Below are 208,267 nucleotides of genomic sequence, written 5' to 3'. Positions count from 1 at the left end.
GGCGTGCCGACCGCGATGAAGATCGCGTCCGCGCCCTTGACGCCGGCCGCAAGGTCCGTGGTGAAGGTCAGGCGGCCCGCCTCGGCATTATTGCCGACGAGCTGATCGAGGCCCGGCTCGAAAATCGGCATCCGCCCCGCTTCGATCGCCGCAATCTTGCCCGCATCCTTGTCAACGCAGACCACATCATGGCCGAAATCCGCAAAACAGGCCCCTGACACAAGGCCCACATAACCCGTGCCGATCATCGTGATTTTCATGAGATAGTCAGGCTCCGTATAGAATTGGATTCATCGAATGTCGGTCTAGCATAGTCTTTCGATATTACAATTCGCCGCATTGCAGCAATGAGGCAAGCATAGCGTTTAGCCCCTATACACCTTTATCTGTCAGGGGGTGGCAAAGGTCATTGCGCAAGGGATGAAAGATGAAAGTCGCCATGGTGTTCGGGACTCGTCCCGAAGCGATCAAGATGTTCCCGGTTGTTCATGCGCTGCGCGGTTGCGCGGGCGTCGAGACGCGCGTCATCGTCACCGCGCAGCATCGCGGCTTGCTGGATCAGGTGCTGGCGATAGCCGGTATCGTGCCGGACATTGATCTCGACGTGATGGTGCCGAACCAGACGTTGGATGGGCTGACTGCCAAGCTGATCGTTGAACTCGGCAAGGCCTTCGACATCGAACAACCTGATCGGATCGTCGTGCATGGCGATACGCTGACGACGATGGTTGCCAGCCTTGCCGCTTATTATCGCAAAATCCCGGTGGCGCATGTCGAAGCGGGGCTGCGCAGTGGCGACATATATCATCCCTGGCCAGAGGAAGTGAATCGCCGGGTGGTCGCCTGCATTGCGGACATGAATTTCGCGCCCACACAGGCTGCCGCCAATGCGTTGTTGGCGGAGAACCGGGATGCCCCAACGATATATGTCACCGGAAATACAGTGATCGACGCGCTGTTGGCCACGCGCGAACGGGTGCTGGATGACCCGTCGCTGGCAAATGGCCTGGATGACTTGTCCGCGCGCTTTGCGGGAAAGCGGATCATCGCCGTCACCAGCCACAGGCGCGAGAATTTTGGCGGCGGAATGGAGGCGATCGCCCGGTCGATCGCGGATATTGCGGCCCGGCCGGATGTCGCGATCATTTTCCCGGTGCATCCCAACCCGCATGTCCGGCCGGTCATGGATGCGGTGCTGGGCGATCTGGCCAATGTCGCCATGATCGAGCCGCTCGACTATCCGCATTTCGTGCGTTTGCTCGATATGTGCCACCTCGTGCTGACGGATAGTGGTGGCGTGCAGGAGGAAGCGCCTTCACTGGGCAAGCCGGTGCTCGTCATGCGGGAAACCACAGAGCGGCCGGAGGGGGTGGATGCCGGAACGGCAAAGCTCGTCGGCGCGGATCGGGACCGCATTGTTCAGGAAGTACTGGCGCTGCTGGACGATCAACAGGCCTATGATGCCATGGCGCGAGCCCATAACCCGTTTGGCGATGGCAAGGCAGCCGAGCGAATTGCCCAGGTCATAGCAGGCACTAAATAGCGCCTATCATTACCGAAATCTTCAGTATTTCGGGGCAGAAGGTCGGCCAATATCTTGCCGTAAAAGGATTGCCGCTCCATGCCCGTCGACACCAAGCAAAAGGTTTCCGTTATCGGTCTTGGGTATATCGGCCTGCCAACCGCCGCGCTGATCGCGCGCGGAGGATGTCAGGTGGTTGGCGTGGACGTGTCTGCCCATGTGGTGGAGACGGTCAATTCGGGCCGCGTGCATATCGAGGAAGTCGATCTTGACGGGCTGGTGCAGGGCGTCGTCGCGCGTGGCAATCTACGCGCTTCGCTGACCGTTGAGGAAAGCGACGTTTTCATCATCGCGGTGCCAACCCCGGTATCGGAGGATCATGCACCCGACATCAGCTATGTCCTGCAAGCGGCCCGCACCATCGCGCCCGTGTTGAAGGGGGGGGACTCTGTTATTCTGGAGTCCACATCCCCGGTCGGAACGACGGAGGCGATGCGCGACGTAATCGGCACCATGCGCCCCGATCTGAAAATGCCTGGCACTGGTGTTCAGGGCGATATCGCCATTGCCTATTGTCCTGAGCGGGTTCTGCCCGGCCGCATACTGGTCGAACTGATTGATAATGACCGCTGCATCGGCGGCATCACCCCCCGCTGCGCCCGCAAGGCGCTGGGCTTTTATCGGCAATTTGTGCGCGGCGCGTGCATTACGACGACGGCGCGCGCGGCGGAAATGGTGAAGCTTGTCGAAAACAGCTTTCGTGACGTCAATATCGCCTTCGCCAATGAATTGTCGGTGATCGCTGAAAATATGGACATTGATGTCTGGGAAGTCATTCGTCTCGCCAACCGCCACCCGCGCGTCAATATCCTGTCGCCCGGCCCCGGCGTAGGGGGCCATTGCATCGCCGTTGACCCTTGGTTCATCGTCCATGGCGACCCGGACAATGCGCGGATCATCCGCACCGCACGCGAAGTCAATGACAGCAAGACCGATCATGTGGTGGCCAAGGCATCCGATATGATTGATGCTTTTGCGCATGAAAATGTCGCCTGCCTCGGCCTCGCATTCAAAGCCAATATCGACGATTTCCGCGAAAGCCCGGCCGTCAAGGTCGCAGCACGGCTCGCGCGTCGCTATGGTCGTCGCATCAAGCTGGTCGAACCCTATGCCCAGGCATTGCCGATGGAGTTCGCCGGAACCGGCGCTGAATTGATGGATCTCGATACGGCCCTGGAACAATGCGGCATATTCATCATTCTTGTCGATCATGACATGTTCAAATCGGTTCCCGTGGACGAACGCGCCGACAAGGCGGTGTATGACACGCGCGGCATGTGGCCCGATCAGCCGCGCCGGATCGCTGACCCTGTGCCGGGCCGTCTCGCGCTCTAAGCATCGGGGTGGACTTTCGATCCGTCCCGCCTTTGGTTGCCATGTCCCTGTTGCCTCGCTAACCCCCGGTTTCAATTGGGGCAGGGCGGGATGGAAGCGCGGATGAAGCGCCACGACAGCATTATACGCGCGATCATGACGCTGACGGCCTGCGGCGTAGTCGGCGCGTGCGCGACCGTGGAGGATGCGCCGCGCGGCGATGCCGCTTATGCGCTGGTACCGCCTGCGCCCGCGGTCGGCATGGATCATCGCATTGCGCCGGACGATGTGCTGCGCATTCAGGTCTATCATGAGCCGGGCCTGTCGCTGGAGGATGCCCAGGTAAACGCCAGCGGCATGGTGCGAATGCCGCTCATCGGCGATGTGCCGGTGGCCGGTCTTTCTGCCGGGGAAGCCGCCGATGTCATCGCCGGACGGCTGGGTGAGCGATATCTGGTATCGCCGCAGGTCACATTGTTCGTGAAGAAGGCCGTCGGCCGCCGCGTAACGCTGGATGGAGAAGTGCGCGAACCGGGGCTCTACCCTGTCGAGGGGCGGTTGACGTTGAGCCAGGCCGTCGCGCTGGGCAAGGGGCCAAGCCGACTCGCCAACCTGTCGCAAGTGGTCGTCGTGCGGCAGGTCGAAGGCCAGCGGCTTGCGGCCATGTTTGATTTGGGTGCGATCCGCAAGGGCGAAGCGCTCGATCCAGAAATCCTGCCCGGCGACAATGTCATCATTGGGCTGTCGCGGGCCAAGGCGATTATCGGCGGCGGCCTCATCGCGATTCCTGCGTTGGCGACCGGCTTTATTGCGCTGGATGGCAATTGATGATGACGCCGATATTGAGCGAACGCGATCTCGACGCGGCACCGGGGCAGAGCTGGGCAACGCGCCTCACGGCGCGGGCGCGCAGGGGATGGCTGGTGCTGCGACGCCATCGCGTGATCCTGTTCGTCACCATGGCGCTGTGTCTGCTGGCAGGCGTCATCTTCATCCTGATGTCGACCCCGGATTACCGTGCGACTGCTTCGGTCGAAGTGGACGATATACCCGCGGGTGCGGCTGGAGCAGTCAGCACGCCGCGTACCGGCTCGAACAATATTGAAGCGTTGATGCAGACCCAGTTGGAAGTGTTGCGTAGCCGTGCGCTTGGAGAAGCAGTGGCAAAGGATCTGGCGCTCGTCGGAACGCCAAGCTTCCTGCGCGCCATGGGAGCAAAGCAAGCAACTGGCGTCGCGGGCCGTGGGAATCAGCGTCAGGTCGAATTGGACAGGGTTGTGGCTCTGTTGCGCGATAATTTGGAAGTGGATTTGCCGGGCAAGTCGCGCGTGTTGCGGATCAGCTTCGTCAGCCCCGATCCCGGTCTGTCCGCGCGCGTTGCCAACAGCTATGCGGACAGCCTGATCCGCGCGGACCTCAAGCGGGGTTTCGAATCCGGTGTTCAGGCTCGGCGTTTCCTATTGGGTGAACTCGATGGCGCGCGGCGTGATCTGGCGCGGGCGGAGCGCGAACTTGCGGTTTATGCAGGTCGGGAGGGAACGGAAACAGGCGCCGATGCGCTGCCGTCCGACGGCTCGATCGCCACCCGACTGGCGCAGCTTAACGCATTTCGCGCCCAAGCGCTGGCCGATCGCATCGCAGCGCAAAAAGCGTGGGAAAGTGCGCGGCGCGCCAGTGCCGAAACCTTGCCCGAAGTGCTCGACAATGGTGCGATGCAGACATTGATGACAGAGCGTGCGCAAGCCCGCGCCGCGCTGATGGAGCAGCGGCAGTTTCGTAAGGACGCCCACCCTGAAATGCGGGAGGCGCGCGCCCGTCTGGCGGCGCTCGACGATCAGGCACAGGACATGGCGAATCGCATCCGTGCGTCGCTTAAAGAACGCTATGATGTCGCGGTCCACGGCGAAACCCAGCTTGCGGCGGAAATCGCCAATCTCGAACGACAGGCCCAGACGGCGCAGGGGCGCGACGTGCAATTGGGCATTTATAAGCGTTCCGTCGATACCTATCGGATGCTGCATGACAGCCTGCTCCAGCGTTATCGCGATATGGCGTCTCAGGCAGGCTTTCAGGCCGGACGCATCCAGCCGCTCGATCGCGCCGCCGTTCCGACCGAACCCTTTTCGCCGCGCATTGGCCTGACATTGCTGCTGGCCTCCATTGGCGGCGTGTTGCTGGGACTGTTGCTGGTCGCCGCGCGGCACATATTCGATGATGCCGTCACCTCCGCTGATACGCTGGCCGAGCGGGTGGGATTGCCTCTGCTGGGGGCCGTTCCCGTCACGGGTGACAATCCCCAGCCACCTGAAATTTTTGCGCCGATCGCTGCCTCACTCCTGCTGGCATCGGCGGCCGGATTGCCGCGCTCCATCCTGGTCACCAGCGCGCAGGAAGGGGAGGGCAAGTCGCTTACGCTTCACGCATTGGCGCTGGCTTTGGGACGGATGGGCAAGCGCGTGCTGGTGATTGATGGCGACATGCGTCGTCCAGTGCAGCATAGCCTGTTCCGTCAGGTGCCGGTGCGCGGTATCAGCGAGGTGCTGACCGGACAGACCAGCGCCGCAGAAGCAATCATGGATAGTGGCGTGCCGGGCGTGTTTCTCCTGCCCTGTGGCGCGGTGCCACCCAATCCCGCCGAATTGCTGGCGACATCGGCGCTCGATTCGCTGCTCGATGCCGTGCGCGATGAGTATGACACGGTGCTGATCGACGCTCCCCCGATCCTGGGCCTGGGTGACACGCCGCTGCTGGCTGCGCGGGTGCAGACAAGCCTGCTCGTGGTCGAATGGGGTCGCAATCATCATGGTGGCCTGCGCGCGGCGGTCGAACAGCTAAGGCAGGCGGGCGGCACGCTGATCGGCGCGATCCTGACCAAGCAGCAGGGCCGCGCGATGGAATATGATTATCACCGGGGTGGGTAGCGTTCTCCCACATCCGTTCGGCCTGAGCTTGTCGAAGGCCCTTACTGCTCAATAAAAAAGCGCCGTCCCGATGGGAGGCGCTTTTCTTTATGCCGCAGCGTGACGAACAGGTCAGGCCCGCGCCATCAACCCTTCGACCAGGCCATCGAACAGCCGCTTGCCGTCGGTCGCGCCATGGGCAGGTTCGATGACCCGTTCTGGATGCGGCATCATACCCAGCACATTGCCCTTGTCATTCAATATGCCAGCGATGTTCCGGGCAGAGCCGTTGACGGTTTCGGCGTAGCGAAAGGCGATCCGGCCTTCGCCTTCCAGTCGATCGAGCGTCGCCTCATCCGCGAAATAATTGCCGTCATGATGGGCCACGGGATAGCTGATGCGCTCACCCGCGGCATAGCGGCTGGTGAAGGCGCTCTGTGCATTCTCAACGGTCAGAGCGACGTCGCGGCACACGAAATGTCCACCGGCATTGCGCAGCAGCGCGCCGGGCAGGAGGCCGCTTTCGGTCAGCACCTGAAACCCGTTACAGATGCCCAGAACGAACGTGCCGCGATCGGCCGCCTGCGCGACAGCCTGCATGACCGGCGAACGCGCTGCCATCGCGCCAGAGCGCAGATAATCGCCATAGGAAAAGCCGCCGGGAACGCCGATGAGGTCGATATCGTCGGGCAATTCCGTATCGCGATGCCATACCATGACTGGCTTGGCACCCGTTGCCGCCTCGAACGCCACCGCCAGGTCGCGGTCGCAATTGCTGCCGGGAAAGACGATGACCGCGCTCTTCATGGCTCAGGCGACCTTTTCGATGCGGTAATTTTCGATCACCGTATTGGCCAGCAGCTTGCGGCACATGGCGTCGATATCCTCGTCGCTGGTGCCGTCGGCCAGGTCGAGTTCGATCAGCTTGCCAGCGCGCACGTCATTGACGCCGTCGAACCCCAGCCCTTCGAGCGCATGATGGATCGCACGGCCCTGCGGATCGAGCACACCGCCCTTGAGGGTGACGAAGATACGGGCTTTCATGAAGGGCGAACTCCTTGGGATCGACTTTGCGGTCCCCTAGTCCCGGTACAGCGGGGAGGCAAGCCATTATCCCAGCTTGGCGGTGAAGGTTGCCGCCCGGCTGCGACGGGAAAAGCCTTGTTGCAAGATACGGCATTTTGCCTAAGCGACGGGCATGAACCCCGATTATCTCTATTATGGCTGTGCGATCGTCGCGGTCTTTGTGGCTGGGCTTGCGAAGGGCGGTTTCGCCGGCGTTGGCGCGCTGGCCATGCCGATCATGGCTTTGGGCGTCGATCCGGTCCGTGGTGCCGCAATCCTGCTACCCATCCTCATCCTGCAGGATGCGGTGAGCGTCTGGGTCTATCGGCGCACCTGGGACGGATCAATCCTCAAGGTCATGTTGCCCGGGGCAGCGGTCGGCATCGGTATGGGCTGGCTCTTTGCGGCGCAAGTATCCGAAACCGCTGTGCTAGGCGTTTTGGGTGCGATTTCCATTTTGTTCGGCTTGCAGCGTTTGTGGGTGGAACGGGGCAATGCCGTATTGCTGCCATCGGATTCGCCGGGCTGGATCGGATTTCTATTTGGCATCGCCAGTGGTTTCACCAGCCAGATCGCTCATGCCGGGTCGCCACCGTTCCAGATGTGGGTGCTGCCCAAGCGGCTGCCGCGCGATATGCTGGTCGGGACCACCGCCTTGGCCTTCGCTGCTATGAACTGGATGAAGATGCCCGCCTATGCCGCGCTGGGACAATTCACGCGTGCGAACCTGATGGCGACGGCGTTCCTCGTGCCCGTCGCGGTCGTCTCGACGCTCGCCGGGGTGGCGTTGGTGCGGCGGGTCGATCCGGCGCGCTTCTACACGCTCATCTATGGATTGATGGTCTTGCTGGGCATCAAGCTGGTGCTTGACGCCCTGATGGCGTGACCACCCATCCGTTCGTTTCGAGCATAGTCGAGAAACGTCGGCGCAACGCTTCCCGCTTCCCGACTATGCTCGCAGCGAACGGCAGAAGAAAGCTGAAGCTCAGCCTTCTTCCTTCTCGCGCTTCTTGCGATGGGTGTCGAGGTCGAGGACGGTGGTGTCCAGCCCTTCGGGCAGCAGGCCCAGGCGACGCGCGACTTCCTGATAGGCTTCGACTTCGCCACCCAGGTCGCGACGGAAGCGATCCTTGTCCAGCTTCTCGTTGGTAACCATGTCCCACAGGCGGCAGCCATCCGGGCTGATCTCGTCGGCCAGGATGACGCGGCTATAATCGCCGTCATACAAGCGACCGAACTCCAACTTGAAGTCCACCAGACGGATGCCGATGCCAGCGAACAGCCCGCACATGAAGTCGTTGATGCGGATCGCCATGTCGGCAATATCATGCATCTCTTCCTGCGTCGCCCAACCGAAGCAGGCGATATGTTCTTCGGAGATCAGCGGGTCACCCAGCGCATCGTCCTTGTAGCAATATTCGATCAGCGTGCGGGGCAGTTGCGTGCCTTCCTCGATCCCCAGCTTCTTGCTGAGCGATCCGGCGGCGACATTGCGCACCACAACTTCGATCGGCACGATTTCGACCTGACGCACCAACTGCTCGCGCATGTTGAGGCGACGGATGAAGTGGGTCGGCACACCGATCTGGCCGAGCAGGGTGAAGATATGTTCGGAAATCCGGTTGTTCAGCACGCCCTTGCCGGAGATCGTACCCTTTTTCTGGGCGTTGAAAGCGGTGGCATCATCCTTGAAATATTGGATGATCGTGCCGGGCTCAGGGCCTTCATAAAGGATCTTTGCCTTGCCTTCGTAAATCTGGCGGCGACGGGCCATGCGCGTTCCTGTCTGGTCAAAAATACTGCGCCCCGACAATCGCGAATCGATAAGGATCAGCGGGTGCCGGGGCTGCTTGGGCCTCGCCCATAGAGCAAAGCATACGAACGCGCAATTAGGCGGCGTTACTGGCCTGGTGCGCAGGGCTCGCTGAACGGGGCGATCAGCCCGCGACCGGCTCCGGGGCGACGCGCGCCGTATTTCGATCGACCGCCATCAATCGCTCGGTGAAGGACTGGCGCCACCAACTAATATCCTGCTGCTCCACACTGTCCATCATCGCCCGCCAGCGCCGTTTGCGCTCGTCCAGCGGCATGGCGAGCGCCCGATTGATCGCGTCGGACATTTCTTCCGGGCTATAGGGGTTGATGAGCAGCGCGTCCTTGAGCTGCAACGCCGCCCCCGCAAAGCGCGAGAGGATCAGCACGCCCGGATCTTCCGGATCCTGCGCTGCGACATATTCCTTGGCAACCAGGTTCATGCCATCGCGCAGCGGCGTCACCAGCCCGATCTTCGCGGCGCGATAGATGCCCGCCAGCTTGTCGCGCGGATAGCCCTGATTGACGTAGCGGATCGGCGTCCAGTCCACATCACTATATTCGCCGTTAAGCCGCCCGGCGAGCGAATCGAGGGTGGCGCGAATCTGCTGGTAACTCTCCACGTCGCCGCGCGAAGGCGGCGCGACCTGGGTCAGCAGCACCTTCCGATGATGTTCGGGATGGTCCTTGAGGAAGCGGGCATAGCCGTTGAAACGCTCTTCCAGCCCCTTGCTATAGTCCAGCCGATCGACACCGACGATCATTGCGCGATCCTGCAGCGACGCGCGTAGCCGATCGCCCATGTCGCGTGCGGCTTTGCTGTCGGCGGCTTCGGCAAATTCTTTGGCATTGATCCCGATCGGGCAGGCCACCGCCTGGATGGTGCGATCGCCTACCGTGACGAAATCGCCCTCGACCCGGCCACCCATTTCCTTCTCGACATAATGACGGAAGGATTCGAGCCATTCCTCGGTATGGAAACCCACCACGTCATAAGCGAACAGACTGGATACCAGCTTGCTATGATGCGGCAGGGATACCAGCAGGCGCGTCGGCGGCCAGGGAATGTGGAGAAAGAACCCCATCCGATTGCGATGACCGCGATCACGCAGCATCTGCCCTAGCGGGATCATGTGATAATCATGAACCCAGATAATGTCTTCGGGTTCGATCAGCGGGGCCGCGGTGTCGGCAAACCGCTGGTTGACGCGATTATAGCCCCCTTCGAAATCACGCGCATATTCGGCCAGGTCGATGCGAAAGTGAAAGAGCGGCCACAGCGTCTTGTTCGCATAGCCGTTATAATATTCGTCGATATCCTGTTCTTCCAGGTCGATCGTCGCGGTCTTGACCCCGTCATCCTCGGCGAACCCGATATGCCCCGTGAAATGATCGGTCACTTCCCCCGACCAGCCGATCCAGGTGCCCCGGCTCTCGCGCAACGCCTCGGCGAGCGCGACCGCGAGGCCGCCCTGATTGCCGGCCTTGGACGGGCGCGACACGCGGTTGGAAATGACTATCAGGCGGCTCATCGCATCATGCTCCACGGTTTGCTCAGCAGGACGGCGCAGTTGATGATGCCGACCAACGAGTAGGTCTGGGGATAGTTGCCCCATAATTCCCCGGTCACAGGGTCGATATCCTCCGACAGCAGCCCGGCGGCAGTACGCCGGGTCAACATCTCCTCGAACAGGGTGCGGGCCTCTTCCTGTCGTCCGCTGCGATGCAGCGCTTCGATCAACCAGAAGGTGCAGACATTAAACGCCGTGACAGGTTCGCCGAAATCATCCGGCGCGCTGTACCGCAGCATATTGTTGCCCCGGCGCAGGTCCGCCTCCAGCGCGGCAAGCGTACCTTGGAACATCGGATCGTCCGCTGTCAGGAACCGCAGATCGAGCAGTTGGAGCAAGGATGCGTCGCGCGAATCGTCCTCGAAATTGGCGGAGATGGCGTTGCTTTCGCTGCGCCATGCGGCGTCGAGAATATGGGCTTTCATCGTCTCGGCGCGATTTTGCCAAAGGCCTGCGCGCTCCGACAGACCAAGCGCGGTGGCGGCATGGGCCAGCCGATCACATGCTGCCCAGCACATTACGGCGCTATAGCTGTGGACATGCGCGCGCGTGCGCAGCTCCCATAAGCCGGCGTCGGGCTTGTCATAGACCGCCCAGGCGCGTTCACCCACGGCTTCCAGCGCCTCGAAATCGGCATGGCCCGCCATGCGGAGCAGGCGCTGGTCGATGAAGCCCTGCACCGAGGACAGCACGATCTGGCCATAGGCGTCATGCTGGACCTGTTCATAGGCCGCATTGCCAACGCGCACCGGCCCCATGCCGCGATAGCCGGGCAGGCTCTCGGCCTCCCACTCGGTCAATGTCGCATTGCCGCGCACGTCATAGAGCGGCTGGATATGCCCGCCCTTCGCGTCATCGACGATGTTACGCAGATAGACGAGATAGCTTTCCAGCACATCGAGCGCGCCAAGCCGGTTCAGCGCCTCGACCGTGTAATAGGCGTCGCGCACCCAGCAATAACGATAGTCCCAGTTCCGGCCGCTATCGGCATGTTCGGGGATAGAGGTGGTCAGCGCGGCGACGATTGCGCCGGTTTCCTCATGCTGGCACAGCTTGAGGGTGATGGCGGAGCGAATGACCGCCTCCTGCCATTCGGGCGGGATGGCGAGGCCACGGACCCAGAGCCGCCATTCCTCGATCGTATCTTCCAGCATCCGCTCGATCGCTGGGCGCAGCGCGTCGGAAAATCCCTCATCCGGCCCCATGAAGAAATGCATGTCCTGTTCCAGCCGGAACCAGCTTTCCTGCGCGATAAGGCCGATGGGCGCATTGGTCGAAACCCGCATCGCCATATAGGACAGGACCATGCGGATATGGTTGGAGCCGTAATTGATCGGCACGGGTTCGGCGTTCCAGTTGGTGGTCGGACGCAGCCGCACGCGAATGCGGGGGCTTCCCGCTACCGGACGAACGATCCTGATGAACGCCACCGGGCGATACATTCGCCCCTTATGCTTGTGGCGCGGGCAGAAATCGAAAATCTCGATCGCATTGCCCTGCGCATCGGCCTGACGCGTGACCAGGATGGGGGTGTTGCGCAGATAGGATTGCTCGACCGAAACGCAATCTTCCAGTTCGATCGCCCAAAAGCCGCGCGCTTGCGGATCGTCCCAATCCTTGTCGTCGAGCAGCGCGGAAAACACCGGGTCGCCATCGACGCGGGGCACGCAGCCCCAGACCATCCGGCCCTTCCGGTCGATCAGGGCAGACGCCTGACAATTGCCGATCGGCCAGAGATCGAGCGAACGCGCCGCTCCGGCCATGAATGGGTCGCTGGAATTTAGGATCGGTCTGCCCCTTTGCTGTCTGTTCGCACGGGACAGGCCCGATCAGTCAGACCGGGCAGCCCCCTCGGCGAGATAATGCCTGACATCGGCAACCTGTTCCAGCGAGAAGGCGGCTAATGTGTGGCGCGGCGGCCCGACAAGTATGCCCGTGCCCCCATGATCAACCGCAGCGGCAAAGCCTTCCTCGTCGGTCACATCGTCGCCGATGAAGACGGGTCTACCACCTTTCATCGGGGCTTCGCGCATCAATTGTGTGACCGCGCTCCCTTTGTCGGCTCCGCCGGGCCGCAGTTCGAACAGCATCTTGCCCCGCTGGACGGACAAGCCATGCTCTTTCGCCAAGGCATCAGCCAGATCGCCCGCCGCCTGCTGCCAATCAGGCGCGCCGCGAAAATGCAAGCCGACGCTGATCGACTTGCGCTCCACCAGCACGCCGGGCTTGTCTTCGGCGAAACTATGGAACGCCTCCTCCACCGCGTCGATGGCTGCCAGGCGTGGTGGAGCTTCGGCCGCTTCACCGGGACGGGCAAATTCAAGCCCGTGCGTGCCTGCCAGCAGGAAGTCACCAAATCCCAATTCCCGAAGCGTTTCGATCGAACGGCCGCTGACGATCGCGAGTCGCCCTTCCAGGGTCGACCGCAAGCGGTTCAACAAAGGAAGGAGATCATCGCCCAGGACAACGCCGTCCGGTGTATCCGCAATGGGCGCGAGCGTTCCGTCGAAATCGAGAAACAGTGCAGCATCGGACAGCAGCGAGATCGGAGGCGGGGGGAGTTTGATGATCAGCACCGGCGCAAAATGGCGTCTGCCCCCAAAACCGCAAGTCTTGTTTTATGCAAAATGCGGGATTTCGGTCGCCCCCTGAGGAAAGCCTCCTGCTCACGCGAAAGGCAATAATAATTGTAAAACGGGTCAAAGTCTGAAATTATCTTGATCCAGGTAAAGAATGAAATGACGTTGGAGCCTCATGATCGTCGATAAAACTGACAGAACGACAAATATCGGGGGTGATGCCGTTCAACCCAAGCTGGTACTGCATGCAGGGCCCGGTAAAACAGGAACGAGCGCCATCCAAAAGTGGCTGACAGATAACAAAGATCTTTTGAAAAATGACGGATATGATTATCCTGAACCGTCAGTGCCGGGAACATTTGCTGGCAATGCCAGTGAACTAATTCAAATTTTGCTGGCACCCCCTGATGTGTCTGATGTCGATATGGCACCGGAACTGGACAAGATATTGGCGTCCTATCGCAACGATCTGGCCCAAAGCCGTTGCAGCACGCTGATCCTGTCCAACGAACTATTCTCATCGGTCAACAGAAACAGGCTTCACCTGTTAAAAGAACGGATTGCGCCATTATTTGCGCTCGACGTCATTCTCGTCGTTCGTGAGCCTTATGGATGGCTGTGGTCTGCATGGGGGCAATGCGTCAAACGATTGGGAGAGGCTGATCCGTTCATTCCATTTCTGGAACGCGCCGTTGGTTTCTACGAACAAGCCTATGCGACAGTGCTGGATATATTCGATCCGGTAACACTCATTCCCTATAGTCGCGACGCCTTGCTGTTCGACATGGCAAAGGCAATGGGTCTTGATCCCGTTCTTTACCAGACGGAAGCGGCCTCGGTACAAACTATCAATCGGTCGATGACCGCCGATGAGCTTGAAATTCTGCGCCGCATTAACAGGATCAATGGGAATCCCAGCATCAGCCAACGAATTTCGGACTATTTGATCGAGCAATCTCCTGATGCGGTAACCGAAATGGTGATTGATCCAGGCGCTATAGCGTTGATACAAAAGTGTTGCGGGCCCGTGTTGACGCGATTGAGGAAATCCATACCGAATCTCGATATGCCACGTGCGGGCACTATATCCGATGAGAACGAGAGGCCGATTGTAATCGGACTAGATGCGATGGAATATATTGCCACGGTCATTCAATCCGATGACAGTGTGCGCCATCATTTGGTTCGATTGCATCAAATGTTGTCTTCGGAAATTCCGCAATCAAACTATGATGATCTCATACCTCCCGATTTTGACCCAGTTATTTATTTGCTTCTCAATCAAGACGTGCTTAACGCAGGTGTCGATCCAACGGAGCATTTCATATCATATGGCAAAGCCCATGGTCGCCCTTATAAGCGGCCGCGCCGCGCTAAGGCACCGTCACATCTGTCTGATAACGGGCCGGACATCATGCCGGAAGTGACCGAAAAGCCGCCAGCCTTTGGCAGGGAGCGCGTTATTTCGCTGCCGGAGCGGTGGAACGAGGTCATGCAACATTTTGCGCGACGCTGATCGTAACGCGAACAGCAATCCCCGTTTGCCAAGCGGCGCAGCCCTGCTATTCCCGCCGCGATGACCGATTTTCGTGATCCCTTCGACAGTATCAAAGACCATCCGTTCGACGCGGCGCTGTCGCAGCGTTATCTTGTTTATGCATTGTCCACGATCACGGCGCGATCTCTGCCTGATTTGCGCGACGGCTTGAAGCCGGTTCATCGTCGACTACTTTGGGCGATGCGATTGCTGAAGATGGAACCGGGCGGCGCATCGCCCGACATATTGGTGGCCAATCCGGCGCGTAATACGACCAGTTATAAGAAATGCGCCCGCGTCGTCGGCGACGTCATCGGCAAATATCACCCGCATGGCGACTCGTCGGTCTATGACGCCATGGTGCGGCTGGCGCAGGATTTTTCGCTGCGCACGCCGCTGGTCGATGGGCAGGGCAATTTCGGCAATATCGACGGCGATCATGCCGCCGCCATGCGCTATACCGAAGCGCGCCTGACCCAGGCCGCCGCCGATCTGATGGCGGGGCTGGACGAAGGCACGGTCGATTATCGCGCCACCTATAATGGCGAGGATGAAGAGCCGGAGGTTTTCCCCGGCCTGTTCCCCAATCTGCTCGCCAATGGCGCCAGCGGCATTGCGGTCGGCATGGCGACCAGCATCCCGCCGCATAATGTCAGTGAGCTGATCGATGCCGCCAATCTGCTGATCGATAACCCCGACACCGATCATGCGACATTGATGCAGGTCGTCACCGGACCGGACTTCCCGACCGGCGGCGTACTTGTCGATAATAGCGCGATGATTTCGGAAGCCTATGCGACGGGTCGTGGCGGTTTCCGCACGCGGGCGCGCTGGCATAAGGAAGAGGGCGGGCGCGGCACCTGGGTCGTGATCGTCACCGAAATTCCCTATCAGGTGCAGAAATCCAAGCTGATCGAGCAGATCGCCACGCTCATCAACGATCGCAAGCTACCGATCCTGGCCGACGTGCGCGACGAGAGCGACACCGAAATCCGCATCGTCATCGAACCGCGCGCCCGCACCGTCGATCCGCAGATGCTGATGGACAGCCTGTTCCGCCTAACCGACCTGGAAAATCGCTTCCCGCTCAATCTCAACGTGCTGGATGCCACCCATACGCCGCGCGTCATGGGGCTGAAAGCGGTGCTGGTCGAATGGCTCAAGCATCAGATCGAGGTGCTGGTCCGGCGCGCCCAGCATCGACTGGAAAAGATCGCCGCCCGGCTCGATCTGCTCGATGGCTATATCATCGCCTATCTCAACCTCGACCGGGTGATCGCCATCATCCGCACCGAGGATGAGCCGAAGCCGGTGATGATGGCCGAGTTTGCGCTTAATGACCGGCAGGCCGAAGCCATCCTCAACATGCGGCTGCGCAGCCTGCGCAAGCTGGAGGAGATGGAACTGCGGCGCGAACATGCCGAGTTGGTCAAGGAAAAGGACGAGTTGGAGAAGCTGGTCGGCGACACCGGCCTGCAGCGCAAACGCCTGAAACGCGACCTGGCGGCGTTGCGCAAGCGCTATGGGCCGGAGACGGACCTGGGTCGCCGCCGCACGCTGGTCGAGGAAGCCGCCCCGGCCCGCGAAATCCCGCTCGAAGCGATGATCGAGCGCGAGCCGATCACGGTGATCCTGTCCGAACGCGGCTGGATTCGCGCGATGAGTGGTCATCGCGATCTGGCGGCGGCCGATACGCTCAAGTTCAAGGAAGGCGACGGTCCGCATTATGCGTTCCACGCCTATACGACCGACAAGCTGCTGCTGGCGACCAGCACGGGCCGCATCTACACGCTGGGGTCCGACAAGTTGCCTGGTGGCCGCGGTTTTGGCGATCCGGTGCGCTCTCTGGTCGATATGGACAATGAGGGCACGATCGTCGCCTTCATGCCCGCCCGGACCAGCAAGGAATTGTTGCTCGCCTCTTCCGATGGGCGCGGCTTCATCGCGCCGGTCAGCGACATCATCGCGGAAACGCGCAAGGGCAAGCAGGTTGTGAATATTCGCGGAGACGCAAAACTGGCGGTGGTCCACCCCATTGCTCCGCAAGCGGACAGCGTTGCGGTCATAGGTGAGAACCGCAAATTGCTGGTCTTCGCGCTGGACGAGATGCCGAAAATGGCGCGGGGGCAGGGTGTTCAGTTGCAGCGCTATCGCGATGGTGGCCTGTCCGATGTCATCGCCTTCCGCCTGGCCGATGGATTGAGTTGGACGATGGGCGGCGAAAGTGGCCGCACACGCACCGAATCGGACATGACCCCCTGGAAAGTGGCGCGTGGCGCGGCCGGACGAATGCCGCCGACCGGGTTTCCCCGCGACAATCGCTTTTAATGTCTGATTTTTACAAAGAGGGATCGGACGTTTCCTGAAAATTTACCGGTTGCCGATATCGCGGGGTCATGGAATCCATTGCGGCGTGCAACTGGCCAGTGAAAAGGTCCAGCGAAGATCCCCTCGGCGGGGGGGATGACGCACAGGTGGATCGGATGGCAGTCGGCCGCCAGTGGCTGGCTGCTCTGCCCCAGCCGTCAGCTATCCTGTCTATGTGCGAAGAGGGGGATATTATCGTCCTTGAAGCCAATGCGGCTTTCACGGACGCCTTTCGATCGCACAGCCTGTCCCAGATCATGGAGCGGGCGAGCATTGAGTGGCGCAATCGGGTCGAGACCTTCATCGAGTCGGATCGCTCCTGCGAGAGCTTTGAGCTGCGCCGGGACGGCACGCTCGGCCCGGAATATTTCATGTGTACGATCGGCCGACTCCCGACGGAAGGCGCGCCGCTTATTCTCTTCACGGCGATCGATCGCACCAGCGATCGGACGATTGAGAAAAATCTGCGTCGCGAACTTCTATCCGATGGCCTCACCGCGCTGCCCAACCGAACCGGCTTCGGCGAGGAGATTGATGATCGGCTCAGTAATACGGTCTGGCCCGACAATGCGCAATTTGGCATTATTGCAATCGATCTCAGTCGATTCAGCCGGGTCAATGAATCGCTTGGCCCGATGGCCGGTGACGAACTGCTCATCACTGTCGCCAAGCGTCTGAAATCCAGCCTGCGCCAAGGGGATGTATTGGCGCGCATCGGCGGCAATGATTTTGCCATTTTTGCGCGTCTTAACAATGGCTTGTCTGACGCTCTGCATATCGTGCAGCGAATTCGCGAAGCGCTCAGTTCGCCGATCCGGCTCAGCGACCTCCAGATCCGGGTGGACTGCGCCATCGGGTGCGCGCTATCGATCGATCTCAAAGACGACCCGGATGATGTCGTGCGCAAGGCGCAGGCCGCCGTGAAGATCGCCAAGCGCAGCGGCAAGGTGGAAATCTACCGCAATGGCGTCCTCAAAGAAGCGCAACGGCGCTTTTCGATCGAGAGCCGGTTGCGCGAAGCCTTGGCCCATGGGGGACTGACGCTCGCCTATCAGCCGCTCATTCATCTTCAGACGGGCGAGATTACCGGCTTTGAAGCGCTGGCGCGGTGGCATGATCCCGAACTGGGGCATGTCGCGCCGGTCGAATTTATCGCCGTGGCCGAGGAAAGTGGCCTTATCACCTCGCTTGGCCGCTGGGCGGCATATGAGGCGGCGCAGGCCTTGTCGCGCTGGGACGTGCGCTATGGCCAGCCCTTGCCGGTCGGCGTCAACGTCAATCTTTCTCCCATTCAGATGGCCCGCGACGACGTGGCCTCGATGTTCGAGGAGGCGCTGCGCTATTCCGGTATCGCCGGAAGTCGGTTGACGGCGGAACTGACCGAAAGCGCGATCATCGCGGACCCGGACAAGGCGCGTAAGCTCTTATTCGCGCTCAAAGATTTGCAGATGCCGATCGCCATGGACGATTTCGGCACGGGCTTTTCCAACCTGGCCAGCCTGCACAGTCTGCCGATTGATATCCTCAAGATAGACCGGAGCTTCGTATCCTCCATGGCGGAGGATCATGACAAGGCGGTCATCGTCCGCACCATCCTGTCGCTGGCCGAATCACTTAATCTCAAGGTGACGGCCGAAGGGATCGAAACCCAGGAACTTGCCCTTGCCCTGCAACAGATGGGGTGTTGGCAGGGGCAGGGCTATTATTTCGCGCGACCGATGAGCGAGGCGGATGCGTTCGACTATTGGCGGGCGCGCTGGAACTTCGAAACCGTCTGATCCGCGATCAGTCCGACGCGCGTCGCATCGGGAAAGTCCTCTTCCACCCAGATTCTCTGCACCTCGTGCAAGGCCTTGGCGACGTCCGGGCCGGGGGGCAGACCACGCGCGATCAGCGCACCGCCGCTGATCGGCAATGTCGGCGGCGTCCATCCGTCAAGCGAACCGAGCGCCGACAAGGGCCGGTCGACATCAAGCAAGAGCCGGTCGATCGCACTTTCCGTCCCCACTCGATAGGCCAAAGCGCGCGGCGCTTCATCCGCTGGTCCCGGCGCGACTGCCTGCGCCAGCCGCTTGCGTGCCTTGTTCGATAGTTTGAGCCGGGCACCGATCTGCTCCACGGTGGCCGGGTCGGGAGGCAAGAGGGCAGCCAGTCGCCGAAGCGCCGAAGCTGACGTCCCCGAAGCCGCCTCGCGCGCCATCAGCGCCTCCACCCGGTCGATGCCTGCCATATCGACTTCGGGCAGAACCGCCCGCAATATGCTGCCATCGACCATCAGCCGCAGCGCGCGGAGAGGCGCGGCAACCGCCAGCAATTTGATCAACTCATCGGCAATCCGTTCGCGCGACAAGGCCATCAGGCTGTTGGCGGCGGCGCGGCACGCGGCATAGGCGTCGTCGTCCACGACATCGCCGCCATAGCGGGCGAGGAAACGGAAATAGCGCAGGATGCGCAGATGATCCTCGGCAATGCGCGCGTCGGCGTCGCCGATGAAACGCAACCTTCGCGCCTCCAGATCGGCAACGCCGCCGAAGAAGTCCGTGACCTCCCGGCTCAGCGGATCGGTATAGAGCGCATTGATGGTAAAATCGCGCCGGGCCGCATCTTCGCGCCAGTCGTCGGTATAGGCGATGGTCGCCCGGCGGCCATCGGTGCTGACGTCCCGCCGCAGCGTCGTAATCTCCACCGGCCAGCCGGCAATGACGGCGGTGATGGTGCCATGATCGATGCCGGTCGGCACCGCCTTGATCCCGGCCGCCTTCAGCCGATCGACCACATCATGCGGATCGAGCGTCGTCGCGATGTCCAAGTCATTGACCGGAAGCCCCAGCAACCCGTCGCGCACCGCACCGCCGACGAAGCGCGCCTGACCCTGGGCTGCGCCCAGTGCGTCGAGCAGGCCATCGAGGCCCGGCCGGTGTCGCCACTCGGCGTCAGGCAGCAGGATAGTCATGGCCGAGCCTTCGCGAGAGGTTGGCGAGGATAGCAGCCGTCACGCCCCAGATGCGACGCTCCTGCCAGATAATCTCATAATAATGCCGCATAACCCCATCAAATTCCACGACATGGCGGGTGCGGTTGGCAGGGTCCAGGGCATAAGCCAGCGGCAGTTCGAACCAGTCGGCCACTTCGCTCTCCTGCGCCCGCAAAGGGAGGTCAGGCGGCACCACCGCCAGCACCGGGACGATGTCGAAGCCGGTGAAGGTGTGATAGCGATCCGACGTGCCGATGACCTGCGGCACATGGCGCGGTAGACCGATTTCCTCCTCCGCCTCGCGCAATGCGCCCGCAATCTCGTCCGCATCCTCGGCATCGACACGGCCGCCCGGAAAGGCGATCTGCCCCGCATGTTTGCGCAAAGCTGCCGACCGCTGCGTCAGGATAAGGCCCGGCTCGCGCCGATCGGTGACCGCCACCAGCACCGCCGCCGGAGCCAGCGCGAGCGTCCCGTCGATGCGGGGATCGCGCGTATCCGACAGCATCACATCCGTTTCGCGCTGATGCCCTTCCCTGAGCGCGGCGCGCAGCCGCTCCGCCAGCGTCATGCGGTCCCATCCAGCGGAAAGAAGCGGCCATGGCTCCACAGCCCGACCCGATCGCCCGCTTCCTCCAGCGCCATGTTCATCATCTCATAATAGACGCTGCGGTTGATGAGCGCTTCCAGCCCGCCCCGCACATGGAGATAAGGGTGGGGACCATCCGCCGTTTCGCGCACGACCAGTTCATGGTCCGGCCCGGCTGCGATAATGTCGCCGGTGTTGAGGCGGAAGGCGAGCGCACGGTCCCGGCCTTCACCCTCGCTCTTCAATTCGACGGCAACGAACGGCGCATCTTCCACCAGTATGTCGAGCTTCTCGACCGGCGTGACCAGCACATAGCTGCCGTCCGGCTCCCGGCGCAAAATCGTCGAAAACAGCCGCACCATCGCTTCCCGCCCGATCGGCGACCCCTGATGAAACCAGGTGCCGTCCCGCGCGATCCGCATTTCGCTGTCGCCACAATGGGCGGGGTTCCATTGCTCCACCGGCGGCAGGCGCTTTTCATCGGCCAGCCGGGCAATATCGGCGAGGGACAGGGTGGCGAGGTCGGGGAGGGGCTCCATGGGCATGAGATCGAGATAGGCACGGCCTCGCCCGAAGGCAAAGGGGTAATCAGGCCGCGACCGCGATTCTGGGGCCGAGCATCCCGATACCGCCCACGGCACGACCATCGACCGACAAAGCCAGCAGGCGGCGCGGCTCGAACGGGCCGGGTGCGTCCCAGCCGCCGGTGCCTTGCGCGTCGAAGCCCCAGAAGCGGCCATAATATTCCGGGTCACCGATCATCATCAGCGGCTCACTGCGCCGCGCGCGGGCGGCATCGACCACGGCGTCCATCATCGCGCGGCCATGGCCCCCCTTCTGATGGGCCGGCTCGACCGCGACCGGGCCAATCATGATGAGCGGCATCTGCGTGCCATCCGCCTGCGTCAGCGCGACGGGCCAGCTTTGCAGCGATCCGATCAGCGCCCCGTCAGCGTCCAGCGTGGCAACGGACAAGTCGGGCAGCCAGGGCATCCCATCCCTGATACGGTAGGCGGTGCGGCCGTGGCGATCCGGCCCGAAGGCGGCGTCCAGCAGCGCCTCGATCGCCATGACAGGCTGACTATTCAAGGGAACAATCTGAGACACGTCTTGCCGATCCGCCATCAATGGCGCATGGACCGCGCCGGAAGCGGCGGGCTTTAGCGCTCGCGTCGCAAAATGAAAGACTAAAGAGGCCCGTCGCAACAGCAGCAACGGGCTGCATATGGCGGACCATGCAGACTGGATTTGACGATTTTCTGACGTTGGAGGTCAATGATCTCCATGTCGACATACTGACCGGCATCTATTCGGAGGAGACGCATCTCCCCCAGCCGTTGCGCATTTCCATCCGCGCGCGGCTGAAGATCGCCGATCATTATGCGCCCGATACGCCGCTAAGCCAGTCCAAAAATTACATGGACCTCAAACATGCCGCGTCCACCGCGCTGCCCGAAGGCGTGCATTTCACGCTGATCGAGGCGGTGGCCGACCATATCATCGACACCATATTCATGCAGGATGCGATGGTCAGCCATGTCGAGGTGAAGATCGTCAAGCTCGCCCTGTCCGAGCGTGGCGAGGAAATCGGCATCACGCTCGGACGCGGGCGGAAGTAATCACGCCTTCTTGATTAGCCCGATCTCGATCAACCGCTCGGTCAGATAATCATGCGCGGTGATCGGCGGATCACGGCGCGGATTCTCGGCGCTGACGCATTGCGGCAGTGCGTCGATCAGGAAATCGGGGCGCAGATGCAGGAAGAAGGGCATCGAATAGCGCGAATGGCCGCGCCGCTCCGGCGGCGGATTGACGACGCGATGGCTGGTCGAAGGCAGCAGATGATTGGTCAGCCGTTGCAGCATGTCGCCGACATTGATCGCCAGCGCGCCGGGCGGCGGCACCACCGGCAACCAGTTGCCATTGCGATCCTTCAACTCCAGCCCGCCTTCCTCTGCACCCAATAGCAGGGTGATGAGGTTGATATCCTCATGCGCGCCCGCGCGAATGCCCGGAGCCTGCGGCGATACGGGGGGATAATGGAGCAGGCGCAGGATCGAATTGCCCTTGTCGATCGGCCCGTCGAACCAGCGTTCGGGCAAGTCCAGATACAGCGCGATCGCCGACAGCAATTCGGCGCCTACCCGATCGAACTCGCGATAGAGAGGGGCGAACACCGCCTGAAATTCCGGCATGTCGTCCGGCCAGACATTGGGCGGCATGGTTTGCGCGAGCGGATCGCCTGCGGGCAGATCACGGCCGACATGCCAGAATTCCTTGAGGTCATTCTCGCGCGCGCCCTTGGCGATTTCCGTGCCGAAGGCAGTATAGCCGCGCTGCCCGCCATTATTCTTGGCGTCATAAAGGCGCTTGACCGCTTCTGGCAGGGCGAAGAATTCCCGCGCCATCGCCCATCCCGCGTCGATCAACTGCTGGTCCATCCCATGATCGCGCACCATCGCGAAACCGAACTGCTGGAAGGACCGGCCGAACGCCTGGGCAAAATCGGCTTTGTCCAATTCTGCCATGGACAGGACCGGGACTTGGTCGATCATCGTCTGCGACACGTCATTATCTCCAAAAAATCCTGAGCGCGCGCCCCTTCATGGTGGCGCGGCAACATATGACGCCATCCTTGATCGGCCAGCGACGCTGATGCAAGGAGGCAGAATGAACTATTGGCTGATGAAATCGGAACCCGACGTCTTTTCCTATGACGACCTGGTCGCCAAGGGAAAGGCGGAATGGGACGGCGTGCGCAATCATGCGGCGCAGGGGCATATGAAGGCGATGCGCAAGGGTGACCTCGCCTTCTTCTATCACAGCAATATCGGGGTGGAAGCGGTCGGCATCATGACGATCGTCGAAGAAGCCGCGCCCGACAGCACCGACGATAGCGGCAAATGGATCGCGGTGCATGTCGCGCCGCATCAAAAGCTGGATCGCCCGGTGACGCTCAAGGCCATGAAAGCCGATCCAGCATTGGCTGACATGGTGATGTTACGCCAATCCCGCCTGTCGGTGTCGCCGCTCACCCAGCAGCAGTTCGAACATATTGTCGCAATGTCAAAGGATTAAGCGCTAACATCTGTTCAGGTTGCGTTCCGCGCAACCGCACAGGCGTCTTTTGCGATTGTCGCCATGCCGCGCTGCAACATAGAAGCGCCTCAACAGAACAAGAATATACAGAGGTGTTTGATCGGCATTCACAAGGAGAAAACCCATGCGAATGCTGTCCAAGTTTGTTGCCGTCAGCGCCCTGAGCGCTTTTGTTGCCATCGCTGCCCCTGCCCAGGCTGAAGAAGCCGGTAAGCAGCGCTTCACGCACGAAGGTTATACCTATGTGTATGAAGTGAAGGATACGAAAACCGGCAAGTTGATTTCCGGTCGTCGTTTTCCCGATGCCGTAGCCTTCAATCTGTCCGTCAAGAACGGTAAGGTTTCGGGTGTGTCGGGCGGCCAGAATGTCGCTTTCAAGGTTGACGAAGCGCGCGGCGCCGCGTCGAACTGATCTTTCGATCCGTCGAATAAAAAGGGCGGCGTCCGACGGGACGCCGCCCTTTTTGTGTCAGCGGCAGGTCCGCTTGCTGTCGATTTCCTTGCCGAGCAGCGCGCCGCCAGCGGCACCTAGCAATGTGCCTGTCGTGCGTTCGCCGCGTGTGTCGATGGCACGGCCCACCAAGGCACCACCGACGCCGCCTACGATCAGGCCGGTCGTGCCGTTGGATTTACGGCAATAGGTCCGGCCGTCGCGACCGCGCCATTCCTTGTAGCGATGATTCTTGCGCGCTTCTGCGCCTTCGATCGGGATCGCCATCGACATCGGGATGGCCATCGAGACGGCCGCCAGGGCCATTATTGCTTTACGCATGAAATTCTCCTCCATTTGCGTGACTTGATGCTTCAACCCCTCCATATTGATCGAGGTTGCATTAACGTTCGACAACGACATAAGCGATTGTATTAAAATCCATAAAAGTTGAGGTGAGCTGATGCGCGCGGACGACGAACAGGATGGGCGGGCATTGATTGCCGCGCTTGATCTCACGCCCCATCCCGAAGGTGGCTGGTATCGCGAAACATGGCGCGCTGCCGCGAAAGCAGGTGAACGGGCGGCGGGAACAGCGATCCTGTTCCTGTTGGAGGCCCAGCAATCCTCGCATTGGCACAAGGTGGACGCAGACGAGCTTTGGTTCTGGCACGCTGGAGCGCCCTTATCGCTCTCCGTCGCGGCAGAAGGCGAACCAGCGCAGACGATTCCCCTCGGCCCAGACATCATGACGGGGCAGAGGCCGCAGGGCAGGGTGCCCGCGCATCACTGGCAGGCGGCAGCACCCCAAGGCGGCTGGACGCTGGTCAGCTGCACGGTGACTCCGGCCTTCGATTTCGACGGTTTCACGCTGGCCCCGCCAAGCTGGGCACCGCCGCCATAGGGGCGCGGAAAGCTTATCCACAGTTATCCACAGATTTGCGTGGCGCACCGTCATGATTCTGTCCGATTTCATTTGGAACGACTCGGAAGAGGTGAGACCATCTCTCTATCGGAGCATGTGGAAACGGAGCGATCCATTTCAAAAACCTTGATTAATCAAGGCTTTACATATGTGACCGATGGTTCGGCGATAGGCCAAACCCGCAAGGGCGTAGCCAATAGCCGGATCGGTCGTCAGGGCCGCTGCCGGGTACGCGCGAAAGTGAACGTCGGGCATCGGGACAGGTACGACCAGCGACGGGAAAGCAGCCCTTGGCTCACCCCGAAGCACCCGATGCGGCAGTCTTTCTTTGGGAAGGCGGTCGGATCGCAAACGCCGGGCCGATGATCGCATCCTGCCAGGGACGCGGATCGCTTGACCCGACGGACGTGGGGATCGGCAGCAATGCCGGTCCCCATTTTTGTTCGGGGTCTGATCGGGCGTAAAATGGTGCCGGATGCAGGATTTGAACCCGCGACCTTCGGTTTACAAAACCGCTGCACTACCCCTGTGCTAATCCGGCGCGCCCATCGGGCCGAACGCCCTTACTATCAGATGACGCCGAACGTCCAGCCCTCTGTTGCAGCGATATGTGGCGTCAGGGGCGCGGGCGACCAGAGCGACGGCTCCATGGCCGCCCGTCGCATCCAGGCGGCCGTGACGATGGCATCCGCGCCATGGTCATCTGGCAGCGATTCGGCATAGGGCGCAGACCCCAGCACCGCCAACGCCGCGTTGATCGCGTCCAGATCGCGCATCTTGCTCCGCCCCTTGGGCCGCCCCGCCGCGCGGGCGGCAATGCTGGTGTAGATTTCGACGATCAGCGAACCGGTGGCGGGCAGGGGATCGAACGGCCATATCGGCACATGCGGGTGCAGATGGTGCAGCAGCCGCATACCCGCAAAACTGGCCTTGGCGACCTGCGCCGCGCCGATCGCGTCATAGACGGTGGACGGCTTGCCGCCGCCGCCCGCATTATAATGGGCTTCGCAGGCGCGGTTGTGCATATAATCCGCCTTCGTCCCGTCCGCCTTGCCGAAATAGAAATGGCGGCGATGGGCGACCTCCAACAGGCTCGCGGCACCCAGATCCACGTCATCGCAAACCGATTCGACATAAGCCCAGAAGGACGGCGCATCCTGCGGCACCGGATCGCCGGGCAGATAGCCGCCGCGCGCGACATAGGGTGGCGCGAAGCTGAAATCGAAGCCGAACAGCGTCGGCGCGCGCGCACACGACTCGATCAGCCACTCCGCCACTGCTTGGCGTGACCAGATACGCCCGGCGGGTTCCACCAGACGCGGCGCGGCATCGCCCGCATCACAAACCGCCACCGCAATGCCCTTGTGCCGCACCCCCTTCGCGCCCGACCAGTCGATGGCAACGAAGCGCTCGAAGCGCGGCGTCATCCCTCTTGCCGCTCGGCGCGCAGCCGGTTCCAGTGCGCGATCCGCTCGGCAATCCGCGCCTCGAAACCGCGATCGGTTGGGGCGTAGAAGGTCTGTGGGGTCATTTCTTCCGGCCAGTAATTCGCGCCGGAAAAGCCCTCCGCCGTATCATGGTCATATTGATAGCCCTTGCCATAGCCGACCTGTTTCATCAGCTTGGTAGGCGCGTTGACGATGTTCATCGGCGGCATCAGCGATCCGGTGTCGCGCGCCGATTTGAACGACGCCTTCATCGCGGCATAGGTGGCATTGGATTTGGGCGCGGTCGCGCAATAGAGGCAGGCCTGCACGATCGCCAATTCGCCTTCGGGACTGCCCAGAAATTCATAGGCGTCCTTGGCGGCCAGGCACTGGACCACCGCCTGCGGGTCGGCGAGGCCGATATCCTCGGTCGCAAAGCGCACCAGGCGGCGCAGCACATAGAGCGGCTGTTCGCCCGCCGTCAGCATCCGCGCCATATAATAGAGCGCGGCCTGCGGGTCCGACCCGCGCAGCGACTTATGCAGGGCGGATATGAGATTATAATGCCCCTCCCGATCCTTGTCATAGACCGCCATACGGCGGTGGAGCAGCGCGGAAAGCCCCGCCGGATCGAGCGCTTCGGGCAGATCGATCGCATAGAGCGTCTCGACCTGGTTGAGCAGGAAGCGCCCGTCGCCATCGGCGCTGGCGAGCAGCGCGTCGCGCGCGGCGGCGGTGAGCGGCAAGGGCCGCTGCGTCAAAGCCTCCGCCCGATCGAGCAATTGTTCGAGCGCAACGGCATCCAACCGCCGCAGGATCAAAACCTGCGCCCGCGACAGAAGGGCCGCGTTCAGTTCGAAACTGGGATTTTCCGTCGTCGCGCCGACCAGCGTCACCGTGCCATCCTCGACAAAAGGCAGGAAGCTATCCTGTTGAGCGCGATTGAACCGGTGGATCTCGTCCACGAACAGCAAAGTCTTGGCACCCTGCCGCGCATGATCCTTGGCGGCGGCAAAGACCTTCTTGAGGTCCGCCACGCCTGAAAATACCGCCGAAATCGGCTCGAACCGCATGGCCACGGCATCGGCCAGCAGGCGCGCGATCGTCGTTTTGCCCGTGCCCGGCGGTCCCCACAGGATGATCGAGGACAGTCGCCCAGCTGCCACCATCCGCCCGATCGCGCCGTCCGCCGCCGTCAGATGCTCTTGCCCGACCACTTCCGCCAATGTGCGCGGCCGCAACTGGTCGGCCAGGGGCGCACTATCACGCGCAGCATCGTCGGAAGCGAACAGGTCAGCCATGGACGGCTATATAGGGAGGGCAGGGCGCTCAGGGAACGGGGCTGGATCGCAGCACCATGCCCTGCGCCCGCTGGCGGATCACGCGCAGATAGGTGTCGACCAGCGCTTGGTTGACCTGATCCCAGCCATTGCGCTCCGCGCGCATCCGCGCGGCTTCACCGGCGCGGGCGCGCGCGGCACCATCGTCGCAATAATGTTGCAAGGCATCGGCAAAATCCCCGATCGCACCAGGGCGGATCAGCCGCCCCGTAACGCCTTCCGTCACCAGGCTTTCACTACCCGTCGCCCGCGCCGCGACGGTGGGCAAGCCACAGGCCATCGCCTCCAGCGTCACATTGCCAAAGGTTTCAGTGACGGAGGGGTTGAACAACATGTCCATGCTCGCAACCGCGCGCCCCAGATCCGGTCCGCCCTGAAAGCCGGTAAAGACGGCGTTCGGCAGCCGGTTCTGGAACCATTCGCGCGCCGGGCCTTCGCCCACGATCAACACCTGATGCCGCACCTGTCGCGCCGCCAACTGGTCGATCGCGTCGGAAAAGACGTCCAGCCCCTTTTCCATCACCAGCCGCCCGATAAAGCCGATCACCGGCGCGTCATCTTCTATGCCGACCGATTGCCGCCATTCCAGGCTGCGACGGCCGGGATTGAAGATGTCGCGATCAATGCCCCGCGTCCAGATGCCGACATCATAGCTCATCCGCTGTTCGCGCAACAATTGCGCCATCGAATCGGACGGCGCGACGATCGCATCGCAGCGGCGATAGAAACGCCGCAGCATCGATTCGATCAACGGCTCCAAAAAGGCGAGGCCATAATAGCGCGGATAGGTTTCAAACCGGGTATGCACCGATGCGACCGCCGGCAGGCCATGATCCCGCGCCCAGCTAAGCGCCCGATGGTTGAGCGGATCGGGGCTGGAAAGATGGATAAGATTGGGCTGGAACGCCTTGAGATCGCGGCGAACCTGCGCGGACATGCGGTGGGGTACGCGATATTCCTTGCGCCCCGGTACTGGAAAGGAAGGGGTGCTGACCAGGTCGCCCGCAGGCTCGAACGCAGGCGTGTCGGTGGTCGGCGAATAGACCCGCACTGCCGCGCCCTGCCGCAACAGATAGCCCACGAAACGGTTGAGCGCCTGGTTCGCACCATCGCGGACATAATTATAATTGCCGCTGAACAGGGCAACGCGAAGGCCGGAAACATCCATCGCGCCCCCTTAGCGCAAGAGAATGTAAAACCCAAGGGAACCGCTTAAGCCCTTGGGAATTTTGACCTTCGCTTGTCATGTAAACCGGCTGGCGCAGCATGCGCCCGACAGGAAGAGGATGCCCTGATGACCGAGACATTTCGCAAGGGAAAGCGGGTCAAGTGGAACTGGGGGCAGGGCGTCGGCCGGGGTCACATTACCGAGCGGTTCGACCGCCATGTCGAACGCACGATCGAAGGATCGCTGATCCGCCGCAATGGATCGCCCAACGATCCTGCCTTCCTTATCCATTCCGACAATGGCGGCGAAGTCCTCAAGCTGCGCTCGGAAATCAGCCCGGCCTGACACCACCTTTCGCGGATCGGCCCTCGTCAGCCGGGCGCTGCCATGGCATCATCCTGCCATGGATACGCCCTTCATGACAGTCGATGCCCTGCTCGTCGGCAAACCGGCCCCCTTTCGCGGGTCTGACTATAGCGCTATTGCCAAGACAGCCGTGACCGGCCCGGTGCGGATCGGCTGGGGCGGCCTGGAGGGCGATCAGGTCGCCGACCCCATCCATCATGGCGGCTGGGACAAGGCGATCCATCTCTACCCGCAGGACCATTATGCCTGGTGGCGCGACCGCAAGCCCGGCCATCCGCTGCTGGACGCGCCCGGCGCCTTTGGCGAGAATATCGCCGCGCGCGGCATGACCGAAGAGACGATCTGCTTAGGGGATCGCTTCACTTTGGGCAGCGCGATTGTGGAGGTCAGCCATGGTCGCCAACCCTGCTGGAAGCTCGACCATCGTTTCGGTGCGCGCGACATCATGGCCACCATCGTCAAGACCGGCTGTTGCGGCCTATATTTCCGCGTGATCCGCGAGGGCGAGGCGCAGGCAGGCGAGCGGATGGCCTTGCTCGACCGCCCCTTGCCGGACTGGCCCATCGCAAGGGTGTTTCGCCTGCTCATCGGCGGCGGACACAAGGCAGACCGCGACGCGGTGGCGCAACTGGCCGACATGCCCGTGCTGGCGGAAGCATGGCGGGACCGGGCGTGGCACTTGGCGGCGTAACGCGAATGTCATTGGCTTGGAGATAGACGGTCGCTCGCCCCACTTTGCCTTTAGACTATGCAGTGCCATCGCTTGGAAGCGGCCATTCTTCCCATCGTCACCCCAGCGAAGGCTGGGGTCTCAGGCGTCAGAGGATGACGTCTGTCATATCACGCCAATCTGGATTGCCTTCTTCCACAAGCCGGATTTTCCATTCGCGCTTCCAGGCTTTGAGAGCCTTCTCGCGAGCAATGGCGAGCGTGATGTCATCATGTGGCTCGACCAGAACAAGCCGGGTCAGCCCGTATCTCTTGCAAAAGGCGGAGCCGGTGCCGTTTCGATGCTGTTCGGCGCGCGCAGCGATGTCGGCTGTGACGCCGATATAGAGAACGCCCCTCGGTTTGTTGGTCATGATATATGTGTAGCCGCCTCGCGCCATGTCCTACCCTAGCGCGTCGCCGCCTGAGACCCCAGCCTTCGCTGGGGTGACGGTGGATTTTAAGTCCGTTCTACGGCATTGGCGCCTGCTAATCTGATCCTCCTCCACCCACCCCTTATCGTCACCCCAGCGAAAGCTGGGGTCTCAGGAGATGGCGCGAAGGCGTTGCGGCAAGTGCCAAGCCCGACTGTTCCACGCCTCCGCCTGAGATGCCAGCCTGCGCTGGCATGACGGCTAGGATATGTACCCGCTTTTGCAGGCGTATGGGCGGCGACTGAAATTCCACTCCCCACCCATTCTCGTCCCAGCAATTTCCGCTATAGTCATGCCATGAAAGCCGACATCCAGACCATCGTCATCCTCACCGGCGCGGGCATTTCCGCCGAGAGCGGCCTCGCCACCTTTCGCGGGCCGGATGGCATGTGGGAAGGACATCGCGTCGAGGATGTCTGCACCCCGGAGGCACTGGCGCGCAATCCCGTGTTGGTCCATCGCTTCTATGACGAGCGCCGCGCAACCCTGGCAACGGTTTCCCCCAATCCGGCGCATGACGCGCTGGCCGCGCTGGATGCGGCCTGGCCCGGCGAATTGCTGATCGTGACGCAGAATGTCGATGATCTGCACGAGCGCGCCGGGGCGAAACGGCTGATCCACATGCATGGCGAATTGCAATCGGCGCTCTGTGCGGCCTGCGGCAAAGCGGTGCCGTGGACGCAAGCCTTGCCGCCGGGGACGGTCTGCGCCGCATGCGGGCAGCCCCGCTTGCGCCCTGACATCGTCTTTTTCGGCGAAATGCCCTATCAGATGGATGTGATAGACGAAGCCTTGCGCCGCGCCGGCCTGTTCGTGTCGATCGGCACATCGGGCGCGGTCTATCCCGCCGCGGGTTTTGTCCAGACCGCGCGCCATGCCGGTGCCCGGACATTGGAACTCAATCTCGATCCTTCGGCGGGCAGCGACTATTTCGACGAAACACGGCTGGGACCAGCCAGCCTATTGGTGCCCCATCTCGTCCGCGACCTGCTGGAATAGCGAAAACCGCGCAAAAGGCGGTTACAACGCCGCGTTGGCAAGGGCCTGCTCTGGCTCCTTATCGCGATAGAGCAGCATGACCGATCCGTCTTCGCCCTGCACCGCGCGCACCGGATAATGGAGTTGCAGCGTGGCGAGAAATTTGCGGCTGTCGCCAATGTGGAAGCGACCGTCGATCCGCAAGGCGGATACGCGGGTGTCCCCGATCAATATGGGCGCCTTGCGATAGCGGTTGAACTCTCCGGTCGCCTGCTCGATGGTTTCGCCGTCCAGCAACAGCATCTGATCGCGCCAGGCGACCCGCTGGCTGACAATCTTGTCGCCCAAGCTCGTGAGCGCGATGCTTCTTGGCTGGATCACCGCGCCATTGCCCGCGCTGACCCGCCGCTCGGAATCATGCCCGCAATGAACCGCGACCGTGCCCTTGGTGACGGTAAGTTCAACCAGCGCCGGACGCATCCGTACGTTGAAGGTGGTTCCCACCGCGCGGATCAGCGCTGATCGCACCTCGACGTCAAAAGGGCGCTCGCTGTCGGGGGCTACGTCGAACGCCGCTTCGCCCTTGACGATGCGAACCTTGCGGCCATGGTCGGTGAAGCGAACTTCGGCCTCACTGTCGCTGTTAAGATGGAGGATGGAGCCGTCTTCGAGCGTCACATCGCGAATTTCGCCCAGGCCCGTTTCATAATGATCCACCCCGCTGAATGTCCGCACGGTGACGATCGCGGCGACGATGAACAGCAGAACCGCGACGGCGGCGGCGATCATGATGTTGCGCGACAGGCGGCGCTGATGCTCTTCGCTGACGATCTCCGGCAGCGAGGGGAGGGTGACGTCGGCCGCAGCGCTCTTGAGCCGTTCTGCGGCCTCCCAGGCGGCTTCGGCTCTGGCAAAGGCGACCGCGTGGCGGGGGTCGGCTTCGACCCAGTCGCAAATATCCGCTTCTTCCTGCGGTGTCGGATCACTATTGAGCTTAGCCAGCAGGCGCGCGGCTTCCGCTTCTGTCGCGTCCCTGGGACCGCTGCTTGAAGTTGGCCCCGAAGCCTGCACGCTCGAAATCCGTTTCCTCACGTTCCGCCCAGGCCCGCATAACTATTGCGATTGCTTTGGCTAGATGTTTTTCAACAGTTGAGACGGATAGAGACATGTCCTCCGCTATTTCAATCATGGATTTTTCATGGATGCGGCGGAGAATGAAGACACGGCGACATTGGGTTGGCAGCGATTCGACGATGGTTTCGACCTGCCTCAGCGCTTCACGAGCATGAAGCTGGGCTTCTATGCTGTTGTCGCCGCCCAGCAATTCCAGGTCCGCGATGGTTTCAAAGCTGACGATCTTGTTGCGTCGCGCCGTGTCGATGACGAGGTTGCGAGCGATGGTGAACAGATAGGCGCGGCCTGTCGTCACATTTTCCCAATTTTCGGTGGCATAGGCTCTGGCCATGACTTCCGCGCACATGTCATCCAACTCGTGGGTGGATGGAAGGATGCGGCGAAGGCGGCCGCGTAGCGCGGCCTCCTGCGGCAATATCACGGTTTTAAACCAGTCCAGCTTGGCGCGAACCTTATGCACGTCGACCCCCTTTTTTTGTCAGCCGCGCCTCTCCCGATGTCTTTTTTTATCCCGCATTCTTTTATCTTTCACAATTCAATCATGCTTGCAGGGGGCTGTCCAGCGGCGCGGCGACGATATTTTTGCGATCGACCAAAAAGTTCCATCTTTGAGTAAGAAAATTGTGGATATGTGGTTTTTACCGCACGGTTCGTTACTCAGTCCGGCGGGAATTCTGCTGGAGCGCGGTCCGGCTGGTCGTAATCCGGGCCGACAGGCACGATTTCGTCCGGCTCGGTCATCGGCAATTCGACCGGAGTCGCGGGCGGGGGCATCTCATCGGGCGACTGGGGTTCGATGATGTCCGGTGGGGGCAGGCCGTCGGGATTGGGATCGGGCTGGGTAGCCATGACTGCGGCACTCCTATATAGGTTGGTGGGTAGGCTACGCATGGCGCGCCGACGTGGTTCCCCGGTTCGTTCCACTATCCCTTGCCTCTTCTCACGCTTTTCTCTATGCCGCGCCGACCGGCGACCGATGCGGGCGTGGCGAAATTGGTAGACGCGCCAGATTTAGGTTCTGGTATCGCAAGATGTGGGGGTTCGAGTCCCTTCGCCCGCACCAGTGCGCCAGGCCCCGGCCCATCGCAGGCGCCACCGAAATTCAGCTGAAGAAAGCGTTTGAGAGAAGAGATGCAGACTGTCGAGACGTTGAACGAGGGCCTTAAGCGCGCCTACACCGTAACCATCACGTCGAAGGATATCGACGCGCGAGTGGAAAAGGAAGTGAAGGCTATGGCCCCGCAGGTGCGGATGCCTGGCTTCCGTCCCGGCAAGGTGCCTGCCAACCTGGTCAAGAAGATGCACGGCGAGGCTTTGCAGCGCGACGCGCTCAACAACAGCATCCAGGAAAGCATCCAAAAGCTGATCGCCGACCAGAAGCTGCGCCCCGCGATGCAGCCTTCGGTCGAACTGGACGAGGGTTTCGAGTTCGGCAAGGATGCCGAGATCAAGGTTGCGCTGGAAGTGCTGCCTGAAATCGCCGCGCCCAGCGTCGATGGCCTCAAGCTTGAGCGCCTGATCGTTCCCGTGAGCGACGAGCAGGTCGCGGAATCGGCCGGTCGCATCGCCACGCAGCAGGGTGCGCTGGAAGAACATGCCGACGATCATGTCGCGCAGGATGGCGATACGCTGGTCATTGATTTCGTCGGCAAGGTCGATGGCGAAGTCTTTGAAGGCGGCTCGGCCGAAGATATCCGCCTCAAGATCGGCGCTGGCCAGTTCATTCCCGGTTTCGAGGAACAGTTGACCGGCGTGAAGAAGGGTGAAGAAAAGACCATCGAGGTCACTTTCCCCGAAGATTATGGCGCGGAGCATCTGGCCGGCAAGGCGGCGACCTTCGACGTCACCGTCAAGTCGATCCTGGATGGCAACAAGCCCAAGCTGGACGATGATTTTGCCAAGTCGCTGGGCCTGGAAGGTCTGGAGCAACTGAACGACCTGCTCAAGGGGCAGATCGAGCAGGAGCATAACGGCCTGACCCGCACCCACATGAAGCGCAAGCTGCTTGATCAGCTCGCCGCCTCGCACGACTTCGACGTTCCGCCGAGCATGGTGGAAGCCGAGTTCGAGCAGATCTGGGCGCAGCTTCAGCATGAAGCCGGTCATGAAGAAGACCCGGCCGCTGCGCTCGCCGAAATGGAAGCCGAGAAGGAAGACTATCGCGCCATCGCCGTGCGTCGCGTCCGCCTTGGCCTCTTGCTCTCGGAAATCGGCCAGGCCAATGGCGTGACCGTCTTGGAACATGAAATGCGGCGTCTTATCGAGCAGGCGGCGCAGCAGTACAGCCCGCAGGATCGCGAGCGGTTCGTGCAATATGTCCGCCAGGATGCGATGGCCGCCGCCCAGCTGCGCGCCCCGCTCTATGAGGACAAGGTCGTCGACTATCTGTTCGACAAGGCCGAAGTCACCGAACGCACCGTGACCAAGGAAGAGCTGGAAGCGGCGATCGAAGCCGAGGACGGCGACCTCAAGCCGCACGTCCATGGCCCCGATTGCGGTCATGACCATGACGAAAAGCCTAAGGCCAAGAAGGCCGCGCCCAAGAAGAAGGCCGAGGCGGAAGACGCCCCGGTAGCCGACGAAGCGCCTGCCGCTGAAGAAGCCGCGCCCAAGAAGGCCGCGCCGAAAAAGGCTGCCGCCAAGAAGGACGTCGCCGAGGATGCGGTTGCAACCGAGGAGGCACCCGCCGCCGAGGCCGCACCCAAGAAGAAGGCGCCTGCCAAAAAGGCCGCTGCCAAGGCTGAATAAGGTCCTTGCCCGATGAAAAGAGCGCCCGGCTTCCTCGTGAAGCACGGGCGCTTTTCATGTCTGGCCCGCTATGGCAGAGGAAATATTAACCCTGCCGGTCCATGTCTTGGCGCGCGGACGACCAGAGGATAGGCTGACGATGAAGGAATTTCCGCCCGTGGATATGGCTCTCGCCAGCGATACTGCCGCCGGATCGCCGCGCATCGCGGTCATCCTGCCCTGCTATAATGAGGCCGGGGCCATCGTGCAGACCGTTGCCGACTTCCGCCGCGCGCTTCCGCAGGCCATCATCTACGTCTTCGACAATAATAGCAGCGACGGCAGCCGCGATCTCGCTGCCGAAGCAGGCGCCATCGTCCGCCGCGTGTCGCAACAGGGCAAGGGCCATGTCGTGCGCCGCATGTTCGCCGACGTCGATGCCGACATCTACATCATGGCCGATGGCGACGCGACCTACGAAGCCGCCGCTGCCCCGGCGATGGTGGCCGCCATGCTCGCCGACAATCTCGACATGGTCGTCGGCTGTCGCAAGAGCGAGGCGGAAGAAGCCTATCGCCCTGGCCATCGCCTCGGCAACTGGGCGCTGACCGGGTTACTCAAGCAACTGTTCGGCCGCAGCTTCACCGACATATTGTCAGGCTATCGCGTCTTTTCGCGCCGCTTCGTCAAAAGCTTCCCGGTGCTATCCGCCGGATTCGAGATCGAAACCGAGATCAGCGTCCACGCGCTCGAACTCGCCATGCCGGTGTCCGAAGTCATCACCGCCTATGGCGCGCGACCCGAAGGCTCGGTCAGCAAGCTCAGCACCTATCGCGATGGCTTCCGCATCCTGCGCACCATCATCACCCTCTATCGCATCGAGCGGCCGGTGCTGTTCTTCGGCATCATCGCCGCTTTCCTGGCGCTGCTGGCGCTCGGCCTCGCCGCGCCCCTGATCGTCACCTATATGGAAACGGGCCTCGTACCACGCTTTCCGACCGCCATTTTGGTGACCGGGCTGGTGATCCTCTCTACCCTCTCGGCCATGTGCGGCCTGATCCTCGATACCGTCGTGCGGGGCCGCCGCGAGGTGCGTCGTCTGGCCTATCTTGCCCACCGCGCGCCGTCCGATTACGCCGCGCGCGACTAGCCCGATCCCGCTGCACCTGTTCCCCCTTGAACCTGCCGCCTTTTGTGACGATGTAGGGCCGGGCAGAAGCAGATGACTGAAAGAGCATAATGACCGATATCATGACCAACCCCATGGCCGCGCTGGTCCCCATCGTTATCGAACAGTCGAACCGTGGCGAGCGCAGCTTCGACATTTTCTCGCGCCTGTTGCGCGAACGGATCATCTTCGTGACGGGCCAGGTCGAAGATCATATGGCCTCGCTGATCGTAGCCCAGTTGCTGTTCCTCGAATCGGAAAATCCGAAGAAGGACATCTGGATGTATATCAACTCGCCTGGCGGCGTGGTGACGTCCGGCATGGCGATCCACGACACGATGAAATATATCCGGCCTCAGGTCGGCACCGTCTGCATCGGCCAGGCCGCCTCGATGGGCAGCTTCCTGCTGGCTGCGGGCGAACCGGGCAAGCGGATTGCGCTGTCGAACGCGCGCATCATGGTGCATCAGCCGTCCGGCGGCGCGCAGGGCATGGCCAGCGATATCGAGATCCAGGCCAAGGAAATCCTGCGTATCCGCCGTCGCCTGAACGATCTTTATGCCAAATATACCGGCCGTCCGCTGGCGGAAGTCGAAAAGGCGATGGATCGCGACACCTTCCTCGAAGCGGACGAGGCGAAGGCCTTCGGTCTCGTCGATGAAGTGTTCGATCAGCGGCCTTCCCTGGCCGATCCGTCGGATAGTTGATGGCTGACTTTGCCGCGGCGCGCCACTTCTCCCCTTGTGGAACCGGCGCGCCACGGTCTAGGATGGCCTTTGGACCAGAATATCCCTCGCCGATGCGATCAGGTAGGTCGTCAAAGCGGCAGGGAAGAAAGAATGGCGAATGACTAAGCTTACCGGCTCCGATTCAAAAAGCACGCTTTACTGCTCCTTCTGCGGCAAATCGCAGCATGAGGTGCGGAAGCTGATCGCGGGGCCGACCGTGTTCATCTGCGACGAATGCGTGGAACTGTGCAACGACATCATTCGCGAGGAGACCAAGGGCGGTCTCGTCGGGCGGAAGGATGGCGGTGTGCCGACCCCGCAGGAAATCTGCGATGTGCTGGACGATTATGTGATTGGCCAGAACCGGGCGAAGCGCGTTCTCTCCGTCGCGGTCCATAACCATTATAAGCGCCTCAATCATGGCAGCAAGCCGGGCGAGGTTGAGCTGGCCAAGTCCAACATCCTGCTCGTCGGCCCCACCGGCTGCGGCAAGACCTTGCTCGCGCAGACGCTGGCCAAGACGTTCGACGTGCCCTTCACCATGGCGGATGCCACGACGCTGACCGAAGCGGGCTATGTCGGCGAGGATGTCGAGAATATCATCCTCAAGCTGCTCCAGGCGTCCGACTATAATGTCGAAAAGGCGCAGCGCGGCATCGTCTATATCGACGAAATCGACAAGATCAGCCGCAAGGCCGAAAACCCGTCCATCACCCGCGACGTATCGGGGGAGGGCGTGCAGCAGGCGCTGCTCAAGCTGATGGAAGGCACCACCGCGTCGGTGCCACCGCAGGGAGGGCGCAAGCATCCGCAGCAGGAGTTTCTGCAGGTCGATACGACCAACATCCTGTTCATCTGCGGCGGGGCCTTTGCGGGTCTGGAAAAGATCATTGGCGACCGTCTGGAAGCCAAGTCGATCGGCTTCGGCGCCTATGTCGCCGCGCCCGAAGAGCGCAAGACCGGCGAACTGCTGCGTTCGAGCGAACCGGAAGATCTGCTGAAGTTCGGCCTCATCCCGGAATTTGTCGGTCGTCTGCCTGTCATCGCGACGCTGGAAGATCTGGACGTCTCCGCGCTGGTGAAGATTCTGGTCGAGCCGAAGAACGCGCTGGTCAAGCAATATGGCAAGCTGTTCGACATGGAGAATGTGGATCTCAGCTTCACCGACGACGCGCTGACCGCGATCGCCAAGCGCGCGATCGAACGCAAGACCGGCGCGCGCGGCCTTCGCTCCATCCTCGAATCGATCCTGCTCGACACCATGTTCGATCTCCCCTCGATGCAGGGTGTCGGCGAAGTGGTGGTCGACAAGGATGTCGTCGCGGGCAAGAAAGAGCCGGTTCGGGTATTCAGCGAAAAGCAGAAGCGCGCCGAAGACGCGGCCTGACGCTCTCGATTCCATTTGATCCTGCAAGGGGCCGGCGCGCGATCGTCGACCCCTTTTCATGCCCAACGGGTGCGACGCACAAAAAATCCTATTGCGTTGCAAAATTGCACCAATGGGCAACTAACGCCTCGTGCGGTCGGTAAGTCACTAAAATGCAATGATTTGTGGCCAGAGGCGAGGCGTCCCCAAGCGCAACGGCGCGGGGTGGTGGAGGAATGTGACAGTCGTGATGCTGCATTGTAACAAATTTGCAATCAGAGCATCACAGGGCCGTCGCCAGTAACCGCCAAATGCGGTCCCGGCTTGAGAGAACAGCACAGCACAGGCGCCCACGCGCCACCTTTGAAAAAGGGAAAAGGGTCAAATGAAACAGTTTCTAATGGGCAGCGCCGCGATCATCGCCGTCGCCATTCCCGGCACCGCCTTCGCGCAGTCGACCGGCTCGAATGATTTTGAAGGCTCCATCATTGTTACCGGCGCACGAATTGATCAAGGCGTCGGCGGCGTCAAGATCCCTGACTCGCCAAAGGCGAAGGTTGTGCTGGGTCAGGAAATCATCCAGGCGCAGCGTCCCGGCCAGACCATCAACGAAATCATCAACCTGGTGCCGGGCGTCAGCTTCACCAACAACGATCCCTGGGGTTCGTCGGGCGGCAGCTTCACCATCCGCGGCTTCAGCTCGGATCGTATTTCGCAGACATTCGACGGTATCCCGCTCAATGACTCGGGCAACTACGCGATCTACACCAACCAGCAGGTTGATGCCGAACTGATCCAGAACGTCAACGTCAACCTGGGTTCGACCGACGTCGATAGTCCCACGGCAGCGGCCGTCGGCGGCACCGTCAACATCCAGACGATGGAACCGAGCGACGAATATGGCGTGTTGGCCAGCGTCAGCTACGGCAACATCCTCGCGGACGGCGCGGGCGATCGCCCTTATTTCCGCATGTTCGGCGTCGTGAACACCGGCGACCTGACCGGCCATGGCACCAAGGCATGGTTCTCGGCTTCGCGCCTCAAGAACGACGCGGCCTTCGCCAACTATGGCAAGGTGTACAAGCAGCAATACAACGCCAAAATCTGGCAGGACATTGGTGACAATGGCGATTTCATCGCGCTGTCGGGCCACTATAACCAGAACCGTAACAATTTCGGTGGTTCGCCGCTGCGCGCCAACGCCATCACCGGTGACAAGTCGGGTCGCTTCTACAATATCGGCAGCGCCGCAACTGGTGGCGGCTATCCGTGCAATGTCAGCGCAACCAGCACGCCGAACACTTGCGGTACCGAATTCGAACGTCGCTTCAACCCGTCCAACACCGGCAACGTTCGCCTGAACTCGAAGTTCACGCTGACGGATCGCCTGATCTTCTCGGTCGATGGTGCCTATCAGTGGGTGAAGGCCAACGGCGGCGGCACCACCAGCGCCAACGAAACGCTCTTTACCGATGCGACCGGTTTTTCCGGGACCGGCAACTATAATGGCAGCTTCTACTTCGGTCGGGATCTGAACGGCGACGGCGTCCTTGGTCGCGTAACCGTGTTGCAGCCCAGCCAGACCAACACACGCCGCTGGGTCGGCATCGCCAACCTCGCTTACGAGATCAGCGATGCGCACCGCGTTCGCCTGTCCTACTCCTATGATCGTGCGCGCCACCGCCAGACTGGCGCTGCGGGCTTCCTGGATCAGGGCGGCACGCCTTTTGACGTGTTCCCGATCAACGATCCGATCGCTGATGCGGCTGGCAATGTGCTGCAAAAGCGTGACCGCAAGTCGATCGCCGAACTCAACCAGATCGCCGGTGAATATCGCGGACAGTTTTTCGAGGACAGCCTGACCGTCCTGATCGGCGCGCGCATGCCATTCTTCAAGCGTGAGCTTGACCAGAATTGCTTCACCACCAGCTCGGGTGGCTTCGTAAACTGCGTGCCGGAAGATCAGCTGGCTGCCTATATTGCCACCCATCCCTACAGCTATAACGCGACCACCGGTCGCGCGACGGGTTCCGCTCTGCCGCAGGAACGCAAGCTGAAGTACGACAAGTTTCTGCCGAACATCGGCGCGACCTTCAAGATCACGCCGGAAATCAGCATCGCGGGCAGCTATGCCAAGAATATCTCGGTGCCTAGCACCGACGCGCTCTACAATGCCTTCGTCTTCCCGGCGGACAGCGACTCGGCCTACCGCGTCGCCGAAACCTCGGACAGCTTCGACGCCAGCATCCGCTACAATTCGTCGAAGGTGCAGGCTGCGATCACCGGCTGGTATTCGAAGTACAAGAACCGTCTCGTCACCGCCTATGACATTGACGGCAACGGCACCGACACCAACCTGGGTCCGGTCAAGAAATATGGCATCGACAGCAGCATTTCCTATAGCCCGATCAACGAAATCACCGCCTACCTGTTCGGTTCCTACATCAAGTCGGAAATCCAGAATGACACCGTCACGGCCAGCTGCGCTCTCGACAGTGACATTCAGCTCGCTGGCCTTTGCTACACGCAGGATGGCGTCAACTTTCTGCGTACAGCAGGTAAGCGTGAACGCAGTGCGCCGAAATATCTGTACGGTGGCCGCCTCCAGGGCAATCTGGGCGATTTCACCATGGGCGTTCAGGCCAAGAAGACCAGCTCGCGCTTCATGAACGACATCAACGGCAACGTGCAGACCGCGACGACCAGCACGGGCGTTACCAAGCTGATCGCTCCGGGTGCGAAATTTGGTGCCTACACTGTCGTAGACCTCGATATCCGCTACTCTCTCGCGAGCCTCGGCATGGAGAAGGGCGCGATTCAGCTCAACGTCAGCAACCTGTTCGACAAATTCTATGTCGGCTCGTTCAGCGGTGGTCTGGACACGCTCGCCAGCTCTTCGTCAGCCTTCGTGAACTTCGGCTCACCGCGCGCGATCAGCGCCTCGCTGATCGTCGGCTTCTAAGCGCGAACGACACCAGAAACAGAAAAGGGCGGGGAGCAATCCCCGCCCTTTTTCTATGCCTGCAATCGCGCTGTCCTACTTGGCTACGCCCGCCTATTAAAGGATATCACCCATTAGGCCGCACTTGCCGATAGGATCAGCCGCGCACAACTTTATGTCGAAATCTGCGGGAAATGTGCGAAGTTAAGAGGAGGCGTCACCGCAAACAGCTATCCAGCCCATCCCGCTGCACCACGCCGATCCGCGCGGCGATCGTGTTACCGTAGCGGCGGGTAAAGCCCGATGGCGCAACGGCGGCGCGCTTCTTGGGCAGGGGAAGGACGGCGGCGATGCGCGCGGCTTCGGCGCGCGTCAACTGGGCCGCGCCATGGTTGAAATAGCGGATCGCGCCCGCCTGCGCACCATAGGTGCCGATGCCGGTTTCCGCGACGTTCAGATAGACTTCCATGATCCGGTGCTTGCCCCACACCGCTTCGATCAGCACCGTGAACCAGGCCTCCAGCCCCTTGCGCACAAATCCGCCGCCCTGCCACAGGAACACATTCTTTGCCGTCTGCTGGCTGATCGTCGATCCGCCCCGGATGCGCCCGCCGCTGGCATTGTTCAAGGCGGCCTTGGTGATGGCATCGACATCGAACCCATGGTGGGAACAGAATTTGCCATCCTCCGCCGCGATCGCCGCCCGTGCCATGTCGGGGTCCATCTCGTCCAGCGGCATCCAGTCCTTGGTGATGCCATTGGGATCAAGCAGCATGGTAAGCGTGACAGGCGGCGGCACGAACCGATAGACGACCACCATCATCAGCGACAGGACGACGAAGCCGAGAATGATCTTGAAAGGAAGGACGATCCAGCGCGAACGCCGTTTGGGAGAGCGGAGGGATTTTGCGGTCATGGCAGGAACGTAACGCACTCCCGCCACGCCGCTCAACCCGCGCGCACAAAAAAGGCCCCGGCGCAAAACGCCGGAGCCTCGTAACTGTCGCGATCTAATCCGTCAGGCGGCGGCGAAGCGCGCCATCTGCCCGATGCGATCACCGGCGATCCGCATCATCGCCTTTTGCAGCTTCTCAAACGCCCGCACCTCGATCTGGCGCACCCGCTCGCGGCTGACGCCATAGACCTGGCTCAGTTCCTCCAGCGTCTTGGGTTCCTCGGCCAGACGGCGTTCGGCCAGGATATGCTTCTCGCGATCATTAAGGTCGGTCATCGCCTCTTCCAGCATCTCATGGCGCAGATGGCGCTCCTGCTCGTCGGCAACACGCTCATCCTGCAAGGGATCATGATCCTGCAACCAGTCCTGCCACTGGCCCTCGCCATCTTCGCGCATCGGCACGTTGAGCGAGGTGTCGCCCCCCATCGCCATGCGCCGGTTCATCGAGATGACGTCGGCCTCCGAAACGCCCAGATCGGTGGCGATCTTGGTCACGTCTTCGGGGCGAAGGTCGCCATCCTCGAACGCTTCGATATTATTCTTCATCCGGCGCAGGTTGAAGAACAGCTTCTTCTGCGCAGCGGTCGTGCCCATTTTCACGAGCGACCAGGACCGCAGGATGAACTCCTGGATCGAGGCGCGAATCCACCACATGGCATAAGTGGCCAGTCGAAAGCCGCGATCGGCCTCGAACTTCTTCACGCCCTGCATCAGGCCGATATTGCCTTCGGAAATCAGCTCGCTGACCGGCAGGCCATAGCCGCGATAGCCCATGGCGATCTTCGCCACGAGGCGCAGATGCGACGTCACCAGTTGCGCTGCCGCCTCCGGGTCCTGATGCTCTTCATAGCGTTTCGCCAGCATATATTCCTGCTCAGGGGTGAGCAGCGGAAATTTGCGAATCTCCGACAGATAGCGGTTGAGGCTGGCTTCACCGCCCAGCGCCGGAACCGCGGGGACATTGCTCTTGTTGGCCATGTCGCTTCACCTTTCCCTTTCATGCGCGGCGGGACCCAGAAGAGGCGTCCGATCCACCGTCGCAAACTTGTCGAAACCTATACTCTAAGCTCGCTTAACAGTTCCTGCATGTCCATGGGTAATGCACTTTGGAACAGCAGGAGCGAACCTGTTACCGGATGTATGAACCCCAGGGTTTTGGCATGCAATGCCTGCCTTCCGAAACCCAGCGTTTCCAGTATTGATTTGAAACCTTTTCTTTCCCTACCGTAAACCGGGTCCCCGATCAAGGGGTGGCCGATATGGGCCATATGCACCCGAACCTGATGCGTCCGCCCGGTTTCCAGCCGACATTCGACCATCGCCGCGCTTCTCAGCCGCTCCTCCATCCGATAATGGGTAACGGCATGCTTGCCGCGCCCTTCCCGATGAACCGCCATCTTCTTTCGATCAGCGTCGGATCGACCGACCCAGGCATCCACCGTGCCGGTCGGCGGCACCGGATGCCCGTAGACGATCGCGGCATAGAGGCGGTCGATGCTGTGATCCTTGAACTGGAGCGCCAGGCCTTCATGCGCCCGGTCTGTCTTGGCAACGACCAACAGGCCCGATGTATCCTTGTCGATGCGATGCACGATGCCGGGACGGGCGACGCCGCCAATGCCCGACAACTGCCCTGCGCAATGGTGCAGCAGCGCATTGACCAGCGTGCCGTCGAGATTGCCTGCCGCAGGATGGACCACCAGCCCGGCGGGCTTGTCGACGACGATGAGGTCGGCATCTTCATGAACGATGGTCAGCGGAATATCCTGCGCCACCGCATCCAGCGCCACGGGGGCGGGGAGGGTGACGGTGAAGCGTTGTCCGCTCGCGACCTTCAGTGAGGCGCTGAGCTTCAAACTCTGGCCCCGCGCGCGGACATGGCCCTCGCCGATCAGTGCCTTGAGTCGTTCGCGCGACAGGTCGGGCAACAGGTCCGCCAGCGCACGGTCCAGCCGCTGGCCATCCTGCGCCGCGTCGATAATTGCTTCGATGATGGAAACCCCCGCGGCCATTGGCTAGGGATGTAGGCATGAGAGTGATGATTGCAAGCCTGCTGCTGGACCGGATCGTTGCGCTCGCGGCGGCGGAGGAAAACGAGATTTGCGGTCTCTTGCTGGGCACGGCGGCTGGGCACATCATGGCGATCGCCCCGGCCGCCAATGTCGCGGCTGACCCGGCGCGTCATTTCGAACTCGATCCCACGGTGCTGATCGCCGCGCACCGGGCGGCGCGGTCGGGTGGCCCCAACGTGATCGGCCATTATCATTCACATCCATCGGGCGTGGCCATTCCTTCCGCGACCGACGCGGCCTGCGCCAGCCCCGATGGCAGCTTGTGGCTGATCGTGGCGGGCAACGAAGCGCGGCTATGGATCGCACAGGCGGGAGAGGCCGGGCAGGTGACTTTCAAGGAGGGGATGCTCGACATAAGGTGAGGGAAAGGGGGCGAGCCGGGCTTGCATCGCGCGGCGCAGCGGCGCATTAGCCATGCGAACCTCTTGTCCTGACCATTATCCGGCGATCCAGACCCCGCATGACCGACCCGACCGACAGCATCGAATTTGCCAGCCTGCTCTGTTCGCGCCTGTGCCATGACTTGCTCAGTCCGGTCGGCGCGCTCAATAATGGGCTTGAGTTGATGGCGGACGAGACGGACCCGGAAATGCGCCAGCGTTGCCTCGACCTGCTGGGCGACAGCGCGCGAACGTCCGCGAACAAGCTGAAATTTTTCCGTCTGGCCTTCGGTTCAGCGGGCGGATTCGGCGACATGGTGCCGCCGCATGAAGCGCGTGTCGCGATCGAAGGCATGTTCGTCGCGACTGGCCGGGTCAAGGTCGGCTGGATGGTCGAGGAACAGATGCTCAGCAAGCTGGCGGTCAAGGTGCTGCTCAATCTGGCGCTGATTGCGGGCGATGCCCTGGTGCGCGGCGGCCAGCTCGACATTGGCGCGGAAGCGCGACCGGGCGTTACGGAAATTGTCGTGCGCGGTGAAGGGCCCAAAGTCGTGCTCGACCCTGATCTGCGCGCGGCGCTGGCAGGCACTCTGCCGGTAGAGGGACTGGCGTCACGGACAGCGGCGGCGTGGATGGTGCGCTCGCTGGTCACCGGGGCAGGGGGAGAAATCGCCCTGTCGTCGCCGGGCGACCCGATATTGTTGTTCGGCGCGTCGATACCGGGCTGAGTCCGGACAGCCATTTCACTCGCTTATCGCACCTAAACTACTCACTCACGTCGATCGGACGCGCTGATGTGCGGTGCCCGCTGGTCATGAAAGGCGATTTATGATCGACGCTGGAAGAGAGCATAAAGCTCAGACAGGCGTAAACCACCTATATGCGGCATCGGATCGTCTTTGCTAGCTATTTAGTCCCGGCATTTGATGGTGCATTATTCAGCCTGGTCCCACTCGCCACGCGGCAGGCGATATTGATCGGGTATCTCATCAATGGCAACCCGTCGCGTCCAGTGAATGTCTTCCTTAATCACGCGCGCCGGAATTCCAGCATGCACGCATTCAGGTGCCAAGTCGCCGGAAGCGACGGCGCATTGCGCGAGTACGGCCCCCATGCCGATCCGCGTACCCTTGTTGACCCGCGCGCTGTTGCCGAGCCACACATGGTGGTCGATGAAGACATCGGCCGCAGCGTTTAGCAGTGCACCAGTCTTATTATCCCAGATGCCATGGCCATCGCTGGTACGGATCATGACCCGGTTGGAGAACATGCAATCATTGCCGATAATCACGGCCTTGCCGCGATCGCAAAGTATCCTGCCGCTCTCCCACGTCGTCTTCGCGCCGATAACAACCAGACCGTCGTCAGCCTGGACATGAATTTCTCCGGTCTTAAGTCGTGCACGGGGGCCGATGATAACCCTCGCCCGGTCACCTGTAATGAATATCTTGGTACCCAACAGCCGGGTACTTTCGCCTACATAGACTGCACTGTCCGTCCCTTCGATCGTAATCTGGGAAAACGCCTTCACATTGCGCGCGAACAGCACGGATTCTGGCTCTGGCGCGCTGATGACCAGGCGCGGCGATGGGGTCGGATTCCGCAACAGCTCTGGATCGCCCACGTCAATCTCTGGACAGAGTGCCAGCGCACGATCCATCTGCAATGCAACCATTATCGCCCCCATTATGAGATTGTTGGAGGATTGAATGACATCCTTCGGTCGTAAATACGAGAGAGCTTTAGCTGAGCGCTATGCGCCGAAAATAAGGCTCTTCTTAGGTGTTTCTGGCTGATAGATAAGCTGTGGCCTACAAACGGCCCGCCAGATATGCTCTAGCGTCCACAACGTCGGCGCTGCCTTTGGATATATTTCCATGGACGCGATCATGGATCATGCTCTGTCACATCGTCCACGCGAGTAGGTTAAATAAGCCAAAGCCGAGATAGATCTGGGCTAAAATCCAAGGAGATCGAGAGTTCGTCCCCTTATATGGCCTGCTAAATGTCTGAAAAATGGTAGCGGAGGAGGGACTTGAACCCCCGACACGCGGATTATGATTCCGCTGCTCTAACCAGCTGAGCTACTCCGCCCCTTGGGGCCTCGCAAGGCAACATGGCCCTGCGGTGAGGCGGCGCTATACGCAGCGGCGGCGGGTCGGTCAACGGGGCTTTTTGCGATTATTTGCGCCGCACGCGCCAACCGGCTGGCAGCGCCACCGGATAGCCCGCCATCGCGCCCGAATCGATCGCGCCGATCGCTGCGCTGACCATCGGGCCAAGCTGCGTCATGTCGGGATTATGGCCCGCGCCCGGCACCGTCAGCATGGCCGCAGGCCCGCGCGCGGCAGCGAACAGCGCGTCGGCCTGTGCCATGTCGACCCGGTCGTCGGCGGTCCCCTGTATCATCACCAACGGCGCGCCGATCTTCGTCACCGCGTCCAGATTATTCCATTTGTCGGGCAGCAGCAGGCCGACCCCGCCGGGCGCCGATTCTTCCAGCTTGTCGAAGGTCGAAAGCGTGACCACCCCCGCCACCTTCACCGTCGCCGCGACATGCAGCGCCACCGCGCCGCCCAGCGAATGGCCGACCAGGAACAGCCGCGCGTCCGGCCCGATCAGATCACGCGCCGCCGCCACGAAGCTGCGCCCGTCCGCCACCAGCCCGGCCTGCGTCGGCGTGCCCGGATTGCCGCCAAAGCCGCGATAGGACACCACGATCACATGGTCGCCCTTGCCCGCCAGATGTTCGGCATAGCGCGCGCCGATCCCCTGATGCGATCCCCGCCCATGGAAGAAGAGGATGACGTCGCGGTCGGCCGGGTCGCCTGGCCAATAATAGCCGCTCAGCGCCAGCCCGTACTCGCTCCGCACCGGCAGGGCCACAGGCACCGTCTTCGTCCATTGCGCCACCTGCACCGGCGCGGCATCGGCCCGGTATATCTGTTCGCGCACGGTCGAGGCGCAGGCGCTCAGCGCCAGCATGGCGGCCAGCAGTCCGCCGATCATCCTGTTCATGGCTCACCTTCTGCCCGATCCCCGTTCTGGCGCAAGGAATAATGAAATCCGCCGGACCCGTGTCATTTTTCTGTTGCAATCCCTTTTGCCCCACGTCCTAATGTTGCGACGCACAACCGGCCGTCCTGGCCGAGGGAGGAACGTCCACTTGCCCTTCCACGAAATGTTTGAGCCTGATGGTTCGATACGCGCCTGTTACGCCGAAGTGCAGAAATGGGTGGAACGAACGGGCATATCCGGGCTCAACCGTCGACTGGATGAGGCAGAGGCGATCTTTCGCCGCATCGGCATCACCTTCGCGGTCTATGGCGAGGGCGGCGACCCGGAACGGCTGATCCCCTTCGACCTGTTGCCGCGCATCTTCACCGCGCAGGAATGGCGCGTGCTGGACAAGGGCATCCGCCAGCGCGCCCGCGCGCTCAACGCCTTCCTGCACGATGTCTATCATCGCGGCGAGATCGTGAAGGCCGGCATCATGCCGGCCGACATCATCTACAAGAACAGCGCCTATCTCGCGGAAATGGCGGACTTTTCCCCACCCGGCAAAGTCTACAGCCATATCGTCGGCATCGACATCGTCCGCACTGGCCCTGGCAGTTTCGAAGTGCTGGAGGATAATTGCCGCACCCCGTCTGGTGTCTCCTACATGCTCGAAAACCGGGAGATCATGACGCGCATGTTCCCCGAATTGTTCGCCGCCGGGATCGTCGCGCCGGTCGATGACTATCCCGCCGAACTGCTCAAGAGCCTCAAGGAAGTCGCGCCGCCCGCCTGCAAGGGCGATCCGGTCGTAGTCGTCCTCACCCCCGGCTCGCTCAACAGCGCCTATTATGAGCATAGTTTCCTCGCCGACCTGATGGGCGTCGAGCTGGTCGAACCCGCCGACCTGTTCGTTGATAATGACCGGGTGTGGATGAAGACCACGCTGGGACCAAAGGCGGTCGACGTCATCTATCGCCGTATCGACGACGAATATCTCGACCCGCTCGTGTTCCGCGCCGACAGCCTGCTCGGCGTCCCCGGCATCTTCAACGTCTATCGCAAGGGCGGGGTGACGCTCGCCTCGGCCCCCGGATCGGGCATCGCCGACGACAAGGCGGTCTATATCTACGTGCCGGAGATGATCCGCTTCTATCTCGGCGAAAAGCCGATCCTCGACAACATCCAGACCTGGCAATGCGGCAAGCCCGACGAATGCGCCTATGTGCTGGAACATCTGCACGAACTGGTGGCCAAGGAAGTCCATGGGTCGGGCGGATACGGCATGTTGATCGGTCCCAAATCGACCAAGGACGAGGTAGCCGCCTATGCCGACCGCATCCGCGCCAATCCCAAGGAATTCATCGCCCAGCCGACGCTCGACCTCTCGACCGTCCCGACGCTCGGCCCCGCCGCCGTCGTCGGCCGCCACGCCGACTTCCGCCCCTATTGCCTGGTCGGCAAGCAATTGCGCCTCGTCCCCGGCGGCCTGACCCGCGTGGCCCTGACCGAAGGGTCGCTGGTGGTCAATTCCAGCCAGGGCGGCGGGGTCAAGGACACCTGGGTGTTGCAGGATTGATGATGGCCACCCCGTCCATTCACCCCACACGTCATCCCCGCGGAGGCGGGGATCCATCTCCGGGCCTCACCTCATGCGGAACGCTTGGGAGATGGGTTCCCGCCTTCGCGGGAATGACGGAAGAAGAGGGCATGACCAAATGCTGAGCCGGACCGCCGAAAATCTCTTCTGGATGGCGCGCTACATGGAGCGGGCGGAGGCCACCGCGCGCCTGCTCACCATGGGCCAGCGCATGGCGATCCTGCCCGGTGCGCACCATCGCGACGAATGGCGATCGGTGGTCCGCGCGGCGGGCTCCGGCGACCAGTTTCCCGAAGGCGTGCAGGTCACCGAAAGCGACGCCGTCGCCTATCTGATGCTGGACCTCGACAATAGCAGCTCGATCCGCTCCTGCCTGGCCAAGGCGCGCGCCAACGCCAAGTCGGCCCGCACCATGCTCACGCAGGATATGTGGGAAGCGCTCAACGACGGCTGGCGCAAGCTTGACAGCTATGATGTCGGCGAAGCCCGCCAGCAGCTCCCGGCGCTCATCGACTGGGTCAAGACCCGCGTCATGACCTTCCGCGGCGCGACTCATTCGGGGCAGCTACGCAACGAAGGCCACGATTTCCTGCGCTGCGGCTCGGCGCTCGAACGCGCGCAGATGACGCTGCGCCTGCTCGACGTCAAATATTATGTCCTGCTGCCCGAAACCGAAGTGATCGGTGGCAATCGCGACCATTATCAATGGACTTCGGTCCTCTACGCGCTGTCCGGCGCGCGCGCCTATCATCATGTCTATGGTGGCACCTACACGCCCTGGCAGATCACCGACTTCCTGATGCTCAACCGCATGTTCCCGCGCAGTGTCGCCTTCTGTTACGACCAGCTCGCCTATCGGCTCAACCGCCTGTCGGGCTGGCATGACAAGCGCGGCCCCTGCAATGACACGATCGAGCAGATGGTGAGCGCGCTGGAGCAGCTCGACAGCGGCGAAATCTTCCGCTTCGGCCTGCATGAAACAGTGCAGCAGGGGCTGTTGATGACCAACCAGTTGGGCGTCGAAATCGCCCAGACCTATCATTTCGGCTGATCGGGGGAGGGGGCGCTCGCGATGAAATTGCTGGTCCGGCATCAGACCGTCTATTCCTACGACCCCTCGGCGGGCCGGGTGGTGATGCGGCTGAAACTGATGCCGGTCGACACGCCCGCGCAGACGGTGCTGGACTGGAAGGTCAGCGTCAATGACGCGCCGGTCACCGGCTTTCACGGCAACAGCAATGGCGAGATGGAGGCGCTTTGGGTGCGTCACGATCAGCTCGGCCAAGCGGTGATCGTCGCTGAAGGCCTCGTCGAAACGCGCGAAACCCATGGCGTCGTCGGCGGCCCCATCAGCCGCGTGAACCCGCTCTATTTCCTGCGCGATACGCCGCTCACCCGCGCGTCGGACGCCATCGCCGCCATGGCTCTGGCGCTGCCCGACGGCAACGGACCGCTCGCCCGGCTCCACGCGCTCGCCGCCGCCGTAACCGACGCCGTCACCTATCGCGCTGGTGTCACCACATCGGCCACCACGGCTGCGCAGGCCTTTACCCTTGGCGCGGGCGTGTGTCAGGATCATGCCCAGATCTTCATCGCGGGCGCGCGCGTCCTCGGCATCCCCGCCCGCTATGTTTCGGGCTATCTGCTCACCAGCGAAGGCAATGAGCTACACGAAACCCATGGCTGGGCCGAAGCACTGGTGCCGGGCCTCGGCTGGGTCGGTTTCGACCCCTCCAACCGCGTCTGCGTCACCGAACGCTATCTGCGCGTGGCGAGCGGCCTGGATGCCGATGACGCCGCGCCGATCCGGGGCACCATCATGGTTGCGGGCGATATCCTGATTGACGCGGACGTCCGTATCGCGCAGGCGGATGACGGGATCGAGGAACGGCAGTTGCAACGGCAACAACAGCAAAATAGTCCGCCGCCCGGTCTACAGGGTTGAGTCAGATATTTCGGGAGCCTGCGGGGAATGACCTATTGTGTGGCGGTGCGCGTGGACCAGGGGCTGGTCATGCTGTCCGACACCCGCACCAATGCGGGCATGGACAATATCGCCCGCTTTCGTAAGAGCTTCACCTATCTGGTCGAGGGCGAACGCGCGATCACCCTGCTCTGTTCGGGCAATCTGTCGATCACCCAGGGGGTGAAGGCGACGCTGAGCAAAGCTATCAAGGACGCCAAGCTCGACCCCGAGATCGAAACCATCCTCAATTGCAGCACCATGTATCGTGTGGCCCAGATCGTCGGCGACGCCATGCGCGCGATGCAGACGCGCTATCGCGAAAGCATCGAAATGGGCGGATCGGGTGCCAGCGCCTCGATCATGATCGCGGGCCAGCGCCGGGGCGGCAAGCCGCGCCTCTACCTCGTCTACTCCGCCGGCAATTTCATCGAAGCGACCGAAGACACGCCCTTCTTCCAGATCGGCGAGCATAAATATGGCAAGCCCATCCTCGACCGCATCATCGCCCGAGAAACCAGCCTGGAGGACGCGACCAAGGCGGTGCTGGTGTCGATGGATTCGACCCTGCGCTCCAACCTCTCGGTGGGTATGCCACTCGACCTCGCCGTCATTCCAACCGACGCCTATGACTTTCGCGTGCGCACCCGCATCGAAGCCGACAATGAGGAATTTGCCATGATCTCCCAAAGCTGGAGCGCCGCGCTCCGCAAGGGGTTCGAGGATTTGCCCAACGTATTGGATTAAGTCGGGGCCGCCCTTTTCGGCCAATGCAGGCCCAGGCCATTGTCTCGCCACGCCCAGCGGCCTATCGCGCAGTCCATGAAGATTCTGGTCGATGCCGATGCCTGCCCCGTTAAGGAAGAGATTTACAAGGTCGCCTTCCGCCATGCCGTGCCGGTGACGATCGTCAGCAACAGCCCGATCCGCATCCCAGCGCACGACCTGCTAGACCGGGTGGTGGTAAGCGACGGCTTCGATGCGGCCGATGACTGGATCGCGGAGCGGGCGGACGCCGGGACGGTTTGCATCACCGCCGACATCTTGCTCGCCGATCGCTGCCTCAAGGCTGGCGCGGTGGTGATCTCGTCCAACGGCAAGCCCTTCACCCACAGTTCCATCGGCGCGGCCATCGCGACTCGCGCGATCATGGCGGACTTGCGCGCGGGTGGCGATCAGATCGGCGGGCCACCGCCTTTCAGCAAAAGCGACCGATCGCGCTTCCTCTCCGCACTGGACGAGGCGCTGGTGCGTCTCAAGCGAGGCCGATAATGGCGGATTGGGACGCGATCATCCTGGGCGCGGGCGCGGCGGGGATGATGTGCGCGGCGATAGCGGGTCAGCGGGGTAAGCGCGTGCTGCTGGTCGATCATGCCGATCAGCCGGGCAAGAAGATCCTCATTTCCGGCGGTGGCCGCTGCAACTTCACCAACATCCACACCGCCGCCGACCGCTATCTGTCCGCCAACCCCCATTTCGCCAAATCGGCGCTGGGCCGCTACAGCGCGCAGGATTTCATCGCGCTCGTCGATCGCTATGGCATCGCCTGGCATGAAAAGACGCTGGGGCAATTATTTTGCGATGGGTCGGCCAAACAGATCGTCGCGATGCTGGAAGAAGAATGCGCCATCGGTGGCGTCACCATGGCGCTGGCGCAGCCGGTGAGCGACGTGACCCATGGCGACGGCCTTTATCGGGTCAAGCTGGGCGCGGTCGACCATCGCGCGCCCGCTTTGGTGCTGGCGACCGGCGGACCGTCCATCCCCAAAATGGGTGCGACCGGCTTTGCCTATGATATCGCGCGACAGTTCGGCCTCGCCATCGTCCAGCCGCGCCCCGCGCTTGTCCCCTTCACGCTGGGCGAAGAAGACGCTCTGTTTCAGGCGCTGTCGGGCGTCTCCGCCCCCGTCGAGGTGCGCTGGAACAAAACCCGCTTTCGCGAGGCTGCGCTTTTCACCCATCGCGGCCTGTCCGGCCCGGCGATGCTCCAGATCAGCAGCTATTGGCAGCACCGCACCCCCATCCAGGTCGATTTCCTGCCCGACCTCGATGCCGACTGGCTCATCCAGGCAAAGCGCGACCGCCCCCGCGCTGCCTTACGCAAGGTGGTAGGGCAGGCGCTGACCGAACGACTCGCCGACGCGCTGCTTGAGCGGGTCGGACTTGAAGGCGAAATGGGCAATCTCTCCGACAAAGCGCTGCGGCAATTGGGTGCCCGCCTCCACGACTGGCCCTTCGCCCCCACCGGGACGGAAGGCTATGCCAAGGCCGAAGTGACCGTCGGCGGCATCGCCACCGCTGGCCTGTCATCCCGCACGATGGAGGCGACCAAGATGCCCGGCCTCTATGCCATCGGCGAAGCGGTGGACGTCACAGGCTGGCTTGGCGGCTATAATTTCCAATGGGCCTGGGCGAGCGGCTGGGCGGCAGGGCAAGCGGTCTGAACGCCGCCGCCGTTTTCACTCCACCTTCGCGAAAATCTCCATGATCGCTTCCAGCGCTGCCGGGCTTTCGATCGTCGCGGGCATCGCGATCGTTTCGCCCGCCGCGACCTGACGCAGCGCCGCGCGCAATATCTTGCCTGACCGCGTCTTGGGCAGGGCACCGACGATATGCACGTCTTTCAGCGCCGCCACCGGCCCCAGTTCGTCGCGCACCGCCTTGATGATCTCGGCCCCCAGCGCCGCCGCGTCCCACTCGCCTGTCCGCGCGACGACGAAGGCCATCGGCACCATGCCTTTCAACGCATCGTCCACGCCGATCACCGCGCATTCGGACACCAGCGGATGACAGGCGACGATCTGCTCCATCTGCCCGGTGGACAGGCGGTGGCCCGCGACATTGATGATGTCGTCGGTGCGCCCCATGATGTTGACGAAGCCGTCAGCATCGACATGGCCCGCATCGCCCGTCTCATAATGGCCGGGGAAACCGGCAAAGGCCTTGGCGAAGCCCGCTTCGTTGTTCCACAGCCCGGCATAGCAGCCCGGCGGCAGCGGCAGCGTCATGACCACATTGCCCGTTTCGCCGGGTGCAACGTCCACGCCGCCATCGTCCACCACGCGAAAGCCATAGCCCGGCACCGGGAAGCCCGCGCTCCCCGCCTTGCGCCGCGTATCGCCGAGGCCAAAACAGGTCGCAAGCGCTGGCCAGCCCAGTTCCGTCTGCCACCAATGGTCGATCACCGGCAGGTTGAGCTGCGCTTCGGCCCAATGGATCGTGTCCGGGTCGGCCCGCTCGCCCGCCAGGAACAGCGCGCGCAAATTACCCGTGCCGATCTGGCGGATATAGTCGCCCTCCGGGTCTTCCTTGCGCACCGCGCGGATCGCGGTCGGCGCAGTGAAGAAGATGCGGACATTGTTGCGGACAATGGTCCGCCAGAATGTGCCCGCATCCGGCGTGCCCACCGGCTTGCCCTCGAACAACAATGTCGTCGCGCCCGCCAGCAACGGCCCATAGGCGATATAGCTATGCCCCACGACCCAGCCGACATCGGACGCCGCCCAGAAAACCTCGCCCGGACGAATGCCGTAGATATGCGCCATGCTCCAGGCGATCGCCACCGCATGACCGCCATTCTGCCGCACCACGCCCTTGGGCGTGCCGGTCGTACCCGACGTATAAAGAATATAGAGTGGATGAGTCGCCTCGACGGGCACGCAATCGACCGGCTGCGCCTCCGCCAGCGTGTCCGCCCAATCAAGGTCGCGGCCCTCCTGCATCGGCGCGATGGCTTGGGGCCGTTGCAGCAGGATGACGCGCTCGATCCGGTGGATCGCCATCTGCAGCGCCTTGTCCACCAGGGGCTTGTACGGAATGACCTTGCTGCCCTCGATCCCGCAGGATGCCGTCATTAGCAGGGTGGGCGTCGCATCGTCGATCCGCTTGGCGAGTTCAGGCGCGGCGAAGCCGCCGAACACCACTGAATGGATCGCGCCGATCCGGGCGCAGGCCAGCATCGCGATCACCGCCTGCGGCACCATCGGCATGTAGAGGATGACCCGGTCGCCCTTGCCGACGCCTTGGTCCGCGATCATGCCAGCGGTGCGCGCCACCGCGTCCTGCAACTCAGCAAAGGAGAACGTCAGGTGCGTGTCGGTCACCGGGCTTTCGTAGATCAGCGCCAGATCGTCGCCGCGCCCCGCCGCGACATGGCGGTCGACCGCATTATGGCATGTGTTCATCAGGCCGCCCGCAAACCAGCCTTCGCCCTCGCTCCAGGCGCGCACCGGCGGCACCTGCCACTCGATCGCCTGCGCCGCGTCCAGCCAATAGGCTTCGCGATCGTCCTGACTGCGCATCTGTGCGTCCAGATAGGCCTGCGACATGTTTTTCTCTCCCATGTTGGAAATAATGATGCCGCAAAACTGTAGGAAAGGCCATTCGACGTTAGTCGGGCAGATTGTACGCGACATAAAATAAGGGCGGCCTCCTATTGGTGGCCGCCCCTGATTCCATTGTACGGGTCGCTGTACTAGTCGTCGATATTGCGCTTGAACGTCTCCGGCAGGAACAGCAGGCCGATGACTACCGTGGCGGCCGCAACGACCACCGGATACCATAGACCATAATAGATGTTCCCGGTCGCCGCCACCATGGCGAAGGCCGTCGTCGGCAGGAAACCGCCGAACCAGCCATTGCCGATATGATAGGGCAGCGACATCGACGTGTAGCGGATGCGGCTGGGGAAGAGTTCCACCAGCATCGCGGCGATCGGTCCATAGACCATCGTCACCAACATCGCGAGCGCCCACAGGATCGCCACGACCGCGACCTTGTTGATCTTCGCGGTGTCCGCCTTGGCCGGATAGCCCGCATCGACCAGACCCGCCTGCAACTGCGCCTGATAGGCCGCGATTGCCGCTTTCTTGTCCGGTCCCGCCAGCGTGGCGGCATCGGGCGCGGTCAGGCTGACGCTGCCGATCCTGACCACCGCAGGCGTGCCTGCAGCGGCTTCGACATTGTCATAGCTGACCCCGGTCTTGGCCATATAGGTCTTGGCGACGTCGCAGCTCGACGTGTCGAACTTGTTCTTGCCGACCGGATCGAACTGGAACGAACATTCGGGCTTATAGGCGACGATCGTCACAGGCGCCGACGCCTGCGCCGCCGCCAGCGCCGGGTTGGCCGCATTGGTCAACGCCCCGAACAGCGGGAAGTAGGTCATCGCCGCAAGCGCACAACCGCCAAGAATGATCGGCTTGCGGCCGATCTTGTCGGACAACCAGCCGAAGAAGACGAAGAAGGGGGTAGCCAATGCGAGCGCGATGGCGATCAGGATATTGGCCGTCGCCCCATCCACCCGCAGCGTCTTTTCCAGGAAGAACAGCGCATAGAATTGCCCGGCATACCAGACCACCGCCTGACCCATGACCGCACCCAGCAGCGCGATGATGACCCAGCGCAGATTGCCCCATTTGCCAAAGGCTTCGGTCAACGGTGCCTTCGACGTGGTGCCTTCGTCCTTCATCTTCTGGAAGACGGGGCTTTCGTTGAGCTGCAGGCGGATCCACATCGACACGCCGAGCAGGAAGATCGAGATCAGGAAAGGCAGGCGCCAGCCCCAGGCGGCGAAGGCTTCCTCGCCCAGCGCGAAGCGGAAGCCGATGACCACCAACAGCGCCGCGAACAGGCCGAAGGTGGCCGTGGTCTGGATCCAACTGGTATAGAGGCCGCGTTTGCCCTCCGGCGCATGTTCAGCGACATAGGTTGCCGCCCCGCCATATTCGCCACCCAGCGCCAGGCCTTGCGCCAGACGCAGGACCAGCAGGATGACCGGCGCTGCAACACCGATGCTGGCATAATTGGGCAGGACGCCGACCGCGAAGGTCGACAGGCCCATAATGCCCATGGTGACGAGAAACGTATTCTTGCGCCCGACCATGTCGCCGATCCGCCCGAACACGATCGCGCCGAACGGCCGCACCGCAAAACCGGCGGCAAAGGCGGCGAGGGCAAAGATGAACCCCGTCGTCTCGTTCACGCCGGAGAAGAATTGCGCCGAGATATAGGTGGCCAGCAGGCCGTAAAGATAGAAGTCATACCATTCGAACACCGTGCCCAGCGATGACGCGGCAATGACGAGCTTCTCATTCTGCCCCGTCACGCTGCGCTTTGGCTGGCCGTCGTCATATGTTGTCGCCATCTGCCCTCTCCCTTAAAAAGTATATTTCGCGGCCATCTCGACACGGTCCATCTGGCCCTTCAGGCCACTGACGACTTCCCGCTGAGCATGGCGATACTCGATACCGAAATCCAGATTCTTGACCGGCGACCAGAACAGGTTGCCCGCCAGGCTATAGGCCGCCTTGTTGGCCAGATCCGGCAACAGGATGCCGCCGGGATAGTCGGCATGCTGGTATCCGACCATGAAGGTCGATCGGATCGTCGGCGTCCAGCCGAGCTTGAGCGCGGCAAAGCCAGCGACATTGTCGACCACATGCAATTGGTTGCCGATGGCGCTGTCGTAGATGGCGTCGGGCGCATAGCCGACCGTGAAATAGCGACCCATGCCATGACCATAGGTGGCCAGGAAGCGCAGGTCGTGCCGCCCTTCCGGCCCGAACGGAATCTTGCCGCCCGTCGTGATGCCCCAGCCCATTGCCGTGTCGCCGACGCCATTGTTGCGCACCGACAATTGCCGCACCAACCCGGCGACATGCAGTTCGCCGATCGCGCCCTTATAGGCGAGCTTGGCGACGAGATCGGGGATGCGATCCTGATCATTGTCAACGAGGGCAGGGGCGGTCGTCGTCTCCGTCTCGGTCTGCGGATTTTCCGCCGCCAGATAGAGATCGAAGCCGCCGCCCAGCGGTTGCTTATACTGCACCATCATCTGCCGCACGAAGATCGCGCCGTCCATCGGCCCCACAAAATCGGTCGATTCGGGCAGATGGCCAGGATTCTGGAAGGTCGTCCACTCCTGCCCGATCAGCCAGTTGCCATAGCTGATGAAGCCCCGGCGAAAGGTCGGCACATAGGGGTTGGTCGCCCGCTGCGCCCCCAAAGGCGCGGCGGCCAGCGCGAAGTCGAACTCGATGACGCTCTTGACCTCCTTGCCACCCAGCGGGGTGGAGGTGCTGAATGACAGCCGCGTCTGGCGAGCATGGCCGATGATATCGCGGCTACTTTGCCCGCCGACCGGAATCTGCTGCGGCAGGTAGAATTCCTTGCCCAGCGACCCGCCCGGCACCGCGCCATCGTCATAGCGCGTCGCGCTGCCGACGACCTTAACGAAGCCGCCCAGCTTGAAGGTGGTGGCGCCGACCTTGAAGCCGTCGGAGGTCGGCTTGGCTTCCAGCGCCGCGACCCGGCTATCGGCCTTCTGCGCGATCTGCGTCGATGTCTGTTGCTCGGATCGCGCCTGCGTCAACTCGCTGCGCAGCGCCGACACGGCGGCTTCCAACTGGTTGAGACGCGCTTCCAGCTCCGCTTCGCGTGCCGTCTGCGCCATGGCGCTGGGGGCGTTGACAATAGCGACCGCCATCGCGCCCATCGCAATCCCGCGCCTTAGATTTATGAATGCCCTATTCGTCATCATTCATCCTCTCCCCGCGGGTCGCCCCTTTCTGCGAAGGGATGTGGCGATCCGGCCATGCTTGCATCATGCGGCGCGGGGCAGGGGGAGGATAAGGCGGACCATGGTCGCAAGTCCCTCCCACTTTGGTCGAGGATGGCGCGCGGCCCTCCGGTCGTTACGCTAGTGCGAAAGAGTTTGGAGAGGCCAACATGATGAGCGAATCCCTCTATCCCGTTCCCGCATCCCTCGCCGTTGATGCGCGCGTCACTGCTGCAGATGCCGCCCGGATGCATGCGCAGGCGCTGGCCGATCCCGATGCCTTCTGGCGCGATCAGGCGCAGCGGCTCGACTGGATCACCCCCTTTACCAAGGTGGATGAAAGCAGCTTCGATGAAGCCGATTTCGGGATAAGCTGGTTCGCAGACGGTCAACTCAACGTCTCGGCCAACTGCATTGACCGGCATCTCGCCGAACGGGGCGATCAGCCCGCGATCATCTGGGAAGGCGATAATCCGAGCGAAAGCCGGGTCATCACCTATGCCCAACTGCATGAGGAAGTCTGCCGCTTTGCCAATGTGCTCAAGGGACATGGGGTCCGTCGCGGCGACCGGGTGACGCTCTATCTGCCGATGATCCCTGAAGCCGCTTTCGCCATGCTGGCCTGCACCCGCATCGGTGCGGTCCACTCGATCGTCTTCGGCGGCTTCTCGCCCGACAGCCTCGCCAGCCGCATCCGCGACTGCGACTCCCGCCTGGTCATCACCGCCGACGAAGGGCTGCGCGGCGGCAAGGCCGTGCCGCTGAAGGCCAATGTCGATGCGGCACTCGCCCATTGCACTTCGGTCGAAACCGTCATCGTCGTCCAGCGCACCGGCGCGGATGTGCCAATGGTCGATGGCCGCGACCTCTTCTACGGCCCCGCCCGCGATGCCGCCGCGCCGGATTGCCCGGCCGAAGCGATGGGCGCGGAAGACCCGCTGTTCATCCTCTACACCTCCGGTTCGACCGGCACCCCCAAGGGCGTCCTCCACAGCACCGGCGGCTACCTCCTCTGGGCGGCGATGACCCACGCCCAGGTGTTCGATTACCGACCCGGCGAAGTCTATTGGTGTACCGCCGACATCGGCTGGGTCACCGGCCATAGCTATGTCGTCTACGGCCCGCTCGCCAATGGCGCGACCACCCTGATGTTCGAAGGCGTCCCCAACTATCCCGACCATAGCCGTTTCTGGCAGGTCTGCGACAAATGGAATGTCGCCATCTTCTACACCGCGCCCACCGCGTTGCGCGCCTTGATGCGCGAGGGCGACGCCTTCGTGCAGGGCACCAGCCGCAAGTCGCTCCGCATCCTGGGCAGCGTCGGCGAGCCGATCAACCCGGAAGCCTGGCAATGGTATCACCGCGTCGTCGGCGAAGGCCGCTGCCCGATCGTCGATACCTGGTGGCAGACCGAAACGGGCGGCATTCTCATCGCCCCGCTACCCGGCGCGACCGACTTGAAGCCCGGCTCTGCGACCAAGCCGCTGTTCGGCGTTCACCCCTTGCTGGTCGATGCCGATGGCAAGGAACTGGACGGCGCGACTGAGGGCAACCTCTGCATCGCCAAAAGCTGGCCCGGCCAGATGCGGACCGTCTATGGCGATCATGAGCGTTTCTTCCAAACCTATTTCACGACTTATCCCGGCCGCTATTTCACCGGTGACGGCGCCCGCCGCGATGCCGATGGCTATTATTGGATCACCGGTCGGGTCGATGACGTCATCAACGTGTCGGGCCACCGCATGGGCACCGCCGAAGTCGAAAGCGCGCTCGTCGCCCATGCCAAGGTCGCCGAAGCGGCGGTTGTGGGCATGCCGCACCCGATCAAGGGACAGGGCATTTACGCCTATGTGACGCTCAACGCGCATGAGGAGCCGTCCGAAGAGTTGCGCAAGCAGCTCGTCGCCTGGGTCCGCAGCGAGATCGGCCCGATTGCCACGCCCGACATCATCCAGTTCGCCCCCGGCCTGCCCAAGACCCGATCGGGCAAGATCATGCGCCGCATCCTGCGCAAGATCGCCGAAGGCGAAACCGATGCGCTGGGCGATATCTCGACGCTCGCCGACCCGTCGGTGGTCGAAGCGCTGATCGCCGACAGCCAGATGGCAGCCGCCTGAAGCGGTTGCCGGGCTAGGGATTAGCCCCTATTTGCATCGCTGCCCAACAAGGGGCAGGATGACAGCGGAGAGGGAAGGACGAGCCAACGGCGACAGGTACGATCTTGGTGGCGGACGATCATCCGCTTTTCCGTCAGGCCTTGGTCATGGCGGCCTCCAACGTCGCGCCCGAAGCGCGGATCGTGGAGGCGGCGACGCTGGACCGCGCGGTGGAAACCGCCACCGCCGCCAGCGACTTGCTGCTCATCCTGCTCGACCTCAAAATGCCGGGATCGGTCGGCTTTTCCGGCGTCGCCCTGTTGCATGCTGAACGCCCCTCCGTCCCCATTCTCGTCATTTCCAGCGCTGACGCGCAGATCGCCGCCGCCGAAGCGCGCCGCTATGGCGCGGTCGGCTTCATCGGCAAGGATCAGGATCTGAGCGTCATCGAAGACGCTATCGCCGCCGCTTTGGCAGGCGAAACTCCCGCCGTCACGCCGTTGATGCCGGACGAGGTGGATGAGATGGCGGGCAAAGTGGCCTCGCTGACGCCCACGCAATTGCGCGTCCTGCTCGGCGTGTTGGATGGCCAGCTCAACAAGCAAATCGCCTGGGACTTGGGCGTCGCTGAATCGACCATCAAGTCGCACATGACCACGGTCCTCGCCAAACTCGGCGTCCAGAACCGGACTCAGGCGGCACTGGCCGCCCGCGCGCTGGGATTAGGGAACCACTGACCCGCCAGCGCCGCGTCGCGCTACCTCTACAATCCACTGTTCCAGCACCGCTGCCGCCAAAGGCTTGGCGAGCAGGGGAATATCCCGCTCGGCGAGGCGCGCCAGCATCGCTTCGCCGCGCTCGGCGGTCACCAGCGCCACCGCCAACCCCGGCGACCGACCGCGCAGCGCGTCGATCAGGTCGATGCCGTCGCGCGCCGTGCCCAGGGCAAAATCCACCAAAGCCCCATCAAATGGCCCGCTGGCCGCCAACGCCTCGCTTTCCGTCGCCGCCACTACGCAGCCATGCCCCATGCTCTCCAAAGCGGCCTGCATCGCTGCGCGATTGGCCGGGTCATCGTCCACGACGAGCAGGCGCAGGCCGGTCGTCGGTGCGGGGAGCGCCGCCGCCACGGGTGCCATCGCAATCGGCGACGCCGCCACCAGTGGCAGGCTGATCGCAAAGCAACTGCCCTTGCCGGGCCAGGATCGCACCGCCACCGTCCCGCCGATCAACGCGGCCGATCGCTCGACGATCGCCAGCCCCAGACCGATGCCGCTCTCGCTCCCCTGACCCAGCCGCTCGAACTCGCGAAAGATCAGCGCCAGCTTGTCCGGCGCAATGCCGATTCCGCTATCCCATATCTCGATGCGAACTGCAGCGCCTCGCCGTCGCACCGCGACGAGGATGCGACCCTCGTCGGTATAGCGGATGGCGTTGGACAGGAAATTCTGGACGATCGACCGCAAGAGGCTCCGATCCGTCTCGACCCAGCCATCCCCCGGACCAACCCTTAGCACCAAGCTCTTTTCCGCCGCCAGCGGCTGAAAACTCTCGGCGAGATCAACCAGCATCGGCCGCACGGCAAAGCGGGTCGGTTGCGGTTTCACCCCGCCCGCGTCCAGTTTGGATATGTCGAGCAAGGCGCGCAACAGGTCGTTCGCCCCCTCGATTGAGCGATCAAGCCGCGCCAAGATCGCTTGCTCCGGTTCCCCCAGCCGCCGCCGCAAGGCTGACGAAAACAGCATCGCGGCATGCAGCGGCTGCAACAGGTCATGGCTCGCTGCCGCGAGGAAGCGGGTCTTGTCAGCCATCGCCGCCGCCAGCTTCACATTGACGTCGCTCAACTCTGCCGTCCGCGCCGCCACCGCATGCTCCAGGTCGCGCCGCGCCGTCTCGGTCGCCGCCCGCGCCTGCGCTTCGACCGTGATGTCGGTGAAGGACATGACATAGCCGCCATCGGGCATAGGGCCGCCCACCGTCTTGATCCAGCGACCATCGGCGCGATGCCGCTCGAACGCATGCTGGCGACGGCTGCGCATATGCGCCAGCCGCCGGGCGACATGGTCCTCCACTTCGCCGGGACCGCAATCACCGCGCTCGGCGTTGAAACGAATGAGGTCGGCGACCGGCACGCCGCCCCGGATCAGGCCGGGGGGATAATCGAACAGGTCGAGATAGCGGCTGTTCCACGCTACCAGCCGCAGGTCGCGATCGACTACGCTCACGCCCACATCGATATTCTCCAGCGTCGCCGCCAGCAGACCTTGCGAAAAATGCAGCGATTGCCCCGACGCATCAAGCACCTTGGCAATCTGCGCAAAGCCCATGCCCTGGCCCGAAATCGCCGACGCCATGATGGCCCGCGCGGACGACGCGCCCACGACGCTGCCGATCAGCCGCTCGGCCACCCGCGCGCTGGCCCGGTCGATCGGCGCATCGCTCCCTTCGGTCGCGCCGAACGCCTCGATCATCGCCTCCGCGCCGACGAAGCGGGTCACAAGGTCGCCCAGCGCCTCCATCGTCGTGACCGGCGCAATCCCCCGTTGCCGGACCAGTCGTACCGCGCCAACGCTGCGCGCCGACACCAGCAGGAAGGCAAGCAAATTGCCACCCAGGCTGATCAGCGTGCCCGCCGTCACCGCGCTGATGCCGTTCCAGGCGGGCGGCGTCACCGCGTCGCTGCCGATCGCGGGCAGGAACAGGATGACGAACCACAAGGCAAAGCCCGTCAGCAGCGCCGCCTTGCCCGCCAGCGGGTCATTATGCGGCCGATAGACCGCGCAGATCAGGGCAGGCGCACATTGGGCAATAGCGACAAAGGCGATCAGCCCGACCGACGCCAATTGCGTGGTGGATGGGATGGCCATCGCATAGAGTACTGCCGCGCCGATCAGCGCGACGATGGCGCTGCGGCGTATCCACAACAACCGCTCGCCCATATGCGAATCGCCTGACGATCGTCGGAGCAGGGCGGGTGCGAACAGATCATTGGAGATCATGCTGGAGATGGCGACGATCTCTGTGACAACCATCGCCAGCGCCGCCGACAGCCCGCCCAGAAAGACGAATAGCCCCAGCCGATGATAGCCGAAATCTTGCGGTAGGCTGAGGACGAACAGGTCCGGCGCTGCGCCTTGGCCCAGCAGCGTCACACCGGCCGCAGCGATCGGCAGCACCGCCAGCACCGTCACCAGCAGATAGACCACAAAGCCCCAGCGCGCCGTCAATATGTCGGCGGGCGTGCGCGATTCCGTCACGCTGATGAAGAAATGGCGCGGCAGGCAAATGATCGTCAGCAGCGACAATAAGGTTGTGACAACGAAGTTCACGTCCAGCCGCGCTGGCGCAAATCCGCTGCGAAAGGTTGCCATGCCTTCGACTATCCGGTCGGTCGGGGCACTCCACAGCAGCCAGACCGCCAGCCCCGCGACCAGCAACAAGGCGACGAGCTTGAACAGCGATTCGAAGGCGACGGCGAACAATATCGCCTCATTCTGTCCGGAAACCTGATAGCGCCGCGCCCCAAAGGCGAGGGCGAACAGCGCCAGCATCGCCGCCGCCCCGACCAGCGGCGCTGTCGGCTGCGTGATGCCCGATACCAGCGCGAAGCTGAGCGCCACAGACCGCAATTGCAGCGCGATATAGGGAATGGTGCCGAACAACAGGATCAGCGTCACCAGTGCCGCTACGGTTCGGCTCTTGCCGAAACGCGACCCGATAAAGTCGGAAATCGACGTCGCGCCATCTGCCTGCACCTCGGCGTTCAGCCGTCGCAGAAACGGCCCGCCCGCGATCATCAGCAGGATCGGGCCAAGATAGATGGGCAGATAGCTCCATCCCCCGGTCGCCGCCGTGCCTACCGCGCCGAAATAGGTCCAACTGGTGCAATAGACCCCCAAAGCCAGGGTGTAGGCGTGGATACGCCAGCGCGATTGGCGCAGCCGATGGCGATACGCATGCGCCAGCGCCGTCCCCCCGAACAGCAGGAGGACATAGGCAAGGGCGATGAACAGCTTCGCAGATATGGTGATGCTCCCGCAGTCTGCAGCGATCAGGTTGACAGGCATAGGCTTACGCGCGCGAACGCGCCAGTTCGCTGGCGTCTTGGGGTTAACGAAAAAATAAAGGGAAACTGCCAAGAGGGACGGGGAACCGGAGACCGGCCATTTGGGCGCTTTGAGAAAATTGTTGGAAAGGCGCGCAGCGCAGTCGTCGGAGGAGGATACCGATGTCCGGCGGAGCTTGGTCGAAACGCTCTACGCCTCGCCCGCATCGCTCACCATCGGCGCGGCCACCGGAACGGCTGTCGGCCTCGTCATCAGCAGCCTGTCGGACGGCCTCGCCATCCATGTGGTCGTTGCGACGCTGTGCCTTGTTGCCGGGCTGCGCGTCTTCTCCGCCATTTTCTTTCATCGCCAGTTGGTGCGCGGTATGGCGGTCGCCTCGCGACGCTGGGAATTGGCCTATGAGTTGGGGGCGTGGGCCTATTCAGGGCTGCTGGGCCTCATGGGATTCGTCACCCTCATCGGATCAACCAATTCCGTTATTCATATGCTCAGCGTGTCGATGGCCACGGGCTATGCCGGCGGTATTTCCGGCCGTAATGCGGGCCGCGTGCAGATCGCCATTGGTCAGGTTTGCCTTGCCCTGCTGCCGACAGCGCTCGGCCTGTGGCTGGAAGGTTCGACAGGCTATCGTGTGCTGTCGGTTGCCATGGTGGCCATGATATTGGGCCTGGCCGAAATCAGTTCGACCACGCATCGCATTGTTGTCCAGGCGTTGATCGGTCGGCGCGACAAGTCGTTACTGGCAGAAAAATTCGAGCGGTTGGCGCGGTACGACAATCTGACCGGCCTTGAAAATCGCATGGCGATGCAGATGCGGTTGCGCGATATTTTCGAAACCAATGACAAACGCGCCGATGCCGTTGCCATTTTGTGGATGGATGTCGATCGGTTCAAGGAGATTAACGACTCCCTTGGCCATATGATCGGGGACCGGCTGCTGCGCGTTGTCGCCGAGCGTTTGAACGAGATCGTACAGGGACAGGGACGGGTTGCTCGCTTTGGTGGCGATGAATTTGTCATCATCTGCCCCGATACGGACCGGGTTGCGGCGGCGACGATCGCCCAGGAGATAATCACGGATTTCGCGCACGGCTTCGATCTAGGCGATCATCATCTCCAGGTTACGGCCTCGATCGGCTATGCCGTGGCCCCGCAGGACGGCCGTGACATGGATGAATTGATGCAGCATGCGGATCTGGCGCTGTATGAAGCGAAAGGGGCCGGACGCAATCGGGCGTCCAGCTTCAACTGGTCGCTGAAGGAACGGTTCAACCGCATCCACGAAATCGAAACCGGCCTGCGCCGAGCGCTGGACGGAGATGAACTCCAACTCATGTTCCAGCCGATCGTCGCGCTCGACGGCGGCGATATTGATGCGTGCGAAGCGCTGATCCGGTGGAACCATCCCGTGCTCGGCTCCATTCCACCGTCTGAATTTATTCCGATCGCTGAAAGCATGGGATTGATCGAAGCCTTGACTGGCTGGGTGCTGCGTCAGGCCTGCATCGCGGCAGCGGGGTGGCCTGGTGAGGTTCGCGTGGCCATCAACATCTCGCCCGCCTCGCTCAAGTCGCACGACCTGCCCAGCCACGTCATCGCCGCATTGCTAGAAACCGGCTTGCCCGCCCGACGGCTTGAACTCGAAGTCACCGAATCCATCTTCCTTGACGATAGCGGCCAGACCAGCACGATCCTGCGCGAACTCCAGCGTATCGGCCTGCGGCTGGCGCTGGACGATTTCGGCACTGGCTATTCCTCGCTCTCCTATCTGCGCTCCTACCGGTTCGACACGCTCAAGATCGACCAGAGCTTCATGGCGGGGATCAGCGCCAACGCCGAAGATCGCGCGATCGTCCGCGCGATCGGCAATCTCGCGCGCGACCTGTCGATGGACACCGTCGCCGAAGGGATCGAGACGCAGGACCAACTCGCCCATGCGCGCGAAGCTGGCTTCACCAATGTTCAGGGCTATTTGTTCAGCCGACCGGTCACGAATGAACGGATCATCGAACTGATCGAGGCGGGGCCGCTCCATGGCGAGGAACGGCCCGACCCGGTCGTCCGCCGCCGCCGCCTTGCCTGAACCGCGCGCGATCAGCGCAGGCGTGTCTGTGCCGCCGCCAATCGCCGCATCATTCGCAGATCACGGTCCGACAGGGCCAGGGCCGTGTCGGTCCAGGTGGTCACGATATCGGTCAGTTCGTCCAGCGTCATCGGATTGACCCGCCGTCCGGCGCGGTTGATGCCGACATAACCGGCATGATGCGCCCGGTGATCCTTGATCCAGGCGATGGTGGCGGCCTCGCCTTCGCCCTGCTCGACGACCTGGGTGACGATGCCCATGTCGAACATCTCCTCGGCGCTATAGACGCGCCCGTCGGTAATCATCTGGCGTGCCAGCACCGGGCCGACCCGGCGCGACAGGATGGAATAGGCGCCCATGCCGGGGAACAGGCCGAACAACACTTCGGGCAGGCCAAAGCGCGCCTGCCGCTCGGCGATGATGACGTCAAAGCACATCAATGCTTCAAGGCCACCGCCCAGCGCGTCCCCCTGCGCCAGCCCGATATTGATGATGTTCATGTCGTTACAGTGCCAGATGCGATCGACGATTTCGCAGCAGGCGATGCCATAGCGCAGCAACGTGTCGCGGTCGCGGCGCTGGATGCACTCGGCGAACATCTCCAGATCGCCACCCAGGTTAAACACGCCGGGAAAGCGCGACCCCAGCACCATGAATTTCAGCATCCCGCCCTTGTCTTCGAACAGGCGGCGGCTCTCGCGCTGCCAGGACATCGTATCGCGAATCAGCGACAGGTTGGAATTGGGGCGTTCCAGCGGCGTCATGAAGGCCCACAAGGTCGCCAGTTCCGCGTCCCACCGCACGTCGATTTGCCCCAGGTCGAATAGGGTGGAGCGCGCAATATCCGCCACAAGCGCCCGTTCCGCAGCGTCCTCGTTAACCATGTCCACCCCGGTTGGCCTCGGCTTCGCCCCTGTTTCGCTCGCGGAATTAAATTGTCCTGAATCAATCATGTGCGCCCCCGATTTTTCGTTGGGTCTCAACAAAACAGGCAGGAGAGGAGGATGCAATCGGCGGCACGCCAGACCGAGCCTGTTAACCATCTTTATACGCAACTGTTGCACCCTGGTCGCCCAAAAATAAGGCTATGCGCAGCGATAGTTGCGATATTGCAACAAAGTACCTTGTCGGACGACCGTAAAGCTTCATGCCAGACATCTTGTTAATCTTTGCCGATTATTTCGGTTGGCATGCGTCGAGAGCGATCTGATCCCCAAATAGCCACCCTGGCTTTGCACGACCACACGGGCGCGCATTGGCCGTTGCGTCTTTCGACCGATTGCCTGCGCTTCATCGGTCCCTATCGCCGGGTCGAAGGCTTCAATATCGACGCGCTTGCGCTGTTCGACGGCGTCCGCAAGGCGGGTTGAACGCCTGCACGTTCGCTCCTAGAGCGCGCAGATGACCCAGCCCCGCTTCTCCTTTTCCATCGCCGCCACCGACGGCAAGGCCCGTACCGGCGCGATCAGTATGCGCCGGGGCGAGATCCGCACGCCTGCCTTCATGCCGGTGGGCACCGCCGCCACGGTGAAGGCGATGCGCCCGGCCGAAGTGCGCGCGGCTGGCGCGGACATCATCCTGGGCAATACCTATCATCTCATGCTGCGCCCTGGTGCAGAGCGTATGGCGCGGCTGGGCGGGCTGCATGGGTTCATGGGCTGGGACCGGCCAATCCTGACCGATAGCGGCGGTTATCAGGTGATGAGCCTGTCGGCGCTGACCAAGATGAGCGAGCAGGGTGTCGCCTTCTCAAGTCATATCGACGGGTCGAAGCATATGTTGACGCCGGAGCGATCAATGGAGATCCAGCGCCTGCTAGACAGCGATATCGTCATGGCCTTTGACGAATGCACCAAAAATGGCTGCACCCATGAGGAGGCGACCAAGTCCATGGAGCGCTCGATGCGCTGGGCCAAACGCTCGCGCGAGGGTTTCGATGCTGGCGGCGTCCATGCCGACCGCGCGGCGCTGTTCGGCATCCAGCAGGGATCGCTCGATGAAGGGCTGCGGCGGGAATCGGCCCAGCAACTGATCGACATCGGCTTCGACGGCTATGCCGTGGGCGGCTTGGCGGTGGGGGAGGGGCAGCAGGCGATGTTCGCGACGCTCGACTTCGCGCCCGACATGCTGCCCGCCGACAAGCCCCGTTATCTGATGGGCGTAGGCAAGCCCGACGATATCGTCGGTGCGGTCGAGCGCGGGATCGACATGTTCGATTGCGTGCTGCCCACCCGGTCGGGCCGCAATGGCCAAGCCTTCACCTGGGCCGGTCCACTCAACATCCGCAATGCCCGTTTTGCCGAAGATCAGGGGCCGCTCGATCCGCGCTGCGCCTGCCCGGTCTGCACGACCTGGAGCCGCGCCTATCTCCATCATCTCGTCAAGGCTGGCGAAATGCTGGGTGCGATGCTGATGACCCAGCATAATATCCATTTCTATCAGGCGTTAATGCAGGGCATTCGAGATGCCATTGCCGCCGGGCAATTTGCACCCTTCGCGGCCGACTTCCGTCGCGATTATCAGCGCGTCTAGAATTTAGGGAATGATCGTTATCGCGATCGTGTAGCGGCCGTCATCGCCGTCATGGTCCAGCGCGGAACGCAACTGGCGCGACAGGCCCGTCAGCACGCGACCATAGCGTTCCGACAGATGGGCCGTCATCGCCTCGGACGTCCGCAGGCCCGACGACGTCACACTTAGCAAGGCCCGGCCTTTCTGGTCTTGCAGCATATGGGCCGCAATGTGCATCGACCCCTGGGGATCGAGCATCATCGCCAGTTCAACCAGCTCGGTCAGCAGGAACGCAATCGGCACCGCCACATCCTGACTGATATGGAGGTTATCGCTGTCGATCTGGATTGCAAAGCGCCGCGCCGCGGCAGGCGCCGTGCCGCGCAGACTGGCGGACAATTCACTGATCAGCGGACGAATGCCGACACCACGATTTTCCTCCAACTCGGCAAAATGATTGCGATGTACCACCGACAGGGCATCGACGCGCCGCTGGATCGAGGCATAGGCTTCGACCGCTTCGGGTTCATGCGCCGACCGGGCATGAAGGTTGATGAGGCTGGCGATGATCTGAAGGTTATTCTTGACCCGATGATGGACTTCGCGCGTCAGTTTGCGCTGCGTTTCCAGCCCTTCGGCCATCTCGGCCTCATGGGTCGCCACATCCTCGCTGATTTCGCGGAACGTCTCGCCCAGATCGACTATTTCCTGGGCTGGCGTCCGCATCCGCTGCAGCGGTTCCAGCACTTCGCCCGGATGATAGGCGGCAACCGCGCGCCGCAATATCACCAGTGGGCGGATCAATACGCGATTGACCACGAACCACCCAATCGCTGCGGCCGCAAACCACATGACCAGCGGCAGGAACAGCGACAGCAGTCGCGCCACTGTGGCGGGCGGTTCGCGTACCGTCATCGTTAATTCTATATCATAAGGGTCCAGCCGCGCCGACAAGCTGCTGCTCTTTCCGCCGGGCGGGTCTTTTCGAATATGACTGATCGCAAATAGCCGGTCGCCCTGACGAAGAGTCAGTTTACGATTTTGCAATGCCGTTGCGGGGTCGGCGACATTTTCCAGATGCTCGCGGGAATAGTAGATCAGTGCCGTGATGCGTTCGTCTGCACTGTTGACGCGGCTTACCAGATAAGGCGCATTGGCGAGCAGTTCGATCGGCGGCCCGTCGAAGCGATTAGTCAGGCTCAGTTGTGCAGGCTCGCGCATGCCGGTCTCGCACAAGCGACGACCAGCGCGATCATAGATGTAAAATTGTCCGCCTTCTGCATCATTTGAGGCAAGGAACAGGGACAGGCGCTCGCAAATGCTGCGGTCGCCACCATTTGACGCCAGATTATCGACGGTCAGTTGCAAGGCGGTGCGATCCGATTGCAGGTCCGCTGTCAATTTGCGGGCGCTTTGCGTCACCGCGACACGAAGCAGCGCTTCTTTTTCAAGGTCTGCCGTGCGTATGGCTTGAAGCGAGGCGATGAGGGCGAGCAGGCCAAGTGGCAGGAGTGCAAGCGTCAGGATGAGAAACATCTTAACGCCAGTAGACCTGAAAATTTGGGAGATAGGTTCCGTCAGCGACCGGGCCGCCGGAGGAGGGCTGCCCCGGTCCATGTAAAAATCAGCCTAGCTTGTTCAACAAATCCAGCATTTCCGCGGGAATATCCTCGTCTACCGCGCGTTGATAGACGGTACGCAATACTTGGGACACATGGCCTTCGTCCATCGGGTTTGCGGTCCTTCCTTTGCGCGAGGAAACCGCCTTTTTCGCATTTTTCTCTTCGCCCGCCATGGTCGAACGGTGTTCCGTGGTAGAAGAAACCAAAATCTGCCCCTCTGAAGCAATCTCTGTCACGCCAGCCTGTCCGTATTTGCGGGAATCTTGCGGCGCGTCAATTCGTCGTTCCGCATTAAAGTCACGATAAACGCACCTTCATCGAAAAAACCGTGTGACTGCGAAACAAATCGGTCCTTCGTTGGTTCCGGCCAAGCTAGCGTTTTTTTACGCGCTGCCGGTTCGGGGAGCATCGAAGGGAAGGGGGTTGCCATCAGGGCATCGACATTCCATCCTTTACGCCATCCTTCCCCGTGTCGGATACAACAGGCCCGCTTTGGGCAGGGAGACGAATTGACGATGTCGCTTGGACAGCAACTACACCCCCATCTTCCGTTTCTGCGCCGCTATGCTCGCGCACTGACCGGCAGCCAGACGCATGGTGACGCCTATGTTCGCGCAGCGCTCGAAGCGATCGTTGCCGCGCCGGAAGAGTTTCCCTCCGACGTCGATCCGCGTCTTGGCCTTTACCGTACGTTCCATGCCATCTGGTCGTCGGCGCATCTGGAAGACGTGCCGCTGACGGCTGATGGGGATCGCGAAGCCATTGCTCAGGCGCGCCTTGCGCGTTTGACGCCCCTGCCGCGGCAGGCGCTGCTGCTGACCGCGTTGGAAGGTTTCACTGTCGATGATGTGGCCTATCTCATCGACATGGACAGTGTCGATGTCGAAGGGCTGGTTGAGGAAGCGCTGAGTGAAATCGAAGCGCAGACCCGTGCCAAGGTTTTGATCATCGAGGATGAGCCGATCATCGCGATGGACATTGAAACCATTGTTCGCGACCTTGGCCATGATGTGACCGCTATTGCAGTAACCGCCGAAGACGCCGTGCGCGAAGCGCTTGCTGATCGTCCTGGCCTGGTGCTGGCCGACATTCAATTGGCGGATGACAGCAGCGGGATTGATGCGGTCAAGGACATTCTGGCCGAATTTGCCGTGCCTGTCATTTTCATCACCGCCTTCCCCGAACGCCTGCTGACAGGCGAGCGGCCCGAACCGACCTTCCTGATCACCAAGCCGTTCCAGCGCTCCACCGTCAAGGCGGCGATTTCGCAGGCGCTCTTCTTCGATCAGGCCACCGCGCCGGCCTGATCGTTACGCTTATATCCCGCTTTGTCGGAACTCCCCGCCGATCGTTGCGTTAGTCATGCGTAACGATCGGGGAGAGATTATGACAGATCAGGAAGAACGCATCACCACCGAAGACGTGCGCAGCGGGTCCAAGAACCATGTCGTGCGCTACGTCCTCGGCATATCTTTAGCATTGGTTGTCATTGGGATGCTGGTCGTTCTTTTGATCTGACCATCGCGTTTGTGGCTTTGGGCCTCTGGCAAAATCTGATTTAAGGTATAGGCGCATTTATGGCTTTGACGACGTCGGTTCCTGCGGCGAGGGCGACAGCCAATATGGGGGTTGTTTCCATGGATGAAGACGTGGAGCCGGTCGAGGAGCGCGCAGCGCTGTCGGATTCGGATTTCAAGCGTGAACTGGCCGCGGTCATTCCGCATCTTCGTGCTTTTGGCCGTTCCCTGTCGGGCAACCGTGATGTCGCGGATGATCTCGTGCAGGAAACCCTGCTTAAGGCATGGGCGGCACGCGCCCGGTTTCAGGCCGGCACGAATATGCGCGCCTGGACATTCATCATTCTACGCAACCATTATCTCTCGCAAATGCGCCGATCGCGCTTTCGCGGTGAATGGGACGACCTGACAGCCGATCGCATTCTTGCGGCACCGGCCAGCCAGGACAAGCATGTCGAATTGAGCGACATGCAGCGCGCCCTGCTGCAATTGCCCCAACCCCAGCGCGAAGCGCTGATCCTGGTTGGCGCGGGCGGCTTTGCCTATGAAGAGGCGGCCGAGATTTGCGGCGTTGCCGTGGGCACCATCAAAAGCCGGGTGGCTCGTGGTCGTGCGGCACTCGAACTGCTTATGGAAAGCGGCGACCTGCCTTCGCGACGAAGCCAGGAAACGACCGATACGGCTGTCCTCGACGAAATCATGGAAGATGTGGATCGCCTTAGTCGGGGGCGGGACGCGCAATCGGAAGTCGACTGAACGGGAACGATCATATTCCGTGGCTCGTTCTCCTTGTTTGAAAGGAGAGGCGCGTGGCTATCAATTCCCGTGAGGGTGCTCGACGGACCAAGATACATGGGATGGGCCGACCGCGTGGCAGCGGCCTCACCTTTGCCTTGGTCGCCATAGCGCTCATTCTGGCCATTGGCTTCTTCTATCTCACGAACGATAATCGCCGGGACAAACGTGCCGATGCTGTGACGAACACCGCAAAATCCGTGGATGACGCGGCAAGGGTAATCGAAAAGGCCGCGCGCAACGCGGCCGATGGATTGCGGAAATAAGCCGATCTTCTTTTTGATATTGATCGGGATTCAGGAATTCTTTGCCATTTTACGGCAGGGTGCGCCCACTGTCGGATTTCCTTACAGCAGATTGTAAGGCGATCGACCTTGTCAGTATCGCCTGTTGGCGACTGAAAAATGGGCGTAACACATGATCAGGCTGTTCAAACATTATGTGCCGCACGCCGTGCTGCTGCTTGGGCTGCTCGATTTCCTCCTCCTGCTTTTTGCGGCGGAGGGCGGCTGGATATTGCGGGCGCGCCAGATCGGCATGGACATCGACCATGTGATGACGCGCATGGGACCGTTGGTCAGTTTTGCCGTCGCCGTTCAAACCGCCATGATCGCGGTTGGCGTCTACGGCACGGAAGCGCTTCAATCGATCCGTTTCGCCTTCGCCCGCCTGCTGGTTGCCGTGTCCTTGGGCGTGATCTTCCTGTCGGTTCTCTATTTTCTGCTGCCGGGCATGACGCTTTGGCGCTCCAATTCCCTGTATGCCATGGGCTTTGCCATGGCCCTGCTGGTCATTGTCCGCATCTTGTTGGGGTCGATGTTGGGCGGGGAAGCGTTCAAGCGGCGATTGGTGGTCCTTGGTGCGGGCAATCGCGCGGACCGCATCCGCGAATTGGAGAAAAAGCGGGGGGCGGGCTATCTCGTCGTCGGCTATATCGCGATGAATGACGGCCCGCAGGTGGTGCAGGAGGCCATCAACCGCAGCGCCATCTACAATCTTTCCGATTTCGTCGTCCGGCTGAACGCCAGCGAAGTGGTGCTGGCGCTGGAGGAAAGGCGTAACGCCATTCCCATGTCCGATCTGCTGCGGATCAAGACCACTGGTGTCCATGTCAACGACCTGTCCACCTTTTTGGAACGCGAAACGGGCCGGGTTGATCTGGATAGCGTCAATCCTAGTTGGCTGATTTTCTCCGACGGCTTCTCGGCGGGCCGCCGCTTGTCCAGCATCGCCAAAAGACTGTTCGATATTCTTGCCAGCTCGCTGTTGTTGCTGCTGACGGGCCCGATCATCCTGCTTGCTGCCTTGCTGGTGAAGCTGGATAGCAAGGGACCGGCTTTTTACCGGCAACAGCGCGTTGGCCTCTACGGTCAGGAATTTTGGATCGTCAAGCTGCGGACCATGCGCCAGGATGCGGAAGTCGCAGGCAAGGCGGTCTGGGCTGAGAAAGACGATCCGCGCATCACACGCCTTGGCTATTGGCTGCGCAAGCTGCGTATCGACGAACTGCCCCAAACCTGGACAGTGTTGAAAGGCGAGATGAGCTTCGTCGGCCCTCGCCCCGAACGGCGTCAATTCGTCGAGGATCTGGAACAGCATCTGCGCTATTATGCCGAGCGGCACATGGTCAAGCCGGGCATCACCGGCTGGGCGCAGATCAATTACCCCTATGGCGCGTCGATCGAGGATAGCCGTCACAAGCTCGAATATGATCTTTATTATGCCAAGAATTACACGCCCTTTCTCGACCTGTTGATCCTTATCCAGACGGTGCGGGTCATCCTCTGGCCCGACGGCGCGCGTTAAGAGCGGCGGGCGATGGGTGTCCTGCTTCAATTTGTCGGCGACTGGGGCCATGCCCTGGCGGCGGTGCTGTTCGCGGCGCTGGGTATCTTCCTGTTTCGCCGGCGGAACGAAGCTGCGGAAATGCGGATGCTGGCGGTGGCGCTGCTGCTTACCTCCTGCTGGGCGCTCTATGTCTCGTTCGGCGGCGTCGCCAAGCCTTTGTCTGGCCTGGGCGAAAATATGCGCAACGCTGCCTGGCTGCTGACGATGTTCGTCATGCTTCGGCGCGGTCCGGTCGGGCGCAGCGGGACGATCCGGGCTGTGGTCACCGTCTATGCCGCAGTTGCAGGCCTGATCCTGCTCCAGACCTTCACCGATCTCGCCTGGCATCAGCTTTCTCCAGACAGCGAGTTCCATCAGGCGCTCGTAACCGTGTCGCTGATCCTGCGCATGATGACGGCGATCGGCAGTCTGCTGCTGCTCCATCACCTCTACACGGCATGGCCGTTGCGTGAGCGGGGCGGCGTGACCTTGCTGTTCGGCGCACTGGCGGCGATGTGGACCTACGACCTAAATCTCTATGCCATCGGCTATCTCTTGCCGCATCGCGCCAGCGAACTCTATGCGTTGCGTGGGCTGTTGATGGCTTTGCTTGCACCCACCATTGCCATTGGCCTGCGCAAGGGGATGGCGGAACGGCTCACCTTGTCGCGCACGTTGACGTTCCAATCGCTCTCGGTTTTTGCCGTCGCGCTCTACGTGGTCGTGCTGACCGCCGCTGCGGTCCTGATCGAACTGATTGCCGGACCTTATGCACGTATGGTGGAAATCGGTGCCGTGTTCTTCACGGCCGTTACGGCGCTGGTCCTCTTGCCGTCGCCCCGCCTGCGCGCGCTGTGGAAAGTGCAGGTCGCCAAGCATTTCTTCCAGCATCGCTACGATTATCGGACCGAATGGATGCGCTTTGGCGAAACGATTGGTCGCCCTGGCCAAAATCCCGCGCCGCTCGGCGAGCGCGTGGCCAAGGCGATTGCCGACATCACCGATTCGTCCGCCGCTTTGCTGCTTTTGCGTGATGATCAGGGCGGACTTGTGCTGGAAACCGACTGGAATTGGAGTGGCGATCTGCCCGAAGGCGCGACCGTCCCGCCTGCCTCCGTCGCGCGGCTGGAACAAAGCGGCTGGATCATAGATCTCGGCAAGCGCCGTGCCACTGACGCAACGCTGCCGCTTCCGGAATGGATGACGCAGGATTCCCGCCTTTGGGCGCTGGTGCCGCTCATTCATTTCGATCGTCTGACCGGCGCGATACTGTTAGGCCGCCCACCGATCGACCGTCGGCTCGACTGGGAGGATTTCGATATGTTGCGCGCCGCCGGGCGGCAAGCCGCCACCTATCTCAGCGAAGCGCAGGGGCAGCAGGCGCTCGACGATGCCGCCCGCTTCGACGAATTTAACCGCCGTTTCGCCTTCATCATCCATGATATCAAGAATCTGGTGAGCCAACTCTCACTGCTCGCGCGCAATGCCGCACGCCATGCCGACAATCCCGATTTTCGCGCCGACATGATCCTGACCCTTCAGGAATCGGTCGGCAGGATGAATGATCTGCTCGCGCGCCTGTCCCAGCATAACAAGAGCCGTGCCGAAGACCCGCACCCTGTCGCGTTGCGCGGCCTGCTTGATCATGTGGCCCATGGCCGCGCGCGCCAGCACCCCATTCTCGTCAGCGGTGAAGCACCGCTCGCGCTCGCCGACCCTGGGCGGGTTGAACAGATCATCACCCATCTGCTCCAAAATGCCATTGATGCCAGTGCGCCTGATGTGCCCGTCGAACTGCGCCTGTCGGCCGACGCCAGCGATGTGCTGGTGGAGGTCGTTGACAGGGGGCGGGGCATGAGCGCCGAATATGTCCGCCGCGAACTGTTCAAGCCCTTTTCGTCGAGCAAGGTCGGCGGTTTTGGGATCGGCGCGTTTGAAGCGCGCGCCTTGGCGCTGGCGATGGGTGGGCGGATCGACGTCGACAGCCGCCCTGGCATAGGTAGCCGTTTCACCTTGCGCCTTCCATTGGCACCCCAGACACAGGAAAGGGCCGCCTGATGAGCGATATCCGTCCCAAATTGTTGATTGTGGAGGATGATCCGGGCCTGCAGCGGCAATTGCGCTGGGCCTATGAGGATTATCAGCTTTTTATCGCCGGTGACCGGGAAGAAGCGGTCGAACTGCTGCGTGCTCACGCGCCTGATGTTGTAACGCTCGACCTTGGTCTGCCGCCAGATCCGGACGGCACCAGCGAGGGCTTTGCAACTCTCGCCGACATATTGCGGATCAAGCCTGATACCAAGGTGATCGTCGCGTCCGGCCATGGTGCCCGCGAAAGCGCGCTCGACGCGATATCCGGGGGTGCCTACGACTTCTACCATAAGCCGGTTGATATTGATGAGCTTGGCCTCATCGTCCGACGCGCCTTTCACGTCCATGCGCTGGAACAGGAAAATGCAAGGCTCGCCGAGACCGCGCCGACCGATCGGCGGGTGCTGGGCCGCGTGTTGACAGGCGCGCCTGAAATGATGAAGGTCGCCCGCACGATAGAGCGCGTGGCCAGCGCGCAGGTATCGGTGCTGTTGCTGGGCGCAAGCGGCACCGGCAAGGAATTGCTGGCCCAGGGGCTGCACGACGCCAGTCCGCGTCGCCATGGCGCGTTCGTGGCGATCAACTGCGCCGCCATCCCCGAAACCTTGCTCGAATCCGAACTGTTCGGCCATGAAAAGGGTGCGTTTACGGGGGCCATCAAGACGACGCCGGGCAAAATCGAGCAGGCGCAGGGCGGTACGCTGTTCCTGGATGAAGTCGGCGACATTCCGCTTGCGCTTCAGGTCAAGCTGCTGCGCTTTCTGCAGGAGCGAGTGATCGAACGCATTGGCGGCCGTACGCCCATCGCCGTCGACACGCGCATCGTCTGCGCCACGCATCAGGATCTTGATGCCATGATCGCGGCGGGCAGCTTCCGCGAGGATCTTTATTATCGCCTCGCTGAAATCGTCATCCGCATTCCCGCGCTCAAGGACCGGCCGGGCGATCCGGCGCTGCTGGCGCGCCACTTCCTGACCCGCTTCGCCGCCGAGATGAATCCGGCGGTCAAGGGGCTGGCCCCCGATGCGCTCGCTGCGCTCGACGCCTGGCCCTGGCCCGGCAATGTGCGCGAACTGGAAAACCGCATGAAGCGCGCCGTCATCATGGCCGATGGCAAGCTGGTAACTGCCGCCGATCTTGATCTGGACAAGGAACGGGAAGAGGGCGGTGAACTGGTGAATCTCAAGGCTGCGCGCGAGATGGCCGATCGCCGGGCGATCAGGCGCGCTATCGCCCGCACCGACGGTAATATTTCCGGTGCTGCCAAGATGTTGGGGATCAGCCGCCCCACGCTCTACGATCTTCTCAAACAATATCAGATGCAGGGATAATTCATGAGCCGTGCCCGCATCGCCCTGATCGTCGCAATCCTATCACTGCTTCTGGGCGCGGCTGCCCTGTGGCAATGGCGTGCGCATGAACGGGATGGGAGCGCCGCACTCGCCCGTGGCCTTGCCGCACTGGACAAGGGGGATGTCCGCACCGCGCGGGTCGAGTTGATGAACGCGATCAAAGCCGACCCACGCTCAGCCGTGGCGCGGGCGGCACAGGCACGGGCGCTGGTCGAGCTAGGCGATGGCGCAGGTGCGCAGACCGAAATCGAGCGCGCGCGCAAGCTGGGCGCGGCGGCGGCTGAGACGCGCGACGTGATGGCGCAGGCGCTGTTGCTACAGGGTGAAACCGATGTGGCGCTACGAGAGGCCCGCGCGCCCGACGTTCCCGCCAACCAAAACCTCGCGGTTGCGCGGATCATCGCACGCGCTGCCATGGCGCAGGGGGATATGGGCACAGCGCAATCCGTGCTGGCGCGCGCCCTTGATGGCAGTCCCAATGACGTTGAGAGCTGGGTTGTCCTTGGCCGCTTGCGTCTGACGATAGGCGATCAGGCCGGCGCGATTGGTGCCGCCGACCGCGCGGTCGCTTTGGCCCCTACCAATGGGAAAGCGCTGACCCTGCGTGCCGAACTGACGCGCAGCCAATATGGTCTTACCGCGTCGCGTCCCTGGTTCGACCGTGCGTTGGCCGCCAATCCTGAATCGGTGCCGACGCTCGAACAATATGCCGCCACGCTCGCCGATGCGGGTGAAGCCGGTGCGATGCTGTCGCTCACCCGCCGCATTCTCGCGCTCGAACCCGACAATCCGCGAGCATGGATGATGCAGGCCATCATGGCGGCCCGCGCAGGCAAGGCCGATCTTGCCCGCGCGCTGCTGGCGCGGACGCAGGGGCGACTGGATGGTGAGCCAGCTACCATGTTGGTGCGCGGCGTGTTGCATCTGCAGGATGGTAACGCCGTTCTGGCGGCAGAGGCGCTCGCCCCGCTCGTTGCGATGCAACCGGACAATCGGCCTGGTCGGGTCTTGCTCGCCCGCGCCCATCAAATGGGCGGCGACATGTCGGCGGCCGCGACGACGCTCGCCCCGATCGTCGCTCAGCGGGATGCTGACCCTTATGTGCTGACCCTTGCCGGGCGCGTGCAGGAGTCGCTGGGCAATCGCGTCATGGCAGCCGACATGCTGGCCCGCGCCGCCTGGCCGGCGCGCGCATCTGCCGACCCTTTCGCTGGGCCTCGCGACAGGCAACTGGCCGATGGTCCGGCACCCGTCAACACGGGAACGGCGCGCGATAATATTCCCTATATTCGCGCCCTGCTCAGCACCAACCGTATTGACACAGCGCTTGAGCGCGCGCGCCTGCTGAGCCGCGCCAATGCTGGCGCGCCCGATGCCTGGATTGTCCTGGGCGATACGCTGGGCGAAGCCGGGCGAGCGGGGGAGGCCGCGCGCGCCTATGAAAGCGCCGCCAATATCCGTTTCGATCGAGCGGTGGCGCTGCGTCTCGTCGCTGCGTGGACTCGCGCGGGTGATCCAGCGCGTGCGACCCAGATCGTGCAACTATTCCTCGCGCAAAATCCGGCCGATACCGCGATGCGCCGCCTCGCCGCTGCTGCGGCGATGAACGCGAGAGACTGGCGCGCTGCACGGCGAATGCTGCAGGCGGTTCGGGCGCAAGTGGGCGACAATGATGCGCTGCTGATGGCGGACCTCGCCCGCGCTGCGGTCGAAACGGGGGATCGTGCAGCGGCCCTCGCCTATGCCACCCACGCCTATCGCCTGATGCCTGCCAACGCGATGATCGCGGACATATACGGCTGGACACTGTTACAAACCGGCGAAAAAGGCCCGGCTGCGGTCGATCTGCTGGAAAAGGCGGTCGCCCGCGCCCCCGGCCATCCCCTGCTCAACCTGCATCTGGGCCAGGCCTATGCCGCCGCAGGTCGGAAGAATGAAGCCAAGCTGGCGCTGGGCCGGGCGGTGTCGGTCAGGAATTTTGCGGGCCATCAAACGGCAGTCGATGCGCTAGCGGCGCTTTAGCTAAGGCCCGTTCGTTTCGAGCGCAGGCCCGCAGCCGAAACCCTCAGGCCTTCTGCAAGTCCAGATCGTCGGCCCGTATCCCCAGCCGCCGAATCTGCGCCGCCACCGGTGGCCATACCGTCTCCAGAAAATGGGCACGCTCCGCTACACGCAGCCGCCGGGTCGCGCCATCGGCCACAAACATGCCGACCCCGCGCCGCACGACGACCAGCCCATCATCCTGAAAGCTCTGATAGGCCTTCGCCACGGTCAGCGGATTGGCCCCCTGCGTCGCGGCAAAGGCGCGCACCGATGGCAGCAGGTCGCCATCGCTATAATCTCCGTCCAATATGGAAGCGGCAATGATCTCACGCAGGCGGAGATAGACGGGTTTTGAGTCGTCGGCCATGGGTGCATCACTGCCATAATACAGCCACGCGGGTCAAGTCAGACCATTGCGCGAATCATAGTTAAAGCGGCAATTATCGGTCCCAAACCGATACGATAGCGTCATAATCTGGCCTGGGACGCTCCTCCTGCGGCTTGCCCGGCGTACCGATGAAGACGAAGCCCGCAATCGTCTCGTCCCCCTGCGCAAAGGCCGCGCGCACATCGTCATTATAGGTCGGCCACCCCGTCAGCCAGCCACCGGCAAAGCCCAGCGCATGGGTGGCGTGCAGCAGGTTCATGATCGCCGCGCCCACCGACAATTGCTGTTCCCACACCGGAATCTTACTGCCCGCGACCGGCGCGGACAGCGCGACCACCAATGTCGGGGCCTGATGCGCGAACTGGTGCATCGCCTCGATCTCCAGCCGCCCGGCATCGGGCTTCTCGGCGCGATAGGCGCTCTCCAGCAGCTCGGCCAACGCCGCCCGCTGCGCCGATGGCACGACGACGAATCGCCATGGTGCCAACTTGCCATGATCGGGCGTCCGCAGCGCCACTTCCAATATCTGCCGTAACTGCACGTCATCGGGACCGGGCGCAATCAGGTCGCGGGGTTTGCCCGACCGGCGGGTCTGGAGCAGGGCGAGCGGGGAGGACAGATCATTGAACATCGCCGCGACAAATGGCCCGACCACCGCCATGACGCAAGGGCCGCCTGTGTTTTTGACAGATGCGAATTTGGCTCTACTCTCTGGCCATCATTCGGCCTCCGTTCGGCGGGCCGGTCAAACCATATGACAAGGGTTCCCGATGGCGACCTCGATTCCTGGCGTGGAGGCAGCGGGCAAGACCTGGCTCGGCCATCCGCGCGGCCTGTTCCTGCTATTTTTCGCCGAAATGTGGGAGCGTTTTTCCTATTATGGCATGCGCGCCATTTTGATTTTCTACCTCACCAAACATTTCCTCTTCGGCGAAGATCGCGCCTATCTGCTCTACGGCGCCTATACCTCGCTGGTCTACATCACCCCCGTTATCGGCGGCTATCTGGCCGACCGGTTCCTGGGACCACGCAAGGCGGTGCTGGTGGGCGGCGTCTTCATCGCCATCGGCCATTTCCTGATCGCCATCACCGAAGGGCCGGGGGGGCAGGATGGCTTCTTCCTCAACGGCTTCTACCTCGCCCTTGCCAGCATCATCGTCGGCACCGGCTTCCTCAAGGCCAATATCTCGGTGCTGGTGGGCGAACTCTACCCCCGCGACGATGCCCGCCGCGATCCGGCCTTCTCCATCTTCTACATGGGCATCAATGTCGGCGGGATGATGGGGCCGATCATTTGCGGCCTGCTCGGCGAATTGTACGGCTGGAGCTGGGGCTTCGGCGCAGCGGGCGTCGGCATGCTGCTTGGCCTTGTCATGTTCGTCTGGCTCAAGCCCTGGCTGCTGGGCAAGGGCGAGCCTCCGGCACCCGCCCAGTTGCGCGCGCCCGTCGCGGCGGGGCTTAGCCAGGAATGGATCATTTATCTCGGCGCAGCGCTTGGCGTCGTCGCCATCTGGCTGGTGATCCGCTATGCCGAATTGCTGGGCTATGCGCTGCTCGGCTTTGCTGCGCTGACCGTCCTCTACATCGTCTGGCGCACGATGAAGACGCTCGGCAAGGTCGACCGCGACCGGATGTTCGCCGCGCTGTTCCTGATCGCGCTCAACCCGCTCTTCTGGGGCCTGTTCGAACAGACCGGATCGTCGCTCAACATCTTCACCGACCGCAATGTCGATCGCGTCCTCTTCGGCTGGGAAGTCCCGGCTTCCATGTTCCAGTCGGTCAATTCGGTCTTCATCATCCTGCTCGCGCCCTTGTTCGCGGTGCTGTGGACCATCCTCGACAAGCGCCGCCTTGAACCTTCCTCGCCCGCGAAATTCGGCATCGGCCTGATCCTGTGCGGGGCGGGCTTCCTGGTGCTGGTGGCGGGTGCCGCCATGGCGGGGGAAAATCTCACTCCCGTCCTGTTCGTCTTCCTCATATACCTGTTCCACACCATGGCCGAACTCTGCTTCTCGCCGGTCGGCCTGTCGGCGATGACGCGCCTGTCGGTGCCCAGCATGGTCGGCCTCGTCATGGGCACCTGGTTCCTCGCCATGGCGGCGGGTAATTTCATCGCAGGCTTGATCGCCCGCGCGACCGGCAGCGGCGATGCGGGCGGTGTGACCCAGGTGCTGGATGTCTACAGCCGCATCGGCTGGTTTTCGATTGTGGTGGGCGGCCTTGTCCTGCTCGTCTCGCCCTATATCAAACGCCTGATGCATCTCGACCTGATCGCTTCGGAGGATAAGCCATGAGAAAAAGCGCAACGCCGTTGCTGATCGCCGCCCTGCTGGCCGGGGTGGCCGGTCCCGTCGGCGCGAAGAAGGACAAGGATGCCCCGGCTGCCAGCCAAGGCAGCTCGGCCGAACCCGAAAACCCTTATCCGTCCACCTACAAAGCCTATCCCGGCACCGCCACCGCCATTCGCGGCGCGACGATCTTCGACGGGGAGGGCGGCCGCATCGACAATGGCGTCATCTTCCTGTCGGACGGGAAAGTCACGGCGATCGGCGGCGCGGACACGCCGATCCCTGCCGACATTGCGGTGTTCGACGGCACCGGCAAATATGTCACCCCCGGCGTCATCGACATTCACAGCCATTTGGGCAACTATCCCTCGCCCGGCGTCGATGCCCATTCCGACGGCAATGAGGCCACCACGCCCGTCACCGCCCATGTCTGGGCCGAACATAGCATCTGGCCGCAGGATGCAGGTTTCAGCCGCGCGCTCGCCAATGGCGGCGTCACAAGCCTGCAAATCCTCCCCGGCTCGGCCAACCTGTTCGGCGGCCGCAGCGTCACGCTCAAGAACGTCCCCGCCCGCACCATGCAGGGCATGAAGTTCCCCGGCGCACCCCATGGCCTCAAAATGGCGTGCGGCGAAAATCCCAAGCGCGTCTATGGCAGCAAGGGCCGCGAACCCTCGACCCGCATGGGCAATATGGCGGTCAACCGCGCCACCTGGATCAAGGCGCGCGACTATCAGAAGAAGCGCGCCGCCGGAAAGGACCAGCCCCGCGACCTCGGCATGGAGACGCTGGCCGATGTGTTGGAGGGCAAAATCCTCGTCCACAATCATTGCTACCGCGCCGATGAAATGGCCAATGTCATCGATATGGGCAAGGAATTCGGCTATCGCGTCACCGCCTTCCACCACGCGGTCGAAGCCTATAAGATCGCCGACCTGCTGCGCGACAATGGCGTCTGCTCGGCGCTGTGGGGTGACTGGTACGGCTTCAAGATGGAAGCCTATGACGGGATCAAGGAGAATATCCCGCTCGTCCATCGCGCCGGGGCCTGCACCATCGTCCATAGCGACGACGACAACGGCATCCAGCGCTTGAACCAGGAAGCCGCCAAGGCCTTGGGCGCAGGTCGCCGCATGGGCATAGACATTTCCGATGAAATCGCCTGGACCTGGCTCGCCATCAATCCCGCGCGCGCCATGGGCATCAGCGAACAGACCGGCAGCCTCAAGGTCGGCAAGATGGCCGATGTCGTCCTGTGGAACGGCAATCCGTTCAGCACCTACACCCGGCCGGACAAAGTCTGGATCGACGGCGCGCTGCTCTACGACAGCGCCAACCCCAAATTGCGCCCGGTCAGCGACTTCGAAGTCGGCCAGATCGGCGCGGGAGATGTGAAATGAGCGACCAGAACCATCCTCTCCCCCCGTTCGCCCTGAGCCTGTCGAAGGGCTTGGCTGAGCGAAGCCGAAGCCACTTCGCTCGGCTCAGCGGAAGGCTTCGACTTCCCTCGGCCCGAACGGTCATAGCGGGCCTGCTGTTTGCCATTTCGACCCCGGCCCTCGCCCAATCCCTCGCCATCACCGGCGCAACCCTCGCCATCGGCGACGGCTCCGAACCCATACGCAACGGCACGGTCGTCATCACCGCTGGCAAGGTGACCGCAGCGGGCGCAGGCATCGCCATCCCACCCGGCACGAAAACCATCGACGCCGCTGGCAAATGGGTCACGCCCGGCCTCGTCTCCGGCTTCTCCCGCGTCGGTCTGGTCGAAGTCCCGGCCGTCAACGAAACCAACGATGCCAGCGCGCGCTCGCCCTTCTCCGCCGCGATCGACGTCGCGCCTGCGATCAACCCGCTGGCCAACCCGGTCGCGATCAGCCGCACGGCGGGCATCACCCGCGCCGTCGTCGTCCCCTCGACCGGCACCGGCATTTTTGCCGGCCAAGGCGCGGTCGTGGACCTCGGCGCAGACATGAACCCGATCACCAAGCCGCGCGCCTTCCAATATGTCGAAATGGGCGAGGAGGGGGCCAAGGACGCCGGTGGCAGCCGCCCCGCCGCGATCCTGACCTTCAAGACCATGCTGCGCGAGGCGCAAGAGTATGCCAAAGCCCCCGCCAGCTATGACGGCCGATCGAAGGACGCTTTGCTCAATCGCATCGATGCCGAGGCTTTGGTCCCGGTCGTCACCGGCGCAATGCCGCTGATGGTCCATGTCGAAAGCGGACGCGACATTTTGGCGGTCCTTGCGCTCAGACAGGATTTCCCCGCGCTCAAACTCATCCTGGCGGGCGCTGCCGAAGGCTGGATGGTCGCCCCTCAAATCGCCGCCGCCAAGGTGCCGGTGATCGCGGGTGGCCTTGACGATCTCCCCTCCAGCTTCGAAAAACTCGCTGCCACCCAGAGCAATGTCGGCCGCATGGTCAAGGCGGGCGTTGCCGTCTCGATGGGCTTGATGGACCGCGACGAGGGGCTGCAACTGCGCCTCGCCACCCAGCAGGCGGGCAATATCGTCGCGTTGAACAAAGTGCCCGGCGCAACGGGCTTGAGCTGGGGCCAGGCGCTCCGCACCATCAGCTCCGCCCCGGCCGAAGCCATGGGCCTGGGCGACCGCATCGGGTCGCTCAAGGCCGGACGGGCAGGGGATGTCGTGCTATGGGATGGCGACCCGCTGGAAATGACATCCGCGCCGCTTGCCGTCTGGATCGACGGCATCGCCCAACCGCTCGACAACCGCCAGACCAAATTGCGCGACCGCTATGCGACACCGGAAGAAGGGGAGTTACCCAAAGCCTATAGCTGGTAGTCGCTGGACCCGTCGATCTGACTGGCGCATAGCTACGCTACCCGTTCAACAACCAATGTTCGGCTTCTTCGGGACTGACGAAATAGCTGACTTCGCGAGTATCGGTCGCGCGCTTGGCCTGTATCCGGGCAAGCGAGCGCGCGACGACGAAGGCGAGGCGCTTTGATCTTCGCGTGGGATCGGCCAATACTTGCTGAAAGGCAGCCACGCTATCCTGCGGCTGAATATCCATGTCGCGAACATCGACCATCGTCAGATGTTCATGAGGACCGCACTGCAATTGCAGAAAGGCGGCATTGCGCGCCTCGACCAGCCGCTCAATATCTTCGATATGGAAAAAGCCGCCCAGTGTCATGCGCACAAGGCTTTGGGGAACATCGACCTCGATAGAAAATCGCGCTTTCATACGCGCACGATATGTCCTTATTCTTTCTATTCGGTTTATTGGCAAGCCATGGGTCTCATCGCCTCATTTCACCTTGCGAACGGTTATGAATGCGGTAACATTTATTGGTCGGTCGCGCCCCAGACGTCGCTGGCCTTCACATAGCCGCGCTGCCCCCGCACGTCGAAACTGCACCAGCCGCCCGAACAGTCGGACAGCCGCCCCACCACGCCGCGCTCCGCCCGGAACAATGTCCGCGCGCCGTCGCTCGCCGATTGCCGCAACGGCGCGACCTCTGCCTTAACGATGCCGGTCGCCGTGTCGCTGAGCAGGCGCACATGCATCCACCCCTGCGCGCCGTCCGGGTCTTGCACCTTGCGCCACAGTCCCAGTACCTGCACGACCTTCACTGGCAGGTCGCGGCGGCGATAGACCCAGTTGGACGGGTAATCCAGACTCGGCCCCACGCGCATCCGCGCCTCATCCTGCGCGATCGACGCCCAATAGGGCATCGGCTTGCCCGGCGCGGCGATACTCGCCGCCGCCATAGCCAGCGCCATCGCCACGCCTGCGCCCCGCATCAACAGCTTCATTCCCGACCCATTTCCCATGTCACCCATGATCGTCCCTTAGCCCGCCGCGCATCATCGCAACAGTCATTACCGCATAACCGCTTGACCGACGCAGCAGGCAGGCATAGCGGCAGGGCCATGGCCAAGAAAATGCGCCCTGCCAAGCCGCGCGTCATCGTCACGCGCCGCCTGCCGCCCAATGTGGAGGCGCGCATGGCCGAACTGTTCGACGCCAGCTTCAATGTTGGCGACGCCCCCATGAGTCGCACCGAACTCGCCCGCGCCATGGCGCAGTGCGACGTGCTGGTGCCGACCATCAACGACACGATCGACGCCGCTTTGCTGAACGGCGCGCCGGAACGATTGCAATTGATCGCCAGCTTCGGGGCCGGGGTCGATCATATCGACCTGGCCGCGGCGCAGGCGAAGCGGATCATCGTCACCAACACGCCGGGCGTCCTGACCGAGGATACCGCCGACATGACCATGGCATTGATCCTGTCCGTGCCCCGCCGCCTGGCGGAAGGGGAAAAGCTCGTCCGGTCGGGCCAGTGGCGTGGCTGGAGTCCCTCAGGGATGCTGGGCCACCGTATCGGCGGCAAGAAGCTGGGCATTATCGGCATGGGGCGCATCGGCCGTGCCGTTGCCCGCCGCGCGCGCGCCTTTGGCCTGTCGATCGCCTATCACAACCGCCACCGCCTGCCGTTCGAGGTGGAACAGGAACTAGAGGCGGAATGGGTGGGCGATGTCGATGCCCTGCTGGCGGCCTGCGACATCATCTCGATCCACTGCCCGCTCAACGCTGACAGTCGCGGCCTGATCGATGCGCGGCGGATCGCGCTGATGCGTCCCGACGCCTATCTCATTAACACCTCCCGCGCCGAAATCACCGACGAGGCTGCGTTGATCGTCGCGCTGGACGAAGGGCGCATCGCTGGCGCAGGCCTTGACGTCTATACCCACGAGCCAGCGGTCGATGCGCGCCTGTTCGACCTCGCCAATGTCGTGCTGCTGCCGCACATGGGTTCGGCCACCTTCGAAGGCCGCGACGCGACCGGCGCGCGGGTCATCGCCAATATCCGCAGCTGGGTCGATGGCCACCGCCCGCCCAATCAGGTGCTGGAAGGCTGGGTCTGACGGAACCCTGCGCGCCGTCGTCCGTTCGGAAATCATAGCATTTCCATCGAAAGGGACGGATCATCATGTTGAAACTCGCAGTCATCTCGCTCGTCATCGCCGCTGTGCTGGCGGTTCTCGGCTTCGGCGGCGCCGCTGGCACCTTCGTCGGTATCGCCAAGATTCTCTTCTTCATTGCGCTTGCCGTCTTCGTCCTGTTCCTCGTCCTCGGCATGCTGGCTGGTAAGGGCATCAAGGATGCGATAGACTGACCGGATGATAGAAACCGGCGCAGGGATAGATGAAACCGGGCGGCTCGTGCGCGATGCCGCCGGTTTCTTGTTCCGGCGCGATCTCGGCGGCACCTACCGCCTCGTCCTGCTCCGCGTACCCGTCGATCTCGTCGAAAAACGGGTGCGCGTTCAGGGCTTTTATATGGGCGACGATATCGTCGAGGCCGATGGCGTAGCGCCCGCCTGAAACCCCTTGCCAAAGCAGCGGCGACACGCGATCCCGTGTCATGCGCAAGATCATTCTGCTTCTCCTCGCCGTCGCCACGCCCGTTCTCGTTCAGGCCCAAACGCCTCGTGACACGCTCACGCAGGTCATGGATGACCACTGGACATGGTGGCTCTCGACGCACCCCGTCGAGGCGACCGCCCGTGGCGTCCGCACCTATGATGACCGCATCTACGACCTGTCGCTCACCGCCCGCGCTGCCCAGATCAAGGCCGAGCAGGCCTTTGTGGCCCGGCTGGAAGCGATTGGCGAAACGACGCTCGACCCCGCCGACCGCGTTAACCGCGCGGTGCTGCTATGGATGTTGCGAGACGACATAGCGGGGGAGGCGCACCAGGCCGAAAGGCTGATGCTGTTCACCACTTACTATGGCTGGCACCAGGGTTTTGCAGGAATGGGCGACGGCCTGCCTTTCTACGACCGCGCCGATTATGACAGCTATCTCACCCGCCTGTCGCTCTATCCCAAACAAAATGGCGACGCGCTCGCCATCACCCGTCAGGCGATCGAGGGCGGCTATGTTCTGCCTTGCTCTGTCCTCGGCAATTATGCGGCCACCATCAGCGGTATCGTGGCGGGCAAGCCGGAAACGACCCGCTTCTACGAACCGTTCACGCGCCCCAAGCCCCGCACGATCAGCGATGCCGATTGGTCCGCGATGCAGGCGCGCGCCGTCACCCTGATCCGCGATGTCATCACACCCGAATATGGCAAATGGCATGATCTGTTCGTGAAGGACTATCTGCCTGCCTGCCGCAAGAGCGACAGCGCCTCGACCCTGCCGGGCGGCGCAGCCTGGTATGCCAGCCGCGTTCGGACGCATACCACCACTGATCTGACCCCTGACCAGATTCACGCCATCGGTCTGTCCGAAGTCGCCCGCATCCGCGCCCGCATGGACGATGTGGCGGCAAAGGCTGGCTATCCCAGCCGCGCTGCCTTTATCGCGCACCTGCGCACCGACCCACGCTATTATGCCAAGACGCCGGAAGAACTGCTCCAGGTTGCCGCGCGTCAGGCCAAGGCGATCGACGGCCTGCTGCCACGCTATTTCAACACCCTGCCGCGTTTGCCCTATGGCCTCAAACCCATTCCAGAGGCCGAAGCGGAAGGCACGACCACCGCCTATTATATGCCCGGCGCGCCAGAGAGCGGCATAGCGGGCACCTATTTCGTCAACACGTCCAGGCTCGACCAGCGCCCCTTCTGGGAACTGCCCGCGCTCACCGCGCATGAAGCCGTGCCCGGCCATCACAACCAGATCGCCCTGCAACAGGAATTGCCGCTCCCGCCTTTCCGCAAATATCTCGCGGGCTTCACCGCCTATGTCGAAGGATGGGCGCTCTACACCGAATATCTGGGTGAAGAGATGGGTCTGTACGACACGCCCGAAAAGATGATGGGCCGTCTGTCCTACGAGATGTGGCGCGCCTGCCGTCTGGTGGTCGATACCGGCATCCACGCCAAGGGCTGGGACAAGGCGCGCGCCGTCGCCTTCATGGCCGATAACAGTGCGCTATCTGCCGCCAATATCGATGCGGAGGTCAATCGCTATATCAGTTGGCCGGGTCAGGCGCTGGGCTACAAGCTCGGCGAAATCAGGATCAGGGCATTGCGGACGAAGGCGGAGGCGGCCCTGGGCGCAAAGTTCGATCTGCGCCGCTTCCATGACGCGGTTCTGGCGCAAGGCGCGGTGCCACTGACGGTGCTGGAAAGCCAGATCGACGGATGGATTGCGGCGGAAAAAGCCCGCTGATCAAAGGCGAAGGGATCTGGGCGGGGCGTTGGTGAGGTCGAGCCACGCCCGATAGCCCAGGTCCAGCGGCAGGGCCGCTTCGCAACAGGCGCATTCCGCCATCACCCGCCCGATCAGCCATTGGCTTTGTCCGCAATCGGGACAGCGCATCGCGCCACCGGGGCGATAGACGGCGATCATGTCGCGACTAGGCAGGACTTGGGAAGGGTGCATGTGAAAAATCCCCCATTGTCTCGCACTAACGTCATTATAGGCGGTTGTTTCCCGCTTTGGTCAGACAAGCGCAAAAAATGCGCCTCCTCCAAAGGTGGAACGGTTGCTTTGTCCATTTGACTTGGGCGCGGCAGTCTGTATGGCGCTGCAACATCGGGACATACCCGCTTCGGCCGACGGTTGGGGCGCATCCCTCCACCTTGCTGCCCGGACCATCGGGCCGGTCGGCGAGAGACGGGTGGAAAGCGTCATCTTGCCTCCGCATGGCCGCGGCATTTGCGAGGAGACGCACAACTTATGACCGCCATCGGACAGGACACGCTCGGCACCCGCGACATTTTGAATGTCGACGGCAAGGACATCGCTTTTTATTCGCTCGAAAAGGCCGCCGCGAAATTGGGAGACGTTTCGCGACTGCCTTTCTCGATGAAGGTGCTGCTCGAAAACCTGCTCCGCTTCGAAGATGGCGTCACCGTGACGGTCGAGGACATTCAGGCGATCGTCGACTGGCAGAATGACCGGGGCAAGGCCCAGCGCGAGATCCAGTATCGCCCCGCGCGCGTACTGCTGCAGGATTTCACCGGCGTTCCTTGCGTTGTCGATCTGGCCGCGATGCGCGACGCGATGAACGCGCTCGGCGCAGACGCCAGCAAGATCAACCCGCAGGTGCCCGTCCATCTCGTGATCGACCACTCGGTCATGGTCGATGAATTCGGTACGCCCAAGGCGTTCGAACAGAATGTGGAAATCGAATATCAGCGCAATATGGAGCGCTATGACTTTCTGAAATGGGGCAGCAAGTCGCTCAACAATTTCTACGCCGTGCCCCCCGGCACTGGCATCTGCCATCAGGTGAACCTGGAAAATATCGCCCAGGCCGTCTGGTCGAGCGAAGATGCCGATGGCAACATGGTCGCCTATCCCGACACCTGCGTCGGCACCGACAGCCACACCACGATGGTCAATGGCTTGGGCGTGCTGGGCTGGGGCGTCGGCGGGATCGAGGCGGAAGCGGCGATGCTGGGTCAGCCCGTCTCCATGCTCATCCCCGAAGTCGTCGGCTTCAAGCTGGTCGGCACGATGAATGAAGGCGTGACCGCCACCGACCTGGTGCTGACCTGCACCGAAATGCTGCGCAAGAAGGGCGTGGTCGGTCGGTTCGTGGAATATTTCGGCCCCGGCCTGGCGTCGCTCAGCCTCGCCGACCGCGCGACGCTCGCGAACATGGCCCCGGAATATGGCGCGACCTGCGGCTTCTTCGGCATCGACGACAAGACGATCGACTATATGCGCCTGACCGGCCGCAGCGACGAAAATCTCGCGCTGGTCGAAGCCTATGCCAAGCAGCAGGGCTTCTGGATCGACCCCGCCGCCGATCTGGTCTTCACCGACACGCTGGAACTCGACCTGTCGACGGTCGTCCCCAGCCTCGCCGGTCCCAAGCGCCCGCAGGATCGCGTATCGCTGCCGCAAGTCGATGACGTGTTCAACGCCGACCTCGCCAACGTCTACAAGAAGGCGCAACAGCGCGTTCCGGTCGAAGGCAAGGATTTCGACATTGGTGACGGCGACGTCACCATTGCTGCCATCACGAGCTGCACCAACACGTCGAACCCCGGCGTCATGGTCGCCGCTGGTCTCGTCGCCAAGAAGGCGAACGAACTCGGCCTCAAGCCCAAGCCCTGGGTCAAGACGTCGCTGGCTCCCGGCAGCCAAGTCGTCACCGACTATTTCAACAAGGCAGGCCTTCAGGAGCATCTGGACGCGATCGGCTTCAACCTCGTCGGCTATGGCTGCACCACCTGCATCGGCAACTCCGGGCCGCTGGCGCCAGCGATCAGCGCTGCGATCAACGAAAACGGTCTGGTCGCGGCCGCCGTCATTTCGGGCAACCGCAACTTCGAAGGCCGCGTGTCGCCCGACGTGCGCGCCAACTTCCTCGCCAGCCCGCCGCTGGTCGTGGCCTATGCGCTCAAGGGCACGGTGATCGAAGATTTCATCACCACGCCGATTGGCGTCAGCACCGCTGGCAACGACGTCTATCTCAAGGATATCTGGCCCACCAATGCCGAGGTTGCCTCGACCATGGCAGGCTGCATGGACCGTGCGATGTTCCAGGCGCGCTACGCCAATGTCTATAAGGGCGACGAGCACTGGCAGGCGATCGACGTGACCGGCTCCGACACCTATAGCTGGCGCGCAGGCTCCACCTATGTCGCCAACCCGCCCTATTTCGAAGGGCTGAGCATGACCCCGGCACCGGTCAACGACATCATCGAAGCCAAGCCCTTGGCGATCTTCGGTGACTCGATCACCACCGACCACATCTCGCCCGCCGGTTCAATCAAGGCATCCAGCCCGGCTGGCCAGTGGCTGAGCGAGCATCAGGTCGCCCAGGCCGACTTCAACAGCTATGGCGCGCGCCGTGGCCATCATGAAGTCATGATGCGCGGCACCTTCGCCAACATCCGCATCAAGAACCAGATGCTCGACGGCGTCGAAGGCGGCATGACCCGCTATGAAGGCGAAGTCATGCCCATCTATGACGTGGCGATGAAGCATAAGGCCGACGGCACGCCGCTGGTCGTCATCGGTGGCAAGGAATATGGCACCGGCTCGTCGCGCGACTGGGCGGCCAAGGGGACCAACCTGTTGGGCGTCCGCTCGGTCATCGTCGAGAGCTTCGAGCGCATCCATCGCTCGAACCTGGTCGGCATGGGCGTGCTGCCGCTCCAGTTCAAGGATGGCGAGAGCAAGGACACGCTGGGCCTGACTGGCGACGAAACCTTCACCATCCAGAATGTCGCGGGCCTCAAGCCGCGCCAGGACGTGGACGTCATCGTCAAGCGCGCCGACGGTTCGACCTTTACCTTCACCGCGCTCTGCCGGATCGACACGATCAACGAGCTGGAATATTTCCTGAACGGCGGCATCCTGCAATATGTGCTGCGCAAGCTGGCCGCGTGATCGGCTGACAGGCTAGGCTGAAAAAAAGGGCTTCTCCCGCGAGGGAGAAGCCTTTTTTTTGGCTGCGCTCCGGTGATCCGATCGCCCGGAAAGTCTGCCCGCCGTTTGGCGTCAGCGCCGTGCCGCTGCGCTCTTGTCCCGCACCGTCTTGAATTCCGATCCCGGCTTCCATTGCGGCCAACGGGTCGATGTGGCGAGGTCGCGGCCGATGTCCAGCAGCAGGTCGACATCCTGCGCCGCACCATCCAGCTTCCAATCCGGGCCGATCGCGTCGCAGGCCTGATGATAGCATTGGCCGGTATAAGCATCGACCCAGGCTTGCCCTGCCGCACGGCCGCCTTCCACGAGGTCGGACGCCCCGGCAATGCCCATCAGCAACAGCACGGGAACGCCCCGCTTGGCCATGGAGAAATGGTCGGCGCGATAGAAAAGGCCGCGTTCGGGCAGGCTTTCTTGCGTGACGACACGGCCCTGGGCGGCAGCGACTTTCGCCAGATCATCCTCTAATGTGCTTTGCCCCTTGCCGACCAGGATGACATCTTTCGCCTTGCCGGCTGTCTGGAGGATGTCGAGGGTCAGATTGGCGACGGTGCTGTCCAGAGGCCAGACCGGGTTCTGGGCATAATGTCCGGAGCCGAGCAACCCGCGCTCCTCCGCCGTCCAGGCCGCGAACAGGACCGAACGATCGGGGGCAGGGCCAGCCTTGAACGCGCGCGCAATCTCGAACAGGCCCGCGATGCCCAGCGCATCGTCATTGGCCCCGGCGCGATAGATACGCCCCTGTGCGTCGGGCGCGCCCTTACCATAGGCATCCCAATGCGCGCCATACATCACCGTCTCGTCCGGCCGCTTGGTGCCGGGGATGCGCGCCAGGACATTGGCGCTTTGCACCACTTCCTGCGTCACCGGAAAGGCGGCTGAGAAGCGCGCGCCGGTCAGTTCCACCGGCCGGAACGCCTTGCTGCGCGCCTGCTTGCGCAGTGTAGCAAGGTCAAGGCGTGCGCCAGCAAACAAGGCCTTGGCGGCGTCGCCCTCGACCCAGCCCTGCACCGCCAGGCTGGTCAACTTGTCGGCCGGACGAACCAGATCGTAATTTTCGCCACCGGGACTGACCACCACATTCCAGCCATAGCCCGCGCTGGGTGTATCATGCACGATCAGCGCCCCGATCGCGCCGCGCCGCGCGGCTTCTTCGAACTTGTAGGTCCAGCGGCCATAATAGGTCATGGCGCGTCCGCCGAATGCGCCGAACGCATCCTCGCCTTTGGTCGCTTCGAAATCGGGATCGTTGATCAGAAAGACCGCGACCTTCCCCTTGAGGTCCACGCCCTTATAATCATCCCAGCCGCGTTCGGGCGCGGAAACGCCATAGCCGACGAACACCAACGGCGAGGCGTCCACCGCAACCCTGTCCTTGGGCTGGAGGGTGGAAAGATAGACGTGGCTATCGACGGTCCAGTCCGTCGTGACGCCGCCCTGCGCGATGTCCAGCCTCTCCGCCTTGCCAAGGCGGGTGTGGAGCAACGGTACGCTTTGCACCCACTGGCCATCGGGACCACCCGGTTCCAGACCCAAAGCCTGAAACCGGCCGACCAGATAGCCGATCGTCCGCTCCTCCCCGACCGTGCCGGGCGCGCGACCTTCGAACAGGTCCGATGCCAGAGTGCGGACCGATTGGGCCAATTGCTGCGGATCGGTCGTCTGCGCAGCGAGAGAGGCGGGAAGGGCGGCAGTGAGGGCCAGAGCCAGGCCAAGGGTGCGTATCGTCATCACCCGCTTCTATCCCCATGCCATCGCAGGGGAAAGGGCGTGTCAGAATTCGATATCCAGTTCCTCGACTTCGTCCGGCTCGATCCGCGCTTCGTCGATCCACTCGCGCATCAGCGGCCAGCCATTGATCGTCTGGCAATAGGCGGCTGTGGTAGCGGACACTGGCACCGCATAGGTCAGGAAGCGTTCGGCGACGGGCGCGAACATCGCATCGGCGACTGTGGGCTTGTCCCCGAACAGCCATGGCCCGCCATAGCTGGCAAGGCATTCTGCCCAAATCGCTTCGATCCGCTCGATATCCGGTTTCGCGCCGGAAAAAATGGGAAAGCGCGCGTGCCGGACCTTCAGGTTCATCGGCAGGGCAGAGCGCAAATTGGCAAAGCCCGAATGGATTTCGCCCGACACCGACCGGCAATGCGCCCGCGCGATGCGGTCGGCTGGATACATGCCGGCATCGGGATAAAGCTCGTGCAGATACTCCGCGATTGCCAATGTATCCCACACGCTCGCGCCCTCATGGGTGAGGCGCGGGACGAGGACGGATGGAGAGAGCAACAGCAATTCTGCCCGATTCTCCGGGTTGTCGAGCGCAATTAATTTTTCTTGGACTTTCAGCCCCGCAATCCGGCATAACAGCCAGCCGCGCAGCGACCAGGAGGAATAGTTTCTGCTGGATAAAGTGAGTTCCGCAATAGCCATGGCAATTACTCCCGTCTTTGGGGAACCTCCCATTTATGATGATGCGGCGCAACATAAAAAGCCTGTATAGCGTTTCATGATAAGACCGATTCGTTTGGCGGTGGAATAATAAGGCACGATTGGGATTATGCGAATGCTCTACAGCGGCTATCAGGCCTGGAACGACATGCTGGCTCCCGCCCGTTTCGGGGCGCAGATCGCCCTTGGCATGCGGGATACGATGGGTCCGATGGCGCAGTGGGCGATGCCCCGCCGCCTGTTCGCGCTGATGGATGTGTTCCAAGGCGCAAAGCTAACGCACAAGCGTCCCGCCTATGATATCGGCACGGTGACCAGCGGTAACGCGCAGGTGGGCGTTCGCGAAGAAGTGGCGCTGGACCTGCCGTTCGGCGACCTGCTCCACTTCGTCAAAGACGAGGTCGATACGGCCCAGCCCAAGGTGCTGGTCGTGGCCCCCATGTCCGGCCATTTCTCCACCTTGCTGCGTAGCACGGTCGAAACCCTGCTGCGCGATCATGATGTCTATATCACCGACTGGAAGAACGCCCGCGACGTTCCGCTGTCGGCGGGTCGCTTCGGCTTTGAAGATTATGTCGACTATGTGATCCAGTTCTTCGAGCATATGGGGCCGGGCGCACATATGGTGTCGGTATGCCAACCCTGCGTTCCCGCGCTGGCCGCCGTGGCGTTGATGGCGGAAGACAAGGATGCGGCGACGCCCCGGTCGATGACGCTGATGGGCGGGCCGATCGATCCCAATGCCGCGCCGACCGCGGTCAATGATCTCGCCAATGAAAAGCCGATCGAATGGTTCGAAAAGAATCTGATCTCGGTCGTACCGTTTCGCTATGCAGGCGGCGGCCGGGAAGTCTATCCGGGTTTCATCCAGCTTGCCGCCTTCATGGCGATGAATATGGAGCGCCATGGCGCGCAGCATCGCGAACTCTATCAGCTATTGGCCGACGGCAAGACGGTCGAAGCCGACAAGATCAAGAATTTCTATGAGGAATATTTCGCAGTCCTCGACATGACCCGCGAATTCTACATCGAAACCGTCGATCTGGTGTTCCAGAAGGCCTCGCTCGCCAAGGGCGAGTTGATGCACCGGGGCCGCTTGGTCAAGCCGGGCGCCATTCGTCACACCGCCTTGCTCACCGTCGAAGGTGAAAAGGATGATGTCTGCGCTGTAGGACAGACGTCAGCGGCGCATGGCCTATGCACAGGCTTGCGCCCGCATCTCAAACGCCACCATCTTCAGCCGGGCGTCGGCCATTATGGCGTCTTTTCCGGCAGCAAATGGGAAAGTCAAGTCTATCCCCAGGTGCGCAACATGATCCTGGCGATGAACTGATTGCGATCAGACAGCCGACCGATCCGCATGAGATCGGTCGGCTGCCTATGGATCACAGGACGTAGCGGCTAAGGTCGGTGTCGCGCGCGATCGCATCCAACTGCTTTTCGACATAGGCGGCATCGACGACCAACGTTTCACCGCGACGATCCTCAGCCTCGAAGCTCACATCCTCCAGCAGCTTTTCCATCACCGTCTGCAGGCGACGGGCGCCGATATTCTCGACCTCGCCATTCACCTCCGCCGCAATCCGCGCCACCGCGCGGATGCCTTCGGGCGTCAGGTCGATGGTCACGCCCTCGGTCGCCAGCAGCGCGCGATATTGCGCCACCAGGCTTGCCTTGGTGTCCGACAGGATCGCAACGAAATCCTCCTCGGTCAGCGCCTGCAACTCCACCCGGATCGGCAGGCGACCCTGCAATTCAGGCAGCAGGTCGCTGGGCTTGGCGACATGGAAGGCACCCGACGCGATGAACAGGATATGGTCGGTCTTGAGCGGGCCATATTTGGTCGCAACCGTCGTGCCCTCGATCAGCGGCAACAGGTCGCGCTGCACGCCTTCGCGGCTGACCGATCCGCCACGCACATCGCTCACCGCAATCTTGTCGATCTCGTCCAGGAACACGATACCATTCTGCTCGGCGCTGGTGATCGCGACGCGCGCGACATCATCCTGGTCCAGCCGCTTGTCCTGTTCTTCCTCGACCAGCTTGTCCCAGGCGTCGGCGACCCGCAGCTTGCGGCGCTTCTTCTGGTTCTGGCCCAGCGCCTTGGACATCATGTCGGACAGGTTGATCATGCCGATCTGGCCGCCCATGCCGGGAATATCCATCGGCATCGACGGACTGTCGGCGATTTCCACCTCGACCTCGACCTCATTCATCTGGTGCGCTTCGATCTTCTGGCGGAACGACAGGCGCGTCGCCTCGCTCGCTTCCTTGCCGGTCAGCGCGTCCAGCAGGCGGTTCATCGCCGCCTCCGATGCCGCTTCGCGTACCGCTTCGCGGCGGCGGTCCTTCTCCAGCCGCACCGCTTCCTCGACCAGGTCGCGGACGATCTGTTCAACGTCACGGCCGACATAGCCGATCTCGGTAAACTTGGTCGCTTCCACCTTTACGAACGGCGCATCGGCCAGCTTCGCCAGGCGGCGGCTGATCTCGGTCTTGCCGCATCCCGTCGGCCCGATCATCAGGATATTCTTGGGCGTCACCTCGTCGCGCAGATCGTCGGGCAAATGCTGCCGCCGCCAGCGATTGCGCAGCGCGACAGCGACAGCGCGCTTGGCATCCTTCTGGCCGATAATATGCGCGTCAAGCGCCGCGACGATGGCTTTGGGGGTCAGATTGTCGTTCATCTCTATGTCGATCTCTTCTTTTCCTCTCCCGCTTTCGCGGGAGAGGCTACGGAGACTTGATCGCGAAGCGATCTAGGCGAAGTCGGTGAGGGTCTTATCCTTGCAATAAGGGACGGGCCTCACCCAACGCTCTCCCGCGAAGGCGAGAGAGGGCTAGTTAGTTAGGCAACCGAATCCAGCGTCTCGATGGTCAATTGATCATTGGTATAGACGCAAATGTCCGCCGCAACGGCCATCGCCTTGCGCGCCAATGCTTCGGCATCCGCCTCATAATCCACCAGCGCCCGCGCCGCAGCCAGCGCGAAATTACCGCCCGATCCGATCGCCGCAACACCGTTCAGCGGCTCCAGCACGTCGCCATTGCCGGTCAGGATCAACGTCACATCCTTGTCCGCGACGATCATCATGGCTTCCAGATTGCGCAGATATTTGTCGGTGCGCCAGTCCTTGGCCAGTTCGACGGCCGAGCGCATCAACTGCCCGTTATGCCGCTCCAGCTTGGCTTCCAGCCGCTCGAAGAGAGTGAAGGCGTCCGCCGTCGCGCCGGCAAAGCCGCCAATAACGGAGCCGTCATGCAGGCGGCGCACTTTGCGGGCGTTGGGCTTCATCACGGTCTGGCCCATCGACACCTGGCCATCGCCAGCGACGACGACTTTGCCATTTTTGCGGACGGACATAATGGTGGTGCCATGCCAGACCGGCATGGCGTTGCGATGTTGGTCGTTCATGGGCGGCATATGGGAGGCGAGCGCGCCGGGTGCAAGCGGGTGTATGCGCTACGCCGAGCCGTGGCATTCACAAGACAATATTGTGACAAATATTGTCGGAACCAATGTCGGTTAATTGACATTGTGCAGCGCAACATCAACTATTGAGGTCCAACAGGAAGGGTAGGACTCGCATGTCTCTCAAGGCCATGGCTCAGGAAAAAGTCGAGCGAGCGGGAATTTCCAACTATAGTTTTGATCGCGATACGCTGGTCATGTGCGGTGTCCGCTACACGCTGGAAGCCTGTACCTGTGGTGAGCCGGATTGCGACGGCGTCCGCCTCCGCAAGAATGCGCCGATGATCCGGCCCGTCCTGCAATAGGGCTTATCGCCAATCACAGACGATGCTCTATCCCTTCGAACGAAGCTGCGCGCTTCGTTCGAAGGGATAGGGCGAAAGATCAGTTCTTTTCCTGATCCACCAGCTTGTTGGCACCGATCCAGGGCATCATGGCGCGCAGCTTGGCACCGGTTTCCTCGATCGGGTGGCGCTGGGCGGCGATGCGGCTGGCCTTCAACTCGGGCTGACCGGCGCGGTTGTCGAGGACGAAGTCCTTGACGAAGCGGCCCGACTGGATGTCGGCCAGGACGCGCTTCATTTCCTTCTTGGTTTCTTCGGTGATGATGCGCGGGCCGGTCTTGATGTCGCCATATTCGGCGGTGTTCGAGATCGAATAGCGCATGTTGGCGATGCCGCCTTCATACATCAGGTCGACGATCAGCTTCAATTCGTGCAGGCACTCGAAATAGGCCATTTCAGGCGCATAGCCCGCTTCGACCAGCGTTTCGAACCCGGCCTGGACCAGCGCGGTCGCGCCGCCGCACAGCACGGCCTGCTCGCCGAACAGGTCGGTTTCGCATTCTTCGCGGAAATTGGTTTCGATGATGCCGCTGCGACCGCCGCCAACGCCGCTGGCGTAGGAGAGGGCGATGTCATGCGCGTTGCCGGTCGAATCCTGATGGATGGCGATCAGGCAGGGGACGCCGCCGCCCTTCACATATTCGCCGCGGACGGTGTGGCCGGGGCCCTTGGGCGCGATCATGATGACGTCCACATCCTTGCGCGGCTCGATCAGGCCGAAATGGACGTTGAGGCCATGGGCAAAGGCCAGCGCCGCGCCGGGGCGCAGATTGGCGTGGACGTCGTCGGCATAGATGGCGGCCTGATGCTCGTCGGGAGCCAGGATCATGAACACGTCGGCCCAGGCGGCGGCTTCCGCGTTCGGCATGACCTTGAAGCCTGCGCCTTCCGCCTTCTTGGCGGAGGCGGACCCGGCGCGCAGCGCGATAGCGACTTCGGCGACGCCGCTGTCACGCAGATTCTGCGCATGGGCATGACCCTGCGATCCATAGCCCAGAATCGCGACCTTCTTGCCCTTGATCAGGCCGATGTCCGCATCGTGATCGTAATAAACCTTCATGACTGTCTCTTCCCTTTTCATATCCTGACCCTCTCCCTTGAGGGAGAGGATACGAAGACTTGGGCCGACCGGCCCTAGTCGAAGTTGGTGAGGGTGTACCACCGGGCAGGGGCGCAGCCCTTGCCCTCCCGCCGCTCAGCGGCAGGCCCCTCCCTCTCCCGGTGGGAGAGGGGTGAATAGGTTACACCGGCTCTTTGCCCCGGATCAGGCCGACGACGCCGGTGCGGCCGACTTCGACCAGGCCGATCTGGCGCATCAGCCCCACGAAATTGTCGATCTTGTCGGTGGTGCCGGTGATTTCGAAGATGAAGCTTTCGATCGTCGTGTCGACCACCTTGGCGCGGAACACATCGGCCAGGCGCAGCGCTTCGATCCGGTCTTCGCCCGTGCCCTTGACCTTGACCAGCGCCAGTTCGCGTTCGACGAAGGGGCCGACTTCGGTCAGGTCGGTGACCTTGTGGACGGGCACCAGCCGGTCGAGCTGGGCAATGATCTGGTCGATCACCTTGGGCGGGCCGTTGGTGACGATGGTGATGCGGCTGACGCTATGATCGTCGGTGATGTCCGCCACGGTCAGGCTGTCGATATTATAGCCGCGCGCGGTGAACAGGCCCGCGATGCGCGCCAATATGCCGGCTTCGTTCGAAACGGTCAGCGACAGGACGTGCCGCTGGTTCAATTCTTCCTGGATATGCATCACTTGGCTGTCCCGTCATTCACATCTTCATGGGCGTCACTGGGATCTGCCCGTTCCGAAATCATCGCCGTAAAGGCATAATGCCAGCCATCATCCTGCCGGTGGGCGACGCGGACGGGCAGTCCCGCCACCGCATCGAACATCCGGCTGAGATGTTCGCCGACATAGCGGGGACCGACCAGCAGCGTGCCGATATGCCGCTCGTGAAAGTCGAACCCCTCGTCCAGATGCACGACCCATTCGTCATTGGTCGGGTCGGCATGGTCGATGGTCCAGCCCGATAGCTCGGCCGTGCCCGCGATTCGCTCGAAATCCCACGGTTCGCTGACATGGACGCGCAGCTGGAGGTGCTGCGTCACACCGCCATCCTCATACTAAGGCTTTCGCCTCGTCCGACATGATGCCGGCGATCTGGTTGGGATCGAGCATCATTTCGGTATGGGCCGCGCCCGACGGGATCATCGGGAAACAGTTGGACAGTTTGGCGACGCGGCAATCGACGATCACTGGCCCTGGCGTTTCCAGCATCTGGCGGATGCCCGCTTCCAGATCGCCTGGCTCTTCGATGCGGATGCCGGTCCAGCCATAGGCTTCGCCCAGCTTCACGAAGTCGGGCAGGCTGTCCGAATAGCTGTTGGAATAGCGGCTTTCATAGGTCAGTTCCTGCCACTGGCGGACCATGCCCATATATTCATTGTTCAGGATGAACAGCTTGACCGGCAGGCGATATTGGCTGGCGGTGCCCATTTCCTGAATGTTCATCTGAACCGAGGCGTCGCCCGCGATGCAGATTGCGAGGCTGTCGGGATTGCCCATCTGCGCGCCGATGGCGGCGGGGAAGCCATAGCCCATCGTGCCGAGGCCCCCGGAGGTCAGCCACTTATTGGGGGCTTCGAAGCCGAAATGCTGCGCCGCCCACATTTGATGCTGGCCGACTTCGGTAGTGATGATGACATCCTTGCCGGTCGCCTGACACGCGGTGTAGAGGTCCGCGATCGCGCGCTGGGGCATGATTTCGGTGCCGTTTTCGACATAGGCGAGCGACTTTTTCGTCCGCCATTCCGCGATCCGGTCCCACCATGCCGACAGGTCGGCCTGTTCATGACCGCGCTGCTTCCACAGGGCGATCATGTCGTCGAGCGCGCTGGCCACGTCGGCCTGGATGGCGACATCGACATCGACGATCTTGTTGATGGAACTGCGGTCGATATCGATATGGACCTTGCGGCTGTTGGGCGCGAAGGCGTCTAGGCGGCCGGTGACGCGATCGTCGAAGCGCGCGCCGACGCACAGGATGAGGTCGGCTTGGTTCATCGCCCAATTGGCTTCATAGGTGCCGTGCATCCCCAACATGCCCAGCCACTGGTCGGACGATGCGGGGAAGGCACCCAGGCCCATCAGGGTCGAGGTGACGGGCGCGCCGGTGAGCGCGGCCAGTTCGCGCAACAAAGCGCTGGCTTGCGGGCCGCTATTGATGACGCCGCCGCCAGTGTAGAAGATGGGGCGCTCGGCCGCGGCCAGCATTTCGACGGCCGCGTCGATGCCCGCCGCGTCCGCCTTGATCTGCGGGCGGTAGCTGGCATGCTGGACCGGTTCGGGACGCTTATAGGGCGCGGTCGCGATCTGGACATTCTTGGGAATGTCGATGACGACCGGGCCGGGGCGACCCGTCGTGGCGATGTGGAATGCCTCATGCACGACGCCCGCCAGTTTGCCGGGGTCTTTCACCAGATAATTATGCTTGGTGCAGTGGCGCGTGATGCCGACCGTGTCCGCTTCCTGAAAGGCATCGGTGCCGATCAGTTGGGTGGGCACCTGTCCCGTGATGACGATCATCGGGATCGAATCCATCAGCGCGTCGGTGATGCCGGTGACCGCATTGGTCGCGCCGGGGCCGGAGGTGACCAGAACGACGCCGGGCTTTCCGGTCGAGCGGGCATAGCCCTCCGCCATGTGGGTCGCGCCCTGTTCGTGGCGGACCAGCACATGCTTGATCGTGGGGTGATTGTAGAGCGCGTCATAAATGGGCAGCACCGCGCCGCCGGGATAGCCGAACACGACCTCGACACCGAGATCGATCAGGCATTCAACCAATATGTCCGCGCCGCTCTTTTCGGCCACGATAAATCCTTCTCATATGATGCAAGCTCCGTCCTTTGCGACAGCGGGCCTGCGATAGCAAGGTGGCAGCCTCTAATGGACATAAAATGACGGGTCAAGCGCTATTGTTGTAATTTAATTGCTAATTCGGCGATGATCTTGTTATCAACTTCTCGTGTCTCGCGCGGCCAATGCGGCGGGGGCTGGTTGGTGAACCAGGTATATTGGCGCTTGGCATATTGGCGGGTGGCGAGCGCGCCGCGTTCGATCATTGTTTCCCGGTCGATCTCGCCCATGAGCCAGGCGCGGATTTCCGGCACGCCAATCGCGCGCATGACCGGCAGGTCGGGATGGAGATGACGAGCGAGCAGCGCCTCGACCTCTTCGATCGCGCCCGCGTCGATCATCTGTCCGAAACGCCGGTCGCAGCGGGCGATCAGCCAGTCGCGCGGCGGGCGCAGGATCATAGGCGTCAGGGTGATCTGGTCGGCGATGCCCCCGCCCTTATGTTGCTGCCATTGTTTTAATGGCTTGCCGGTGGAGCGTACTACCTCCAGCGCGCGGGCGACGCGGGTCGTGTCCGCGGGGGCCAGGCGCGCGGCAGCCTCCGGGTCTTCATGGGCCAGCGCGGCATGGGCCTCCGCAACGGGCAGGGCGCGCACCGTCGAACGTATGTCCGGGTCGATGTCCGGCACCGGCGCGATGCCATCGAGCAATGTGCGAATATAGAGGCCCGTGCCACCGACCAGTATGGGCAGGCGGCCCTGCTCCTGCGCGGCGGCGATCTGCCCCTTCGCCTCGTCCGCCCAGCGTGGCGCGGTGCAGGCCTGTGCCCCGTCGATATGGCCGAACAGCCGGTGGGGCACATCGCCCATCTCGTCCGCGCTTGGCCGTGCGGACAAGATGGCGAGGTCGGCATAGACCTGGCTCGCATCGGCGTTGATGACGATGCCGCCCGTGGCTTTGGCGAGGGCAATGGCGAGCGCGCTCTTGCCGCTGGCGGTCGGCCCGGCAATAAGCGCGACCCGTGGGCGGGATTCGCCCTGCTGTGTGTCAGGAGTGTTCATGTTCGTCGCGACCTTAGTGGCAAGTGGCTCGATCGGGCAGGGGGATATTGCGGCCGCCGCCGATCGGCTGGCGCAGGCGGGGTGCCAGCCCGGTGAGAACCACTGGCTCGACCGCGACAAGGCGGCGGACCTGTTCTTCGCTGCCGATCCGGTATCCGCGCGCGCGGCATTAGCCGATGTCGGACAGGGCATCGACGTGATCGTCCAGCCGGTCGAGGGGCGCGCGAAGAAACTGCTGATCGCCGACATGGATTCGACCATGATCACTGTCGAGTGTATCGACGAACTGGCCGACTATGCCGGTATCAAGCCGCAGATCGCCGAGATCACCGAGCGGGCGATGCGCGGGGAATTGGATTTCGAAGGGGCGCTGCATGGCCGTGTCGCGCTGCTCAAGGGCTTGCCCGACAGCGCCATCGACCAGTGTCGGCAGGAGCGCGTGGTCATCATGGGCGGCGCAAAGGCGCTGGTCCGCACGATGAAGGCGCGGGGCGCGCGGACCTTGCTAGTGTCGGGCGGCTTCACCCGCTTCACCGGACCAGTGGCGGCCGAGATCGGTTTCGACGTGCATGTCGCCAATGTGCTGGAGATTGCCGATGGCGCCTTGCTGGGCAGTGTCACCCGTCCGATCGTCGATGCGGCGCGCAAGCGGGCGGAGCTGGAAGCGGCCATCGCGGGCGGCATCGACCGGGCGCTGACCCTCGCTGTGGGCGACGGCGCGAACGACATTCCGATGATCGAAGGGGCAGGGTTGGGCGTCGCCTATCATGCCAAGCCGGTCACCCGCGCCGCCGCCGCCGCCGAGATCGTTCATGGCGACCTGTCAGTGCTGCTCTATGCGCAGGGGATCGCGTCGGCCGATTGGGTGATCGACTAGGGTTGTCAACGTCCCGTCTCGGTTAACGCCCTGTTCGCCGTCATTGCGCTAGGGTAATGGATTCCATCGCGCGGTTCGAACGTTGGCGTTGCGCCGCTGTGATGACGGCAACAAATCTAACGGCGTCCGGCGATCCTTGCCCCATACGCCCAGGGAGATGATATGCAATTCAAACATATGGCTTTGGCCGCAGCCGGACTGATGGCCTTGAGCGCCTGCGCCCAGAATGACGCGCCGGTCACCGCCGCGCCGCCGGTCGGCCCCGGTGCGATCGCCGGCACGGTCGCCGCAGACCGCGACGGCGATGGCTATGTCGATGGCTATTATACCGCCGATGGCATTTATCACGCGGTTCAGGGTCCGCCCTGCCCGCCGCCACCCCCGCCGCCCCCGCCGCGCGCCGGAGAACGCGGCTGATCCACGCACGGCTTCGGGCGCGGCGATATCGTCGCGCCCCCTTCCTCTTTGTCGGCCTGACGCTGGCCTGCGCCACGCCGGTCGCTGCGCAATCGCCGGTCGATCCGGTGCAGGCGGCGCAGCCCGGCGTCGGCGTCGAGATCCGCGGCGCGGTCAGCGGCAAATATAAGGATTTCTACGCCCGGCGCGGCTATTGGCCGCTATGGGTGGAAAAAGACCGGATCGGGCCACAGGCCGACGCGCTGTTGGCGCTGATCGCCGACAGTGAGTTGGATGGCCTACGCCCGCGAGCCTATGGCGCGCGCGACCTGCAGAAACTGATAGACGCAGCCGATAACAGTCCCAACCCCAAAGTACTGGCACGCGCGGAACTGGCGCTGTCGAAGGCATTGGCCGACCTGGTCGTCGATATGCGCCGTCCCGCGCGCGGCATGGCGATGCGCTATCTCGACCCGGAGGTTGAGCCGCGTGATCCCGATCCGTCCGACATATTGCGCACAGCCGCACTCGCACCATCGCTGAAAGACTATATCCAGACCGCAGGCTGGATGAGCCCCTTCTATATGCAGTTGCGCAAGGCAAGGGCGATCTATCTCGATACATGGGGGGATTTGCCCGCCATCACCGTCCCGGCAGACGTCAAGCTGCGTCCCGGCGGGAAGTCACCCGACATTGCGCGGCTACGCCAGCGGCTTGGCCTGTCCGACGGCACAGCTTATGACAAGGCACTGGTTGAACGGGTGCGGGTATTTCAACGCGATCATGGGCTTAAGCCCGACGGCGTGGCCGGGACGATGACGGTCGCGGCGCTCAACCGGGGGCCGCGCTATTATGACCGGCTGCTGGCGCTCAACCTGGAACGGGCGCGACTGTTGCCTGGGCCCTGGACCCGCCATGTCGTGGTGGATGCCGCATCCGCGCGGCTTTGGTATTACAACAAGGGCGCACTCGATGGCACGATGAAGGTCGTTGTCGGGACAGAGCAAACCCAGACGCCCTTGATGGCGGGGATGATCCGCTATGCGACGCTCAACCCCTATTGGAATATCCCGCCCGATCTGGTGCAGCGCAATGTCGCGCCGAAAATTCTCCGCGGCGCATCGCTCAAGAGCCTGAATTATGAGGCATTGGCCGATTGGAGCGCTGATGCTGCGCCGCTGCCGCAAAGTGCGGTCGATTGGGACGCGGTGGCGGCGGGACGGCGCGAGGTGCGGGTGCGCCAGTTGCCGGGCGCGGGTAATGCCATGGGCCGGGTGAAGTTCATGTTTCCCAACGACCTCGGCATTTACCTCCACGACACGCCCCAGCGCGACCTGTTCGCCAAGGCCGACCGCCATTTCAGCAATGGCTGCGTCAGGCTGGAGGATGCGCAGCGGCTGGGGCGCTGGTTCTTCGGCAAGGCGCCCACGCTCGATGGCGACGCACCCGAACAGCATCAGCCCTTGCCCCAGCCGGTGCCGGTATTCCTCACCTATCTGACCGCCGTGCCAACCGCGCAGGGGGTGCAGTTTTTGCCGGACGTTTATGGACGCGACGGGATCTGACCGGGGCAGATCACTCCAGCCCAGCCACCAGCCCGTCGATCGCACCCTGAAGGATATAGCTCGCCGCCAGCTTGTCGATCAACACGTCTCGGCGGGCGCGGCTGGCATCGGCCTCCAGCAAGGTGCGGGTCACGGCCTGGGTCGACCAGCGTTCGTCCCAGAGCAGGACCGGCAGGCCGAAATCCGCTAGATTATGCGCGAAGGCGCGGCTCGACTGGCTGCGTGGGCTGCTGGTGCCGTCGAGGTTGAGGGGCAGGCCGATGACGATGCCCTTGACCTGCTGCTCGGTAATGAAGGCCGCTAGCAGCAGTTTGTCCTTGCTGAATTTACTGCGTGTGATGGTGTGGGCCGGACTGGCGATCGACCAGCGCGCGTCGCATAGCGCCAGCCCGATCGTCTTAGTGCCGACATCCATGCCGACCAGACGGCCACCCTGCGGCAAGGCCTCGCGAAAGGCGACGCGATCCGTCGTTACCAATGGCATGATGTCAAAATGTCATTTCTGTAAAAAGGCGGCGAGCCTTTGTTGTGCGTCGGCGCGCACATTGCCCCAGAACAGGCTGTAATCATAGACATGATAGTTATTGCCGGGCAGGGTGAACGGCCCCATGTCGACCGGCTCGCCGATCATCAGCACGCCACTGGTGTCGCACCGCGCGGGGACGACGCCGGTCAGCAGCTTCGGCGGTTGCCCTTCCTCGCGTGCATCCAGCGTACCCTTGTTGGCGCTGGCCGGTGCCGCCCCGTTGAACGCGCCGGTGATGGGGTTGGTGCAAAGCATGTGGGTGCCCTTGCGGGGCTTGCCGGTATAGCCGGTTTTGCGCTCGAAACTCTCCACCACCGCCGATGGATCGGCGGGTTCGGCATAGCTTTGCCAACTGACGATGCAGTGTGATTGTTCTGCGCGGGCGCAGGCGGGCAGGCCCAGCGCAGGAAGATCGGCCTCTACGGATACCGGCCAGCCCACGGCATACACGGCCGCGACCCGATCTGCGACTGACTTGCCCGCCACTTCCTCCCGCAGCAGTTGCAGCAGGTGACGGGAGCCTTGACTATGCCCGGCAAGCATCAGCGGCCCGCTGGGGTTTGCCGCGAGGAAGGCGGCAAAGGCCTGAACGACGTCGCGATAGGCAGCCGCCAGCGCCTTGTCACCGGCAGCTTTGCTGGTCAGGAATGCCCCATAATTGGCCTGGCGATAGCGGGGGGCCCATACGCTGCCCGCCGCATTGAAGGCGCTCGCCTGGCTCATCACGAAGCGCCGGGCGGTAGCGTCGGCCTCCTTTTCATCGAGCGACGCATTCCAATGGGCATCGCCAAAGGTGGTAATATAGCTGGTGGGGTGAATGAAAAAGACTGCCGCCTTTTGGGGCAGAGCGGGATTGGTCACACCTGCCGGGGTCCAGAGCGCCGGGTTGTTCTGGATGATGTCGGGACGCGCGACCCACATTTTGGCGTCGGCATAGGCATTGGCGGGGAGCGGGGCGAGATCGGCAAATTCTTCGCGCGGCACCATCACGGCGCGGATCAATTGCATGCCCCAGATCGCATAGATGGCGAACGCCGCGATCACCAGAACCACAAGGGTTGCGATGACATAGAGAAATTTGCGGGCCACCCGATGCTCTCCGAATTAAGGGGCGATGCGGCCCCCATTTGCGCGTCACTGTCTTACGCAAGCTGCGCGCGCGCGCAAGAGGCGCGAAACCCGCTTGAAGCGGAGGGATACGGGTGGTAGCGGCATGGCCCATGTCGATAGACCTTCAGACCGTAAAAAAGATCGCCAGCCTCTCGCGCATTTCGGTGAGTGATGCCGAAGCCGAGGCGATGGTGCCCGAACTCAACAACATCCTTGGCTGGGTGGAGCAATTGGGCGAGGTGGACGTCAGCGGCGTCGAGCCGATGACCGCCGTCATCCCCAATCACCAGCGCCTGCGCGACGACGTCGTGACCGACGGCAATGTCCGCGACAAGGTGCTGGCGAATGCGCCCCAGGCCGAACATGGATTTTTTGCCGTCCCGAAAGTGATCGAGTGACCAATCTTACAGACCTCACCGTAGCCGAAATTCGCGACGGGTTCCGCGCAGGCGATTTTTCCGCGCGCGAAGTTGCCGAGGGCTTCAACGCGAATGTTGCGGCGGCCAAGGCGCTCAACGCCTTCATCGTCGAAACCCCGGAAAAAGCGCTGGAAGCGGCCGATGCCGCTGACAAGGCGCTGGCGGCTGGCGAGGTGAAGCCTCTGTCCGGCGTGCCGATCGGCATGAAGGATCTCTTCTGCACGCAGGGTGTGCAAACCACGGCGGCGAGCCACATGCTCGAAGGCTTCGTACCCACCTATGAATCGACTGTGTCGGCCAAGTTGTGGGATGCAGGCGCGGGGATGCTGGGTAAGCTGAACCTCGACCAGTTCGCCATGGGATCGTCCAACGAGACCAGCTATTTCGGCAACGTCATCAGCCCGTGGAAGCGGGACGGTGGCGACAATGCGGCTTTGGCCCCCGGTGGCTCTTCAGGCGGTTCGTCGTCCGCGATCGCGGCGCGGCTGTGCCCGGCGGCGACCGGGACGGACACGGGTGGCTCGATCCGTCAGCCTGCCGCCTTTACCGGCATCAGCGGTATCAAGCCGACCTATGGCCGCTGCTCGCGCTGGGGCATCGTCGCCTTCGCCTCGTCGCTCGACCAAGCCGGGCCGATGGCGCGCACGGTGCGCGACAATGCGTTGCTGCTGGAAGTCATGGCCGGGTTCGACCCCAAGGATTCGACCTCGCTCGATTTGCCGGTGCCACAGTGGGAAGCGGGATTGTCCAGCAATCTCAAGGGTAAGACGGTCGGCATTCCCAAGGAATATCGCCCCGATGGCCTGAACCCGGAAATCGCCGCATTGTGGGATCAGGGGATTGCCTGGCTCAAGGACGCAGGTGCCAATGTGGTGGAAGTGTCGCTGCCGCATACCAAATATGCGCTGCCGACCTATTATATCATCGCGCCCGCCGAAGCTTCGTCCAACCTCGCCCGCTATGACGGCGTGCGCTATGGCCAGCGCGACCTGCCCGATGGCGCAGGCTTGCAGGACATGTATGCCGCCACCCGCGCGGCTGGGTTCGGGCCGGAGGTCAAGCGCCGCATCATGATCGGCACCTATGTCCTGTCGGCGGGTTTCTACGACGCTTATTATACCCAGGCGCAGAAGGTCCGGGCGCTGATCGCGCGAGATTTCGATCTGGCCTTTGAGCAATGCGACCTGCTGCTGACCCCGACCGCGCCGAGCGCCGCCTTCACGCTGGGCGAGAAACAGGCCGATCCGCTGGCCATGTATCTGAACGACGTCTTCACCGTGCCCGCGTCGCTGGCGGGGCTGCCCGCGATGTCGGTGCCCGGTGGCGTGGATAGTCACGGCTTGCCGTTGGGCTTGCAGATCATCGGCAAGGCGCTGGATGAACAGACGGTGTTGAACGCAGGCCTCGCTATCGAGGAACGGGCGGGCTTTGTGGCGCGGCCGGACAAGTGGTGGTAATGGTTTGACCGAAGTGTTACTTTGGTAACACTGGAGATGTCGCGATGAACATGCACAGCAAATTTGATGAGGAAACGGTGGTCAACATGACCAGTAAAGGGCAGGTGTTCATGCCCAAGGCAATCCGTGACCGCATCGGCCTTGTTCCGGGACAGCCCGTTCGCATCGGGATCAATGACCGTGGCGAAGCGGTGGTGCTTCCCGCTCATGTTCTGGTGGGCGAAACCACCGATGAACGGCGAAGCCGCATAAGAGCGGGAATATTGGCTGCGGCTGGCACAATGAAAACCGGCTTTGCATCAACCGACGAATATATGGATTATATCCGCCCGCACCGGTTGGACCCCGAATGACATTTGTCGATACGAATGTCATCATCGACATTCTGTCAAGCGATGACATATGGGGGCCGTGGTCGATCGAGCGGTTGAGCGACGCTCGATGCAACGGGCCGGCCATAGTCAACATTGTCGTTCTCGCTGAGCTAAGTAGAAATTATCGATCCTTGAATGATTTGCAGTCGGACATAGCGGCGCTGGGTCTCGTCTCGGAACCGGTCGATGACGTTGCCGCCTTCATTGCCGGGCAACGCTTCATAGCCTATCGAGAGGCGCGCAAGGAGGATCGGGCTTATCGTGTTCTTCCCGATTTTTTCGTCGGAGCCCATGCCTTCACCCGACAAATGCCCTTATTGACTCGCGATCTGACGCTGTACCGGCGTTACTTTCCTGAACTCACCCTTATCACTCCCGAAACGGACCCAGCATGACTGAATCAACCTATCGCATCCAGGGCGCAACCGGCGAGTGGGAGGTCGTGATCGGCCTGGAGGTGCATGCCCAGATCACCACCAATGCCAAGCTGTTTTCCGGTGCCGCGACCGCGTTTGGGGCGGAGCCCAATACGCAGGTCAGCCTGGTCGACGCAGCGATGCCCGGCATGTTGCCGGTGCCCAATCGCGAGTGCATCCGGCAGGCGGTGCGTACCGGCATGGCGATCGAGGCGCAGATCAACAGATGGTCGCGGTTCGACCGGAAAAATTATTTCTATGCCGATTTGCCGCAGGGCTATCAGATCAGTCAGCTCTATCATCCGATCGTGGGCGAAGGGCAGATCGAGATCGTGCTGGACGAGAAGAACCCGGACACCAGCACCAAGGTCATCGGGGTCGAGCGCATCCATGTCGAGCAGGATGCCGGCAAGCTGATGCATGATCAGCATCCTACCAGCTCCTATGTCGATCTCAACCGGTCGGGCGTCGCGCTGATGGAGATCGTGTCGAAGCCGGACATGCGTTCGCCCGCCGAAGCAGGGGCTTATCTGGCGAAGCTGCGGACGATTCTGCGCTATGTCGGCTCGTGCGATGGCAATATGGACCAGGGGTCGATGCGCGCTGACGTGAACGTGTCCGTTCGCAAGCCCGGCGAGGAATTTGGCACTCGCACTGAAACGAAGAACGTCAATTCCGTCCGCTTCGTCATGGCTGTAGTCGAGCATGAGGCGAACCGTCAGGTCGACGTGCTGGAAGCGGGCGGCAAGATCGTGCAGGAAACCCGGCTCTATGACCCCGACCGAGGCGAGACGCGGTCGATGCGGTCGAAGGAAGATGCGCATGACTATCGCTACTTCCCCGATCCCGACCTGTTGCCGATCGAACTGGACGAGGCGTTCCTGGCCGAATGCCGCGCCTCGCTGCCCGAACTGCCCGATGCCAAGCGTAAGCGCTATGAGCAGGCGCTGGGCCTGTCGGCCTATAATGCCGCGACCCTGACGGCGGACGCCGACACCGCGCGCTGGTTCGAATTGCTGGTGACGCAGAGCGCTGCCGCGCAGAAGAAGAGCGAGAGCGATGTCGCGAAGGCGGCGGCCAATTGGCTGCTGTCCGACCTTTATGGCGCGCTCAACCGCCTTGGCAAAAGCCTGGAGGAAAGCCCGGTAAGTCCTTCGCAGGCCGCCGAATTGCTGGCGCTGGTCGCCGACGGCACGCTGTCGGGATCGCTCGCCAAGCAGGTGTTCGAGATCATGCTGGAAACCGGCGACGCGCCGGCCAAGATCGTGGAAGATCGCGGCATGAAGCAGACGTCGGACACCGGCGCGATCGAGGCGGCGGTGGCCAAGGTTCTCGCGGACAATGGCGACAAGGTCGCGCAATATAAGGGCGGCAAGGAAGCGTTGTTCGGCTTCTTCGTCGGTCAGACGATGAAGGCGATGCAGGGCAAGGCCAACCCGCAGGTGGTCAACGAACTGGTGAAGAAGGGGTTGGCGGGCTGATCGCTCGCTTCCCTCTATACGACTGTAAAGACGCGCGATAAGCATCTGTTCACGCCATAGCGAATCGGGGGATTGGCGGCGTGAATAGGGGGGATGATGCGGCGCACGGGGCGATTATTCGCTGCGGCTTTCGGACTGGCTGTTGCGATACCAGCCTCTGCCGGGACTGACCCGATCGTTGCGACGCTCGCACCGGCGGCGACGGCGGTGCCAGCCGGAACCTATGTCGATTTCGAGATACTCGACCCGCTCAATTCCAAATTGTCCAAGCCGGGCGACCGGTTCCGCATCCGCACGACAGTACCGGTGGCCTTCAATGGGGCCGTCGTCGTACCTGACGGTGTGCTGGGGGAGGGGGAGGTCATCCACGCCGCCCGCGCTCGCGCGGCGGGCAAGGCTGGTGAGTTGATATTGGCGGCGCGCTTCGTCGAGTATCAAGGACAGAAGATCGCGCTGCGCAGCTTCCGTTTCGCCCAATCCGGTGAGAGCCGCACACATGAGGCGGCTCTGGTCGGCCTGGTTGCGGTGCCGGTCGTGCTTTTCATGGCAGGTAGCGAGGTGGTCGTGCCTGCGGGTACGCGAGGACAGGCCAAATTGGTGGCCGACATCCCGTTCGTCCTGCCGGATGGCGAACATTGAAATTCACAATGGGGGGTAATGTTATGAAGCGTCACATGTTTCTGGCATTGGTCATGGTCGCCTGCAGCACGTCTGCGATCGCGCAGGATGCGGCGGTTGACCCAGCCGTTCTCTCCGATCCGGGGGCGGCGGCAGTGCCGGTATCCGACATTCCCGAAGGAAAGGGAAAGATCATCTTCTTCCGCAAGGGCGGACTGATGGGGGCGGCTATTTCCTGCGCGGTGCATGAAGAGGGGGAGCGTCTGACCAGCTTGCCGCCGGGTAAATTCGCCGTCGTCTATGCCGACCCCGGCATTCACGAATATTCGGTCAAGAGCGAGGCGACCGATACGCTGCGGATGGAGATCGAGCCGGGCGAAACCTATTATTCCAAGTGCAGCATTTCGATGGGAATCATGGCGGGGCGCCCCAACCTGTCGCCGGCCGACAAGGCCGGGTTCGACGCGCTCAGCGCCAAGTTGAAGCCGGTTGAGGTAAAGGCAGAATAATTTCCGCCCGTTCACAAGAATAAGGGGCGCCACCGGGTCTAGCGGTGACGCCCCTCTTTTTATGCCCGGCGCCCTTGGGGAGGGATATTGCCGGGGCGGAAAGGACGGACCGGGAGGGTCTGTGGGGTGTGGCCCGTCCTTTCACAGTCAGGACGTCACAGGACGAAGTTTACCGTCGCCCTAAACGATATCGCGACGTGATTTTGTTGCTCCTCGGCGCCGAATTCGCCGCCCACGCGGAATGTTTCGGTGCCGCCATAGAGGCGGGCGCGGCCGGTCCAGCCGTTGGTGCGGTCTTCGGCGGTCAGGGTGAAGCGGTCGCCATCCTTGAAATAGGCGACGGTGTCACCGAGCGATCCGCCGATGATCTGGCGACGGCCGCCTTCAACCTCCAGTCGAAGCCAGCCATCTTCCGGCTTCAGGCTACCAAAGTCATAGCCAGCCGTAAGCGTGCCGTTGGCGGTGGTTTCGTCGCTGGTGCGGCCCAGGATGGTGAGGTTGAAGCCGTCGCCGCCCCCCGTTTCGCTATAGCCTTCTTCCTTGAGGCGATAATAGTCGATGCCGAGTGCCGGGCGCAGGCTGAACCGGCCCATCTGCATCTGATAGGCGGCACCTGCGGTCGCCGAATAGAGCTTGCCGCTCCAGTCGCCGTCGGCCGTGCGGGTGACGTCGCCATTCGCGAAATAGCGGGTGCCGGTAAAGCCGATATGCGCCGCAGACAGGCGAGCGAAGGCCAATAGCGGCCCCCATTGGCCGCGCCAGTGCGCCGCCAGTTCATATTGATCGGAATCGACCGCATTGTCCGCTCCGCCGCCGGTATCGCTACCATGGATATAGGCAAAAGAGCCGCCGAACGCGCCGAGATCGGTCAGATATTCCGCGCCGCCGCCAGCGCCCCAGCCGTTGATATCGTAGGACGCGGTATTGCCCACGCTTTTGCTGCTGCCAAAGGCCACCTGTTGCAGCCAGAAGCCGAGACGGCCGTCCTTGGTACGATAAATGCCGTTGGGATCGGACAGGATGCGCGCGGTGGCTCTGGAACCCGATGTCACCGCCTCGAACGTGCCACCGGCATGATCGGGCAGCATCTGGCGCAAATTGGCGTTCAGCGTGTCGCCGTCGGTGATGGCAAGATAAGCGTCGGCAATGGCGGCATCATTGTCGAGCGCGTTGAAGATGGCGGAATAGGCTCGCGCCAACGACCCGGTAAGGCCAAGGTCCGTCACGCTCTTGGCCGCGACCGACAGCGTAACGGTGCCTGCCGTGCTGTCACCTGCAACGCTGCCCTTGAACATATATGGCAGCAGGGCCGCGGTGCCGAGCGTCGGCGCTCCGCTGAGTGTGCCGGCACGCACGATGACATAGTCGCCCTCGGCGTTTCCGACTTGATTAAGCTGAACCTTGACCTGTGATCCGCTCGCAAAATTGGCCGCGCCAGCGACGTCGTAGACGGTGTTGGTGCCTGTATTCCCGTCAATCGTAACCCCGATGGTCGATGTGCCGCTGGCTGACAGCGAACCGAGCGCGATGCTGCCTGTATTGCTGCTATCAAGCGTGCCGCCGTTGAGCGTCACCGCCATATTGCCGCTATTGCTGATCGCGCCATTCAGAGACGATGTCCCGTTCAAAGTCAGCGAACCAGCGCCGCCACCAAAATCCACATTTCCGATCAGACGGGCAGTGTCCGCCAGGGTCAGATCCACAGCCCCCGTCCCAAAGGCAACATTCCCGGTCAGGCTGGAACTGCCCGAAAGCGTGAGGGCATCGTTACCTGCCCCAAGGCTGACATTGCCCGTGATGCTGCCCGCAGATATGGTCATGACGTCATTGCCTGATCCCAGCCGAATGTCGCCCACAATCTGGGGTATGCTGGCGGTGGCGGAGGCAAGCGCCTGGGTTACGGTGACCCCGCTGTCGTTGGCGCTGAGATCAATCGCGGTGTTGGTAAGGCCGCCGAGCGCACTGATCCGGCCGGTGTTCGCCAGGCTGGATAGCGTGCCCGATGAATCGAGAATGGCGACCGCCGCCCCCTTCTCATCGTCAAGCGCAGAGGCAGCGACCGTGCCACTGATCTTGATCGACCCGACCGTCGCGCCGTCATCTATCACCAGGCCGCGCGCGCTGGTATTTCCCTTCGATGACCCCGTTGCGCCGACGGTGCCGCTGATGTCCACTATGTCCGCTTTGGCACCGGACCCAAGGCGCAGCGCCGTGGCGTCGCTGTCGTAGGAGATGGCGGCAACCGTACCCTTGATGAGCATACCCTTGGCAATATCGACATCGCCACCAAGTCCGCCGATGACCAGGCCATTGGCGGCAACCCCGTCATAAATGCCATAGCCCCCGATGCCGCCATTGACGATCAGGCCATAACCCGACGCATTGGCGACCACCGCACCTATGTCCGTGTCGCTGTCCGCCGCGCCAATCTGGACGGCTGCGGCCGAGCCATAGGTGATGACCGAGGCGGTGCCTTCCGTGCTGTCGGTCAGGCCGTCATCGTCAATATCGGTGTCATCTTCATCATCATCGTCGCTGGCGGTGGGGGGCACGTCGAAGATGATGCCGCCGCTGACATTGCCCGCGATCACAACAGCCGATCCGCCCTGAAGCAGATCGTCGGCATCCAGTTTGGTGACGTCGGACGGCCGGGTCGTCGTGCGATAGCCGGTGCTGGCGATGCTGCCCTGAATCTTGAGTGCGCCGTCGATGTCGCCAAGCAAGGCTGCGCCGATGCTGTTCGCGCCAACCGCCGTCGTCGTCCCGCGCAGGGTTACGTTGCCGGTGACGTCGTTGGCGATGATGCCGTAGCTGTTGTCGCCGGTGACGGCGATCGTGCCGCTGGTGGCGAGGTTGCCGGTCAGAGGGCCGTCGAGGCGGATGCCGTCCGACTGATTGCCTTCGATGCTGATGGTGCCGCTATGGGTGATGTCGCCGACATGGGGGGCGCCCGCCTGCAGCCAGATACCCTTTTTATTCGTGCCCTTGGCGAACGGGCCGTCGATATCGCCGTCGGAGTCGCTGTCTGTGGCGGTATAGTCTTCGGTCAGGGTGATGGTGCCGCTGTTGGTGATCGCCCCGCTGGTGCCGGGGGCGATCAGGATGCCGGTGACATTATTGGCATCGTTGATGGTGATGGTGCCCGCGTTCGAGACTTTGTTGTTGCTGTCGACCGTGACCGCCGTGCCGCTGGTCAGGGTGATCGACCCGGCTGAACTGATGGTGATATCGTCGCGCGCGCCGTTGGCGATGGTGGAGGTCTTGACGGCTGCCGTGGTCGCGGTGCTGATGGTCGTTTCCGCCATCGCCTGCGCCGCTGTCAGGGCCACCAGAACCGGCGCGATGGCCGTGCAGGCCAGTAGATGTCGCATATAGTCTCCTCTGCGTGCCGCGCTTGATATTCTGTGCGCGCGTGCGGGAGGGACGATGCCGAACTTGGTTTTCCGTGCCGTTTTGCGATGAATGGATGTTCAGAAAGCGAAATCGACGCCGATGCGCAGCGTGCGTGGGCGCAGCGGTGTATAATAGTCGGTATTGAGGTCGAACGGCGTGCCGAGCGAGAAGCGGTTGCCGTCGCTGTCGAACAGGTTGGTGAGCGATAGCGAATATTGCACCGGCCCGCGCGTCACGCTGGCCGACAGGCTGGTATCGACATAATCGCCCTGAGTCTGGCCCAGTATCGGCCCGACGCCCAGCCGCGATTTGCCGACATAGCGGGCGGACCCGGAAAGATGGACGTTTGTCAGGTCGTCGATGGACGTGCGATAATCGAAAGCCACCCGTCCACCGAGATTGGCAACATTGGGGACTGAAAGCGACTTGTTGTCATAGGAAAGCGCCCGAATGAAAGCCGCTGGCCGGGTCAGGCGGCTGTCATTATAGATGATGCTGCTATCAAGCGTGAGTGTTCTCGTCGCGCGGGCAACGATGCGGCCTTCGAGTGTGTAGAGGCGTCCGTCACCGATATTGGCCGTGGTCGGCAGGCCGATCCGATCAGTGACGTCAGCCTGTATGTCGCGCCAGTCAGTATAGGCGATATTGCCACTCAACGCTATCCTGTCGCGGCCCGGTATGCCCATGCGGAAGCCCGCTTCAAGCGTCGATATGCGGTCATTCTGGAACCGCCGCACGCGCTGGTCATCGACAGCCAGCCCGCCGGGCCGAAAGCCCTGCTGAAAGCGGGCGTACAGCGTGACATTAGGGATCGCATCGGTGAGCAAAGAGGCGGAAGGCAGGAAGATCGTCTCGCTGCGATCGGCCTGTGCTTCTGCGCGTGCGAGGTCTGCCGATGAAAGGGCGGCGACGGGATCGAGCGCTTCGCCGGACAGGCGGCTGTTGGTCAGGCGGCCGCCGAAGGTGGCGATCAGTCCCCGCACTGGCTCGAACGAGGCTTCGCCGAACAGCGTCGCTTCCTTTACGCTGTTGCGCACGCCCGTCGCCGCCGCTGGCTGGCCCCGGCCGAACACCGGCACGCCGGGCAAAACCTCCGGCTGGATCAGCGCGGCACCAAAGCCGGTGAGCGAGCGATAGATTTTCGATGTGCTTTGCAGGTAGGAGCCGCCCAATATCCAGCCCAACCCATTGTCGAGATCCCGCACCAGCCGATTTTCGGTCGAGAAAATGTCGACTTCATTGCGCTGGCGAAACAGCGCTGGCGGGCCGCCTGGCTGGGTCGCGTCATAGCTTTCGGACAGGTCGTGCCGCACGAAGCCGGTGGACGAAACAAAGCGCAGGCTGTCCCATTGTTTTTCGAGGCGGATATTGCCGAGCAGATAGTCGGAACGATAGGGCTGCGCGACGGCGGAGGCGCGCTCCAGTCGTCCGACCGACCGGGTCGCATATTGCGCGTCATCACCCTCTATTCGCTGGTAGACGCCATTGATATCTATCGTCCAGTCATCGTCCGGGGCAAACCGCAGCGCGGCACGGCCGCCCCAGGTGCGGGTGCGGTTGACGTCCTCCTTCCCGCGATTGACGTCGTCGATATAGCCGCCTTCCTGCACGCCATAACCAACGACCCGCAGCGCGAGCTTTTCGGCGACGATCGGCAGGTTGAGCGTTGCCGACAGATCGCCACCGGGGTCGCCATGCTGGGTCGCGGAAAGCCCTGCCGACACTTGCCCGCCCATTTCGCCCAGATTGGGCGCGTTGGGCATGATGCGGATGATGCCGCCCAGCGATCCCGCGCCATAGAGCGTGCCCTGCGGCCCTTCCAGCACCTCGACCCGGCCGACATCATAGAGTTTGAGGTCGGGGTCGGGCGCGGCATAATTGAGGCGCATGTCGCCCAGATATTGGCCGGTGGTGGCCTGGGTCGGCCCGGCGACGCCCGAATCGGCGATGGCGCGGATGAACAGCTTGTTGCGGCCCGCACCGGCATGGGTGGAACTCAGACTAGCGACCCGCGCTAGCAAGGTGGCGGTGCCGCCTGCCGCTTCGCCGCTGGAAAAGGCGCGGCTGTCGAGCGCTTCGACCATCCCGGCATAACGGAACAGGGGCGTTTCGCGCTTTGAAGCGGTGACGACGATCTGGGCTTCGGGCTGGTCCTGGGCAGGGGCGGCGGGGATCGGCGCGGGCGCGCTCGCGGGTAGAGCGGGCCGGGTGCGGACGATGCGCCATGTCGCGCCGTCGATGCGCCGCGCGGTCGCGCCGCTGCCCTTGAGCAGCCGCTTCAACGCCGCTTCGACCGAGAGAGTGCCGGTAACGGCCGGGGTGCGGATGCCAGCGAGCGATTGGTCGGACATGCCGATGCTGGTCCTGGTCTGACGGGCGAGCGCGATGGTCGCCTCGCCCAGCCGTCCGGGGGCGATGCTGATGATCTGTCTGTCCGCCCCATGCGCGGGCGCTGCGCTCGTTATGGCAAGGGCGGTGACGAAGAGGAGGTCAGCTTTGCGGCCCATCCCCTTCTTTCAGTAGCCAGGTATCGCCCTGACGCACGGCGGAAAGGCCCATCAGCGGCGCGGCTCCGGCAAAGAAACGGGCGGGGTCTCTATCCAGCCGGATCGTGCCGGTGAACCGCATCGCGCGCGCGCCCGGCGTGGTGCGGAGCGCGATGCCGAGCGATCGGCCGATATCGTCGCTGATGTCGCTGACGGCGGCATTGGCGTAGACGAGGCGACCCTGCCGCCAACTTGCGACAGCTGCGGGTGCGACATCCATCACGCGCAAGCCCTGGGCATCGTCGGTCAGCCCGCGCCCAGCAGGCAGGCTTATCGCTTCAGCGCCGGGATTGTAGATGACCTCACCTTCCGAAACGCCGATGCGCACCGCACCGGCTGTATGGACGATGTTAAAGACCGTTCCGGCATCCTCAAATACAGCTTTACCTACCGTCACGCGGAACGGGTCGGCGGCGTCATGGCGCACGGTGAAGGCAGCCTCGCCACTGTCGAGCGCGGCGAAGCGGGTGTCGTTGCGGTCGAGGCGCAGGCGGGTGCCGCCATTGACTTCGATGCGGGTGCCATCGTCCAGCGCGATGCTGCGCGTTTCGCCGGGGCGGGTGGTGACGGTATAGATGTCGGCCCGGTTCATCATGCCGACCGACACGGCCGCCACCAGCGCGGCGGCGATCGCGCCGCCGCCGATCCAGCGGAGCGGACGGCGTTGCGGCACGCCCACATCATTGGCGGGAACGGGCATGGCGACGGGTTCGGGCGGGATGATGGCATCGAGGTCGGCATCGGCCGCCATCAGAACATCATAAGCCTCCGCGTTAGCAGGATCGCTTTCCAACCAGACGGTGAAGCCGTCCCAGTCGGTAAAGGCGGGATCGCGCGTGCGGATGACCCACGCCATTGCCTCCTCGTTCGTCATTGCTCCAGCCCTGTTCATTTTTTGCCCCTTACAGAGACTGACGCCGCCGACCCCATCATTCCGTATCCAGTTTCTGCTTGAGCGTCAGCATGGCGCGATAGGCCTTTTGCAAGTCCTTCTCCACCGTTGTCAGGCTGACCCCCAATTCCTCGGCAATGACCTTTTGCCCCACGCCTTCGATGCGGAAGCGGCGGAAGATGAGTTCGACGCGCGGGCCAAGGTCGCGCAGGACAGCGCGCGCCTCGTCCAGCCGCTGGGCGAGGATCATCCGCTCGTCCACCGGCACGTCGTCGGTCGGGTCGGCCATGACGCCGCCAGCGCCTTCGGCCCAGTCCTGCTCGCGCCGTTCGCGCCGGATCGCCGAACGATAGCGGTCGAGCATGAGGTTGTTGGCCATGCGATAAAGATAGGGCACGGGGTCGGAGACGGGGCCAAGATCCTTGGCCTCCAGCTTCATCCACATGTCCTGCAAGAGATCTTCGGCATTCTCGCCTGCGCCGCGTGCGCGCAGGAACCGCAGCAGGGCCGCGCGGTTGGCCATGAAGATCGCGGAAAGGCCAGTGGCCATGCCTGTCGGGGTCCAGTGCTGAAATTGCTTGCCGTTCGGATAGCCTGCCATAGAGGGCGGGGTGGTCCCTTGGCAATCGCCAAGCTGTTGTCCTGCGCGCGTCGCTGCTTTAGCGCGGAGCCGGACAAGCATCGGAGCGGCGCAGGCATGACGAACGGCGTGGACAGGGTGGCGGCACAGACGGCGGGGATGGACCCCGACCGGCTGGACGCGCTGGTGGACTTTCTCGACCGCACCTATCTGGCCAGCGGCCGGTTGCCGCATATGCAATTGCTGGTGTCGCGCGACGAGCAGCCTGTGGTGTCGTGGGCGCGCGGGGCGGCGCGGGCGAGCGGGGAATCGCTGTCGGCCGATGCCCTTTATCGGATCGCGTCGATGACCAAGCCGGTGACGTCGGTCGCCTTCATGATGTTGGTGGAGGCGGGCAAGGTTGCGCTCGATACGCCGGTCGTCGATGTGATCCCCGAATTTGCGGACCTGCGCGTCGGGCGCGCCAATCGCGCGCGGTTGAAGCGGCCGATGCTGATGATCGACCTGCTGCGCCATACGTCGGGGCTGACCTATGGGTTGCAGCGGCAGACGTCGATCGATGCGCGCTATCGCAAGCTGGGGCTGGACGAATTTCAGCAGCCGCGCACGTCGGACCAGTTCATCGCTGACCTTGCAAGCCTGCCGCTGGAATTTTCGCCGGGCGAGCGGTGGAATTATTCGGTGGCGACCGACGTGCTGGGCGTCGTGATCGAGCGGCTGGAGGGGCGCGACCTGGAAAGCGTGTTTCGCGAGCGCATCTTCGCGCCGCTGGGCATGGTCGATACGACCTTCGCACTGCCCGATGCCAAGGCGGATCGCATGACCGATGCCTGGCGGCTGGATGAGAAGGGCGAGCGGCAGGTCGCGGATTTGGGTGCGCGGAGCGGCTGGCGGCGGCAGGGGCGATTCCTGTCGGGCGGCGGCGGGCTGGTGTCGGGGGTGGCGGATTATCATCGTTTTGCGCGGATGCTGCTGCGCGGGGGCGAACTGGACGGGGTGCGGCTGCTGCGGGCCGATACGGTGGCGCAGATGCGGTCCAACCAACTGCCCGGCGGCGGCGACCTTGCCAGCCTGTCGAGCGCGATGTTCAGCGAGGCGGACTACCAGGATGTGGGCTTCGGCCTGGGCTTCGCCATGGGATTAGAGCGCGGCGAATATTATTGGGGCGGGGTGTTTTCGACCTATTTCTGGGTCGATCCAGTCGAGCGGTTGATCGGGATATTCATGACCCAATTGCTGCCATCGAGCGCCTATCCCGTGCGCGCGCAATTGCGCGCCGGGGTGACAGAGGCGCTGGTGCGCAGGGGGTAGGCTCAAGTCCCGCGAAACAGCGGAAATAATTGCTGCGCTGCAAAATTTGCCGTTGGCGCGGGCTTGTCGGCTGTGCCATCATCCCCGTGGATCAGACAGGGGGACCGTGTGCCATGAACCTCAAGGGCCAGACCAAACTTCCCAAACCCGCGCCGCGGCGGATGGACCCGGAAATCCTGGCGCATGAGATTGTCGAGCGGCTGACTTACCGCATCGGCAAGAATGCCGCTGCGGCCAAGCCGCATGACTGGCTGCACGCCGTCATTCTCTCGATCCGCGACCGGGTCATCGACGCCTGGATCACATCGACCCAGAAAACCTATGAGGAAGAAGGGCGGCGGGTCTATTATCTCAGCCTCGAATTCCTGATCGGGCGGTTGATGCGCGATGCGGCGTCCAACATGGAAATGCTGGACGATATGCAGGCGGCGCTGGCCTCGTTGGGCGTCGATATCGACATCATCGCCGCACTGGAGCCGGATGCGGCGCTGGGCAATGGGGGTCTGGGGCGGCTGGCGGCCTGCTTCATGGAGAGTATGGCGACGGTCGATGTGCCCGCCTATGGCTATGGCATCCGCTATGTGAACGGCATGTTCCGGCAGGAGATTTCGGACGGCTGGCAGGTCGAGCTGCCCGAAAACTGGCTGGCGCATGGCAATCCGTGGGAGTTCGAGCGGCGCGAGGCGAGCTATGAGGTCGGCTTTGGCGGGCTGGTCGATCCGGCCGAGGGCGAGGATAGCGGGCCGCACCAGATGCACTGGAAGCCCAGCGAGCGCGTGATCGCCACCCCCTATGACACGCCGATTGCGGGCTGGCGCGGCAAGCGGGTGAATACGTTGCGGCTATGGGAAGCGCAGCCGATCGACCCGATCCTGCTCGACAAGTTCAATGCCGGCGACCATGTCGGTGCGCTGTCCGAAAGCAACCGGGCCGAAGCGCTGACGCGGGTGCTGTACCCCGCCGACAGTTCCGCCGCTGGCCAGGAATTGCGGTTGCGGCAGGAATATTTCTTCTCGTCCGCCTCGTTGCAGGACATCGTCCGGCGGCATATTCAATATTTCGGCACCATTGCGACGCTGCCCGACAAGGCAGCGATCCAGCTGAACGACACGCATCCGGCGGTCGCGGTGGCGGAGTTGATGCGGATATTCTTGGACGAGCATGGCTTCGATTTCGACGAGGCGTGGGACATTACCCGGCGGACGTTCAGCTATACCAACCACACGTTGCTGCCCGAAGCGCTGGAAAGCTGGCCGGTGCCATTGTTCGAGCGGTTGCTGCCCCGGCATATGCAGATCGTCTATGCGGTCAACAGCCGCCTGCTCGCTGAAGCGCGGCGGGCCGGGCAGTTCGATGACGCGGCGATCGGGGCGATCTCGCTGATCGACGAAGGCGGCGACCGGCGCGTGCGGATGGGCAATCTGGCCTTTGCCGGATCACATAGCGTCAATGGCGTATCGGCGCTGCACACCGACCTGATGAAGGTCACGGTCTTTGCCGACCTGCACAATCTCTATCCCACCCGGATCAACAACAAGACCAATGGCGTCACCTATCGCCGCTGGCTGATGCAATGCAATCCGGGGCTGACCGGCCTTATCCGCGAGGCGATCGGCGAGGCGTTCCTGGACGACGCGGAAGCGTTGCGCGACCTGGATGCCTTTGCCGACGACACGGCGTTCCAGGAGAAATTCATCGCGGTGAAGCGCGCGAACAAGGCGGCACTGTCCGACCTTTTGCGCAAGCGGTTGAATGCGCGGATCGACCCGTCGGCGATGTTCGACATCCAGATCAAGCGCATCCATGAATATAAGCGGCAGTTGCTCAACATCGTCGAGGCAGTGTCGCTTTACGACCAGATCCGTTCGCATCCCGAACGCAACTGGGTGCCGCGCGTCAAGCTGTTCGGCGGCAAGGCGGCGTCGAGCTATCATAATGCCAAGCTGATCATCAAGCTGGCGGGCGATGTCGCGCGCGTGGTCAATCATGATCCGGCGGTGCAGGGGCTGCTCAAGGTGCAGTTCGTGCCGAATTACAATGTCTCGATGGCCGAGATGATGATCCCCGCCGCCGACCTGTCCGAACAGATTTCGACGGCGGGCATGGAAGCGTCGGGCACGGGCAATATGAAGTTCGCGGTCAATGGCGCGCTGACGATCGGGACGCTCGACGGCGCGAATGTCGAAATGCGCGATCATGTCGGGGCCGACAATATCATCATCTTTGGCCTCACCGCGCAGGAGGTGAATGACTGCCGCGCCAAGGGCTATGTGCCGATGGACGTCATCGGTAAGAGCCGGGAACTTGCCCAAGCGCTGCATGCGATCGCCAGCGGCGTCTTTTCGCCCGACGACCCTGATCGGTACAAGGGACTGATCCAGGGCATTTATGACCATGACTGGTTCATGCTGGCAGCGGATTTTGACAGCTACTCGGCCGCGCAGCGGCATGTCGATAGGCTCTGGACGGACGAGGCCTTGTGGGCAAAGATGGCGATCCACAATGTCGCGCGCATGGGATGGTTTTCGTCCGATCGAACCATCCGCGAATATGCGCGGGACATCTGGAAGATCGGCTGAGGATGGGAGGCTGGGTGACAGGATCGTGCTGACAGGCGAGCAGATCGACCGGCTGGTCGAAGGCCGCGATGACGATCCCTTCGCCACGTTCGGCGTTCATCCGGCTGACATGGGTTTTACCGCCTGCGTCCTGTTGCCTGGAGCCACATCCGTCGTCGCGCAGACACTCGATGGCAAGGCCGTGGGCGATCTCACCGCGCTGCACCCGGCCGGGTTGTTCCATGGCAAGGTCGCCCTGCGCAAGCGGCAGCCGCTGCGCTACGTCGCGCGCTATGCCGATGGCAGCGACTATGCGCTGATCGACCCTTATGGCTTCGGGCCGGTGCTGGGGCCGATGGACGATCATTTCCTGGCCGAGGGCGCCCATGCCCGATTGTTCGACAAGATGGGCGCGCATGTGATGACCCATGAAGGGGTGGCCGGCGTGCATTTCGCCGTTTGGGCACCCAATGCCCGGCGCGTGTCGGTGGTCGGTGACTTCAATCAGTGGGATGGCCGCCGGGGCGCGATGCGCCATCGCGTCGATAGCGGTGTGTGGGAGATTTTCCTGCCCGCAATCGAACCGGGTGCGCCCTATAAATTTGAGATTGTGGGCGCGGATGGCGTAACGCTGCCGCTCAAGGCCGACCCGTTCGCCTATAAGAGCGAGTTACGGCCTTCCACCGCCTCCATCGTCGCTGCGCCGCTCGACCATGTTTGGGGCGACGCGCGCCACCGCGACTATTGGCAGAAGGCCGATGCGCGGCGCGAGCCGATTTCCATCTACGAGGTTCACGCCGGGTCGTGGCAGCTGACCGATGATGGCGGTTTCCTCGACTGGGACGAGATGGCGCGGCGGCTCATCCCCTATGTTGTGGGCATGGGCTTTACCCATATCGAATTTCTGCCGATCAGCGAATATCCCTATGATCCGAGCTGGGGCTATCAGACGCTAGGGCTTTATGCGCCGACTGCGCGCTTTGGCGATCCGGCGGGCTTTGCGCGCTTCGTTGATGGCGCGCACCGGGCGGGGGTCGGCGTGATCCTCGATTGGGTGCCAGCGCATTTTCCAACCGACGAACATGGGCTGGCGCATTTCGACGGCACGGCGCTGTACGAACATGCCGATCCGAAAAAGGGATTCCACCCTGACTGGAACACCGCCATCTATAATTTCGGGCGGCGCGAGGTGGCGCAGTTCCTGGTCAATAATGCGCTGTTCTGGGCCGAGCGTTATCATGTCGACGGGCTGCGCGTCGATGCGGTCGCGTCGATGCTCTATCTCGATTATTCGCGCGAGCCGGGCGAATGGATACCCAATGACCATGGCGGGCGTGAGAATGTCGAGGCGGTCGCTTTCCTGCAGGAGATGAACCGGGCGCTCTATGCTGCGCAGCCCGGCATCATGACGATCGCCGAGGAATCAACGAGTTGGCCCAATGTGTCGCATCCGGTGGAGAGTGGCGGGCTGGGCTTCGGCTTCAAATGGAATATGGGCTTCATGCACGACACGTTGCGCTATTTGCAGCGCGACCCGGTGCATCGCGCCCATCATCATGACGACATCACTTTCGGCCTGGTATACGCCTTCGCCGAGAATTTCGTGCTGGCGCTCAGCCATGACGAGGTGGTGCATGGCAAATCATCGCTGCTGCACAAGATGGCGGGCGACGATTGGCAGAAATTCGCGACGCTGCGGGCTTATTATGGCCTGATGTGGGGCTATCCGGGCAAGAAGTTACTGTTCATGGGGCAGGAATTCGCCCAGCGCGGCGAATGGAGCGAGGAACGGGCGCTTGACTGGCATCTGCTCGACCATGGTGCCCATCTGGGGGTGCAGCATCTGGTGGGCGATCTGAACCGCCTCTATCGCAGCCGCCCGGCGCTCCATGCCCGCGATTGCGAGCCGGAAGGTTTCGAATGGGTGCTGGTCGATGGCGCGGTGGATAGCGTGTTCGCCTGGCAGCGGCGGGCGCCCGGCGCGAAACCAATTGTGGTCATCAGCCATTTTACCCCTGTGCTGCGTCATGGTTATCGTATGCGGCTACCTTCGGGTGGGCGCTGGCGCGAGATATTGAACAGCGACGCGGCCGACTATGGCGGTAGCGGGGCGGGGAATATGGGCATGGTGATGGCGGATGAGACGGGCTGGGCGAACATCACCCTGCCGCCTTTCGCCACGCTGATGTTCGAACTTGATATGTGACACCAACGGGCGCGTGCAGGCGATCGTGGGCGATAATGAGGAGAGGCCCATAATGCAGATAAGACACCAGCCGATCGCGCGCGATGCCATGGCCTATGTGCTGGCCGGGGGACGCGGGAGCCGCCTCGCGGAGCTGACCGACAAGCGCGCCAAGCCCGCGGTCCATTTCGGCGGCAAGGCGCGGATCATCGATTTCGCGCTGTCCAATGCGCTCAACAGCGGTATCCGGCGCATCGGCGTGGCGACGCAATATAAGGCGCATTCGCTGATCCGCCATTTGCAGCGCGGCTGGAACTTCCTGCGCCCCGAACGCAATGAGAGTTTCGACATCCTGCCCGCCAGCCAGCGCGTGTCGGAAAGCCAATGGTATGAAGGGACCGCCGACGCGGTGTTCCAGAATATCGACATTATCGAAAGCTATGCGCCCGAATATATGGTGCTGCTGGCGGGCGATCATGTCTATAAAATGGACTATGAGTTGATGCTGCAGCAGCATGTCGACAGCGGCGCGGATGTCACGGTGGGCTGCCTGGAAGTGCCGCGGATGGACGCAGTCGGCTTTGGCGTCATGCATGTCGATGAAAAGGATGTCATCACCGCTTTCATCGAAAAGCCCAAAGACCCCCCCGCGATCCCCGGCCAGCCTGACGTCGCGCTGGCGTCGATGGGCATCTATGTGTTCCAGACCCGCTTCCTGATCGAACAATTGCGGCGCGATGCGGACGAGCCGGGAAGCAAGCGCGACTTTGGCGGGGATATCATCCCCTATATCGTCAAGCATGGCAAAGCCGTCGCGCACCGCTTTTCCGCCAGTTGCGTGCGCGCCGAAAGCGAGCTGGAGCCCTATTGGCGCGATGTCGGCACGATCGACGCCTATTGGCAGGCGAGCATCGACCTGACCGATGTCGTGCCCTCGCTCGACCTGTATGACCGAAGCTGGCCGCTCTGGACCTATTCGGAGGTCACGCCGCCCGCGAAGTTCGTGCATAATGAGGATGGGCGGCGCGGGTCGGCGACCTCTTCGCTGGTGGCAGGCGGCTGCATCGTGTCCGGCTCTTCGCTGCATCGCAGCCTGTTATTCTCCGGCGTCAAGACGCACAGTTTTTCGTCGGTGACCGATAGCGTCATCATGCCCAATTGCGAGATCGGGCGGGGCGCGCGGCTGCATAAATGCGTGCTGGATTCCGGCATCATCATTCCGCCGGGTCTGATCATCGGCGAGAATCCGACGGAGGATGCGCAACGCTTCCGCCGGACCGACAGTGGCATCTGCCTGGTGACGCAGCCGATGATCGAACGTCTGGTCGCCTGATCGCCATGCAATTGCTCTCGGTCGCGTCCGAAATCTATCCGCTGATCAAGACCGGCGGGTTGGCCGACGTCACGGGCGCGCTGCCCGCTGCGCTTGCCGGAGAGGGCGTGGCGACCCGGACGCTGGTGCCGGGCTACCCCGCCGTCATCGCGCGGATCGGCAAGGCGAAGGTCGTGCGCCGCTATGAGGCGTTGTTCGGCGTGACCGCAACGGTGCTGGCTGCGCGAGTCGATGGGCTGGACCTGCTGGTGCTGGACGCGCCCGATTTCTTCGCGCGCGAAGGCGGGCCTTATGGCGACCATGCGGGCAATGACTGGGGCGATAATTGGCGGCGTTTTGCCGCGCTGTCGCGGGTCGGCTCGGATTTGGCGGCGGACGGGGTCAAGGGCTGGCGGCCTGATGCCGTCCATGTCCATGATTGGCAGGCGGCATTGACGGCGGCCTATATGCGTTTTGGTCCGGCCCATGCGGTGCCCAAGATCGTGACGATCCATAATCTGGCGTTTCAGGGGCGTTATGCTGCCGACGTGTTCGGCCAATTGGGCCTGCCGCCCGAAGCCTGGGGTATGGATGGCGTCGAATATTATGGCGGGGTGGGCTATCTGAAGGCAGGGCTGGTCTCGGCCGACGCCATTACGACGGTCAGCCCGACCTATGCCGAGGAAATCCGGTCGCCTGTTCATGGCATGGGGCTGGATGGCCTGATCAATGGCCGCGTGGAGCGGCTGCACGGGATATTGAACGGGGTCGATACCGCGATCTGGAACCCGGCGGACGATGTGTTGATCCCCAAGGCTTTCAGCGGTCGGGCGCTGACGGGACGAGGGGTCAATCGGCGGGCGTTGGAGCAGCAGTTCGGGCTGGATGCCGATGGTTCGCCGATCTTCATCATCGTCAGCCGTCTGACCTGGCAGAAGGGCATGGATTTGACGGTCGATGCGCTCGATCATCTGGTGGGACTGGGCGCGAAACTGGCGCTGCTGGGGTCGGGTGATCATCCGCTGGAGGGCGCTTTTCTGGGTGCGGCGGATCGCCATCGTGGGCGCATCGGCGTGCGGATCGGCTATGACGAGCCGCTCTCGCATCTGATGCAGGCGGGGGGAGACGCGATCCTGATCCCGTCAAGGTTCGAGCCGTGCGGGCTGACCCAGCTTTATGGGTTGCGCTATGGCTGCCTCCCCGTCGTCGCGCGGGTCGGCGGGCTGGCCGATACGGTGATCGACGCCAATGCAGCGGCGGTGGCGGCGGGCGCGGCGACGGGTTTTGTGTTCGCTCCGTCGGACCCGCTGGCGTTGCATGGCGCGATTGCGCGCACGGTGCGGCTGCATCGCGACCGGCCAGTTTGGCAGGCAATGCAGCGGGCAGCGATGCGGACCGATGTGTCATGGGGCCAGAGTGCGGCGCGTTATGCGGCGCTCTATCGCAGTCTGTTGACGGCGACCGCGTGAGCGCAGACCCGGCCGCGCCGCGACTAAGCGCAAGTGGCGCGCATTTTTCGGTCTGGGCACCGGAGGCCAGCCATGTCTGGCTTTGCCTGTTCGATGCGGATGATCGCGAAACCCGGATGCCGATGACGCGCGGCGAGGGCGGCGTCTGGCATAGCGAGGCGACGGGCGTGGGGGCAGGGGCGCGCTATGGCTATCGCGCCGACGGCCCCTATGATCCGGCGGCGGGGCTGTGGTTCGACCCCGACAAATTGCTGCTCGATCCTTATGCGACGGCGATCGACCGCGCTTTCATCTATGACTCCGCCCTGGCCGCGCCGCGCGGAGAAGGGGGCGACACCGCACCGATGATCCCCAAGGGTGTTGTCGAAGCGCCCTTGGCGCCCTTGTCGGGCGCGTTACCCTGTTTCCGTCCCGGCGGCCTGATCTACGAACTGCATGTGCGCGGGTTCACCATGCTGCATCCCGATGTGCCGGAGGCGCAGCGCGGGACGATCGCCGCGCTCGCGCACCCGGCGGTGATCGCGCATCTGCAACGACTGCATGTGTCGGCGATCGAGTTGATGCCGATCAATGCCTGGATCGATGAACGGCATCTGGGGCCGCTGGGGCTGACCAATTATTGGGGCTATAATCCGGTCAACTGGTTCGCGCTTGATCCGCGTCTCGCCCCCGGCGGTATCGCCGAACTGCGCGAGACGGTAGCCGCGCTGCATGCGGCGGGGATCGGCGTCATGCTCGACATGGTCTATAATCATGACGGGGAAAGCGATGCCGAAGGGCCGACGCTATCGCTGCGTGGCCTCAATGCGCGCGACTATTTCCGGCATGCGGCCAATGGGCAACTGATCAACGATACCGGCACCGGCAATGCCATCGCGTGCAACCAACCGATGGTCCGCCGCCTGATCCTCGATTCGCTGCGCTATTTCGTGACGCAGGCGCGGGTGGACGGGTTCCGCTTCGATCTGGCGCCAGCGCTGGGGCGGATGGCGGATGGGTTCGATCGGCGTTCGCCACTGCTGGAGGAAATGCGTGCCGATCCGATCCTGGCCGACAGGGTGATGATCGCCGAGCCATGGGACATTGGGCCGGGCGGCTATCAACTGGGGCATTTCGGCGACAATTGGCTGGAATGGAACGACCGCTATCGCGACGATATGCGCCGGTTCTGGCGCGGCGATAGCGGGATGCTGGGCGCTATGGCGACGCGGCTGGCGGGATCGTCGGATATTTTCAGCGGCGCGATGACCCGGACGGTGAATTTCCTCGCCGCCCATGACGGCTTCACGCTGGCGGACGTTACATCCTACGAACAGCGGCATAACCATGCCAATGGCGAGGAAAATCGCGATGGCCATGGCGAGAATCTGAGCTGGAATAATGGCGTCGAGGGGCCGAGCGACGACCCGGCCGTGCAAGCGGCGCGGCGACGCGACCACATCGCGCTGCTCGCTACGCTTTTTTGTTCGCGCGGGACGATCATGCTGACCGCAGGCGACGAGTTTGGGCGGACGCAGCAGGGCAATAACAACGCCTATGCGCAGGATAATGCGATCGGCTGGGTCGATTGGGCAGGGCGCGACACCGCGCTGGAGGCGGAGGCCTTTGCGCTGGCGGCCTTGCGGGCGGGCAATGCGGATCTGCGTGGCGCGGCGATCCTGCGGGATGCGGACGTCGCCTGGCTGGATGAGAGCGGCGCGCCGTTGAGTGTCGCGCAGTGGGAAGACCCGCAGCGGCGTCGTTTCGCGCTGCACTATCGCGGCAGTGGGTTGGCGATCTGTGTCAATGGCGACGGGGAGGCGTGTAAATTCCTGCTGGAGGGGCAGGCGGTGAACGTTGCCGCCCGCTCCGTGAGGGTCATTCCACCGGCACGCTGAACAGGTCGGGACGTCGCAGGCGTAGCGCCATCAGCGTGATCGCCAGTTTGCCATCGTTGATCTGCTTGTTCGCCATCATCGTCCATAGCGTATCGAGCGGCAGTTCGTGGACGGTGATATTCTCCTGCTCTTCGTCCAGGCCGCCGCCTGCCGCGATCCGGTCTGCGGCGCTATATTCGGCGAGATAATAGTCGATCTTCTCGGTGACGACGCTGGGGATGCTCCAGATTTGCCCCAGATGGATGAGCGTCCCCAGTTCCACGCCCGCTTCCTCCATCGCCTCGCGCCGGGCGCAGTCTTCGGGTTCATCCTCCAGCAGGCCCGCAATCGCTTCGAGCATGTCGGGCAGCCCCGCCATCATCACGGGCGCGCGCGGCATCGATACGATTAGCGCGACACGGCGTACCGGATCGAAGGGCAGCAACGCCACCGCGCGGCGCATCTCCACCACATGCCGGTCGCATTCCTGCCCATCGGGCGCACGCATCCGCACCATCAGCAGGTTGAGCCAATCCTGGTAGATCGGTCGGGTGGAAAGGATGCGGGTCATGGCTTGCTCCCGGTCCGCCAATGGGGCGGTTCACATTTGGCGGGGGAGGCTATGGTGAGTCCAGCTGGGTTCGAACCAGCGACCTACTGATTAAAAGTTAGCTGGTCGCCAATAAGCCTCCTGCGGGTTATGGACCCGACTCGCCGCGCAAGCAAGGGTTATGGTTTCCTGCCGTTGCCTTGATGTTCACGCATATTCCCGCTAACGTGCTTACTGAAAATAGGGCTAGTAAGCACATGGCAACCGGAACCATCAACAAGACTGCCGTCGATGGCACGCATCCAGGCACAGCCGACAAGATGCTGTGGGATGACAAGATCAAGGGCTTCGGCCTCAAGGTCACGCCATCGGGTGCGAAAACCTACCTGTTCCAATATCGGATCGGGGGAAGGGGGGCCAAGACGCGGCGCTTCACCATCGGCAAGCATGGGGCGTTGACGGCTGAAAAGGCGAGACGCGAAGCTGATCGCGTTCATATTCTTGTCCGGCAGGGTATCGACCCTCAAGCCGAAAAGCAGGACAGGCAGCGCAAGGCGATTGATCTCGCGTTTTCCGGCTATGCGGATCGGTTTGTGGATGACTGTCTCAAGGTCCGGTGGAAGCGGTCGCACAAGGATGGGGAGAGTTTGCTTCGGCTTTACGCAAAGCCGGTTCTCGGCAGCAAACCCCTGCCTGACATCACCCGGGCGGATATACGCGCAGTGCTTGCTCCCGCTCGTCGGAAGGTCGCCACCTGCCGAAACCTGTTTGCAGTCCTTCGTCGCCTCTTTCGCTGGGCTGTTAGCGAGGGCGATCTCGATGTTTCCCCCATGGTTGGTGTCGAGCCGCCCGCACTGCCACAGAAGCGGGACAGGTTTTTGACGGATGAGGAGCTTGGTATTGTCTGGCGCGGCACAGAGGAAATGGGTTTCCCCTTCGCACCGCTTTTCCGGTTGCTGATCATCACCGGCCAGCGGGTCGAAGAGGTGGCCGGGCTGGATTGGTCGGAACTGAATAGGGCGCGTGCCATGTGGTCGCTTCCCGCCGACCGTGCGAAAAATGGCGAGGCGTCGGAGGTGCCTCTCTCTGATCTCGCCATTGCTCAGCTTGACGCGCTCGCCAAGACGAAGAAGGACAGGTGGCCCAAGTCGGGCTTTGTGTTCACGACGACAGGCGAGACGACGGTTAGCGGATTTTCGCGGGCAAAGCGGCGGCTGGACACAGAGGCAGCGAAGTTGGCGGCTGGCGAGGATGATCCTATCATGATTGCGCCTTGGCGGCTGCACGATCTGCGCAGGACACTTGCCACCGGGATGCAGCGCCTGGGTGTCAGGTTCGAGGTAACCGAAGCGATCTTGAACCATGTCAGCGGGTCGAAGTCAGGCGTCGCTGGGGTATATCAGCGCCACGATTGGGCACCGGAAAAGCGCGCTGCGCTTGCGGCATGGGCCAACCATATTCAGGCATTGCTTACGAAAGTTGACGAAACAAACGTGGTTCCCATCGCGGTTGCGCGAGGGTGAACAGATGGCGCGGCTAGGTTTGGCCGCCGAAAAGCTGGATCCGCACCAGCCCGTCGCGCCATCAATTTCAATGCGGGCTCGCCAGCGGAGGCGGAATGGAAAAGTTCATTTACGGGTCGATTCTTGGCGACCTAAAAGCAGCCGACGAGATGCTTGCTGTCGGCGTAAAACGCGGCGATCGAGAAATGCAACAACGCGCCTGTCTGTTCGCAATGGCCGCAATTCAACGTAATTTGCCAGTCGGGATTGAGAGCGCTGCATTGATAAGGGCGAGCATGGCTCTCGCTCGTACTGCTGACGGCCGCGTCGATGATCTATTTGTAGTGTCCAAAGGTGGTCGGGGGCGCGCCACGCCAGAACGGCAACTTGACGCCTACGCGATTTTGTTTGTTCGAATATTCACGGGGGCAGGCTTGGGGAAGGGGGCCGCCTACAAGCGCGTCGCGACTCTACTCGGGCGTGCTGGTATGACTACCCACGGAGGAGGCCGGCAGGCCGACACTGATCACCACGCTGGGCGAGCACCTACACCTGGCTCGATTCGAAGCCTTTGGGAGGCCTCACGGCACGGTGGCAGACTTGCCCCGCTGGGCGAGCGGGCGGATGAACTACTTCGAGACCTAGTTACGCGCGGGTTTCATTTTGAGACAGTGGCTGATGTTGAGAAATTCATTGGCGAGATGGCATCCAAGGAACCGCTATCAGTTGTGGACTTACTCACTACACCCCCTCGGAGTGAGCCGATAGAATAAGGACACTTCATCCACGCCCACTGGAGGCCATGCCGATGCATGGCAGGGGCAAAGGATGAAGAAATGGATCTACTTAATACCATCCAAGCCGCCCCCCGTATCGGAGTGGCTCCTGGCACACTGGAAAATTGGCGAACTCAAGGGATCGGCCCGAAGTTCATTAAGACCACTTCGGGTCGTCGCGGCAAAGTTCTCTACGATCCCGCCGATATTGAAGCCTGGAAGCAAGCGAACCGCTACGGCAGCACCTCGGAGGTGACCGCCTAGTGCCGGTCGTCACGGCACCGCGCGCCGATAGCGCCGCAAACCGAAAGGGCCGCCCCGGCAAGAGCAGCCCCTTCAAAATCGATCACAACGACGCGATCAAGGATAAGGCAACCGACTGGCGCGCGCAACTGCTGATGCAGCGCCACCATGTTACGTCTCGCATCGGCGATCTGATCCTGGCCCTCCATTTCGGGGAGGTCCGCGATGCCGAATAAGATCAACATGCCTCCGTTCGCCGATCAAAGCGCCGCTGCGCTTGCCCTCCTCAATTTGGGCGAGCGCCAGACCCGCAAGGCTGGTTCCTTCCTCGGCCAGCTTGTCGTTGATCCGACGCCCATGACGCCAGCGCAGGCCGCTTGGCTTGCCACGCTGCTCGAAAGGGCCGGGCTTCCTCCTGTCGCAGGAGACAATCATGAATGATCTGTATGACCGCGAACTGCGGGCGCACGCTGCTGGCGGCTATTCGTCGCCGGGTGCCATCTTTCCCTATACTGCCGGTTTCAAGGGTTCCGCCGAAACTGGCCGCGAGGCTGCGGAGGCGATCAACAAGAAGCTGGGCCGCCTGCAACGCCTCGTCCTCGGCGCGGTGAAAGGCCGGGGACGCTATGGCCTTACGCCGGAGGAGGGCGCGGACATTCTCGACATCGATCGGGTGTCGGTGCAGCCGCGCTTTTCGGAATTGAAGGCCTTGGGGCTGGTGAAGGACAGCGGGCAGCGCCGCGTCAACCCGTCGAGCCGCAAGCGCGCCGTTGTCTGGGTGCTGGCGGGATTTGCCCCCGACAAAGGGGGCGATCTGTGAGCGCCGATCGCACTGGCCGCATTCTCGACGTTCACCACTGGCGCGCAGCACAACAACGGCGCGCCAGCCGTGAAACCGAAATTCTGCGCTCGCTCTACGCGGGCAAGGCCGAACCCAAGCGCCGCTCGCTCGATGATATTTTGGGGCCGGTCCCTGATCCATGGGGAGGTGCGGCATAATGGTGTTGGAGTTTTCCAACGGTGCCGATGGTCGGCACGATGGCCCGCATATGGATGGACTGTCTGCGAGCGATCACTACTCACCTACTGGACCCACGCGGGGCGTGGCTGCACGCGCCTCTATCGACTTCGACCGGCTGCGCTCCGACAATCCGCTATCCGCAGTGATTGGCGCGGTGGTGAAGCTGTGCCGGTCTGGCAATCTTCTGCAAGGCTGCTGTCCGTTCCATGAGGATCGGTCGCCTTCCTTCGTGGTCTATCCTGATCAGCGCTATCACTGCTTCGGCTGTAATGCTGGTGGCGATGTTGTTGACTTCGTGATGGCGTTGCACGGCGTGGGCTATCGTGAAGCCCTCGCCCTTCTTGAAGGGGGGCGACTTCCTACCGCGCCAGCGCGCCAATTTACCAGCAAAGACCGCACGAACAGCGACCGCACGGCGGAAGCGGCGGCGCTCTGGTCCGCAGCCAGCCCGATCGGTGGAACGCCTGCGGAGGTTTATCTGCGGCGGCGCGCCATCATGATCCCGCTGCCCGATAGCCTTCGCTTCGCCCGGCTCCGTTTCATGGGCGGGCATCGGCCTTGCTTGGTTGCGCTGGTGCAGGCCGCGAACGGCGACCCGCAAGCGGTGCATCGCATCTTTTTGGATGAATCGGGAGCCAAGGCCGATCTGCCAGGGGGCAAGGTCAAATTCAGCCTTGGTCCGCTTGGTGGCGGCGCAATCCGGCTGTCGCCTGTTGCGCGTGAAATGGGTCTGTGCGCCAGTGTGGAGGACGGCCTGAGCCTGATCGCGTTGACGGCGCTGCCGGTATGGGCGGTGACCGGCGACACGATGCTGGACAGGTTCGATCTTCCTCCCTCGGTTCGTTCGGTCGTCGTTGGTCATGACGCGGATCGTTCGGGCATCGAAGCGGCGAACCGCGCCGCACAGCGCCACGCGGAGCAAGGTTTGCGGGTTCGCATCCTGCCGCCGGCCAAGCGCGCAAAAGACTTCAATCAGGAATTGCAGGAGGCGCGGCTATGACGGTTGCAAGTGTTACGCCGCTCGACAGGGCTGTGGATTTTAAGGCCCCTCCCTCTCTCGCCGTGATGCCTGACATGGATGTCCTGCGCGGCGGGCGGCGCGTAGCAGTGCCGATGCCGTCCGATATGTTCGGGGACACATGGGGGCTGATGAAAGATTTGGCGGAAGGTGCGGGCGCTCCAGTCGATTACACCGCTGTTGGCTTCATCGCTGCTGTTGCCAGCCTGATCGGTGGCAAACGGAAAGTGCGCCCTTACATCACAAGTTCATGGTCTGAGCCGTGCATCATCTGGGCCGGTGCCGTTGGCGATCCCTCGGCTAACAAGTCACCTGCATTGGACGCCGTGACCGCACATTTGCGGCGGATAGAGGCGGACCATGCCTTTGACCATCAGACGCGGATGCTGGGCTACTATGCCGATTGCGAGCGCGCGAAGGTCGAAAAGCAGGCTTGGCAGAAGAACGTTGAGGCCGCCCATAAGGAAGGCTTAGGCACGCCCTCAATGCCTGCCGTGGCAGTTGAACCAGAGGAGCCACAACGCCGCCGCACGATGATTATGGACGCCACGCCGGAAGCGGTGGGCGCGATCCTGTCTGGCAATCCTGCTGGGACGCTGCATTTCCGCGACGAGCTGGCGGGCTGGCTAACCAGCTTTGATCGCTACTCGCCCGGTGGCCGGGAGTTTTGGCTAGAGGCCTATGGGGGCCGCCCGTTCGTCATTGACCGCAAGGGAAGCAAATCCGCCCTCACGATCCCGTTTAATGGCGTCTCGGTGGTTGGCGGTATCCAGCCTGACAAGATGGCGGCGGCGCTGCTCGACGCGGTAGATGATGGACTGGTCGCCCGCTTCCTTTGGGTCTGGCCTGATCCGGTGCCTCTCCAGCGCCCTCGCCAATTGGCCGACGTGTCGCGGCTTGAAGCGATCTACAGGCGGCTTGATGGCCTGCAATTCGGTCGTGATGAAGCCGGGAACGCAACAGCCATAACCTTTCCGTTGACGCCGGAAGCCTCCGACCTGTTCCATGAATGGCGTTTGAGCAATGGGCTGGGGGTCGAGGACGCGGGCGCGCTCTACAAGTCGTTCTGCGGCAAACTGCCGGGCGCTCTGCTTCGCCTGTCATTGGCCATGGAACTGGTGGCTTGGGCGACACGCGGCGGGGATGAACCGGAAGCCGTCACGGTCCAGACGGTCGCGGCGGTGGCAGAATGGATTGATGAATATGCGAAGCCTATGGCCTTGCGTGTCTATGGGGACGCCTCCTTGCCTCTGGTCGAACGCAACGCTGCGATCCTTGCGCGCTATATCCTCAAGCAGGGCATGGCCAAGGTGAACGCGCGGGAATTGGGGCGGTCCCCCCATAAATCCCGTCTCTCGGCGATGCGCGACGCGGACACACGCGGTGCCGCGATTGAATATCTGTGTGATGCTGGCTGGCTCTCGAATGCTTCCACGCGCGAAGGGGGCGGCAAAGGTCGCGGAACAAGCGACTATCTCGTCAATCCATTGGTATTTGAGGGGCGATAAATGGGGCGCTGGCTTGACCTTGCAAAGGAAATAGATGGGCGGGCGACTGCCGGGCAAGATGGGGCTATTGTCCCTAATGTCCCTATTGTCCTGACCCCCTCGCCTCGCGATCTGTTCCGTTCGTGGGACAAATCGGTCGCCTCGCTCGATCCTGACAAGCCTCTTGGCGGCTATGCGCCCGATCGCTGGCAGCGGATCGTGAGAGATTGCGACCGGCTGATTGCCGACTTTGGCAAGGGTGCTGCATCACTGGGCTGGTCAACGCTGGATCTGTTCGGCTTTCCAGCGGGCGACTGCGACACCACTGGGGGCTTGGCCTGGAGGCTTGATGGTGGCCGGATTATCGCCATGGATGGGCATGTCGCGACATATCGCTGGCCCTTCTCTGACAGGACAAGCCGTTATGCGAAAAGTTATCTGGCGGAGCTGGCATCGCCATTTGTGCCGGTGTGGGAGTTAAGCGAATGACAGCAGCCAATGACGACACGCCAGGCGGGTTTGACCCCGATTTTGGGAAGAAAGGATTTGCACGCCACCTGTTCAGGCTGCGCTTTCGCGATCTGAAACTGACCCAGAGGCAATTCGCGTCTCGTTACGGGCTGGGCTACCCTACGATTCGGGCGCTTGAACAGGGGGAAACGAAGCCGACACCAGCAATACGGCTTATCGTCGCGGCCATAGCCTCGGACCCTCAATGGATGGCTGATATCGCGACGAACATGCACGCTCAATGCCAGTGCGGTCAGGTGGGTGGGATGGGGTGTTGCGTGAGGAAAACACGCGATAAGTGTGGCGCTGCCGATTATCGGTAATTTCCGGAGCCCTACGCGCGCGCGCGCGAGGGAGGACGGCCCGTCATCCTTTGAAAAACAATCAAACGGAATCAAGCCGTGACGGCAAGCGTGAGGGCGGACGGCTTTGAGCGTCACAATTGGCTTGGTCGAGACCTGATAATACAGAGGATTAACTGTGCGCGGCGGTGATCGAAAAGACCCCGGCCACACTGGACCGGAGGTCGGTAATTTTGTCAGGCCTTAACGTGGCGGCGCGCTGAAAAACGATTGGCAGAATAGCCGACTTTCTGCCTCATATGTCACCGCAAACGAATCGGAGGCGTTATGAGCAGCGACAGTCCAGAGAAGATCACACAGGTTGAACCTCAAGACGCTTCTCAAGAAAACTCCCCGAAGGCATCAAAGGGGCAAGGTGAAGAAGGCTCATTCATGGAAGACGCTGGTCATGCTTCATGCAAATGGAACGGCAACGAGTATTCTGATGGGGGTGTCGTGTGCGACTCCCGCCTGAAATATAAATGCTGGAACGGCAAGTGGGTGGAAATTGGCAACTGCTGAACTGAGTATATCAAGACGGAGCGCTCCGATCCATTAGGACCGGAGCGCTTGCTGTTTGGGGGGCTGGACGGGAGGTGGCGCGTTCATAGGTCGCCATGATCACGCCTCCCTCTGCATGAAGGCCCGGATGCGCGCAGCTGTCTTGGACGATGGATCACGGCCCCGGCGCAAGTCATGGATCAAGGCAGGGTCGCCTATGGCCTCCATGCCAAACCGGCGATCTGACATGCCGGTCCTGCGCAAATGCCGTTCAATCTCCAGAAGGATCGGCGCGGTATAAGTGTTGCTCTGTGACGCCCTCCCCCCTTTGGCTACTACCGGGGCAGGCACGGCGATGGAAACGCTGTAGCGCGGCCCTGTCACGTTGTGGCGGTATCTCAGCATGGGAGTGCCTCCCGCGTGGTCGTGGTACTGATATGGGCTGTCACTGCATCGCGCCAGGCCGGGTTCCCGGCAATCTCCTGCTGGATGGCCAGAGGCGCGCGGTCTGCCGGGCTGAATATCCATATCCCTGAACTGGTGTTGGCGTAGCGGCCGCCCGCTGCCACGAAGCGGGCGAGCCATTCCGCTGGATCAAACGGGCGCGTGGCGTGGAACGGGGCCGAAACCCCGTTCCTGTTGCTGAAAATGTCCACGGATCAGACCCTCCTGGCCTTGCGAGGCTTCGGGAAGCGCAGCAATGTCGCCGGAGCAGAGGCAAAGCCATCGACCATCGCCTTGGAGGTAGCGCGCCGTGTGGCCTCGCCAAGCATGAGCGCCTGATTAAGCGACAGGTCGATAACCACGCTATCGGATCCGCTTGGGAAGGTGACACGCATGCGTTCGCCAACTGGATCGACCTGTATGGCGTCGGTGCAGAGTATCAGCATGACACGCCCTCCCCGAGGCCGTCGCAGCGGCGCTGAACACCGCCCAACTCGCGCAGGCGCTCCGTCCAGAATTGCCGCATTGGACCAGCTATTGCGACCTTTATGGGGTCGCCCGACAGGTCGTAGTCGTCTAGCAGCGCCAGCTTTTCGATCGCGTCGATATAGCCGGGTGAACGCACCACCTTGTCAGGTGGAAACATGATGATCTCGGCCATGGCTCAAGCCTCCCCAGGCAGTAACCGAAGGAAGTCCGACCGAATGGTCAGCGCAATATCCTCAACCCAAAGAGCAATCTCCCCATCCAGTTCGAATGTCTGTTCCAGCTTCCAACGCAGTGCCGTTAAATGAGGCGCAGGCATTCGTAGCAACGCCACCTGTGCATCACCTTCCGCCTCCGCCATTATGTCACATTGTTTCACGACGGCATCGAAGCCGCTAACAGCGCGCCATTCCCGATATTCCAACCATCGGGCTTCACCCTTCACCGGATGGTCTTCGCCGAATTTGGCGCGTTGGGCCTCAAGATTTGGTTCATAATATGATCGTTCGTAGGTGGCCAGATCCGCTTTCGACGTGCAGTAACGGGCCATCGCGGCGTCCCATGCGTCGGTGGGTGCGCAGACCATCAACGGCGCGGCGCTGGCGACGTTGGGCATGGCAATCATTGCAGGTAGAATGGCGAGCGCGCGCATTGCGTCGCGCCGCGAAGATGCTACTTCGTGCATAGCTTCAATCCCTGTCACAGAGGGTTGCGGTTAGGCCCGGCTCGCTGTTCCACCAGCTTGTCGGGCCGTCCATTGGAATTTCCCAACAGACAGCTAGAAAATATACGTCTTGCGGGTTGTGTCAAGCGGTATAGCAATATAAATTAGCGGTATGGATATGAACGCTACTCAGTGCCGCATGGCTCGCGCCGCTCTTGGTTGGTCGATTGCTGATCTGGCAAAAGCCTCCGGGGTCCGCGATATGACGGTTTCCAGTTTTGAACGCGGGCGAGACGCCTACGCCTCGACCATCACCAAACTCCGTTTAGCGCTGGAGGATGCCGGGGTCGCATTTTTGGCCGATGGTGAGGCGTCCCTATCGGGTGGGGCTGGGGTGCGCCTAAAGGGCTGACGCTCTCAGCGACTGCGCCGTCTGCGCCTCTGCTCATCCGCCTTCTGATCTGCGAATAGCTGCTCTGCCGCTGCTGGGAATTGCCGGGTCAGGAAGAATGGAATGACGGCTACCACAGCGACCAAAACGATGTTCGGCCACGACTGCCAAGCGGCCCTCCCTGTCACCTCGCCAATGATGGTCATGGGCAGGCCAACCATTAAGACGGCGGCAACCAAGGTCATTCCGACCAAGGCCAGCAACCCAAGGCCGCGCGTCCAACGCCGCCACCAATAGGAAAGTGCTTCGGTGATCCCGTCCATGGTTCCGCTCCTGTCTGCTGGTTGCTTTTGTCACGGTTGCAAAGCCCCCGCAACGGGGCGGGCGAGACATGACACCCTTGGGACAATAGGGACAATAGAGACAATAGGCCTTGATCCAGAGGGGATGCCCAAACTGGACAGACAGGCGAACCTCCATTTTTAAATGGCGCGAAAATGGACACTGGCCCCCGCAATCACATCACTTTTGCGACGATCCACCTGACAGCCTTCCAGAGGCCGATCGCCACGGGCAGAACAACCGCGACCGCCACAACTGCAATTTCCAGTTTGCGCAGCGCCTGACGGATCATCACTCGCAACCAACCCCGTCGCCATCCCGGTCGAGGTGGCGACCATAGCCGGGATCGCCTGCACGGACGGGCGCAGCACCAGCGGCACGGGCAGCGGTGCAGTTCGCGAAGGCTATTTGCCGTTCACTGATGGCGGTCTGCGGCTGACGGGCAGGTGCAGACGGCGCGCGATGGCAATGATAACCGCCATTTTTGCGGTCGTTATGGCAACCTTCGGCGTTCAATCCGCCGCCATGCGCGAAGGCTGCATCAGCAAAACAGCCCCATAGGCCAATGATCCACGCCGGTCGCATTGTGAGACGCTACGCCCCCGATCGGACGGAGTCGAATCTGACCCCACCCGTGTGAAGGGAGAGGCCATGATGGCCATGCCTTAGGGCCAACTCGCGGGCCTGTTGACGCGCGCGGTTCCACGCCGCCACGATCGCGTTGGCTTCGCGGATAATCGCCTCTTCGTCTGTCTCGGCTTCCTTGACTGATACAAGATTAGCGACCGGGGCGGGCTTGAGAGCGCGGCGAATAGTGTCGTCGCTCAAGCCGGTAGCATCTGCTATTTCACGAGCGATGCTTTTGGGTCGGCCACCTTGAGGCCCAGATTTAGGTTTAGCCGCATCTTGCGGCACAACCTCATCGCGGCGCGCCTCCAGCAATTCAGCATATCGCAAGATATAGACCGGCGGCCAGTTGCGTGGCAGGGCCTTCCATGCGACTCTATAGTGTGCGAACCGACATGCAACCGAACGAAGATCCAAGCGGGACGACCCGCGCGTGGCTTTCCGGCCTCGCGGTCGTTATCGCTGTGGTCGTTTCGTTTATCGGCTTTTCCCGGGTCTCGATTGGTTGGACGCTGGTCGTCTCGACCGCAATTTTCCTCGGGCTTATTACGTTCCTATGGGTGGCCGGGGGCGGGAAAAAGGGGTAGCCCGCCCGCAGCTGGCGGCAGCGGCTGGAGAAGCCGCGTTACTCGCCGCGACATCGGGTCAACTATCCATGCCGAACCGTTATAGCGCTCTCTATATTGCACCTCAATTTTCACGACGACGCCCTCCGCGATCTGTAGCGGCAAGGTTTTGCTGTGGATGGCATCGAGGACCGCCTGATCGACCATCAGGGCGCTGAACTCGATGCCGTCACGCGCGAAAGTCCAGCGGCGTTTCTCCGGGGTTAGGGCTGGCTTGATGAGCGTCACATCCCAAACGGCTTTTCGATTTTCGACGCGGTCTTGTTCGGGCTCCGGGTCAGCGTTAAATATCCCGCCGCGCAGCGCGAACTCGTCGCGAGGGACTGTGATTATCGGGACGCGCGTGTTGGACATGACCTGCACACTCAGGAATGCAGGTTCGCTCTGCAAGCCGCCGAATAGCTCAGCCGCTTGGCGCTGAAGTTCTACGGACTCGCGTAAATCGTCCTCCATCCGGTGAAAGACGGCCATTTGGTCCTCCGGGATGCGGGGATCAGGCGAGATGGAGTTAACGACCATCTGGCCGATCGCGGCGCTTGCTATCAAGCCGCCCAATGCCATGGCGGCCTTGCCGACGAGCGGGTATTCTTCAGCGCCCCGCTTCATCCTTTCTCCGGCGTTTTCCATCCGCCGCATCGCCAGCCTGAAAATCTGGCTCCCTTCTTCCACCCCGACTATCTCGACGGCAACCTGCGCCATCGGGTCGATCAATCCAGCGGCGGTGCGAACCGTCTCGACATAGTTGATGATCGCCTCTGCCACGGCCTCGGCTCGAGGATAGAGACCCGGCACGAGATCAAACTTCAGAATATAATCTTCTGGAAGGTCAGTCATTTTCACCCCTGGGGGATATGCTGGCCCAGAAATGCAGCAGAGTCGATAGGCGCTACTGCTTGCTCAGCGGCCTCCCGGTTCGATAGTCCATCAACTGGTCGACCTTGGCGGCGATCGCCTGCCAGGTCTGCACTCCGTCCTAATCCCCGCATGTCGCCAGCTCGGCGATGCGCAAGGCGCAATGCAGCGGGGCCTTGGCCTTGTGCTATTTGATCACCTGCTGGGCGCAGGCCCAGAGTTCCCAATCGGATAGCGGCATGGCGTCAGGCCTCGTCGCGAATGATAGCGAATCGAACGTCACAACAACGATTCGCATATGATTTTAATCCTGCACACGATCTCCTGGGAACGAAATTGACTATCTCTTGTAGCCCAAAAGTGGTATCTAGATACCCGTTAAGGAGGCTATTATGCGCGGTCATGTTCACAATGCGGCTGTCCGGTTCCGGGTCAGCGATGCCCTGCTGGCAGCGGCTACAGCGAAGGCGAAGCAGGAGGGGATGAGCCTGTCCGAGCTTTTGCGTCATGCGGTGCGTCGGGAAGTGCGAGACGCTGCATGACGCCCGGCATTGACCCCAACGCTGCGCTTGGCGGCGAAATGGCCAGCTATATCACTGCGGGCGCGACCGGCGACATATCTGCCCAGCGGCTTCTACGGGATAGCTGCCTGCGCGAAATGCACGAAAAGGCGTGCGCCGGTTCGTTTGCCGAGGCGCACGCCCATTCTCTGGAAGCCATGTTCTGGGGGCGGCTGGCCGCCAGCCACGGGAATGACGATGATGCCGTCATTCTCACCTCCGCGCTGGCCTATCTGGCCGAATATTGGGGTTGCCATCGGGAGGGCGAAACGCACGGCAATGACATGCTGAGCGAAGCGTTCTCAATCCTCGATCGTCTCGCTTCGAACGGGAATGAGGAAGTGGCGAACGCCTTGAACCAACTGGCTGAACAGGTTCCTCCTCGCATTCTCAGGCAGGCGCGTGACATAACGGAGATGGTCGATGCTGGGCGCTAATTCTAACCGCCGCAAATTCTTCGCGCCGCCCCCCTATTATGGCACGCCTGGCATTGGCGACGATCTGCCCGGCGCAAAGCCGATCGGGGGCATGGAAGCTCCGGCATATCTGGCCGGTTCGGTTCCTCCCGGTCCTGCCCGCATGGCGTTTCGCGGCGCGCCTCCCGCGCGGCCTGCCAACGGCACAACGGAAACTCCCGCGCTATCAACGATGCCGCTGGATACTCCCCTGCAAGATGCGGGGCAGGCTCCGCCTATCCCGATGATGCCGAAGCTGGAGCAGCCCAAGGCTGGGTTCTTCGATAGCGATGGCGCGTGGCGTGACGTGCTGGGCGCTCTCGCTGATGGTATGGCAGGCGCGGCAGGCATGCAGCCAACCTACGGCCCAAACAAGAATCGCCAGCGTCAACAGCAAGCGGAATGGGAGCGGCTTGACGCCCAACGCAGACAGGATCGCGCATGGGCGGAGCAGGACCGCGACGCCAAGCTGGCGCAGCCGCAATATTTCATGTCCGGCCGCGATCGTGTGATGTTCGATCCTGTCACGGGTTCCGCGCAGACGATCTATGACGGGCCGGCCGATTTTGAGGAGTATGCCAGCCTGCTTGGGCTTGAGCCTGGCAGCGATGAATACAACGAGGCTGTGCAAGATTTTGTGCTGAGGTCGAATGGCCCCACCGCTCTTGAGGGCCGTCAGGAATTAGAGAACCTTCGGCAAGGTAATCGTGTCTCGCTGGAGGGGGTGCGTCATGGCAACAGGGCGGCGCTGCGCCAGACGCCGACCTATTCCAATCTTCATCCTCGTCCGGCCGCTGGCGGCGGCGGGAGCGGCAACGGGCGTCCACCGCGCACGACGGGCAACGTCTATGCACCGATCCTGTCCAAGGTGGCGGCGGGCAAACCTCTCACGCCCGGCGAGCAGCAGGTGCTATCGCTCTATGGTCGCGGCGCGCGGGCCGGTGGCGCTGCCGCTGGCACGGGTGGAGGCGGCGGGGCGCTTCCCACTGTCCGCACGCCAGCCGAAGCCGCCAAGCTGCCCAAAGGCACGCGGTTTCGCACACCAGACGGTCGCATCAAGGTGGTCAGCTAATGGCGGGGCGTGATCCTTGGGCCGACTTTCCGGACGAGGCTTCTTCTGCCCCTGATCCATGGGCCGCATATCCCGATGCAGGCGGCAGCAAAGCAAAACAACGGGCAGGCATGGCGTTCGCTGGTCCGCCGAAGGTCGCGCCCGGTGCGCCGCTTGTCGCTACCGGCGAAGCGTATGACGGTGATACGTTCCGCCTCAACACAGGCCAGAATGCGCGCCTGCTGGGCGTCGATGCGTTTGAGCTGAAACAGCAAGGTAAATTCGGACGGGATCTGCGACCGATCGGGCAGGATGCACGCGCGGCGCTGCTTCCCTATCTTCGACCTGATGCAACGGTCACTCCAACAGGGCGCAGCACATATGGACGGCCCGTCGCTACGCTGTCCGTGGATGGGCAGGACGCAGGGCGGGGGATACTCGATCAGGGCTATGGACTGGCGACGCCAGAATATCTCCGTGCCGATCCGGAACGCTTCGGCACCTATATGGAGGCTGAGCGGCTGGCGCGGCTGAACCGGCGCGGCGCACACGCGGGCGACTTCCAAAACCCTGCTTCATTTCGGAAGGGCGAGCCTGACCCTTGGGCAGCGCCACAGCCGGGGCGGAAGGGCGAAAGTGTTGCCGTGTTCTTCGATGATCGGACGCCATTCCAAGGGTTGAGGCCTGACATTGCGGCGGGCTATCTGGCCATCACGTCCAATCCGGCCAGCACCGCCGACGACATCAAGGCGTTCGCGGCGAAAAATGGTTTCCAGATTGACGAGAGCGACATTGCCGACTTTCTCGCTGATCGGAGCAAGCCCGGCGTCACGGTCGGCAAGGACGTAATCTATCGCGACCTTCCCCGCGTCCTGACCAATAACGGGGATGGGGCGGTTGGGTCTGCCGTTCGGGGGCTGTCCGATCCGATCAACATGCTCGATGAAATGGGCGGCGTGGTGGATACGGTTGGCCTGACACCGGGCCGCGAAAACATCTGGTCGAGCGATCGGCGCTTTGCGGACATTCTCGGCAACAACATCGGCCAGAACCGCAGTATCCTTGCCTATGATGATCAGGAGCATCCCTATGCCCGTTTCGGTGGTCAACTTGCCAGCGGCATCGCGCTTCCTGGCGCATCCGTGGAAGGCGTCGGACTGGCTGCTGCTCGGCAGGCAATGCGCGCCGGTGGATCGCGGTTCGCCGCAGAGGGGGCAGCAAAGGCCGCTGTTCGCCAGCGCTTGGCGAGTGCCGGGGCAATTGAGGGCGGCCTAGCCGGGTTCGGGCAGGCAGAGGGTGGTATCGTTGACCGCCTCCCATCCGCTGCGCTCGGCGCTGGGGTCGGCGGCGCTCTGGGCTATGGCTCCGGTGCGCTGGCGCAGGAGGTAGGCCCCCTGGCCCGGCAGACGCTGGACCGCATCAGGGGGCGCACGGTTGCGGAAGCGGCGGTGGAGCAGGTGCCCGGCCAGGGGGTTGATCAGGCGTTCAAGATCGCACCACAGCCCGGCGCGCGTTCTGCTGACATGGCGAGCGAAGGGCGGGAGGCAATGCCCTCCATGTCGTCGCCACGCCTCGTGGATCGCATCGACGTGAACAATAGGGCTCGCCCGATGCTCGATCCTGCCAGCGACATGGAGCGTATGCGTCAGGCGGAGCAGGTCCAGCCATCGGACATTCTGCCCTTGCCGTCCAATGTGGTGGCCAGTCAGGACGAAGCGGCGTCAATCAGCGACGGCCTTTATCCGACCGTCAAAGCTCCGAATGAAGCAGCGACCCTTGAAAGCCGCGCGCTACTCCGGGGTGACGATCCGCTGCGTACCCTACCTAAGCGTGGTCCGGCTGATCTGATCACCTTCCTTCGCACCCGTGGCGGCCTTATCGATCATAAGGGTGAATTGCGGTCCCTCGATCTGCGCAACGAAGGGCGCGATCTGGACTTTGCGCGCGGCGAACGGCGCTTCGGCAAGTTGCTGGACGATGAGAACGGCATGACGCTGGATGAAGCCGCCGATCTGGCCTGGCGTTCGGGCTATTTCCCTGATCACGACAGCCGCCCCACGATCCCCGAATTTCTCGATGCTCTGGACGGGTCGAACAGAGGCATCAATCGCACGTTCCGCGTCGAGGACATGGCGGAAGTGGACGCTTTCAATGCTGCGCGTGAGCAGCGTCTTGCGGTCGAGCGCTCACGGGAACAAGGCGCGCCTCTCGCAGAGGATCGCGGGCAGCCTGTCACTCTTGACGATCTGGAGGCCAATCAGCCCCCCGTGCCGGCCTACGAGGAATGGGGCGATCAGGCACCCGACTTTGCGGGCAATATCCGCTTGTCGAATCTGGACAGCCCCCAGTCGATCAAGCGTGCGCTGGTGCAGGCGGAACAGATGACGGGCGGCTTTGACGCTGCGCGCCGGGGTCGCATTACCCAGGCCGAAACGCAGAGCCTTGCCGACGAATTGGGCATGACGCCGGAAAGCCTGCTGTCGCGGCGCAAGGGGCAGGCCTTCAATGCAGAGGAGGCGCTTGCCGCCCGGCAGATACTCGCCAAGTCTGGGAACGAACTGGTGAACATGGCGAGCCGAATCCAGCGCCTGGACGATCCCGGCGAAGAAGCCCTCTCGGCTTTCCGCCAAGCGCTCGTCCGTCACGTCGCCATACAGGAGCAAATCGCAGGGGCGACCGCAGAGGCCGGGCGCACGCTCGCCCAATTCCGCATGGTTGCCGATGGTCGCAATGTGCGGGGCAATGTCCTGAACGCATTGGCGGAAGGCGGCGGCGGGAAAGGGCGGCTCAAGGAAGCTGCCGATCTTATCCTTGAAAACGGGGCAAGCGATCCCGGCACACTGAACCGTGCGGCGCGCGACGCGCTCAAGCCGGGCTGGGGCGACAAGTTCAAAGAGCTTTGGATCAACTCGCTCCTGTCGGGTCCACAAACCCATGTCGTCAACGCGGTGTCGAACACGATGACGGCGCTCGCGCAGATTCCCGAACATGCGATTGCCGCTGGCATTGGTGGCGTCCGCAATGTCGCGGCGCGGGGCAAGGTTGCCGATCGCGTGTTGTTTTCTGAACTGGGCGCACGCTCTGTCGGATTGGTGCAGGGCGTGAAGGATGGCCTTCGGCAGGCCGCGCGCACGCTTAGGACGGGAGAGGCATCTGACTTCGCTAATAAGGTCGATACCGTGCATCAGGACGCAATCGGCGGCATGGCGGGTAAGGTCATCCGCACGCCAACACGATTGCTGTCATCGGCTGATGAACTGTTCAAGGGCATGGCCCGGCGCATGGAACTGAACGGCTTGGCTGTCCGCAAGGCAGCGGCGGAAGGTTTAGGCGGCGACGAGGGCAAGCGTCGCGTTGCGGAACTGGTGAGCAATCCCACTGACGAAATGCTGGAGCAGGCTTTTGACTATGGCCGCTATCTCACCTTCCAGCGACCGCTTGGCAAGGTAGGCACCGCTGCCACGATGCTGAGCAATTCCAGTCCCGCCATGAAGGTGGTTCTTCCATTCGTTCGGACGCCAACCAACTTGTTGAAATTCGCGCTGGAGCGTTCCCCTGCCGCGCCGCTCGTCAAGGAATGGCGGCGTGATTTTCGGGCGGGTGGTGCGAAGCGCGATCTTGCCATGGCGCGCGCTCTGGTCGGGTCGGGTGTCGGCGCACTGGTCGCGCAGATGGCCGCCGACGGTTTGATTACGGGCAACGGCCCTGCGGACGAAAAGGCGCGCGCGCTGCTTCGCGCGGATGGGTGGCAGCCCTATTCGATCAAGGTAGGTGACCGATATGTCAGCTATCAGCGCCTCGATCCGTTCGCCTCTACGCTCGGCGTTGTCGCGGGAATGGTTGAGCTGCAGGATCACATGACGGAAAAGCAGAAGGAGGATATTCCGCTACTGGTCACTGCCTCCGTCATGCAGAATCTTGCGTCCAAAACATGGCTTTCGGGCCTTGGCGATCTGGTGGACGCGGTGAATGATCCGGGTCGTTACGCGAGTGGGTGGATGAAGCGAACGGCGGGATCGCTCGCTGTGCCTGCCGGTGTCGCCCAGATTGCGCGCACAACCGACCCCACGCTTCGTGAAGCGGAAACCGTCCTCGATGCCATCAAACGCCGCGTGCCGGGCGTTTCCCGCTCGCTACCTGAACAAAGGGACGTGTGGGGGCAGGCAGTGACCAGTGAAGGCGGGCTTGGACCTGACATTCTGTCGCCGGTCTGGCTATCGACCCGTAAGGACGATCCGGTTAACAATGCTTTGCTCAATCAGGGTTTGACGGTGCCAGCGTTCCGGCGCGATGGCATGTCATCTGCCGACTATGGCCGGTTTCGTGAAGAGGCTGGCGCGTTGAGCTATAACGGTATTGCCGAAATGCTGGCCGCACCCGATTGGCTGGCCAAGCCACAAGAGGACCGGCAGGACGATATTCGCGGACTGGTGAGCAAAGGCCGCAAATCGGTCAAACGGGGCATGTTCGGCCAGCCTGCCGTGCAGAGTGACCCATGGGCGGCATTTCAAGATGCCAAGTAGGTTGATAGGCCGTTCTAGGGGTGACTATGCGAACCCCCGTCGTCAGCTTGGGAAGCGTTAGCCCCAATCTTGAACTTAAATCTAGTTGGTCGCAAATGCCGGATTACTGGCACTCAATTCAGCCCAGTTTCGGAACCGACACGTTCTTGGTCTTGCGGCGGCTTGGTCCAAAACACGGATTGCTCCAGTGGCGGCGGTTCTATCAAGCCTGCTTTCTTTAACGCTACAGACAGTCTATCCACAGCGCGCGAAAATGCCGAATTTGCTAGGGGAATCGCGCCAAGTTTGCGCCCTCTAATTTCGGCTACATCAAGCGCCAAAACCGCGAGGCTAAGGGGCATATCGGTAAAAGCTTGATCGAATATCGTGGGACCTGGCTTCCCAGACTTCAACTTAAGGACATAGTCGGCCGTGCCGCTCCACCGTGCGTCTGCTAAAGTCTCGCCGTCAAATTGTATTTCGCCGTGCACCATGTTGATGCCAGGATGTCCTTGTTCGTTCCATCCATAGGTAATCGATGGGACTATTTCGCGTGTCCATTCTGCTAACAGGCCGAAAGTCGCAAGAAGGCGATGCTCTCTAGCCTGATGGCTGGCTCGTGTGCATTCCGCTGCCGCGAAGAATGACGATAGCGTTTCAAGTAGCGATTGGCCGCGAAAAAACCATTCTGACCCAAAATGCCTTAATTCGAGATACCCGGAGTCGAGTTTGTCGAGGTTCATGGCGTACCGCTTGCCGCGACCGCCATAGTGCATAAGAAAATTATCTAGATCGATATCGAGAAGTGGGCGCGCGCTTTTGGATTGGAAATACCGAAGCAGTGGCACCCCATAGCTGTGCCGCTGGGGTGAGGCGTATTTTGACGGCAGGCGCTGTGATGATAGCAGAAGGGGCAGCTCATCTGCACCCAGCAGGAGCTTGGGTATATCCAAATGCCTATCATCGTTGCCCGGATCAATATTGATATGCCAGCCAGACGAGAGTGATAGCCAGTTTGGATAGGTATTAATCTCTCCTTCGACCTCGTAAACCCAGTCGGCAATCTGATCGCGAACCTCTGTTGCATCTGGCATCCGGAGTGGAGGGGTGACAAGCTCTACACCAGCGACCAGCCCGTCCGACCAATCGATTGGGTCCAAGTCATATTCTGGATAAACGAAGTAGCCATTATGACGCTGCTTCTTCTGCGCCGCCAGCCATCGCTTACCTGTAAACCCGCTGAGTTGCCGCGCTACAGCCTGGCAATAGTCGGTGCTGGCAACGTCCATCGGATCTTCTGCGAACGCTTCGAATCGAACGTCTCCAAGATCGCCGAGAACTAACTCCAGCTCGAACCCGACGCGCCATGATTCGGAAAATTCCATGCGTGGTAATGTGCGTTGAAGCTCGCTCGGAGACAACTGTGTTAGCCGCCCATGCAAGCTAGGCAAAGTTGCACCGTGATTACCGGGTGATTACTAGGGCCAAATCCAACGCCATTTTTGGCAGTCTCGATCAGGGAAAAAACCACGCATTTCTGCGGTGGTGAGTCCAGCTGGGTTCGAACCAGCGACCTACTGATTAAAAGTCAGTTGCTCTACCGACTGAGCTATGGACCCGTTTAGCGGTGGAGGTCGCCCTAATGGCGGCGATGGCGATGGTCAACCTCTTCGCGCAGGCTTTTGCAGGCGGGCGTGCAGATGGCGGACGGTGAGGCCCGAAAGTGGATCGCGCCAGCGCGGTGCGATGGTGACGAGCGGGGTCAGGACGAAGGCGCGTTGGCGGAAGGCGCTATGGGGGATGGTGAGCAGGCGACTGCGCCAGATGCCGCCCGACCAGAGGATGATGTCGATGTCGACGCTGCGCGCGCCCCAGCGGCGATAGCGGCGGCGGCCGAGCCTGTGCTCGATCGACTGGAGCAGGGCGAGCAAAGCGGGCGGGGGCAAGGGGCTTTCGACCAGCAGCGCGCTATTGGCATAGATACGCGAGGATGGTCCCATTGGCGCTGTTGCGATGGTGGGGGCGAGCGCGATGATGCGCATCTGCTGGCCGATCAGCGCGACGGCTTGGTCCAGCAGGCGCGCAGGGGTGCGGGTTGCGGAGAGCGGCCGGTTGGACCCCAAGGCCAGGGCATAGATGTGCGTGCTTGTGTCGGCCATGGATCAGCGCCTATCTGCTGCCCATGATCCTGGAAAGCCCCCTTGAACCGACCGAACCGCCGCGCGACTGTCCGCTCTGCCCGCGCCTTGTCGCCTTGCGCGAGGAATGCCGCGTCGAACATCCCGATTGGTGGAATGCGCCGGTGCCTGCTTTTGGCGATCCGTTGGCGCGGATCGGCATCATCGGGCTGGCTCCGGGCAAGCAGGGGGCGAACCGGACGGGGCGACCTTTTACCGGGGATGATTCGGGCCTATTATTCTTCGAGACGCTGGCGAAGTTCGGGCTGACCGAGGGCGTCTATGATGCACGGGTCGATGATGGGCTGGTGCTGAAGGACGCGATCATCATCAATTCCGTGCGCTGCCTGCCGCCGCAGAACAAGCCGGTTCCCGACGAAGTGCATCGGTGCCGACCGTTTCTGGCGCAGGGTGTGGCTGCGCTGCCCAATGCGCGGGTGTTCGTGGCGCTTGGCCAGATCGCGCATCAGTCAGCGGTCAAGGTTCTGGGTGGGCGATTGCCCAAGGCGCGCTTTGCCCATCTCGCCGAGCATCGCATGCCGGATGGGCGGATGCTGATCGATAGCTATCATTGCTCGCGCTACAACCAGAATACCGGGCGGCTGACAGCGGAGATGTTCGAGGCGGTGTTTGCGCGGGCGGTGGAACTGGCCGGGCTTACTGGCTGATCCACACCTCGACCGGAACGGCGTCCTGGCACAGGGCGACGCGGATCGGCAATTCCTCGACAGGGCCGCCCGCTATGGCGCGATCATAGACGGTTTTTTTCGCGGCGCCGCTGATCTGCAGGAAGATGTGGCGGCTGGACAGGATGGCGTGGGCGGTGAGCGAGAGGCGCTGGTGCGGGGCGGCGGGTGGCGTGACCGCGATGGTCAGCGCGGAACTGGAGAGGCCTTCGTCCAGTTCCTTGGCCTGCGGGAAGAGCGAGGCGGTGTGGCCGTCATCGCCCATGCCGAGCAGGATGATGTCGAGCGGCCAGGGGAGGGCGGCGAAGTCCGCTTCCGCCGCTGGCTGGCCGAGATAGGCGTCGGCGGCGGCATTTTTCATCGGCACGAAGCGCGCGGCGGCGGCTGGCCCTTGCAGCAAGGTGTCGCGGACGAGCTTTTCATTGCTGTCGGGGTCGGTGGGATCGACCCAGCGTTCGTCGACCAAGGTGACGATGACCTTGCGCCAATCGGACAGCGAAGCGGACAATGATTCGAGTACTGGGCGGGGGGAGCGGCCTCCCGACAGGGCGAGGGTCGCGACGCCGCGGGTGGCGATGGCTTGTTCCAATGTGGTGGCGATGCGAATGGCGATGTCGGCGGCCGCCTCGGCGCTGTCGGTGAAATGATGTTCGGTCGGCATGGAAATTAATCCCCTGTTTCCGGGAGGGTGCAGATGTCGATCCATTGTCCGCCGGTCAAGGCGGCGAGTTGGTCGGGCGTGAGTTCGACCGAGGTGGTGCGAGAACCGGCGGCGGGGAAGACGGTGTCGAAGGCTTGTAAAGATATGTCGCAATATATCGCAAGCGAAGCGGTCAGACCGAACGGGCAGACGCCGCCGACCGGGTGGCCGGTGATCGCTTCGACCTCATCCGCGCCGAGCATGCGGGGCTTTGCGCCAAGGGCGGCCTTGGCCTTGCCATTATTGAGGCGGGCGTCGCCGCGGGTGCAGACCAGCACCACCTGGTCGCCAACGCGCAGGGACAGGGTCTTGGCGATGCGGGCGGGCTCGACGCCAAGCGCGGCGGCGGCTTCCAGCACGGTGGCGGTGCTGATGCCCTGATCGATGATCGTGACGTCAGGCGCATTGGCGGCGAAGAAAGCGCGGACCGAGGCTTCGCTCATGCGCGAGTCTCCAGGGCGCGCTCCCAGGCGAGCGCATGGGCGACGATCAGGTCGAGATCGGCATAGCGCGGCTGCCAGGGGAAGGCGGCAAGGATGGCGCGATTGTCCGAAATCAGCGCGGCGGGATCGCCCGCCCGGCGCGGAGCCATGATGCGCTTGATGGGATTGTTGGTGGCCCGGTCTACGGCGTCGAGGACGTCCAGCACCGAAAAGCCACGGCCATAGCCACAATTGAGCAGATGATTGCGATCCGGCTCCGCCATCAAGGCTTCGAGCGCCAGCACATGGGCGGCGGCGAGGTCGCTGACATGAATATAGTCGCGGACCCCCGTGCCATCGGGCGTGGCGAAATCGGTGCCGAAGATGGCGACGCTCTCACGCTTGCCCAAGGCGGCTTCGACGGCGACCTTGATCAAATGGGTCGCGCCCGCCGTCGACTGGCCGGTGCGCCCCTGCGGATCGGCCCCCGCGACGTTGAAATAGCGCAGCGCGCAGAAGTTCATCGGATGCGCTGCCGCGACGTCGCGCAGCATATATTCGGTCATCAGCTTGGACATGCCGTAGGGATTGATCGGCTGTTGCGGCGTATCTTCCCGCACCGCTTCCACATCGGGCGTGCCATAGGTAGCGGCAGTGGAGGAAAAGATGAAATGGGGCACGCCGACGCGCACCGCGCTGTCGATCAGGTCGCGGGTCTTGGCGCTGTTGTTATGATAATATTTGAGCGGGTTTTCGACCGATTCCGGCACCACGACGGACCCGGCGAAATGCATGATGGCGGTGATGCCATGGTCGCGCAGCGTGGCTTCGACGAGTGGCTGGTCGGCAATGTCGCCTTGAACGAAAGGCACGTCGTCGGGGATCGCCCAGCGGAAGCCGGTGACGAGATTGTCGATCACGACGACGCCATAGCCCGCGTCTTTGAGCGCCAGCACGGCATGGCTGCCGATATAGCCAGCGCCGCCCGTGACCATTATCGTCGGCTTTTCGCGCATAAGAAAAACGTCTCCCCAACTGCTGCCGGGGAGACGTAGCTTAGCGTCGTTAAGATTTACAGTCCGATCATGCCGCCGCGCGGTCTGGCACCGACTGGTAGAAGGTTGCGCCGGTGGCGGCCATGGCGCGCAATTGTTCGGTGGCGGCGAAGCGGTCGCCATGGGCGGCCCTCAGCCGGTCCAGCACACCCACGACATGGGCGATGCCGACCGTGTCCATATGCGCGAAGGGACCGCCTGTATAAGGCGCAAAGCCCCAGCCGAAGATCGCGCCGATGTCGCCATCTTCCGACGTTTCCAGCACGCCTTCCTCATAGCAGCGGGCGCATTCGATCAACTGGCGATAGAGGAGGCGTTCCTTTACCGCTTCGACATCGGGCTGATCATCGGCGCGGGGGAAGAGGTCGGCAATGCCCGACCACAGCATCTTCTTGCCGCCTTCGGGATAGTCGTACCAGCCCTTGCCATTTTTGCGGCCCAGCCGGTCGCGCTCGACCATCTGCGTCATGACATCGTCGGAACGCTGTACGACATAGGCGTCGCCCAATTCCTTCTTCGCCGCCGTCATGACCTTATAGCCCAGTTCGATCGAGACTTCGTCGCTGACCGCGAGCGGGCCGACCGGCATGCCAAGCTGCTTGCCGGCATTTTCGATGAGTGCCGGGTTGATCCCTTCGGCGACCAGTTCCGCGCCTTCCTGTACATAGGTGCCAAAGCAGCGCGAGGTGTAGAAGCCACGGCTGTCGTTGACGACGATCGGCGTCTTCTTGATCTGGGCGACGAAATCGAGCGCCTTGGCAATGGCGGCCGGGCCGGTTTCCTTGCCGAGGATGATTTCCACCAGCGGCATTTTTTCCACCGGCGAGAAGAAATGGACGCCGATGAAGTTGGCGGGCTTGGACCAGGCGTTCGCTAGCTTGGTGATCGGCAGGGTGGAGGTGTTGGAGCCGAAGATCACGTCCGGGCCGAGGATGGCTTCGACCTGTTTGGTGACTTCGGCCTTGATCGCCACATCCTCGAACACGGCTTCGATCACGAAGTCCGCACCGGCTAGATCGGCATAGTCGGCGGTGGGCGTGACACGGGCGAGCGTTGCCGCCATCTTCTCCGGCGTCATGCCTTTGCCAAGGCGCTTCTTGAGCACCGTTTCGACATTGGCCTTGCCCTTTTCCGCATAGGCGATGTCACGGTCGAACAGGACGACCTCCATCCCCGCCTGTGCGGCGACGGTGGCAATACCAGCGCCCATCATGCCTGCGCCGAGCATGGCGAGCTTCATGGTGGGCGCCTTGGGTTCAGCCTTCGGACGACGCGCGCCGCGTTCGGCGGCCTGTTTGTTGACGAACAGGCTGCGGATCATGTTGCTTGCCTGCGGATCGGCGGCGACATTGGCGAAATATTTGCTTTCGATGCGGATCGCGCGGTCGAAGGGAAGTTGCGCGCCTTCATAGACGGCAGAGAGCAGGGCGACGGGGGCGTTCATGTTGCGCTGGGTCTGCTTGAGCGTCATGGGCAGCGCGCCGACCATCGTCTGGACAAAGCCGGGGTTGAACTGACCGACGCCGCCGGGGAATTTGAAGCCCTTGACGTCCCAGGGCTGGGTGTTGGCGCTGGGGTTCGCCTTGACCCATTCGCGTGCCGCCTCGACCGCCGTGCCCTGCGGCACGACCTGATCCACCACCTTGAGCATGGCGGCTTCGGCAGGGCGGAACAGCTTGCCTTGCAGCATATACATGAGCGCGGCCTGCACGCCCATCAGGCGCGGCAGGCGTTGCGAACCGCCGCCGCCGGGGAAGAGGCCGATGAGGATTTCGGGCAGGCCAAGCTGGGTCTTGCTGCTGTCGCCGACGAAGCGGCGATGGCAGGCGAGGGCGAGTTCAAAACCGCCACCGACGCAGGTGCCTTCGATCGCGCAGGCGACCGGCTTGCCGCAGGTTTCGAGGCGACGGAAGAGCTGGTTAAGGACGAAAACCTGGTCGAAGATGGCGGCGGGTGTGGAGCGGCTGCCATCCTTGGTCGCGAGCATGGAGCCGAAATATTTGAGGTCCATGCCGGCCATGAAGCCGCTGTCCTTGCCCGACGCGATGACCGCGCCTTTGATCGCGTCCTCGGATGCGATGCGGGTGATGGCGGCGTCGAGATCGGCCAGGAAGTCCGGGCCGATGACGTTCATCGACTGGTCGGGGACGTCGATCGTCAGCGTGGCGATGCCGTCGGCGTCGGTGGTGAATGCGATGGTCTGCATGATGCTCTCTCCGATTCCTTGGAGGCGACCTACCGGACGCTATCGTCGGCCTGGCCCACCCCCTGACCCCCTCCCGCCTGCGGGAGGGGGAATGATGGCGTTAGATACGCTCGATGATGATGCCGGTGCCCATGCCTGCGCCGACGCACAGGTTGATGAGCGCGGTGCCTTTGCCCGACCGTTCCAGTTCGTCGAGCGCTGTGCCCAGCACCATCGCGCCGGTTGCGCCCAGCGGATGGCCCATGGCGATCGCGCCGCCATTGACGTTGATCTGGTCATGGTCGAGCTTCATCGCCTGCATGTAGCGCAGCACGACGCTGGCGAAGGCTTCGTTGAGTTCCCACAGGTCGATGTCGGCCGTGGTCATGCCAGCACGGGCAAGCAGCTTGCCCGCGACAAATTCCGGGCCCGTCAGCATGATCAGCGGTTCAGAGCCGATCGAGGCCATGGCGCGGATGCGCGCGCGGGGCTTGAGGCCGTATTTGTCGCCAATATCCTTGCCACCGACCAGCACGGCCGCCGCGCCATCGACGATGCCGCTGCTGTTGCCGGCATGGTGGATATGGTTGACCCGCTCCAGTTCGGGGTAGCGCAGCAGGGCGACGGTGTCGAAGCCGGGCATTTCCTCGCCCATCGCGGTGAAGGCGGGCTTGAGCGCGCCGAGCGACTGCATCGTGGCTTCGGGCCGCATATGTTCGTCATGGTCGAGAACGACCTGGCCCATCACGTCGCGAACGGGGACGATCGATTTGGCGAAGCGGCCTTCATCCCACGCCATCTTGGCGCGCCTTTGGCTTTCGACGGCATAGGCGTCGGCGTCGTCGCGGCTGATGCCGAATTTGGTGGCGATGACGTCGGCGCCGATGCCCTGGGGGGCGAAATAGGTTTTGTACGCGACCGCCGGGTCCATGGCGAGCGCGCCGCCATCCGATGCCATCGGCACGCGGCTCATGGACTCGACGCCGCCGCCGATGGCGAACAGGGCTTCGCCAGACAGCACCTTGGCTGCGGCGATGTTCACGGCTTCGAGGCCGGAGGCGCAGAAGCGGTTGACCTGGACGCCCGGCGTGGTCAGCGCATAATCGGCGTTGAGGACGGCGGTGCGGGCAATGTCCGCGCCTTGTTCGCCGACTGGCGTGACGCAGCCCAGAATGACATCGTCGACATCGACGGTGTCGATCGCGGTGCGATCACGGATCGCCTCCAGCACCTGGGTCGCGAGTTGAATGGGGGTGATTTCGTGCAGCGAACCGTCCGGCTTGCCCCGGCCACGGGGTGTCCTGACGGCGTCGTAAATATAAGCTTCCATGTGGCTTTCCTCTCCGTGGGTCGCCCCTGCCGGGCGCATCGGATACCGGCACTGAATGTATTTACGTTTACGTAAAGTGCAAGCGGGAAATATGTTTTTCTGCCCTTACTGGCCGTGACGTAGGGGCAGTTTGCGCCCGTTGCGGGTTTGACGCTGCGGTCCAATTCCGCTTCATGGGGGGCGTGTCCCCCGCCGAGTCTCCTCACGCGCCGTCGCCCTTCTCCATCCCCACTTTTCGCGCGATCTGGATGGCGAGCCTGGCGTCGAATTTCGGGGGGCTGATCCAGTCGGTGGGCGCGGCGTGGATGATGATTTCGCTGTCGGCCTCGCCGATGCTGATCGCATTGGTCCCGGCGGCGACGACGCTGCCGATCATGCTGCTGTCACTGTGGGCCGGGGCGGTGGCCGACAATCTGGACCGGCGCAAGGTGATGATCGCCTGTCAGGGCTGGATGCTCGTGGTGTCGACCATGCTGGCGGTGACGGCCTGGGCCGGGTGGATGACGCCCTGGCTGCTGCTGGCGTTCACTTTTGCGCTGGGCTGCGCGACGGCGATTAATGGTCCGGCCTGGCAGGCGGCGGTCGGTGACATGGTGCCGCGCGCGATATTGCCGAGCGCGGTGGCGATGAATTCGATGGGCTTCAATCTGGCGCGCAGCGTCGGCCCGGCGCTGGGCGGCGTGATCGTCGCGACCGCAGGGGCGGCGGCGGCGTTCCTGACCAATGCAGTCAGCTATGTCGGGCTGCTGGTGGTGCTGTTCCGATGGGAGCCGGAGCTGCCGCCAAAGATATTGCCGCGCGAGCGGCTGGCCTTGGCGATGCGAGCGGGGGTTCGTTATGTGGCGATGTCGCCCAATATCCAGTTGGTGCTGCTGCGCGCGGCGGTGTTCGGCATTGGCGCGAGCGCGGTATCGGCGCTGATGCCGCTGGTGGCGCGCGATATATTGGGGGGCGGTGCGCTGACGTTCGGCCTTACGAGCGGCGCCTTCGGGCTGGGGGCGGTGACGGGAGCCTTGTCGACCCGGCAGTTGCGGGCGCGGCTGTCGGTCGAACATATCGTGCGCTATGCGGCGCTGATGCTGGCGCTGGGCACGGCGATCACCGGCATGAGCAGCTGGCTGGGGCTGGCGCTGCTTGGTTATCTGCTGGCGGGGTTCGGCTGGGTCACGGCGCTGTCGACATTCAACGTGTCGGTGCAGATGTCCGCGCCGCGCTGGGTGGTGGCGCGGTCGGTTTCGTTGTACCAGATGAGCGCTTTTGGCGGGATGGCGATCGGGGCCTGGCTATTTGGCTGGCTGGCGGAAAGCCAGGGCGTGGTCGAGGCGCTCTATGCGTCGGCGGCGGTGCAGTTCGTGGCGGCGCTGATCGGCCTGATGCGTCCGCTGCCGCAGATTGGCGACGATAATCTGGACCTGCAGAACCGATGGCGGGAGCCGGATACGGCGGTGCCGGTCGAACCGCGCAGCGGGCCGGTGGTGGTGACGATCGAATATCGCATCCCGGTGGGATCGGTCGTGCCGTTCCTGACCGCGATGAGCGAGCGGCGGCGGATCAGGCGGCGCGATGGCGCGCATGGCTGGTCATTGATGCGGGACTTGAGCGATCCTGAACTGTGGATCGAGCGCTATCATGTGTCGACCTGGCTGGATTATGTGCGGCATAACCAGCGGCGGACCGTCGCCGACATCGCCAATAGCGATGCCATCTGGGCCTTGCATACCGGGCCGGTGCCGCCGGTGGTGCATCGGATGCTGGAACGGCAGACCGGATCGCTGCCGCTCAGCCGCGCGCCTGATCCGCGCGAGATGGCCGATGCGATGACCGACCCGACCCGGTCAAGCTGAGCCGCCGGATAGGGGCGGCACGCTGCTCACCAGATCCTCCGGCGTGTCGATATCGTGAAGGATGCCGACGCTGGTGTCGATCTGAAGGCCATGGCTGAGCAAGGCGCGCGCGCCCTGATCCCCGCGCAGACGCAGCAGTTCGGGGAAATGCTTGCGGCCGATGAAGGCGGGGGGCGAGGAGGAGAAGCCGTCGGTGCTGGCGACGACCGAGCGGATATCCTCGGCCGCGAGGCAGATGCGGTTATAATGGCTTTGCGGCACGTCGGGCATGTCGGCTAGGCAGATGAGGATGCCGCGCACGCTGTTGATGGGCATGAGATGTTCGACCGCGCGCACGATACTGCCCGAAATGCCGTCTTCGGGGCGGTCATTGACGATGATAGTATAGCCCCGTCGATCCAGTTTGCGGTGAAGGACCGGGGCGACGTCGATAGGCCGGACCACCGCGACCAGTTCGGCAAAGGCCATGGAGGCGACGGTTTCCAAAGTATGCGCCGCGACGGGCTTGCCACGCAGGTCGGCCATCAGCTTGTCGTCTTCGCCGAAGCGGGACGACATGCCCGCGGCCAGAAGCACGGCGGCGATCCGTTCAGTGCGCATGAGGTAGGTGTTTGAAGGTCATTATTGTTCGTTCACGATCCCGTTCGGTGCCGATTTGCCACCCGTGCGATACCATGTCCAGTCATCCCGAAAGGGCTGGCCATTACAGGATCAAATCCTCATATGCGGGGCAATTAAGAAGGAGTGGCGCTGTTCATGGCATGTGATCCCGATGCGGAAACCGTTGGCAACGGCAAGGAGCCGGTTCCGTCCGAAGTGGCGGACGCGATCCGCACGCTGATCCGATGGTCGGGCGATATGCCGGAACGCGAAGGGCTGGTGGAAACGCCGGAGCGGGTCGCGCGGGCGTGGCGCGAATATTGCCGGGGCTATGGCGATGATCCGGCCTATCATCTGTCGCGCATCTTCCACGAAGTGGGCGGCTATGACGATGTCGTGTTGCTGAAGGATATTCCGTTCCAGTCGCATTGCGAACATCATATGGCGCCGATCGTCGGCAAGGCGCATATCGCCTATTTGCCGGGTGATTATGTGGTGGGCATTTCCAAACTGGCGCGCGTGCTGCATGCCTATGCCAACCGGTTGCAGGTGCAGGAACGGCTGACGTCCGAAGTCGCCAACTGCATCTGGGAGCATCTGAAACCCCAGGGCGTGGCCGTGGTGATCGAGGCGACGCATGGCTGCATGACGGGGCGGGGTGTTCGCACGCCGGGCGTCATCATGAAGACGAGCCGGATGCTGGGCGTGTTCCGCGACGATGAAAAGTCGCGCGAGGAAGTGTTGAAGCTCATCGGTTCATGAGCGAAGAGGAACGTCCCTATCGTCCGTTGGGCAGCGCGCGGCCGACGGTGGAACCGGTCGGTCCGTTGCCGCTGGCGACCAAGCGGCTCGCGCTGGTCACGGGCGGTCATCGGCGGCTGGGCGGGATCATAAGCGGGGCATTGGCCAAGGCCGGTCATTCGCTTGCGATCCATGGCAGCCATGATACGCGGCTCGATTCCCATCTGGCGCTGACGCTGGAGGCGCAGGGCACGGAGTGGGATGGCTTTGTCGTCGATTTCGCCGACCCGGAAAATGCCGAGGAATTGATCGCGCGGGTCGCTGAGCGGTTCGGTCGTCCCCCCGACATTTTGGTGAACAGCGCCGCGATGTTCGGGCAGGACCGGATCGACACGGTGACGGCGGATGACCTGATGCGCCATTATGCCGTCAATTGCGCTGCGCCGACGATGCTAACCAAGGCGTTTGCGACCGTACCGGCGGGCACGGGTGATCGCTGCATCATCAATATTCTCGACCAGCGGATCGACCATCCCCATGGCGACCAGCTGGCCTATACGCTGTCCAAGCTGGCGCTGGCGGGATTGACGCAGACGAGCGCGAATGCGCTGGCGCCAAAGGTGCGGGTCAATGCGGTCGCGCCGGGGCTGACCATCGCGACGCCCGATTATGATCCCGACCAGATGGCCCGGCTGGAAGCGATGATGCCGCTTGGCCGGTTGCCGCAGGCCGACCAGATCGCGCAGGCTGTGCTCTATCTAGCCGATGCGACTGCGGTGACGGGGCAGACGCTCTATGTCGATGGCGGCGCGCACCTCAAAAGCTATGACCGGGACTTCATGCATCTGTGCCGATAGGCTTGGCGGAAGTGCTAGGGCGCAAGGGGGTGGCGGATGGCGTCGCTTGTCCATAGAGCAGAGTGGATAATTGATCCTCCCCTGGAAGGGGAGGTGGCTGGCGCAGCCAGACGGAGGGGTGTCCCGCTATCGAGAGGGTGACACCCCTCCGTCAGCCCTTCGGGCTGCCACCTCCCCCACAGGGGGAGGATTTATCGGAATTGATGCGGTCTTGATTGGCAACGCAATAATGGGAGATGGCAATGACCTATGAAACGATCCTGGTCGAGCAGCGCGATGCGGTGACGCTGATCACGCTCAACCGGCCGCAAGCGTTGAATGCGCTCAACGGCCAGATGCTGAGCGACCTGAGCGCTGCCTTTGCCGCTTATGATGCGGACCCGACCCAGCATTGCGCCGTTCTGACCGGCAGCGAAAAGGCGTTTGCGGCGGGTGCGGACATCAAGGAGATGGTCGACAAGGATGGCGCTGATTTCTTCCTGGAAGATTTCTTTTCCGGCTGGCAGAGCAAGGTGGTTGCCACCCGCAAGCCGTGGATTGCGGCGGTGGCGGGCTTTGCGCTGGGTGGCGGGTGCGAACTGGCGATGATGGCGGATTTCATCATCGCGGCCGACACGGCGAAATTCGGCCAGCCCGAAATCAAGCTGGGCGTCGCGCCGGGCATGGGCGGATCGCAGCGTTTGACTCGTGCGGTGGGCAAGGCCAAGGCGATGGACATGTGCCTGACCGGCCGGATGATGGGGGCTGAGGAAGCCGAACGGTCGGGGCTGGTAAGCCGGATCGTGCCTGCCGCCGAGCTATTGGACGATGCGCTCAAGACGGCGGCCACCATAGCCGCTATGCCGCCGATGGCCGCGATGGTGAACAAGGAAATGGTCAATATCGCCTTCGAGACGGGCCTTGCCCAAGGATTGCTGACCGAGCGGCGCATGTTCCAGATCCTGACCGCGACCGAGGACAAGAAGGAAGGCATGACCGCCTTTGTCGAGAAGCGACCCGGCGTCTGGAAGGGGCGCTGAGCTGCTGGAGCCGATCAGCAACAATCAGCAATTTTATGACAGAATGATGGCGGCTTTTTTGGGCATCCTCGTTTCAGAAGGAAACTGAACAACAATCCATGGAGAGGTGCGACGCCCTGCGCGTCACCCTGATCGGCTCATGACACCCAGGGAGCCTCTTCATGTCCGTCCATTTTGTCGTCCGTCCGTCCACTCGCGCGCTGCTGCTGGCCTGTGCCGCCGCAGCCCTGGTTCCTGCCGCCCATGCGCAGGAGCCGGTCGGCGATGACGAGACGAGCATCACCGTTACCGGCCGCCGTATTTCGCAATCGTCCGAGGCGATCGGCGAGGACAAGGTGAGCAATGTCGTGGCGGTGACGCGCGAGGCGCTGCTGTCCGCGCCGTCCGGCATTTCGGGCCTGAAAATGCTGGAGCAATTGCCCGGCTTCAACGTGCAGACCGACGGGGCGCTGGGCCTCTATGAATTCGGTAACAGCGTCCAGACCCGCGCGTTCAACCTGGACCAGATCGGGTTCGTGGTCGATGGCATTCCCACGGGGCGCAGCGATGCGTTCGGCGGCAGCCCGGTGTTCCGCTATGTCGACAATGAAAATCTGGGCGTGGTCGAGGCCGCGATCGGGGCGGGCGATGTGAGCCTGCCCAGCTATTCGACGCTGGGGCCGGTGGTGCAATATAATAGCATTGCGCCGCAGGAAGAGATGGGCCTGTTCGTCTCCCAGAGCTTTGGCGACTTCAACATGAAGCGCACCTTCATCCGCGCCAGCACGGGCCAGGTCGGCCCGTTCCGCGCCTATGTCAGCCGCACCAAGCTGAACACCGACCTATGGCGTGGACCTGGCACGGTCGATCGCGAGCATTGGGAAGGGCAGATTCACGCGGACCTTGGCGGCGACAGCTGGGCGCGGTTCAAATTCGTGTCGAATGACTTTTTCGACTATGACTCGCCGACCATCACCCGCGCGCAGTATAATTGCGTGTCGCGCAATGCGCTGGGCCAGTGCGGGCGTGACTTTGCCCTGATCGAGAATGTGCCGAATACGACGCCGGGCTTCGCGCCGCTGGCGAGCGCGCCGAACGTCTATTATTCCAACGCTGCTTATACCGGCGTCTATAATCTGGCGATCAACGTCCGCAAGGACAAGCTCTATGGCGCGACCTTCCATGCGGGCATTGCCGAAGGCGTGTGGGCGGAATCGACCCTCTATTGGGAAGACAAGGACGGCTATGGCGTGTCGCCTGATGGCTATGCCAACTCGCTGAGCCGCTATACGCCCCAGGCGCAGGCCGGGCTGGCCGTCGTTGCGCCAAAGGGCGTGCAATATGGGGTGTCGGGCGTCGGCGGTGATCGCTATGGCATCACCACCAAGCTGCATTGGGAAATGGGCAACAACATGGTCGAGGCCGGAATGTGGGCCGAGGTCGACAAATATCACCGGACCCAGGCCCGCTATAACACGGTCGATGGCGCACCCGATTCCGCGCCGAACCTGGACGAGCTGGTCTATCTGCGCCGCGACTATCGTTCGAAGCGCGACACGTTGCAGATATTTCTCAAGGATACGCTCAAGCTGATGGAGGATCGCCTGATCCTGGACGTCGGGTTCAAGGGGCTCAATCTGGACTATGGCTATCGCGGCTATCGCGAGTTTGACGATTATTATCGCGTTGTCGCAGGTCAAGGCGTGCCGGGCTATGGGCCGCAGAGTAATACCGCCCATTATAGCGACTTCTTCCTGCCGATGGCGGGCCTGCTCTTCAAGTTCGACGAGCGGACGCAGATGTTCGCTTCCTATGCCGAGAATATGGCGCTGCCCAAGGGGATGGACGATATTTATTCGGTGATCCGCCCCGGCGGCGGGCTGGTGCCGCAGCCAGCGCCCGAACGGTCGAAGAATATGGAATTGGGCATCCGCACCAATCAGGGCCAGCTTTATGCGTCGCTGGCGGCCTTCTACACCAAGTTCGACAACCGCATCCAGTCGATCACCAGCTTCGTGCCGGGTGGTGGCGCATCGACCGAGACCTTCTTCCAGAATGTCGGTCGGGTGCGGTCCTATGGCGTGGAGTTTGCCGGCACCTACAAGCCGTCATTCTTGAACGGGCTGGCCTATGGCAACATGAACGTCACGTACAATAATGCCAAGTTCAAGGATGATATCCCGGCGGCGACGCCGATCCTGATCGCCGACAAATATATTCCCGACAGCGCCAAATGGATCGTCAGCGGCGGCGTGACGGTGGAACCGGCAAGCTGGCTGGTCGGCAATATTTCGGGCAAATATACGTCGAAGCGCTGGTCGACCTTCACCAATACGCCGGGGTCGAGCGTGCCGGGCTTCACCGTGTTCAGTGCCTATGTCGATATTGGTGACGGCATCAGCCTTGGCCCGGTCAAGGGGATCAAGGCGCGGATCAATGTCGACAATCTGTTCGACAAGGACACGCTGTCCTATATTTCATCGACGGTAACCGGCGACGGTGCATTCCGTCCGCTGTCGCCGCGGACGTTCCAGTTCACCATTTCGGGCGAAATCTGATGCGGGTTGGACTTATGATGGGTGCAGCGCTGATCGCGCTGCTCCCGGTTGCGGTGTCGGCGCAGGAGTTGCCCAAGAAGGTGCAGCAATTGCACCAGAAGCTGCTGACGCTTGATAGCCATCTCGACACGCCCGCCTCGCTCGACCTGCCTGACTGGTCGATCGACGAGGAACATGGCGTGCATAGCGACTATACCCAGGTCGATTTGCCGCGCATGAAGAAGGGCGGGCTGGATGGCGGTTTCTGGGCCATCTATACGGGCCAAGGGCCGTTGACGGTCGAGGGCTTTGCCAAGGCGCGCGATTTCGCGCTGATGCGGGGCGTGTCGATCCGCGAGATGGTGGCGGCGGACCCGGCCAATTTCGCGCTGGCGCTGGAGGCCAAGGACGCCGCACCGATCGCGGCGGCGGGCAAGCGGGTCGTCTATATGTCGATCGAAAATGCCTATCCGCTGGGCGAGGATGTCGGCCTGCTCCAGACCTTTTACGACATGGGCGTGCGGGTGGTGGGCTTTGCCCATTTCGCGCATAACCAGTTTGCCGACAGTTCGACCGACCCGTCGAAGAAGCCGCGCTATGGCGGGCTAAGTCCGCTGGGCAAGCAATTGCTCAAGGACATGAATCGGCTGGGCATCGTGCCGGATGCATCGCATAGTTCTGATCAAGTGCTGGACGATCTGCTGGCCTTGTCGACGACGCCCGTCCTGCTGACCCATTCGGGGTGCAAGGCGGTGTATGACCATCCGCGCAACATTGATGATGATCGGTTGAAGGCGTTGGCGGCCAAGGGCGGCGTCATTCAGATGAACGCTTATGGGGCTTATCTGAAGGCGGCCAAGCCGAACCCCGAACGGCAGAAGGCGATGGGCGCGCTGTTCGCGTCGATGCGGGATGGCGGCAAGATGACGGCGGAAAAGCGGGCGGAACTGCTGGCGAAGCGGCAGGAGATCGACCGGCTCTATCCTGAGACCGACCGGGCGACCTTCGATGATTTCATGGCGCATATGCTGCATGCGCTCAAGGTCGTGGGGCCGGACCATGTCGGCATCGGCGCGGACTGGGACGGCGGCGGCGGGGTGGTCGGCATGGAGGATGTGCTCGACCTGCCCAGGATCACCGAGGCGCTGTTGAAGGCCGACTATAGCGAGGCGGATGTGCAGAAGATTTGGGCGGGCAATGTGTTGCGCGTGTTGGCGGCGGCTGAGGCGGGGAAGGGGACGTGATGTACCGTTCGCCCTGAGCGAAGTCGAGAAGCGGCAAGCGGGGTGCCAGCGTTTCTCGACTTCGCTCGAAACGAACGGAGGGGGTTACTTCCCCTCCAGCATCTCGATCATGAGGGAGAAGTCGCGCCCGGCTTCGCCTTGGTTGGCGAGGAGTTGGTAGAGCGATTCCGCCACGTTGCCCATGGGGACGGATGCCCCAACCGAGGCGGCGGCTTCGGTGGCGAGTTTCAAGTCCTTGAGCATCAGGCCGACGGCGAAACCGCCCTGATAGCCATTGTCGGATGGCGATTGCGGGCCGACGCCGGGGACCGGGCAGTAGCTGGTCATCGACCAGCTTTGGCCCGACGAGACGCTGGAGATGTCGTAGAAGGTCTGGGGATCGAGGCCCAGCTTCTTGGCCATGGCGAAGCTCTCGCAGGTGGCGACCATCGTCGCGCCGAGCAGCATATTGTTGCAGATTTTGGCCGCCTGGCCATTGCCTGCGCCGCCCGCGTGGATGACCGCCTTGCCCATGGCCGAGAGGATCGGCTTGGCCCGTTCGAAGGCGGCGTCGGTGCCGCCGACCATGAAGGTCAAAGTCCCGCCATTGGCCGCCGCGATGCCGCCGGAGACGGGGGCGTCGACCATGTCGAAGCCTCTGTCGGTCGCGGCGTCGATGACGCGGCGGGCGGTGGCGACGTCGATGGTCGAGCAATCGAGGAACAAGGCACCGGGGCTGGCCGCGCCATAGACTTCGCCCGAATAAACGCTTTCGACATGCTTGCCGGCGGGCAGCATGGTGACGACGGCGTCGGCATCGGTCGCGGCGTCGGCGGCGCTGCTGGCGCGGATGGCGCCCAAGGCTTCCGCCTTGGCCATTGCTTCTTCCGACAGGTCGAAGGCGCGGACGGCATAGCCGTGCTTGAGCAGATTGGCGGCCATGCCGCCGCCCATATTGCCGAGTCCGATGAAGGCGATGGTCTGGGTCATGATGCTCTTCTCTCCTGCTTAACTTCGCATATTTCCCGTAAAAACGGACATATTCGTGCGCGGCCCTGATCCTATCGGAAAGCGGGCGGCGTGGGGCAGGCAGCGTGCATCGGGATGATAGCAGGCGCCTGCGGTGTAGGACAGATCAGGTCGCGAGCGCTGGAAGCGGCGTCCATTGCTGGTCGGCGGGGAGGGGCACGAAAATCGCATCGATCATCGCTTCGCTGACCTCTTCCAGTGTGGCCGGGTTCCATTGCGGCTTGTTGTCCTTGTCGAAGATCAGCGCGCGCACGCCCTCGACGAAATCGGGGCGACGGATGATCGCGCAGGCGAGGCCATATTCCATCGCCATGTTGGATGCGAAATTGGGCTGGGCCGCGCCCTCGATCAGTTGGCGCAGGGCGACCTTGATCGTCTGGGGCGATTTGGTGGCCAGGGTAGCGCGCTGCTTGGTCGCCCATTCGCCACCGTCCGCGTCGAGCGCGGCGACGATCTCCTCCGCCTTGTCCGAGGCGAAGAGGCGGTCGATGTCGGGGCGGGCGGCTTCGAGTTTGGAGGGTGGGGGCGTTTGCGTGGCGGCGTCGAGGATGGTCGCGAGATTGGCGGGGTCGGCGAGGATGCGGGCCTTGACGTCATCTACTGTTTCGGATGGCATATAGTGGGTGGCGATGCCGCTGGCGGCGCAATCGGCGCCGTCGATCCGCGCGCCGGTCGCCGCCAGCCATGCGCCGACCCGGCCGGGCAGGCGGGGGAGATACCAGCCGCCGCCGACATCGGGAAAGAGGCCGATGCCGGTTTCGGGCATGGCGAAGGTCGTGCGTTCGGTCGCGACGCGGTAGCGGGCGGGGAGGGAGATGCCCACGCCCCCGCCCATGACGATGCCGTCGATGAAGGCGACGATCGGCTTGTCATAGACGAACAGCAGATGGTTCATTTGATATTCGTGGTGGAAGAAGCGTTCGGCTTCTACGCAGTCCGTTTTGGCGCTGTTGGCGATGAGCGCTATGTCGCCGCCCGCGCAGAAGCCGCGCCCTTCGCTGTGGTCGATCATCACGGCGGTTACGCTGTCGTCGCTGCGCCAGGCGAGTAGCGCGGTGTTGATCGCGTCGCACATGGCTGGCGTCAGGGCGTGGATTGCCTTGGGGCGATTGAGGCGGATGCGGCCGATAGTGTTTTCGATGAAGGTCAGGACTTGGTCGGTCATATATCTCTCCTTCCTCTCCCCGGCGGGGAGAGGATACGAAGCCTTGGCGCCGTACGCGCCTAGGCGAAGTTGGAGAGGGGGCCGCGCGGGCGCATCCCCCTCTCCCAGCTACGACTAGGCAGCACGCTGCCAAGTCTTCGCAACCCTCTCCCCCATGGGGAGAGGGGGGTAGTCAGTCCCGCAACATGTCCCGCGCGATGATCATGCGCATGACCTGGTTGGTGCCTTCGAGGATGGAGTGGACGCGCAGGTCGCGCCAGAAGCGTTCGACGGGATAGTCCATCAGATAGCCATAGCCGCCATGGAGTTGCAGCGCGCGGTCGACAACGGAGGAGCCGGTGTCGGTGGCGAAGCGCTTGGCCATGGCGGCGAAGCGTGTCTTGTCCGGGGCATTGTCGGTCACCTTGACGGCGGCGGCGTATAGGAGCGTGCGGGCGGCCTGCAACTCGGTCTCCATGTCGGCCAGCATGAACTGGGTGTTCTGGAAATCGGCGATGGATTGGCCGAATTGCTTGCGGTCCTTGGTATATTGGACCGCTTCGTCGATGCAGCGTTGCGCGCCGCCAAGCGAGCAAGCGCCGATATTGAGGCGGCCGCCGTCGAGGCCCGCCATGGCGATGGCAAAGCCCTGTCCTTCGGCGCCGACGAGATTGGCGACGGGGACGCGGACGGCGTCGAAATTGACCTGGGCGGTGGGTTGGCTGTGCCAGCCGAGCTTGCGCTCCTGCGCGCCGAAGCTGACGCCGGGCATGTCCTTGTCGATGACGAGGCAGCTAATGCCCTTTGGCCCTTCCTGGCCGGTGCGGACCATGACGAGATAGACTTCATTCTCGCCGCCGCCGGAGATGAATTGCTTGGAGCCGGTGACGACATAATGGTCGCCATCCTTGACCGCCTTGGTCTTGAGGCTGGCCGCGTCCGAGCCTGCGCCCGCTTCGGTCAGGCAATAGCTGGCGATGCGGGCCATGGGGATGAGGTCGGGGAGATAGGCGGCTTTGAGCGCGTCGCTGCCATAGCTGTCGATCATCCACGCGGCCATATTGTGGATCGAGATGAAGGCGCTGGTGGAGGGGCAGCCATAGGCCATGGCTTCCATGATGAGCGCGGCTTCGAGGCGGCCAAGGCCGATACCGCCGGAGCCTTCAGAGACGTAGATGCCGCCAAAGCCCAGTTCCGCCGCCGCGCGGATCGTGTCGCGGGGGAAGATGTGTTTTTCGTCCCACTCGGCGGCGTGCGGGGTGATCGCGTCGGCGGTGAAGCGGCGCGCGAGCTCCTGGATTTCGCGTTGGTCGTCGGTGAGGTCGAATTGGTTGGTCATTGCCTTACCCTAAATTGGCGTCATGCCGGACTTGATCCGGCATCCATTGGCGCTTCATATGATCATCATGTCCAACCAGCCCTGTGTCTACATCCTTGCAAGCGGTCGGCATGCTACGCTGTATATTGGTGTTACAGGGCATTTGTTCGAGCGTATCCATCAACATCGCACCGGCGTATTCGATGGTTTTACGCGGCGATACGGGGTCCAGCGGTTGGTATGGTTCGAACATCAGGCCGATTTCCCCACTGCGATCGCGCTTGAGAAGAAGCTCAAGAGATGGCGACGGGAGTGGAAGGTGGCGCTCATCGAAAAGGATAATCCCTTTTGGGAGGATCGAGCCATGGTGTTGGGTTTGCCGCCTCTGGATCAAGCGTAGAGCCAATGGATGCCGGATCAAGTCCGGCATGACGGCAGAGTGGGGGGATGCGTTGTCGCTCCCCCCATCCCATCACCCCATGGTTGGGATGACGAAGGCATTCGCCGCATCGCCTACTCCGCCGTCGGGCCAGCGCTGGGTGATGGTCTTGACCTTGGTCCAGAATTTCACGCCTTCCATGCCGTGCTGGTTGGTATCGCCGAAGGCCGAGCGTTTCCAGCCGCCGAAAGTGTGATAGGCGACCGGGACCGGGATGGGCACGTTGATGCCGACCATGCCGACATCGACGCGGGCGGCAAATTCGCGGGCGGCGTGGCCGTTGCGGGTGAAGATGGCGACGCCATTGCCATATTGATGCTGGCTGGGGAGAGCGACGGCTTCTTCGAAACTGTCGGCGCGGACCATCTGGAGGACGGGGCCGAAAATCTCTTCCTTGTAGGCGCTCATGCCGGTGGTGACATGGTCGAACAAGGTGGGGCCGACGAAGAAGCCTTCCTCATGGCCTTGCAGGGTGAAGCCGCGGCCATCGACCACCAGTTCCGCGCCTTCATCGACGCCGGTCTGAATCCAGTTTTCGATTTTCTGCTTGTGCGCGGCGGTCACGACCGGGCCATAATGGGCTTCGGCATCGGTGGAGACGCCGACGCGCAGGGCTTCGATCGCGGGGATCAGTTTTTCGCGCAGGGCAATAGCGGTCTTTTCGCCGACCGGCACGACGACCGGGAGGGCCATGCAGCGTTCGCCGGCCGAGCCGAAGGCGGCACCGGACAGGTCGTTGACGACCTGGTCGAGATCCGCGTCGGGCATGACGATGCCGTGATTTTTCGCGCCGCCCATCGCCTGGACGCGCTTTCCGGCGGCGACGCCGCGATTATAGACATAATGGGCGATGTCGGACGAGCCGACGAAGCTGACGCCCTTGATGTCCGGGTGGTCGAGGATGGCGTCGACCATTTCCTTGTCGCCCTGAACGACTTGCAGGATGCCGTCCGGCAGGCCCGCTTCGCTGAACAGTTCGGCGAGGCGGACAGGGACCGAGGGGTCACGCTCGGAGGGCTTGAGGATGAAGGCGTTGCCGGTCGCGATGGCGACGCCCGACATCCACAGCGGGATCATGCCGGGGAAGTTGAAGGGGGTGATGCCCGCGCCAATGCCGATCGGCTGGCGGAAGCTGTAGACGTCGATGCCCGGCCCTGCGCCTTGGGTATATTCGCCCTTGAGGACGTGGGGGATGCCGCAGCAAAATTCGATGACTTCGAGGCCGCGCTGAATATCGCCCTTGGAGTCCGCGATGACCTTGCCATGTTCGGAACTGAGCAGGTGGGCCAGCTCGTTCATATTCGCTTCGACCAGCGCCTTGAAATTGAACATGACGCGGGCGCGGCGCTGCGGGTTGACGGCGGCCCAGGCGGGCTGCGCTTTCTTGGCAGCCGCGACGGCGAGGTCGAGCAGGGCGGCATCGCCCAGCGCCACGCGGGCCTGGACGCCGCCATTATTGGGATCGAACACGTCGCTATAGCGTGTCGCTGGCGCGTCATGGGTGAAGGCGAGCTTGTGCGAAATCTCACGCATGGAAGGCATCCTCTCAAATTGTTGCCGCCTTCTAGGCTTCTTGCGTTATTGCAAGCAATGGGGAAGTTATGCATGGGTGGCCTGCAATTTTGCAGGGGTGGGGCGGCATGTTCGATTGGGATGACCTGCGCGTGTTTCTGGCCGTGGCGCGGGCGCGCAAGGTGGCACCGGCGGCGCGGGCGCTGGGGATCGACGCGACCACGATCGCGCGGCGGCTGGCGCGGTTGGAAAAGGCGCTGGATGCCGAATTGTTCGAAATGGGTGCGGGCGAGCGGAGCCTGACGGTGCGCGGGCAGGAGTTGCTGGGCCATGCCGAGGCGGCCGAGAGCGCGGCGCTGGCGGCGGTCGAGGAGATGCGCGGGCAGGAGCGCACGCTGGCGGGGCAAGTGCGGCTGTCGGTGGCGGAAGGGTTCGGCACCTGGGTCTTGGCGCCGGGGATGGGCGATTTCAACCGGCGGCATCCGGGCATAAGGCTGGACCTGATCACGGCGTCGGGTTTCCTCAATCCGTCCAAGCGCGAGGCGGACATGGCGGTGATGCTGGCGCGGCCGCAGCGCGGGCGATTGATGGTGCGGCGGCTGGGGGATTATCGGCTGCATCTTTATGCCTCGCCCGACTATCTGGCGCGGGCGGGGCGGCCGGATACGCCCGCTGACCTGCGCGGGCATACGCTGATCGGCTATGTGCCGGAGTTCATCTTTTCGCCGGAACTGGATTATCTGGACGAGGTCGAGGCGGGGCTGGAGGCGCATTTGCGATCGACCAGCATCATCATGCAGCAGCGAATGATCGCGGAAGGCGCGGGGATCGGCGTGTTGCCGGACTTTATCGGGCGGCGTGACGCGGCGCTGGTGCCGTTGATGGCCGAGCGGGTGGAGATTACGCGCAGCTTCTGGCTGGTCATGCATGGCGACCTGCGCAAACTGGCGCGGATCGCGGCGGTGGCTGATTGGCTGCAAGAACGCATCGAAACGCTAAAGCCAATCGACGGGACGGCTCCGGCTCGCTAAGGGAGTCGCGATGGATAGAGAGCGGTCGTATTTCGCCCATGCAGCATAAGCCCAAGCGCAGCCGGGCGATCGCTCTTCCGAGCGGGGAATTTCGCGCCCGCGCCACCGAATATCTCGATTTCCTGGCCGCCTGGGTCCAGAAGCCGCGCCAGACCGCCTCGGTGGTGCCGTCGAGCCGCTATCTTGCACGGTTGATGGTGGCGCAGATCGACCCCGCCGATGGCCGGGTGCTGGAGTTGGGCGGGGGAACGGGCGTGTTCACGCGCGCCATTCTGAAGACTGGCCTGCCGCCCGAAAAGCTGGAGGTGGTGGAGATCAACCCTGCCTTTGCGCGCGGATTGCGGCGGCATTTTCCGCAGGTATCCGTGCTGGAAACCCCGGCGCAGATCGTGTCGACCGCGACGACGGGCGAACCGGGCGATTATCAGGTGGTGGTGAGCGGGCTGCCGCTGCTGGCGATGGACCGCTATATGCATCACGACATATTGTCCGAATCTTTCCGCATGTTGCAGCCGGGGGGCAGCTTCGTGCAGTTCACTTATTCGATGCGGCACCCGGTTAATCGGGAGGTTATCGAGGCGCTGGGGCTGGATGTAGTGCGTGTCGGCCAGACTGTGCGCAATTTCCCGCCTGCAACGGTCTTTCGGTTCACGCGACGGGGCGAATAGGTTGCGTTTGGCAATCTTGTCCCTATCTTTGCCGCACTGCAAAAAGGGGCTGAGCCATTCATGGCATCCATCATTGAGATTGAAGGCCTGACCAAACGCTATGCGTCAGGCTTCGAGGCGCTCAAGGGCGTTGACCTGACCATCGAGGAAGGCGAGATTTTCGCGCTGCTGGGGCCGAACGGCGCGGGCAAGACGACGATGATTTCGATCATCTGCGGCATTGCGCGCGCGACGGGCGGCAGCGTGACGGTGGCCGGGCATGACATTGTGCGCGACTATCGCGGGGCGCGGTCGGCGATCGGGCTGGTGCCGCAGGAATTGTCCACCGACCAGTTCGAACGGGTGATCGACACGGTGACGTTCAGCCGCGGGCTGTTCGGCAAGCCGCGCAACCCGGCGCATATCGAAAAGGTGCTGCGCGACCTGTCGCTGTGGGACAAGCGCAACAGCAAGATATTGGAATTGTCGGGCGGCATGAAGCGCCGGGTGATGATCGCCAAGGCGCTGAGCCATGAGCCGCGCGTGTTGTTTCTGGACGAGCCGACGGCGGGCGTGGACGTCGAGTTGCGGCGCGACATGTGGACGCTGATCGGCGAATTGCGCCAGACCGGCGTCACCATCATCCTGACCACCCATTATATCGAGGAGGCCGAAGAAATGGCCGACCGGGTGGGGGTGATCAACCGCGGCGAGCTGATGCTGGTCGAGGACAAGGTCGCGCTGATGAAGAAGCTGGGCAAGAAGACGCTGAGCGTCGTGCTGGCCGAGCCGCTGACCACCGTGCCCGGCGAATTGGCCGAGTGGGACGTGACGCTGAAAGATGATGGCCATGAGATCGAATATATTTTCGATACGACGGCGGAGCGGACCGGGGTGTCGTCGTTGCTGCGGCGGTTGGGTGACCTGGGCATCGCCTACAAGGATCTCAATACGCGGCAGAGCAGCCTGGAGGATATCTTCGTGAGCCTGGTTCATCAGGAGAAGGCAGCGTGATGCTCCAGAATTTGCGCGCCATTGCGGCGATCTACCTGTTCGAATTGCACCGATTTCGGCGCACGTTGATGACCGGCCTGCTGGTGCCGGTGATCACGACATCGCTCTATTTCGTGGTGTTCGGCGGGGCGATCGGGTCGCGGATGACGGAGGTGGACGGAATCCCCTATGCCGCCTTCATCGTGCCGGGCCTCATCATGATGTCGATGTTCACCGAGAGCATCTTCAATGCGAGTTTCGGCATCTATATGCCCAAATTCACCGGCACCATTTATGAATTGCTGTCGGCCCCGGTGTCGGCGACCGAGACGATCATCGCCTATGTCGGCGCGGCAGCGACCAAGTCGCTGATCGTCGGCAGCATCATCTTCCTGACCGCGCATCTGTTCGTCGATGTGCAGGTGGCGCATCCCTTTGCGATGGCGGGTTTCATGGTGCTGATCGCGATCAGCTTCTGCCTGTTCGGTTTCATTCTGGGCGTATGGGCGCAGAGTTTCGAGCAGTTGCAGGTGATCCCGATGCTGCTGATCATGCCGATGACGTTTCTGGGCGGGGCCTTTTATTCGGTGCAGATGCTGGCCGAGCCGTGGCGGACGATCACCTTCTTCAACCCGATCGTCTATCTGATCTCCGGCTTCCGCTGGACCTTCTTTGGCCAGGGGGATGTGGGGATCGAGTTCAGCCTCTTGTTCGTCGCAGGGATGCTGGCGGTGTGTATTGCTATCATCGCGTGGATGTTTCGGACGGGGTATCGGTTGAAGAAGTGAGGGGGCCGTAACGGTCGCCGATGCCGACTGAGCGAAGAGAAGGGGCTTCGACTTCGCTCAGCCTAGCCCTTCGACAGGCTCAGGGCGAACGGGGTTTATACGGCAAAGCTGCCGATCAGGCGGCGGCGCTTTCCGGGGCTACGGCGAACAGGGTGACGTTGCGATATTTGTCGTCATTCTGGTCGTAGAGGCCGTGCATCGCCTCGAATTGCTCGTCCAGCACCTTGAGGTCGGACAGGCCGACCAGCTTGAAGGTGCCGAGCTTGAGCTCGCGCGGGGGGGTGCCGTCGCGATCGACGGTCACGGCGTCGATGAACAATTCGTCATGGCGCGTGTAGAGGATGTGCGGGGCCAGGGTGACGACCATCTTGTTATAGGTCACCTTAAGGCACTTCTGGAGCGCGATCGCTTCAAAAATCTCGGTCGGGGCTTGCATGATGTCCGATTCATGACTGATTTTGCCGATTCTTTCAATTGCTTTGTGCGCCGCACCATGGACGCGCAACGCAATCAGGCCGGGACGAGGCCGAGCCGTTCGCGTAAGGACCAGCGGATGACCAGCATGACGGCCACAACGCCAAGGCCGCTGGCGAGGCCCAGCCAGATGCCGAGACCGTCCATGCCGAGCGGGAAGGCAAGCAGGCTGCCGACGCCGATCCCCACCACCCAATAGCCGATGAGCGCGAAGATCATCGGGATGGTCGTGTCCTGCAACCCGCGCAGCACGCCCGCGCCAACGGCCTGCGCGGCATCGACAAGCTGAAACAGGGCCGCGATGGCGAGGAAGCTGACGGCGAGGCTGATGGTCCGGGCATTGGCCGGGTTGTCGAGGTCGAGGAACACGGATACCAGGGTGCGGGGCATCAGGATGAGGGCGGCGGCAGCGGCGGCGGCAAAGCCCGTGCCCAGGATCAGCGCCAGCCAGCCGGCGCGGCCGATCCCGGCGCGATCATGCCGCCCATGGGCGATGCCGACGCGCACGGTGGCGGCCTGGCCTATGCCCATCGGCACCATGAAAACGAGCGCCGCGATCTGGATCGCGACCGCATGGGCGGCGAGCGAATCGCGGTCGATCAGCCCCATGAGCAGCGCCGAGGCGTTGAACACGGTGGTTTCAAAGCCGAGCGTGATCGCGATCGGCAGGCCGAGCGCCCATACCTGCCGCTGCCGCTCGCGGTCGCGCGTCCAGAAGCGACCGAGGATGCGATAGCGGCGGAAGCGCCGGTCGATGAGGATGACGCCGAGCAGGCCGAAGAAGAGGAAGGCCGATGAGATGGTGCCGGCCAGCCCGGCGCCGAAGAGGCCGAGCGGCGGAAAGCCGAGATGGCCGAAGATCAGCGCCCAGCCAATGAGCAGATTGAAGGGCAGTGCGCATAGCATGATGAGCAGGCCCCAGATCGGTCGTTCCAGCGCAGCGATGAAGGTCCGCAGCGTGGTGAAGCCAAGGAAGGGGAGCAGCGCCCATTGCATGCCGTGCATGAGATGTCCGGCATTGCGCGAGAGGTCGGCATCCTGCCCCATGGCGAGCAATATCGCCTCGCACTGCCACAGGATAACCCATGCGGGGAGGACGAAGAAGAGGGCGGCGCGCAGCGTCTGCTGAACGGTGCGGCGGACGTCGCGCACGGAATGGCGGCGGCGGCCGCGCTCGCTGGCGATGAGCGGCGAGGCGGCGGTGACAAGGCCCATGCCGAACAGCAGGAAGGCGTGGAACAGGTTGATGGCGAGCGCGCCCGCTGCGACGGCCTCTGCGCCGAGGCGGCCGAGCAGCAGCAGGTCGGTCGCGGCGATCGCCGACCAAGCGATATTGCCCGCGATCATCGGCAGCGCGAGGATTATGAGCGCGGTGGCTTCGATGCGCCAGGGGGAGGGGTGGGTCACGGCCATGGTCCAGAAGATCGGGTGTGCCGTTGCGCCCTGGGCTCCTGCTTGCGCAGGAGCACGGACCGTTTGGCTTAGTGCTTTTTCTTGAACAGATGCAGGACGGCGACGATGATGGCGCCGATTATGAGGCCGACAATGCCTGCGCCGATCGCATTGACCACCCAATCGACCACGGGGCCGATGGCGGGCAGGGCCTGCGCCGCGCTCTGCGCTACATGATGGATCGTGCCGGGGATCAGGTCGAAGTGAAATTCGTGCAGGCCGTGGACGATGAGGCCACCGCCGACCCACAGCATCGCGGCGGTGCCGACGACGCTCAATATCTTCATGAGGATCGGCATCGCCTTGACGAGGCCACGGCCGATTGCGCGGGTGACATAGGAGGCGCGCTGGGCGAGGTGGAGGCCGATATCGTCCATCTTCACGATCAGCCCGACGACGCCATAGACGCCCGCCGTGATGGCGATGGCGACGACGACCAGGACGATCGCCTGCTCCCAGATGGGCTTGTCGGCCACTGTGCCGAGCGAGATGGCCATGATCTCACCCGACAGGATGAAATCGGTGCGGATCGCGCTTGATACTTTCTGATTTTCAAGATCAGTGGAATTGAGGGTCGCCAGTGCTTCTTCGACAACGTCATGACCACCCTGGAACGCCTCCAGCAGTTTTTCCGCCGCTTCGAAACAGAGGAAAGCGCCGCCTACCATGAGCAGGGGCGGCAATAGCCATGGTGCCAGGGCGCTGATGAGCAAAGCTGCGGGTAGAAGGAAGAGCAGTTTGTTGCGGAGCGACCCCTTGGCGATCCGCCAGATGATCGGCAACTCGCGCTCCGGGCTGAGGCCCATGACATAATTGGGCGTCACGGCGGTGTCGTCTATCACCACGCCCGCCGCCTTCGTGCCCGCCTTGCCCGCTGCGGCGGCGACGTCGTCCAAAGATGTCGCGGCGAGGCGAGCAATGCCCGCGACATCGTCGAGCAGCGCAATCAGACCCGAAGGCATGGACGGTTATTCCCCTATTATGGGCGAAAATCGGCCGCCCCTTGCGCGCGCTTCATAGAGGCCGGGCGACTGGGGAGCAATGGCGTGTATAGGTTAGTAATTGCCCGGCGGGTCGCTGGCGGGAAAGCTCTGGTCCGACTGTTCATCGACCTTGTCCCAATCCGCCTCTGCAATACCTTCTTGTGGCCCGGCGTCACGTACGATTCCTGACGAGCCGACGGCACCGCGATCATCGGCCACCTTGCCGTCGCCCATCCATGCGCGCCAGCCCTTGAGCGCGATGGCACCGAGGCCGGTGACGATGGCCAGTTTGAACAGACCCTTCATGATTGCTTATCCCCCTCATGATGCATGTGAACCCAATCGGCTTTGTCATGGCCGACGGCGTCGGATGTCAGCCGGATTTCGCCTTCTTCGTCCGAACCACCCGAATCGCTATCGGTTGCGTTTGGCTGCGCCACAGTCCAGCGTTCGCGCAGGGCAGCGTCAATCATCGCTTCCCAGATCGCCGCATCGCCGACGGCGCGCATGGCTTCGTCGGGTTCCTTCATCAACGCAAGGATGCTGGCCGCATCCTGAACGCGGGCGGGCCAGTCGTCGGGTGCGTCCGTGGCGAGATGGCGGGCCAGCTTTTCGATCAGCGCAGGGTTTTCCATGATGGCGCAACGCGCCGCGCGGGGCGGCGTTCCGTGGTGTCAGGATGCCGCCTTACGCACCGGCTTGCGCCTGCGGGCGAGGAAGAAGCGCAGCATTTCGCGCGAGGCGTCGGGACCGGCGGGATCGGTATAGGAGCCTGCGCGCGCACCGCCGGACCAGGCGTGGCTGCTGCCATGGATGGTCCAGTTTTCCAGCATGACGTCGCCCTTCCCATCGCGATGTTCGGTGCGGGTGAAGGCGCGTCCGCCCTCCGACATGCCTTCCTCCGACCGGCTGACCAGCGGGCCGTGGGGCGACCGTTCGAGCAGCGATAGGAAGCCATCGGCGTTGGAGGGATGGACGACGGTGTCGGCGTCGCCGTGGAAGACGATGGTCGGGCGGGGGCGGGGGGTGCGGCCGGTCGGGGCCTCGCTCGTGGCGCGGCCACGCATGGCGGCCAGCGCGCCGCTGACGGTGCTGACGTCGCCACGGGTCAGGGCGGAATGGATACCGACCGCGACGAACAGTTCGGGATAGGCCTGGCCGATGATGGCGGCTGCGACGCCGCCTGCGGATATGCCCGCAATATAGACGCGCGTGGGGTCGGCGCGGGCCAACGCGATGGCGTGGCGGGTCAGCCCGGCGATCAGGGCTGGTTCGCCTTTGCCGCGCAGTTGGTCTCCGGGGCGGTGCCAGTTCCAGCAGCGGGCCATATTGGCCGACCGGGATTGTTCGGGATAGAGCATGATGACGCCGCGTTCGTCGGCGAGTTGGTTCATGCCGGTGCCGGTCGCGAAATCGCCCGCCGATTGGGAACAGCCATGCAGCATCACGACGATCGGCATGCGGCGGCGCGCGGAGCCGGTCGGCGTGTAGAGCTTGTAGCGGATCGTGCCATGCTTGCTTTCGAACAGGCCGTCGATGAAGCTGCCGGGCAGGGGCCGGGCGGGCGGCGTCGGCTTGGGCGTTCGCTTGGCGGCGGGTTTGCGCTTGGCGGGCTTGGGCGAAGGGGACAGCGCGCCGTGCATGGCCAGTGCCGCCGAGAGGGGGCGGCCCTTCTGCATGAGTCGTGCGGCCTTCATGGCCGAGGCGAATGGATTTTTCATGGGACGTCCCCTTGGCTGGCGCGCGGTTGCGGGCGAACCACGATGCAAGCCTTAACAGGGAAACGGGCCGCGCGAAACTTTGATCCCGCAGTGCAGCATTTACTTACGCGGCTTGCTCTAACATGTAGTGACCTATCAACAAAAAAGCCGCCCGTTGCGGGGCGGCTTTCTCGTTTGATCGGAAGAGGAGGCTCAGGCGTCTTCGGCCGGGGCTTCGTCTTCAGCCTTGTCCGTGGCGATTTCGCCTGGTTCAGCGTTAGGATCATAGTCTTCGGTGAAGCCGCTCTCGTCCTTTTCGAACAGATCAGCCATCACGTCCACGCCTTGCGACTGGAGATCGGCTTCTTCCGGCGAGCGGGCGACGTTGACCTGGATCGTGGTCACGACTTCAGGGTGCAGCGCAACCTTGACGTCGAACACGCCGAGCGTCTTGATCGGGCGTTCCAGCACGATCATCGACTTGGTCACATTGCTGATGCCCTGCGCGCTGAGCGCTTCGAGGATGTCGCGAACCGCAACCGAACCATAGAGCGCACCAGCGTTGGACGACTGGCGGATCAGGATGATCTGGGTGCCGTTGACACCATCGGCCGCGGCTTCCGCGTCGGCACGACGGGCAGCATTGTCAGCTTCGATCTTGGCGCGGTTGGCCTCGAACACCTTTTTATTGGCGTTGTTGGAGCGCAGCGCCTTCTTGTTCGGCAGCAGGAAGTTACGGGCGTAGCCGTCCTTGACGGTTACGATGTCGCCAATGGCGCCGAGCTTCTCGATGCGTTCGAGCAGAATGATTTCCATGGGGCTTACTCCCTTACTTCACGATGTAGGGCAGCAGGCCCAGATGACGGGCGCGCTTGATGGCCTGGGACAGTTCGCGCTGCTTCTTGGCCGAAACGGCCGTGATGCGGCTGGGAACGATCTTGCCGCGCTCGGACACGAAGCCCTGGAGCAGACGGACGTCCTTATAATCAATCTTCGGCGCATCCTTCGCGGCGAAGGGGCAGCTCTTGCGGCGGCGGAAAAATGGGCGTGCCATGGTTCAGGTCTCCTTATTCGCCAGCGGTTTCGTCGCGGTCGCGGCGCGGGCCACGATCACCACGGTCTTCGCGCGGGCCACGATCGCCCCGGTCGCCACGGGGACCGCGATCACCACGTTCCGAACGCTCCTGCTTGCGCATCATGACCGACGGGCCACCTTCCAGCTCATCGACCTTGACGGTCATGTAGCGGATGATGTCTTCGTTGATCTGGGTCTGGCGCTCCAGCTCCGCGATCACATTGCCCGGCGCGTCGATGTTCAGCATGACGTAGTGCGCCTTGCGGTTCTTCGCGATCTTGTAGGCGAGCGAACGCAGGCCCCAGGTCTCGACCTTGGTGACTTTGCCTTCATTCTCTTCGACGATCTTGGTGGCGATTTCCGCCAGCGCGTCCACCTGCGCCTGTGCCAGATCCTGGCGCGCAAGGAACACATGCTCGTACAGAGCCATGATAATGCCTTTTCTGTTGGCCGATTGCTGACGCGCACCCCATGTGCAGCGCCCCTCCGGCTGTCGTCTCGTTCCGTATCTTCGCACTAGAGCGAGTCACCCCGGTCCGTCGCGAAGGCGGGCCTATGGCTGAAATGCGGGGGAAAGGCAAGGGGCTCGCGTGGCTATGTGATCCGACAGACTTGCCAGCGCAGACTGAATATAGATAGTGCGCGACCATCGCAAAGCGTTCCCCGGCGAAGGCCGGGGTCCAGTTGTTACGTTCGGACTGGACCCCGGCCTTCGCCGGGGAACAGAAACAAGACGCCTGGCGGTGTTGAGGAGCAGGAGAGTATATGGCCGTTGCGATTGCCGCCTTGTCACTGATCCTGCTGATGATCGCGGCCTATCGGGGGATGAGTGTCATCATCATGGCGCCGTTGCTGGCGATGCTGGCGGTGTTCCTGACTGATCCGGCCGCTGTGCCTGCTGCTTTTTCCGGCCTGTTCATGGAGAAGGTGGCGAGTTTCCTGAAACTCTATTTCCCTGTGTTTCTGCTGGGCGCGCTGTTTGGCAAGCTGGTCGAGATTTCGGGCTTTTCCCGCGCGATCGTGACGGCGGTGATCGGCGTGGTGGGCGCGGGGCGGGCGATACCGGCGATCATGCTGGTGACGGCATTGCTGACCTATGGCGGGGTGTCGGTGTTCGTCGCGGTGTTCGCTGTCTATCCGTTTGCCGCTGAGATGTTTCGCCGGGCCGACATTCCCAAGCGGTTGGTGCCCGCGACCATCGGCCTTGGCGCGATCACCTTCACCATGGATGCGCTGCCCGGCACGCCGCAAATCCAGAATATCATTCCGACGAGCTTCTTTGGCACGACGACCTGGGCCGCGCCGGTGTTGGGGACGATCGGGTCGGTCTGTATCGCGGCGATGGGGCTGGCCTATCTTGGCTGGCGGCGAAGGACGCTGATGGCGGCAGGCGAGGGCTATGGTGCGCCCGAAACGCTGGTCAACGAGCCGGAGCCAGTGGAGGACGCCACCCCGGTACATTCGCTGATCGCGCTGCTGCCGCTCCTGGTGGTGGGGGTCGGCAATTTGTTGCTGACGATGGCGATTCCGCGCTGGGTGAGCGACGATGTCGTCACCTTGTCGCTGGTGGGGATGGCCGCGCCGGTGGAGGTGCAGGTGGCGCAGGTGTCCGCGCTGTGGGCGGTGGAGGGCGCATTGCTGCTCGGCATTGCGACGATCCTGATATTCGCCTTCCGCACCGTGGCGAAACGCTTTGCCGAAGGGTCGAAGGCGGCGGTGGGTGGCGCTTTGCTGGCGGGGATGAATACGGCGGTGGAATATGGGTTCGGCGCGGTGATCGCGGCGCTGCCGGGTTTCCTGGTCGTCAAGGAAGCGCTCAAGGCGATTCCCAATCCGTTGATCAACGAGGCGATCACGGTGACGTCGCTCGCCGGGATCACCGGATCGGCTTCGGGTGGCCTGTCGATCGCGCTGGCCGCCATGGCGGACCAGTTCATGATGGCGGGCGACGCGGCGGGCATCCCGCGCGAAGTGCTGCACCGGGTGGCGTCGATGGCGTCGGGGGGTATGGACAGCCTGCCGCACAATGGCGCGGTCATTACCCTGCTGGCGGTGACGGGGCTGACCCATCGGCAGGCCTATAAGGATATTTTCGCGCTGACGCTTATCAAGACGCTGACCGTCTTTGTCGTGATCGCGGTCTATTATCTGACCGGGATGGTCTGATCCCTTATCGGGCGGCCGAGCGGTGCAGGTCCGCCGAGCCGATGAAATGGGCGCGGGTCGAGGGACCGGCCCGTTCGAGCAAGGCGGCCACCTTGTCCTTCAGGCTGTTCGACGGCCGGGCGGGGTCGTCATAGGCCATTGTCCATTGGCCAAATTCGCGTGTCTCGATCGTGCCTTCGCGCAGCTTGACGACGGCGCGGTGGCGGGGGTCGTCATAGATGCGGGCGAAGATGCGTTCGACCGCATCCCTTGGCCCTTCCAGCACCTGGAGGAAGCGGCGCGAGTTGAACAGCAGGAGGCCGGTCACATCGTCGCGCTGGTTGTTGACTGCGGAGAGTTGCGCGACTTCAGCGCATTCCTGCGGCGTGACCGTGCCGACGACGGTGCTGATATACATGATCTGATGCAGTGACATGGACTTTCCCGGTTCGGCCCCTGTGCCCAATATAGGGAAAACCCCTTAATATGCGGTATTTAACCTGGATCAGGCATGAAGATGCCCCAGGGGGGAGAGAGAACCCCTGGGGCATCCATGCGACCCTCCGGCTTTCGGGAGGTATCTGGTTTAGCGGATCGCGCCGCCGATGACTGCGCCGATGATGCCGCTGGTGAGGGCGATCAGCACCGCGTCGTTACCCGACTGGACCCACTGATAGCCACGCGGCGGGGCGTTCAGGCGATAGCCGCTATAATTGTTGATCACCCGATAGTTGGTGGCCTGGCGACGGTCGAAACGCTGACCCTTGGCCCAGCGATGATTGGCCACGGCATTGCGGTTCGGTTGATAGGCGTTGCCGCGATAGACGACATTGCCGTTGTTGCGCACACCGGGCTTGTTCACGACGGTCTTTTGCTTGACCACGGTGCGGCCGTTGGGCTGTTGCTTGACGACTGTGCGGGTCTGCTGCTGGCGGTGCTGCGGGCCGTAGCTCTGGGCCTGGGCCTGCGCGCTGATGATGGGGCTGGCGACCAGGGTTGTGGTGGCCAGGGCCATGATGATCTTCTTGAACATGTGCTTGCTCCTTTGCCTTTGTTTCGGGCGCCCTCTGCGGCGTCGAGAACAGAGATAGGCCGCGCTTGTCGCGAGGATGTGCCAGGAAGAGGCGAAGATGTCGGAAATTGTATCAAGCGGGTGTTTTGGCTGAATGGCTGTTCAGGAAAGGCGAGATTTCAGGGGTTTGGGCGCTAGATGGATAGCCGGACACCCCTCCGTCTGGCTGCGCCAGCCACCTCCCCCGCAGGGGGAGGATGAACTGTCTGCTATTCGTGGCGCAGGGCGTCGATGGGGTTGAGGGCTGCTGCTCGCCGTGCCGGGAAATAGCCGAACACGACGCCGATTGCCGCAGAGAAGAGGAAGGCGATCAGGTTGACCTTGATGTCGAAGAGGAAGGGCACCTGCATCAGCGGCGCGATGGCGAAAGTGGCAACCAGTGCCAGCAACAGCCCGATAAGGCCGCCGAGGCATGACAGCACGATCGCCTCGACCAGGAACTGCATCAGCACTTCGCGCGCGACGGCGCCGATGGCGAGGCGGATGCCGATTTCGCGGGTCCGCTCGGTCACCGATACCAGCATGATGTTCATGATGCCGATGCCTCCGACCAGCAGCGAGATGGCCGCCACCGCGCCTACGATCTGGGTCAGGATGGTGGTGGTGCCGGTGAGCGTATCGCTGATCTGCTTGGTGTCGAAGACGTTGAAATTATCCTCCGACCCGGCCTTGATCTTGCGCCGTTCGCGCATGAGTTCCTCAAGGCTGGTCTGCACCGCAGCGGTGTCATAGGCGTCGTCGACCGCGACCATGATCTGGCTGATGTCGCGGTTCCCGGTGAAGCGACGCTGCACGAATTTGATCGGCATGACGACGACATCGTCCTGATCGCCAAAGCCGCCCTGTCCGCGCGTCTTGAGCGCGCCGATCACCTGGCAGGAGACGCCCTTGATCCGCATCCGCTGACCCACCGGGTCCGCGCCCTGAAACAGGTTGGTGCGCACGGTATTGCCGATGATGCAGACTGGGCGTCCGGCATCTTCTTCTTCCGGCAGGAACAGGCGGCCGACATCGGTGGTCCATTGCTGGACCTCGGAATAGGCCGATGTGGTGCCATAGACGGTGGTGGACCAGTTATTGCCTTCATAGATGGCGGTGCCGCTCGACTGCACCAGCGGCGCGACGGCGCGCACGCCGGTCAGTTGGTTCTGAATGGCGGTGAGGTCGGCTGTCTTGAAATCGGGCGGGCGGGGGCCGCCGCCGCCGCGACCAAAGCCTTGCCCTGGCCGCAATTGCAGGACGTTGGCACCGAGCGAACTGATCTGCTGGCGCACGGCCGCCGTCGCGCCGTTGCCGAGCGTCACCATGGTCACGACGGCGGAAACGCCGATGATGATGCCCAGCGTGGTGAGGAAACTGCGCAACTTGTGGCGGTTGATCGCGCGGAAGGCGAGGGTGATGGTGGTGCCTAGCATCCGAACTCTCCTCGCCCCTTGGGGGAGAGGAGAGCCAAGCTTGCCAGCTTGCTGGCTAGCGTCGCTTGGAGAGGGGGCAGCGATCCGCCGCGAGGGCCTATCCCCCTCTTCCAACTCCGCCTAAGTCGCTTCGCGCCTAAGGCTGCGTATCCTTCTCCCCCACGGGGAGAAGGCTTGATCGCTATCCCCATCACGCCGTCACCTCATTGTCGATCCGTTCGACCAGACCGTCCTTGAAATGGACGATGGTCCGCGCGAAGGCGGCCATGTCGGGTTCGTGGGTGACCATCAGCACGGTGATGCCGCTGTTCTGATTGAGGTCGGTCAGCAATTCCATGATTTCCACCGATCGTTCCGAATCGAGATTGCCGGTCGGCTCGTCGGCCAGCAGCACGTCGGGGCTGGTGACGATGGCGCGGGCGATGGCGACGCGCTGTTGCTGGCCGCCCGACAGTTCGGCGGGGGTATGGTCCCACCACTGTTTGAGGCCCACCTTGTCGAGCGCTGCCATGCCGAGATCATAGCGCGTCTTCTTGTCCTCGCCGCGATAGATGAGCGGCAGTTCGACATTTTCGAGCGCGGTGGTGCGGGACAGCAGGTTGAAGCCCTGGAATACGAAGCCGAGATAGCGGCGGCGCAGCAGGGCGCGCTGGTCGCGGTCGAGCGTTTCGACATGATGCCCCTTGAACAGGAAGGTGCCTGCCGAGGGCACGTCGAGGCAGCCAAGGATGTTCATCGTCGTCGATTTGCCGGAGCCGGATGGTCCCATCACGGCGACGAAATCGCCCTGTTCGATGTCGAGGTCGATGCCCTTCAATGCCTGAAAGGCGGTCGGGCCTTCGCCATAGACTTTTGTGACTCCGCGCAAGGAGATGATCGGTGCGATCGCCATGCGCCTTACGTCCCGCTCGGTCGGCCAGTGCCGCGCGTTTCGGTGGGGGCGACAGGCGCAGTTTCGGGGGCTTTGTCACCCGAATTGCCGAGCGTGCCGACGCTGGCGGGCTTGCCGTCCGCTGCCGGATTGCGTTGGCGGTCGGGTGCCTTGGCATCGGTGTCAGCGGGGCGCTGGTCCTCGGCCGGGGCTTCCTGGCCGGCGGCCAATTGCCCGGTGATGACGCGCATCCCTTCCTTGATCTCGCCGCCGGTTATGGCCGTGCGCGATCCGTCGCTGGCGCCGATGGTGACCTGCACCGCCTTGGGATTGCCGTCGGCGTCCAGCACATAGACGGTCTGGCTGCTGCCCGCGCCGAAATTGACCTGACGGGTATTGCCGCCGCGCCGCATCCGGCCGGGGCCGGGGAGGACGCTGGTGATGCCGCCACCCTTTGCGCCCGCGCTGGGCTTGAAGCGTAGTGCGCTGTTGGGGATAAGCAGCACGTCGCGCAGTTCCTGGGTCACGATATCGGCGGTGGCGGTCATGCCGGGACGCAGCGTTTCATCCTCATTATTCACCGTCAGAACGGCGGTGTAGGCGACCACGGTGCCGGTCGTGCTGGTCGTGGTGGTAGAGGATGACGAGGTGCTGCTGGCGTTCGAGCCGACATTCACGCGGCTGACCTTGGCTGGGAAGGTGCGGCCAGGGAAGGCATCGACCGCGAAGGTCGCGGTCTGGCCGTCCTTGACCTGACCGACGTCAGCTTCATCGACCGACACCTCGACCTCCATCTCGGTCAGGTCTTCGGCGATGGTGAACAGCACCGGAGCGTTGAAGGACGCCGCAACGGTCTGGCCCGGCTCGATATCGCGCGAGAGGACCACGCCGGTTACCGGCGAGACGATCTGGGCGATCGACAAGTTGGTCTGGGCAGAGGAAAGCTGGGCACGGGACACATCGACCTGCGCCTGCGCCGATCGCAGGCTGGCGACTGCGCCTTCATAATTGGCGCGGGCCGTGTCGATCTCTGTCTTGGCGGGCACCTTGCCGCCCGACAATTGATAGACGTTGAGCTGGCGGTCGAGCGTTGCCTTGGCGAGCGCGACCTGGGCCTGTGCCTGCGCGACGCTGGCCTGGGAAGCCGTGACCTGCGAGCGGTTCTGGTTCACCGAGTCGACCAGGCGGCGGGTGTCGAGTTCGGCGAGCCGCTGGCCGCGCGTCACGCGATCATTGACGTCGACATAGACGGCGGTGATCTTGCCCGACTGTTCGGACCCGACATCGACCTGATTGACGGGTTTGAGATTCCCGGTGGCGGACACGGCAACGGTCAGGCTGCCCTTGCGCACTTCGCGCGTCGCGTAATTGGGCTTGTCTTCCCCGGAAAAACACTGGGCCAGCAACAGGATGGCGATGACCAGCGCGGCACCGACGCCGCCCCTGATCGCCCATTTGCGCCATGGTCTGGCGGGCTTGGCACCGAGAAATTCGTCGAGGGCCGGATCGGTGGTCACGTCATTGCTCATCGGGGCGGTTGTCCATGCTCTGCCAGCCGCCGCCCAGTGCATCATAGAGCCGGGCGATGGCCAGAATTTCGTCCGAACGGGCGTTAGCGAGGCTGTTGCGGGCGTTCAAAAGGGTGGTTTCGGTGTTCGACAAAGTCTGGAAGTCGATGAGGCCCGCCTGATATTGGCTGCGCGCCAGCAGGGCCGCGTTGTTCGACGCATCATAGGCGGTGGCAAATTCCGCCTGTCTTGTCCGCGCGCTGGCGAGTGAGGCCATGGCATTTTCGACATCTTCCAGTGCGGTCAGCACGCTTTGCTTGTAGGCGGCAAAAGCGGCGTCGGTTGCGGCCCGTTGCGAGCGGACCTGCGAGGCAAGGCGGCCGCCGTCGAAGATGACCTGCGACACATTGGCGAACACGCCGCCTGTAATGAGGCTGAACAGATCACTGAAAGCGTTCGACGTGGTCGCCAGATTGCCGCTGATTCCGAGCGAGGGGTAAAGCTGCGCCTGTGCCACGCCGATCCGCGCGGTAGCAGCAGCGAGCGACCGTTCGGCGCTGCGCACATCGGGTCGCTGGCGCAAGGTGTCGGCGGGGATGCCGAGGGCGATTTGCGACGCGGCGGTGGGAATGGGGGCGGGGATTTCAAGTGTGCGGGTTGCTTCGCCAGGTGCCTGTCCCGTCAGTACCGCAATGCGATTGAGGCTGCCGCGCAGATTGGCTTCCTGCTGCGGGATGGAGGCACGGGTTTGCGCCAGTTGCGCGCGGGCCTGTTGTTCGTCGAGCGAGGAGACGAGGCCCGCCTGCAGGCGCCAGCCCGCTATGTCGAAATTATCCTGCTGCACATTTTGCGTTTCGCGGGCGATGCGCAATTGTTCCTGGGCGAGGCGGGCCTGGACATAGTTGGTGACCAGTTCGGAAATGATCGTTAGTCGAACCGTTGCAAGGTCATAACCGGACGCGGCAAGCTCCGCCCGCGCGGCCTCCGCCGTTCGAGAGAGACGTCCGAACAGGTCGATCTGCCAACTGGCTGACGTATTGGCCGAATAGCTGCTCGACCAGTTGCTCTCGCCCGTGCTGATGACGTTGCCACTATCATCAACCCGCGTGCCGCCCGCCTGACTGCGGTAATTTTTGCCGCCATTGCCCGACGCATTGAGCTGCGGCAGGAAGGCTGCATTGCTTTGCGCCAGGCTTTCACGCGCTTGTCGCAATCGGGCCTGGGCCTGGACGATGTCCAGATTGTTGGCGATGGCCGTGTCGATCAGTGCCGAGAGCGTCGGATCATTGAGCCGGGTCCACCATAGGGCGAGATCAGCCTCATTCTGGGCGGTGCCGACATTTTGATAATAGGTGGCGGGCACCCCCATCAACGTGGCCTGTGGCGGTCGATAGTCCGGGCCGACGGCGCAGGCCGACAGGCTCAGCGCCGTCCCACATATCCCTGCAAAGCGATATCGCACCTTTTCCTAGCACTCCGTCATCGTTAAAGGGGCCGCCACGCGCCAGAACAGATGGCGGTAAAGCGTGCGCGCCCTGACTGCCGCAGGGTCGTGTACGTCTCAATGGCATTTATGTCTCAAAGTGTAACGACGTTGAATATCGGCGCTTTTTTGGTTGATGGTTAGAGGATGGATGATGCGCGCATTTGTATTTCCGGGTCAGGGCAGCCAGTCGGTTGGCATGGGCAAGGCCCTGGCCGACGCCAGCCCGGCCGCGCGGGAACTGTTTCAGGAGGTCGATGACGCCCTGTCCTTCAACCTGTTCCGCCTGATGGCGGAGGGACCGGAGGATCAACTGACCCTCACCGAAAATGCCCAGCCCGCCATCATGGCCAATGCCATCGCGACGTTGCGCGTGATGCAGCGCGAGGGCGGTTTTTCGATCGCGCAGAAGGGCGATTATGTCGCTGGCCATAGCCTGGGCGAATATAGCGCGCTGTGCGCCGCCGAGGCGTTCGACGCTGGCACGACGGCGCGGCTTTTGCGCTTGCGCGGGCAGGCAATGCAGGCAGCGGTGCCGGTGGGCGAGGGGGCTATGGCCGCTTTGCTGGGGGCCGATATTGAAAAGGCGCAGGCGTTGGCGGATGCGGCGGCGCAAGGCGAGGTTTGTGCTGTCGCCAACGACAATGATCCGAGCCAGGTCGTGATTTCGGGCCACAAGGGCGCGATCGACCGCGCCGTGGCGATGGTGAAGGAGCATGGCATCAAGCGTGGTATCTTGCTGCCGGTATCCGCCCCGTTCCATTGCGACTTGATGCAGCCTGCGGCCGATGCGATGGCGCAGGCCTTGGCCGAGGTCGCGTTGGTGGCGCCACTGCTGCCGGTCTATGCCAATGTGCTGGCCGCGCCGATCGCCGAGCCGGACGAGATCAAGCTTCGGCTGGTCGAGCAGGTGACGGGGCGGGTGCGCTGGCGCGAATCCGTGGCGGCGATGTGGGACGCAGGCGTTACCGAATTTGTCGAAATCGGCGGCAAGGTGCTGACCCCGATGATCAAGCGCATCGCCCCAGACGCCACCGTGCGCAGCATCGTGACGATGGACGATATCGAGGCGGCGCTGGGCGCGCTGTGAGCGCTGTTCTCACCCAGCGGGATGGGGCGGTCCTGACGGTCACGCTGAATCAGCCCGACCGGCGCAATCCTATCTCCGATCCGGCGATGGTCGACGCGCTGTGCGCTGTGTTCGAGGCGGCGGATCGCGACCTGTCGATCCATGTCGCGATCCTGACCGGCGCAGGGAGCGCCTTTTCGTCGGGCGGTGACTTGAATGCCATGCGGCCCGATGGGGGTGGCTTGCGCGCAGGCTTACCGGCGCAGACGCGGCGCAATTATCGGGCGGGCATTCAGCGCTTGCCCTTGTTGTTCCAGGCGATCGAACTGCCGGTGATCGCGGCCGTCAATGGCCCGGCGATCGGTGCGGGGATGGACCTCGCCTGTATGTGCGACCTGCGCATTGCGGCGCAGTCGGCGCGCTTTGCCGAGAGTTTCGTGAAGCTGGGGCTGGTGTCTGGGGACGGCGGGGCGTGGCTGTTGCCGCGCATCGTCGGTTTTTCCAAGGCGAGCCAATTGTCGCTGACCGGCGAGACGATCGACGCGGACGAAGCGCTGCGCATTGGCCTTGTCGGTGCGGTGGTGCCGGACGCGGATCTGATGACGGTTGCCCGCGCGCAGGCCGACGCCATCGCCGCCAATCCGCCCCACGCCACCCGCATGACCAAGCGGTTGCTGCGCGCGGCGCAGACGGCGGAATTGAACCAGATACTCGAAATGGCAGGCGCGATGCAGGCGCTGGCCCACGCGACGGCGGACCATGACGAGGCGATCGACGCCTTCTTCGACCGCCGCCCACCACAGTTCAAAGGAGACTGACCGGGCCATGCTATAGGGTTGCGGGTACAGGATTTGGGCACGCGGAGGCGCGGAGACGCGGAGGGAATTTGGCGGATATTGATCGCATCAGCGGAGACGTTCTTGACCTCGCCTTGCGGATGCATCGCGATCTGGGGCCGGGACTGCTCGAAAATGTGTACGAGATGATCCTGGCGGCCAAGCTTGTGGCCATGGGCCATCGCGTCGAACGGCAGAAACCCGTCGATATCAGCTATGATGGTTTGGATTTCACGGCGGCTTTCAGGATCGACCTCTTGGTCGATGGCCGCTTGCTGGTAGAGATCAAGTCGACCGAACGCCTCCACCCTGCCCATGCCAAACAATTGCTGACCTATCTTCGCCTGACCAATCAGCCCGTAGGGCTTCTGATCAATTTCGGTGGTGCCACGCTCAAGGAAGGGGTGAAGCGCATAGTCAACGACTATGTCCCCTCCGCGTCTTCGCGCCTCCGCGTGAACCAAATAGAATAAGGAGACTGACCATGTTTGACCTCACAGGAATGACCGCGCTGGTGACGGGCGCTTCGGGCGGGATCGGGTCCGAGATTGCTCGGTCGCTGGCCGCGCAGGGGGCGACGCTGGCGCTTTCGGGCAGCAATGAAGAGAAGCTCAAGGCGTTCGCGGCGGAACTGGGCGGGGATCATAAGACTTTGGTTTGCAACCTGTCGAACCCGGCTTCGGTCGATGCGCTTGTGCCGCAGGCGGTCGAGGCATTGGGCGGCAAGCTCGACATATTGGTCAACAATGCCGGGGTGACGCGCGACAATCTGATCCTGCGGATGAAGGATGAGGAATGGTCGACCGTGATTGCGGTCAATCTGGAAGCGGCGTTCCGCCTGTGCCGTGCGGCCGCCAAGCCGATGATGAAGGCGCGCTTTGGGCGGATCATCTCGATCACCTCGGTCGTCGGCGTTACCGGCAATCCGGGCCAGTCCAACTATTGCGCGTCGAAAGCCGGGATCATCGGCATGTCCAAATCGCTGGGCCAGGAACTGGCGAGCCGCGGCATCACCGTCAATTGCGTCGCGCCGGGCTTCATCCGGTCTGCGATGACCGATGCGCTGAACGACGCGCAGAAGGGGGCGATTTTGCAGAAGATTCCGGTCGGCGATCTGGGCGATGGCGCGGATATTGGTGCGGCCGTGGTCTATCTCGCCAGCCGCGAGGCGGGCTATGTCAACGGCCAGACGCTGCATGTGAATGGCGGCATGGCGATGATTTGAGGCCAAGCGCTTCGGCGATCCTTGTTCCCCGGCGGAAGCCGGGGTCCAGGAGCGGCAGGGGATGTGCCCAAAACCCTGGACCCCGGCCTGCGCCGGGGAACAGAGAAGGGGCAGTCGGAGGAGAGACTGGCGTTCCTAGGCCCCCATATCCTCCAGCGCGGTGAAGCGTTGCGACCATAGCGCGCCATAGACCGCCATCCATTGCACCACGGGGGCCAGCCCCTTAGCGCGGGCGCTGTAGAAGGTTTCGCGCCCCGCCCTGCGCGCTGTCACAAGCCTGGCGCGTTTCAGCTTGCCCAGGTGGCGCGATACCATGGGTTGGGATACGCCCGCGATCGCGGTGAGCGCATGGACGCTCTGTTCGCCTTCGCGCACGAGATATTCCAGCAGCGCGCGGCGGGTGCCGTCCGACAAGGCCTTGAACTGGGCGTCGATCGTCGCGCCGCGATTATCTTCCTGTAATTCAACTGTCATCGGTCAGTCATAACCATAGGGTTATCAATGGGTCAACCATTGTCGCCGATTTGGGCCGCCGCGCGCCGTTAACCAAAAAAACTTTGGGTCGGGATCGCCGTGAGTCTTTTGAGTCACACCGCCCTATCTTGAGTCCAGCGCGACTCGCCAGACTCCATATCTTGTGGTTCCCCGCTTCGTTCTGCTCGACATCTGTGTCGTTCGGCATCGGGCAGGCCAAGGGGCCGGGCTTGACGCCGGACTCCCAAGGACTCATCGCTGTTGCTCAAGACGAACGGGGGTTTTTACGCATGGGTGTCATGGAGCGGGTCGCACCAGCGCGACGGAAGAAGGCGATCGCACCGATCGCGGTCGCAGCGGCCGAGATTGCGACCGATTGCCTGCTGCGGGGCGATTGCATCGCGCAGATGGCGGCGCTGCCCGATAATTGCATCGACATGATCTTCGCCGATCCGCCCTATAATCTGCAGCTAGGCGGCGACCTGTTCCGGCCCGAAGGCGGCCGGGTCGATGCGGTCGACAATGACTGGGACAAGTTCGACACGCTGGGTGCCTATGACCGTTTCACCAAGGCATGGCTGAAACAGGCGCGCCGCATCCTGAAGCCCAATGGCAGCATTTGGGTGATCGGCAGCTATCATAACATCTTCCGCGTCGGCACGGCGTTGCAGGATGAAGGCTTCTGGATCCTCAACGACATAATCTGGCGCAAAGCCAACCCGATGCCCAATTTTAAGGGCACGCGCTTTACCAACGCGCATGAGACGCTGATCTGGGCGAGCCAGGGTGAGGACGCCAAATATACGTTCAACTATAAGGCGATGAAGACGCTAAACGACGAGCTGCAGATGCGCTCCGACTGGGTGCTGCCGATCTGTGGCGGGCAGGAGCGGTTGAAGCGCAACGGGACCAAGGCGCATCCGACGCAGAAGCCGGAATCCTTGCTCTATCGCGTGATGCTGTCCTGCACCAAGCCGGGCGATGTGGTGCTTGATCCTTTCTTTGGCACCGGCACTACGGGCGCAGTGGCCAAGCGGCTGGGGCGCAAATGGATCGGCATCGAGCGGGAGGAATCCTATATCGAGGTCGCGCTGGAGCGGATCGAGGCGGCGCTGCCACTGGATGAGTCCGCGCTTACCATCATGCAGAGCGCCCGGTCGCAGCCCAAGGTTGCGTTCGGCACGCTGGTTGAAACGGGCTATTTGAAGCCCGGCGCGATCCTTACCGACGCCAAGCGGCGCTGGCAGGCGGTGGTGCGCGCCGACGGGTCGCTGGCGGTGGGGAGCGACACCGGGTCGATCCACAAGATTGGCGCGGCGCTGCAGAATGCGCCGAGCTGTAATGGCTGGACTTTCTGGCATCATGAGGCCGAGGGTGGGTTGAAGCCGATTGATACGTTGCGCCAGACCTATTTGCTGGCGAACGAGCCTTAAACGCTGCCACAGCTACGTCGTCATCCTGACGAAAGTCAGGATCTATTGGTTCTGGCGTTGCGTGTTTTTACAGGGCTAGAGCCAATGGATGCTGAAACAAGTTTAGCATGACGAAAGAGGGGATTCCCGCTCGATGACATTGCCCGCCATCCCCCCCCAAGCGCGCCTGTATTTGCGGCCGACATGGTTTGTGCCGTCGCCGATCGGCTTGCCGGACGGGTCGGTGGCGCGGATGGGCAATGGGTTGCTCTGGTTCCAGGGCTATGAATTGAGCGCCTTTGTCGGGCGGGACCGGGTGGTGCGGGTGACGGTGCCGGTGGGCGGGTTCGCCGATGCGATCGCCGGCTTGCCTGACGCCTTGGCGGAGCGGGCGCAGAGGTTGGCCGCGAATATCTCCGCGATGCGCGCGCCGCTCGTCCTTGGCGAGCGGATCATCCGGTTCGATGCGCCGCAAGTGATGGCGATCCTGAACGTCACGCCCGACAGTTTTTCGGACGGTGGCAAGCATGTCGGCGATCCGCAGGCGGCGGCTGATGCGGGTTTCGCGATGGCGGCGGCGGGTGCTGCGTTGATTGATGTGGGGGGCGAGTCCACCCGGCCGCGCGCTGACAAGGTGTGGGAAGGCGATGAGATCGCTCGCATTGCCCCCGTAATCGAGCGACTGGCGGCGGCGGGCGTGCCGGTGTCGGTGGACACGCGCAAGGCGGCGGTGATGGAGGCGGCGCTGGCGGCGGGGGCGAAGATCGTCAACGATGTCAGTGCGCTGGCGCATGATCCGCGCAGTATGGAGGTCGTGGCCGGAGCAGGGTGTCCTGTCATCCTGATGCATGCGCCGTCGGCAGGCGATGATCCGCATGACAATCCTTCGGGCTATGGCGATGTCGTGGCGGATGTGTTCGATCATCTTGAAAGGCGGATCGCGGTCTGCCTGGACGCGGGCATCGCGCGCGATCGGATCATGGTCGATCCGGGGCTTGGCTTTGGCAAGTCGCTGGCCGACAATCTGGCGCTGGTGAATGGCCTGGCGACGTTTCAGGCGCTGGGCGTGCCATTGCTGTTTGCAGGCAGCCGCAAAAGGCTGATCGGCGCGCTGTCGAACGAAGCGCCTGCGGCGGATCGACTGGGCGGTTCCATCGCGCTGGCGTTCCGGGCCGCGCAACTCGGCGCGCAGATGGTGCGGGTCCATGACGTGAAGGAAAGCGTCCAGGCCTTGCACCTGTGGCGGGGGTTGGCGGACGCTGGATTGAGCGCGATTTAGACGCAGGTATTATTTTACCCGTCAGGAAAGCCGCCATATCGCTTGACTTGGGCGGCTTCCCCAGTCATTAGCGCCCCACTTCCGGGGGTCGGTAACGGCCTGCGGTTCTTTAATTCATTCTGGAGTATTGGCACCATGAAGGCGCTGATGAAGACGACCAAGTCGGCAAGCCCGGCAACGGTTGATAAGAAGTGGGTCCTGATCGACGCGGAAGGCCTCGTCGTCGGCCGTCTCGCTTCGACCGTGGCAAATATCCTGCGTGGCAAGCACAAGACCAGCTTCACGCCCCATGTCGATTGCGGTGACAATGTCATCATCATCAACGCGGGCAAGGTGAAGTTCACCGGCAAGAAGCTGACCGACAAGATCTATTACAAGCACACCGGCTATGCCGGCGGCATCAAGGAAACCACGCCTGCCAAGATTTTGGAAGGCCGTTTCCCTGAGCGCGTGCTTGAAAAGGCGATCGAGCGCATGATCCCCCGTGGCCCGCTGGGCCGCCAGCAGATGCGCAACCTGCGCGTCTTCGCCGGTGCCGAGCATCCCCATGAAGCCCAGAACCCCGAAGTGCTCGACTTCGCGTCGCGCAACCGCAAGAACAAGGTGGGTGCATAATGTCCGATAACCGCCAGTCCCTGTCCGACCTCGCGGCGATCGCCGCCGAAGCGGCTGCCGCTCCGGCTGCAGCGCCCGCTGTTCCTGAAGCCGCCGCGACGGCTGCTGCCCCCGTCGAAGCCGAAGCGCCTGCCGCTCCGGTCGAGCCTGCAGCGCCCACCATGCCGCTGCGTGCGCAGGAGATCGACAATCTGGGCCGCGCCTATGCGACCGGTCGTCGTAAGGATGCCGTTGCCCGCGTCTGGGTAAAGCCCGGCACCGGCAAGATCACGGTCAATGGCCGCGATCAGGAAATCTATTTCGCGCGTCCGACCCTGCGTCTCGTCATCAACCAGCCCTTCGGCGTCACCGACCGTAACGGTCAGTATGACGTGATCGCCACCGTCAAGGGCGGCGGTCTGTCCGGCCAGGCCGGTGCGGTCAAGCATGGCATCGCCCAGGCGCTGACCAAATATGAGCCTGCGCTGCGCAGCGCGGTCAAGGCCGAAGGCTTCCTGACCCGCGACAGCCGCGTCGTTGAGCGTAAGAAGTACGGCAAGGCGAAGGCGCGCAAGAGCTTCCAGTTCTCGAAGCGCTAAGTCGATACCGACTGCAAGTTCAGGAAAGGGGCCGGTTTTCCGGCCCCTTTTTTCGTGTGCGTGCGTCGTCTGATCGCTTGAGTGCCCTGTAATGATGCAATAGCCTGCCCGTCGACAGGCTGATGCCGGGGGATGTGCGGGGGACTATGAGACAGACGATGTGGATGGCGATGCCGATCGCCACGATGGTTGCTGCGCCGGCTGTGGCGGGCGAAGCGCCGCTCTATCAGGCGGCACCTGCCTGGGTGGAGAAGGCCAGCGTGCCGCCGCTGTCCAGTTTCGAGGGCGAACCGCCGACGATGCTGCTGTTCGACAGCCAGCAGCGTGTTGAGGATGGCCGCCTGTGGAGCTATGCCGATGTCGCGACCCGCGCCGGTTCGGCCGAGGCGTTGGCGCAGTTATCCTCGCTCACCCTGCCATGGGCACCCGACAAGGGCGACCTCATCATCCACGAAGTGTCGATCCTGCGTGGGGATCAGGTGATTGACGCGCTAGCGGGCGACAAGCGCTTCGCTGTGCTGCGCCGCGAGGAAAATCTGGAAGCGCGGCAGATTACCGGCGTTCTTACCGCGACGCTGGCGGTCGAAGGGGTGCAGGTCGGCGATATCGTCCGCCTGCGCTACACGACGTCGATGAAGGATGACGCGCTTGGCGGCCACGTCCAGGGCGCGATGCCGCTGTTCGCTGCGCCGTTGCGGATGGGGCAGGGTCAGTTGCGTGTCCAATGGGATGAGCGCAGCGGGGCCAAATGGAAGTTGCTGGCCAAGGATGCTGTCATCAAGCAGCAGAAGAAGGGCGGGTTCCATGAACTGACCGTCGCCTTGCCATTGGTCAAGCAGCCGGAAATGCCGGAGGATGCGCCGCTGCGCTATCGCCATCCGCCCTTGTTCGAGCTTTCGACCTTCGCGTCCTGGGGCGATGTTTCCAAGACGATGGCGCCGCTTTATGCGACCGACGGGCTGATCGCGCCGGGTAGCGGGCTGGCGGGTGAATTGGACAAGCTCAAGGCATCGGGCGGGTCGCTGCGCGCGAAGGCGGCCGCGGCGCTGCAACTGGTGCAGGATAGTATCCGCTATCTGGCGATCGGCATGAATGGCGGCAATTATGTGCCCCAGACCCCGGCGCAGACCTGGACGCTGCGCTATGGCGATTGCAAGGCCAAGACGCTGTTGCTGCTGTCGTTGCTGCGGGGCATGGGGATAGAGGCGGAGCCGGTGCTGGCCAGTTCCTCCATGGGCGATTTCGTGCCGGAACGGCTGCCGAGCGTCGCTGCGTTCGACCATGTGCTGGTGCGCGCTACCATCGACGGCGAGACGCTGTGGATGGATGGCACGGGCAGCGGCGCGCGGATCGACGATCTGGGCGATACGCCGCCTTTCGGTACGGTGCTGCCGGTGCGGACGGCGGGCGCGGACCTGCTGCCGATCCAGACCCGCGCCAACGCCCGGCCGATCATCGACATCGCGATCGAGGCCGACGAGAGCGGCAGTATCCGCTTGCCCAGCGTCTTCGATGCGGTGGCGGTGCTGCGGGGTCCGGCCGCGTCGATGATCAATGTCGCGCTGGGGCAACTCGACACCAAGCAGCGCGCCGACATGGTGCGTGGCTTCTTCATGCGTCAGATGGGACAGTCGCAGTTCAGCGATGTCAGCGTGGCAATGGATGCCGCCACGGCAACCACTACGCTGAAAGCGCATGGAGTGACGACGACGCCCTGGCGCATGGAAGATAATCGCTATCGGCGGCGTATTGGCCGGGGTGCCAATGACATTGGCTTTGCGCCTGACCGGGGCCGCCCCGCCTGGCTTGATATTCCGGTGGCAACTCCCGTCCCGGCGGGTGTTCGGTATCGGCTCAAATTGCGGCTGCCCGATGGCGGCAAGGATTATGTGCTGGAAGGTGACCAGAATGTCAGCCAGTCGATCGCGGGCTTCACGATCAAGCGGAATGTTCAGTTGCGCGACGGGCTGCTCGAACTGGACGAGCGGATGGATTCGACCGGGATCGAGATTCCTGCCGCGCAGGTGCCGGACGAACGGGATCGACTCGCCACGGCAAAGGCGCTGGCTCCGCGCCTGATCGCACCGGCCAAGCCGACTTTTTACTGGGATGTCCCGCACGAAGTGGTGGCCAGTTGGTCGCAGGTCAAGGCGGGGGAGAGAGCCTTTACCAAGGCCATTGCCGAAAAACCGGACGAGGTGTCAGGCTATAGCAGTCGCGCCAATTTTCGCTGGGGCATAGGGGATCGAAAAGGAGCATTGGCCGATCTCGACAAGGCGATTGCCATCGAACCGAATGTCGATCTTTATGTCAAACGGGCTGACCGGCGTTTCAAATCGGGCGACCTGCCCGGTGCGCTGGCGGATGCGCGGATGGCGCGCCAGCTCGACCCGTCTTCGATCGAGGCGATCGAGGCGGTGGCGACCTATCTCGCTGAAAACGACAAGCTGGACGAAGCATTGGTGATGGTGGACCAGCGTATCACGATCGGCGGCGAAACCCGCGACGCTTATCGCCGTCTCAAGGCAAATCTGCTGGGCACCTATGGCGATGCGGCAAAGGCGGTGGAACTGCTTGATGCCCATATTGCGGAAAAGCCAGGCATGTCCTCGTTGCTCAATCAGCGTTGCTGGATCAAGGGCACGCGCAACATGATGCTCGACACCGCGCTCAAGGATTGCACCCGTGCGATCGAACTCAGCACGACGACCGTAGCCGCTCTGGATAGTCGTGCGATGGTGTGGTTCCGCCAAGGCGAATATCACAATGCGCTGCAAGACCTGGATGCCGTGATTGATCAGGGGCCGGGCCAGGAGCAAAGCCTTTTTATGCGCGGGATGACATTGCACAAACTTGGTCGCGGGGGCGAGGGAGACAAAGATATCGCCATGGCCCGCAGGCTGAACCCGCGGATCGACGCGGACTATGCGCGGTTCGGCATCAAGCCGTGATGATCGCAACAGCTATCGGTGATTTCGTTACGGGTGCGGTTTGACGGCAACCTTTATTCTGATTGTCGGTTGAATAGGCAACACCAACCAACAGGAGACTGAACATGGGTGAAGCAACTGACAAGCTGAAGGCCGCTGGCAACAAACTGGCCGGCAACGTCAAGGAAGCCGTTGGCAAGGCGACCGACAATGAGCGTCTGGAAGCCGAGGGCAAGGCCCAGCAGGTCAAGGGCACTGGTCAGGATGTGGCTGGTTCGGTCAAGGGTGCGCTCGGCGACAAGATCTGACGCCACCGCTACCAAATGAGTAGGAAGCCCCGCCCTAACCGGCGGGGTTTTCTTTTTGCGTCAGATAGGCTTTGACGTCCCGCCGCAATTCCCCTGCGCATAGATAGAGCGCGATGACGTTGGGAATGGCCATCAGGAAAAAGCTGGAATCGACGATGCCGACGACCCGGCCCAGGTCGATCGCGGCGGCAGGGGGTAGCGCGACGACATAGAGGATCTTGTAGGTCCATTGCGCACGCGCGCCGTGGCCGAACAGATAGCCCCAGGCTTGCAGGCCATAGAAGCCCCAAGCGACCAGCGTCGAATAAGCGAACAGGAACACCACGACCGCAAGCAGCCAGGGGAACCAGGGCGAAACCTGCGCGAAGGCCGCCGAGGTGATGGCGATGCCCTCCAGCCCGCTATTCCATGTGTCCGCCACGACCAGCGCCAGGCCGCCGAGGCCACACACGATCATTGTGCCGAGCAGCGGTTCCAATAGCGCGACCAGGCCTTCGGATACGGGATGGCGCGCGCGGGCGAGGCTGTGCGCCATCACCGCTGAGCCGACACCGGCCTCGCTGGCGAAGACCGCGCGGCGCATGCCTGCGACGAAGGCACCCACTGCGCCGCCGGTGGCCGCATTGCCGGTCCAGGCACCGTCCCAGATCAGCACGAGCGCGCCGGGGATGGCGCCTAAGTGCAGGATCAGAATCGCGAACACCCCGACCAGATAGACGGCGACCTTGAGCGGGGTCAGCCGCTTGGCGACTTCGCCCAGCCAGGCCGCGCCGCCCAGCGTCACCAGCGCCACCGCGCAGGCCAGGAAAATGCCATAGCCCCAGCCATTGGTGAGGCCGGTGACGACCTTGACCTGCGCAAAACTCTGATTGACTTGCACCATCGGGATCGCCCCGAACAGCGCGAAGAAGGCGTAGGCACCGCCCAGTGCCAGCCCGACCTTGGGCCAACCGCGCGCTGCGCCGACGGCCTTCAGGACATACATTGGCCCGCCATGGACATGGCCCTCTGCATCGAACACGCGATATTTGAGGCCGAGCGTGACTTCGGCCATCTTCACCGTCATCGCGAACCAGCCGATGACGAACATCCACAGGATCGCGCCCGGACCGCCCATCGTCAGCGCGACGGCGACGCCCGCAATATTGCCAAGGCCGATCGTGCCGGACAGCGCGGTGCTGAGCGCGGCCCATTGGCTGACATCGCCTTGCGCTTCGCCCTTGTCGGGCTGGGTGCGCAGGATGCGGATCGCGCGGCCGACCTGGGTGATATTGGGGAAGCCCAGCCATAGCGTGAAGAACAGCATCGGCAGCGCGAGATAGAGGACGATCAGTTCGATCTCCGTCCCCAGCATCGGCAGCTTGAAGAACACGGCGGCCGAGATGGCATCGACGATGGCGTTGAAATTTTCCATTCTGCGCCGATGACGGGCGACGGGTGAGTTGTCGATCAAGAAAAACTTGCCGCGCCTTGCCTATCGGCTCCAGCGTCGCGGTTGTGGCTTGATACCGGGCGGCTCTCCGGTGCATGACAAGGGCATGAGCAGGCAATATTTCGGCACCGACGGTATCCGCGGGCGCACCAACCAATGGCCCATGACCCCCGATCTGGCGATGAAGGTCGGCATGGCGGCGGGCAAGCATTTCCTGCGCGGTGCCCATCGCCATCGCGTGGTGATCGGCAAGGATACGCGGCTGTCTGGCTATATGGTCGAAAATGCGCTGGTCGCGGGCTTTACCGCCGTGGGCATGGATGTGGTGCAGTTCGGGCCGATCCCGACGCCTGCGGTTGCGCTGCTCGCCCATTCGATGCGGGCGGACCTGGGTGTCATGATTTCGGCCAGCCACAATCCCTATTTCGACAATGGTATCAAGCTGTTCGGGCCGGATGGTTACAAGCTGTCTGATGAGGATGAACTGAAGATCGAGGCGCTGATCGGGCAGGAGATCCCGCTCGCGCCGTCCAAGGATATTGGTCGCGCGCGCCGGGTCGAGGATGCACGCGGACGCTATATCCATGCGGTCAAGTCCAGCTTCCCCGCCGATTTGCGGCTCGACGGCCTCAAGATCGTGGTCGATTGCGCCAATGGCGCGGCCTATCAGGTCGCGCCGTCCGCGCTGTGGGAATTGGGCGCGACCGTCGTGGCGGTGGGGGTCAGCCCCAATGGCACCAATATCAATGACGGCTGCGGGTCGACATCGCCCCTGCTGTGCCAGGAAACGGTCGTCTCGGCGGGCGCGGATATCGGCATTGCGCTGGACGGCGATGCGGACAGGCTGATCGTGGTCGATGAGAAAGGCCAGATCGTCGATGGCGATCAGATCATGGCGCTGATCGCGACCAATTTCGCACGCGATGGGATGCTGCGCGGCGGCGGGCTTGTCGCGACGGTGATGTCCAATCTGGGCTTGGAGCGCTGTCTGGCTGGGCAGGGGATCGCGCTGGAGCGCACCAAGGTCGGCGACCGCTATGTGCTGGAGCGGATGCGCGAGGGGGGGTTCAATGTCGGGGGGGAACAGTCAGGGCATATGATCCTGTCCGACTATGCGACCACCGGCGACGGCACGGTTGCGGCATTGCAAGTGCTGGCCGCGCTGGTCCGGTCGGGCAAGCCCGCCAGCGAGACGTTGCACCAGTTCGATCCCGTACCGCAATTGCTCAAAAATGTGCGCTTTGCCGGGGGCAAGCCGCTGGAGCATGGCGACGTGCAGCGTGTTATTGCGCAGGCGGAAGCGGAACTGGCCGGTGTGGGCCGTCTCGTCATCCGCCCGTCAGGGACGGAGCCGGTAATCCGGGTGATGGCCGAGGGCGACAGCGCGGACCAGGTGAGGGACGTGGTGGAACGCATTTGCGCCGCGGTCGAGAAGGCGGCGGGCTGAACCATGCTTGACATGCACCCCGATTGCGAGCGCTGCGGTGCGGATTTGTCGGCCGATGTGCCGGGCGCGTTCATCTGTTCGTTCGAATGCACCTTTTGCGCGACCTGTGCCGAGGCGCTGGACGATCGCTGCCCCAATTGCGGCGGCGAGTTGATGGACCGGCCGACGCGAACGGGGAAGGTGCTGGCCGCTAATCCTGCGGCCACCGTGCGCAGGCATAAGCCATGAAGCCGGCGCGGATTTTGATCATTGCCGGGTCCGACAGTGGCGGGGGCGCGGGGATTCAGGCGGACCTCAAGACGGTGACGCTGCTGGGCGGCTTTGCCATGACGGCGATCACGGCGATCACGGCGCAAAATACGTTGGGGGTGCAGGGCGTTCACCCGATCCCGACCGAGATGGTGCTGGCACAGATGGAGAGTTGCATCAGCGACATCGGCGTCGATGCGGTGAAGATCGGCATGATCGGGTCGGCGCAGACGGCGATGGCGGTGGCGGAGCGGCTCGCTGGGCTTGATGGCGTGCCGATTGTCTTTGATCCGGTGATGGTTGCCACGAGTGGGTCGCTGTTGGCGGATGCGGATACGATTGCGGCTTTCCACAAGTTGATGGCCATCGCCACTTTGGTCACGCCCAATATTCCTGAACTGGCGGCGCTTGGTGGGGAGGAGATCGCAGCGCGCTTTGGTACCCATGTTCTGGCTAAGGGCGGGCATGGCGAGGGGGCGATGCTCACCGACCGGCTGATCGGCCCGCACGGGCTTGCCAAGAGCTGGAGCGATGCGCGGATCGACACGCTGCATACCCATGGCACCGGCTGCACCATGGCTAGCGCGATTGCGACTGGGTTGGGGCAGGGGATGGCTTTGCCTGACGCGATCACGCGGGCGCGAGACTATGTGCGGGCGGCGTTGAGGCTGGCACCGGGCTTTGGCGGCGGGCATGGGCCGATGGGGGCACCGTTCACTTTCCATGCCTGATTTTGCGCATGAAAGCCTGCACCATCCGGGCCTCGTCGCCGGGGTGGATGAAGCGGGGCGGGGGCCGTTGGCGGGGCCGGTGGTGGCGGCTGCCGTGATCCTGCACGTTGAAAATTGCCCGCAGGGGTTGGACGACAGCAAGAAATTGTCGGCGACCCGCCGGGCGGCGCTGGAGGTGGAGATCAAGGATCGAGCGGTCTGCTGGGGGCTGGGGGTTGCCAGTGTCGAGGAGATCGACCGGCTCAATATCTTGTGGGCGACGATGCTCGCCATGACCCGTGCTGTCGCGGCGCTGGGGCGGGATTGCGCGCATGTGTTGGTTGACGGCAATCGCTGCCCGGACTGGCCACATGCGTCGAGCGCCATCGTCGGCGGCGATGCCAAGAGCCTGTCGATCGCCGCGGCCTCTATCCTTGCCAAGGAAGCGCGGGACCGGATGATGGTGGAGGCCGCAGTGCGCCATCCGCATTATGGCTGGGCCAGCAACAAGGGCTATGGCAGCGCGCAGCATCTCGCGGCGCTGCGGACGCATGGGCCGACCCCGCTGCATCGGCGCAGCTTTGCGCCGGTTGCGCAGTTGGTGCTGTTTTAGGGGGTTTCTCGACTGCGCTCGAAACGAACGGGGTCGGGTGATGCCCTTCGTCCCATTTCTGATCTCCTGACCCAATTCCACCCCCCTGTCCCAAGGCGGGACCGATGCGATAAAGCGCTTGTCTGCCTCTGGCGTGGGGCGGGGTTATGGTTAAGAAAGGCTTATGCTTTTCTTCCGGCTGCTTATTCTCCTGTGTTGCGCATCTTTCTGTGTGCCGTCCGTGCGGGCGCAGGTCGCCGATGGGCCGCTCAAGCCGGGGGCGTTCAGTTGGAGCGACGATGGGGTCGCGGATGGGCCGCTCTATCTGATCGTCAGCCTCGCGCGGCAGCAGGTGCATGTCTATCGCGGCGACCGGCTGATCGGCGCGGCCAGCTTGTCGACGGGGACGAAAAACAAGGCCACGCCGACCGGCAGCTTCCCGATCCTCCAAAAGCGGCAATGGCACCGCTCCAACCTCTATAGCAATGCGCCGATGCCCTTCATGCAGCGGCTGACCTGGGACGGGATCGCGCTGCATGCAGGGCATAATCCGGGCTATCCCGCCAGCCATGGCTGCATCCGGCTCCCTTATGCCTTTGCGCAAAAGCTGTTTGCGCTGACGCGGATCGGCACGTTGACGGAGGTGACAACCGACCGGCTGAGCGCCGCGCTGATGCTCGATCCGCTGGTGCTGGGCGATGCTGGCAGCAGCGTGGTGACCTTTGGCATGGGGGGCGGCGCGGGGATCGGCCGGGTGCCGGTGCTGGCCATTGATCCCGGTATTTTTCGCTAGGCCATGTTGACAAAGGATTTTAGCCATAGGCGTGCGGCGGCGAGGTTGAGGAAGCTCTCGAACGAGAGGACGGTCTTGTCGTAGCGGGTG

The 208,267-nt window shown here is 62.7% G+C and carries 199 protein-coding genes, 5 tRNA genes and 1 pseudogene; 112 read left to right on the top strand and 93 right to left on the bottom strand.

Annotated elements, in window-relative coordinates:
- Nucleotides 1-260 (bottom strand): annotated as a pseudogene (locus J2W40_RS11500) (UDP-glucose 6-dehydrogenase); the annotation flags it as partial.
- Between the two features lie 167 nt (nucleotides 261-427).
- Here J2W40_RS11500 and wecB point away from each other — a divergent pair.
- From wecB to J2W40_RS11480, 4 genes are all read left to right on the top strand, one after another.
- A complete protein-coding gene (wecB, locus tag J2W40_RS11495) occupies nucleotides 428-1,543 on the top strand; it encodes a non-hydrolyzing UDP-N-acetylglucosamine 2-epimerase (RefSeq protein WP_310224824.1) in 1,116 nt (371 codons plus the stop codon).
- 78 nt (nucleotides 1,544-1,621) lie between these two features.
- Nucleotides 1,622-2,917: a UDP-N-acetyl-D-mannosamine dehydrogenase gene (gene wecC, locus J2W40_RS11490; protein WP_310224822.1), complete on the top strand. Its 1,296-nt coding sequence runs from the start codon at nucleotides 1,622-1,624 to the stop codon at nucleotides 2,915-2,917.
- A gap of 102 nt (nucleotides 2,918-3,019) precedes the next feature.
- Nucleotides 3,020-3,724 carry a polysaccharide biosynthesis/export family protein gene (locus tag J2W40_RS11485; RefSeq protein ID WP_310224820.1) on the top strand — a complete coding sequence of 235 codons (705 nt, stop codon included), beginning with the start codon at nucleotides 3,020-3,022 and terminating at the stop codon, nucleotides 3,722-3,724.
- A 2-nt stretch (nucleotides 3,725-3,726) separates the two neighbouring features.
- On the top strand, nucleotides 3,727-5,817 hold the full coding sequence (locus tag J2W40_RS11480; protein ID WP_409050367.1) for a GumC family protein: 2,091 nt from the start codon (nucleotides 3,727-3,729) through the stop codon (nucleotides 5,815-5,817).
- Between the two features lie 111 nt (nucleotides 5,818-5,928).
- On the opposite strand, the gene purQ is transcribed toward J2W40_RS11480, so the two are convergent.
- A complete protein-coding gene (gene purQ / locus J2W40_RS11475) occupies nucleotides 5,929-6,603 on the bottom strand; it encodes a phosphoribosylformylglycinamidine synthase subunit PurQ (RefSeq protein WP_310224816.1) in 675 nt (224 codons plus the stop codon).
- A gap of 3 nt (nucleotides 6,604-6,606) precedes the next feature.
- A complete protein-coding gene (purS, locus tag J2W40_RS11470) occupies nucleotides 6,607-6,840 on the bottom strand; it encodes a phosphoribosylformylglycinamidine synthase subunit PurS (protein WP_006959918.1) in 234 nt (77 codons plus the stop codon).
- Between the two features lie 154 nt (nucleotides 6,841-6,994).
- Between purS and J2W40_RS11465 the strand changes: the two genes are divergently transcribed.
- Nucleotides 6,995-7,747 (top strand): sulfite exporter TauE/SafE family protein, encoded by a 753-nt coding sequence (locus tag J2W40_RS11465; RefSeq protein ID WP_310224813.1) that lies wholly within the window; start codon nucleotides 6,995-6,997, stop codon nucleotides 7,745-7,747.
- Nucleotides 7,748-7,846: 99 nt separating this feature from the next.
- On the opposite strand, the gene purC is transcribed toward J2W40_RS11465, so the two are convergent.
- The 4 genes from purC to otsB all read right to left on the bottom strand — a co-directional run bounded on the left by purC (nucleotide 7,847) and on the right by otsB (nucleotide 12,820).
- Entirely contained in the window at nucleotides 7,847-8,635 is a 789-nt protein-coding gene (gene purC, locus J2W40_RS11460) for a phosphoribosylaminoimidazolesuccinocarboxamide synthase (RefSeq protein ID WP_037477075.1), read from the bottom strand.
- Nucleotides 8,636-8,798: 163 nt separating this feature from the next.
- Complete coding sequence (gene otsA, locus J2W40_RS11455) at nucleotides 8,799-10,205, bottom strand: alpha,alpha-trehalose-phosphate synthase (UDP-forming) (protein WP_310224811.1); 1,407 nt, start codon at nucleotides 10,203-10,205, stop codon at nucleotides 8,799-8,801.
- Nucleotides 10,202-12,007, bottom strand: coding sequence for a glycoside hydrolase family 15 protein (locus J2W40_RS11450; protein WP_310224809.1), 1,806 nt, complete (start codon nucleotides 12,005-12,007; stop codon nucleotides 10,202-10,204). The genes otsA and J2W40_RS11450 overlap by 4 nt, the downstream gene beginning before the upstream one ends.
- A 66-nt stretch (nucleotides 12,008-12,073) precedes the next feature.
- Entirely contained in the window at nucleotides 12,074-12,820 is a 747-nt protein-coding gene (gene otsB / locus J2W40_RS11445) for a trehalose-phosphatase (protein ID WP_310224807.1), read from the bottom strand.
- 178 nt (nucleotides 12,821-12,998) lie between these two features.
- On the opposite strand from otsB, the gene J2W40_RS11440 reads away from it, so the two are divergent.
- From J2W40_RS11440 to J2W40_RS11430, 3 genes are all read left to right on the top strand, one after another.
- Nucleotides 12,999-14,339, top strand: coding sequence for a hypothetical protein (locus J2W40_RS11440; protein WP_310224805.1), 1,341 nt, complete (start codon nucleotides 12,999-13,001; stop codon nucleotides 14,337-14,339).
- Nucleotides 14,340-14,399: 60 nt separating this feature from the next.
- Entirely contained in the window at nucleotides 14,400-16,688 is a 2,289-nt protein-coding gene (gene parC, locus J2W40_RS11435; protein WP_310224803.1) for a DNA topoisomerase IV subunit A, read from the top strand.
- A gap of 68 nt (nucleotides 16,689-16,756) precedes the next feature.
- Nucleotides 16,757-18,505, top strand: coding sequence for a putative bifunctional diguanylate cyclase/phosphodiesterase (locus tag J2W40_RS11430; protein ID WP_310224801.1), 1,749 nt, complete (start codon nucleotides 16,757-16,759; stop codon nucleotides 18,503-18,505).
- Here the strand turns inward: J2W40_RS11430 and J2W40_RS11425 are convergent.
- The 4 genes from J2W40_RS11425 to J2W40_RS11410 are packed head-to-tail and all read right to left on the bottom strand — an operon-like array spanning nucleotide 18,469 to nucleotide 21,415.
- Nucleotides 18,469-19,680, bottom strand: a complete 1,212-nt coding sequence (locus tag J2W40_RS11425) for a CCA tRNA nucleotidyltransferase (RefSeq protein WP_310224799.1) — start codon at nucleotides 19,678-19,680, stop codon at nucleotides 18,469-18,471. The genes J2W40_RS11430 and J2W40_RS11425 overlap by 37 nt on opposite strands.
- On the bottom strand, nucleotides 19,661-20,272 hold the full coding sequence (locus J2W40_RS11420) for a CoA pyrophosphatase (RefSeq protein ID WP_310224797.1): 612 nt from the start codon (nucleotides 20,270-20,272) through the stop codon (nucleotides 19,661-19,663). The genes J2W40_RS11425 and J2W40_RS11420 overlap by 20 nt, the downstream gene beginning before the upstream one ends.
- A complete protein-coding gene (locus J2W40_RS11415) occupies nucleotides 20,269-20,835 on the bottom strand; it encodes a DUF1285 domain-containing protein (protein ID WP_310224795.1) in 567 nt (188 codons plus the stop codon). The genes J2W40_RS11420 and J2W40_RS11415 overlap by 4 nt, the downstream gene beginning before the upstream one ends.
- A 43-nt stretch (nucleotides 20,836-20,878) precedes the next feature.
- Complete coding sequence (locus J2W40_RS11410; protein WP_310224793.1) at nucleotides 20,879-21,415, bottom strand: GNAT family N-acetyltransferase; 537 nt, start codon at nucleotides 21,413-21,415, stop codon at nucleotides 20,879-20,881.
- A 110-nt stretch (nucleotides 21,416-21,525) separates the two neighbouring features.
- Here J2W40_RS11410 and J2W40_RS11405 point away from each other — a divergent pair, with 110 nt between their 5' ends.
- Nucleotides 21,526-21,909, top strand: coding sequence for a dihydroneopterin aldolase (locus J2W40_RS11405; protein ID WP_310224791.1), 384 nt, complete (start codon nucleotides 21,526-21,528; stop codon nucleotides 21,907-21,909).
- On the opposite strand, the gene J2W40_RS11400 is transcribed toward J2W40_RS11405, so the two are convergent.
- A complete protein-coding gene (locus J2W40_RS11400) occupies nucleotides 21,910-22,857 on the bottom strand; it encodes an isopenicillin N synthase family dioxygenase (protein ID WP_310224790.1) in 948 nt (315 codons plus the stop codon). It lies immediately after the preceding gene.
- A gap of 103 nt (nucleotides 22,858-22,960) precedes the next feature.
- Between J2W40_RS11400 and J2W40_RS11395 the strand changes: the two genes are divergently transcribed.
- Nucleotides 22,961-23,368, top strand: a complete 408-nt coding sequence (locus J2W40_RS11395; RefSeq protein ID WP_310224788.1) for an EVE domain-containing protein — start codon at nucleotides 22,961-22,963, stop codon at nucleotides 23,366-23,368.
- Between the two features lie 151 nt (nucleotides 23,369-23,519).
- A complete protein-coding gene (locus J2W40_RS11390; protein WP_310224847.1) occupies nucleotides 23,520-23,801 on the top strand; it encodes a hypothetical protein in 282 nt (93 codons plus the stop codon).
- Between the two features lie 57 nt (nucleotides 23,802-23,858).
- On the opposite strand, the gene J2W40_RS11385 is transcribed toward J2W40_RS11390, so the two are convergent.
- Entirely contained in the window at nucleotides 23,859-24,161 is a 303-nt protein-coding gene (locus J2W40_RS11385) for a glycine zipper 2TM domain-containing protein (protein ID WP_310224786.1), read from the bottom strand.
- A 121-nt stretch (nucleotides 24,162-24,282) separates the two neighbouring features.
- Between J2W40_RS11385 and J2W40_RS11380 the strand changes: the two genes are divergently transcribed.
- On the top strand, nucleotides 24,283-24,723 hold the full coding sequence (locus tag J2W40_RS11380; RefSeq protein WP_310224784.1) for a cupin domain-containing protein: 441 nt from the start codon (nucleotides 24,283-24,285) through the stop codon (nucleotides 24,721-24,723).
- Between the two features lie 487 nt (nucleotides 24,724-25,210).
- Here the strand turns inward: J2W40_RS11380 and J2W40_RS11375 are convergent.
- From J2W40_RS11375 to J2W40_RS11360, 4 genes are all read right to left on the bottom strand, one after another.
- Nucleotides 25,211-25,285, bottom strand: a tRNA-Thr gene (locus tag J2W40_RS11375).
- Nucleotides 25,286-25,313: 28 nt separating this feature from the next.
- Nucleotides 25,314-26,171: a hypothetical protein gene (locus J2W40_RS11370; protein ID WP_310224782.1), complete on the bottom strand. Its 858-nt coding sequence runs from the start codon at nucleotides 26,169-26,171 to the stop codon at nucleotides 25,314-25,316.
- The gene (locus tag J2W40_RS11365) at nucleotides 26,168-27,472 is read right to left on the bottom strand and encodes a replication-associated recombination protein A (RefSeq protein WP_310224780.1); all 1,305 of its coding nucleotides are present in this window, start codon (nucleotides 27,470-27,472) and stop codon (nucleotides 26,168-26,170) included. The genes J2W40_RS11370 and J2W40_RS11365 overlap by 4 nt, the downstream gene beginning before the upstream one ends.
- 28 nt (nucleotides 27,473-27,500) lie before the next feature.
- On the bottom strand, nucleotides 27,501-28,679 hold the full coding sequence (locus tag J2W40_RS11360) for a glycosyltransferase family 4 protein (protein WP_310224778.1): 1,179 nt from the start codon (nucleotides 28,677-28,679) through the stop codon (nucleotides 27,501-27,503).
- Nucleotides 28,680-28,805: 126 nt separating this feature from the next.
- Here J2W40_RS11360 and J2W40_RS11355 point away from each other — a divergent pair, with 126 nt between their 5' ends.
- The gene (locus J2W40_RS11355; RefSeq protein ID WP_037473443.1) at nucleotides 28,806-29,024 is read left to right on the top strand and encodes a hypervirulence associated TUDOR domain-containing protein; all 219 of its coding nucleotides are present in this window, start codon (nucleotides 28,806-28,808) and stop codon (nucleotides 29,022-29,024) included.
- Nucleotides 29,025-29,082: 58 nt separating this feature from the next.
- A complete protein-coding gene (locus J2W40_RS11350) occupies nucleotides 29,083-29,736 on the top strand; it encodes an MOSC domain-containing protein (protein WP_310224775.1) in 654 nt (217 codons plus the stop codon).
- Nucleotides 29,737-29,863: 127 nt separating this feature from the next.
- Here the strand turns inward: J2W40_RS11350 and J2W40_RS11345 are convergent, their stop codons facing one another.
- The gene (locus J2W40_RS11345) at nucleotides 29,864-30,154 is read right to left on the bottom strand and encodes a GIY-YIG nuclease family protein (protein ID WP_310224773.1); all 291 of its coding nucleotides are present in this window, start codon (nucleotides 30,152-30,154) and stop codon (nucleotides 29,864-29,866) included.
- A 330-nt stretch (nucleotides 30,155-30,484) separates the two neighbouring features.
- Between J2W40_RS11345 and J2W40_RS11340 the strand changes: the two genes are divergently transcribed.
- Nucleotides 30,485-31,186, top strand: a complete 702-nt coding sequence (locus tag J2W40_RS11340) for an NAD-dependent deacylase (RefSeq protein ID WP_310224770.1) — start codon at nucleotides 30,485-30,487, stop codon at nucleotides 31,184-31,186.
- A 21-nt stretch (nucleotides 31,187-31,207) separates the two neighbouring features.
- Here the strand turns inward: J2W40_RS11340 and J2W40_RS11335 are convergent, their stop codons facing one another.
- The 3 genes from J2W40_RS11335 to J2W40_RS11325 form a co-directional block, all read right to left on the bottom strand.
- Nucleotides 31,208-32,236, bottom strand: coding sequence for a FecR family protein (locus tag J2W40_RS11335; protein ID WP_310224768.1), 1,029 nt, complete (start codon nucleotides 32,234-32,236; stop codon nucleotides 31,208-31,210).
- Entirely contained in the window at nucleotides 32,160-32,759 is a 600-nt protein-coding gene (locus J2W40_RS11330) for an RNA polymerase sigma factor (RefSeq protein ID WP_310224766.1), read from the bottom strand. The genes J2W40_RS11335 and J2W40_RS11330 overlap by 77 nt, the downstream gene beginning before the upstream one ends.
- Nucleotides 32,760-32,956: 197 nt before the next feature.
- On the bottom strand, nucleotides 32,957-33,148 hold the full coding sequence (locus tag J2W40_RS11325; RefSeq protein ID WP_310224764.1) for a hypothetical protein: 192 nt from the start codon (nucleotides 33,146-33,148) through the stop codon (nucleotides 32,957-32,959).
- 129 nt (nucleotides 33,149-33,277) lie between these two features.
- Between J2W40_RS11325 and J2W40_RS11320 the strand changes: the two genes are divergently transcribed.
- The 6 genes from J2W40_RS11320 to J2W40_RS11295 all read left to right on the top strand — a co-directional run bounded on the left by J2W40_RS11320 (nucleotide 33,278) and on the right by J2W40_RS11295 (nucleotide 41,250).
- Nucleotides 33,278-33,362 (top strand) — tRNA-Leu (locus tag J2W40_RS11320).
- A 68-nt stretch (nucleotides 33,363-33,430) separates the two neighbouring features.
- Complete coding sequence (tig, locus tag J2W40_RS11315; RefSeq protein WP_310224762.1) at nucleotides 33,431-35,047, top strand: trigger factor; 1,617 nt, start codon at nucleotides 33,431-33,433, stop codon at nucleotides 35,045-35,047.
- A gap of 139 nt (nucleotides 35,048-35,186) precedes the next feature.
- Nucleotides 35,187-36,176, top strand: a complete 990-nt coding sequence (locus J2W40_RS11310; RefSeq protein WP_310224760.1) for a glycosyltransferase family 2 protein — start codon at nucleotides 35,187-35,189, stop codon at nucleotides 36,174-36,176.
- Between the two features lie 89 nt (nucleotides 36,177-36,265).
- Nucleotides 36,266-36,901 carry an ATP-dependent Clp protease proteolytic subunit gene (locus tag J2W40_RS11305; protein WP_310224758.1) on the top strand — a complete coding sequence of 212 codons (636 nt, stop codon included), beginning with the start codon at nucleotides 36,266-36,268 and terminating at the stop codon, nucleotides 36,899-36,901.
- Nucleotides 36,902-37,040: 139 nt separating this feature from the next.
- A complete protein-coding gene (gene clpX / locus J2W40_RS11300) occupies nucleotides 37,041-38,309 on the top strand; it encodes an ATP-dependent Clp protease ATP-binding subunit ClpX (RefSeq protein ID WP_310224756.1) in 1,269 nt (422 codons plus the stop codon).
- Between the two features lie 364 nt (nucleotides 38,310-38,673).
- Complete coding sequence (locus J2W40_RS11295) at nucleotides 38,674-41,250, top strand: TonB-dependent receptor (protein ID WP_310224754.1); 2,577 nt, start codon at nucleotides 38,674-38,676, stop codon at nucleotides 41,248-41,250.
- Nucleotides 41,251-41,446: 196 nt separating this feature from the next.
- Here J2W40_RS11295 and mtgA read toward each other — a convergent pair whose 3' ends face one another.
- From mtgA to J2W40_RS11280, 3 genes are all read right to left on the bottom strand, one after another.
- Nucleotides 41,447-42,145 carry a monofunctional biosynthetic peptidoglycan transglycosylase gene (gene mtgA / locus J2W40_RS11290; RefSeq protein WP_310224752.1) on the bottom strand — a complete coding sequence of 233 codons (699 nt, stop codon included), beginning with the start codon at nucleotides 42,143-42,145 and terminating at the stop codon, nucleotides 41,447-41,449.
- 102 nt (nucleotides 42,146-42,247) lie between these two features.
- The gene (rpoH, locus tag J2W40_RS11285) at nucleotides 42,248-43,162 is read right to left on the bottom strand and encodes an RNA polymerase sigma factor RpoH (protein ID WP_310224749.1); all 915 of its coding nucleotides are present in this window, start codon (nucleotides 43,160-43,162) and stop codon (nucleotides 42,248-42,250) included.
- Nucleotides 43,163-43,239: 77 nt separating this feature from the next.
- Nucleotides 43,240-44,196 carry an RluA family pseudouridine synthase gene (locus J2W40_RS11280; RefSeq protein ID WP_310224747.1) on the bottom strand — a complete coding sequence of 319 codons (957 nt, stop codon included), beginning with the start codon at nucleotides 44,194-44,196 and terminating at the stop codon, nucleotides 43,240-43,242.
- Nucleotides 44,197-44,213: 17 nt separating this feature from the next.
- Here J2W40_RS11280 and J2W40_RS11275 point away from each other — a divergent pair, with 17 nt between their 5' ends.
- Together J2W40_RS11275 and J2W40_RS11270 are read left to right on the top strand one after the other, a co-directional pair.
- On the top strand, nucleotides 44,214-44,618 hold the full coding sequence (locus J2W40_RS11275; protein ID WP_310224745.1) for a M67 family metallopeptidase: 405 nt from the start codon (nucleotides 44,214-44,216) through the stop codon (nucleotides 44,616-44,618).
- A gap of 98 nt (nucleotides 44,619-44,716) precedes the next feature.
- Nucleotides 44,717-45,364: a histidine phosphotransferase family protein gene (locus tag J2W40_RS11270; RefSeq protein WP_310224744.1), complete on the top strand. Its 648-nt coding sequence runs from the start codon at nucleotides 44,717-44,719 to the stop codon at nucleotides 45,362-45,364.
- A 206-nt stretch (nucleotides 45,365-45,570) separates the two neighbouring features.
- Here the strand turns inward: J2W40_RS11270 and J2W40_RS11265 are convergent, their stop codons facing one another.
- The 3 genes from J2W40_RS11265 to J2W40_RS11255 all read right to left on the bottom strand — a co-directional run bounded on the left by J2W40_RS11265 (nucleotide 45,571) and on the right by J2W40_RS11255 (nucleotide 47,654).
- On the bottom strand, nucleotides 45,571-46,311 hold the full coding sequence (locus J2W40_RS11265; RefSeq protein WP_310224742.1) for an acyltransferase: 741 nt from the start codon (nucleotides 46,309-46,311) through the stop codon (nucleotides 45,571-45,573).
- Between the two features lie 342 nt (nucleotides 46,312-46,653).
- Nucleotides 46,654-46,730, bottom strand: a tRNA-Met gene (locus J2W40_RS11260).
- An 87-nt stretch (nucleotides 46,731-46,817) separates the two neighbouring features.
- The gene (locus tag J2W40_RS11255) at nucleotides 46,818-47,654 is read right to left on the bottom strand and encodes an alpha/beta hydrolase (RefSeq protein ID WP_310224740.1); all 837 of its coding nucleotides are present in this window, start codon (nucleotides 47,652-47,654) and stop codon (nucleotides 46,818-46,820) included.
- Between the two features lie 148 nt (nucleotides 47,655-47,802).
- On the opposite strand from J2W40_RS11255, the gene J2W40_RS11250 reads away from it, so the two are divergent.
- From J2W40_RS11250 to J2W40_RS11225, 6 genes are all read left to right on the top strand, one after another.
- A complete protein-coding gene (locus J2W40_RS11250) occupies nucleotides 47,803-49,212 on the top strand; it encodes a circularly permuted type 2 ATP-grasp protein (RefSeq protein WP_037476536.1) in 1,410 nt (469 codons plus the stop codon).
- A gap of 139 nt (nucleotides 49,213-49,351) precedes the next feature.
- Nucleotides 49,352-50,284, top strand: a complete 933-nt coding sequence (locus tag J2W40_RS11245; protein ID WP_310224738.1) for an alpha-E domain-containing protein — start codon at nucleotides 49,352-49,354, stop codon at nucleotides 50,282-50,284.
- 21 nt (nucleotides 50,285-50,305) lie between these two features.
- Nucleotides 50,306-51,178, top strand: a complete 873-nt coding sequence (locus J2W40_RS11240) for a transglutaminase family protein (protein ID WP_310224736.1) — start codon at nucleotides 50,306-50,308, stop codon at nucleotides 51,176-51,178.
- 27 nt (nucleotides 51,179-51,205) lie between these two features.
- The gene (locus J2W40_RS11235; RefSeq protein WP_310224734.1) at nucleotides 51,206-51,943 is read left to right on the top strand and encodes a proteasome-type protease; all 738 of its coding nucleotides are present in this window, start codon (nucleotides 51,206-51,208) and stop codon (nucleotides 51,941-51,943) included.
- A 75-nt stretch (nucleotides 51,944-52,018) separates the two neighbouring features.
- Complete coding sequence (locus J2W40_RS11230) at nucleotides 52,019-52,468, top strand: YaiI/YqxD family protein (protein WP_310224732.1); 450 nt, start codon at nucleotides 52,019-52,021, stop codon at nucleotides 52,466-52,468.
- On the top strand, nucleotides 52,468-53,640 hold the full coding sequence (locus J2W40_RS11225; RefSeq protein ID WP_310224729.1) for a BaiN/RdsA family NAD(P)/FAD-dependent oxidoreductase: 1,173 nt from the start codon (nucleotides 52,468-52,470) through the stop codon (nucleotides 53,638-53,640). The genes J2W40_RS11230 and J2W40_RS11225 overlap by 1 nt, the downstream gene beginning before the upstream one ends.
- Nucleotides 53,641-53,655: 15 nt before the next feature.
- Here J2W40_RS11225 and J2W40_RS11220 read toward each other — a convergent pair whose 3' ends face one another.
- From J2W40_RS11220 to J2W40_RS11210, 3 genes are all read right to left on the bottom strand, one after another.
- Nucleotides 53,656-55,524 (bottom strand): AMP-binding protein, encoded by a 1,869-nt coding sequence (locus tag J2W40_RS11220; RefSeq protein ID WP_310224727.1) that lies wholly within the window; start codon nucleotides 55,522-55,524, stop codon nucleotides 53,656-53,658.
- Nucleotides 55,525-55,670: 146 nt separating this feature from the next.
- Nucleotides 55,671-57,341, bottom strand: coding sequence for an MFS transporter (locus tag J2W40_RS11215; RefSeq protein ID WP_310224725.1), 1,671 nt, complete (start codon nucleotides 57,339-57,341; stop codon nucleotides 55,671-55,673).
- Between the two features lie 12 nt (nucleotides 57,342-57,353).
- Entirely contained in the window at nucleotides 57,354-58,682 is a 1,329-nt protein-coding gene (locus J2W40_RS11210; RefSeq protein ID WP_310224723.1) for a DcaP family trimeric outer membrane transporter, read from the bottom strand.
- A gap of 245 nt (nucleotides 58,683-58,927) precedes the next feature.
- Between J2W40_RS11210 and acs the strand changes: the two genes are divergently transcribed.
- Together acs and J2W40_RS11200 are read left to right on the top strand one after the other, a co-directional pair.
- Nucleotides 58,928-60,871: an acetate--CoA ligase gene (acs, locus tag J2W40_RS11205; RefSeq protein ID WP_310224845.1), complete on the top strand. Its 1,944-nt coding sequence runs from the start codon at nucleotides 58,928-58,930 to the stop codon at nucleotides 60,869-60,871.
- A 104-nt stretch (nucleotides 60,872-60,975) separates the two neighbouring features.
- Nucleotides 60,976-61,587: a LuxR C-terminal-related transcriptional regulator gene (locus J2W40_RS11200; RefSeq protein ID WP_310224722.1), complete on the top strand. Its 612-nt coding sequence runs from the start codon at nucleotides 60,976-60,978 to the stop codon at nucleotides 61,585-61,587.
- Here J2W40_RS11200 and J2W40_RS11195 read toward each other — a convergent pair.
- Nucleotides 61,573-64,917 (bottom strand): PAS-domain containing protein, encoded by a 3,345-nt coding sequence (locus tag J2W40_RS11195; RefSeq protein ID WP_310224720.1) that lies wholly within the window; start codon nucleotides 64,915-64,917, stop codon nucleotides 61,573-61,575. The two genes, J2W40_RS11200 and J2W40_RS11195, sit on opposite strands and share 15 nt — an antisense overlap.
- 118 nt (nucleotides 64,918-65,035) lie before the next feature.
- On the opposite strand from J2W40_RS11195, the gene J2W40_RS11190 reads away from it, so the two are divergent.
- Entirely contained in the window at nucleotides 65,036-67,000 is a 1,965-nt protein-coding gene (locus J2W40_RS11190) for a putative bifunctional diguanylate cyclase/phosphodiesterase (protein WP_310224843.1), read from the top strand.
- Between the two features lie 11 nt (nucleotides 67,001-67,011).
- Here J2W40_RS11190 and J2W40_RS11185 read toward each other — a convergent pair whose 3' ends face one another.
- Nucleotides 67,012-67,884: a crotonase/enoyl-CoA hydratase family protein gene (locus J2W40_RS11185; RefSeq protein ID WP_409050365.1), complete on the bottom strand. Its 873-nt coding sequence runs from the start codon at nucleotides 67,882-67,884 to the stop codon at nucleotides 67,012-67,014.
- A gap of 348 nt (nucleotides 67,885-68,232) precedes the next feature.
- On the opposite strand from J2W40_RS11185, the gene J2W40_RS11180 reads away from it, so the two are divergent.
- Nucleotides 68,233-68,370: a hypothetical protein gene (locus J2W40_RS11180; RefSeq protein WP_409050364.1), complete on the top strand. Its 138-nt coding sequence runs from the start codon at nucleotides 68,233-68,235 to the stop codon at nucleotides 68,368-68,370.
- A gap of 31 nt (nucleotides 68,371-68,401) precedes the next feature.
- Nucleotides 68,402-69,532, top strand: coding sequence for a tRNA guanosine(34) transglycosylase Tgt (tgt, locus tag J2W40_RS11175; RefSeq protein WP_310224714.1), 1,131 nt, complete (start codon nucleotides 68,402-68,404; stop codon nucleotides 69,530-69,532).
- 3 nt (nucleotides 69,533-69,535) lie between these two features.
- On the opposite strand, the gene J2W40_RS11170 is transcribed toward tgt, so the two are convergent.
- Entirely contained in the window at nucleotides 69,536-71,047 is a 1,512-nt protein-coding gene (locus tag J2W40_RS11170) for a sensor histidine kinase (protein ID WP_310224712.1), read from the bottom strand.
- A gap of 88 nt (nucleotides 71,048-71,135) precedes the next feature.
- The gene (locus tag J2W40_RS11165) at nucleotides 71,136-71,369 is read right to left on the bottom strand and encodes a NepR family anti-sigma factor (RefSeq protein WP_310224709.1); all 234 of its coding nucleotides are present in this window, start codon (nucleotides 71,367-71,369) and stop codon (nucleotides 71,136-71,138) included.
- Nucleotides 71,370-71,648: 279 nt separating this feature from the next.
- On the opposite strand from J2W40_RS11165, the gene J2W40_RS11160 reads away from it, so the two are divergent.
- The 8 genes from J2W40_RS11160 (at nucleotide 71,649) to J2W40_RS11125 (ending at nucleotide 80,737) form a co-directional block, all read left to right on the top strand.
- On the top strand, nucleotides 71,649-72,440 hold the full coding sequence (locus tag J2W40_RS11160) for a response regulator (RefSeq protein WP_310224840.1): 792 nt from the start codon (nucleotides 71,649-71,651) through the stop codon (nucleotides 72,438-72,440).
- Between the two features lie 79 nt (nucleotides 72,441-72,519).
- Complete coding sequence (locus J2W40_RS11155) at nucleotides 72,520-72,651, top strand: hypothetical protein (protein WP_310224707.1); 132 nt, start codon at nucleotides 72,520-72,522, stop codon at nucleotides 72,649-72,651.
- 119 nt (nucleotides 72,652-72,770) lie between these two features.
- Nucleotides 72,771-73,406 (top strand): sigma-70 family RNA polymerase sigma factor, encoded by a 636-nt coding sequence (locus tag J2W40_RS11150; protein WP_310224704.1) that lies wholly within the window; start codon nucleotides 72,771-72,773, stop codon nucleotides 73,404-73,406.
- A 101-nt stretch (nucleotides 73,407-73,507) separates the two neighbouring features.
- The gene (locus tag J2W40_RS11145; RefSeq protein ID WP_310224838.1) at nucleotides 73,508-73,711 is read left to right on the top strand and encodes a hypothetical protein; all 204 of its coding nucleotides are present in this window, start codon (nucleotides 73,508-73,510) and stop codon (nucleotides 73,709-73,711) included.
- Nucleotides 73,712-73,862: 151 nt separating this feature from the next.
- Nucleotides 73,863-75,251, top strand: a complete 1,389-nt coding sequence (locus J2W40_RS11140) for a TIGR03013 family XrtA/PEP-CTERM system glycosyltransferase (RefSeq protein WP_310224702.1) — start codon at nucleotides 73,863-73,865, stop codon at nucleotides 75,249-75,251.
- Nucleotides 75,252-75,263: 12 nt separating this feature from the next.
- Complete coding sequence (gene prsK, locus J2W40_RS11135; RefSeq protein WP_310224700.1) at nucleotides 75,264-77,330, top strand: XrtA/PEP-CTERM system histidine kinase PrsK; 2,067 nt, start codon at nucleotides 75,264-75,266, stop codon at nucleotides 77,328-77,330.
- Nucleotides 77,330-78,694 (top strand): PEP-CTERM-box response regulator transcription factor, encoded by a 1,365-nt coding sequence (gene prsR / locus J2W40_RS11130; protein WP_310224698.1) that lies wholly within the window; start codon nucleotides 77,330-77,332, stop codon nucleotides 78,692-78,694. Before prsK ends, prsR begins: the two co-directional genes overlap by 1 nt.
- Before the next feature lie 3 nt (nucleotides 78,695-78,697).
- Nucleotides 78,698-80,737 (top strand): tetratricopeptide repeat protein, encoded by a 2,040-nt coding sequence (locus J2W40_RS11125; protein WP_310224696.1) that lies wholly within the window; start codon nucleotides 78,698-78,700, stop codon nucleotides 80,735-80,737.
- 43 nt (nucleotides 80,738-80,780) lie between these two features.
- On the opposite strand, the gene J2W40_RS11120 is transcribed toward J2W40_RS11125, so the two are convergent.
- Complete coding sequence (locus J2W40_RS11120; RefSeq protein ID WP_310224694.1) at nucleotides 80,781-81,125, bottom strand: GntR family transcriptional regulator; 345 nt, start codon at nucleotides 81,123-81,125, stop codon at nucleotides 80,781-80,783.
- A 73-nt stretch (nucleotides 81,126-81,198) separates the two neighbouring features.
- A complete protein-coding gene (locus J2W40_RS11115) occupies nucleotides 81,199-81,777 on the bottom strand; it encodes a nitroreductase family protein (RefSeq protein ID WP_310224836.1) in 579 nt (192 codons plus the stop codon).
- A 139-nt stretch (nucleotides 81,778-81,916) separates the two neighbouring features.
- Between J2W40_RS11115 and J2W40_RS11110 the strand changes: the two genes are divergently transcribed.
- From J2W40_RS11110 to J2W40_RS11100, 3 genes are read left to right on the top strand one after another with little or no spacing between them, the layout of a single operon-like run.
- A complete protein-coding gene (locus tag J2W40_RS11110) occupies nucleotides 81,917-83,440 on the top strand; it encodes a peptide MFS transporter (RefSeq protein WP_310224692.1) in 1,524 nt (507 codons plus the stop codon).
- A complete protein-coding gene (locus J2W40_RS11105; protein ID WP_310224690.1) occupies nucleotides 83,437-84,834 on the top strand; it encodes an amidohydrolase in 1,398 nt (465 codons plus the stop codon). The genes J2W40_RS11110 and J2W40_RS11105 overlap by 4 nt, the downstream gene beginning before the upstream one ends.
- Entirely contained in the window at nucleotides 84,831-86,240 is a 1,410-nt protein-coding gene (locus J2W40_RS11100) for an amidohydrolase family protein (protein WP_310224689.1), read from the top strand. Before J2W40_RS11105 ends, J2W40_RS11100 begins: the two co-directional genes overlap by 4 nt.
- Before the next feature lie 37 nt (nucleotides 86,241-86,277).
- Here the strand turns inward: J2W40_RS11100 and J2W40_RS11095 are convergent, their stop codons facing one another.
- Together J2W40_RS11095 and J2W40_RS11090 are read right to left on the bottom strand one after the other, a co-directional pair.
- The gene (locus J2W40_RS11095) at nucleotides 86,278-86,646 is read right to left on the bottom strand and encodes a hypothetical protein (protein ID WP_310224687.1); all 369 of its coding nucleotides are present in this window, start codon (nucleotides 86,644-86,646) and stop codon (nucleotides 86,278-86,280) included.
- Nucleotides 86,647-86,747: 101 nt separating this feature from the next.
- Complete coding sequence (locus J2W40_RS11090; RefSeq protein ID WP_310224685.1) at nucleotides 86,748-87,245, bottom strand: SH3 domain-containing protein; 498 nt, start codon at nucleotides 87,243-87,245, stop codon at nucleotides 86,748-86,750.
- A 90-nt stretch (nucleotides 87,246-87,335) separates the two neighbouring features.
- Here J2W40_RS11090 and J2W40_RS11085 point away from each other — a divergent pair, with 90 nt between their 5' ends.
- The 4 genes from J2W40_RS11085 to J2W40_RS11070 all read left to right on the top strand — a co-directional run bounded on the left by J2W40_RS11085 (nucleotide 87,336) and on the right by J2W40_RS11070 (nucleotide 90,588).
- Nucleotides 87,336-88,334 (top strand): 2-hydroxyacid dehydrogenase, encoded by a 999-nt coding sequence (locus J2W40_RS11085; RefSeq protein WP_310224683.1) that lies wholly within the window; start codon nucleotides 87,336-87,338, stop codon nucleotides 88,332-88,334.
- 65 nt (nucleotides 88,335-88,399) lie between these two features.
- Nucleotides 88,400-88,585 (top strand): DUF1328 domain-containing protein, encoded by a 186-nt coding sequence (locus J2W40_RS11080; RefSeq protein ID WP_310224681.1) that lies wholly within the window; start codon nucleotides 88,400-88,402, stop codon nucleotides 88,583-88,585.
- Nucleotides 88,586-88,589: 4 nt separating this feature from the next.
- A complete protein-coding gene (locus tag J2W40_RS11075) occupies nucleotides 88,590-88,793 on the top strand; it encodes a DUF5818 domain-containing protein (RefSeq protein WP_310224679.1) in 204 nt (67 codons plus the stop codon).
- Between the two features lie 40 nt (nucleotides 88,794-88,833).
- Nucleotides 88,834-90,588, top strand: coding sequence for a DUF885 domain-containing protein (locus J2W40_RS11070; RefSeq protein ID WP_310224677.1), 1,755 nt, complete (start codon nucleotides 88,834-88,836; stop codon nucleotides 90,586-90,588).
- Here the strand turns inward: J2W40_RS11070 and J2W40_RS11065 are convergent, their stop codons facing one another.
- Nucleotides 90,589-90,801, bottom strand: coding sequence for a hypothetical protein (locus J2W40_RS11065; protein ID WP_310224675.1), 213 nt, complete (start codon nucleotides 90,799-90,801; stop codon nucleotides 90,589-90,591). It abuts the gene before it with no gap.
- Nucleotides 90,802-91,098: 297 nt separating this feature from the next.
- On the opposite strand from J2W40_RS11065, the gene acnA reads away from it, so the two are divergent.
- Nucleotides 91,099-93,768, top strand: coding sequence for an aconitate hydratase AcnA (gene acnA, locus J2W40_RS11060; protein ID WP_310224673.1), 2,670 nt, complete (start codon nucleotides 91,099-91,101; stop codon nucleotides 93,766-93,768).
- Nucleotides 93,769-93,879: 111 nt separating this feature from the next.
- Here the strand turns inward: acnA and J2W40_RS11055 are convergent, their stop codons facing one another.
- A complete protein-coding gene (locus tag J2W40_RS11055; protein ID WP_310224670.1) occupies nucleotides 93,880-95,538 on the bottom strand; it encodes a M28 family metallopeptidase in 1,659 nt (552 codons plus the stop codon).
- Nucleotides 95,539-95,580: 42 nt separating this feature from the next.
- Nucleotides 95,581-96,237 carry a glutathione S-transferase gene (locus tag J2W40_RS11050; RefSeq protein ID WP_310224668.1) on the bottom strand — a complete coding sequence of 219 codons (657 nt, stop codon included), beginning with the start codon at nucleotides 96,235-96,237 and terminating at the stop codon, nucleotides 95,581-95,583.
- Nucleotides 96,238-96,364: 127 nt separating this feature from the next.
- Here J2W40_RS11050 and J2W40_RS11045 point away from each other — a divergent pair, with 127 nt between their 5' ends.
- Entirely contained in the window at nucleotides 96,365-97,588 is a 1,224-nt protein-coding gene (locus tag J2W40_RS11045) for a polyhydroxyalkanoate depolymerase (RefSeq protein WP_310224666.1), read from the top strand.
- Between the two features lie 52 nt (nucleotides 97,589-97,640).
- Here the strand turns inward: J2W40_RS11045 and hslU are convergent, their stop codons facing one another.
- Nucleotides 97,641-98,942 carry an ATP-dependent protease ATPase subunit HslU gene (gene hslU / locus J2W40_RS11040; RefSeq protein WP_310224664.1) on the bottom strand — a complete coding sequence of 434 codons (1,302 nt, stop codon included), beginning with the start codon at nucleotides 98,940-98,942 and terminating at the stop codon, nucleotides 97,641-97,643.
- 161 nt (nucleotides 98,943-99,103) lie between these two features.
- Nucleotides 99,104-99,670: an ATP-dependent protease subunit HslV gene (gene hslV, locus J2W40_RS11035; protein WP_310224662.1), complete on the bottom strand. Its 567-nt coding sequence runs from the start codon at nucleotides 99,668-99,670 to the stop codon at nucleotides 99,104-99,106.
- 173 nt (nucleotides 99,671-99,843) lie between these two features.
- On the opposite strand from hslV, the gene J2W40_RS11030 reads away from it, so the two are divergent.
- Complete coding sequence (locus J2W40_RS11030) at nucleotides 99,844-100,032, top strand: hypothetical protein (protein WP_310224660.1); 189 nt, start codon at nucleotides 99,844-99,846, stop codon at nucleotides 100,030-100,032.
- Nucleotides 100,033-100,111: 79 nt separating this feature from the next.
- On the opposite strand, the gene ilvC is transcribed toward J2W40_RS11030, so the two are convergent.
- The 5 genes from ilvC to miaA all read right to left on the bottom strand — a co-directional run bounded on the left by ilvC (nucleotide 100,112) and on the right by miaA (nucleotide 104,995).
- Complete coding sequence (gene ilvC / locus J2W40_RS11025) at nucleotides 100,112-101,131, bottom strand: ketol-acid reductoisomerase (protein WP_043152671.1); 1,020 nt, start codon at nucleotides 101,129-101,131, stop codon at nucleotides 100,112-100,114.
- A gap of 181 nt (nucleotides 101,132-101,312) precedes the next feature.
- Nucleotides 101,313-101,828, bottom strand: a complete 516-nt coding sequence (gene ilvN, locus J2W40_RS11020; RefSeq protein ID WP_037479805.1) for an acetolactate synthase small subunit — start codon at nucleotides 101,826-101,828, stop codon at nucleotides 101,313-101,315.
- On the bottom strand, nucleotides 101,828-102,187 hold the full coding sequence (locus J2W40_RS11015; RefSeq protein ID WP_310224658.1) for a hypothetical protein: 360 nt from the start codon (nucleotides 102,185-102,187) through the stop codon (nucleotides 101,828-101,830). The genes ilvN and J2W40_RS11015 overlap by 1 nt, the downstream gene beginning before the upstream one ends.
- A gap of 10 nt (nucleotides 102,188-102,197) precedes the next feature.
- A complete protein-coding gene (locus J2W40_RS11010; protein WP_310224656.1) occupies nucleotides 102,198-103,949 on the bottom strand; it encodes an acetolactate synthase 3 large subunit in 1,752 nt (583 codons plus the stop codon).
- A 101-nt stretch (nucleotides 103,950-104,050) separates the two neighbouring features.
- Entirely contained in the window at nucleotides 104,051-104,995 is a 945-nt protein-coding gene (gene miaA / locus J2W40_RS11005) for a tRNA (adenosine(37)-N6)-dimethylallyltransferase MiaA (RefSeq protein ID WP_310224654.1), read from the bottom strand.
- Here miaA and serB point away from each other — a divergent pair.
- The 3 genes from serB (at nucleotide 104,994) to J2W40_RS10990 (ending at nucleotide 107,833) form a co-directional block, all read left to right on the top strand.
- The gene (gene serB / locus J2W40_RS11000; RefSeq protein WP_310224652.1) at nucleotides 104,994-105,872 is read left to right on the top strand and encodes a phosphoserine phosphatase SerB; all 879 of its coding nucleotides are present in this window, start codon (nucleotides 104,994-104,996) and stop codon (nucleotides 105,870-105,872) included. The two genes, miaA and serB, sit on opposite strands and share 2 nt — an antisense overlap.
- 162 nt (nucleotides 105,873-106,034) lie before the next feature.
- On the top strand, nucleotides 106,035-106,289 hold the full coding sequence (locus J2W40_RS10995; protein WP_310224650.1) for a hypothetical protein: 255 nt from the start codon (nucleotides 106,035-106,037) through the stop codon (nucleotides 106,287-106,289).
- Between the two features lie 107 nt (nucleotides 106,290-106,396).
- Nucleotides 106,397-107,833 (top strand): L,D-transpeptidase family protein, encoded by a 1,437-nt coding sequence (locus tag J2W40_RS10990; protein WP_310224648.1) that lies wholly within the window; start codon nucleotides 106,397-106,399, stop codon nucleotides 107,831-107,833.
- 10 nt (nucleotides 107,834-107,843) lie between these two features.
- Here J2W40_RS10990 and ruvX read toward each other — a convergent pair whose 3' ends face one another.
- Together ruvX and J2W40_RS10980 are read right to left on the bottom strand one after the other, a co-directional pair.
- On the bottom strand, nucleotides 107,844-108,317 hold the full coding sequence (ruvX, locus tag J2W40_RS10985; protein ID WP_405053623.1) for a Holliday junction resolvase RuvX: 474 nt from the start codon (nucleotides 108,315-108,317) through the stop codon (nucleotides 107,844-107,846).
- Nucleotides 108,318-108,329: 12 nt separating this feature from the next.
- On the bottom strand, nucleotides 108,330-109,448 hold the full coding sequence (locus J2W40_RS10980; protein WP_310224645.1) for a DUF3089 domain-containing protein: 1,119 nt from the start codon (nucleotides 109,446-109,448) through the stop codon (nucleotides 108,330-108,332).
- A gap of 131 nt (nucleotides 109,449-109,579) precedes the next feature.
- On the opposite strand from J2W40_RS10980, the gene gatC reads away from it, so the two are divergent.
- The 7 genes from gatC to J2W40_RS10945 all read left to right on the top strand — a co-directional run bounded on the left by gatC (nucleotide 109,580) and on the right by J2W40_RS10945 (nucleotide 114,743).
- Entirely contained in the window at nucleotides 109,580-109,867 is a 288-nt protein-coding gene (gene gatC / locus J2W40_RS10975) for an Asp-tRNA(Asn)/Glu-tRNA(Gln) amidotransferase subunit GatC (RefSeq protein WP_037480044.1), read from the top strand.
- Nucleotides 109,864-111,345, top strand: a complete 1,482-nt coding sequence (gene gatA, locus J2W40_RS10970) for an Asp-tRNA(Asn)/Glu-tRNA(Gln) amidotransferase subunit GatA (protein WP_310224643.1) — start codon at nucleotides 109,864-109,866, stop codon at nucleotides 111,343-111,345. The genes gatC and gatA overlap by 4 nt, the downstream gene beginning before the upstream one ends.
- A gap of 44 nt (nucleotides 111,346-111,389) precedes the next feature.
- On the top strand, nucleotides 111,390-111,698 hold the full coding sequence (locus J2W40_RS10965) for an AbrB/MazE/SpoVT family DNA-binding domain-containing protein (RefSeq protein ID WP_310224641.1): 309 nt from the start codon (nucleotides 111,390-111,392) through the stop codon (nucleotides 111,696-111,698).
- Nucleotides 111,695-112,114, top strand: coding sequence for a type II toxin-antitoxin system VapC family toxin (locus tag J2W40_RS10960; RefSeq protein WP_310224640.1), 420 nt, complete (start codon nucleotides 111,695-111,697; stop codon nucleotides 112,112-112,114). The genes J2W40_RS10965 and J2W40_RS10960 overlap by 4 nt, the downstream gene beginning before the upstream one ends.
- Nucleotides 112,111-113,616 (top strand): Asp-tRNA(Asn)/Glu-tRNA(Gln) amidotransferase subunit GatB, encoded by a 1,506-nt coding sequence (gene gatB / locus J2W40_RS10955; protein WP_310224637.1) that lies wholly within the window; start codon nucleotides 112,111-112,113, stop codon nucleotides 113,614-113,616. Before J2W40_RS10960 ends, gatB begins: the two co-directional genes overlap by 4 nt.
- Before the next feature lie 93 nt (nucleotides 113,617-113,709).
- Nucleotides 113,710-114,255: a hypothetical protein gene (locus J2W40_RS10950; RefSeq protein WP_310224635.1), complete on the top strand. Its 546-nt coding sequence runs from the start codon at nucleotides 113,710-113,712 to the stop codon at nucleotides 114,253-114,255.
- A gap of 23 nt (nucleotides 114,256-114,278) precedes the next feature.
- Entirely contained in the window at nucleotides 114,279-114,743 is a 465-nt protein-coding gene (locus J2W40_RS10945) for a DUF2846 domain-containing protein (RefSeq protein ID WP_310224633.1), read from the top strand.
- 155 nt (nucleotides 114,744-114,898) lie between these two features.
- On the opposite strand, the gene J2W40_RS10940 is transcribed toward J2W40_RS10945, so the two are convergent.
- The 4 genes from J2W40_RS10940 to J2W40_RS10925 all read right to left on the bottom strand — a co-directional run bounded on the left by J2W40_RS10940 (nucleotide 114,899) and on the right by J2W40_RS10925 (nucleotide 122,124).
- Entirely contained in the window at nucleotides 114,899-118,114 is a 3,216-nt protein-coding gene (locus J2W40_RS10940) for an autotransporter outer membrane beta-barrel domain-containing protein (protein ID WP_310224631.1), read from the bottom strand.
- A 99-nt stretch (nucleotides 118,115-118,213) separates the two neighbouring features.
- Nucleotides 118,214-120,643, bottom strand: coding sequence for a TonB-dependent receptor (locus tag J2W40_RS10935; RefSeq protein ID WP_310224629.1), 2,430 nt, complete (start codon nucleotides 120,641-120,643; stop codon nucleotides 118,214-118,216).
- Entirely contained in the window at nucleotides 120,627-121,556 is a 930-nt protein-coding gene (locus J2W40_RS10930) for a FecR family protein (RefSeq protein ID WP_310224627.1), read from the bottom strand. The genes J2W40_RS10935 and J2W40_RS10930 overlap by 17 nt, the downstream gene beginning before the upstream one ends.
- Nucleotides 121,557-121,611: 55 nt before the next feature.
- On the bottom strand, nucleotides 121,612-122,124 hold the full coding sequence (locus tag J2W40_RS10925) for an RNA polymerase sigma factor (protein ID WP_096062924.1): 513 nt from the start codon (nucleotides 122,122-122,124) through the stop codon (nucleotides 121,612-121,614).
- Nucleotides 122,125-122,271: 147 nt separating this feature from the next.
- On the opposite strand from J2W40_RS10925, the gene J2W40_RS10920 reads away from it, so the two are divergent.
- The 6 genes from J2W40_RS10920 (at nucleotide 122,272) to glgX (ending at nucleotide 132,866) form a co-directional block, all read left to right on the top strand.
- Nucleotides 122,272-123,465, top strand: coding sequence for a serine hydrolase domain-containing protein (locus J2W40_RS10920; protein ID WP_310224625.1), 1,194 nt, complete (start codon nucleotides 122,272-122,274; stop codon nucleotides 123,463-123,465).
- Nucleotides 123,466-123,578: 113 nt separating this feature from the next.
- Nucleotides 123,579-126,044 carry a glycogen/starch/alpha-glucan phosphorylase gene (locus J2W40_RS10915; RefSeq protein ID WP_310224623.1) on the top strand — a complete coding sequence of 822 codons (2,466 nt, stop codon included), beginning with the start codon at nucleotides 123,579-123,581 and terminating at the stop codon, nucleotides 126,042-126,044.
- A 25-nt stretch (nucleotides 126,045-126,069) separates the two neighbouring features.
- Entirely contained in the window at nucleotides 126,070-128,229 is a 2,160-nt protein-coding gene (gene glgB / locus J2W40_RS10910) for a 1,4-alpha-glucan branching protein GlgB (protein ID WP_310224831.1), read from the top strand.
- A 52-nt stretch (nucleotides 128,230-128,281) separates the two neighbouring features.
- Nucleotides 128,282-129,541 carry a glucose-1-phosphate adenylyltransferase gene (glgC, locus tag J2W40_RS10905; protein ID WP_310224621.1) on the top strand — a complete coding sequence of 420 codons (1,260 nt, stop codon included), beginning with the start codon at nucleotides 128,282-128,284 and terminating at the stop codon, nucleotides 129,539-129,541.
- Nucleotides 129,541-130,989, top strand: a complete 1,449-nt coding sequence (gene glgA / locus J2W40_RS10900; RefSeq protein WP_310224829.1) for a glycogen synthase GlgA — start codon at nucleotides 129,541-129,543, stop codon at nucleotides 130,987-130,989. Before glgC ends, glgA begins: the two co-directional genes overlap by 1 nt.
- Nucleotides 130,986-132,866, top strand: a complete 1,881-nt coding sequence (glgX, locus tag J2W40_RS10895; RefSeq protein WP_310224619.1) for a glycogen debranching protein GlgX — start codon at nucleotides 130,986-130,988, stop codon at nucleotides 132,864-132,866. Before glgA ends, glgX begins: the two co-directional genes overlap by 4 nt.
- Here glgX and J2W40_RS10890 read toward each other — a convergent pair.
- Both J2W40_RS10890 and J2W40_RS10885 read right to left on the bottom strand, forming a co-directional pair.
- A complete protein-coding gene (locus J2W40_RS10890; protein WP_310224617.1) occupies nucleotides 132,847-133,416 on the bottom strand; it encodes an NUDIX domain-containing protein in 570 nt (189 codons plus the stop codon). The genes glgX and J2W40_RS10890 overlap by 20 nt on opposite strands.
- 52 nt (nucleotides 133,417-133,468) lie before the next feature.
- Nucleotides 133,469-133,553 (bottom strand) — tRNA-Lys (locus J2W40_RS10885).
- Nucleotides 133,554-133,598: 45 nt separating this feature from the next.
- On the opposite strand from J2W40_RS10885, the gene J2W40_RS10880 reads away from it, so the two are divergent.
- The 11 genes from J2W40_RS10880 to J2W40_RS10835 all read left to right on the top strand — a co-directional run bounded on the left by J2W40_RS10880 (nucleotide 133,599) and on the right by J2W40_RS10835 (nucleotide 140,815).
- The gene (locus J2W40_RS10880; protein ID WP_310224616.1) at nucleotides 133,599-134,918 is read left to right on the top strand and encodes a tyrosine-type recombinase/integrase; all 1,320 of its coding nucleotides are present in this window, start codon (nucleotides 133,599-133,601) and stop codon (nucleotides 134,916-134,918) included.
- 791 nt (nucleotides 134,919-135,709) lie between these two features.
- Nucleotides 135,710-135,937 carry a helix-turn-helix transcriptional regulator gene (locus J2W40_RS10875; protein WP_310224614.1) on the top strand — a complete coding sequence of 76 codons (228 nt, stop codon included), beginning with the start codon at nucleotides 135,710-135,712 and terminating at the stop codon, nucleotides 135,935-135,937.
- Entirely contained in the window at nucleotides 135,937-136,152 is a 216-nt protein-coding gene (locus J2W40_RS10870; protein ID WP_310224612.1) for a hypothetical protein, read from the top strand. Before J2W40_RS10875 ends, J2W40_RS10870 begins: the two co-directional genes overlap by 1 nt.
- Nucleotides 136,142-136,357: a hypothetical protein gene (locus J2W40_RS10865; RefSeq protein WP_310224610.1), complete on the top strand. Its 216-nt coding sequence runs from the start codon at nucleotides 136,142-136,144 to the stop codon at nucleotides 136,355-136,357. The genes J2W40_RS10870 and J2W40_RS10865 overlap by 11 nt, the downstream gene beginning before the upstream one ends.
- Nucleotides 136,350-136,736 (top strand): hypothetical protein, encoded by a 387-nt coding sequence (locus tag J2W40_RS10860; protein WP_310224609.1) that lies wholly within the window; start codon nucleotides 136,350-136,352, stop codon nucleotides 136,734-136,736. Before J2W40_RS10865 ends, J2W40_RS10860 begins: the two co-directional genes overlap by 8 nt.
- Nucleotides 136,733-136,915 (top strand): hypothetical protein, encoded by a 183-nt coding sequence (locus J2W40_RS10855; protein WP_310224608.1) that lies wholly within the window; start codon nucleotides 136,733-136,735, stop codon nucleotides 136,913-136,915. Before J2W40_RS10860 ends, J2W40_RS10855 begins: the two co-directional genes overlap by 4 nt.
- Nucleotides 136,916-137,019: 104 nt before the next feature.
- Complete coding sequence (locus tag J2W40_RS10850) at nucleotides 137,020-137,937, top strand: CHC2 zinc finger domain-containing protein (protein WP_310224606.1); 918 nt, start codon at nucleotides 137,020-137,022, stop codon at nucleotides 137,935-137,937.
- Complete coding sequence (locus tag J2W40_RS10845) at nucleotides 137,934-139,463, top strand: DUF3987 domain-containing protein (RefSeq protein ID WP_310224604.1); 1,530 nt, start codon at nucleotides 137,934-137,936, stop codon at nucleotides 139,461-139,463. The genes J2W40_RS10850 and J2W40_RS10845 overlap by 4 nt, the downstream gene beginning before the upstream one ends.
- The gene (locus J2W40_RS10840; protein ID WP_310224602.1) at nucleotides 139,464-139,931 is read left to right on the top strand and encodes a hypothetical protein; all 468 of its coding nucleotides are present in this window, start codon (nucleotides 139,464-139,466) and stop codon (nucleotides 139,929-139,931) included.
- Complete coding sequence (locus J2W40_RS20580; RefSeq protein WP_409050363.1) at nucleotides 139,928-140,275, top strand: helix-turn-helix domain-containing protein; 348 nt, start codon at nucleotides 139,928-139,930, stop codon at nucleotides 140,273-140,275. The genes J2W40_RS10840 and J2W40_RS20580 overlap by 4 nt, the downstream gene beginning before the upstream one ends.
- A gap of 306 nt (nucleotides 140,276-140,581) precedes the next feature.
- Nucleotides 140,582-140,815, top strand: a complete 234-nt coding sequence (locus J2W40_RS10835) for a hypothetical protein (RefSeq protein WP_310224601.1) — start codon at nucleotides 140,582-140,584, stop codon at nucleotides 140,813-140,815.
- Nucleotides 140,816-141,192: 377 nt separating this feature from the next.
- On the opposite strand, the gene J2W40_RS10830 is transcribed toward J2W40_RS10835, so the two are convergent.
- The 4 genes from J2W40_RS10830 to J2W40_RS10815 are packed head-to-tail and all read right to left on the bottom strand — an operon-like array spanning nucleotide 141,193 to nucleotide 142,376.
- Nucleotides 141,193-141,450 carry a hypothetical protein gene (locus J2W40_RS10830; RefSeq protein ID WP_310224599.1) on the bottom strand — a complete coding sequence of 86 codons (258 nt, stop codon included), beginning with the start codon at nucleotides 141,448-141,450 and terminating at the stop codon, nucleotides 141,193-141,195.
- A 3-nt stretch (nucleotides 141,451-141,453) separates the two neighbouring features.
- Nucleotides 141,454-141,684, bottom strand: a complete 231-nt coding sequence (locus J2W40_RS10825) for a hypothetical protein (RefSeq protein ID WP_310224597.1) — start codon at nucleotides 141,682-141,684, stop codon at nucleotides 141,454-141,456.
- The gene (locus J2W40_RS10820; protein ID WP_310224595.1) at nucleotides 141,678-141,899 is read right to left on the bottom strand and encodes a hypothetical protein; all 222 of its coding nucleotides are present in this window, start codon (nucleotides 141,897-141,899) and stop codon (nucleotides 141,678-141,680) included. The genes J2W40_RS10825 and J2W40_RS10820 overlap by 7 nt, the downstream gene beginning before the upstream one ends.
- A gap of 3 nt (nucleotides 141,900-141,902) precedes the next feature.
- Nucleotides 141,903-142,376, bottom strand: a complete 474-nt coding sequence (locus J2W40_RS10815; RefSeq protein WP_310224593.1) for a hypothetical protein — start codon at nucleotides 142,374-142,376, stop codon at nucleotides 141,903-141,905.
- A 211-nt stretch (nucleotides 142,377-142,587) separates the two neighbouring features.
- Between J2W40_RS10815 and J2W40_RS10810 the strand changes: the two genes are divergently transcribed.
- A complete protein-coding gene (locus J2W40_RS10810) occupies nucleotides 142,588-142,800 on the top strand; it encodes a helix-turn-helix domain-containing protein (RefSeq protein WP_310224591.1) in 213 nt (70 codons plus the stop codon).
- Nucleotides 142,801-142,805: 5 nt separating this feature from the next.
- Here J2W40_RS10810 and J2W40_RS10805 read toward each other — a convergent pair whose 3' ends face one another.
- The 3 genes from J2W40_RS10805 to J2W40_RS10795 all read right to left on the bottom strand — a co-directional run bounded on the left by J2W40_RS10805 (nucleotide 142,806) and on the right by J2W40_RS10795 (nucleotide 145,208).
- Complete coding sequence (locus J2W40_RS10805; RefSeq protein WP_310224589.1) at nucleotides 142,806-143,102, bottom strand: hypothetical protein; 297 nt, start codon at nucleotides 143,100-143,102, stop codon at nucleotides 142,806-142,808.
- A gap of 310 nt (nucleotides 143,103-143,412) precedes the next feature.
- A complete protein-coding gene (locus tag J2W40_RS10800; protein ID WP_310224587.1) occupies nucleotides 143,413-143,706 on the bottom strand; it encodes an excalibur calcium-binding domain-containing protein in 294 nt (97 codons plus the stop codon).
- A 596-nt stretch (nucleotides 143,707-144,302) separates the two neighbouring features.
- A complete protein-coding gene (locus tag J2W40_RS10795) occupies nucleotides 144,303-145,208 on the bottom strand; it encodes a hypothetical protein (protein ID WP_310224585.1) in 906 nt (301 codons plus the stop codon).
- A 410-nt stretch (nucleotides 145,209-145,618) separates the two neighbouring features.
- Between J2W40_RS10795 and J2W40_RS10790 the strand changes: the two genes are divergently transcribed.
- The 4 genes from J2W40_RS10790 to J2W40_RS10775 all read left to right on the top strand — a co-directional run bounded on the left by J2W40_RS10790 (nucleotide 145,619) and on the right by J2W40_RS10775 (nucleotide 151,815).
- A complete protein-coding gene (locus J2W40_RS10790) occupies nucleotides 145,619-145,768 on the top strand; it encodes a ribbon-helix-helix protein, CopG family (protein WP_017182094.1) in 150 nt (49 codons plus the stop codon).
- Nucleotides 145,765-146,223, top strand: coding sequence for a hypothetical protein (locus tag J2W40_RS10785; RefSeq protein WP_310224583.1), 459 nt, complete (start codon nucleotides 145,765-145,767; stop codon nucleotides 146,221-146,223). The genes J2W40_RS10790 and J2W40_RS10785 overlap by 4 nt, the downstream gene beginning before the upstream one ends.
- A gap of 211 nt (nucleotides 146,224-146,434) precedes the next feature.
- On the top strand, nucleotides 146,435-147,313 hold the full coding sequence (locus J2W40_RS10780) for a hypothetical protein (RefSeq protein WP_310224581.1): 879 nt from the start codon (nucleotides 146,435-146,437) through the stop codon (nucleotides 147,311-147,313).
- A gap of 110 nt (nucleotides 147,314-147,423) precedes the next feature.
- Nucleotides 147,424-151,815 carry a thermonuclease family protein gene (locus tag J2W40_RS10775; RefSeq protein WP_310224579.1) on the top strand — a complete coding sequence of 1,464 codons (4,392 nt, stop codon included), beginning with the start codon at nucleotides 147,424-147,426 and terminating at the stop codon, nucleotides 151,813-151,815.
- 113 nt (nucleotides 151,816-151,928) lie between these two features.
- Here J2W40_RS10775 and J2W40_RS10770 read toward each other — a convergent pair whose 3' ends face one another.
- The 3 genes from J2W40_RS10770 to folK all read right to left on the bottom strand — a co-directional run bounded on the left by J2W40_RS10770 (nucleotide 151,929) and on the right by folK (nucleotide 153,953).
- Nucleotides 151,929-153,179 (bottom strand): hypothetical protein, encoded by a 1,251-nt coding sequence (locus J2W40_RS10770; protein WP_310224578.1) that lies wholly within the window; start codon nucleotides 153,177-153,179, stop codon nucleotides 151,929-151,931.
- Nucleotides 153,180-153,337: 158 nt separating this feature from the next.
- Nucleotides 153,338-153,413 (bottom strand) — tRNA-Lys (locus J2W40_RS10765).
- A gap of 42 nt (nucleotides 153,414-153,455) precedes the next feature.
- A complete protein-coding gene (folK, locus tag J2W40_RS10760; protein ID WP_310224576.1) occupies nucleotides 153,456-153,953 on the bottom strand; it encodes a 2-amino-4-hydroxy-6-hydroxymethyldihydropteridine diphosphokinase in 498 nt (165 codons plus the stop codon).
- Nucleotides 153,954-153,976: 23 nt separating this feature from the next.
- Between folK and J2W40_RS10755 the strand changes: the two genes are divergently transcribed.
- Entirely contained in the window at nucleotides 153,977-154,639 is a 663-nt protein-coding gene (locus tag J2W40_RS10755; protein WP_310224574.1) for a uracil-DNA glycosylase, read from the top strand.
- Here J2W40_RS10755 and pgl read toward each other — a convergent pair.
- From pgl to J2W40_RS10730, 5 genes are all read right to left on the bottom strand, one after another.
- Nucleotides 154,629-155,318 carry a 6-phosphogluconolactonase gene (pgl, locus tag J2W40_RS10750; RefSeq protein WP_310224572.1) on the bottom strand — a complete coding sequence of 230 codons (690 nt, stop codon included), beginning with the start codon at nucleotides 155,316-155,318 and terminating at the stop codon, nucleotides 154,629-154,631. The genes J2W40_RS10755 and pgl overlap by 11 nt on opposite strands.
- Nucleotides 155,319-155,323: 5 nt before the next feature.
- Nucleotides 155,324-155,800, bottom strand: a complete 477-nt coding sequence (locus J2W40_RS10745; protein WP_310224570.1) for a YbaK/EbsC family protein — start codon at nucleotides 155,798-155,800, stop codon at nucleotides 155,324-155,326.
- Nucleotides 155,797-156,795 (bottom strand): UDP-glucose 4-epimerase GalE, encoded by a 999-nt coding sequence (galE, locus tag J2W40_RS10740; RefSeq protein WP_310224568.1) that lies wholly within the window; start codon nucleotides 156,793-156,795, stop codon nucleotides 155,797-155,799. The genes J2W40_RS10745 and galE overlap by 4 nt, the downstream gene beginning before the upstream one ends.
- A gap of 67 nt (nucleotides 156,796-156,862) precedes the next feature.
- A complete protein-coding gene (locus J2W40_RS10735) occupies nucleotides 156,863-159,040 on the bottom strand; it encodes a 3-hydroxyacyl-CoA dehydrogenase NAD-binding domain-containing protein (RefSeq protein WP_310224566.1) in 2,178 nt (725 codons plus the stop codon).
- Between the two features lie 100 nt (nucleotides 159,041-159,140).
- A complete protein-coding gene (locus J2W40_RS10730) occupies nucleotides 159,141-160,349 on the bottom strand; it encodes an acetyl-CoA C-acetyltransferase (protein WP_310224564.1) in 1,209 nt (402 codons plus the stop codon).
- Nucleotides 160,350-160,522: 173 nt separating this feature from the next.
- Here J2W40_RS10730 and J2W40_RS10725 point away from each other — a divergent pair, with 173 nt between their 5' ends.
- On the top strand, nucleotides 160,523-162,193 hold the full coding sequence (locus J2W40_RS10725) for an MFS transporter (protein WP_310224562.1): 1,671 nt from the start codon (nucleotides 160,523-160,525) through the stop codon (nucleotides 162,191-162,193).
- On the opposite strand, the gene J2W40_RS10720 is transcribed toward J2W40_RS10725, so the two are convergent.
- Entirely contained in the window at nucleotides 162,185-162,793 is a 609-nt protein-coding gene (locus J2W40_RS10720; RefSeq protein ID WP_310224560.1) for a nucleotidyltransferase family protein, read from the bottom strand. The two genes, J2W40_RS10725 and J2W40_RS10720, sit on opposite strands and share 9 nt — an antisense overlap.
- A gap of 156 nt (nucleotides 162,794-162,949) precedes the next feature.
- Between J2W40_RS10720 and folE the strand changes: the two genes are divergently transcribed.
- The 5 genes from folE (at nucleotide 162,950) to J2W40_RS10695 (ending at nucleotide 169,170) form a co-directional block, all read left to right on the top strand.
- Nucleotides 162,950-163,555, top strand: coding sequence for a GTP cyclohydrolase I FolE (gene folE, locus J2W40_RS10715; protein ID WP_310224557.1), 606 nt, complete (start codon nucleotides 162,950-162,952; stop codon nucleotides 163,553-163,555).
- Nucleotides 163,552-164,391, top strand: a complete 840-nt coding sequence (locus J2W40_RS10710; protein WP_310224555.1) for an SDR family oxidoreductase — start codon at nucleotides 163,552-163,554, stop codon at nucleotides 164,389-164,391. The genes folE and J2W40_RS10710 overlap by 4 nt, the downstream gene beginning before the upstream one ends.
- Nucleotides 164,392-164,633: 242 nt before the next feature.
- The gene (locus J2W40_RS10705; protein WP_310224553.1) at nucleotides 164,634-165,410 is read left to right on the top strand and encodes an enoyl-CoA hydratase-related protein; all 777 of its coding nucleotides are present in this window, start codon (nucleotides 164,634-164,636) and stop codon (nucleotides 165,408-165,410) included.
- 161 nt (nucleotides 165,411-165,571) lie between these two features.
- Nucleotides 165,572-167,947, top strand: coding sequence for a TonB-dependent receptor (locus J2W40_RS10700; RefSeq protein ID WP_310224551.1), 2,376 nt, complete (start codon nucleotides 165,572-165,574; stop codon nucleotides 167,945-167,947).
- On the top strand, nucleotides 167,947-169,170 hold the full coding sequence (locus J2W40_RS10695) for a dipeptidase (RefSeq protein ID WP_310224549.1): 1,224 nt from the start codon (nucleotides 167,947-167,949) through the stop codon (nucleotides 169,168-169,170). Before J2W40_RS10700 ends, J2W40_RS10695 begins: the two co-directional genes overlap by 1 nt.
- An 84-nt stretch (nucleotides 169,171-169,254) precedes the next feature.
- On the opposite strand, the gene mmsB is transcribed toward J2W40_RS10695, so the two are convergent.
- From mmsB to J2W40_RS10680, 3 genes are all read right to left on the bottom strand, one after another.
- Entirely contained in the window at nucleotides 169,255-170,139 is an 885-nt protein-coding gene (gene mmsB / locus J2W40_RS10690; protein ID WP_310224547.1) for a 3-hydroxyisobutyrate dehydrogenase, read from the bottom strand.
- A gap of 145 nt (nucleotides 170,140-170,284) precedes the next feature.
- Nucleotides 170,285-171,343, bottom strand: coding sequence for an enoyl-CoA hydratase/isomerase family protein (locus tag J2W40_RS10685; protein ID WP_310224546.1), 1,059 nt, complete (start codon nucleotides 171,341-171,343; stop codon nucleotides 170,285-170,287).
- Nucleotides 171,344-171,515: 172 nt separating this feature from the next.
- On the bottom strand, nucleotides 171,516-172,661 hold the full coding sequence (locus tag J2W40_RS10680; RefSeq protein ID WP_310224544.1) for an acyl-CoA dehydrogenase family protein: 1,146 nt from the start codon (nucleotides 172,659-172,661) through the stop codon (nucleotides 171,516-171,518).
- A gap of 67 nt (nucleotides 172,662-172,728) precedes the next feature.
- On the opposite strand from J2W40_RS10680, the gene J2W40_RS10675 reads away from it, so the two are divergent.
- Nucleotides 172,729-173,040 (top strand): GIY-YIG nuclease family protein, encoded by a 312-nt coding sequence (locus J2W40_RS10675; protein WP_310224827.1) that lies wholly within the window; start codon nucleotides 172,729-172,731, stop codon nucleotides 173,038-173,040.
- Between the two features lie 72 nt (nucleotides 173,041-173,112).
- Here the strand turns inward: J2W40_RS10675 and J2W40_RS10670 are convergent, their stop codons facing one another.
- Nucleotides 173,113-174,612 carry a CoA-acylating methylmalonate-semialdehyde dehydrogenase gene (locus J2W40_RS10670; protein WP_310224542.1) on the bottom strand — a complete coding sequence of 500 codons (1,500 nt, stop codon included), beginning with the start codon at nucleotides 174,610-174,612 and terminating at the stop codon, nucleotides 173,113-173,115.
- Nucleotides 174,613-174,719: 107 nt separating this feature from the next.
- Here J2W40_RS10670 and J2W40_RS10665 point away from each other — a divergent pair, with 107 nt between their 5' ends.
- From J2W40_RS10665 to J2W40_RS10650, 4 genes are read left to right on the top strand one after another with little or no spacing between them, the layout of a single operon-like run.
- Nucleotides 174,720-175,622, top strand: coding sequence for a LysR family transcriptional regulator (locus J2W40_RS10665; protein WP_310224539.1), 903 nt, complete (start codon nucleotides 174,720-174,722; stop codon nucleotides 175,620-175,622).
- Nucleotides 175,623-175,660: 38 nt separating this feature from the next.
- Nucleotides 175,661-176,290 carry a class I SAM-dependent methyltransferase gene (locus tag J2W40_RS10660; protein ID WP_310224537.1) on the top strand — a complete coding sequence of 210 codons (630 nt, stop codon included), beginning with the start codon at nucleotides 175,661-175,663 and terminating at the stop codon, nucleotides 176,288-176,290.
- A 60-nt stretch (nucleotides 176,291-176,350) separates the two neighbouring features.
- Nucleotides 176,351-177,283: an ABC transporter ATP-binding protein gene (locus J2W40_RS10655; RefSeq protein ID WP_310224535.1), complete on the top strand. Its 933-nt coding sequence runs from the start codon at nucleotides 176,351-176,353 to the stop codon at nucleotides 177,281-177,283.
- Nucleotides 177,283-178,050, top strand: coding sequence for an ABC transporter permease (locus J2W40_RS10650; protein ID WP_405053627.1), 768 nt, complete (start codon nucleotides 177,283-177,285; stop codon nucleotides 178,048-178,050). The genes J2W40_RS10655 and J2W40_RS10650 overlap by 1 nt, the downstream gene beginning before the upstream one ends.
- 115 nt (nucleotides 178,051-178,165) lie before the next feature.
- Here J2W40_RS10650 and J2W40_RS10645 read toward each other — a convergent pair whose 3' ends face one another.
- The 9 genes from J2W40_RS10645 to rpsF all read right to left on the bottom strand — a co-directional run bounded on the left by J2W40_RS10645 (nucleotide 178,166) and on the right by rpsF (nucleotide 184,164).
- On the bottom strand, nucleotides 178,166-178,486 hold the full coding sequence (locus tag J2W40_RS10645; RefSeq protein ID WP_037479154.1) for a hypothetical protein: 321 nt from the start codon (nucleotides 178,484-178,486) through the stop codon (nucleotides 178,166-178,168).
- Between the two features lie 74 nt (nucleotides 178,487-178,560).
- Nucleotides 178,561-179,937, bottom strand: a complete 1,377-nt coding sequence (locus tag J2W40_RS10640) for an MATE family efflux transporter (protein WP_310224531.1) — start codon at nucleotides 179,935-179,937, stop codon at nucleotides 178,561-178,563.
- 68 nt (nucleotides 179,938-180,005) lie between these two features.
- A complete protein-coding gene (locus J2W40_RS10635) occupies nucleotides 180,006-180,938 on the bottom strand; it encodes a DUF808 domain-containing protein (RefSeq protein ID WP_310224529.1) in 933 nt (310 codons plus the stop codon).
- Between the two features lie 93 nt (nucleotides 180,939-181,031).
- Nucleotides 181,032-181,265 carry a hypothetical protein gene (locus J2W40_RS10630; protein ID WP_310224527.1) on the bottom strand — a complete coding sequence of 78 codons (234 nt, stop codon included), beginning with the start codon at nucleotides 181,263-181,265 and terminating at the stop codon, nucleotides 181,032-181,034.
- Nucleotides 181,262-181,594: a hypothetical protein gene (locus J2W40_RS10625; protein WP_310224525.1), complete on the bottom strand. Its 333-nt coding sequence runs from the start codon at nucleotides 181,592-181,594 to the stop codon at nucleotides 181,262-181,264. Before J2W40_RS10625 ends, J2W40_RS10630 begins: the two co-directional genes overlap by 4 nt.
- A gap of 39 nt (nucleotides 181,595-181,633) precedes the next feature.
- Nucleotides 181,634-182,680: an extracellular catalytic domain type 1 short-chain-length polyhydroxyalkanoate depolymerase gene (locus J2W40_RS10620; protein WP_310224522.1), complete on the bottom strand. Its 1,047-nt coding sequence runs from the start codon at nucleotides 182,678-182,680 to the stop codon at nucleotides 181,634-181,636.
- Between the two features lie 192 nt (nucleotides 182,681-182,872).
- Complete coding sequence (rplI, locus tag J2W40_RS10615; protein WP_310224520.1) at nucleotides 182,873-183,475, bottom strand: 50S ribosomal protein L9; 603 nt, start codon at nucleotides 183,473-183,475, stop codon at nucleotides 182,873-182,875.
- A 13-nt stretch (nucleotides 183,476-183,488) separates the two neighbouring features.
- Nucleotides 183,489-183,713 carry a 30S ribosomal protein S18 gene (gene rpsR, locus J2W40_RS10610; RefSeq protein WP_006950194.1) on the bottom strand — a complete coding sequence of 75 codons (225 nt, stop codon included), beginning with the start codon at nucleotides 183,711-183,713 and terminating at the stop codon, nucleotides 183,489-183,491.
- 13 nt (nucleotides 183,714-183,726) lie between these two features.
- Nucleotides 183,727-184,164 carry a 30S ribosomal protein S6 gene (rpsF, locus tag J2W40_RS10605; protein ID WP_310224518.1) on the bottom strand — a complete coding sequence of 146 codons (438 nt, stop codon included), beginning with the start codon at nucleotides 184,162-184,164 and terminating at the stop codon, nucleotides 183,727-183,729.
- Nucleotides 184,165-184,499: 335 nt separating this feature from the next.
- Between rpsF and J2W40_RS10600 the strand changes: the two genes are divergently transcribed.
- Nucleotides 184,500-185,900, top strand: coding sequence for a GntP family permease (locus J2W40_RS10600; RefSeq protein WP_310224516.1), 1,401 nt, complete (start codon nucleotides 184,500-184,502; stop codon nucleotides 185,898-185,900).
- A 4-nt stretch (nucleotides 185,901-185,904) separates the two neighbouring features.
- On the opposite strand, the gene J2W40_RS10595 is transcribed toward J2W40_RS10600, so the two are convergent.
- From J2W40_RS10595 to J2W40_RS10570, 6 genes are all read right to left on the bottom strand, one after another.
- Nucleotides 185,905-186,315, bottom strand: coding sequence for a BLUF domain-containing protein (locus J2W40_RS10595; RefSeq protein WP_310224514.1), 411 nt, complete (start codon nucleotides 186,313-186,315; stop codon nucleotides 185,905-185,907).
- 150 nt (nucleotides 186,316-186,465) lie between these two features.
- Nucleotides 186,466-186,912 carry an RcnB family protein gene (locus J2W40_RS10590; RefSeq protein WP_310224512.1) on the bottom strand — a complete coding sequence of 149 codons (447 nt, stop codon included), beginning with the start codon at nucleotides 186,910-186,912 and terminating at the stop codon, nucleotides 186,466-186,468.
- Nucleotides 186,913-187,160: 248 nt separating this feature from the next.
- Complete coding sequence (locus J2W40_RS10585; protein ID WP_310224510.1) at nucleotides 187,161-188,366, bottom strand: ABC transporter permease; 1,206 nt, start codon at nucleotides 188,364-188,366, stop codon at nucleotides 187,161-187,163.
- 190 nt (nucleotides 188,367-188,556) lie between these two features.
- Nucleotides 188,557-189,258, bottom strand: coding sequence for an ABC transporter ATP-binding protein (locus J2W40_RS10580; RefSeq protein WP_096062952.1), 702 nt, complete (start codon nucleotides 189,256-189,258; stop codon nucleotides 188,557-188,559).
- A gap of 5 nt (nucleotides 189,259-189,263) precedes the next feature.
- Entirely contained in the window at nucleotides 189,264-190,766 is a 1,503-nt protein-coding gene (locus J2W40_RS10575) for an efflux RND transporter periplasmic adaptor subunit (RefSeq protein ID WP_310224507.1), read from the bottom strand.
- Nucleotides 190,756-192,207, bottom strand: coding sequence for an efflux transporter outer membrane subunit (locus tag J2W40_RS10570; RefSeq protein ID WP_310224505.1), 1,452 nt, complete (start codon nucleotides 192,205-192,207; stop codon nucleotides 190,756-190,758). The genes J2W40_RS10575 and J2W40_RS10570 overlap by 11 nt, the downstream gene beginning before the upstream one ends.
- A gap of 175 nt (nucleotides 192,208-192,382) precedes the next feature.
- On the opposite strand from J2W40_RS10570, the gene fabD reads away from it, so the two are divergent.
- The 4 genes from fabD (at nucleotide 192,383) to fabG (ending at nucleotide 195,358) form a co-directional block, all read left to right on the top strand.
- The gene (gene fabD / locus J2W40_RS10565; RefSeq protein WP_310224825.1) at nucleotides 192,383-193,318 is read left to right on the top strand and encodes an ACP S-malonyltransferase; all 936 of its coding nucleotides are present in this window, start codon (nucleotides 192,383-192,385) and stop codon (nucleotides 193,316-193,318) included.
- A complete protein-coding gene (locus J2W40_RS10560; RefSeq protein WP_310224503.1) occupies nucleotides 193,315-194,115 on the top strand; it encodes a crotonase/enoyl-CoA hydratase family protein in 801 nt (266 codons plus the stop codon). Before fabD ends, J2W40_RS10560 begins: the two co-directional genes overlap by 4 nt.
- A gap of 68 nt (nucleotides 194,116-194,183) precedes the next feature.
- Nucleotides 194,184-194,606 (top strand): GxxExxY protein, encoded by a 423-nt coding sequence (locus J2W40_RS10555; protein WP_310224501.1) that lies wholly within the window; start codon nucleotides 194,184-194,186, stop codon nucleotides 194,604-194,606.
- An 11-nt stretch (nucleotides 194,607-194,617) separates the two neighbouring features.
- Nucleotides 194,618-195,358: a 3-oxoacyl-[acyl-carrier-protein] reductase gene (gene fabG, locus J2W40_RS10550; protein ID WP_310224499.1), complete on the top strand. Its 741-nt coding sequence runs from the start codon at nucleotides 194,618-194,620 to the stop codon at nucleotides 195,356-195,358.
- A gap of 135 nt (nucleotides 195,359-195,493) precedes the next feature.
- Here the strand turns inward: fabG and J2W40_RS10545 are convergent, their stop codons facing one another.
- The gene (locus J2W40_RS10545) at nucleotides 195,494-195,832 is read right to left on the bottom strand and encodes an ArsR/SmtB family transcription factor (protein ID WP_310224498.1); all 339 of its coding nucleotides are present in this window, start codon (nucleotides 195,830-195,832) and stop codon (nucleotides 195,494-195,496) included.
- A 290-nt stretch (nucleotides 195,833-196,122) separates the two neighbouring features.
- On the opposite strand from J2W40_RS10545, the gene J2W40_RS10540 reads away from it, so the two are divergent.
- From J2W40_RS10540 to J2W40_RS10515, 6 genes are all read left to right on the top strand, one after another.
- On the top strand, nucleotides 196,123-197,265 hold the full coding sequence (locus J2W40_RS10540; protein WP_310224496.1) for a site-specific DNA-methyltransferase: 1,143 nt from the start codon (nucleotides 196,123-196,125) through the stop codon (nucleotides 197,263-197,265).
- Between the two features lie 133 nt (nucleotides 197,266-197,398).
- Nucleotides 197,399-198,523: a dihydropteroate synthase gene (folP, locus tag J2W40_RS10535; protein ID WP_310224494.1), complete on the top strand. Its 1,125-nt coding sequence runs from the start codon at nucleotides 197,399-197,401 to the stop codon at nucleotides 198,521-198,523.
- Nucleotides 198,524-198,658: 135 nt separating this feature from the next.
- Nucleotides 198,659-199,138 (top strand): 50S ribosomal protein L13, encoded by a 480-nt coding sequence (gene rplM, locus J2W40_RS10530; RefSeq protein ID WP_037473167.1) that lies wholly within the window; start codon nucleotides 198,659-198,661, stop codon nucleotides 199,136-199,138.
- A complete protein-coding gene (rpsI, locus tag J2W40_RS10525) occupies nucleotides 199,138-199,716 on the top strand; it encodes a 30S ribosomal protein S9 (protein ID WP_310224491.1) in 579 nt (192 codons plus the stop codon). The genes rplM and rpsI overlap by 1 nt, the downstream gene beginning before the upstream one ends.
- A gap of 146 nt (nucleotides 199,717-199,862) precedes the next feature.
- Nucleotides 199,863-202,667, top strand: coding sequence for a DUF3857 domain-containing protein (locus J2W40_RS10520; protein ID WP_310224489.1), 2,805 nt, complete (start codon nucleotides 199,863-199,865; stop codon nucleotides 202,665-202,667).
- A 104-nt stretch (nucleotides 202,668-202,771) separates the two neighbouring features.
- A complete protein-coding gene (locus J2W40_RS10515; RefSeq protein WP_069066505.1) occupies nucleotides 202,772-202,954 on the top strand; it encodes a CsbD family protein in 183 nt (60 codons plus the stop codon).
- 34 nt (nucleotides 202,955-202,988) lie between these two features.
- Here J2W40_RS10515 and J2W40_RS10510 read toward each other — a convergent pair whose 3' ends face one another.
- Nucleotides 202,989-204,368 (bottom strand): alanine/glycine:cation symporter family protein, encoded by a 1,380-nt coding sequence (locus tag J2W40_RS10510; protein WP_310224486.1) that lies wholly within the window; start codon nucleotides 204,366-204,368, stop codon nucleotides 202,989-202,991.
- A gap of 124 nt (nucleotides 204,369-204,492) precedes the next feature.
- Between J2W40_RS10510 and glmM the strand changes: the two genes are divergently transcribed.
- The 5 genes from glmM (at nucleotide 204,493) to J2W40_RS10485 (ending at nucleotide 208,177) form a co-directional block, all read left to right on the top strand.
- A complete protein-coding gene (gene glmM / locus J2W40_RS10505) occupies nucleotides 204,493-205,833 on the top strand; it encodes a phosphoglucosamine mutase (protein ID WP_310224484.1) in 1,341 nt (446 codons plus the stop codon).
- A 3-nt stretch (nucleotides 205,834-205,836) separates the two neighbouring features.
- Nucleotides 205,837-206,061 (top strand): DUF1272 domain-containing protein, encoded by a 225-nt coding sequence (locus J2W40_RS10500; RefSeq protein ID WP_310224482.1) that lies wholly within the window; start codon nucleotides 205,837-205,839, stop codon nucleotides 206,059-206,061.
- Nucleotides 206,058-206,813: a bifunctional hydroxymethylpyrimidine kinase/phosphomethylpyrimidine kinase gene (gene thiD / locus J2W40_RS10495; RefSeq protein ID WP_310224480.1), complete on the top strand. Its 756-nt coding sequence runs from the start codon at nucleotides 206,058-206,060 to the stop codon at nucleotides 206,811-206,813. The genes J2W40_RS10500 and thiD overlap by 4 nt, the downstream gene beginning before the upstream one ends.
- Nucleotides 206,806-207,405, top strand: coding sequence for a ribonuclease HII (locus tag J2W40_RS10490; protein WP_310224478.1), 600 nt, complete (start codon nucleotides 206,806-206,808; stop codon nucleotides 207,403-207,405). Before thiD ends, J2W40_RS10490 begins: the two co-directional genes overlap by 8 nt.
- Before the next feature lie 163 nt (nucleotides 207,406-207,568).
- Nucleotides 207,569-208,177 (top strand): L,D-transpeptidase family protein, encoded by a 609-nt coding sequence (locus J2W40_RS10485; protein WP_310224476.1) that lies wholly within the window; start codon nucleotides 207,569-207,571, stop codon nucleotides 208,175-208,177.
- Nucleotides 208,178-208,267: the final 90 nt, after the last annotated feature.

Origin of the sequence: Sphingobium xenophagum (genome assembly GCF_031457465.1) — a bacterium.
Taxonomy (GTDB): domain Bacteria; phylum Pseudomonadota; class Alphaproteobacteria; order Sphingomonadales; family Sphingomonadaceae; genus Sphingobium; species Sphingobium xenophagum_A.
The sequence above is the reverse complement of the archived record's forward strand: the minus strand, read 5'-3'. Positions and strand labels throughout refer to the sequence as shown.

Bases quoted from the DNA above. Each gene is read 5' to 3' on its own strand.
- wecB (WP_310224824.1), top strand. From the start codon at position 428: ATGAAAGTCGCCATGGTGTTCGGGACTCGTCCCGAAGCGATCAAGATG.
- wecC (WP_310224822.1), top strand. From the start codon at position 1,622: ATGCCCGTCGACACCAAGCAAAAGGTTTCCGTTATCGGTCTTGGGTAT.
- J2W40_RS11485 (WP_310224820.1), top strand. From the start codon at position 3,020: ATGAAGCGCCACGACAGCATTATACGCGCGATCATGACGCTGACGGCC.
- J2W40_RS11480 (WP_409050367.1), top strand. From the start codon at position 3,727: ATGACGCCGATATTGAGCGAACGCGATCTCGACGCGGCACCGGGGCAG.
- purQ (WP_310224816.1), bottom strand. From the start codon at position 6,603: ATGAAGAGCGCGGTCATCGTCTTTCCCGGCAGCAATTGCGACCGCGAC.
- purS (WP_006959918.1), bottom strand. From the start codon at position 6,840: ATGAAAGCCCGTATCTTCGTCACCCTCAAGGGCGGTGTGCTCGATCCG.
- J2W40_RS11465 (WP_310224813.1), top strand. From the start codon at position 6,995: ATGAACCCCGATTATCTCTATTATGGCTGTGCGATCGTCGCGGTCTTT.
- purC (WP_037477075.1), bottom strand. From the start codon at position 8,635: ATGGCCCGTCGCCGCCAGATTTACGAAGGCAAGGCAAAGATCCTTTAT.
- otsA (WP_310224811.1), bottom strand. From the start codon at position 10,205: ATGAGCCGCCTGATAGTCATTTCCAACCGCGTGTCGCGCCCGTCCAAG.
- J2W40_RS11450 (WP_310224809.1), bottom strand. From the start codon at position 12,007: ATGGCCGGAGCGGCGCGTTCGCTCGATCTCTGGCCGATCGGCAATTGT.
- J2W40_RS11440 (WP_310224805.1), top strand. From the start codon at position 12,999: ATGATCGTCGATAAAACTGACAGAACGACAAATATCGGGGGTGATGCC.
- parC (WP_310224803.1), top strand. From the start codon at position 14,400: ATGACCGATTTTCGTGATCCCTTCGACAGTATCAAAGACCATCCGTTC.
- J2W40_RS11430 (WP_310224801.1), top strand. From the start codon at position 16,757: ATGGAATCCATTGCGGCGTGCAACTGGCCAGTGAAAAGGTCCAGCGAA.
- J2W40_RS11425 (WP_310224799.1), bottom strand. From the start codon at position 19,680: ATGACTATCCTGCTGCCTGACGCCGAGTGGCGACACCGGCCGGGCCTC.
- J2W40_RS11420 (WP_310224797.1), bottom strand. From the start codon at position 20,272: ATGACGCTGGCGGAGCGGCTGCGCGCCGCGCTCAGGGAAGGGCATCAG.
- J2W40_RS11415 (WP_310224795.1), bottom strand. From the start codon at position 20,835: ATGCCCATGGAGCCCCTCCCCGACCTCGCCACCCTGTCCCTCGCCGAT.
- J2W40_RS11410 (WP_310224793.1), bottom strand. From the start codon at position 21,415: ATGGCGGATCGGCAAGACGTGTCTCAGATTGTTCCCTTGAATAGTCAG.
- J2W40_RS11405 (WP_310224791.1), top strand. From the start codon at position 21,526: ATGCAGACTGGATTTGACGATTTTCTGACGTTGGAGGTCAATGATCTC.
- J2W40_RS11395 (WP_310224788.1), top strand. From the start codon at position 22,961: ATGAACTATTGGCTGATGAAATCGGAACCCGACGTCTTTTCCTATGAC.
- J2W40_RS11390 (WP_310224847.1), top strand. From the start codon at position 23,520: ATGCTGTCCAAGTTTGTTGCCGTCAGCGCCCTGAGCGCTTTTGTTGCC.
- J2W40_RS11385 (WP_310224786.1), bottom strand. From the start codon at position 24,161: ATGCGTAAAGCAATAATGGCCCTGGCGGCCGTCTCGATGGCCATCCCG.
- J2W40_RS11380 (WP_310224784.1), top strand. From the start codon at position 24,283: ATGCGCGCGGACGACGAACAGGATGGGCGGGCATTGATTGCCGCGCTT.
- J2W40_RS11370 (WP_310224782.1), bottom strand. From the start codon at position 26,171: ATGACGCCGCGCTTCGAGCGCTTCGTTGCCATCGACTGGTCGGGCGCG.
- J2W40_RS11365 (WP_310224780.1), bottom strand. From the start codon at position 27,472: ATGGCTGACCTGTTCGCTTCCGACGATGCTGCGCGTGATAGTGCGCCC.
- J2W40_RS11360 (WP_310224778.1), bottom strand. From the start codon at position 28,679: ATGGATGTTTCCGGCCTTCGCGTTGCCCTGTTCAGCGGCAATTATAAT.
- J2W40_RS11355 (WP_037473443.1), top strand. From the start codon at position 28,806: ATGACCGAGACATTTCGCAAGGGAAAGCGGGTCAAGTGGAACTGGGGG.
- J2W40_RS11350 (WP_310224775.1), top strand. From the start codon at position 29,083: ATGGATACGCCCTTCATGACAGTCGATGCCCTGCTCGTCGGCAAACCG.
- J2W40_RS11345 (WP_310224773.1), bottom strand. From the start codon at position 30,154: ATGGCGCGAGGCGGCTACACATATATCATGACCAACAAACCGAGGGGC.
- J2W40_RS11340 (WP_310224770.1), top strand. From the start codon at position 30,485: ATGAAAGCCGACATCCAGACCATCGTCATCCTCACCGGCGCGGGCATT.
- J2W40_RS11325 (WP_310224764.1), bottom strand. From the start codon at position 33,148: ATGGCTACCCAGCCCGATCCCAATCCCGACGGCCTGCCCCCACCGGAC.
- tig (WP_310224762.1), top strand. From the start codon at position 33,431: ATGCAGACTGTCGAGACGTTGAACGAGGGCCTTAAGCGCGCCTACACC.
- J2W40_RS11310 (WP_310224760.1), top strand. From the start codon at position 35,187: ATGAAGGAATTTCCGCCCGTGGATATGGCTCTCGCCAGCGATACTGCC.
- J2W40_RS11305 (WP_310224758.1), top strand. From the start codon at position 36,266: ATGACCGATATCATGACCAACCCCATGGCCGCGCTGGTCCCCATCGTT.
- clpX (WP_310224756.1), top strand. From the start codon at position 37,041: ATGACTAAGCTTACCGGCTCCGATTCAAAAAGCACGCTTTACTGCTCC.
- J2W40_RS11295 (WP_310224754.1), top strand. From the start codon at position 38,674: ATGAAACAGTTTCTAATGGGCAGCGCCGCGATCATCGCCGTCGCCATT.
- mtgA (WP_310224752.1), bottom strand. From the start codon at position 42,145: ATGACCGCAAAATCCCTCCGCTCTCCCAAACGGCGTTCGCGCTGGATC.
- rpoH (WP_310224749.1), bottom strand. From the start codon at position 43,162: ATGGCCAACAAGAGCAATGTCCCCGCGGTTCCGGCGCTGGGCGGTGAA.
- J2W40_RS11280 (WP_310224747.1), bottom strand. From the start codon at position 44,196: ATGGCCGCGGGGGTTTCCATCATCGAAGCAATTATCGACGCGGCGCAG.
- J2W40_RS11275 (WP_310224745.1), top strand. From the start codon at position 44,214: ATGAGAGTGATGATTGCAAGCCTGCTGCTGGACCGGATCGTTGCGCTC.
- J2W40_RS11270 (WP_310224744.1), top strand. From the start codon at position 44,717: ATGACCGACCCGACCGACAGCATCGAATTTGCCAGCCTGCTCTGTTCG.
- J2W40_RS11265 (WP_310224742.1), bottom strand. From the start codon at position 46,311: ATGGTTGCATTGCAGATGGATCGTGCGCTGGCACTCTGTCCAGAGATT.
- J2W40_RS11255 (WP_310224740.1), bottom strand. From the start codon at position 47,654: ATGAACAGGATGATCGGCGGACTGCTGGCCGCCATGCTGGCGCTGAGC.
- J2W40_RS11245 (WP_310224738.1), top strand. From the start codon at position 49,352: ATGCTGAGCCGGACCGCCGAAAATCTCTTCTGGATGGCGCGCTACATG.
- J2W40_RS11240 (WP_310224736.1), top strand. From the start codon at position 50,306: ATGAAATTGCTGGTCCGGCATCAGACCGTCTATTCCTACGACCCCTCG.
- J2W40_RS11235 (WP_310224734.1), top strand. From the start codon at position 51,206: ATGACCTATTGTGTGGCGGTGCGCGTGGACCAGGGGCTGGTCATGCTG.
- J2W40_RS11230 (WP_310224732.1), top strand. From the start codon at position 52,019: ATGAAGATTCTGGTCGATGCCGATGCCTGCCCCGTTAAGGAAGAGATT.
- J2W40_RS11225 (WP_310224729.1), top strand. From the start codon at position 52,468: ATGGCGGATTGGGACGCGATCATCCTGGGCGCGGGCGCGGCGGGGATG.
- J2W40_RS11220 (WP_310224727.1), bottom strand. From the start codon at position 55,524: ATGTCGCAGGCCTATCTGGACGCACAGATGCGCAGTCAGGACGATCGC.
- J2W40_RS11215 (WP_310224725.1), bottom strand. From the start codon at position 57,341: ATGGCGACAACATATGACGACGGCCAGCCAAAGCGCAGCGTGACGGGG.
- J2W40_RS11210 (WP_310224723.1), bottom strand. From the start codon at position 58,682: ATGGCGGTCGCTATTGTCAACGCCCCCAGCGCCATGGCGCAGACGGCA.
- acs (WP_310224845.1), top strand. From the start codon at position 58,928: ATGAGCGAATCCCTCTATCCCGTTCCCGCATCCCTCGCCGTTGATGCG.
- J2W40_RS11195 (WP_310224720.1), bottom strand. From the start codon at position 64,917: ATGCCTGTCAACCTGATCGCTGCAGACTGCGGGAGCATCACCATATCT.
- J2W40_RS11185 (WP_409050365.1), bottom strand. From the start codon at position 67,884: ATGGTTAACGAGGACGCTGCGGAACGGGCGCTTGTGGCGGATATTGCG.
- tgt (WP_310224714.1), top strand. From the start codon at position 68,402: ATGACCCAGCCCCGCTTCTCCTTTTCCATCGCCGCCACCGACGGCAAG.
- J2W40_RS11170 (WP_310224712.1), bottom strand. From the start codon at position 71,047: ATGTTTCTCATCCTGACGCTTGCACTCCTGCCACTTGGCCTGCTCGCC.
- J2W40_RS11160 (WP_310224840.1), top strand. From the start codon at position 71,649: ATGTCGCTTGGACAGCAACTACACCCCCATCTTCCGTTTCTGCGCCGC.
- J2W40_RS11155 (WP_310224707.1), top strand. From the start codon at position 72,520: ATGACAGATCAGGAAGAACGCATCACCACCGAAGACGTGCGCAGCGGG.
- J2W40_RS11150 (WP_310224704.1), top strand. From the start codon at position 72,771: ATGGATGAAGACGTGGAGCCGGTCGAGGAGCGCGCAGCGCTGTCGGAT.
- J2W40_RS11145 (WP_310224838.1), top strand. From the start codon at position 73,508: ATGGGCCGACCGCGTGGCAGCGGCCTCACCTTTGCCTTGGTCGCCATA.
- J2W40_RS11140 (WP_310224702.1), top strand. From the start codon at position 73,863: ATGATCAGGCTGTTCAAACATTATGTGCCGCACGCCGTGCTGCTGCTT.
- prsK (WP_310224700.1), top strand. From the start codon at position 75,264: ATGGGTGTCCTGCTTCAATTTGTCGGCGACTGGGGCCATGCCCTGGCG.
- prsR (WP_310224698.1), top strand. From the start codon at position 77,330: ATGAGCGATATCCGTCCCAAATTGTTGATTGTGGAGGATGATCCGGGC.
- J2W40_RS11125 (WP_310224696.1), top strand. From the start codon at position 78,698: ATGAGCCGTGCCCGCATCGCCCTGATCGTCGCAATCCTATCACTGCTT.
- J2W40_RS11120 (WP_310224694.1), bottom strand. From the start codon at position 81,125: ATGGCCGACGACTCAAAACCCGTCTATCTCCGCCTGCGTGAGATCATT.
- J2W40_RS11115 (WP_310224836.1), bottom strand. From the start codon at position 81,777: ATGTTCAATGATCTGTCCTCCCCGCTCGCCCTGCTCCAGACCCGCCGG.
- J2W40_RS11110 (WP_310224692.1), top strand. From the start codon at position 81,917: ATGGCGACCTCGATTCCTGGCGTGGAGGCAGCGGGCAAGACCTGGCTC.
- J2W40_RS11105 (WP_310224690.1), top strand. From the start codon at position 83,437: ATGAGAAAAAGCGCAACGCCGTTGCTGATCGCCGCCCTGCTGGCCGGG.
- J2W40_RS11100 (WP_310224689.1), top strand. From the start codon at position 84,831: ATGAGCGACCAGAACCATCCTCTCCCCCCGTTCGCCCTGAGCCTGTCG.
- J2W40_RS11095 (WP_310224687.1), bottom strand. From the start codon at position 86,646: ATGAAAGCGCGATTTTCTATCGAGGTCGATGTTCCCCAAAGCCTTGTG.
- J2W40_RS11090 (WP_310224685.1), bottom strand. From the start codon at position 87,245: ATGGGTGACATGGGAAATGGGTCGGGAATGAAGCTGTTGATGCGGGGC.
- J2W40_RS11085 (WP_310224683.1), top strand. From the start codon at position 87,336: ATGGCCAAGAAAATGCGCCCTGCCAAGCCGCGCGTCATCGTCACGCGC.
- J2W40_RS11080 (WP_310224681.1), top strand. From the start codon at position 88,400: ATGTTGAAACTCGCAGTCATCTCGCTCGTCATCGCCGCTGTGCTGGCG.
- J2W40_RS11075 (WP_310224679.1), top strand. From the start codon at position 88,590: ATGATAGAAACCGGCGCAGGGATAGATGAAACCGGGCGGCTCGTGCGC.
- J2W40_RS11070 (WP_310224677.1), top strand. From the start codon at position 88,834: ATGCGCAAGATCATTCTGCTTCTCCTCGCCGTCGCCACGCCCGTTCTC.
- J2W40_RS11065 (WP_310224675.1), bottom strand. From the start codon at position 90,801: ATGCACCCTTCCCAAGTCCTGCCTAGTCGCGACATGATCGCCGTCTAT.
- acnA (WP_310224673.1), top strand. From the start codon at position 91,099: ATGACCGCCATCGGACAGGACACGCTCGGCACCCGCGACATTTTGAAT.
- J2W40_RS11055 (WP_310224670.1), bottom strand. From the start codon at position 95,538: ATGACGATACGCACCCTTGGCCTGGCTCTGGCCCTCACTGCCGCCCTT.
- J2W40_RS11050 (WP_310224668.1), bottom strand. From the start codon at position 96,237: ATGGCTATTGCGGAACTCACTTTATCCAGCAGAAACTATTCCTCCTGG.
- J2W40_RS11045 (WP_310224666.1), top strand. From the start codon at position 96,365: ATGCGAATGCTCTACAGCGGCTATCAGGCCTGGAACGACATGCTGGCT.
- hslU (WP_310224664.1), bottom strand. From the start codon at position 98,942: ATGAACGACAATCTGACCCCCAAAGCCATCGTCGCGGCGCTTGACGCG.
- hslV (WP_310224662.1), bottom strand. From the start codon at position 99,670: ATGAACGACCAACATCGCAACGCCATGCCGGTCTGGCATGGCACCACC.
- J2W40_RS11030 (WP_310224660.1), top strand. From the start codon at position 99,844: ATGTCTCTCAAGGCCATGGCTCAGGAAAAAGTCGAGCGAGCGGGAATT.
- ilvC (WP_043152671.1), bottom strand. From the start codon at position 101,131: ATGAAGGTTTATTACGATCACGATGCGGACATCGGCCTGATCAAGGGC.
- ilvN (WP_037479805.1), bottom strand. From the start codon at position 101,828: ATGCATATCCAGGAAGAATTGAACCAGCGGCACGTCCTGTCGCTGACC.
- serB (WP_310224652.1), top strand. From the start codon at position 104,994: ATGTTCGTCGCGACCTTAGTGGCAAGTGGCTCGATCGGGCAGGGGGAT.
- miaA (WP_310224654.1), bottom strand. From the start codon at position 104,995: ATGAACACTCCTGACACACAGCAGGGCGAATCCCGCCCACGGGTCGCG.
- J2W40_RS10995 (WP_310224650.1), top strand. From the start codon at position 106,035: ATGCAATTCAAACATATGGCTTTGGCCGCAGCCGGACTGATGGCCTTG.
- ruvX (WP_405053623.1), bottom strand. From the start codon at position 108,317: ATGCCATTGGTAACGACGGATCGCGTCGCCTTTCGCGAGGCCTTGCCG.
- gatC (WP_037480044.1), top strand. From the start codon at position 109,580: ATGTCGATAGACCTTCAGACCGTAAAAAAGATCGCCAGCCTCTCGCGC.
- J2W40_RS10965 (WP_310224641.1), top strand. From the start codon at position 111,390: ATGAACATGCACAGCAAATTTGATGAGGAAACGGTGGTCAACATGACC.
- J2W40_RS10960 (WP_310224640.1), top strand. From the start codon at position 111,695: ATGACATTTGTCGATACGAATGTCATCATCGACATTCTGTCAAGCGAT.
- gatB (WP_310224637.1), top strand. From the start codon at position 112,111: ATGACTGAATCAACCTATCGCATCCAGGGCGCAACCGGCGAGTGGGAG.
- J2W40_RS10950 (WP_310224635.1), top strand. From the start codon at position 113,710: ATGATGCGGCGCACGGGGCGATTATTCGCTGCGGCTTTCGGACTGGCT.
- J2W40_RS10945 (WP_310224633.1), top strand. From the start codon at position 114,279: ATGAAGCGTCACATGTTTCTGGCATTGGTCATGGTCGCCTGCAGCACG.
- J2W40_RS10940 (WP_310224631.1), bottom strand. From the start codon at position 118,114: ATGCGACATCTACTGGCCTGCACGGCCATCGCGCCGGTTCTGGTGGCC.
- J2W40_RS10935 (WP_310224629.1), bottom strand. From the start codon at position 120,643: ATGGGCCGCAAAGCTGACCTCCTCTTCGTCACCGCCCTTGCCATAACG.
- J2W40_RS10930 (WP_310224627.1), bottom strand. From the start codon at position 121,556: ATGACGAACGAGGAGGCAATGGCGTGGGTCATCCGCACGCGCGATCCC.
- J2W40_RS10925 (WP_096062924.1), bottom strand. From the start codon at position 122,124: ATGGCCACTGGCCTTTCCGCGATCTTCATGGCCAACCGCGCGGCCCTG.
- J2W40_RS10920 (WP_310224625.1), top strand. From the start codon at position 122,272: ATGACGAACGGCGTGGACAGGGTGGCGGCACAGACGGCGGGGATGGAC.
- J2W40_RS10915 (WP_310224623.1), top strand. From the start codon at position 123,579: ATGAACCTCAAGGGCCAGACCAAACTTCCCAAACCCGCGCCGCGGCGG.
- glgC (WP_310224621.1), top strand. From the start codon at position 128,282: ATGCAGATAAGACACCAGCCGATCGCGCGCGATGCCATGGCCTATGTG.
- J2W40_RS10890 (WP_310224617.1), bottom strand. From the start codon at position 133,416: ATGACCCGCATCCTTTCCACCCGACCGATCTACCAGGATTGGCTCAAC.
- J2W40_RS10880 (WP_310224616.1), top strand. From the start codon at position 133,599: ATGTTCACGCATATTCCCGCTAACGTGCTTACTGAAAATAGGGCTAGT.
- J2W40_RS10875 (WP_310224614.1), top strand. From the start codon at position 135,710: ATGGCAGGGGCAAAGGATGAAGAAATGGATCTACTTAATACCATCCAA.
- J2W40_RS10865 (WP_310224610.1), top strand. From the start codon at position 136,142: ATGCCGAATAAGATCAACATGCCTCCGTTCGCCGATCAAAGCGCCGCT.
- J2W40_RS10860 (WP_310224609.1), top strand. From the start codon at position 136,350: ATGAATGATCTGTATGACCGCGAACTGCGGGCGCACGCTGCTGGCGGC.
- J2W40_RS10845 (WP_310224604.1), top strand. From the start codon at position 137,934: ATGACGGTTGCAAGTGTTACGCCGCTCGACAGGGCTGTGGATTTTAAG.
- J2W40_RS10840 (WP_310224602.1), top strand. From the start codon at position 139,464: ATGGGGCGCTGGCTTGACCTTGCAAAGGAAATAGATGGGCGGGCGACT.
- J2W40_RS20580 (WP_409050363.1), top strand. From the start codon at position 139,928: ATGACAGCAGCCAATGACGACACGCCAGGCGGGTTTGACCCCGATTTT.
- J2W40_RS10835 (WP_310224601.1), top strand. From the start codon at position 140,582: ATGAGCAGCGACAGTCCAGAGAAGATCACACAGGTTGAACCTCAAGAC.
- J2W40_RS10825 (WP_310224597.1), bottom strand. From the start codon at position 141,684: ATGCTGATACTCTGCACCGACGCCATACAGGTCGATCCAGTTGGCGAA.
- J2W40_RS10820 (WP_310224595.1), bottom strand. From the start codon at position 141,899: ATGGCCGAGATCATCATGTTTCCACCTGACAAGGTGGTGCGTTCACCC.
- J2W40_RS10815 (WP_310224593.1), bottom strand. From the start codon at position 142,376: ATGCGCGCGCTCGCCATTCTACCTGCAATGATTGCCATGCCCAACGTC.
- J2W40_RS10810 (WP_310224591.1), top strand. From the start codon at position 142,588: ATGGCTCGCGCCGCTCTTGGTTGGTCGATTGCTGATCTGGCAAAAGCC.
- J2W40_RS10805 (WP_310224589.1), bottom strand. From the start codon at position 143,102: ATGGACGGGATCACCGAAGCACTTTCCTATTGGTGGCGGCGTTGGACG.
- J2W40_RS10800 (WP_310224587.1), bottom strand. From the start codon at position 143,706: ATGCGACCGGCGTGGATCATTGGCCTATGGGGCTGTTTTGCTGATGCA.
- J2W40_RS10795 (WP_310224585.1), bottom strand. From the start codon at position 145,208: ATGACTGACCTTCCAGAAGATTATATTCTGAAGTTTGATCTCGTGCCG.
- J2W40_RS10790 (WP_017182094.1), top strand. From the start codon at position 145,619: ATGCGCGGTCATGTTCACAATGCGGCTGTCCGGTTCCGGGTCAGCGAT.
- J2W40_RS10785 (WP_310224583.1), top strand. From the start codon at position 145,765: ATGACGCCCGGCATTGACCCCAACGCTGCGCTTGGCGGCGAAATGGCC.
- J2W40_RS10780 (WP_310224581.1), top strand. From the start codon at position 146,435: ATGCCGCTGGATACTCCCCTGCAAGATGCGGGGCAGGCTCCGCCTATC.
- J2W40_RS10775 (WP_310224579.1), top strand. From the start codon at position 147,424: ATGGCGTTCGCTGGTCCGCCGAAGGTCGCGCCCGGTGCGCCGCTTGTC.
- J2W40_RS10770 (WP_310224578.1), bottom strand. From the start codon at position 153,179: ATGGAATTTTCCGAATCATGGCGCGTCGGGTTCGAGCTGGAGTTAGTT.
- folK (WP_310224576.1), bottom strand. From the start codon at position 153,953: ATGGCCGACACAAGCACGCACATCTATGCCCTGGCCTTGGGGTCCAAC.
- J2W40_RS10755 (WP_310224574.1), top strand. From the start codon at position 153,977: ATGATCCTGGAAAGCCCCCTTGAACCGACCGAACCGCCGCGCGACTGT.
- pgl (WP_310224572.1), bottom strand. From the start codon at position 155,318: ATGCCGACCGAACATCATTTCACCGACAGCGCCGAGGCGGCCGCCGAC.
- J2W40_RS10745 (WP_310224570.1), bottom strand. From the start codon at position 155,800: ATGAGCGAAGCCTCGGTCCGCGCTTTCTTCGCCGCCAATGCGCCTGAC.
- galE (WP_310224568.1), bottom strand. From the start codon at position 156,795: ATGCGCGAAAAGCCGACGATAATGGTCACGGGCGGCGCTGGCTATATC.
- J2W40_RS10735 (WP_310224566.1), bottom strand. From the start codon at position 159,040: ATGCAGACCATCGCATTCACCACCGACGCCGACGGCATCGCCACGCTG.
- J2W40_RS10730 (WP_310224564.1), bottom strand. From the start codon at position 160,349: ATGGAAGCTTATATTTACGACGCCGTCAGGACACCCCGTGGCCGGGGC.
- J2W40_RS10725 (WP_310224562.1), top strand. From the start codon at position 160,523: ATGGGGGGCGTGTCCCCCGCCGAGTCTCCTCACGCGCCGTCGCCCTTC.
- J2W40_RS10720 (WP_310224560.1), bottom strand. From the start codon at position 162,793: ATGCGCACTGAACGGATCGCCGCCGTGCTTCTGGCCGCGGGCATGTCG.
- folE (WP_310224557.1), top strand. From the start codon at position 162,950: ATGGCATGTGATCCCGATGCGGAAACCGTTGGCAACGGCAAGGAGCCG.
- J2W40_RS10710 (WP_310224555.1), top strand. From the start codon at position 163,552: ATGAGCGAAGAGGAACGTCCCTATCGTCCGTTGGGCAGCGCGCGGCCG.
- J2W40_RS10705 (WP_310224553.1), top strand. From the start codon at position 164,634: ATGACCTATGAAACGATCCTGGTCGAGCAGCGCGATGCGGTGACGCTG.
- J2W40_RS10700 (WP_310224551.1), top strand. From the start codon at position 165,572: ATGTCCGTCCATTTTGTCGTCCGTCCGTCCACTCGCGCGCTGCTGCTG.
- J2W40_RS10695 (WP_310224549.1), top strand. From the start codon at position 167,947: ATGCGGGTTGGACTTATGATGGGTGCAGCGCTGATCGCGCTGCTCCCG.
- mmsB (WP_310224547.1), bottom strand. From the start codon at position 170,139: ATGACCCAGACCATCGCCTTCATCGGACTCGGCAATATGGGCGGCGGC.
- J2W40_RS10685 (WP_310224546.1), bottom strand. From the start codon at position 171,343: ATGACCGACCAAGTCCTGACCTTCATCGAAAACACTATCGGCCGCATC.
- J2W40_RS10680 (WP_310224544.1), bottom strand. From the start codon at position 172,661: ATGACCAACCAATTCGACCTCACCGACGACCAACGCGAAATCCAGGAG.
- J2W40_RS10675 (WP_310224827.1), top strand. From the start codon at position 172,729: ATGTCCAACCAGCCCTGTGTCTACATCCTTGCAAGCGGTCGGCATGCT.
- J2W40_RS10670 (WP_310224542.1), bottom strand. From the start codon at position 174,612: ATGCGTGAGATTTCGCACAAGCTCGCCTTCACCCATGACGCGCCAGCG.
- J2W40_RS10665 (WP_310224539.1), top strand. From the start codon at position 174,720: ATGTTCGATTGGGATGACCTGCGCGTGTTTCTGGCCGTGGCGCGGGCG.
- J2W40_RS10660 (WP_310224537.1), top strand. From the start codon at position 175,661: ATGCAGCATAAGCCCAAGCGCAGCCGGGCGATCGCTCTTCCGAGCGGG.
- J2W40_RS10655 (WP_310224535.1), top strand. From the start codon at position 176,351: ATGGCATCCATCATTGAGATTGAAGGCCTGACCAAACGCTATGCGTCA.
- J2W40_RS10650 (WP_405053627.1), top strand. From the start codon at position 177,283: ATGCTCCAGAATTTGCGCGCCATTGCGGCGATCTACCTGTTCGAATTG.
- J2W40_RS10645 (WP_037479154.1), bottom strand. From the start codon at position 178,486: ATGCAAGCCCCGACCGAGATTTTTGAAGCGATCGCGCTCCAGAAGTGC.
- J2W40_RS10640 (WP_310224531.1), bottom strand. From the start codon at position 179,937: ATGGCCGTGACCCACCCCTCCCCCTGGCGCATCGAAGCCACCGCGCTC.
- J2W40_RS10635 (WP_310224529.1), bottom strand. From the start codon at position 180,938: ATGCCTTCGGGTCTGATTGCGCTGCTCGACGATGTCGCGGGCATTGCT.
- J2W40_RS10630 (WP_310224527.1), bottom strand. From the start codon at position 181,265: ATGAAGGGTCTGTTCAAACTGGCCATCGTCACCGGCCTCGGTGCCATC.
- J2W40_RS10625 (WP_310224525.1), bottom strand. From the start codon at position 181,594: ATGGAAAACCCTGCGCTGATCGAAAAGCTGGCCCGCCATCTCGCCACG.
- J2W40_RS10620 (WP_310224522.1), bottom strand. From the start codon at position 182,680: ATGAAAAATCCATTCGCCTCGGCCATGAAGGCCGCACGACTCATGCAG.
- rplI (WP_310224520.1), bottom strand. From the start codon at position 183,475: ATGGAAATCATTCTGCTCGAACGCATCGAGAAGCTCGGCGCCATTGGC.
- rpsR (WP_006950194.1), bottom strand. From the start codon at position 183,713: ATGGCACGCCCATTTTTCCGCCGCCGCAAGAGCTGCCCCTTCGCCGCG.
- rpsF (WP_310224518.1), bottom strand. From the start codon at position 184,164: ATGGCTCTGTACGAGCATGTGTTCCTTGCGCGCCAGGATCTGGCACAG.
- J2W40_RS10600 (WP_310224516.1), top strand. From the start codon at position 184,500: ATGGCCGTTGCGATTGCCGCCTTGTCACTGATCCTGCTGATGATCGCG.
- J2W40_RS10595 (WP_310224514.1), bottom strand. From the start codon at position 186,315: ATGTCACTGCATCAGATCATGTATATCAGCACCGTCGTCGGCACGGTC.
- J2W40_RS10590 (WP_310224512.1), bottom strand. From the start codon at position 186,912: ATGTTCAAGAAGATCATCATGGCCCTGGCCACCACAACCCTGGTCGCC.
- J2W40_RS10585 (WP_310224510.1), bottom strand. From the start codon at position 188,366: ATGCTAGGCACCACCATCACCCTCGCCTTCCGCGCGATCAACCGCCAC.
- J2W40_RS10580 (WP_096062952.1), bottom strand. From the start codon at position 189,258: ATGGCGATCGCACCGATCATCTCCTTGCGCGGAGTCACAAAAGTCTAT.
- J2W40_RS10575 (WP_310224507.1), bottom strand. From the start codon at position 190,766: ATGAGCAATGACGTGACCACCGATCCGGCCCTCGACGAATTTCTCGGT.
- fabD (WP_310224825.1), top strand. From the start codon at position 192,383: ATGCGCGCATTTGTATTTCCGGGTCAGGGCAGCCAGTCGGTTGGCATG.
- fabG (WP_310224499.1), top strand. From the start codon at position 194,618: ATGTTTGACCTCACAGGAATGACCGCGCTGGTGACGGGCGCTTCGGGC.
- J2W40_RS10545 (WP_310224498.1), bottom strand. From the start codon at position 195,832: ATGACAGTTGAATTACAGGAAGATAATCGCGGCGCGACGATCGACGCC.
- J2W40_RS10540 (WP_310224496.1), top strand. From the start codon at position 196,123: ATGGGTGTCATGGAGCGGGTCGCACCAGCGCGACGGAAGAAGGCGATC.
- folP (WP_310224494.1), top strand. From the start codon at position 197,399: ATGACATTGCCCGCCATCCCCCCCCAAGCGCGCCTGTATTTGCGGCCG.
- rplM (WP_037473167.1), top strand. From the start codon at position 198,659: ATGAAGGCGCTGATGAAGACGACCAAGTCGGCAAGCCCGGCAACGGTT.
- rpsI (WP_310224491.1), top strand. From the start codon at position 199,138: ATGTCCGATAACCGCCAGTCCCTGTCCGACCTCGCGGCGATCGCCGCC.
- J2W40_RS10520 (WP_310224489.1), top strand. From the start codon at position 199,863: ATGAGACAGACGATGTGGATGGCGATGCCGATCGCCACGATGGTTGCT.
- J2W40_RS10515 (WP_069066505.1), top strand. From the start codon at position 202,772: ATGGGTGAAGCAACTGACAAGCTGAAGGCCGCTGGCAACAAACTGGCC.
- J2W40_RS10510 (WP_310224486.1), bottom strand. From the start codon at position 204,368: ATGGAAAATTTCAACGCCATCGTCGATGCCATCTCGGCCGCCGTGTTC.
- glmM (WP_310224484.1), top strand. From the start codon at position 204,493: ATGAGCAGGCAATATTTCGGCACCGACGGTATCCGCGGGCGCACCAAC.
- J2W40_RS10500 (WP_310224482.1), top strand. From the start codon at position 205,837: ATGCTTGACATGCACCCCGATTGCGAGCGCTGCGGTGCGGATTTGTCG.
- thiD (WP_310224480.1), top strand. From the start codon at position 206,058: ATGAAGCCGGCGCGGATTTTGATCATTGCCGGGTCCGACAGTGGCGGG.
- J2W40_RS10490 (WP_310224478.1), top strand. From the start codon at position 206,806: ATGCCTGATTTTGCGCATGAAAGCCTGCACCATCCGGGCCTCGTCGCC.
- J2W40_RS10485 (WP_310224476.1), top strand. From the start codon at position 207,569: ATGCTTTTCTTCCGGCTGCTTATTCTCCTGTGTTGCGCATCTTTCTGT.